The 230,686-nt window shown below is 59.5% G+C and carries 198 protein-coding genes, 1 rRNA gene and 1 pseudogene (1 of these 200 cut by a window edge); 101 read left to right on the plus strand and 99 right to left on the minus strand.

Annotated features, from left to right (window positions below; translation table 11 throughout):
- The 3 genes from BLW69_RS18750 to BLW69_RS18760 all read right to left on the minus strand — a co-directional run.
- Window positions 1-196, minus strand: a 16S ribosomal RNA gene (locus BLW69_RS18750); the annotation flags it as partial.
- Between the two features lie 476 nt (window positions 197-672).
- The gene (locus BLW69_RS18755) at window positions 673-2,028 is read right to left on the minus strand and encodes an LLM class flavin-dependent oxidoreductase (RefSeq protein WP_092664151.1); all 1,356 of its coding nucleotides are present in this window, start codon (window positions 2,026-2,028) and stop codon (window positions 673-675) included.
- A gap of 213 nt (window positions 2,029-2,241) precedes the next feature.
- A complete protein-coding gene (locus BLW69_RS18760; RefSeq protein WP_092664153.1) occupies window positions 2,242-3,345 on the minus strand; it encodes an aldo/keto reductase in 1,104 nt (367 codons plus the stop codon).
- Window positions 3,346-3,443: 98 nt separating this feature from the next.
- Between BLW69_RS18760 and BLW69_RS18765 the strand changes: the two genes are divergently transcribed.
- The 16 genes from BLW69_RS18765 (at window position 3,444) to BLW69_RS18840 (ending at window position 22,212) form a co-directional block, all read left to right on the plus strand.
- Window positions 3,444-4,334, plus strand: coding sequence for a LysR family transcriptional regulator (locus BLW69_RS18765; RefSeq protein ID WP_092664155.1), 891 nt, complete (start codon window positions 3,444-3,446; stop codon window positions 4,332-4,334).
- A 91-nt stretch (window positions 4,335-4,425) separates the two neighbouring features.
- Window positions 4,426-5,214, plus strand: coding sequence for a potassium channel family protein (locus BLW69_RS18770; protein ID WP_062463298.1), 789 nt, complete (start codon window positions 4,426-4,428; stop codon window positions 5,212-5,214).
- A gap of 161 nt (window positions 5,215-5,375) precedes the next feature.
- Entirely contained in the window at window positions 5,376-6,521 is a 1,146-nt protein-coding gene (locus BLW69_RS18775; RefSeq protein WP_092664594.1) for an ABC transporter ATP-binding protein, read from the plus strand.
- A 26-nt stretch (window positions 6,522-6,547) separates the two neighbouring features.
- Window positions 6,548-7,444 (plus strand): ABC transporter permease subunit, encoded by an 897-nt coding sequence (locus BLW69_RS18780; RefSeq protein ID WP_092664597.1) that lies wholly within the window; start codon window positions 6,548-6,550, stop codon window positions 7,442-7,444.
- Entirely contained in the window at window positions 7,444-8,265 is an 822-nt protein-coding gene (locus BLW69_RS18785; protein WP_092664157.1) for a carbohydrate ABC transporter permease, read from the plus strand. Before BLW69_RS18780 ends, BLW69_RS18785 begins: the two co-directional genes overlap by 1 nt.
- Before the next feature lie 50 nt (window positions 8,266-8,315).
- Window positions 8,316-9,608 carry an ABC transporter substrate-binding protein gene (locus BLW69_RS18790; protein ID WP_092664159.1) on the plus strand — a complete coding sequence of 431 codons (1,293 nt, stop codon included), beginning with the start codon at window positions 8,316-8,318 and terminating at the stop codon, window positions 9,606-9,608.
- Between the two features lie 66 nt (window positions 9,609-9,674).
- Window positions 9,675-10,475, plus strand: a complete 801-nt coding sequence (locus tag BLW69_RS18795) for a phosphodiesterase (RefSeq protein WP_092664161.1) — start codon at window positions 9,675-9,677, stop codon at window positions 10,473-10,475.
- Window positions 10,476-10,714: 239 nt separating this feature from the next.
- Window positions 10,715-11,719, plus strand: coding sequence for a TRAP transporter substrate-binding protein (locus BLW69_RS18800; RefSeq protein ID WP_244508887.1), 1,005 nt, complete (start codon window positions 10,715-10,717; stop codon window positions 11,717-11,719).
- A 90-nt stretch (window positions 11,720-11,809) separates the two neighbouring features.
- Entirely contained in the window at window positions 11,810-12,319 is a 510-nt protein-coding gene (locus tag BLW69_RS18805; RefSeq protein ID WP_062459070.1) for a TRAP transporter small permease, read from the plus strand.
- A gap of 2 nt (window positions 12,320-12,321) precedes the next feature.
- On the plus strand, window positions 12,322-13,701 hold the full coding sequence (locus BLW69_RS18810) for a TRAP transporter large permease (RefSeq protein WP_244508888.1): 1,380 nt from the start codon (window positions 12,322-12,324) through the stop codon (window positions 13,699-13,701).
- A 58-nt stretch (window positions 13,702-13,759) separates the two neighbouring features.
- The gene (locus BLW69_RS18815) at window positions 13,760-14,368 is read left to right on the plus strand and encodes a J domain-containing protein (RefSeq protein ID WP_062459068.1); all 609 of its coding nucleotides are present in this window, start codon (window positions 13,760-13,762) and stop codon (window positions 14,366-14,368) included.
- 237 nt (window positions 14,369-14,605) lie between these two features.
- Window positions 14,606-15,085, plus strand: coding sequence for a formate dehydrogenase subunit gamma (locus tag BLW69_RS18820; RefSeq protein ID WP_092664163.1), 480 nt, complete (start codon window positions 14,606-14,608; stop codon window positions 15,083-15,085).
- Window positions 15,082-16,638, plus strand: a complete 1,557-nt coding sequence (locus BLW69_RS18825; protein WP_092664164.1) for a formate dehydrogenase beta subunit — start codon at window positions 15,082-15,084, stop codon at window positions 16,636-16,638. Before BLW69_RS18820 ends, BLW69_RS18825 begins: the two co-directional genes overlap by 4 nt.
- 288 nt (window positions 16,639-16,926) lie before the next feature.
- Window positions 16,927-19,806 carry a formate dehydrogenase subunit alpha gene (gene fdhF / locus BLW69_RS18830; protein ID WP_092664166.1) on the plus strand — a complete coding sequence of 960 codons (2,880 nt, stop codon included), beginning with the start codon at window positions 16,927-16,929 and terminating at the stop codon, window positions 19,804-19,806.
- A gap of 371 nt (window positions 19,807-20,177) precedes the next feature.
- Window positions 20,178-20,429 carry a formate dehydrogenase subunit delta gene (locus BLW69_RS18835; RefSeq protein WP_244508906.1) on the plus strand — a complete coding sequence of 84 codons (252 nt, stop codon included), beginning with the start codon at window positions 20,178-20,180 and terminating at the stop codon, window positions 20,427-20,429.
- 127 nt (window positions 20,430-20,556) lie between these two features.
- Window positions 20,557-22,212, plus strand: a complete 1,656-nt coding sequence (locus BLW69_RS18840) for an OFA family MFS transporter (RefSeq protein ID WP_092664170.1) — start codon at window positions 20,557-20,559, stop codon at window positions 22,210-22,212.
- 65 nt (window positions 22,213-22,277) lie between these two features.
- Here the strand turns inward: BLW69_RS18840 and BLW69_RS18845 are convergent, their stop codons facing one another.
- The 9 genes from BLW69_RS18845 to BLW69_RS18885 all read right to left on the minus strand — a co-directional run bounded on the left by BLW69_RS18845 (window position 22,278) and on the right by BLW69_RS18885 (window position 30,463).
- Complete coding sequence (locus BLW69_RS18845; RefSeq protein WP_092664172.1) at window positions 22,278-24,167, minus strand: bifunctional sugar phosphate isomerase/epimerase/4-hydroxyphenylpyruvate dioxygenase family protein; 1,890 nt, start codon at window positions 24,165-24,167, stop codon at window positions 22,278-22,280.
- A gap of 81 nt (window positions 24,168-24,248) precedes the next feature.
- Window positions 24,249-25,025 carry an amino acid ABC transporter ATP-binding protein gene (locus BLW69_RS18850; protein ID WP_092664174.1) on the minus strand — a complete coding sequence of 259 codons (777 nt, stop codon included), beginning with the start codon at window positions 25,023-25,025 and terminating at the stop codon, window positions 24,249-24,251.
- Window positions 25,026-25,041: 16 nt separating this feature from the next.
- Entirely contained in the window at window positions 25,042-25,686 is a 645-nt protein-coding gene (locus BLW69_RS18855) for an amino acid ABC transporter permease (RefSeq protein ID WP_062459043.1), read from the minus strand.
- Window positions 25,687-25,699: 13 nt separating this feature from the next.
- Window positions 25,700-26,362, minus strand: coding sequence for an amino acid ABC transporter permease (locus BLW69_RS18860; protein ID WP_092664176.1), 663 nt, complete (start codon window positions 26,360-26,362; stop codon window positions 25,700-25,702).
- Window positions 26,363-26,399: 37 nt separating this feature from the next.
- The gene (locus tag BLW69_RS18865) at window positions 26,400-27,227 is read right to left on the minus strand and encodes an aldo/keto reductase (protein ID WP_092664178.1); all 828 of its coding nucleotides are present in this window, start codon (window positions 27,225-27,227) and stop codon (window positions 26,400-26,402) included.
- Window positions 27,224-28,048 carry a sugar phosphate isomerase/epimerase family protein gene (locus tag BLW69_RS18870; protein ID WP_092664180.1) on the minus strand — a complete coding sequence of 275 codons (825 nt, stop codon included), beginning with the start codon at window positions 28,046-28,048 and terminating at the stop codon, window positions 27,224-27,226. Before BLW69_RS18870 ends, BLW69_RS18865 begins: the two co-directional genes overlap by 4 nt.
- Window positions 28,045-29,106 (minus strand): Gfo/Idh/MocA family protein, encoded by a 1,062-nt coding sequence (locus tag BLW69_RS18875; RefSeq protein WP_092664182.1) that lies wholly within the window; start codon window positions 29,104-29,106, stop codon window positions 28,045-28,047. Before BLW69_RS18875 ends, BLW69_RS18870 begins: the two co-directional genes overlap by 4 nt.
- Window positions 29,103-29,543 (minus strand): type II 3-dehydroquinate dehydratase, encoded by a 441-nt coding sequence (aroQ, locus tag BLW69_RS18880; RefSeq protein WP_244508889.1) that lies wholly within the window; start codon window positions 29,541-29,543, stop codon window positions 29,103-29,105. Before aroQ ends, BLW69_RS18875 begins: the two co-directional genes overlap by 4 nt.
- A gap of 86 nt (window positions 29,544-29,629) precedes the next feature.
- Window positions 29,630-30,463 carry a transporter substrate-binding domain-containing protein gene (locus BLW69_RS18885; protein ID WP_082471667.1) on the minus strand — a complete coding sequence of 278 codons (834 nt, stop codon included), beginning with the start codon at window positions 30,461-30,463 and terminating at the stop codon, window positions 29,630-29,632.
- Between the two features lie 210 nt (window positions 30,464-30,673).
- Here BLW69_RS18885 and BLW69_RS18890 point away from each other — a divergent pair, with 210 nt between their 5' ends.
- Window positions 30,674-31,363, plus strand: coding sequence for a TetR family transcriptional regulator (locus BLW69_RS18890; protein WP_092664184.1), 690 nt, complete (start codon window positions 30,674-30,676; stop codon window positions 31,361-31,363).
- Here BLW69_RS18890 and BLW69_RS18895 read toward each other — a convergent pair.
- Both BLW69_RS18895 and BLW69_RS18900 read right to left on the minus strand, forming a co-directional pair.
- On the minus strand, window positions 31,336-32,241 hold the full coding sequence (locus BLW69_RS18895; RefSeq protein WP_092664186.1) for an NAD-dependent epimerase/dehydratase family protein: 906 nt from the start codon (window positions 32,239-32,241) through the stop codon (window positions 31,336-31,338). The two genes, BLW69_RS18890 and BLW69_RS18895, sit on opposite strands and share 28 nt — an antisense overlap.
- Window positions 32,238-32,936, minus strand: coding sequence for a hypothetical protein (locus tag BLW69_RS18900; RefSeq protein ID WP_092664188.1), 699 nt, complete (start codon window positions 32,934-32,936; stop codon window positions 32,238-32,240). The genes BLW69_RS18895 and BLW69_RS18900 overlap by 4 nt, the downstream gene beginning before the upstream one ends.
- Window positions 32,937-33,134: 198 nt before the next feature.
- Here BLW69_RS18900 and BLW69_RS18905 point away from each other — a divergent pair, with 198 nt between their 5' ends.
- The 3 genes from BLW69_RS18905 (at window position 33,135) to BLW69_RS18915 (ending at window position 35,523) form a co-directional block, all read left to right on the plus strand.
- The gene (locus BLW69_RS18905) at window positions 33,135-33,875 is read left to right on the plus strand and encodes an SDR family NAD(P)-dependent oxidoreductase (protein ID WP_092664190.1); all 741 of its coding nucleotides are present in this window, start codon (window positions 33,135-33,137) and stop codon (window positions 33,873-33,875) included.
- Window positions 33,876-33,884: 9 nt separating this feature from the next.
- Window positions 33,885-34,703, plus strand: a complete 819-nt coding sequence (locus BLW69_RS18910; protein WP_092664192.1) for a sugar phosphate isomerase/epimerase family protein — start codon at window positions 33,885-33,887, stop codon at window positions 34,701-34,703.
- A gap of 106 nt (window positions 34,704-34,809) precedes the next feature.
- Window positions 34,810-35,523 (plus strand): GntR family transcriptional regulator, encoded by a 714-nt coding sequence (locus tag BLW69_RS18915; protein ID WP_162759444.1) that lies wholly within the window; start codon window positions 34,810-34,812, stop codon window positions 35,521-35,523.
- A 36-nt stretch (window positions 35,524-35,559) separates the two neighbouring features.
- Here BLW69_RS18915 and mnhG read toward each other — a convergent pair whose 3' ends face one another.
- From mnhG to BLW69_RS18945, 6 genes are read right to left on the minus strand one after another with little or no spacing between them, the layout of a single operon-like run.
- Window positions 35,560-35,928, minus strand: coding sequence for a monovalent cation/H(+) antiporter subunit G (gene mnhG, locus BLW69_RS18920; RefSeq protein ID WP_062459008.1), 369 nt, complete (start codon window positions 35,926-35,928; stop codon window positions 35,560-35,562).
- Window positions 35,925-36,206 (minus strand): K+/H+ antiporter subunit F, encoded by a 282-nt coding sequence (locus BLW69_RS18925; RefSeq protein WP_092664196.1) that lies wholly within the window; start codon window positions 36,204-36,206, stop codon window positions 35,925-35,927. The genes mnhG and BLW69_RS18925 overlap by 4 nt, the downstream gene beginning before the upstream one ends.
- Window positions 36,203-36,679 carry a Na+/H+ antiporter subunit E gene (locus tag BLW69_RS18930; RefSeq protein WP_062459002.1) on the minus strand — a complete coding sequence of 159 codons (477 nt, stop codon included), beginning with the start codon at window positions 36,677-36,679 and terminating at the stop codon, window positions 36,203-36,205. Before BLW69_RS18930 ends, BLW69_RS18925 begins: the two co-directional genes overlap by 4 nt.
- Entirely contained in the window at window positions 36,679-38,304 is a 1,626-nt protein-coding gene (locus tag BLW69_RS18935) for a monovalent cation/H+ antiporter subunit D (protein WP_062576429.1), read from the minus strand. Before BLW69_RS18935 ends, BLW69_RS18930 begins: the two co-directional genes overlap by 1 nt.
- Complete coding sequence (locus tag BLW69_RS18940) at window positions 38,301-38,639, minus strand: Na+/H+ antiporter subunit C (RefSeq protein ID WP_062458996.1); 339 nt, start codon at window positions 38,637-38,639, stop codon at window positions 38,301-38,303. The genes BLW69_RS18935 and BLW69_RS18940 overlap by 4 nt, the downstream gene beginning before the upstream one ends.
- A complete protein-coding gene (locus BLW69_RS18945; protein WP_092664609.1) occupies window positions 38,639-41,560 on the minus strand; it encodes a monovalent cation/H+ antiporter subunit A in 2,922 nt (973 codons plus the stop codon). The genes BLW69_RS18940 and BLW69_RS18945 overlap by 1 nt, the downstream gene beginning before the upstream one ends.
- Before the next feature lie 75 nt (window positions 41,561-41,635).
- On the opposite strand from BLW69_RS18945, the gene BLW69_RS18950 reads away from it, so the two are divergent.
- Window positions 41,636-41,944, plus strand: a complete 309-nt coding sequence (locus BLW69_RS18950) for a helix-turn-helix domain-containing protein (protein ID WP_062458994.1) — start codon at window positions 41,636-41,638, stop codon at window positions 41,942-41,944.
- A 92-nt stretch (window positions 41,945-42,036) separates the two neighbouring features.
- Entirely contained in the window at window positions 42,037-42,162 is a 126-nt protein-coding gene (locus BLW69_RS23165; protein WP_256413830.1) for a hypothetical protein, read from the plus strand.
- 105 nt (window positions 42,163-42,267) lie between these two features.
- On the opposite strand, the gene BLW69_RS18955 is transcribed toward BLW69_RS23165, so the two are convergent.
- The 5 genes from BLW69_RS18955 to BLW69_RS18975 all read right to left on the minus strand — a co-directional run bounded on the left by BLW69_RS18955 (window position 42,268) and on the right by BLW69_RS18975 (window position 48,607).
- Window positions 42,268-43,305 (minus strand): dipeptidase, encoded by a 1,038-nt coding sequence (locus BLW69_RS18955; RefSeq protein WP_092664198.1) that lies wholly within the window; start codon window positions 43,303-43,305, stop codon window positions 42,268-42,270.
- 109 nt (window positions 43,306-43,414) lie between these two features.
- Complete coding sequence (locus BLW69_RS18960) at window positions 43,415-44,773, minus strand: lipopolysaccharide biosynthesis protein (protein ID WP_092664200.1); 1,359 nt, start codon at window positions 44,771-44,773, stop codon at window positions 43,415-43,417.
- Complete coding sequence (locus tag BLW69_RS18965) at window positions 44,763-45,842, minus strand: GNAT family N-acetyltransferase (protein WP_092664202.1); 1,080 nt, start codon at window positions 45,840-45,842, stop codon at window positions 44,763-44,765. The genes BLW69_RS18960 and BLW69_RS18965 overlap by 11 nt, the downstream gene beginning before the upstream one ends.
- Window positions 45,843-45,906: 64 nt before the next feature.
- A complete protein-coding gene (locus BLW69_RS18970) occupies window positions 45,907-46,842 on the minus strand; it encodes a cupin domain-containing protein (protein WP_092664204.1) in 936 nt (311 codons plus the stop codon).
- Between the two features lie 229 nt (window positions 46,843-47,071).
- Entirely contained in the window at window positions 47,072-48,607 is a 1,536-nt protein-coding gene (locus BLW69_RS18975; protein ID WP_062458979.1) for a GumC family protein, read from the minus strand.
- 208 nt (window positions 48,608-48,815) lie between these two features.
- On the opposite strand from BLW69_RS18975, the gene BLW69_RS18980 reads away from it, so the two are divergent.
- From BLW69_RS18980 to BLW69_RS18995, 4 genes are all read left to right on the plus strand, one after another.
- Window positions 48,816-50,111: an O-antigen ligase family protein gene (locus BLW69_RS18980; RefSeq protein WP_092664206.1), complete on the plus strand. Its 1,296-nt coding sequence runs from the start codon at window positions 48,816-48,818 to the stop codon at window positions 50,109-50,111.
- Between the two features lie 148 nt (window positions 50,112-50,259).
- Window positions 50,260-51,414, plus strand: coding sequence for a glycosyltransferase family 4 protein (locus tag BLW69_RS18985; RefSeq protein ID WP_244508890.1), 1,155 nt, complete (start codon window positions 50,260-50,262; stop codon window positions 51,412-51,414).
- A gap of 149 nt (window positions 51,415-51,563) precedes the next feature.
- Window positions 51,564-52,748: a glycosyltransferase family 4 protein gene (locus BLW69_RS18990; RefSeq protein WP_092664210.1), complete on the plus strand. Its 1,185-nt coding sequence runs from the start codon at window positions 51,564-51,566 to the stop codon at window positions 52,746-52,748.
- Window positions 52,749-52,754: 6 nt separating this feature from the next.
- The gene (locus BLW69_RS18995; protein WP_139283903.1) at window positions 52,755-54,338 is read left to right on the plus strand and encodes a glucosamine inositolphosphorylceramide transferase family protein; all 1,584 of its coding nucleotides are present in this window, start codon (window positions 52,755-52,757) and stop codon (window positions 54,336-54,338) included.
- 55 nt (window positions 54,339-54,393) lie between these two features.
- On the opposite strand, the gene BLW69_RS19000 is transcribed toward BLW69_RS18995, so the two are convergent.
- From BLW69_RS19000 to BLW69_RS19040, 9 genes are all read right to left on the minus strand, one after another.
- On the minus strand, window positions 54,394-55,098 hold the full coding sequence (locus BLW69_RS19000) for a WecB/TagA/CpsF family glycosyltransferase (RefSeq protein ID WP_244508891.1): 705 nt from the start codon (window positions 55,096-55,098) through the stop codon (window positions 54,394-54,396).
- Window positions 55,099-55,838: 740 nt separating this feature from the next.
- On the minus strand, window positions 55,839-56,360 hold the full coding sequence (locus BLW69_RS19005; protein ID WP_092664216.1) for a flavin reductase: 522 nt from the start codon (window positions 56,358-56,360) through the stop codon (window positions 55,839-55,841).
- 39 nt (window positions 56,361-56,399) lie between these two features.
- Entirely contained in the window at window positions 56,400-57,179 is a 780-nt protein-coding gene (gene rutD, locus BLW69_RS19010) for a pyrimidine utilization protein D (protein WP_092664218.1), read from the minus strand.
- Between the two features lie 4 nt (window positions 57,180-57,183).
- Window positions 57,184-57,570 (minus strand): pyrimidine utilization protein C, encoded by a 387-nt coding sequence (gene rutC / locus BLW69_RS19015; RefSeq protein ID WP_062458958.1) that lies wholly within the window; start codon window positions 57,568-57,570, stop codon window positions 57,184-57,186.
- A gap of 26 nt (window positions 57,571-57,596) precedes the next feature.
- Complete coding sequence (gene rutB / locus BLW69_RS19020) at window positions 57,597-58,331, minus strand: pyrimidine utilization protein B (protein ID WP_092664219.1); 735 nt, start codon at window positions 58,329-58,331, stop codon at window positions 57,597-57,599.
- Entirely contained in the window at window positions 58,328-59,419 is a 1,092-nt protein-coding gene (gene rutA, locus BLW69_RS19025; protein WP_092664221.1) for a pyrimidine utilization protein A, read from the minus strand. The genes rutB and rutA overlap by 4 nt, the downstream gene beginning before the upstream one ends.
- Window positions 59,420-59,630: 211 nt before the next feature.
- A complete protein-coding gene (locus tag BLW69_RS19030; RefSeq protein ID WP_092664223.1) occupies window positions 59,631-60,449 on the minus strand; it encodes a bifunctional allantoicase/(S)-ureidoglycine aminohydrolase in 819 nt (272 codons plus the stop codon).
- 76 nt (window positions 60,450-60,525) lie between these two features.
- Window positions 60,526-62,058: a UxaA family hydrolase gene (locus BLW69_RS19035; RefSeq protein ID WP_092664225.1), complete on the minus strand. Its 1,533-nt coding sequence runs from the start codon at window positions 62,056-62,058 to the stop codon at window positions 60,526-60,528.
- A 55-nt stretch (window positions 62,059-62,113) separates the two neighbouring features.
- Complete coding sequence (locus BLW69_RS19040; protein WP_062458943.1) at window positions 62,114-62,800, minus strand: FadR/GntR family transcriptional regulator; 687 nt, start codon at window positions 62,798-62,800, stop codon at window positions 62,114-62,116.
- Window positions 62,801-63,020: 220 nt separating this feature from the next.
- Here BLW69_RS19040 and BLW69_RS19045 point away from each other — a divergent pair, with 220 nt between their 5' ends.
- From BLW69_RS19045 to BLW69_RS19095, 11 genes are all read left to right on the plus strand, one after another.
- Complete coding sequence (locus tag BLW69_RS19045; protein WP_092664227.1) at window positions 63,021-64,613, plus strand: sugar ABC transporter ATP-binding protein; 1,593 nt, start codon at window positions 63,021-63,023, stop codon at window positions 64,611-64,613.
- Window positions 64,606-65,634, plus strand: a complete 1,029-nt coding sequence (locus BLW69_RS19050) for an ABC transporter permease (protein WP_062458936.1) — start codon at window positions 64,606-64,608, stop codon at window positions 65,632-65,634. The genes BLW69_RS19045 and BLW69_RS19050 overlap by 8 nt, the downstream gene beginning before the upstream one ends.
- Before the next feature lie 86 nt (window positions 65,635-65,720).
- Window positions 65,721-66,662, plus strand: a complete 942-nt coding sequence (locus tag BLW69_RS19055) for an ABC transporter substrate-binding protein (protein ID WP_092664229.1) — start codon at window positions 65,721-65,723, stop codon at window positions 66,660-66,662.
- Between the two features lie 74 nt (window positions 66,663-66,736).
- The gene (locus BLW69_RS19060; protein WP_092664231.1) at window positions 66,737-67,750 is read left to right on the plus strand and encodes an aldo/keto reductase; all 1,014 of its coding nucleotides are present in this window, start codon (window positions 66,737-66,739) and stop codon (window positions 67,748-67,750) included.
- A 3-nt stretch (window positions 67,751-67,753) separates the two neighbouring features.
- Window positions 67,754-68,575, plus strand: coding sequence for an amidohydrolase family protein (locus BLW69_RS19065; RefSeq protein WP_092664233.1), 822 nt, complete (start codon window positions 67,754-67,756; stop codon window positions 68,573-68,575).
- Between the two features lies 1 nt (window position 68,576).
- Complete coding sequence (locus BLW69_RS19070) at window positions 68,577-69,587, plus strand: zinc-binding alcohol dehydrogenase family protein (protein ID WP_092664235.1); 1,011 nt, start codon at window positions 68,577-68,579, stop codon at window positions 69,585-69,587.
- An 11-nt stretch (window positions 69,588-69,598) separates the two neighbouring features.
- Window positions 69,599-69,928 carry an L-rhamnose mutarotase gene (locus tag BLW69_RS19075; protein ID WP_092664237.1) on the plus strand — a complete coding sequence of 110 codons (330 nt, stop codon included), beginning with the start codon at window positions 69,599-69,601 and terminating at the stop codon, window positions 69,926-69,928.
- A 25-nt stretch (window positions 69,929-69,953) separates the two neighbouring features.
- Entirely contained in the window at window positions 69,954-70,685 is a 732-nt protein-coding gene (locus tag BLW69_RS19080) for an SDR family oxidoreductase (RefSeq protein WP_092664239.1), read from the plus strand.
- A gap of 74 nt (window positions 70,686-70,759) precedes the next feature.
- Window positions 70,760-72,037: an L-fuconate dehydratase gene (locus BLW69_RS19085; protein ID WP_092664241.1), complete on the plus strand. Its 1,278-nt coding sequence runs from the start codon at window positions 70,760-70,762 to the stop codon at window positions 72,035-72,037.
- A gap of 63 nt (window positions 72,038-72,100) precedes the next feature.
- Window positions 72,101-73,216, plus strand: coding sequence for an anhydro-N-acetylmuramic acid kinase (locus BLW69_RS19090; protein ID WP_092664243.1), 1,116 nt, complete (start codon window positions 72,101-72,103; stop codon window positions 73,214-73,216).
- A 50-nt stretch (window positions 73,217-73,266) separates the two neighbouring features.
- The gene (locus BLW69_RS19095; protein WP_092664245.1) at window positions 73,267-74,778 is read left to right on the plus strand and encodes a S10 family peptidase; all 1,512 of its coding nucleotides are present in this window, start codon (window positions 73,267-73,269) and stop codon (window positions 74,776-74,778) included.
- An 80-nt stretch (window positions 74,779-74,858) separates the two neighbouring features.
- Here the strand turns inward: BLW69_RS19095 and gnd are convergent, their stop codons facing one another.
- The gene (gnd, locus tag BLW69_RS19100) at window positions 74,859-75,845 is read right to left on the minus strand and encodes a phosphogluconate dehydrogenase (NAD(+)-dependent, decarboxylating) (RefSeq protein WP_062576479.1); all 987 of its coding nucleotides are present in this window, start codon (window positions 75,843-75,845) and stop codon (window positions 74,859-74,861) included.
- Window positions 75,846-76,048: 203 nt separating this feature from the next.
- Here gnd and BLW69_RS22860 point away from each other — a divergent pair, with 203 nt between their 5' ends.
- Together BLW69_RS22860 and BLW69_RS19105 are read left to right on the plus strand one after the other, a co-directional pair.
- Entirely contained in the window at window positions 76,049-76,222 is a 174-nt protein-coding gene (locus tag BLW69_RS22860; protein ID WP_165699857.1) for a hypothetical protein, read from the plus strand.
- Window positions 76,223-76,580: 358 nt separating this feature from the next.
- Window positions 76,581-76,970, plus strand: a complete 390-nt coding sequence (locus BLW69_RS19105; RefSeq protein WP_092664247.1) for a DoxX family protein — start codon at window positions 76,581-76,583, stop codon at window positions 76,968-76,970.
- Window positions 76,971-77,104: 134 nt separating this feature from the next.
- Here BLW69_RS19105 and BLW69_RS19110 read toward each other — a convergent pair whose 3' ends face one another.
- The 8 genes from BLW69_RS19110 to BLW69_RS19145 all read right to left on the minus strand — a co-directional run bounded on the left by BLW69_RS19110 (window position 77,105) and on the right by BLW69_RS19145 (window position 85,538).
- The gene (locus tag BLW69_RS19110; RefSeq protein WP_092664249.1) at window positions 77,105-78,835 is read right to left on the minus strand and encodes an ABC transporter substrate-binding protein; all 1,731 of its coding nucleotides are present in this window, start codon (window positions 78,833-78,835) and stop codon (window positions 77,105-77,107) included.
- 73 nt (window positions 78,836-78,908) lie between these two features.
- The gene (locus BLW69_RS19115; RefSeq protein ID WP_062458904.1) at window positions 78,909-79,190 is read right to left on the minus strand and encodes a DUF2160 domain-containing protein; all 282 of its coding nucleotides are present in this window, start codon (window positions 79,188-79,190) and stop codon (window positions 78,909-78,911) included.
- Between the two features lie 13 nt (window positions 79,191-79,203).
- Window positions 79,204-80,031 (minus strand): carbohydrate ABC transporter permease, encoded by an 828-nt coding sequence (locus BLW69_RS19120; protein ID WP_092664251.1) that lies wholly within the window; start codon window positions 80,029-80,031, stop codon window positions 79,204-79,206.
- A gap of 14 nt (window positions 80,032-80,045) precedes the next feature.
- Window positions 80,046-80,912 carry a carbohydrate ABC transporter permease gene (locus BLW69_RS19125; protein ID WP_062576486.1) on the minus strand — a complete coding sequence of 289 codons (867 nt, stop codon included), beginning with the start codon at window positions 80,910-80,912 and terminating at the stop codon, window positions 80,046-80,048.
- Window positions 80,913-80,917: 5 nt separating this feature from the next.
- Window positions 80,918-81,988 (minus strand): ABC transporter ATP-binding protein, encoded by a 1,071-nt coding sequence (locus tag BLW69_RS19130; RefSeq protein ID WP_092664253.1) that lies wholly within the window; start codon window positions 81,986-81,988, stop codon window positions 80,918-80,920.
- An 11-nt stretch (window positions 81,989-81,999) separates the two neighbouring features.
- Window positions 82,000-83,073, minus strand: a complete 1,074-nt coding sequence (locus tag BLW69_RS19135) for an ABC transporter ATP-binding protein (RefSeq protein WP_062458891.1) — start codon at window positions 83,071-83,073, stop codon at window positions 82,000-82,002.
- 40 nt (window positions 83,074-83,113) lie between these two features.
- On the minus strand, window positions 83,114-84,640 hold the full coding sequence (glpD, locus tag BLW69_RS19140) for a glycerol-3-phosphate dehydrogenase (RefSeq protein ID WP_062458888.1): 1,527 nt from the start codon (window positions 84,638-84,640) through the stop codon (window positions 83,114-83,116).
- A 100-nt stretch (window positions 84,641-84,740) separates the two neighbouring features.
- Window positions 84,741-85,538, minus strand: a complete 798-nt coding sequence (locus BLW69_RS19145; protein WP_062458885.1) for a DeoR/GlpR family DNA-binding transcription regulator — start codon at window positions 85,536-85,538, stop codon at window positions 84,741-84,743.
- A gap of 449 nt (window positions 85,539-85,987) precedes the next feature.
- On the opposite strand from BLW69_RS19145, the gene BLW69_RS19150 reads away from it, so the two are divergent.
- From BLW69_RS19150 to copD, 8 genes are all read left to right on the plus strand, one after another.
- On the plus strand, window positions 85,988-86,530 hold the full coding sequence (locus BLW69_RS19150) for a sigma-70 family RNA polymerase sigma factor (protein WP_062458883.1): 543 nt from the start codon (window positions 85,988-85,990) through the stop codon (window positions 86,528-86,530).
- A complete protein-coding gene (locus tag BLW69_RS19155; RefSeq protein WP_062458880.1) occupies window positions 86,523-87,293 on the plus strand; it encodes an anti-sigma factor family protein in 771 nt (256 codons plus the stop codon). The genes BLW69_RS19150 and BLW69_RS19155 overlap by 8 nt, the downstream gene beginning before the upstream one ends.
- 17 nt (window positions 87,294-87,310) lie before the next feature.
- The gene (locus BLW69_RS19160; RefSeq protein ID WP_062458877.1) at window positions 87,311-88,027 is read left to right on the plus strand and encodes a Bax inhibitor-1/YccA family protein; all 717 of its coding nucleotides are present in this window, start codon (window positions 87,311-87,313) and stop codon (window positions 88,025-88,027) included.
- A gap of 235 nt (window positions 88,028-88,262) precedes the next feature.
- The gene (locus tag BLW69_RS19165) at window positions 88,263-90,164 is read left to right on the plus strand and encodes a potassium transporter Kup (RefSeq protein WP_062458874.1); all 1,902 of its coding nucleotides are present in this window, start codon (window positions 88,263-88,265) and stop codon (window positions 90,162-90,164) included.
- 94 nt (window positions 90,165-90,258) lie between these two features.
- On the plus strand, window positions 90,259-90,666 hold the full coding sequence (locus BLW69_RS19170) for a DUF2946 family protein (protein ID WP_092664255.1): 408 nt from the start codon (window positions 90,259-90,261) through the stop codon (window positions 90,664-90,666).
- 91 nt (window positions 90,667-90,757) lie between these two features.
- On the plus strand, window positions 90,758-92,122 hold the full coding sequence (locus BLW69_RS19175; protein ID WP_092664257.1) for a PepSY-associated TM helix domain-containing protein: 1,365 nt from the start codon (window positions 90,758-90,760) through the stop codon (window positions 92,120-92,122).
- A gap of 10 nt (window positions 92,123-92,132) precedes the next feature.
- Window positions 92,133-92,495 carry a copper homeostasis periplasmic binding protein CopC gene (gene copC, locus BLW69_RS19180; RefSeq protein WP_062458865.1) on the plus strand — a complete coding sequence of 121 codons (363 nt, stop codon included), beginning with the start codon at window positions 92,133-92,135 and terminating at the stop codon, window positions 92,493-92,495.
- The gene (copD, locus tag BLW69_RS19185) at window positions 92,492-93,376 is read left to right on the plus strand and encodes a copper homeostasis membrane protein CopD (RefSeq protein WP_244508892.1); all 885 of its coding nucleotides are present in this window, start codon (window positions 92,492-92,494) and stop codon (window positions 93,374-93,376) included. Before copC ends, copD begins: the two co-directional genes overlap by 4 nt.
- 3 nt (window positions 93,377-93,379) lie before the next feature.
- Here copD and BLW69_RS19190 read toward each other — a convergent pair whose 3' ends face one another.
- The gene (locus BLW69_RS19190; protein WP_092664261.1) at window positions 93,380-94,453 is read right to left on the minus strand and encodes a lactonase family protein; all 1,074 of its coding nucleotides are present in this window, start codon (window positions 94,451-94,453) and stop codon (window positions 93,380-93,382) included.
- A 7-nt stretch (window positions 94,454-94,460) separates the two neighbouring features.
- Window positions 94,461-98,156: a trifunctional transcriptional regulator/proline dehydrogenase/L-glutamate gamma-semialdehyde dehydrogenase gene (gene putA, locus BLW69_RS19195; RefSeq protein WP_092664612.1), complete on the minus strand. Its 3,696-nt coding sequence runs from the start codon at window positions 98,154-98,156 to the stop codon at window positions 94,461-94,463.
- 161 nt (window positions 98,157-98,317) lie between these two features.
- Here putA and BLW69_RS19200 point away from each other — a divergent pair, with 161 nt between their 5' ends.
- The gene (locus tag BLW69_RS19200) at window positions 98,318-98,785 is read left to right on the plus strand and encodes an Lrp/AsnC family transcriptional regulator (protein WP_062458856.1); all 468 of its coding nucleotides are present in this window, start codon (window positions 98,318-98,320) and stop codon (window positions 98,783-98,785) included.
- Window positions 98,786-98,800: 15 nt separating this feature from the next.
- On the opposite strand, the gene BLW69_RS19205 is transcribed toward BLW69_RS19200, so the two are convergent.
- From BLW69_RS19205 to BLW69_RS19240, 8 genes are all read right to left on the minus strand, one after another.
- Complete coding sequence (locus tag BLW69_RS19205) at window positions 98,801-101,674, minus strand: hypothetical protein (protein WP_092664263.1); 2,874 nt, start codon at window positions 101,672-101,674, stop codon at window positions 98,801-98,803.
- Window positions 101,674-103,506, minus strand: coding sequence for a GMC family oxidoreductase (locus BLW69_RS19210; RefSeq protein WP_092664265.1), 1,833 nt, complete (start codon window positions 103,504-103,506; stop codon window positions 101,674-101,676). Before BLW69_RS19210 ends, BLW69_RS19205 begins: the two co-directional genes overlap by 1 nt.
- Before the next feature lies 1 nt (window position 103,507).
- The gene (locus BLW69_RS19215) at window positions 103,508-106,315 is read right to left on the minus strand and encodes a c-type cytochrome (RefSeq protein ID WP_113469129.1); all 2,808 of its coding nucleotides are present in this window, start codon (window positions 106,313-106,315) and stop codon (window positions 103,508-103,510) included.
- A gap of 18 nt (window positions 106,316-106,333) precedes the next feature.
- Entirely contained in the window at window positions 106,334-107,815 is a 1,482-nt protein-coding gene (locus BLW69_RS19220; RefSeq protein ID WP_092664267.1) for a c-type cytochrome, read from the minus strand.
- A complete protein-coding gene (locus BLW69_RS19225) occupies window positions 107,812-108,243 on the minus strand; it encodes a hypothetical protein (protein ID WP_062458841.1) in 432 nt (143 codons plus the stop codon). The genes BLW69_RS19220 and BLW69_RS19225 overlap by 4 nt, the downstream gene beginning before the upstream one ends.
- Window positions 108,240-109,763 (minus strand): c-type cytochrome, encoded by a 1,524-nt coding sequence (locus BLW69_RS19230; protein WP_092664269.1) that lies wholly within the window; start codon window positions 109,761-109,763, stop codon window positions 108,240-108,242. Before BLW69_RS19230 ends, BLW69_RS19225 begins: the two co-directional genes overlap by 4 nt.
- Window positions 109,760-111,196, minus strand: a complete 1,437-nt coding sequence (locus tag BLW69_RS19235) for an NADH:flavin oxidoreductase (protein ID WP_092664271.1) — start codon at window positions 111,194-111,196, stop codon at window positions 109,760-109,762. The genes BLW69_RS19230 and BLW69_RS19235 overlap by 4 nt, the downstream gene beginning before the upstream one ends.
- 179 nt (window positions 111,197-111,375) lie before the next feature.
- Window positions 111,376-111,840: an Lrp/AsnC family transcriptional regulator gene (locus tag BLW69_RS19240; protein ID WP_062458837.1), complete on the minus strand. Its 465-nt coding sequence runs from the start codon at window positions 111,838-111,840 to the stop codon at window positions 111,376-111,378.
- 124 nt (window positions 111,841-111,964) lie between these two features.
- Between BLW69_RS19240 and alr the strand changes: the two genes are divergently transcribed.
- Both alr and BLW69_RS19250 read left to right on the plus strand, forming a co-directional pair.
- Window positions 111,965-113,119: an alanine racemase gene (alr, locus tag BLW69_RS19245; protein WP_092664273.1), complete on the plus strand. Its 1,155-nt coding sequence runs from the start codon at window positions 111,965-111,967 to the stop codon at window positions 113,117-113,119.
- A gap of 9 nt (window positions 113,120-113,128) precedes the next feature.
- Entirely contained in the window at window positions 113,129-114,385 is a 1,257-nt protein-coding gene (locus BLW69_RS19250; protein WP_092664275.1) for a D-amino acid dehydrogenase, read from the plus strand.
- A gap of 36 nt (window positions 114,386-114,421) precedes the next feature.
- Here BLW69_RS19250 and BLW69_RS19255 read toward each other — a convergent pair whose 3' ends face one another.
- Complete coding sequence (locus BLW69_RS19255) at window positions 114,422-115,789, minus strand: sigma-54-dependent transcriptional regulator (RefSeq protein WP_092664277.1); 1,368 nt, start codon at window positions 115,787-115,789, stop codon at window positions 114,422-114,424.
- On the minus strand, window positions 115,776-117,665 hold the full coding sequence (locus BLW69_RS19260; protein ID WP_092664279.1) for a sensor histidine kinase: 1,890 nt from the start codon (window positions 117,663-117,665) through the stop codon (window positions 115,776-115,778). Before BLW69_RS19260 ends, BLW69_RS19255 begins: the two co-directional genes overlap by 14 nt.
- Window positions 117,666-117,880: 215 nt before the next feature.
- On the opposite strand from BLW69_RS19260, the gene BLW69_RS19265 reads away from it, so the two are divergent.
- Window positions 117,881-119,209, plus strand: coding sequence for a dicarboxylate/amino acid:cation symporter (locus BLW69_RS19265; protein WP_092664281.1), 1,329 nt, complete (start codon window positions 117,881-117,883; stop codon window positions 119,207-119,209).
- A gap of 63 nt (window positions 119,210-119,272) precedes the next feature.
- Here the strand turns inward: BLW69_RS19265 and eutC are convergent, their stop codons facing one another.
- The 5 genes from eutC to BLW69_RS19290 form a co-directional block, all read right to left on the minus strand.
- On the minus strand, window positions 119,273-120,052 hold the full coding sequence (gene eutC, locus BLW69_RS19270) for an ethanolamine ammonia-lyase subunit EutC (RefSeq protein ID WP_092664282.1): 780 nt from the start codon (window positions 120,050-120,052) through the stop codon (window positions 119,273-119,275).
- Complete coding sequence (locus tag BLW69_RS19275) at window positions 120,049-121,446, minus strand: ethanolamine ammonia-lyase subunit EutB (protein ID WP_092664284.1); 1,398 nt, start codon at window positions 121,444-121,446, stop codon at window positions 120,049-120,051. Before BLW69_RS19275 ends, eutC begins: the two co-directional genes overlap by 4 nt.
- 74 nt (window positions 121,447-121,520) lie before the next feature.
- Window positions 121,521-121,742 (minus strand): hypothetical protein, encoded by a 222-nt coding sequence (locus BLW69_RS19280; protein ID WP_062460391.1) that lies wholly within the window; start codon window positions 121,740-121,742, stop codon window positions 121,521-121,523.
- A 638-nt stretch (window positions 121,743-122,380) separates the two neighbouring features.
- The gene (locus BLW69_RS19285) at window positions 122,381-122,638 is read right to left on the minus strand and encodes a hypothetical protein (protein WP_062458814.1); all 258 of its coding nucleotides are present in this window, start codon (window positions 122,636-122,638) and stop codon (window positions 122,381-122,383) included.
- Window positions 122,639-122,667: 29 nt separating this feature from the next.
- Window positions 122,668-124,962, minus strand: coding sequence for an FdhF/YdeP family oxidoreductase (locus BLW69_RS19290; protein WP_092664286.1), 2,295 nt, complete (start codon window positions 124,960-124,962; stop codon window positions 122,668-122,670).
- Window positions 124,963-125,177: 215 nt separating this feature from the next.
- Here BLW69_RS19290 and BLW69_RS19295 point away from each other — a divergent pair, with 215 nt between their 5' ends.
- The 3 genes from BLW69_RS19295 to BLW69_RS19305 all read left to right on the plus strand — a co-directional run bounded on the left by BLW69_RS19295 (window position 125,178) and on the right by BLW69_RS19305 (window position 128,627).
- Complete coding sequence (locus BLW69_RS19295) at window positions 125,178-126,197, plus strand: Ldh family oxidoreductase (protein WP_092664288.1); 1,020 nt, start codon at window positions 125,178-125,180, stop codon at window positions 126,195-126,197.
- 232 nt (window positions 126,198-126,429) lie between these two features.
- On the plus strand, window positions 126,430-127,734 hold the full coding sequence (locus BLW69_RS19300) for a UDP-glucose dehydrogenase family protein (protein ID WP_062458806.1): 1,305 nt from the start codon (window positions 126,430-126,432) through the stop codon (window positions 127,732-127,734).
- Window positions 127,735-127,835: 101 nt separating this feature from the next.
- Entirely contained in the window at window positions 127,836-128,627 is a 792-nt protein-coding gene (locus tag BLW69_RS19305) for a metallophosphoesterase family protein (protein WP_092664290.1), read from the plus strand.
- 144 nt (window positions 128,628-128,771) lie between these two features.
- Here BLW69_RS19305 and BLW69_RS19310 read toward each other — a convergent pair whose 3' ends face one another.
- Window positions 128,772-129,683 carry a hypothetical protein gene (locus BLW69_RS19310; protein WP_062576535.1) on the minus strand — a complete coding sequence of 304 codons (912 nt, stop codon included), beginning with the start codon at window positions 129,681-129,683 and terminating at the stop codon, window positions 128,772-128,774.
- Between the two features lie 216 nt (window positions 129,684-129,899).
- On the opposite strand from BLW69_RS19310, the gene BLW69_RS19315 reads away from it, so the two are divergent.
- Window positions 129,900-130,826 carry a manganese catalase family protein gene (locus BLW69_RS19315; protein WP_062458791.1) on the plus strand — a complete coding sequence of 309 codons (927 nt, stop codon included), beginning with the start codon at window positions 129,900-129,902 and terminating at the stop codon, window positions 130,824-130,826.
- Window positions 130,827-130,875: 49 nt separating this feature from the next.
- On the opposite strand, the gene BLW69_RS19320 is transcribed toward BLW69_RS19315, so the two are convergent.
- The 8 genes from BLW69_RS19320 to BLW69_RS19355 form a co-directional block, all read right to left on the minus strand.
- The gene (locus BLW69_RS19320; protein WP_092664292.1) at window positions 130,876-132,180 is read right to left on the minus strand and encodes a glycoside hydrolase family 130 protein; all 1,305 of its coding nucleotides are present in this window, start codon (window positions 132,178-132,180) and stop codon (window positions 130,876-130,878) included.
- A 33-nt stretch (window positions 132,181-132,213) separates the two neighbouring features.
- On the minus strand, window positions 132,214-134,502 hold the full coding sequence (locus BLW69_RS19325) for a glycosyltransferase family 4 protein (protein ID WP_092664294.1): 2,289 nt from the start codon (window positions 134,500-134,502) through the stop codon (window positions 132,214-132,216).
- Window positions 134,499-135,446: a class I mannose-6-phosphate isomerase gene (locus BLW69_RS19330; protein ID WP_175487294.1), complete on the minus strand. Its 948-nt coding sequence runs from the start codon at window positions 135,444-135,446 to the stop codon at window positions 134,499-134,501. The genes BLW69_RS19325 and BLW69_RS19330 overlap by 4 nt, the downstream gene beginning before the upstream one ends.
- 438 nt (window positions 135,447-135,884) lie before the next feature.
- Window positions 135,885-136,466 carry a recombination regulator RecX gene (recX, locus tag BLW69_RS19335; RefSeq protein ID WP_256413818.1) on the minus strand — a complete coding sequence of 194 codons (582 nt, stop codon included), beginning with the start codon at window positions 136,464-136,466 and terminating at the stop codon, window positions 135,885-135,887.
- A 70-nt stretch (window positions 136,467-136,536) separates the two neighbouring features.
- Complete coding sequence (locus tag BLW69_RS19340) at window positions 136,537-137,565, minus strand: HWE histidine kinase domain-containing protein (protein WP_244473908.1); 1,029 nt, start codon at window positions 137,563-137,565, stop codon at window positions 136,537-136,539.
- A gap of 222 nt (window positions 137,566-137,787) precedes the next feature.
- Window positions 137,788-138,702 (minus strand): EthD domain-containing protein, encoded by a 915-nt coding sequence (locus tag BLW69_RS19345; protein WP_244508893.1) that lies wholly within the window; start codon window positions 138,700-138,702, stop codon window positions 137,788-137,790.
- 162 nt (window positions 138,703-138,864) lie between these two features.
- Window positions 138,865-140,688, minus strand: a complete 1,824-nt coding sequence (gene malQ / locus BLW69_RS19350; protein ID WP_244508894.1) for a 4-alpha-glucanotransferase — start codon at window positions 140,686-140,688, stop codon at window positions 138,865-138,867.
- Between the two features lie 174 nt (window positions 140,689-140,862).
- Complete coding sequence (locus BLW69_RS19355; RefSeq protein ID WP_092664298.1) at window positions 140,863-141,264, minus strand: NUDIX hydrolase; 402 nt, start codon at window positions 141,262-141,264, stop codon at window positions 140,863-140,865.
- A gap of 99 nt (window positions 141,265-141,363) precedes the next feature.
- On the opposite strand from BLW69_RS19355, the gene BLW69_RS19360 reads away from it, so the two are divergent.
- Entirely contained in the window at window positions 141,364-142,095 is a 732-nt protein-coding gene (locus BLW69_RS19360; protein ID WP_092664300.1) for an MOSC domain-containing protein, read from the plus strand.
- 4 nt (window positions 142,096-142,099) lie between these two features.
- On the opposite strand, the gene BLW69_RS19365 is transcribed toward BLW69_RS19360, so the two are convergent.
- The gene (locus BLW69_RS19365; RefSeq protein ID WP_092664302.1) at window positions 142,100-143,773 is read right to left on the minus strand and encodes an FAD/NAD(P)-binding protein; all 1,674 of its coding nucleotides are present in this window, start codon (window positions 143,771-143,773) and stop codon (window positions 142,100-142,102) included.
- Between the two features lie 216 nt (window positions 143,774-143,989).
- Here BLW69_RS19365 and BLW69_RS19370 point away from each other — a divergent pair, with 216 nt between their 5' ends.
- The 4 genes and pseudogenes from BLW69_RS19370 (at window position 143,990) to BLW69_RS19385 (ending at window position 151,890) form a co-directional block, all read left to right on the plus strand.
- Window positions 143,990-145,132, plus strand: coding sequence for a glycosyltransferase family 4 protein (locus tag BLW69_RS19370; protein WP_092664304.1), 1,143 nt, complete (start codon window positions 143,990-143,992; stop codon window positions 145,130-145,132).
- Between the two features lie 71 nt (window positions 145,133-145,203).
- Window positions 145,204-146,346, plus strand: a pseudogene (locus BLW69_RS19375) (glycosyltransferase family 1 protein); the annotation flags it as partial.
- A 121-nt stretch (window positions 146,347-146,467) separates the two neighbouring features.
- On the plus strand, window positions 146,468-149,656 hold the full coding sequence (locus BLW69_RS19380) for a glycosyltransferase (protein ID WP_244508895.1): 3,189 nt from the start codon (window positions 146,468-146,470) through the stop codon (window positions 149,654-149,656).
- Window positions 149,653-151,890, plus strand: coding sequence for a glycosyltransferase family 4 protein (locus tag BLW69_RS19385; RefSeq protein ID WP_092664308.1), 2,238 nt, complete (start codon window positions 149,653-149,655; stop codon window positions 151,888-151,890). Before BLW69_RS19380 ends, BLW69_RS19385 begins: the two co-directional genes overlap by 4 nt.
- An 85-nt stretch (window positions 151,891-151,975) precedes the next feature.
- Here BLW69_RS19385 and BLW69_RS19390 read toward each other — a convergent pair whose 3' ends face one another.
- Complete coding sequence (locus tag BLW69_RS19390; RefSeq protein WP_280141296.1) at window positions 151,976-152,683, minus strand: sugar transferase; 708 nt, start codon at window positions 152,681-152,683, stop codon at window positions 151,976-151,978.
- Window positions 152,684-153,752: 1,069 nt separating this feature from the next.
- Here BLW69_RS19390 and BLW69_RS22865 point away from each other — a divergent pair.
- Window positions 153,753-153,893 carry a hypothetical protein gene (locus BLW69_RS22865; protein ID WP_156461709.1) on the plus strand — a complete coding sequence of 47 codons (141 nt, stop codon included), beginning with the start codon at window positions 153,753-153,755 and terminating at the stop codon, window positions 153,891-153,893.
- 14 nt (window positions 153,894-153,907) lie between these two features.
- Here the strand turns inward: BLW69_RS22865 and BLW69_RS19400 are convergent, their stop codons facing one another.
- Window positions 153,908-154,573 carry a DUF6030 family protein gene (locus tag BLW69_RS19400; RefSeq protein ID WP_092664314.1) on the minus strand — a complete coding sequence of 222 codons (666 nt, stop codon included), beginning with the start codon at window positions 154,571-154,573 and terminating at the stop codon, window positions 153,908-153,910.
- Between the two features lie 900 nt (window positions 154,574-155,473).
- On the opposite strand from BLW69_RS19400, the gene BLW69_RS19405 reads away from it, so the two are divergent.
- The 6 genes from BLW69_RS19405 to BLW69_RS19430 all read left to right on the plus strand — a co-directional run bounded on the left by BLW69_RS19405 (window position 155,474) and on the right by BLW69_RS19430 (window position 160,100).
- On the plus strand, window positions 155,474-156,247 hold the full coding sequence (locus BLW69_RS19405; RefSeq protein WP_092664622.1) for an amino acid ABC transporter substrate-binding protein: 774 nt from the start codon (window positions 155,474-155,476) through the stop codon (window positions 156,245-156,247).
- Between the two features lie 94 nt (window positions 156,248-156,341).
- Window positions 156,342-157,022, plus strand: coding sequence for an amino acid ABC transporter permease (locus BLW69_RS19410; protein ID WP_062458746.1), 681 nt, complete (start codon window positions 156,342-156,344; stop codon window positions 157,020-157,022).
- Complete coding sequence (locus tag BLW69_RS19415) at window positions 157,019-157,780, plus strand: amino acid ABC transporter ATP-binding protein (RefSeq protein ID WP_092664316.1); 762 nt, start codon at window positions 157,019-157,021, stop codon at window positions 157,778-157,780. The genes BLW69_RS19410 and BLW69_RS19415 overlap by 4 nt, the downstream gene beginning before the upstream one ends.
- 78 nt (window positions 157,781-157,858) lie before the next feature.
- Window positions 157,859-158,395, plus strand: a complete 537-nt coding sequence (locus BLW69_RS19420; protein ID WP_092664318.1) for a hypothetical protein — start codon at window positions 157,859-157,861, stop codon at window positions 158,393-158,395.
- A gap of 182 nt (window positions 158,396-158,577) precedes the next feature.
- Window positions 158,578-159,681 carry a PAS domain-containing protein gene (locus tag BLW69_RS19425; protein ID WP_092664320.1) on the plus strand — a complete coding sequence of 368 codons (1,104 nt, stop codon included), beginning with the start codon at window positions 158,578-158,580 and terminating at the stop codon, window positions 159,679-159,681.
- A gap of 11 nt (window positions 159,682-159,692) precedes the next feature.
- The gene (locus BLW69_RS19430) at window positions 159,693-160,100 is read left to right on the plus strand and encodes a response regulator (protein WP_062458730.1); all 408 of its coding nucleotides are present in this window, start codon (window positions 159,693-159,695) and stop codon (window positions 160,098-160,100) included.
- A gap of 134 nt (window positions 160,101-160,234) precedes the next feature.
- Here the strand turns inward: BLW69_RS19430 and BLW69_RS19435 are convergent, their stop codons facing one another.
- Window positions 160,235-160,639, minus strand: coding sequence for a host attachment family protein (locus BLW69_RS19435; RefSeq protein ID WP_062458727.1), 405 nt, complete (start codon window positions 160,637-160,639; stop codon window positions 160,235-160,237).
- A 199-nt stretch (window positions 160,640-160,838) separates the two neighbouring features.
- Window positions 160,839-161,174, minus strand: coding sequence for a hypothetical protein (locus BLW69_RS19440; protein ID WP_062458725.1), 336 nt, complete (start codon window positions 161,172-161,174; stop codon window positions 160,839-160,841).
- Between the two features lie 273 nt (window positions 161,175-161,447).
- On the opposite strand from BLW69_RS19440, the gene BLW69_RS23025 reads away from it, so the two are divergent.
- The 3 genes from BLW69_RS23025 (at window position 161,448) to BLW69_RS19455 (ending at window position 162,930) form a co-directional block, all read left to right on the plus strand.
- Window positions 161,448-161,648 carry a hypothetical protein gene (locus BLW69_RS23025; protein WP_062576573.1) on the plus strand — a complete coding sequence of 67 codons (201 nt, stop codon included), beginning with the start codon at window positions 161,448-161,450 and terminating at the stop codon, window positions 161,646-161,648.
- Window positions 161,649-161,694: 46 nt separating this feature from the next.
- Complete coding sequence (locus BLW69_RS19450; protein WP_092664322.1) at window positions 161,695-162,576, plus strand: MBL fold metallo-hydrolase; 882 nt, start codon at window positions 161,695-161,697, stop codon at window positions 162,574-162,576.
- A 144-nt stretch (window positions 162,577-162,720) separates the two neighbouring features.
- Entirely contained in the window at window positions 162,721-162,930 is a 210-nt protein-coding gene (locus BLW69_RS19455) for a hypothetical protein (protein WP_062458716.1), read from the plus strand.
- 32 nt (window positions 162,931-162,962) lie between these two features.
- On the opposite strand, the gene otnC is transcribed toward BLW69_RS19455, so the two are convergent.
- Genes otnC through BLW69_RS19470 form a run of 3 tightly spaced genes read right to left on the minus strand, consistent with a single transcriptional unit; the run spans window position 162,963 to window position 165,946 of the window.
- Window positions 162,963-163,610: a 3-oxo-tetronate 4-phosphate decarboxylase gene (otnC, locus tag BLW69_RS19460; protein ID WP_092664324.1), complete on the minus strand. Its 648-nt coding sequence runs from the start codon at window positions 163,608-163,610 to the stop codon at window positions 162,963-162,965.
- The gene (otnK, locus tag BLW69_RS19465; protein ID WP_092664326.1) at window positions 163,607-164,869 is read right to left on the minus strand and encodes a 3-oxo-tetronate kinase; all 1,263 of its coding nucleotides are present in this window, start codon (window positions 164,867-164,869) and stop codon (window positions 163,607-163,609) included. Before otnK ends, otnC begins: the two co-directional genes overlap by 4 nt.
- A gap of 33 nt (window positions 164,870-164,902) precedes the next feature.
- A complete protein-coding gene (locus tag BLW69_RS19470) occupies window positions 164,903-165,946 on the minus strand; it encodes a LacI family DNA-binding transcriptional regulator (protein WP_244508896.1) in 1,044 nt (347 codons plus the stop codon).
- A 123-nt stretch (window positions 165,947-166,069) separates the two neighbouring features.
- On the opposite strand from BLW69_RS19470, the gene ltnD reads away from it, so the two are divergent.
- A complete protein-coding gene (gene ltnD / locus BLW69_RS19475; RefSeq protein ID WP_092664625.1) occupies window positions 166,070-166,984 on the plus strand; it encodes an L-threonate dehydrogenase in 915 nt (304 codons plus the stop codon).
- A gap of 4 nt (window positions 166,985-166,988) precedes the next feature.
- A complete protein-coding gene (gene otnI, locus BLW69_RS19480) occupies window positions 166,989-167,756 on the plus strand; it encodes a 2-oxo-tetronate isomerase (protein WP_092664330.1) in 768 nt (255 codons plus the stop codon).
- Window positions 167,757-167,797: 41 nt separating this feature from the next.
- On the opposite strand, the gene BLW69_RS19485 is transcribed toward otnI, so the two are convergent.
- Entirely contained in the window at window positions 167,798-168,844 is a 1,047-nt protein-coding gene (locus BLW69_RS19485) for a LysR family transcriptional regulator (RefSeq protein ID WP_244508897.1), read from the minus strand.
- A gap of 135 nt (window positions 168,845-168,979) precedes the next feature.
- Between BLW69_RS19485 and BLW69_RS19490 the strand changes: the two genes are divergently transcribed.
- The 7 genes from BLW69_RS19490 (at window position 168,980) to BLW69_RS19525 (ending at window position 177,229) form a co-directional block, all read left to right on the plus strand.
- Window positions 168,980-170,299 carry an MFS transporter gene (locus tag BLW69_RS19490; protein ID WP_092664332.1) on the plus strand — a complete coding sequence of 440 codons (1,320 nt, stop codon included), beginning with the start codon at window positions 168,980-168,982 and terminating at the stop codon, window positions 170,297-170,299.
- Window positions 170,300-171,277: an amidohydrolase family protein gene (locus BLW69_RS19495; RefSeq protein ID WP_092664334.1), complete on the plus strand. Its 978-nt coding sequence runs from the start codon at window positions 170,300-170,302 to the stop codon at window positions 171,275-171,277.
- A gap of 623 nt (window positions 171,278-171,900) precedes the next feature.
- Window positions 171,901-172,890 carry a Bug family tripartite tricarboxylate transporter substrate binding protein gene (locus BLW69_RS19505; RefSeq protein WP_092664338.1) on the plus strand — a complete coding sequence of 330 codons (990 nt, stop codon included), beginning with the start codon at window positions 171,901-171,903 and terminating at the stop codon, window positions 172,888-172,890.
- Window positions 172,891-172,960: 70 nt separating this feature from the next.
- The gene (locus tag BLW69_RS19510) at window positions 172,961-173,455 is read left to right on the plus strand and encodes a tripartite tricarboxylate transporter TctB family protein (RefSeq protein WP_062458685.1); all 495 of its coding nucleotides are present in this window, start codon (window positions 172,961-172,963) and stop codon (window positions 173,453-173,455) included.
- Window positions 173,456-173,472: 17 nt separating this feature from the next.
- Window positions 173,473-174,987 (plus strand): tripartite tricarboxylate transporter permease, encoded by a 1,515-nt coding sequence (locus BLW69_RS19515; RefSeq protein ID WP_092664340.1) that lies wholly within the window; start codon window positions 173,473-173,475, stop codon window positions 174,985-174,987.
- A 44-nt stretch (window positions 174,988-175,031) separates the two neighbouring features.
- Window positions 175,032-176,414 (plus strand): NAD(P)H-dependent oxidoreductase, encoded by a 1,383-nt coding sequence (locus BLW69_RS19520; protein ID WP_092664342.1) that lies wholly within the window; start codon window positions 175,032-175,034, stop codon window positions 176,412-176,414.
- Between the two features lie 86 nt (window positions 176,415-176,500).
- Complete coding sequence (locus BLW69_RS19525) at window positions 176,501-177,229, plus strand: sulfite exporter TauE/SafE family protein (RefSeq protein ID WP_092664344.1); 729 nt, start codon at window positions 176,501-176,503, stop codon at window positions 177,227-177,229.
- Between the two features lie 22 nt (window positions 177,230-177,251).
- On the opposite strand, the gene BLW69_RS19530 is transcribed toward BLW69_RS19525, so the two are convergent.
- The 3 genes from BLW69_RS19530 to BLW69_RS19540 all read right to left on the minus strand — a co-directional run bounded on the left by BLW69_RS19530 (window position 177,252) and on the right by BLW69_RS19540 (window position 181,116).
- Window positions 177,252-178,964 carry a dihydroxyacetone kinase family protein gene (locus tag BLW69_RS19530; RefSeq protein WP_092664346.1) on the minus strand — a complete coding sequence of 571 codons (1,713 nt, stop codon included), beginning with the start codon at window positions 178,962-178,964 and terminating at the stop codon, window positions 177,252-177,254.
- 11 nt (window positions 178,965-178,975) lie between these two features.
- The gene (locus BLW69_RS19535; RefSeq protein WP_092664348.1) at window positions 178,976-179,914 is read right to left on the minus strand and encodes a sugar phosphate isomerase/epimerase family protein; all 939 of its coding nucleotides are present in this window, start codon (window positions 179,912-179,914) and stop codon (window positions 178,976-178,978) included.
- Between the two features lie 164 nt (window positions 179,915-180,078).
- A complete protein-coding gene (locus tag BLW69_RS19540; RefSeq protein WP_092664350.1) occupies window positions 180,079-181,116 on the minus strand; it encodes a 4-hydroxythreonine-4-phosphate dehydrogenase PdxA in 1,038 nt (345 codons plus the stop codon).
- Window positions 181,117-181,285: 169 nt separating this feature from the next.
- On the opposite strand from BLW69_RS19540, the gene BLW69_RS19545 reads away from it, so the two are divergent.
- The 8 genes from BLW69_RS19545 to BLW69_RS19580 all read left to right on the plus strand — a co-directional run bounded on the left by BLW69_RS19545 (window position 181,286) and on the right by BLW69_RS19580 (window position 191,817).
- Window positions 181,286-181,966, plus strand: a complete 681-nt coding sequence (locus BLW69_RS19545; protein WP_092664351.1) for a GntR family transcriptional regulator — start codon at window positions 181,286-181,288, stop codon at window positions 181,964-181,966.
- A 110-nt stretch (window positions 181,967-182,076) separates the two neighbouring features.
- Window positions 182,077-182,856 carry a DeoR/GlpR family DNA-binding transcription regulator gene (locus tag BLW69_RS19550; protein ID WP_092664353.1) on the plus strand — a complete coding sequence of 260 codons (780 nt, stop codon included), beginning with the start codon at window positions 182,077-182,079 and terminating at the stop codon, window positions 182,854-182,856.
- Complete coding sequence (locus BLW69_RS19555) at window positions 182,853-183,623, plus strand: triose-phosphate isomerase (RefSeq protein WP_062458658.1); 771 nt, start codon at window positions 182,853-182,855, stop codon at window positions 183,621-183,623. Before BLW69_RS19550 ends, BLW69_RS19555 begins: the two co-directional genes overlap by 4 nt.
- 12 nt (window positions 183,624-183,635) lie before the next feature.
- On the plus strand, window positions 183,636-184,091 hold the full coding sequence (locus tag BLW69_RS19560; protein WP_062460374.1) for a D-erythrulose-4-phosphate isomerase: 456 nt from the start codon (window positions 183,636-183,638) through the stop codon (window positions 184,089-184,091).
- A gap of 474 nt (window positions 184,092-184,565) precedes the next feature.
- The gene (locus BLW69_RS19565) at window positions 184,566-186,437 is read left to right on the plus strand and encodes an ABC transporter ATP-binding protein/permease (protein ID WP_062458656.1); all 1,872 of its coding nucleotides are present in this window, start codon (window positions 184,566-184,568) and stop codon (window positions 186,435-186,437) included.
- Window positions 186,438-186,558: 121 nt separating this feature from the next.
- Window positions 186,559-186,921, plus strand: coding sequence for a response regulator (locus BLW69_RS19570; RefSeq protein ID WP_162237932.1), 363 nt, complete (start codon window positions 186,559-186,561; stop codon window positions 186,919-186,921).
- 591 nt (window positions 186,922-187,512) lie between these two features.
- Entirely contained in the window at window positions 187,513-189,948 is a 2,436-nt protein-coding gene (locus BLW69_RS19575; protein ID WP_092664631.1) for a PAS domain-containing protein, read from the plus strand.
- Window positions 189,949-190,269: 321 nt separating this feature from the next.
- Window positions 190,270-191,817, plus strand: coding sequence for a cryptochrome/photolyase family protein (locus BLW69_RS19580; RefSeq protein WP_092664355.1), 1,548 nt, complete (start codon window positions 190,270-190,272; stop codon window positions 191,815-191,817).
- Window positions 191,818-192,055: 238 nt separating this feature from the next.
- Here BLW69_RS19580 and BLW69_RS19585 read toward each other — a convergent pair whose 3' ends face one another.
- From BLW69_RS19585 to BLW69_RS19605, 5 genes are all read right to left on the minus strand, one after another.
- Window positions 192,056-192,751: a hypothetical protein gene (locus BLW69_RS19585; RefSeq protein ID WP_092664357.1), complete on the minus strand. Its 696-nt coding sequence runs from the start codon at window positions 192,749-192,751 to the stop codon at window positions 192,056-192,058.
- Window positions 192,752-192,753: 2 nt separating this feature from the next.
- The gene (locus tag BLW69_RS19590) at window positions 192,754-195,012 is read right to left on the minus strand and encodes a polysaccharide biosynthesis tyrosine autokinase (protein WP_244508908.1); all 2,259 of its coding nucleotides are present in this window, start codon (window positions 195,010-195,012) and stop codon (window positions 192,754-192,756) included.
- 72 nt (window positions 195,013-195,084) lie between these two features.
- On the minus strand, window positions 195,085-195,636 hold the full coding sequence (locus BLW69_RS19595; RefSeq protein WP_062458645.1) for a hypothetical protein: 552 nt from the start codon (window positions 195,634-195,636) through the stop codon (window positions 195,085-195,087).
- A 241-nt stretch (window positions 195,637-195,877) separates the two neighbouring features.
- Window positions 195,878-197,086 (minus strand): polysaccharide biosynthesis/export family protein, encoded by a 1,209-nt coding sequence (locus tag BLW69_RS19600; RefSeq protein WP_092664360.1) that lies wholly within the window; start codon window positions 197,084-197,086, stop codon window positions 195,878-195,880.
- Window positions 197,087-197,305: 219 nt separating this feature from the next.
- Window positions 197,306-198,841, minus strand: coding sequence for an O-antigen ligase family protein (locus tag BLW69_RS19605; RefSeq protein ID WP_139283904.1), 1,536 nt, complete (start codon window positions 198,839-198,841; stop codon window positions 197,306-197,308).
- Between the two features lie 247 nt (window positions 198,842-199,088).
- Between BLW69_RS19605 and BLW69_RS19610 the strand changes: the two genes are divergently transcribed.
- From BLW69_RS19610 to BLW69_RS19620, 3 genes are all read left to right on the plus strand, one after another.
- On the plus strand, window positions 199,089-200,513 hold the full coding sequence (locus BLW69_RS19610; RefSeq protein ID WP_092664364.1) for a phosphomannomutase: 1,425 nt from the start codon (window positions 199,089-199,091) through the stop codon (window positions 200,511-200,513).
- Between the two features lie 39 nt (window positions 200,514-200,552).
- Window positions 200,553-201,980 (plus strand): mannose-1-phosphate guanylyltransferase/mannose-6-phosphate isomerase, encoded by a 1,428-nt coding sequence (locus BLW69_RS19615; protein WP_092664366.1) that lies wholly within the window; start codon window positions 200,553-200,555, stop codon window positions 201,978-201,980.
- A gap of 157 nt (window positions 201,981-202,137) precedes the next feature.
- Window positions 202,138-203,856, plus strand: a complete 1,719-nt coding sequence (locus tag BLW69_RS19620) for an ABC transporter ATP-binding protein (RefSeq protein WP_092664368.1) — start codon at window positions 202,138-202,140, stop codon at window positions 203,854-203,856.
- 38 nt (window positions 203,857-203,894) lie between these two features.
- Here BLW69_RS19620 and BLW69_RS19625 read toward each other — a convergent pair whose 3' ends face one another.
- From BLW69_RS19625 to BLW69_RS19645, 5 genes are all read right to left on the minus strand, one after another.
- Window positions 203,895-204,593 carry an ABC transporter ATP-binding protein gene (locus tag BLW69_RS19625; protein WP_092664370.1) on the minus strand — a complete coding sequence of 233 codons (699 nt, stop codon included), beginning with the start codon at window positions 204,591-204,593 and terminating at the stop codon, window positions 203,895-203,897.
- A gap of 1 nt (window position 204,594) precedes the next feature.
- The gene (locus BLW69_RS19630; protein ID WP_092664371.1) at window positions 204,595-205,329 is read right to left on the minus strand and encodes an ABC transporter ATP-binding protein; all 735 of its coding nucleotides are present in this window, start codon (window positions 205,327-205,329) and stop codon (window positions 204,595-204,597) included.
- Window positions 205,317-206,279, minus strand: coding sequence for a branched-chain amino acid ABC transporter permease (locus BLW69_RS19635; RefSeq protein ID WP_092664373.1), 963 nt, complete (start codon window positions 206,277-206,279; stop codon window positions 205,317-205,319). Before BLW69_RS19635 ends, BLW69_RS19630 begins: the two co-directional genes overlap by 13 nt.
- Window positions 206,276-207,157: a branched-chain amino acid ABC transporter permease gene (locus BLW69_RS19640; protein WP_092664375.1), complete on the minus strand. Its 882-nt coding sequence runs from the start codon at window positions 207,155-207,157 to the stop codon at window positions 206,276-206,278. The genes BLW69_RS19635 and BLW69_RS19640 overlap by 4 nt, the downstream gene beginning before the upstream one ends.
- 122 nt (window positions 207,158-207,279) lie before the next feature.
- Window positions 207,280-208,587, minus strand: a complete 1,308-nt coding sequence (locus tag BLW69_RS19645; protein WP_092664377.1) for an ABC transporter substrate-binding protein — start codon at window positions 208,585-208,587, stop codon at window positions 207,280-207,282.
- Window positions 208,588-208,901: 314 nt separating this feature from the next.
- Here BLW69_RS19645 and BLW69_RS19650 point away from each other — a divergent pair, with 314 nt between their 5' ends.
- Window positions 208,902-210,287: a hypothetical protein gene (locus BLW69_RS19650; RefSeq protein ID WP_139283905.1), complete on the plus strand. Its 1,386-nt coding sequence runs from the start codon at window positions 208,902-208,904 to the stop codon at window positions 210,285-210,287.
- A gap of 16 nt (window positions 210,288-210,303) precedes the next feature.
- On the opposite strand, the gene BLW69_RS19655 is transcribed toward BLW69_RS19650, so the two are convergent.
- From BLW69_RS19655 to mdoH, 5 genes are read right to left on the minus strand one after another with little or no spacing between them, the layout of a single operon-like run.
- The gene (locus tag BLW69_RS19655) at window positions 210,304-211,089 is read right to left on the minus strand and encodes a class I SAM-dependent methyltransferase (RefSeq protein ID WP_092664380.1); all 786 of its coding nucleotides are present in this window, start codon (window positions 211,087-211,089) and stop codon (window positions 210,304-210,306) included.
- Complete coding sequence (locus BLW69_RS19660; protein WP_244508898.1) at window positions 211,086-212,150, minus strand: glycosyltransferase family 4 protein; 1,065 nt, start codon at window positions 212,148-212,150, stop codon at window positions 211,086-211,088. Before BLW69_RS19660 ends, BLW69_RS19655 begins: the two co-directional genes overlap by 4 nt.
- On the minus strand, window positions 212,147-212,545 hold the full coding sequence (locus BLW69_RS19665; RefSeq protein WP_062458601.1) for a 6-pyruvoyl trahydropterin synthase family protein: 399 nt from the start codon (window positions 212,543-212,545) through the stop codon (window positions 212,147-212,149). The genes BLW69_RS19660 and BLW69_RS19665 overlap by 4 nt, the downstream gene beginning before the upstream one ends.
- Window positions 212,546-212,565: 20 nt before the next feature.
- The gene (locus tag BLW69_RS19670) at window positions 212,566-213,543 is read right to left on the minus strand and encodes a zinc-dependent alcohol dehydrogenase (RefSeq protein ID WP_092664382.1); all 978 of its coding nucleotides are present in this window, start codon (window positions 213,541-213,543) and stop codon (window positions 212,566-212,568) included.
- The gene (gene mdoH / locus BLW69_RS19675) at window positions 213,540-215,444 is read right to left on the minus strand and encodes a glucans biosynthesis glucosyltransferase MdoH (protein ID WP_092664383.1); all 1,905 of its coding nucleotides are present in this window, start codon (window positions 215,442-215,444) and stop codon (window positions 213,540-213,542) included. The genes BLW69_RS19670 and mdoH overlap by 4 nt, the downstream gene beginning before the upstream one ends.
- Window positions 215,445-215,841: 397 nt before the next feature.
- On the opposite strand from mdoH, the gene BLW69_RS19680 reads away from it, so the two are divergent.
- From BLW69_RS19680 to BLW69_RS19695, 4 genes are read left to right on the plus strand one after another with little or no spacing between them, the layout of a single operon-like run.
- The gene (locus tag BLW69_RS19680; RefSeq protein WP_092664385.1) at window positions 215,842-217,002 is read left to right on the plus strand and encodes a fumarylacetoacetate hydrolase family protein; all 1,161 of its coding nucleotides are present in this window, start codon (window positions 215,842-215,844) and stop codon (window positions 217,000-217,002) included.
- 29 nt (window positions 217,003-217,031) lie between these two features.
- Window positions 217,032-217,565, plus strand: coding sequence for a TRAP transporter small permease (locus BLW69_RS19685; RefSeq protein ID WP_062458592.1), 534 nt, complete (start codon window positions 217,032-217,034; stop codon window positions 217,563-217,565).
- Complete coding sequence (locus tag BLW69_RS19690) at window positions 217,566-218,843, plus strand: TRAP transporter large permease subunit (protein WP_062458589.1); 1,278 nt, start codon at window positions 217,566-217,568, stop codon at window positions 218,841-218,843.
- A gap of 50 nt (window positions 218,844-218,893) precedes the next feature.
- Window positions 218,894-219,898, plus strand: coding sequence for a TRAP transporter substrate-binding protein (locus BLW69_RS19695; RefSeq protein WP_062458586.1), 1,005 nt, complete (start codon window positions 218,894-218,896; stop codon window positions 219,896-219,898).
- A 56-nt stretch (window positions 219,899-219,954) separates the two neighbouring features.
- Here the strand turns inward: BLW69_RS19695 and BLW69_RS19700 are convergent, their stop codons facing one another.
- The 3 genes from BLW69_RS19700 to BLW69_RS19710 all read right to left on the minus strand — a co-directional run bounded on the left by BLW69_RS19700 (window position 219,955) and on the right by BLW69_RS19710 (window position 223,299).
- On the minus strand, window positions 219,955-220,869 hold the full coding sequence (locus BLW69_RS19700; protein ID WP_244508899.1) for a DMT family transporter: 915 nt from the start codon (window positions 220,867-220,869) through the stop codon (window positions 219,955-219,957).
- An 11-nt stretch (window positions 220,870-220,880) separates the two neighbouring features.
- Window positions 220,881-222,083 (minus strand): mandelate racemase/muconate lactonizing enzyme family protein, encoded by a 1,203-nt coding sequence (locus BLW69_RS19705; protein WP_092664387.1) that lies wholly within the window; start codon window positions 222,081-222,083, stop codon window positions 220,881-220,883.
- Between the two features lie 127 nt (window positions 222,084-222,210).
- Entirely contained in the window at window positions 222,211-223,299 is a 1,089-nt protein-coding gene (locus BLW69_RS19710) for an RHE_PE00001 family protein (protein ID WP_092664388.1), read from the minus strand.
- Window positions 223,300-223,683: 384 nt separating this feature from the next.
- Between BLW69_RS19710 and repA the strand changes: the two genes are divergently transcribed.
- The 6 genes from repA to BLW69_RS19740 all read left to right on the plus strand — a co-directional run.
- Window positions 223,684-224,880 carry a plasmid partitioning protein RepA gene (repA, locus tag BLW69_RS19715; protein ID WP_062576652.1) on the plus strand — a complete coding sequence of 399 codons (1,197 nt, stop codon included), beginning with the start codon at window positions 223,684-223,686 and terminating at the stop codon, window positions 224,878-224,880.
- Window positions 224,881-224,883: 3 nt separating this feature from the next.
- Window positions 224,884-225,903 carry a plasmid partitioning protein RepB gene (gene repB, locus BLW69_RS19720; RefSeq protein WP_092664390.1) on the plus strand — a complete coding sequence of 340 codons (1,020 nt, stop codon included), beginning with the start codon at window positions 224,884-224,886 and terminating at the stop codon, window positions 225,901-225,903.
- A gap of 157 nt (window positions 225,904-226,060) precedes the next feature.
- Window positions 226,061-227,389 (plus strand): plasmid replication protein RepC, encoded by a 1,329-nt coding sequence (gene repC, locus BLW69_RS19725; RefSeq protein ID WP_092664392.1) that lies wholly within the window; start codon window positions 226,061-226,063, stop codon window positions 227,387-227,389.
- 332 nt (window positions 227,390-227,721) lie between these two features.
- Window positions 227,722-229,356: an ABC transporter substrate-binding protein gene (locus BLW69_RS19730; RefSeq protein ID WP_092664394.1), complete on the plus strand. Its 1,635-nt coding sequence runs from the start codon at window positions 227,722-227,724 to the stop codon at window positions 229,354-229,356.
- 72 nt (window positions 229,357-229,428) lie between these two features.
- The gene (locus BLW69_RS19735; RefSeq protein ID WP_092664640.1) at window positions 229,429-230,442 is read left to right on the plus strand and encodes an ABC transporter ATP-binding protein; all 1,014 of its coding nucleotides are present in this window, start codon (window positions 229,429-229,431) and stop codon (window positions 230,440-230,442) included.
- Window positions 230,439-230,686: the 5' portion of an ABC transporter ATP-binding protein gene (locus BLW69_RS19740; protein WP_092664396.1), read on the plus strand. It continues 751 nt past the right edge of the window; 248 of the gene's 999 nt are visible here — the first part of the coding sequence; the start codon lies at window positions 230,439-230,441; its stop codon lies beyond the right edge, outside the window. Before BLW69_RS19735 ends, BLW69_RS19740 begins: the two co-directional genes overlap by 4 nt.

Consider the following 230,686-nt stretch of genomic DNA (forward strand, 5'->3'; position numbering starts at 1 on the left):
GATCCTTTACCGATAAATCTTTCCCCCGAAGGGCACATACGGTATTAGCTCCAGTTTCCCGGAGTTGTTCCGTAGTAAAGGGTACGTTCCCACGTGTTACTCACCCGTCTGCCACTCTCCTTGCGGAGCGTTCGACTTGCATGTGTTAAGCCTGCCGCCAGCGTTCGTTCTGAGCCAGGATCAAACTCTCAAGTTGAGAATTCAATCATGACTAATCACTTTATGTTCTGAATTGACGAGAACTCTCTCAATCAATTCCCGCATCACTGCGAAAACCAATCTGGTGTTCTCATATCAAAACGTGACCGTCATTTGTCTTCTAACAGATGGACCTAAGCCCATCCTGCGAGACCGCCGACCACGTTTCTCTTTCTTCTCATATTCAATTGTCAAAGAACCGACGCTCCCGCCCCAAAAGGCTAAAACGTCAAAAACCCAAGAGCCAAACCGTAACCCGGCCCCAATCAGCATCCGCCAATCTTTTAAGGTTTTCACCGAAACGAAGAAGTCCGTCGCTAGCAGCGCCGCCGCCCTCGTTCAGTGAGCGGGTTATAGATCCGAGGCCCAGAACAAGTCAACAGGGGTCGTCGCAAAAACTTCAAGAAAACGGTAAGTTGTTGATTTTCATGATTAAAATCGAGAACACACTAAACTTGGCATATCTCAGTGTGCTCATGTTCCCGGTTCACGCACTGACGTGAAGCGATTGACCGGCATCGAGAGACCAAGGTTCTCGCGCAGCGTCCTTCCTTCGTACTCGTCACGGAAGAGACCGCGGCGGCGCAGTTCCGGGAGCACCAGTCTGACGAAATCATCGAGGCTGGACGGCAGGGTCGGGAACATCAGGATAAAGCCGTCGGCTGCCCGGGTCTCGAACCATTCCTCCATGAAGTCGGCAATCTGGGTGGGCGTCCCGGTGATACCATTGCCGGTGTGCTTTTCCGCATAGTGACGGATCAGCTCGCCGACCGTCCGGCCGCTTTTGACGAAATCCACAAGCTCGTCGAACAGCGCCCGAGAACCGCGTGGCGTCTCGGGCAGACGGTCCATGGGGAACGGCTGGTCGAGAGGAACGCCTGCGAGATCCGCCTCAAGAAATTCCGACAGCATCAGCCGACCGACATCGGGATGCAGCTTGTCGATCATGAAATCGACCTTGGCCTGCGCTTCGGCTTCGGTCTCTCCGACGTTGATGACAATGCCCGGCATGATCTTGAGATCGTCAGGATCCCGACCGTATGCGGGCATGCGATCCTTGACGTTCTTATAGAAGGCCCGGTTGCGATCGATGTTGGAGGCGAGACTAAAGACGATCTCCGAGGTGCGCGCGGCAAGATCCATGCCGGGCTCCGACCCACCGGCCTGAGCAATCACCGGGCGGCCCTGGGGCGACCGGGCGATATTGAGGGGACCCCGGACCTGAAAATGCTTGCCCACATGGTTGAGCGTATGCAGCTTATCCTTGTCATAATAGATCCCGGTCTCGCGATCGAGCTTGAGCGCGTCCGCCTCGAAACTGTCCCACAGACCGAAAACGACATCGACGAATTCCGCACCCCGCTCGTAGCGCAGGGCGTGGGGATCGAGTCCGTCGCGGTTGAAGTTATAGCCCGTCTCGTTGTGATCTGATGTCACGACATTCCAGCAGGCGCGGCCGCCGCTCAAATGATCGATCGAGGCAAAGATGCGCGCGACGTTGTAGGGTTCGTAATAACTGGTCGAAACGGTCGCGACCAGACCGAGCTTTTCGGTGGAAACCGCGAGCGCCGAGAGAAGCGAAAGCGGCTCGAAACGGTTCATCTTGGTCGGCTGTCGCGCCAGCGCTGCCGGATCGCCGACAGCGGCCGCGGGAGAGTCCGCCATGAACATGAAATCGAACTTGGCCGCCTCGGACTGTTTCGCGACGTTCAGGAGATGAGCGAAATCATTGGCGCCGTTCACATCGCTATCAGGATGCAGCCATGAAGCGGGATGAAAGCCGAAGGTATAGACGAATGTGCCAAGCTTGAGTTTGTCGCGACGCGCCATGCTGTTATTTCGAACTCCCGATTGATGCCGATCGGTGCGCGGTATCGATCCGCTCTGCGCACACTTGCCCGAAGCTTAGCAGCAGCCTCCCGGTCGGCAAGAACCGACCGGTTGTTTTCGCGCAAATACCGCACGCAATCTGAGGGCAAGGGGATCAGCCCGCTCGATATCCCGTCCGACAACGATAAAGCCCCTCGGCGAGAGCCCTGCCCGTCAGGACGGTGCGAAGGGTTGAACCGCCTGACCGCCGAACAATGTTTCCCGTGGGATTTGGAAGATGAAATAAGGATTGATAAGCGGCAACATCGTTGCCTGTTCCAGCCGTTGCAAATGATCATCACTCAGTGTGATCCCGAGCGACGCGACGTTCTCCAAGAGTTGGGCGACGCGGCTCGCACCGATCAGAACCGAGGACACGCCGGGTCGGTTGACAACCCAGGCAAGCGCAACTTCCGCCGGGGAACGGCCGATCTCGTCTGCGACCGTCTTCACCACGTCGACCACGTCGAAGTTGCGCTCGGTAAACAACATGCCCCCAAACGGATTGTCCCCGTTTAACCGGCCGTCGCTGTCTCCCTCGCTCGTCGGTGCACCGCTATCGGGCATCGCTGTGGCGCGCCCCGCATCGGCAATCTTGTCGCGACCATACTTGCCGGACAGCAAGCCGGCAGCGAGCGGGCTCCAGGGAACGAGCCCCAAGCCGAACTCGGCACCTGCCGGGATAACATCGAGCTCGACGCCTCTGTCGATGAGCGAATAACTGTACTGCAGGCCGATCGGCTTCGGAAGGCCGTGCGCTTCCGCAAGTGTTGCGATCTTGGCGACATACCAGGCCGGCGTGTTGGAAAAGCCGTAATGCAGGATCTTTCCGGCGTGCACCGCGTCCGCCAGGGTCTGCAGCACCTCCTCGGCGGGCGTCGTACGATCCCAGACATGGATCCAGTACATGTCGATATAATCGGTTTTCATCCGCCGCAGCGAACCCTCCATCCCGAGCCGGATGTTTTTCGCGCCATTCCCACCCCAGAGCGGCGTGCCCCGCGCGCGGGAAAAACCGGACTTGGTGGCGATCACCAGACGATCCCGGTTGCCTTTGTCCTTCATGAAAGTGCCGAGCATGGTTTCGCTTTCGCCGCCCGAATAGATGTCGGCGGTATCGACGAAGTTGCCGCCAGCGTCGGTATAGGTATCGAACAAATCACGCGACGTCTTTTCACCGGCGCCCCACCGACCGGCGCCGAACGTCATCGTTCCGAGCGCGAGCGGGCTGACGATCAGTCCGGATTTGCCGAGTGTGCGGTAATGCGTGAGATCCATGCGTCTTCTCCATGCTGGTGATGACGAAGAACCTAGCAACACCTGCTCCTGCCGATTAGAGGTTGCGGGCGGCATGAACTTGTGAGCAGCTTGCAGCAATGGAGCGCAACCACCTCAATGATCTCGTGGCGTTCGCGACGGTCGCACGAGAGTGCAGCTTTACCCGGGCGGCCGCGATCCTCGCCATGTCGCCATCGGCACTCAGCCATGCGATGCGCGGGCTGGAAGAAAGGCTGGGCGTTCGGCTTCTGGCGCGCACGACACGCAGCGTGTCTCCGACGGAAGCGGGCGAGCGGTTGCTTCGATCACTGAACCCAGCGCTGGCTGAAATCGAAGACGGCCTGCAGTCAATGGCTGAGTGGCGCGACAACCCGTCTGGTACAGTGCGGATCACCACCTTTGCCTATGCGGCCAGGATCGTTCTCCTCCCGAAACTGCCGGGTTTCCTGCTTGCCAACCCGGATGTGCGCGTGGAGGTCAACATCGATGATGGCTTGACCGACATCGTCGCGGCTGGTTTCGATGCCGGCATCCGGCTGGGAGAAACGGTCGACAAGGACATGATCGCGGTCAAGATCGGCCCGGACTTGAGGACGGTGGTCGTCGGCACGCCCTCCTATTTCGAGAGATACCCGCCTCCCCTGACACCCTATGATCTCGACCGTCACGCCTGCATCGGCTATCGGCTGAAGACATCGGGCGGACTTCTTCCGTGGGAATTCCAGATGGGTGACAAGGAAATCAAGATCCGCACCCGCGGGCCTCTGGTCGCCAACGACGGCGATCTTCCGGCTGCCGCCGTACGAGCGGGCGCCGGACTTGGTTACATCATGGAGCATGACGTGGCGGAGGATATTGCGTCGGGCAAGCTCATCCAGGTCCTCGCCGACTGGTGCCCCAAATTCCCAGGCTTTCATCTTTATCACCCGAGCCGCCGACAATCCCCGCCAGCGTTGCGGGCACTCATCGCTGTCCTGAAAACCGGTTGAGCAAGGGCTCCGCTATTTGCTGCTGGCGCGGTCAGCAACCTGTTTCTGTGCGTACGCTTGATGACATCTCCTTTCGATCTATCTGGACCTCATGAAAATTGTCGAAAAAAGAAGCGACCGGATCAAGTTCAGGGACTGCGTGCGGTTGCTCGAGCGCCCTACGGGTCGGAACGCCATCGCCATGCAGGCTGCATTTGCGGTCGTCGATCTGGCGATCCTGGCATTCTTCCTGCTCGGCCCGTATCTTCGGTCCAGCCCGTCCTATCTGATCGTCGATTACATCATCGCAGCCTGGATCGGCTTGGAGCTCATGGTCCGCGCCGTCGCAGCGCCGTCACTGCGACACTGGCTCGCAAGGCCGTTGACCTGGATCGATCTCGTCCTCCTGGTGACGCTGCTTTTCCCCGACGCGCTGTTCAACTTTGCCTTTCTTCGCGTCATGCGCCTTTGGGCCATCGGACAAAGCCCCTTGCTGAAGGAGGTTCTGCGGCGTGCAGGCTGCGTGTCCTATCTGGACGTCGTGCGCGCCGTGCTGAACTTCCTGGTGTTCCTGTTTCTGATGACCGGGTTCGTTTACACCACGTTCTTCTACAATCGTGACGGAAGCGAAGGTTTCATCGACGCGCTCTACTTCACGGTGGCAACGGTCACCACGACCGGTTTCGGAGATATCACGCTTCCGGGGACGGTCGGCAAGCTGACATCCGTCTTCACCATGATCATCGGCATCTCGCTGTTCGTCCGGCTGGCGCAGGCGATCGTCAGGCCGCACAAGGTCACGTTTCCCTGCCCGCGCTGCGCTCTGCAACGCCATGACGCAGACGCGGTGCATTGCAAGGCCTGTGGAGAGGTGTTGAACATTCCGGATGAGGGCAGCTGAACGAATGACCGGCGAGGTCTCTAACCGCCGTCGACCCTGAGGGGCAGGCGTAGCACCCAACAGTCCACGTCCCACCCTCCTCCTCCGTTACATAACCTTCTCAAAACTGTCGCAACACCGTCATGTCGCGGCTGCATAGCCCCTTCGAAAAGGAGCTCAGAATGCAGCCTCAATCGCTTAACATTGCCAGCATCGGGAAAGGCTTCGGGGCCGACGACGTCCTGAAGAGCATCGACCTATCCATCCGTCCTGGCGAGTTTCTATCGCTCGTGGGCATGTCCGGCTGCGGCAAATCCACGTTGCTCCGGATCATCGCAGGCCTTGAGACCGCGGATCGCGGAACGGTGTCGATCGGCAGCCGCGACGTCACCGATGTGGATCCGTCCGACCGCAATCTGGCGATGGTCTTCCAGTCCTACGCGCTCTATCCTCATATGACCGTGCGCGACAATATCGCGACGCCGCTGCGCATGCGCCGCCTTTCGGTCTGGTCGAGGTTGCCGCTGATCGGGCGCATGATCGCGAATGCCGAAACGCTCCGCGAGATCGACGCTTCGGTGAAAGAAGCAGCCGACGTGCTGCAGATCGGCCACCTGCTCGATCGCAGGCCGGCGCAGCTTTCCGGTGGTCAGCGTCAGCGCGTGGCGCTTGCCCGCGCCCTGGTCCGTTCGCCCTCTGCCTTCCTGATGGATGAGCCGCTGTCCAACCTCGACGCAAAATTGCGGGCTCATATGCGGGGCGAACTCACCAACCTGCACAGCCGCCTTGGCGCCACCTTCATCTATGTCACCCATGACCAGATCGAAGCGATGACCATGTCGGACCGCATCGCCCTGATGTCGGAAGGTCGCATCGAGCAGCTCGGCACGCCGGATGAACTTTACCGGCGCCCATCGACCTTGACCGTGGCGCGTTTCATCGGATCGCCATCGATCAATCTCCTGCCCGTCGAGCTGGACGCATCCGGAGAGATCGTTCTGTTTGGACAAAAGCTTGGCATCACCGCACGAAATGCATGGCCGGGACCTGCGACACTCGGCATCCGCGCCGAAGACGTTTTTCCCGCAGCTGATGGCATCGAGGCAAGCCTCGTGCGGACTGAAACGCAGGGCGCAGACCGTTTCGTCACCTTCAATCTCACCTGCGATCCTTCCATTTCCATCGTCATGCGGCAGCGGGTCGGTGACGATCTTGGCGCGGATGCGGATGGCAATGTTCGGCTGGCGTTTTCAAAGGAAGGCGTCCATCTTTTCGGGTCCGACGAGAAGCGTCGCGACATCACCGTTCTCGAACAGGTGCCGGCGTGAGTATCGTCGCATCGACGGCCGAGACGATGTCCGCGGCCCGACCACGCAAGTCATTGACTGCACGCCGCATGGCGCGCCGGGGGCTTTTCTTCGTGGCTCCGGCAGTGCTGCTGATGCTCGCCATCTACATCATTCCGATGGTCGTTCTCGCCGTCTTCTCGGTCACGGACTATCAGCTCGGCGCGCTCTCGACGAGCTTCATCGGCCTCGACAACTTTCGCAAGGCGTTCAGCGATCCGGTATTCCTGCGGGCATTGTGGAACACAGTGCTTTACGCGCTCATCGTCATTCCGGCGGGTGTCGTCCTGGCGCTCGGGGTGGCACTTCTCGTCTATAACCGCAAGCGCAGCCGCGGCTTCTGGGAGATCGCCTATTTTCTGCCGGTGACGGCAACGCTCGTGGCCATGGCAACGGTGTTCCAGTTCCTGCTGCATCCCTCGCTCGGGCCGGTCAATGCGGCGATCAAGTGGTTCGGCTTCGAGCCGGTCGGCTTTCTGTCCAACCCGTCGCTGCTGATCCCGACCATGGCGATCATCGGCATCTGGCAGGTGCTGGGCTTCAACATGGTGCTCTTTCTGGCCGGTCTGACCGCGATCCCGAAGGATCTGCACGAGGCCGTCCGGCTCGACGGCGCGAAGAACCCGATCGACCGCTTCCTGACAGTCACATTGCCGATGCTGGGGCCGACGATGATGTTCGTCATCGTCACCACGTCGATCTCCGCGTTCAAGGTGTTCGAAACCGTCGCGGTTCTGACCAAGGGTCGCTCGGGCTCGGAAGTGCTGCTGTTCGCGCTCTATCTCGAAGGCTTCGAATATTCCAACACCGGCTATGCGGCCGCCCTCACCCTGATTTTCCTTGCCATCGTGCTAGTGCTCTCGATTGGCCAGACGGTGCATATGGACCGGAAGGTACATTACTGATGGTCGCGCTTCGCAAATACATGCCGCATGTCGTCCTGGCCGCCGGGGCCTTCGTAATGCTGCTGCCGTTCTACTGGATGTTTCTGACCTCCATCCGTTCGCCCGCCGAGATCTTCAGCGTATCGCTCTGGCCGATCCCGGAGAAATTTGCAGCCCTCGACAACTATTCGCGGGCCGCCAGTCAGGTTCCGATGCTCCGCTTCATGATGAACGGCGTGATCGTCTGCTTCGGCATCCTGTTCGTGCAGGTGCTAACAGCGGTTCCCGCTGCCTACGCGCTCGCGAAACTCCGCTTTCCCGGACGCAAACTGCTGCTGACGCTCGTCATTGCCGCACTGACCGTGCCGATTCAGGCGCTGGCATTGCCCCTCTTCGTGGGGCTCGCGAAAGCGCAGCTGCTCAACACCTATTTCGCGATGATGATGCCGTTTCTTCTTTCGGTCTTTGCGATCTTCCTCTTCAACCAGTCGTTCCGCAGCTATCCCGACGAGATCATCGAAGCTGCGCGCATGGACGGATTTTCGGAACTCGAGATCTGCTTCCGGCTGGTGCTGCGCGGCTCTCTGCCTTCGCTTGCGGCCTTCTCGGTGTTCTCGCTGGTCGCCCACTGGAACGACCTCTACTGGCCGATGATCGTTGTCACCGACACCAATCTGGCGCCGCCGCCGCTCGGCATGCTGTTCTTCGCAGACGTCGAATCCGGTGCGAACTACGGCGCACTGATGGCGGGCGCGACGATCATCACCGCCCCCATGGTTGTCTGCTTTCTTCTTGCCAGAAAACATTTCATCGCCGGCATCACCATGACTGGCGTGAAGTAACTGCTCTAGCCTTAGCCTTCCTCCCTCAACCGAACTCTTCGGAGACGACAATGAAAATGAAACGACGGACCGCTCTCGGCGGCCTGGCACTCGGCCTCGCTCTGACCGGATTTTCCGCGCAGAGCTTTGCAGCGGATGTCACCCTCAACATTCTCTACAACCTGCCGGGCTTCACCAAATTTCATCAGCCGCTGGCCGATGAGTTCATGAAGAACAATCCGGACATCAAGATCAACTTCCTGGCGCCAGCGCCTGGCTATAATGATGGCCAGCAGCAGGTTCTGCGCGCAGCCGTCACCGGCAACCTGCCGGACGTCTATTTCTCCGGCTACAATCTGACGGCGGAACTGGTCCATACACTTGCACCGCGCAAGCAGATCACCGATCTCGCGCCGTTCATCGAAAAGGACGGCGGCCAGGCCTTCCTAGACAAGAACTATTCGCCGAAGATGTCTGCGCTGGGCATGGTCGACGGCAAGCAGTACGGCCTGCCCGTCAACGCCTCTTCGCCGATCATCTATGTCAACGCCGAACTGGTCCGTAAGGCCGGCGGCGATCCGGAAAACATGCCGAAGACGTTCGACGGCCTGATCCAGCTTGCGAACAAGATCCACGCACAGGACGCCAAGGTGTCCGGCATGGGTTACGATATCAACCTGTGGCCGGATGACTGGTTGTGGCAGGCTCTTATCACCAATCAGGGCGGCAAGCTGGTCGACGAGACCACCAAGACCGTCGGCTTCGACAACGAGATCGGCCTCAACGCTCTGAAGCTCGCCCGTCGCTTCGTCACCGAAGGCGGCCAGAACCTGCTTGACTGGGACCAGTCGCGTCAGCAGTTCGGTGCAGGCCTCACCGGCTTTATCTTCTCGACGCCTGCCCATGTGCAGACGATCGAAGCCTTGGTCGGTGACCGCTTCAAGCTGGTGACCTCGACCTTCCCGCTGGATAACCCTGAAAAGGGCGGCGTACCGACCGGCGGAAACTCGGCCGTGATGCTGACCCAGGACAAGGAAAAGCAGGACGCAGCCTGGAAGTATATGAAGTGGGTGACAGGTCCGGAAGCGCAGAACGTCATCGTTCGCATCACCGGCTACCTGCCGACCAACAAGCTGGCCACCGGTCCGGAATTCCTGGCGCCCTACTATGCCGAGCATCCGAACGTCAAAACCGCTTCGCTCCAGGCTGAGCGCTCGCTGCCGTGGGCCGGTTATCCGGGTGGCGATTCCGTGCGCATCTGGCGCACCCAGCGCGACATCATCGGCACCGTCATGCGCGGCGAAGTCACGCCTGAGGCCGGTCTGAAGCAGATCGTCGAGCAGACCAACGCGTTGATGAAGTAATTACTGACCAATGCCTACGGCCGCGGGGAGCCTCTCCGCGGCCTATTCATTCTTGAGAGAACGACGATGAAAATTCTGCAGATCACCGATACGCACCTGATGCTGTCAGGCCAGTCCGTGAACGGTGTCGACCCCGAGAAACAGCTGCGCGCTGCCGTGGCTGATATTCTCGAGAAGCATGCCGATGCGGACCTGTTGGTGATGACCGGCGACCTTTGCAATCACGGTGATCCCGAAGCCTACGACATCCTCAAGGATATCCTGGCGCCCGTGCCGTTCGAAGTGCGCCTGATGCTCGGCAACCATGACGACCGGCCGAATTTCAGGGCGGCCTTCCCTGCCCATCCCCTCGATGCAAACGGATATGTCCAGTCCTTCCTCGATACGGAGTTCGGAAGGCTTGTCTTTCTCGACAGCCATGAGGCGGGTGTCATCGGCGGTATCTTTGGCGAAGAACGGATGGCGTTTTTGGATGAGGCGCTCGAAACTGCCGGCAAGCACCCGGTGACGGTCTTTATCCACCACCCGCCGATCGACTGCGGCATTGCCCATTTCGACCACATCGGCATGCATGACGACGGGCGGATCATGCGCCGGCTTGCCGGCCACAAAGCGGGCATCCGTCATATCGTGTTCGGCCATATCCATGTTCCGATGTCGGGAACGAGCGCCGAGGGCATCGCCTACAGCTCCGGTCAGGCCTGCGCCCATCGATTCGTGACAGACCTTGCCAATCCGATGCCGTTCTGGACGGGCGGCAATCCCTGCTACCGGATCATCAACCTCGATGGACATGGCCTGCGCGCCTACGCCGTGGAAGTGGGCGAGACGATCACCGGCCAGGCGCCGATCTGCGAAGGCCCTTGATTTCGGACGGTCGAGGCGAAGTCGTGCGCCTCGACCAAAGCCTGCGTCTTGCAGAGCCTGAAAGCAGGCGATGCGTCTTTTCCACCACAGACATCAGCCGTCGATCAGACTGCAACCGAAATACCCCCGGCGAGGCTCTTTTATCGGCCTTGGATGAACTTGACGTCTATCAGGTTTTCGCGGATGGAGGTCGTCCACATGCGCGGATGAGGACGACGCGCTCTACGGGAGGAAAACACGTGTTTCATGCGTTGAACAGACGGACTTTTGCTGGCGCCGTTGCGGCTGCCACCCTTGCAGCGACCTGGGCAACCGGTGCCTTGGCACAGGCAACCGAGGTGAAGATCGCCTACGCGCTGGCGCGCGATTCCCATTACGGTGCCGCCGCCGATGGCTGGGACAAATACGTTACCGAAACCAGCCAGGGCAAATTCAAGTTCACGCATTTCCCGTCCTCCGCACAGGGTGGCGAGCGCGAAGTCATCGAAGGCCTGCAGCTTGGAACCGGCGTCCAGGCCGTCGTGGTCTCCTCCGGGGCACTTTCCAACTTCGTACCCGAGATTGGCGTCACTGATATTCCGTTCCTGTTTCGCGACCTGACGCATGCGCGCGCCGTGCTGGACGGACCGATCGGTGAAGGCATCCTTGAAAAGTTCCGCGATCGCGAGCTGATCGCCCTTGCCTGGGGCGAGCAGGGCTTTCGCCACATCACCAACAACCGCCAGCCGATCGAAAAGCCGGAGGATCTGGCCGGGCTGAAGATCCGCACCATGGAAAATCCGGTCCATATCGCGGCCTTCAAGACGGCTGGTGCCGCACCGACGCCAATGTCCTGGCCGGAAGTCATTCCAGCCCTGCAGCAGGGCGCGATCGACGGACAGGAAAACCCGCTTTCGGTCATCGTCTCCGCCAAGCTCTGGGAAGTTCAGAAGTATCTGACGGTGTCCGGACACGTCTATTCGCCGGCAATGCTGATCGTGGCGCCATCGTTCTGGGAAAGCCTTTCCGAGGACGAACAGAAGATCTTCGCGGACGGCGCGCTGAAGGGCAAAGAAGCCATGCGCGCCTTTGTCGACGCCTCCGAAAAGAACGGCGTGGAAAAGGCGAAGGCTTCAGGCATGCAGGTCAACGTGCTCAGTGACGAGCAGAAGGCCGCGTTCCAGAAGTCGATCCAGTCCGCCTATGACGGTTACTACAAGACCTATACCAAGGAACTTGTCGACCAGATCATCGCCACGAAATAAGCGCGTCAACACTTCGACGGGCGCCCTCTTCAGGTAGACGCCCGTCAGCGGATCGATCCGAGGGGCGGCGCTTCGAGCGCCGGGGGTGCAATGCAGAAATTCGAACGTATTTTCGTCGATCTCAATCGCTGGCTGCTGATCGCTATACTGTCTGCGATGGCGATCCTGGTGTTTCTCAACGTCTGCCTTCGGTTTCTCACCAATCAGTCGATCACCTGGTCGGACGAAGTTGCCCGCCACCTGATGATCTGGCTGACATTCATCGGAGCCGGCATTACGCTCAGGCACGGTTCGTTGACGGCGATCGACAACGTCCAGATCGCGGTCGGAGATCGCAAAGCCCGCATCCTTCGCATCATCTCGGCGATCATCATGTTCGCGTTCTTCGCGGTGATGATCTGGGCCGGCAAAACCTACGTTGGCCGCACGATGCTGCAGACGACGCCGTCCACGCAGATCCCCTTCGGCTATATCTATCTCGCGATCCCGATCGGCTTCACCCTTTTGACCATCCATCTTCTCCTGGTTCTGCGCACCTACGTCATCGGCGGCATGAGCGCGCTGCAGGGCGAAGACGACCTCCCGCCGGTTGCTGCCTGACCATGATGATTTCCATTCTCTTCGTTTCGTTTTTCATCCTGATGGCCGTCGGCGTGCCGATAGCCTTCACGCTGGCGATTTCGACCTGGCTCGCCGTCATTCTCGGCAGCCGCTATCCGCAGATCGTCGTGATCAAGGAAATGTTCTCAGGGGTGGACAGCTTCCCTCTGCTCGCCGTCCCGTTCTTTATCCTGGCGGCCGAACTGATGACGGGCGGTGCGCTTACCCATCACCTTCTGCGCCTTGCGGCGCAATTCGTCGGCCGTGCCCGCGGCGGGCTCGGTTATGCCAGCATCATCTCGACAACGCTGTTTGCCGGCATTTCCGGCTCGGCACTTGCAGCAGCGGCCGGACCGGGCGCGATGACGATCCGGATGATGGAGAAAAGCGGTTACGAGAAGCGCTACGCATCCGCTTTGGCTGCGGCTGTGGCGATCGTCGATCCGATCATCCCGCCGTCGATCACCATGATCATCTATGCCCTGCAGGACAATCGCGTTTCGGTCGGCGGCCTGTTCGTTGCGGGCGTCATTCCTGGTCTCCTGATCTCCGCCGCGATGTGCCTGGTGAACTTCTACATTTCCCGCAAGCGCAACTACCGCTCGATGGATCTGCGGCCGACGCTTGCCGAGATGGTAAGGACGACGGTCTACGCGATGCCGGCAGTTGCCCTGATTGTCATCGTCGTCGGCGGCATCCGCGCCGGGTATTTCACCCCGACCGAGGCATCCGTCATCGCGGTATTCTACTCGCTGTTCTGCGGCATGTTCATCTACCGCTCCCTGCACATGCGGGATCTGCCGGATATCATCTTCCGCTCGGCGATGATCACCGTCGGCATTCTGCTCATCCTTGCTGCCGCGCGCGCATTCGCCTGGGTGCTGATCATCGAAGGCGTGCCGCAATATATGGCGGACCTGATCATATCGTGGAACCTCAGCCCGATCATGTTCCTCCTCGCTGTCAACGTGCTGTTGCTTCTGTTCGGCACGTTCATGGATCCCCTGCCCGGCGTCATGATCCTGGTGCCGATTCTGGCTCCCATCGCCTTCAGCCTGGGTATCGATCCGATCCATTTCGCGATGATCGTCATTCTCAACCTGACGATCGGCCTGATCACCCCACCCGTCGGCCAGCTTCTTTATGTCGTCTCGGCGGCGGTCAGGATCAGGGTCAGCGAGATCTCCCGGGAAATGACACCGTTCCTCATCGCCTATGTCGTGATCCTGCTTGTGATCACCTTCATTCCGGCGCTGTCGACCTGGCTGCCCCGTCTCACCGGTTTTGATTTGAAGCGCCCGGACATGACTGCGGCGACACTCGGTAACCAAGGCCGGATATCGCCGCTAAAAGCACAGTTGTTTTCTGAAAAACACGGATAAATGTGGAACGCAGGTTCCCCGCTTGCTGTCATCGCATGTTGCCGCCATATAGACACCCATGACAGTCGATTCGAAGATATTTGTGGGCCTGAAGTCCATCCGCAAAAAGCCTGCGCCGCAGAGCGACACATCCGGGCCGAGATGCCAGTGGGATGGCTGCGAGAAGAAGGGTTCTCACCGCGCGCCGGTCGGCCAGGGCGGCGAAGGCCTGTATCTTCTATTCTGTCTCGAGCACATCAAGGACTACAACAAGGGCTACAACTTTTCCCCGGCCCAGTCGGATCCTGTGGTCGCCCGCTACCAGAAGGAAGCGGTCGCTGGCCAGCGCTCGACATTGGGCACCGGCGTCAAGCAGCCGACCGAGATCCCGATGCCGCTGACGACCCGCTCCGGGTCGGCAAAGGCGCTCAACGCGCGAAAGAGCGCGGAGCAGCGCAAGGCGCAAAAGGCGGAACAGCAGGCAAGAAAGCTCAAGGTTCTCGAAGCAAAGGCGTTCGAGACACTCGGACTTCCGCAAGACGCAACGCCCGCGCAGATCAGGCTCCGCTACAAGGAGCGCCTCAAGATGCACCATCCCGATGCAAACCAGGGCAGCCGAACATCAGAAGACGAGCTTCGCGCATCGATCGAGGCGCACAAGATCCTTAAGCTGAACGGCTTCTGCTGAGAATTCGTGCATCGCTATAGTTGCGGGTCTTGCAGTTAAGACTCGGACGCGTCCGAATGGCGGCAGGTTGTGCGATAGCTTTGTTCTATTGCGTAACCGTTCTGCACTATTGACCAAAAATCATGAGATGAGACACTTTCCTGCATCGTGAAACTGGGTTCGCCCACCTTGCACGTGTTTTGACCCCGTTGGCCGTCGTGGAGGGCGGCTTGCGGGATCAGCGGGGAGGCCGCTCATATGAACATGCATATTTCCGCCGGTGAGTTCACCGCGCGGTCGCTGAGCATTATCGCAAGCCTGAAGCATCTCGAAGGGCCGATGCTGCCCATCCTGCATGCCATTCAGGCGGAGTTCGGTTACGTGCCGGATGAGGTCAAGCAGGTGATCGCGACCGAACTCAACCTGTCTCGCGCCGAGGTGCACGGCGTCGTCACCTTCTACCACGAATTCCGCGATCACCCGTCCGGTCGGCACGTGCTGAAGCTCTGTCGGGCCGAAGCGTGCCAGTCGATGGGCAGCGACCATATCGCGGATCGCCTCCGGCAGGTTCTCGGGATCGACTTTCACCAGACGACGCTCGATGGCGCGGTGACGCTGGAGCCGGTCTACTGCCTCGGCCTCTGCGCCTGCGCACCGGCCGCAATGATGGACGGCGAACTCTATGGCCGCGTCGACGAGCAGTGTCTCGGCGACATGTTACGGGAGGCAAGGCGATGACGGTTACGATCTTCGTTCCGCGCGATGCCGCAGCTCTGGCGCTTGGCGCAGACAGGGTGGCAAAGGCCATCGCGCAGGAAATCGAAAGCCGCGGGTTGGATGCAAGACTGGTGCGCAACGGCTCGCGCGGCATGGTCTGGCTGGAGCCGCTGGTCGAGGTCGAGACGGACAGAGGGCGCGTTGCCTACGGTCCGGTCAAGACCGGCGACGTGGCGGGTCTGTTCGATGCCGGGTTGATGGATGGCGGAGGCCACGACCTCTGTCTCGGGCTGACGGAGGAAATTCCTTTCCTTCGTCAGCAGACCCGGCTGACCTTTGCCCGCTGCGGCATCACCGATCCCCTGTCGCTCGAGGATTACCAGCGGCACAACGGACTTGTGGGTCTTCGGAACGCCATCGCGATGTCGCAGGCGGAGATCGTCGCAAAGGTTACCGACAGCGGTCTTCGCGGCCGCGGCGGCGCCGGTTTCCCGACCGGCATCAAGTGGAAGACGGTGATGGACGCGCCGGGCCCTCAAAAATACATCGTCTGCAATGCCGACGAGGGCGACAGCGGCACGTTTGCCGACCGGATGATCATGGAGGGCGACCCCTTCGTGCTGATCGAGGGCATGGCGATCGCAGGCATCGCGACCGGCGCCACGAAGGGTTATGTCTATACCCGTTCCGAATATCCGCATGCCATTGCTGCGATGACCGAGGCCGTCGAGATCGCCCGCGCTGCTGGCATCCTCGGGCCTTCTGTAATGGGCTCGGCCTATGCCTTCGACATCGAGATCCGCTCCGGTGCCGGCGCCTATGTCTGCGGCGAGGAGACGTCGCTCTTGAACTCTCTGGAAGGAAAGCGCGGCGTCGTCCGGGCAAAACCGCCGCTGCCGGCTTTGCAGGGCTTTCTCGGTCGGCCGACGGTGGTCAACAACGTCATCTCGCTCGCCTCCGTGCCTGTGATCATGGAGCGCGGCGCCGAATTTTACAGGGACTTCGGCATGGGCCGCTCACGCGGCACGATCCCGATCCAGATCGCCGGCAACGTCAAGCATGGCGGCCTGTTCGAGACGGCTTTCGGGCTGACCCTCGGCCAGATCATCGATGATATCGGTGGCGGCACGGCGACCGGGCGGCCGGTCAAGGCGGTACAGGTGGGCGGTCCGCTCGGCGCTTACTTCCCTAGGCAACTTTTCAATACGCCCTTCGACTACGAGGCCTTTGCCGAAAGAGGCGGACTGATCGGCCACGCGGGCATCTCGGTGTTCGATGATAGCGCCGACATGCTGAAACAGGCCCGTTTCGCAATGGAGTTCTGCGCCATCGAAAGCTGCGGCAAGTGCACACCCTGCCGCATCGGCTCCACCCGCGGCGTCGAGACGGTCGACAAGATCCGCGCCGGCATCGAGCCTGACAAGAACAAGGTGCTGCTGGAGGATCTCTGCAACACGATGAAGTTCGGCTCGCTCTGCGCGCTCGGCGGCTTCACGCCCTATCCGGTCATGAGCGCGATGAACCATTTTCCGGAGGATTTTGCGCCGGCACCGATGGTGGAGGCGGCGGAATGATGAGGAATGCTCTGCTTAGCAGACGAAAAGCCAGCGATTTGGCGTTTCGAATGACGAATGCCCGCAGCTATAGCGAAGGGCGGGCAGCAAGGCCCCTGCCGCTCGCTGTGCTCGCCGCCCTCCCCACAGGTGGGAGGGCTCAACCTGCTGCGCGGCTTGCTTCCCTATTGGGCATTGTCGGCGCGGCATGTGTTCTCCCCCCTTGTGGGGGAGATGGCCGGCAGGCCAGAGGGGGTCTTTCTCCCAACCGCCCAGTCCACACCAACATGTTCAAACAGGAGACGCATCATGTCCCTCGTTCATGAAATCGACTACGGCACTCCGAAGTCCCGCTCCGAAGCCCAGGTGACGCTGACTATCGACGGTCGCCAGATCACCGTTCCCGCCGGCACATCGATCATGCGCGCCTCGATGGAGGCCGGCATCCAGGTGCCCAAGCTTTGTGCCACGGATATGGTCGACGCCTTCGGGTCGTGCCGGCTCTGTCTGATCGAGGTCGAAGGCCGCAACGGCACGCCGGCCTCCTGCACCACGCCTGTGGCGCCCGGGATCGTCGTCCACACGCAGACGGAACGGCTGAAACAGATCCGCAAGGGTGTGATGGAGCTCTATATCTCCGACCATCCGCTCGACTGTCTGACCTGCGCCGCCAATGGCGACTGCGAATTGCAGGACATGGCGGGCGCGGTCGGGCTTCGCGACGTGCGCTACGGTTACGAGGGCGACAACCACGTCAGGGCACGTAGCGACGGCGCCATCAATGCCAAGTGGATGCCGAAGGATGAGTCGAACCCTTACTTCACCTATGACCCTTCAAAATGCATCGTCTGTTCGCGCTGCGTGCGCGCCTGCGAGGAGGTGCAAGGCACGTTCGCGCTGACAATCGAGGGCCGCGGTTTCGAAAGCCGCGTCTCGCCCGGTGCGCACGAACATTTCCTCGATTCCGAATGCGTTTCCTGCGGTGCCTGCGTGCAGGCATGCCCGACCGCGACACTGACCGAGAAGTCGGTGATCGCCATCGGCCAGCCAGAGCATTCGACGGTGACGACCTGCGCCTATTGCGGCGTCGGCTGTTCGTTCAAGGCTGAAATGCGCGGCGAAGAACTGGTACGGATGGTACCCTGGAAGGACGGCCAGGCCAATCGCGGCCATTCCTGCGTCAAGGGACGGTTCGCCTATGGCTATGCGAGCCACAAGGACCGCATCCTCAACCCGATGATCCGCGAGAAGATTTCCGATCCCTGGCGGGAAGTCAGCTGGGAAGAAGCGTTCAGCCATGTCGCCTCCGAGTTCCAGCGCATCCAGTATCAGTATGGCCGCGAATCGATCGGTGGCATCACCTCGTCGCGCTGCACCAACGAAGAGACATTCCTCGTCCAGAAGCTGATCCGCGCCGGTTTCGGCAACAACAATGTCGATACCTGTGCCCGCGTCTGCCATTCGCCGACCGGTTATGGGCTCGGCCAGGCTTTCGGCACCTCGGCCGGAACGCAGAATTTCGACAGCGTCGAGCACACCGACGTGGTCATGATCATCGGCGCCAACCCGACCGACGGTCATCCGGTATTCGGGTCGCGGCTGAAGAAGCGGTTGCGGCAGGGTGCGAAACTCATCGTCATCGATCCGCGCCGCACCGATATCGTCCGCTCGGCCCATGTCGAGGCGGCGTTTCACCTCCCCTTGAAGCCAGGCACCAATGTGGCTGTCATGACGGCGCTGGCGCATGTCATCGTCACCGAGGGACTGTTTGCCGAAGCCTTTATCCGCGAGCGCTGCGACTGGTCGGAATTCGAGGATTGGGCGGCGTTTGTTTCGGAAGACGCGCATAGCCCGGAAGCGACGGAGGCCTATACCGGCGTTCCCGCCGATCTGCTGCGTGGTGCCGCACGGCTGTTTGCGACCGGCGGCAATGGCTCGATCTATTACGGCCTCGGCGTCACCGAGCACAGCCAGGGTTCGACGACGGTGATGGCGATCGCCAACCTCGCCATGGTCACCGGCAATCTCGGTCGGCCCGGCGTCGGCGTCAATCCGCTGCGGGGCCAGAACAATGTCCAGGGCGCCTGCGACATGGGCTCCTTCCCGCACGAACTGCCAGGCTATCGTCACATCTCCGACGATGCCACCCGCGAGACATTCGAGAAACTGTGGGGCGTGACGCTCAACAACGAACCGGGGCTGCGCATACCCAATATGCTGGATGCGGCGGTCGAAGGCACGTTCCGGGGCATCTACATCCAGGGCGAGGATATCCTGCAGTCCGACCCGGATACCAAGCATGTCTCCGCCGGTCTCGAAGCGATGGAATGCGTCGTCGTGCACGACCTGTTTCTCAACGAAACCGCAAATTACGCGCATGTCTTCCTGCCCGGCTCGACCTTCCTCGAAAAGGACGGCACGTTCACCAATGCGGAGCGGCGCATCAACCGGGTTCGCAAGGTGATGAGCCCGAAGAACGGCTTGGCCGACTGGGAAGTGACGCAGAAACTGGCGCAGGCCATGGGATTGCCGTGGAACTACACCCATCCGTCTCAGGTGATGGACGAGATCGCCGCAACGACCCCAAGCTTTGCCAAGGTGTCCTACGACTATCTGGAAGAGATGGGCTCGGTGCAGTGGCCCTGCAACGAAGCGCATCCGCTCGGTTCGCCGATCATGCATGTCGACGGCTTCGTGCGCGGCAAGGGCAAGTTCATCCGCACCGAGTATGTCGCGACCGACGAACGCACCGGGCCACGTTTCCCGCTTCTGCTCACCACCGGCCGTATCCTGTCGCAGTATAATGTCGGCGCGCAGACGCGACGGACGGAAAACGTCGTCTGGCATGCGGAGGACCGTCTCGAGATCCACCCGCACGATGCCGAGCAGCGCGGGATCAAGGACGGCGACTGGATCAAGCTTGCCAGCCGAGCCGGCGATACGACGCTGCGGACTCTGATCACCGACCGCGTGGCGCCGGGTGTCGTCTACACCACCTTCCACCATCCCGATACACAGGCGAACGTCATCACCACCGATTACTCGGACTGGGCCACCAACTGCCCGGAATACAAGGTCACGGCGGTGCAGGTTTCGCCGTCGAATGGCCCGACGGAGTGGCAGCAGGACTACGGCGACCTGTCGCGCAGATCGCGACGCATCGCAGGTCGAATGGAGGCTGCGGAGTAATCGGAATTATCAATTGCAAATAGGCAGTCGGTGAGGCCGCAGGGCTCTTGCAAACAGGTCAAGAACCAGATTAAGGGGGAGTGCCAATTTGTCGCAGAGTCCTATGACGCCACTGTTCGTCGCAAGTGCAGTTCTTGAAACTAGCCGTCGTAACGGAAACAGTGCAACTCGCTCAATCTCGGTACCAGCCAATCATACGATAGGTTTCAGCTATCATAGCCGGAGAAATTCGGTTGCGCGGATCGGCGGGACCTATCGCGCTCCGTCCATGAAGGGTCGCTTCATCGCCATCGGAGTTTCTAACGATGTCGCATGATCAGTTGGACACGAGCGTGCCCGATGAACATCACGGCCACGAAAAGCTGGTCCGAATGGCAAACCAGATCGCAACATTTTTCCTGTCGCAGCCGGAAGGCGTGCGGATGGATGGCGTTGCCACGCATATCAATAAATTTTGGGAGCCGCGCATGCGCCGGCACCTTTTCGAGCATCTCGATGCCGGCGGCGCAGGGCTGCTGCCGCTCGTCGTTGAGGCTTCGACACTGATCCGTCGTCCGGGAGAACCGGACCGGCCGGGTATCGGAACCAAAGAGGGAACTACCGGGGGTGCTTCCGGCAGTTAGGGAACGGGGCCAGATCAAACCGCTTTCCGGACGATCACACCGGACAGCATCACGTGAGCCCGCCTTCAGCTGGAGGGCGGTTGCGGGAGCACGTTGAACGCCATTACTCAGAGAGGGATTTTCTTTTATGGCAGTTGCAGGAACAGCAGGAGGCGGCGTCGTTGACGCGGGCCTCCTGGATAAGGAACGTATTATCGCAAAACCGGGCTTCAACCGTTGGCTTGTACCGCCGGCAGCCCTCGCTATCCACCTTTGCATCGGCATGGCCTATGGCTTCAGCGTATTCTGGCTGCCGCTTTCGCGCGCCATTCCCGGTGCGGCCGACCCGTCATGCACAGGAATGGGCCTGCTGACGGCCCTGTTTACAACAAGCTGCAACTGGCGCGTTGCCGATCTCGGCTGGATCTACACGCTCTTCTTCGTGTTGCTGGGTTGCTCCGCCGCCATCTGGGGCGGCTGGCTTGAAAAAGTAGGACCACGCAAGGCTGGTTTCGTCTCGGCATGCTGCTGGTGCGGTGGCATTCTCGTCGCAGCCATGGGCGTCATGACCCACCAGCTTTGGCTGATGTGGGTAGGCGCCGGCGTGATCGGCGGCATCGGTCTCGGTCTCGGCTACATCTCGCCGGTATCGACGCTGATCAAGTGGTTCCCGGACCGCCGCGGCATGGCGACAGGCATGGCGATCATGGGCTTCGGCGGCGGCGCAATGATTGGCGCTCCGCTTGCCAACCTTCTGATGAACTTCTTCAAGACCGACGTGTCTGTCGGCGTGTGGCAGACTTTCATCGCCATGGCGGCGATCTACTTCTGCTTCATGATGGGCGGCGCTTTTGGCTACCGCATCCCGCCGGCAGGATGGCGTCCTGAAGGCTGGACACCGCCGGCTTCCAAGTCGACGATGATCACGACGAAGCACGTTCACCTCCGTGACGCACACAAGACAAAGCAGTTCTGGCTCATCTGGGCCGTGCTTTGCTTGAACGTCTCGGCCGGTATCGGCGTTATCGGCATGGCATCGCCCATGCTGCAGGAAATCTTCGCCGGTTCTCTGATCGGTCTGCCGGACGTCGCGTTCGCGCAGCTCGACGCTGGACAGAAGGCACAGATCGCAGCAATCGCTGCAGGCTTCACTGGCCTTCTGTCGCTCTTCAACATCGGCGGACGCTTTGTCTGGGCCTCGCTCTCCGACAAGCTCGGCCGCAAGAACACCTACTACACGTTCTTCATCCTCGGCATCATCCTCTACGCCACCGCACCGACACTTGCCAACCTCGGCAACAAGGGTCTGTTCGTTCTGGCATTCGGCATCATCCTGTCGATGTACGGCGGCGGCTTCGCAACCATCCCGGCCTATCTTGCCGATATCTTCGGAACCCAGTTCGTCGGCGCGATCCATGGTCGCCTTCTGACTGCCTGGGCGACTGCCGGAATCGTTGGTCCGGTCGTCGTGAACTACATTCGCGAAGCGCAGATTGCTGCCGGCGTTGCGCCGGGACCGGCTCTCTACACCGGCACGATGTATATTCTTGCGGGCATGCTGGTGCTTGGCCTCATCGCCAACTCGCTGGTGCGGCCACTTGCCGACAAGTGGTTTATGTCCGACGCAGAGGTTGCCTCGCTGCAGGCAAAGACTGCCGCTGCAAATTCCGGTCCAACCGGTTCATTCGGCATCGGCAAGGGCGGCTTCTCCGCTCAGGCCGCTCTCGCCTGGGCCGTCGTCGGCATCCCCATGATCTGGGGCATCTGGGTCACGCTGAAAAGCAGCCTGGTTCTGTTCGGCTAAGCCAAAAACGCATGAGGGGCCGGCCTACCCGGCCGGCCCCTCATCACCAAAGGCTCCCGCGACGCCTAAAGCCGTGGCACACCTTCCGGCCTGATCTGCTTCTTCAGGGCCGCAATGCGGAAGATCGCATTCGCAGCGCCATAACCGCGATAATCGCGCCGCTGGACGATCTCGAAGAAGAAGCCCTCACCGAACGTGCCGCTATAGAGCTGAAAATATTCGCCGTTCTCGTCCCGGTCGTAGAGAATGTTCTCGGCTTTGAGCCTCTCCGTCAGGTCGGGATCGAGACCGAAGCGGGTTTCGAGGTCGCCATAATAGTTCGGCGAGATCGGCAAGGGACGGAAGCCGTTCGCCTTCAGGGCCGCGGCCGTCGCTAAGATATCCGCAGTTTCGAATGCCAGATGCTGGATGCCGGAGCCGAATGTCTCCGCAATAAAATGCCCAGCAAGCGTTCGCCGGTTTTCCGCACCATTGAGCGTAATGCGAAGCGAGCCTTGCGGCGCTTCAACGACCTGGCTGCGCACCACGCCGGACGGGTCGATGATATCGACCATCGGTGTCTTCTGCATCTCGAAGATCGAGGTGTAGAACAGGACCCAGGTGAGCATTTCCTCATACGCCACAGTTTGCGCGATATGATCGACGCTCAGGAGGTGGGCATCCTGCTTCTTATGCTCATCATCGACTGGGGCGAAATCGATATCCCATATCCTGGAAAGATCCGTCTTGTCATCGAGCAGGTAGATCAGCCCACCGCCGACACCACGAATAGAGGGGATCGTTACCTCGCCGGTTTCGACAGGCTGATTGAACACTTCGGCGCCCAATGCCACCGCACGATCCATCGCATCGCGCGCGTCGTCCACTTTCAATGCCATTGCATAGGCCGAGGTGCCGTGGACGGCATAGGATGCGCTGGCAAACCCCATCTCGTCCGTATTCAAAAGCAGTTTGATATTGCCTTGCGAGAACACGCTGACTTTCTTGCTGCGGTGCTGTGCGGTCTTCGAGAAACCGAGCGTGCGCAGGATGCCGGCCAGTTCTCCGGCATCGGTCTCGCTTGCCGAAAATTCGACGAAGCCGACCCCTTGCACGGCGCTGCGGTCCGGCATGACCGGGAGCGTCAGGCCCGAAGCATTCGGATTGCGCCGCACCCGATCTCCGAGCGTGATCAGCGACCGGTGACCGTCTGCGGCAATCGCTTTTGCCGAGCCACCCCGGAACTGGTCATTGAATATCTCCAGCGAGAAATAGCCGTCATAGCCGGTTTCAGCGACGACACTGGTAAACGCTTCGACCTGCAGATCCCCCTCGCCCGGCATGTTGCGGAAGTGACGGCTCCAGTAAAGCAGATCCATATCGATCAACGGCGCATCGGCCAGCTGGACGATGAAGATCTTTTCCTTCGGGATGGAGCGGATCGAATTGATGTCGATCTGCCGCGACAGCGTGTGGAAGCTGTCGAGGATGATGCCGATATTCGGGTGATTGGTGCGCCGGACAACCTCCCAGGCATCGCGGTGATCGGAAATGTGTTTGCCCCAGGCAAGCGCCTCGTAACCGACTTTCAAACCACGCTTGGCAGCGCGTTCCCCGAGTTCGTGAAAATCCGCCACCGCCCGGTCGATACCGCCGAGCGCGAGCGGCGATACGTTGGAGCACACGAGAACCAGATCGGTCCCAAGCTCCTGCATGATATCGAACTTGCGTTCCGCCCGGTCGAACAGGCGGGAACGGTGCGGTTCCGGCATGCCCTCGAAATCACGGAACGGCTGGAACAGGGTAATCTCCAGTCCGTGATCGCGCACCATGCGCCCGACATCGGCAGGCGTACCGTCGAAAGCCAGGAAGTCGTTTTCGAATATCTCGACACCGCTGAACCCCGCCTGCGCAATCGCTGCAAGCTTTTCCGGAAGTTCGCCGCTGATCGATACGGTCGCTATGGACGTCTTCATGACTTGCCCTCGTTTGCTCTAGCCTCGTTTGCGATGTGCCTTAAGCGCTTGCGCATGCAGATACGCGCCTTGTACGCGAGTTCAATGCGACAGGATCTCGCCCAGGAATGCGCGGGTCCGTGGATGTGCGGGTGCGCTGAAGAAACTTTCGGGATCGTTTTCCTCGACGATCTCGCCATCGGCCATGAAGATGACGCGGTCGGCGACCTGGCGGGCGAAACCCATTTCGTGCGTGACGCAGATCATCGTCATGCCGTCACGGGCGAGCGACACCATCGTATCGAGCACTTCCTTGACCATTTCAGGGTCGAGCGCCGAGGTTGGCTCGTCAAACAGCATCGCTTTGGGTTCCATGCAGAGAGCCCGGGCAATCGCGACGCGCTGCTGCTGGCCGCCGGAAAGCTGGGCCGGGTACTTGTCGGCCTGATCGCCGATGCGGACCCGTTCCAGATATTTGCGGGCCGTCTTTTCCGCCTCGGGACGCGACAGTTTGCGCACGCGCATGGGCGCGAGAATGCAGTTTTCGAGCACCGTCTTGTGCGGAAACAGGTTGAATTGCTGGAAGACCATCCCGACTTCGCGGCGCACCGCATCGATCGCCTTCTGGTCATCCTTCACGGTATGGCCCGATACGACGATCTTGCCACCCTGGCTTGCTTCCAGCCGGTTGATACAGCGGATCAGCGTCGACTTGCCCGATCCCGACGGACCGCAGAGAACGATCTTTTCGCCCTTCGCCACCGTCAGGTTGACTTTCTTGAGGGCGTAGAATGCGCCGTACCACTTCTCCACGTCGCGCATCATGATCATCGGCTCTTTGCCGGTCGGCTGGGCGTTGGTGTTGGTCACAATTGCCATGGTCATTTTCCCTATTCTATCTTGCCAAACCGGCGGACATACGCCGCTCGATGCGTCGTCCCCACAGGGACAGCGGCCAACACATTGCGAAATACATGGCGCCGACGACGCCGAACACGAGAAGCGGCTGGTAGATCTGGTTGGAGACGATCGAACCGGCACGCGTCAGCTCGATGAAGCCGACGATGGCAGCAAGCGACGTGCCTTTCAGAAGCTGGACCAGGAAGCCGACGGTTGCCGGCAGCGACAGCTTGAACGCCTGCGGCATGATGACGTCGAACATCAGGCTGCGGGTGTGGAGGCCGAGCGCATCGGCAGCTTCGGTCTGGCCCTTCGGCACGGCCTCAATCGCACCGCGCCAGATTTCGCCCAGAAATGCCGAAGCATGCGCAGTCAGCGCGATGCCGACGGCAGCCCATCCGGGCAGATCGAAGCCCAGAAGCGGTAGGCCGAAATAGGCGACGAAGAGCTGCATCAGAAGCGGCGTGCCCTGGAAGAGCCCGATCCAGCCGATTGCGATATAACGGACCAAGGCGATCCTCGACACCCGCATCAGCGCCACGATGACGCCCGAGATGATGCCGCCGACAAAGGCCATGGCGGTCAGGACAAGTGTCCAGCCGAGGCCTTGCAGCAGGTAGGTCAGTTCTTGGTATCCCATATCCTGGTCCTCCTCAGCGCTGCGGATAGTTGAAGGCACGCCGGCCGATGGCGGCAAGCGTCCACATGGTCACCATCGAAATGACGAGGTAGATCCCGGTCAGGGTGAAATAGGTCTCGAAACTGCGGAAGGTTTCAGCCTCGATACGCTGGCCGACCGATGTCAGCTCATAAGCCGAAATCGAGGTGCAGATCGCCGTCGTCAGCGTCAGCAGGATGAACTGGCTCGACAGCGAGGGATAGATGGCCCGCAGCGCCGGCTTCAGCACGATCATCCGGAAGACTTCGTGATTGTGGAGACCCAGCGCCAGCCCGGCTTCGGTCTGTCCCTTGGGAATGCTTTCCACACCACCGCGAATAATCTCGATCGCATAGGCGCCACCGTTCAACCCCAGCGCCAGAACAGCGGTCATGGTCGGATTGAGCCGGACGCCGGCCAGAGGCAGCGCAAAGAAGATGAAGTAGATCTGCACGAGGAAAGGCGTGTTGCGGATCACCTCGACGAAAGCTGTGACGAGAAAGGACGGGATGACCATGTTCGTTCTGAGGATCGCCACGCCCAGCACGCCGATAACAGTCGCAATCATCATGCCGGCTACGGCCAGGAACAGGGTTCCCAACGTGCCATAGACCAGCGATTGCCAAGCATCGGTGACGACGCTGAAATCAAGTGTCATGTTCTACCTCCCTCATTGCCTTCACCATCGCCGCTTGTCAGTCCCAATCGGGTTCCCACTCGAAACGGGAATAGCGCTCGCCACGCGCCAGAGCATGAATGGCGGCCACGTCTTCCGACGACAGTTCAAAATCGAATATGTCCATATTGGACTTGATGTTTTCGGCCTTTGCGGAGCGCGGAATGGCACCGACAATGTCTTGCTGCACATGCCAGCGCAACGTGATCTGGCCGGCCGATTTGCCGTATTTCGCGCCGAGCTCGGTCAGCAGCTTGGAGCTGAACACCTTGCCGCGGGCAATCGGCTGATAGGCATTGAGCAGCATGTCTGCCCGGCGCATGCGCTCGAGCAGTTTTTCCTGCGACAGAAATGGATGGTATTCGACCTGATTGCAAAACAGCTCGGCCTTGTGGACGTCGAGCGCCTCGTCGAGCAATGCCACGGTAAAATTGCTGACACCGATCAGCCTTGTCTTGCCCTCGGATTTTGCCCGCGCGAATGCGTCGAGCGTTTCGCCAAGGGGCACGTCTTTGGTTGGCCAGTGAACGAGGAGCAGATCGACATAGTCGAAACCCAGCCGCTCCAGGCTCTCATCAACGCGCACCGCGACCGTTTCCGGGTCCAGATCGTTGAACCAGATCTTGGTGGTGACGAAGAGCTCGTCCCGCGCAACGCCGCTTTGGCGAATGGCGTTGCCGACCTCGACTTCGTTTCCATAGCGTATCGCGGTATCGATCTGGCGGTAGCCGAGTTCGATGGCGGTACGGATTGCCGCCTCGCCTTCCGGTCCCTTCAGTTCGAAGGTGCCGAGGCCGAGGCTCGGGATATCCACGCCCTGGATGGTCTTTATTTGCAAGCCGGTCATTGGCCCTCGTCGGATTCGGGTTCGAGAATTCTGCGCGACGCGATCAGCGTTCGCTTGGCCCATTCTGCAGCGGAAAGGCCAGCCGATTGCTCGTCGTTGGGGATTTCCACAGCGACCGGCAGATCCGCCGGCATCGCCGCAAACATGCCGGCAAGGTCGAGCTCCCCCTCGCCCGGCAGAAGCCGCGCGTGGCGGGCCGTGTAGTTCAGTTCTTCCCGCGTCTCCGGGATCTTGGCCGGAGCGTCGCAGATCTGCGCGTAGTTCAACCACTTGCGCGGCACAGCAGTGATCTCTTCGATGGTCGTGCGGGCCCGCGAGACATGCAGCGTATCGATGATGACGCCCTGGTTCGGCTGGTTGGCCGCAGTCAGGACGCGCGTGGCGGCTGCGAGATCCCGCAGCTCCGATTGCGGCATGAATTCGAGATCCATCGAGAGGCCGAACGGACGTGCAGCCTCACAGAGTTTGACAAAGGAAGCCGTCAGGCGCCCTTCGTCGGCATCGTCACCGGCAACAAGAATGGCGCGGGCGCCGAGCTGGCCGGCACATTCGAGAAACGGCAGCAGCGGTTCCGGATCGAAATCCGGTGAAATGCGGATCATCTCGATATCGAACACTGCGACGCCGCTGTCGGCCATGAGGCTTATCAGCGATTTCACGCGCGCCGGGTCATCCATCAGCGGATAGGCAAGACCGCCGGGAAAGGCCGGCATCAGGCGCAGGCCGAGATAGTCGTAGCCGGCCTCAGCCGCCGCACGCACCGCTTTTTCCGGTGCAACGCCGAGTCCGGTCAGGAAAGAGAGGGACCACTTACGTTTCATGCCGCCACCTTTGCCGGTGCAAGCATTTCGGCGAGCGTCACCGTGCGATCCTCGCGGCCAGCGAGATCGACCGCAAGTGTTGCCGCAAGCGTCGACATGCCGTCGCGCGCGCTGATCAGCGGCTTTGCCTCGCCACGGATCACATCGACGAAGTGGTCAAGCTGGTTGACATAGGTCAGCGAGCCATCGCCGGGGCGGTATTCGCGAACCAGCGGATGCTGCCAGTGATCGTTTTCTTCCGCGTGCCGCCACAAATACATGTCGGACACAGACAGTGCTGCCTTTCGCCCGGCGAGGAAAAGGCACGGACCGGGCTGCGCCGGATGATAAAGCGCCTGGCCGGACGTGTATTCCCAGGCCCAGGGGCTGACCGCTGCGTCCGAGATCAGAAACGTGCCGAGCACGCCGTTGACGAAGCGGATCGAAATGCTTGCAGTGTCTTCCACCTCAAAGCCGCGGCGGGCCGAGGATGTGAAGGCGCGGATGCTTTCGATCTCGCCGACCAGATAGCGCAGCACGTCGATGTCGTGGATGAGGTTGATCAACAACACGCCGCCGCCGCGCTTGCGCCGCCATTCGGAGTTAAAATAGTCGTCCGGCTTGTCGAACAGGGTCATGCCGCTGACGGCGACCAGCGGTCCGAGTTCTCCAGCGTCGATAGCGCGTTTGGCGGAACGGATATCGGGGCTGTGGCGGCGCTGATGACCAACAAGGACGGCCACGCCGCTTCGCTCCGACGCCTCGACGATGCGGGCAGCCGAAGCGATGCTTTCGGCGATCGGCTTTTCGATCATGCAGGGTACGCCGCGCTCGATGCAGGCGATAGCGGCCGGCGTATGAAGATTGTTCGGCAGCGCGATGATGGCGCCGTCGGGCTTTGCCTCATCGAGCATGGTGTCGTAGTCGGTGAAGTACGGGACGGAGTGCCGCGCGGCGAGTTCTGCTGCGGCGGGTGACGGATCGCAGATCGCGGCTAACTCGGCGCGGCGGTTGGACACCAGGAGGTCGGCATGTTCGCGGCCGATCAGACCTGCACCCATCAGACCGACGCGGGTCATTGCGTCATCTCCGCCATGGCCCGCAGAGCGAGGCGATAGCCGTAGGCACCGAAGCCAGCCATGACTGCCGTCGCGGTCTTGGAGACGAGCGACTTGTGATAGATTTCCTCGCGCTGGTGCACGTTCGAAATGTGCAGCTCGATCTTCGGCTTGTCGAAGGTCTTCAGCGCATCCAGAATTGCGATCGATGTGAACGTGTAGGCGGCCGGATTGATGATGATGCCGGCGGCATCATGGCGGGCCGCATGAATGGATTCGATGATCTCGCCTTCGAAATTCGACTGGCGGAAGTCAATCGCGACGCCGAGTTCGGCAGCGTCGGTTTCCAGCCAGCCACGGATTTCGTCGAGCGTCGTGCGGCCGTAGATATCCGGCTCGCGCTGACCGAGAAGATTAAGATTGGGTCCGTTCAAGATAAAGATCGTGCGCATGTCCATGCCTTTTGCTGCAGATCGGGGCGCGCTTTTCCAATCGTGGCTGCGCGCCCCGTTTCGTCATGCGGTCGTGGAATCGACGCTAACTTTTACTGTACGGTGAAGGGGATGCCTTCGAGCTTTTCCGGGAAGTTCGGAAGCGCGTCTGCGGCCAGCCACTTCTTGTTGATCGCTTCGAGACGGCCGTCGGCCTTGATCTTGTCGATGAACTTGTTCAGCCAGTCGTTGATTTCCTTGTCGCCGAGCTTGGTGGTGACGCCCATCCACTGTTCGTTGAAGACCAGCTTCTGTTCGTAGTCGTTGCCTGGCGATGCACGGTCGAGGTTGATCTTGTAGGTCGTGTTGCCACCGATCGCATCGACCTGGCCGGAGACGAGCGCCTGGATGTTGGAGCTGTCGTCGTCGAAGCGGCGGATGTTGGGAACGTCACCCAGAAGGGTGGTGATCGCCTTGTCCTGGGCTGCGCCGCGTGGCACGCCGATGCGCAGGCTCTTGGCGTCCTCGATCGCGGTGATCTTGTTCTTGGCGCTCGACAGAAGAATGATCTTCAGGCCTGCATAAGGCTTGCTGAACTGCACAGCCTTGGCGCGATCCGGATACATGCCCATCACGGCCATCTGCAGATCGACCTTGCCGGTCAGAAGGTTCGGGATGCGGGCCGAGACGGCGTTCGGTACGAACTCGACCTTGACGCCCATTTCCTCGCCGATCAGCTTGGCCACGTCGACGTCATAGCCGATGTTCTGGCCGCTGGCGTCGATCGAGCCCCATGGTGCCTGTTCGCCCATGACGCCGACCCGGATGACGCCTGCGCTCTTGATCTTCTCAAGAGCCTGCGCATGGGCAGCGGATGCACCGAGCGCCATGCTGACGCCTGCAACGAGCGTCAATGCGAGTGTGCGGAATGAAAATTTGCCTGGCATGAATTGTCCTCCTCAGGGTTGATGCCTTTTGTTGTCAGGGCCGCGACTCCTCTTCGCAACCCAGACGGAAATACCCGTATTTCAATTAACCAACCAGTTGGTTGATGTCAATCGACGTGCTATTCCTGCTCGCGGATTGATTGCTTACACTTAAGCCGCTGCTCCCTGTTGCCTGCTGTGGTAACGGGGCCGCGAGGCCGAGGAATTGAGATGACGACCACCGAAAACATGTCCGCTGATACAAGCCTTGACCCGGGCCAAAGGTCGCCGGAAAGGCGCAGACGCTTTTTGCTGGAATCGGCAATCACAGAATTTTCGACCTACGGAATCGGTGGCGCACGGGTCGATCGCATCGCTCAGCGCGCGAATTCCAACAAGGCGATGGTCTACCACTACTTCGGCAGCAAGGAGGATCTCTACCTTGCCGCGATGGAGCATCTTTACACCGGCATCCGCAGTGCCGAAGACGCGCTCGTGCTCGATCCGGAAGATCCCGTCGGTGCGATGAAGGCGCTGATCGCCTTTACCTTCCGGTATTATCTCGACAACCCCGCCTTCGTCCGAATGATCAACACCGAAAACCTGCACGGCGCAGCGCATCTGCAGTCGGCCGGCGACATGAAGGGGCTTAACAGCTCGGTCGTGACGAAGGTCTCGACGATCCTCGATATCGGTGCCGCAAAGGGCCTTTTCCGACGCGTGGACCCTCTCGATCTCTACATCTCGATTTCCGCCCTCGGCTTTACCTATGTTTCCAATCGCCACACGCTGAAGGTCCTGTTCGGACGCGACCTCATGGCTGCAGACGCGGTCGAGGCACGCCTGGAAACCATGACCGACATGATCCTGCGATATGTCGCTGCGGACGGTCATCAGCCCCTCCCCGCGATCGATCGGTAATGGGCGACAGTCTGTGATATTCCCTGCCGGAGGGGAGTAACCGGGATCGGGCCCAGCAGAGCCTGATTGTCGGTAGCTTTGATATCCGGCGCCATCGGCACAGCTGGGCCGCCAAAATCAATGTTTGCGCCGGGGATCTCGGCTCTGATAGCTGCGATCACATCAGGCACGTCCTCGCAGGCACCGCCGACCGAAAACGCGTGCGCTCCCTCGAACGGTCGTGTTGCCGCAGCCGCGAAGGCTGCTGCAACATCGGCGACGAAAACGAGATCCTGCGGACCGGAATATCCGATCGTGTAGGCATTGCCGAGAACCGCTTCGCGGCAGGCAAGCGTTGGGCCCGCCGTAAGTCCGCTTTCGCGCCCTGGCCCGTAGACCACCGTCGGTCGGAGGCCAATGCTGGCAATGCCCGCATCGGCCCAGTACGCGCGGGCGCTTCCTTCGCAGGCAAGCTTGAAGGCACCGTAATGCGTGACCGGATGCGGCGTCGTTCCGTCATCGGGGCCAAAAACGGCAGCGCTGCTGGCATAGGCGATCCGCGCAATGCCGTTAGCCTTGGCTGCTTCGAACACGTTCAGCGTGCCGATCAGGTTCACCGTCGCGCCTAAAACAGGATCGCTCTTGCAGGGCGGCGTCAACAGAGCCGCGAGATGAATAATGGATGCGCAATCTTTTGCAGCGGCCTTCACCGCAGCGCCATCGGTTATATCGCCCTGAACCCACTCGACGTGATCCGCTTCGTCGCCAGCGATTTCCCGCAATATGCGGCGGTCGGTCGAACGGTCGAAGATCCGTACGTCATGCCCTTCGGCCTTCAACGCCTTGAGGATCCAGCCGCCCAAAAAGCCGGCGCCTCCCGTCACAAGTATCCGGGTCATGCGGCGCCCCGCATATCTTCCGAGGTGAGCGAGAAGGCGGTCTCATAGATATCAGTGACCGGCGCTTGAAGGATGCCGCTTTCAACTGCCAGCCGCTCCACCTCGGGCAAGGCCGCCCGCAGTCCTGCGCTCGACGACCCCTCGACCAGAACGACGACGTCGAAGACAGTCTCGTTCATTACAGCCCGCAGCTCGGTTTCCTTGGTGCGGACGCTCGAAACCTCGTTGCGGGAAACACCGACGTGGACGCAGGAGACACCACGCACCGCGAGCATCGTGTCCGCGAGTGCCTGAGCATTTGCCCGCAGCCGGGTCTCGCCATCGTCGCCCGAAAGATCGAAGCGGATCGTCGCCATGCTGCCACCGTCACCATGGCCTGCCTCAGCAATGCGTTCGCAGGCGACGCGCAGAAAATTACGGAAACTCGGCGCAACAGCCGTCGTCCAGGGTGTCGGGTTGTTCAAACGCTCGAGGTAGTCGGGGGAACGGAATGTCTCCAGTGTCTCGCCGGAATAGACGGTGCCGAAAACATAGCGTGAGGCAGAAGGAGCATGCAGCCGCTTGCCGGTCCTGAAACCCGGGATCGAAAGGCGCTCCGGCATATGTTCACGGGTATGCCATTCGATATATTCGGCATGCCCGCCCTCTTCGATGTCGTGCCAGATCGCCAGAAAGGCGTTGCCGTTCATTCCCATCGTCTTCTCCTCCCATTCACTCGCCCTGCATCCTCAGCGCTTGACAAGCCGGTCATTTGCGACCCATGTAGGCCACTAGAATGTTAGTATGCTACAATTGCCAAGCGCTAGGTTCCAACCAAACGGATGCGTGATGACAACGAACGAAAAGAAAGCGGCTCTTGGGAAACGGGTCGTAATGCCAGGGAGGAGATACACATGGCGAACCAGGAAACACCTCGCGTTGCGATCGTCACAGGGGGGGCCGGCGGGCTCGGATTTCCGATCGCAGCAAGACTTGCGGCCAAGGGCCACAAGGTCGCGCTATGGGACATCAACAAGGAAGGGGTCGAAGAGGCTGCTGCCAAACTTCCGGGCGCCAAGGGTTATGTGGTCAACGTCATGGACCCCGCAGCCGTCGAGGAAGCTACGGTGCAAGCGGTCGCGGACCTGGGGCCGCTCGGCATTCTCGTGACCTGCGCCGGTCACAACGGCCCGCTCGAAAAATTCGTCGATTACCCGCATGACGGCTGGCGTTTTGTGATGTCGCTCAATCTCGATGCGGTCTTCTACTGCTGCCAATCGGCGGTTCGGCAAATGCTGAAGACCGGCTATGGCCGCATCGTCAATATCGCCTCGATCGCCGGCAAGGAAGGCAATCCCAACGCGGTCGCCTACTCCGCTTCGAAGGCGGGCGTTATCGGCCTGACGAAATCGATCGGCAAGGAACTGGCAACGACGCAGATCCGCGTCAACTGCGTGACGCCGGCTGCGATCGAAACGGAAATGATGAACCAGCTGACACCGGAATTCAAAGCCTATGTAACAGCGAAGATCCCTGTCGGTCGCCTCGGCGAAGCGGAGGAAGTCGCATCGCTCGTCAACTGGCTGGCGTCTGAGGAATGCTCGTTCTCGACCGGCGCCGTGTTCGACGTCTCCGGCGGCCGCGCGACGTATTGAGGTCGCACAATGTATAAGCAACATCCCCTTTCGCTCGCCTATCTGACCGTGTTCGGTTGTCCTCCGGTCGAGAACGTCAGGATCGCAGCCGCCTGCGGTTACGATCTCGTCAGCCTGCGGCTGATTGCTCCACACGGGCTGGAGCTTGCCCATCCAATCGTTGGGAACCAGAAGCTGATCCGCGAAATCAACGCCGCGGCGTCGGACACGGGCATGTCGTTCTACGACGGCGAGGTGTTCACCCTCCTGCCGGAGACGGACATCAAAACCTGGCTTCCGGTGATCGAGACTGCCGGTGAATTCGCAATGCCGATCATGCAGATCACCTGCGAGGACCCGGATCTTTCCCGAGCAGCAGACAATCTCGGCCGCATTGCCGACGCGGCGGCGCAATACGGCATCAAAATGTCGATCGAGTTCATGCGTTGGCGTTCCACTGCCAACATCCATGATGCAAGCCGCCTGGCGAGTGCGACGGGCCGGAACAATGTCGGCCTTCTGATCGACGCGCTGCACCTGTCACGCTCCGGCGGCAGCCCCGCCGATGTCGCAAGCCTGCCGAAGGGCCAGGCGCTGTATCTCCAGCTTTGCGATGCGCCGGCCGAGCAACCGGCAGACAACGCCGGTTGCATTGCCGAGGCACGCACTGCCCGGATGTTTCCAGGCGACGGCGGCCTGTGGTTGAAGGATCTGATGGCCGCCCTGCCCGCAGATGTCGTAATCAGCGTCGAGACCCCGCATAAAGGAGACGCGGCGCTCAGCTTCATGCAGCGGGCCGAAGGGGGAATGGCTGCCACGCGGCGCTTCCTCGACGAGATCTCCACCTGACAAGCACCCTCAGGGAATGTTGCCTCACTCCCTGAGGGCGCGTACAGAATTCGGTTATGCCGCGTCGGAGCGTATGATCCGCTCCGGGAAGGAAGGGACCGTAGGAATGGATGCAAAACCACGATCCTCGTTGGGCGCAAGGGTGACCGAGAGGCTGAGACGAGCCATCATCGATGGCGAGCTCGAGTTGGGTGACGCACTTTCGGAAGACAAGCTGGCGACCACTCTCGGCGTCAGTCGGAGCCCGGTGAAAGAAGCCTTCGCAACGCTCGAACAGCAGGGCCTCATCGATGTGCGTCCGCAAAGGGGAAGTTTCGTCTTTCTGCCGACTCGCGAAGATACGGAAAACCTGTGCGAATTTCGCAGGACGATCGAGATCGAGGCAGTTCGCCTCGCCATGTCGCGTCGTCGCGGTGAAACATTGAAGGCGATGCGGGCAGCTGCCGAAGACATGATGGCGGCGTGCGAGGCGGGCGACAACCATCGATCCGCCCGCGCTGATGATCATTTCCACGATGCATCTCTGGAGAATTGCGGCAACCCGTATCTGTTCAACGCCTACCAGCTCGTGTCGAGCAAGGTCGCGGCACTTCGATCGCACCGTTCCACGCTGCCCACGCGCAAAAACGCGAGTGCTGAACATATCGCCATCGTGGAGCTTCTGGAAAGCAATCGGATCACCGAAGGACTGGACATGCTAGGGACCCATGTCCTGATGATGGCGGTTCGGTACGGTATTGAGGAAGAGCCGCTACGACTTCCCGGTGGACGAGCCGCACGCAGCGCGAAACTTGACCATATCGGCCTTCTGCCGGACTAATCCCGCAACCGGACCGGACCACAGGACAGATCCGTCTCAATCGTTGTTTACGATATCGGCGCGGTGTTTCTCCGGCACGCCTTTCGTCTTCTCAACTCTGTCTCGATGCAGCGCGGCGCGTGCGAGGAGAAGGAAGGTGGCCGGCGTCGTAACCGTGACGAAGATCCCGATGAGGATCTCGTGCATCATTGGTCGACCTGATGTCACGGAGAAAAAGATCATCGATGCGACCATGACGCCGCCCACACCCCAGCTGGTGCCGAGGGTTGGCGCATGGATGCGCTCGTAAAACGTCGGCAGCCGGAGAAAGCCGATCGCGCCGATCAGCGCCAGCGCCGCACCGACAAGCAGGAATACCGCGACCGCGATGGCGGCCCAGAGCGGCAGATCAGTGGCTTCACTCATTCGATCACCTCACCCCGCATCAGAAATTTGGCGAGCGCAACGGTTGCCACGAAACCCAGCATGCCGATCACCAGCGCCGCTTCGAAATAGATGACCCGACCCGTGCCGATCCCGAACGTGACAAGCATCAGCATCGCGTTGATGTAGAGCGCGTCCAGTGCAATGATCCTGTCCTGCGCCCGCGGGCCGCCGAACATGCGCACAGAGGCGATAGCCATGGCCGCAGCCAGCATCAATTGTGCGACAGCCACAGCTGTGAAGACGATGATGGCACTCATACGAAGATCTCCATCAAGAGCTTTTCATAGCGGTTCTTGACCATATCGCGCCACTTCGCCTCGTCGTCGAGATCGAGGACATGCAACAGCACGGTATTGTCATTGGAATCGTATTCCAGCCAGGCTGAGCCGGGCGTGCTCGTCAGAACGATCGCGAGCACCGCCAGCGAGAAATGGTTGTGCGTCTGCAGCTGGATCGTCAGGAAGGCCGGATTATGCCGCCGCGAACCGCTCCTCAGGATGACTGCGGCAACCTGCGCGTTCGACTTTGCAACGTCGTAGAGCACCATCCCCAATAGCTTCGGGAGAAGGTACCATTTGCCGAGTCTCGGCTTTTCCGGTCTCAGGGAAGCCATAGCCCAGCAGGCGAAGACTGCGACCATTGTGCCGATAATCAGGTGGCCGAGCGTGAACCCGTTCAGCAGCAGCCACATGAGGACCAGGAAGACGGCAAGGATCGGGAAGGGAAACATCAATCGCCTCCCTGTCCGTTGCTGTCGGCGACGCCCTTCAGGACTGTCGCGTTTCTGACGGCGTTGATGTAATTTTCCGGGCTGGCGAGGGTCCGTATCGTCGTGTCCATGTACTGCATCGCGGGTCCAGCCTGAACCGTCAGCACAAGGGTAAGGCTCAGAAGGAACATGACTGGTACGATCTCGATGACCAGCACCCGCGGCACGGTGCCCTCGATCGAGCTCCAGAACGTCCTGATGCCAACACGCGTCATCGCGATAAGCGCTGCGACGCCTGACAGGATGACGAGAACGATGAGCGTCCAGACCGCAGCAGTCGGCGGCACGCCAATGGCGCCGGTGCCCATCATCGCGGACAACATCGCGAATTTGGCGATAAAGCCAGACAGTGGCGGCAGACCGGACAGAAGGATCGCACAGGCTGCAAAGCATATGCCGAGGATCGCCATCGTCCCGGGCATCGTGACCCCGTCGCCCTCTTGCGGCTCATCGTCGTCGGCGTCGCCGTAAGCTTCCATCGTCACGGTGAGGACGCTAGCGCCCGCATCCTGACCACGCTCGACAAGTTCGATCAGCATGAAGAAGGCGCTGATCGTCAGGGTCGAGCTCACGAGATAGAGGAGTGCGCCGGACGAGACCGCACCATCGTTGATGCCGAGCACCATCAGAAGCGTGCCGGACGACACCAGAACCGAATATCCGGCCAACCGGCCCAAGGCCTGCGACGCGAGCACGCCGATCGTTCCAAACACCACTGTCGCGATACCGCCGATGAGCAGGAATGTCGATCCGAACCCGGCCGATGGCCCGGTTTCAAACAGCAGCATGATCAGCCGCAAGATGACATAGATGCCGAGCTTGCTGAGGATCGCGAAAACGCCCGCGACGGGTGCCGAAGCGGCGCTATAGGCGGTCGGAAGCCAGAAGCAGAGCGGCCACATGCCGGCCTTGATGAGAAATGCGATCCCAAGCACGCCGGCGCCGGCTTCCATCAGCATGCGTCGGTCCGGCTCGATCTGCGGAATGCGCGCTGCAAGGTCGGCCATATTCAGCGTGCCGGCTGTTCCGTAAATCAGGCTGACACCGATCAGGAAGAGAAGTGCGGCCGCAAGATTGACGGCGATGTAATGGAGGCCGGCCTTCACCCGCAGCGGACCCGAGCCGTGGAGAAGCAGACCATAGGATGCAGCCAGCATCACCTCGAAGAAAACAAAGAGGTTGAAGAGATCGCCGGTGAGGAATGCACCATCCACCCCCATCAGCAGCAGCTGGAACATGGTGTGGAAATGGGCGCCGACCGTATGCCAGCGGGCCATCGAATAGACGAGCGACGCAAGCGCCACCAGCGCCGTCAGAAGCAGCATCATCGCCGACAGCCCGTCGAGCACCAGCACGATCCCGAACGGGGCTGCCCAGTTGCCGAGCAGGTAGACGCCTTCGAAATCGCTCGGACCGCTCTCGATACGAAACAGCACGAACGAAACGCAGACGAGGATCACCACCGACGTCAGGCTGACCATCGCCTTGGCAACGCGCTGTCGTTCGTCGATGAACAACAGCACTGCCGCCGCAAGCAGCGGGACCAGGATCGGTGCTATGATGAGGTGATGCGCCCAGCCGTTCATGACGGGTCGCTCCTGCCGTCAACGTGGTCGGAGCCGGTCAGGCCGCGGGAGGCGAGCAGCACGACCAGAAACAGTGCCGTCGTGGCAAAGCCGATAACGATTGCCGTCAGCACAAGTGCCTGGGGCACCGGATCCGCAAGGCTTGCGGTGGCCGTGCCGTCCACGAGAACCGGCGGCACATTCGTCTTCACCCCGCCGACGCTGAAGATGAACAGGTTGACGGCATAGGCCAAAAGGGAAAGCCCGACGATGACCTGATAGGTCCGTGGGCGCAGGATGAGCCACACGCCGCAAAAGGTCATGACGCCGATGGCGATGGAGAGAATGATTTCCATCAGGTTTCCTTCGTCTTTGCTGCATCGATTGCCCGCAGGCGATTGATGCGGATCGACTGGTGCGCCAACGCCACCATGATCAGAACCGTCGAGCCAACGACGAGCGAGAAGACGCCGAGATCAAACAGCAATGCCGTTGCCGCCGGCATTTTTCCGACAAGCGGGAGCTCGATATATTGGAAGTGCGAGGTGAGGAACGGGTAGCCGAAAGCCCAGGCTCCAATACCCGTTAAGGCGGCAGTCAGAAGACCAGCACCCATCCAGCGCAGCGGCAGAATTCGGATCCGATCTTCTGCCCAGCGTGTTCCGCCGGCCAGATACTGCAGCAGGAAGGCGAGCGACAGCGTCAGGCCTGCCGAGAACCCGCCGCCCGGCATGTCGTGACCACGCAGGAACAGATAGACAGCGAACATGATGATGACAGGGAAGAGCCACTGCATGATGACCGACGGGATCAGCATGTAGTCCCGAGCCGTATCGCCCGCAGACCGATCCGGCCGTTCTTCGTCGAAGCGGTTCTGTGCCCGCTGCTGCTCCGGCATTGCCATCGTGTCGTCGGCCGGCCTGAAACGGCGCAGCAGCGCATAGACGGTGAGCGCCACGACGCCGAGAACTGCGATTTCGCCAAACGTATCGAAGCCGCGGAAGTCCACCAGGATCACGTTGACGACGTTGCGGCCTCCGCCCTGCGAATAGGCGTTTTCCAGGAAGTAAGTAGCGATAGCGTCCGGCACCGGCATCGTCATCACCGCATAGGATATGAAGGTCATGCCGACACCGCAGAAAACGGCGAGCGCAAGATCTCGGAAGCGTCTCAGCCGGGCGCGGACGGTAATTGGTGCATCGTTGATTTCGTTCCGCTTCGGCAACCAGCGCAGGCCGAGAAGGATCAGTACCGTCGTGATGATCTCGACCAGAAGCTGCGTGATCGCGAGATCAGGCGCCGACAACCAAACGAACGTGACGCAGACGATCAGCCCGACGCCGCCAAGCATGACGAGCGCCGCCAAACGGTGATATTTCGCAAGAAACGCGGTGCCGAGCGCCAGACAAATACCAATCAGCCAGATGGCCGCGAAGGCCTTGTCGACCCCGGAGAACACGAACGGCCGCGGCTCGAACCCGGAGAGCCAGAGCGGCAGGAGACCTGCGACAAAGCCGGTGAACACGACCCAGCGCAACTGCGGCTGCAGCTTGCGGGTACCGATCCGCCGCTCCGCGAGCCTTGCCCAGCGCCATGAGACTTCGACGAGGATACGCTCGAAGATGCGCTGTCCGCGGAAGCGTCTGAACACGGGCGCACCGTCTTTGCACTGCGCAAGATAATTTCGAAGGAGGATGTAGATCAGCGCGCCGGCGACAAGAGCAACGATGCTCATAACGAGCGGAAGGTTGAAGCCGTGCCAGATCGAAAGGCTGTATTCAGGCGTATCCGGCCCGAGTACGCCCATCGCGGCCGCCTGCAGGATCGGTCCAACGGCGATCGCCGGAATGACGCCGACGACCAGACACGCGACGACCAGAAGTTCGATCGGGAACAGCATCCAGTGCGGCGGCTCGTGCGGTTTTTCCTTGGGAAGACCAACCGGCTTAGGGCCGAAAAAGACGGTGTGAATGAAACGGAGCGAATAGGCGACGCTGAACGCTCCCGCGAGAGTGGCGACGTAAGGAAGGATGCGGTCCAGGAACGAGTCCGCGTGGGTCTCGACCGCTTCTGCGAAGAACATCTCCTTCGACAGGAAGCCGTTCAGCAGCGGGACCCCGGCCATCGCCGCACTTGCGACCATGGCAAGTGTGCCGGTAATCGGCATGAACCGGAACAGTCCGCTCAATTTTCGCATATCACGCGTACCGGTCTCGTGGTCGATGATACCGGCTGCCATGAACAGCGACGCCTTGAAGGTCGCGTGGTTCAGCATGTGAAAGATCGCAGCGACCGTTGCCAGCGGGCTCCCGAGGCTGAGCAGCGTGGTGATCAGGCCGAGATGGCTGATCGTGGAATAGGCGAGCAGACCCTTCAGATCCTGCTGGAACATCGCGAAGTATGCGCCCAGCAGAAGCGTGATCATGCCGGCCGCACCGACGAGAATGAACCATTCGTAACTGCCGGACAGCGCCGGAGACATGCGCGCCAGGAGAAAGACCCCGGCCTTTACCATGGTCGCAGAATGGAGATAGGCCGATACCGGCGTCGGCGCTGCCATCGCGTTCGGCAGCCAGAAATGGAACGGAAACTGCGCGCTTTTTGTCAGAGCGCCGAGCAGGACGAAGACGAGTGCCGGGACATAGAGGGAATGCGCACGAATGACGTCGCCTGCCTCCAGGATCTTGTCGAGGTCGTAGCTTCCGACGATATTGCCGAGAAGCAGGAGGCCGACGAGAAGGCAGAACCCACCGATGCCGGTCACCGTCAGGGCCATACGCGCACCATCGCGGGCAGCGGAACTGTTGTGCCAGTAACTGATCAACAGGAACGAGAAGATGCTCGTCAGTTCCCAGAAGATCGAGAGGAGAATGACGTTGCCTGACAGCACGATCCCGAGCATGGCACCCATGAACGCCAGTAGGAACGAGAAGAAGCGCGGAACCGAGTCCTCTTCGGACATGTAGTATCGCGCGTAGATGACGACCAGCAAACCGATGCCGGCGATCAGTAGCGCGAACATCCACGCGAACCCATCAAGTCGCAACTTGAACTCGAGCCCAAGCTGCGGGATCCACTCGAACGTCAGACGGACAACCTGGCCCTCCGTAATCGAAGGGTAGGAGGCAATGACGATCAGAAGGCACGCAAGCGAAACCCCACCGGCGGTCCAGGATGGCAGCACACGCGACGATGTCTTCAGAAAAAATGCCGAAGCAAGACTGCCGACAAACGGCAGAACTAGAAGAACAAGCAGGAAATATGGCCCCAGCGTTATCCCAATGTGTCTGTTCCTCGTGTGTTTCGATGGCCTGAGAGCGCACAATACGCGCCACTAGCAATCTCTCGAAAATTGACCTATATGATTTGTATTGACCAATATGGGCAGAATAGAGCGATGGGTCAAGCCGCGCAAACTTGTATATTGTCTCCAGCGCTTTGCCGGGCGGCCCGAGGGTTCCTCGACTGGACCCAGTCGGACCTTGCCGATCGCTCAGGCGTGTCGCGCAGCACCGTACGCGACTACGAGGGCCAGCGACACGATATTCACAGATCGACCGAGGCTCAGTTGCGCCAGGCGTTCGAAGGCGCGGGCCTTGCATTCGTCGTGACCGAGAATGGAATTGGGATCTGTCCCGGCGAACAGAAGCAAGAGTGCTGAGGCCGCCGATCGGCACCGCAAACCATTTCAGACCCCGGGAACCAAATTCGCGCCAAGAGCTTTCTCCCTACATGTGAGGGAGGGATTATCACATGAAAATTGCTCTGCTTTCCGCATCGTTCGCCGTCGTCAGCCTGGCGGTCGCGGCTTCCTACGTCCTGCCGTCGGGCAGCACCCTGGAACGCGGCCAACCCTACAAATACGCGATGGCACGCTAATGCATCTCTCAGGCGTTTGAGAAACTCGCAACTCGCGCTGGCGTCTGACGCCGGGTCAGATCGCTTTGAACGTTTCGCAATCTTGCGGCGGAGGCTTTGTGCCGCTCACGCAGCCCAGCTTCGGTCCAGCACGCCGATCCAGTTTTCGAATGCGATCTTCGCAATGTCTTCACTAGAGAAGCCATTGTTACGCAGGGCTTCGATCAGGCGCGGAAGGCCGCTTGCATCTTTTAAGTCCGAAGGCACGGTCGTACCGTCGAAATCCGAGCCTAGCGCGACGTGATTGATTCCGATCCGCTCGGCGATATAGGCAACGTGCCGCACAAGCACATCGAGGCTCGTGCTTTCGTCTCTGCGCCCGTCGTCGCGCAAGAACAGGACACCGAAATTGATGCCGACGAGCCCGCCTGTATCTCGGATCGCGTCGAGCTGGCGGTCCGTGAGGTTTCGGCTGTGCGCAGAGAGCGCGTGCGCATTGGAATGGGATGCGACAAGCGGCGCCTTCGAGATTTTTGCAACGTCCCAGAAACCGGCCTCGTTCAAATGCGACAGATCGACCATGATACTGAGGTCGTTGCACGCACGGATCAGGTCTCGTCCGGCGTCACTCAAGCCCGGGCCGATATCCGGCGTTGACGGGAACTTGAACGGAACGCCATAGGCAAATATGTTCGGACGGCTCCAGACGGGACCAAGAGTTCGCAAGCCCGCTTGGTGAAGCACGTAAAGCGCATCGAGATCCCCGGCAATTGCTTCGGCGCCCTCGATATGCATCACAGCGGCAAAGCTGCCCGTTGCAATCGAGCGGCGGAGATCGTCCGCAGTCCGGCAGACCGTGACCCCGCCGTTGGAACGGCGCTCGATATCCAACAGGATCCGGGCCATGGCGATCGTCTGGTTCAGCGCCTCGGGTTGAGCCGGGGTCGGAAAATCGCCGTTCTGGTCCTTTGCCATGGACGGCGACGGCACATAGATGGCGCAGAGACCGCCGGCCAATCCACCCTCGCGGGCTCGCGGCAGATCGATATGACCATCCTTCCGCCCGTCCAGAAAGTCACCGACAGGATCCTTCGCGTCGCTGAGGCGCAGACGCAAGAGCACGTCGTTATGACCGTCGAAAACCGGAACGGGAGAGTTCGTCATCTGTGGAAAAGTCCTGGGGAATCATGATGCGGAAGACTTCTAAATAGGATCTCCCGCTCCGAAATACACCCGCGAGACACAGCGGAAAGAATTCGTTGCAGCCCTTTTATCATGCCCGCCTCAAGAGAAGCCGGAACATCGACGAGTCGAACCCGGTCAGGGCTTTGTCCGCAGTGCGCAAGACGATCGACTGAAGCGCGAAAGCGGCAGCGGTCGTCGCAACGGCGCCCATCACCCCGAAATGCGGGACGAACAGGAAGAAGCCGGCAATCCGCACCACGACGCACACGGCCATGATCTGGAGATAGCGCCCTTCGTGGCCTGCCAGAAGCAGCATGATCACAGAGGGCCTGGTCGTTCCGAGCGCCGCAGTGCCGAGGCAGAGGACCAGCAGTTCCGGGAAATACGCAGCATAGGGTTCGTTGATCAGCAGAAGGGCGAAATAGCCGCCGACCAGAATGCCGATCAGGCCGATCGCGCTGAAGGCAAGGGTTATCCAGGCAAGGCTGTCGAGCATCTTGTTGAGCGCCCGCTGTTCTCCGCGATAGTAGAGCCCCGGGAGATGGCGCGTTCCGAACAGATTGACGGAGTCCGCAGCGGCCGCAAACAGATTGGCGAGGCGAACCGTCACGAAATAGGCCCCTGCGATTACCGGGTCCATCAGATAGCCGATGATGATCACGTCTATGTACTGATTAGTAGCTTCGAGAGACGTCGCGAGCCAGAAGCGGACCGATCGCGGAAGCCATAGCCGGTAGTCCGCAACCGCACGGATACGCTGGAAGTCTGGAAACCGGTGCAGGATGCGTCCGCGGATCAGGTAGAGCTGCAGAAGGAGAGCAAGACCTGCTCCGACCGCCAAGGCCAGGAAGAGATGGGCCGTATCCGGGCGTGTCCCGCTGAAGAGACAGGCGAGCAGATAGAGGACGGGCACGCTCCCGACAATGGCGTTGCCCGCGCCGTCTCCCGAGGCAACGCCGATCTCGGTTCGCACGAGATGCATGCAGATCTGCAGCACGGAGACGATCATCATATAGATGACGCAGGTTATCGCTGTCTGGCCATCGACCAATGCGGAAGCCCAGAAATACAGACCGATCGCGACGATAACGGTGCCGCTGAGCGACAGAAGCAGCGTGAAGTAGAGCGCGCCTTTCAGCTTGGCCGCATTGCCTGCCGCCGTCATCTCGTTCCACATCCGCAGCACGAACGGCTCCTGTCCGGCGGCTGCCACGATGCAGAGCAGCCCCGCTGCGGAGTAGAGGATCGAGTAATGTCCGAACGCTTCGGGATCGAGAAGCCGAGCAGCAAGCGTGATCAGCGTGAAGTTGAGCAACACCATGCCGATCTTGACGCCGACGACGACAGCCATCCCGCCGATATCCGGCCGGCGGATAAGCTCGCCGATCCGAACGGCAAAGGTGCGGTGGGCAGCGGGCGCCACGTGGTCGGATGCATCACCGGACATTGGCGACCCCTTTTCTCAGGAAGTTCTTGAGCGGCTTCGCATGGTGATAAATGGCGGCGACCGCAGCACCCTTGAGTGACAGGGCTACGGTTATATTGCGCATCGTCGTTTCCGTCGGGCGAAAATGCGTTTTGTACCCGGGATCGCCGAGGCAGAGATCCATTACTCTGTGGCCGTCCTGGTGGCGCAGCTGTGCGACGCGGTAAAGGATCTGCATTCCGGCCGAGATTTTCTGATGCTTCTTGATGTCGGATGCAAGCAGCGTTGCGTGAAACTCGCCGTCGCCTGCCAGCCCGAACAGGGCAGCGACAGGTTCTCCAGCGAGATAGCTGACGTAGAGCACAGCTTCTCCTGAAGCCGCCGCTGCGACGGCATAATCACGATAGAGATCGAAATATTCATGTCGATCCAGCAGGTTCTCCGAATAACGCTCCTGTCGCGCCTCCCGAAGGAAGTCGAAGACCGCGCGGATTTCCTGCTCGTGCGTAATGGCTTTGTGCAGGTAGGGGCCGTAGGCTGCTTCCGTCTGTCGGTGCAACCTGCCAAGGTTCTTGGTGAAGTTGCGGTTCATCACCTTTAGGCGCCAATGGTCGAAATCGTCGCCGATATCGAACGCGTAGGCAGAGTTCTCTCCCCGGCTTTCGCGAGCCCCCTTGAACAGACGCTGGATGTCGAAGCCATCGGCACGAACCTTGCGGAACATCAGCAGGTCGGCACCGCGAAGCGTTTCGCGCAACGCCTTTAGAACGGCCGGTGATGCGGCGATCTGCTCGAAACGCTCCGCGTCGCAGACGATCGTGTTGTAGTCGCTGATACCGAAATCCGCAGGCTGGATTATCATCACCCCGGATGAGCGCTGCATCACGAGGGGAAGCACGGCAAGGAGACTGTCGTCGGCTTCGTTGCGGAACGTCACCGTCCGCTGCTTCGCGCCCAGGGAAGGACCGAGGCGCCGGTGCAGCATGTCGAGCCACATCGGCGCCTGAAAGGCAGTGCCCTTCCCTTCCGAATAGAGGCGGCGATATTCCGGCCCTGAAAAATCGAACGTCTCTTCTACGGTGACTTTCATGGATTCAGGGCTTTTCTCGATCGTATTCTGTCGGGGAGTTGGTCTTCGGTAGTTTGTCCTGTTCTCAGGTCAATGCGACCCGACCGCCTTCGGCCGATGCATCAAGCTTGAAATCGCGCTTGACGACGACATCACCCTTTTTCTGCTTCCCAGCCTTCTTCCAGGCAAAAGCAGCCACCGCCTTCGGATAGACATGCAGGCCCGAATTTTCGGTCGACAGGCCCTTCACGCCGAGCGTGCGGCGAAACACGCCGTTGCCATAATGGACCGCGTAGGAATTCCAGATCTGCTTCGTCCAATGCTCCATCGTCACGGAGATGTTCATGCAATCATGGTTCTGTACGCGATGCGGTGCATAAAGCGGCCATGTCACCATTTCTCCCGGATGCAGATCGACAGCCGTCGCGTATTCGTCGAACCACGTCTCGTAGGGCATTTTTTCATCGGTCTCGCGCAGCAGGATCTTCTCCACCTGCATCGGGCGCAGAAACACTTCCGAGCGCGGGTAAAGATAGACACGCTTGCTGCCCTCGATCTGCCAAAGCGACTGGCCCTGGATATCGGCGTGGTAAAAGACGTTAGCGTTGGGAGACGAGACGAGCACTCCGAGATTGCGTTTGAAGGTCTCGAACCCGGGCATGCGGCCTGCGAATTCGGAAAAGATCGTGTCGAGCAAACGGCCATATTCCGGCGCCCAGTCCATCACGCGGCGAATGTTCATCCACATGCGGCCCTTTTCGACTGCAGCGAGTGCCTCAGCGCCCGAAATGCCGTTGCGGACGCCATAAAGTCGCGATGGGTTGGTGATGTCGTCGGACATGGATTCCAGCCCGAACTCGCTATCCGGGCAGCGTTCGATCAACTTGCCAACAGCCTCCCTCGAAAACAGACCCGTTTCAAGGAGGCGATGATTGAGCTTGACGATCTCATTGCCGAACAAACGCGCGTGGCGGTCTTCCCAGTTGGCAATGATGTCCTTGTTCATGAGCATAGAATTCATTGAAATCCACTCCCTAACATCCGTTCGCCACCAAGGGTCGAAAACCGGTCTTGATACTTTCAGGATATCTTCGCTGGAACAGATAAAGCGAAGGGCTGACCTTGCTCTCAGATACAGCACTCCGGCCAGCGATGAGTAAACGCGGGCTTTGTTCTTTCCAAATCGGTTAACATGGAGTGAGGCCGACCATTAAAATCCACCCTATTCTCTCGGGCAGAACTGCGACCCATCAGGCGTCCGGGTTCCACCGATACGAGCGCGGCGCAGGCGATGGCTCGTCCGGGAGCATTGACAACAACGAACCGGTGCGTGGTGCAGGCTTGCGCTCGATCTCTTTCGGATAGTCTTCGTCCAGCGTCTCGGTGCGGGCGTGTTCCGGCCCCCGTTGCGGATGATTGACATCCATCGCGATGCCGAAAGCGAGCACGCCGAGTGCACCCAATGTCAGTCCGACTGCGGCGCCGAAAACGGCCGCCTGCGCGATGCTCGGCGGCCAGCTCCGCTCTCTTGGAGCGATGGGAGCAGAGATTACACGGAGATTGGTCGTATCGAGCTGTTGCCGTTCGGCTGCCATTCGCGCCCGTCCGAGAAAGGCTTCGTAGACTGCGGCTCTCGCAGATGCCTCTCTCGACAATTCCCTCAGACGCACCTGCGCATCGTTATCCGAGAACACACTGGTAGAAACGGTCTTCGATTCACCTTCGAGCTTTTCGACAACGGCCTTTGCCTGATCGTATTCGTTGCGGGCGGCAAGCGTCAGCCGGGACATTTCCCGGGCGATTTCCTGGTCGAGCGACTGCAGCCGCGACTGAACCGCGGCCCTCCTCGGATGCCTTGTACCGAACGTCAGCAACTGCTCGTCGGCTTCCTGCTTGAGGGTCGAATACTGGGCCCGCAGCGCGGCAAGCGTTGCGGACTGCATCGCCAAGGAATCGTTGCCACCAGCAAGCATCTGCTTGTAGCGCGAGTCAGCGGCGATCAGACGTTCGCGAGCCTCGCGCAACTGGGTGTCGACCTGGACCATGGAACGGCTGCTGGAAAGCTCGCCTTGCGAAGAGCGAAGGCCGCTTTCGCGCCGAAATGTTTCGACGGCCTCTTCGGCCTCGATGACACCCTTCTTCAACTCGGTGAGCCGTGCAAGAAGCGAATCTGTCGTTCTCTTGGCGCCGTCAACATCGCCGGCATTGAGTTCGGCCTTGAATTCCTCGATCAGCGCTTGCGAGATCCGAATGGATTTTTCGGCATCCCATGTCCAGACCGACATGAACAGCACGAAGGATTTCTCATCCCGCTGGGCTGCAAGTCTCTTGTTGAGAGATTCCAGCGCGATGATTCTCGGATCGACCGGCGTCGCGGGTCCACCGAAGCTGAACAGGCTAAAACCGCCGGCTGGAACGAATTCGATATCGTTGGTGAGATCGAGCTTTTCGATCACCCGGAGAAGCACGTTGCGCGACAGCAGGGTTTGAAGCTTGCTGTCGGCGTTGAGGAGCAGCGTTTCGCGCATGTCGTTGCGCGAACCCGTCTCTTCGCCCACGATCTGCAGACCGGCGGGATCGATGACGAGTTCGCTCGTCACCGTATAACGCGGCTTGGAAATGACCGTGTAGGAAACTGCAAGTACCAATCCGATGAGGGCAGCTGCGACGATCCAGCGGAATTTTTGGCGCAGCCAATAGGCCAGCCGCCCCAGATCGATCTGAAGGTAGTTTGTCAGCCCTTCAGGTGCGGAGCTGTTCGACCGAGCTGGATATGGAGGCTGCATTCGGTTCACGTCTCACGGCTAATGGCAGAGCACCGGCTCTCTCATTCCACCGCATTTATCACAGCCTGTGCTTAAGATTGTTTTAAGCCAAGCCTGACCGATCGAACGGATAACCTTGCCGACGACCCGCCGCTTAATGCCGGTTTAAGGGTTTCAGGAGTAGGGACTTTGAGGCATTTGGATTAACGGATACGAGGCGGATTTTGAAATGGCGCATCGCTATATCGCACCGGCCATGTTCCTGCTTCTGCTTCTTTCCATGTGGGTGCCGGCCGAAGAGCTGAAGCTGCCCTCCTGGACGGAGCAGGCCCGTTATCTCGTCTTCCTGATGCTCTCCGGCTGGATCGTCGTGGTGGCGTTTATCAAGGTGGGGCTCAGGATCCCCTCCGGCATAGAATGCACCCTGCTTGCAGCGTTCCTGCTCTATGTCAGTTTTTCCGCGGTGTGGGGCGTGCAAAGTGCCGACAGCTACATCAAGGCAATCCTGATCTTCAACGCGCTGGTGACGTCGCTTGCGATCGCCAACACGCTGACGCTCGAACAGTCGCTGCGGGTCATGTTCGCGGCCCTCTCCACCTTCGTTGTCGTCTGCGTTCTGGTCGCGCTGCTGGTCCCTTCGATCGGTGTCGACAGCAGCTGGGAGCATGCGGGAAAGTGGCGCGGCATTGCCGGGCAAAAGAACGGGCTCGCAGCATATGCGGCCTACGCGCTGATCGCGGGCGTTGGTCTTCCCCTGCGCCAACGCGTCACGCCGCTCGCGCAATGGGGCGCGCTTGTCGGTCGTATCGCAATGGTCGGGATCGCCTTGCTCGCGGTCTATATGGCAGGGTCGCGCGGCGGCCAGCTTATTTCAGTTCTGGGCGTCGCATCGATTGTGATTTCCAGACTGCCAAAGCTCCTCCAGAGACTAGCACTGCTCACCGGTCTCCTGTTCGCGATACCGATCATCAATCTCGTCTCGACGACGTTCGTGGTCGATGCCGACAAGATCGGCGTTGCAGGCATCACTGTCGATACCAACAGCCGCATGAAGATCTGGAGCTACGGCTTCCGTGAATTGCAGGGACGCGAGATCTTCGGCTTCGGCCTTGACAGCTTCTGGACTCCGGAACGCCTGACGAGCTTCAAAAGCGTCTATGGCTGGGTGCTCGACAACTTCCACAACGGCTATATCACGCTCATCATCGAAGGCGGCATCGCCGGCTTCCTGCTGTTTCTCGCAGCACTGTCAGCGACCTATCTTCTGCTCGTCGTATCGGTCGGAAATGTCAGAGACAAGTTCATCGGCCTGTCGTTTGCCTACGTCAACATGTACACCGTCAACAACCTCGTCGAGAACGAAATCGGTCGGTCGACGTCTCTCCTGATCTTCATCTTTCTCATCCTTGTCTTCTCGATCAGGCGACAAGTGTACCAGCACTATCCAGGACTTCAAAAAGCAGACGCAGCCTATCTGCATGGCGGCGTCCGAGTTCATCGCGGTCGTTTGCCGGCATCAACGTGAGAAGTGAAATAGTACGTTTACGATACCCGCACAAATCATCGTTACTGTTGGAAACGATGCTGTTAGCCTATTGTTTAGACGAACAATCTACTATTGCCCCACCAATTAGGAGTTGAAATTGTCCAACCGAGCTAGGCAGCCGAGGCGTGTGCTTTTTCTGCAAACTCAGGCGGAATTGGCGGGCGCGCAGGAGATCTCGCGGCTTCTCGGCCAGGAGCTTTCGCGTAGGCAACTGACGGGCGTGCCGGAATACGAAACGCACCATCTTTTCCTGTACCGGAAGACCGATGGCTGCGATCACTTCCCCAATGTCCATTTTGCAGCACCCCGCAGGCCTCAAAGCCTTGGCGAATGTCTCGCCTTCGCGCGGAATTTTTTCTCCATCGTGCGCAAGATCAAGCCGGATACGATGTTGACCTTTCAGCACTACGGCAATGTGCTCGGTGCACTTGTCGGGCGGGCAATGGGCATTCCCTATATCGTCGCAAATCAGGTGTCCTCGCCCGCAACCGTGAACCGCTTTGTTGGCCTGGCCGATCGCATCCTCGGCACGCTTGGTTTCTATGACGTGATAACCGTCAACTCCCATGCGACCTGGAATTACTTCCAGTCCTATGCACGAAGCTACCGCAAACGGCTGGTCCATATTCCGCATGGCTTTGCGCAGAAAACCACGTCGTTATCGAAAGAGAAGGCAAGGGACTGTTTCGATCTGCCCAAGGATGTGACGATCATGGGAACGGTCGCCCGGTTGCATCCTCTGAAGCGCATTGATCTGGCAATCTCAACGCTGCCGCATGTGCCAAATCTGCACCTGGCCATTGCCGGCCAAGGCCCGCACAGAGAATGCCTCGAGGCTCTCGCCCATACGCTTGGCGTTGCAGACCGTGTCCATTTCGCAGGAGAGGTCAACCCGGAGCAGATCGGGACTTTCCTTGCGTGTCTCGACGTCTTCGCGTTTCCGACGGCCGCAGAGACATTCGGGCTTGCAGCCGTTGAGGCCGCGCAGGCAGGCGTGCCTGTCATCGCGAACGACCTGCCGGTGCTGCGCGAAGTCCTGCAGGTGGAAAGATCCGCCTGTGCCCTCTTCGTCGATGCCGAAAACACTGATAAATTCGTCAGCTGCATCGAGTTGCTGCTTGCAGACAAGGCGCTGTATGACCGGCTCTCCGCATCGGGACGCGAACTCGCCGAACGTTACTCTCTTAATCTGATGGTCAGCGAGTACACAAAGATCATCATCAAGAGCAACGCTGAAAAAGGGGCTCCCCGCCGCTCTTCTGCGTTCAAGACGTCGAGTTGAGGTCATGCGCCGCGCAAAACGTCCGCGCCTCACGACTTGCAAGAAAATCCCAGTAATACGCAGTATCGTTCGAATGCTAAGTATCGTGTTTAGCCTCTCTTGAGCTTTCGCTGTCTTTATCGTCACTATACGAGTGAACCGGAAAACCTATGGCCGAGAGCGCGCAGCGACGTCCGACACGTCTTCTCTTTATCCAGACGCAAGCTGAAGCAGCGGGCGCTCAGGAGATCACGCGCCTTCTCGCCGAACAGCTGTCGAAACCAGCGATTTCCGGACAGCCCGAATTCGAGGCGCATCACCTGTTCCTCTATCGCAAGACCAGCGGCTGCGACCACTTCGAAAATGCGCATTTTGCGGCCGATCCAAGACCGCAGGGGATTTCGCAGAACCTTGCCATGCTTCGTCGTCTGTCGCAGCTCGTGCGCACGATAAAGCCCGACGTGATGCTGACCTTTCAGCATTTCGGCAATGTTGTCGCAGCTCCGGTCGGTCGCTTGCTCGGCGTACCACTGATCATTGCCAACCACGTCTCACCGCAGGCGACGATTTCCCGGCCGGTCGCCCTTGTCGATAAGGTGCTTGGCATTGCCGGCTGCTACGACGAAATCACTGTAAATTCGAAGGCCACCTGGCTGGACTACCAAGGACACCCGGCATCCTACAAGCGTCGACTGACCTATGTTCCGCACGGCTTTGCCGACAGAACCGTTTCGATGACGCAGCAGGAAGCGCGGGCAAAATTCGGCCTTCCAGCCGACGTCCCGATCATCGGAAGCGTCGCCCGTCTCAACGCCATCAAACGAATTGATCTCGCCATCAGATTGTTGCCGGTCATGCCGGATGTCCATCTGGCACTGGCAGGTCAGGGACCGGAAGCGCCACGACTGCGAGCTCTCGGCGCAGAACTCGGCGTTTGGGATCGGCTTCATTTCGCAGGCGAGATGCCGTCCAGCGAAATCGGCGCCTTCCTGAAAAGCCTCGACGTCTTCGTTTTCCCGACGTCTGGAGAGACGTTCGGCCTCGCGCCGGTGGAAGCCGCTCAGGCCGGCATTCCGGTTGTGAGTTCCGACTTGTCCGTCATGCGAGAAGTCTTGCAGGTCAGGGGAGAGCCCTGTGCCCTTTTCGTCGATACGACCGATACGGCGTCATTTGCAAAAGCAGTTCGCGCTGTACTTTCCGATCCCCTTCTGCGGCAAAGGCTATCGGAGTGCGGGCAGCGGCTGCGCGAACAACACTCGCTCGATGCAATGGTCGACGGCTACCGGCGCCTGATCCGGCGACAGCCGAAAACATCGGAAGACAGGTTGCAGGCGTCCGGACAGCTTCAGAAATAAATGACGATGGACAGCGTTTCAAACTCCGTCCCTCCGCTGAACATCGAGATTGTGGCGGAGCGCTCCTCCACATCGGCGTGGATACAGTGGCTCTGCCGTCGGCTTGAGCAGCGCGCCGCCGGTACCACGGTGCGCCTTCAATTGGTCCAAGGGGCTGATCAGGCAGCGCAGCCTGCCCTCGAAAGCCTTTTGCAGCTTGAGAAGATGGTGCTTCGACGCCACCAGCCGTGCCTCTGCGACCGTATTGAGCCGGATGCGTTGGCGGACTGGCGAACTCGGTCGGACAACGCAGCTCCGGATATTGTCATCGACCTCACATCGAACCGGAGCGCATCCCCCCGATCGACACGGATCTATCGGCCGTTGTTCAACGGCCACGCCGGTGAATTCAGTCTCGCTTCGGCGCTGTTTTTCGAGGGAACACCGCATATCGAGATTGAGTGCACCCTGCCTTCCGGCGAGCGCTGGATTGTTGCCGATGGCTTTGCCTCCCTCGAAGCTGCGGCTGGTATCGGTGGCGCGATGGAAGCCGTTTGGTCACGGACAGCCATCCTTCTCATCAAGTCTTTGCCGGAAGAACCGCGTGCGCCGCGTATTGCAGACAACACGGCCCAGCCACACGCACGCGCTATCACCCGCAAAGCGGTGACTGTTCGTAGCGCCAAGATGCTGGCATCTGCCGCGGCCCGCGCTGCCTATCGGCTATGCTGCCACGCTCCCCACTGGCGCATCGGCTGGCGTCGGGTCGCCTCTGACAATGACGTTTGGCAACGACGCGACCTCGGCGGGACACCCTGGCAGGTTCTCGCGGACCCAATCGACCATTTTTACGCAGACCCCTTTTCGTTTCGTTGGCAGGGCAAGGACTATCTCTTCTTCGAGGATCTTGATCAGAAGACCCAGAAGGGCATCATCAGCGTCGTCGAGTTTGACGAACAAGGACGGCCGGGCCCAGCCATCCCTGTTCTGGAAGAGGCCTGGCATCTGTCTTATCCGTTCCTCATCGAAGCGGATGGTGAGATCTGGATGGTTCCGGAGGCGTCTCTCAGCGGCGAGATTTCCATCTACAGGGCAACGCGCTTTCCGTTCGGCTGGGAAAAACACGCGACACTTGTTTCCGGCATCGAGGCCGCCGATGCGACGATCATCCAGCACGCGGGAAAGTTCTGGATGTTCGCTGTGACAAGGGATGGTATCGGCGGCTATTCCGATACGCTGTGCTTATGGTCGGCGGAAACGCTTCTCGGCCCCTGGCGACCGCACGCCGCGAACCCGCTTGTCATCAACGACCGATCCGCGAGACCCGCGGGCAACATGATATGGCGCGACGGCAAACTGCTGCGTCCCGTGCAGGATTGCCGCAACAGCTATGGGGCAGCTTTGAGCCTTGCCGAAGTGACGCGCCTGGATGACGAACGGTTCGATCAGGTGATCGTAAAGCACTTAAGCCCCGGCAAGCACTGGCCCGGCCGAAAGCTGCATACGTTGAATGGCAATGGTTACATGGAAGCGATTGACGGAAGCATTATCCGCCCAAAATGGTCGTTCGCGGCCGGCATCGTCGACAATTTCTACAAACCTGGCGAGTGACTCGGCTCGTAATGAGCGCATCAATGACCTGCCTTTATCGGAAGGCAGCACCCGATCAATTCGAGTGGGTGAACAGCGCGCGAATGGCAGCCGGGTTTGACAGCAGATACCGCATCGTCAGCCGGCGCGGCTCATTATACATCCGGTAGGCCCATTCCAAACCGTACCGCTGCATCCACAACGGCGCGCGGGCGTTTTTCCCCGAGACGAAGTCGAACAGACCACCTGAGGTCTTAATCACACCGACAGATCGCAACCGGTCGATGTTCCGGCTGACAAAGGCTTGCTCAAGTGGGAAGCCCAACCCGATCCATAGAATATCGGGCTTGCTTGCCTGGATGTCGGCGATCACCGCATCCTCTTCGCCACGCTTGAAGTAGCCGTTTCTGCGCCCAGCGAAGGTTAGGTTTGGATACCTGGTCCGCATTGCGGCGACTGCCTTGGCGTTGACCTCTTCGGTTCCGCCGAGAAAATAGAAACTGACACCTGCCCGCTCTGCCTTGACTGCCACGGAATGCACGAGATCGGTCGTCGCGATCCGTTCGGATACAGGATGCGACGAAAACATTCTGGAATACATGATCATGGGCATGCCATCGGCGTGGATCTGGTCGGCTTCCAGCATCAAATCCTGAAAGTCGGCCTTCTTCGCGCACATCGCGATCACCTGTCCGTTTGCCGAGGTGGAATAGAACGGCTTGGCACTGCTGCCCCGGTGAAGGAGCGCTTCATCGATGAAACCCTGCGCCGCCTCATCCATGCTGCAGCGGACAACGGGAAGACCGCCAAGCAGCGTCGTGGGCCACTGGCCCATCGTGCTTTCCTGTGCGTAAACGTCGCCAGGATGTAGTGATGGCTTACCCATATCTGCCTCGTTTGGAAGGTCAGACCACGGCTTGCGGGGACCTTTCTACGATGAGATATAGCCCTCGCCGTCCATCACTCAATTGATATGTAGTGCGATAGTTAATTCTGAAACAATGTCAGAACTTGTTGAAAAACAACGCGAATGAGGTGGTTGATATTCACTCAGATGCTTACCAAAAAGGACCATGCACGTGGGTGTGCGTTCCAATTCGGGACAGCCTTGCCGTTCACCTGAAAAGCGTCGATCCATGAGAATCAGAGTGCTTGAACGCTGACCATACGGGGCCCCGAGACATATTCGCGCGGTATTCTCGGGAACCCGGTCGGTCGCAGGAGATCTCGATGACCGGATCGGTTTAAAGTCTGCCGGTGAACATCGATTTTCTACCGCAGAACAAACGTCTTAACGGTTGCCGTTTCTGTACACGTTTCGGCGGCTTTTCCGCTGCTGCTTCCGACGATCACGCGCGGTATAGACGACCGCCGCGACGACAATCGCGATTTCCGCGACAGCTGCTAGGCACCACATTGTGCTTCCCATGAACTCCTGCCCTTACGTTCAGACCATGCGCTTTGACCTTGGGCGATCATCCGAGCATTGCTCGTCTGAACAAACCCCAATGTCACTCCCCACTAAAGCGCGTGATACTTTCGATCGAGATAGATAAGCGACTGACCAGCCTTTGGCTGCACCGTGGTGAGCACTTCGCAGATCAGGATGTCATGCGTGTGACCGTCGGCAACGGACACAACGCGGCAATCGAAGCAGACGAGAGCGTCCTCGAGGGCCGGGCTGCCCGTTGTTAGCGGCGCCCAGGTTGCTCCGGCAAACCGTTCATCGACGGGCGTCTTGCCCCCGAAAAGCTGGCTGAGGTCCGCATGGTCGGCCGAGAGGACGTTGACGCAGAGGACGCCGTTTTCCTTAAGCGGCAAATAGGCGCTCGAGGTTCGGTTGAGGCAAACGAGAAGCGTCGGGGGACTGTCGGAAACGCTGCAGACTGCGGTGGCGGCAAATCCGGCACGGCCACCCGGTCCATCCGTGGTGACGATATGAACGGCGGCGCCGAGGCGCGACATCGCGTTTCGAAAGTTCATCCGTGCGTCAACGACTTCTGGATTAACGTCGAGCGCAGGGGCAGATGCATTCACGGACATGGCTATCTCAAAACTTTCAGCTCGAGCGTACAGATGAAATCAAACCCGGCTTAGAAAATCTACCACGAGTTTGTTGAATTTCGGTGCATCAACGATATTCACCGCATGTGCGCCGAAATCCAGCAAAGCGAGTTCGGCATGGGGCATCATGTTCGAAAGCCGTACCGAGCGGGTGTAGGGCACAAGGAGATCATCCTTCGTGGCGACCAGCAAGGTCTGATGAGTGATTTCGGCAAGCCGGTCGCCGATGTCGAAGCTTCTCAGAGCTGCAATGCGCCTCATGATGTTCTGCTCGCCCTGAAAATGGGCCGCTGCATGCGCCTCCTCGGCATTCATGCGTTCGGCGTTTTCAGACATCCAGACGGCCGGATAGAGAAACAGCGGTTGCGCCTTCACGAAGGCCGGGACGCCGGAGTTTTTGAGAAGCGCAATCCGCACGTCGAAACAGCGGCCGGAATGCGGATCGGCGTTGTCCCATGCATTGATCAGCACAAGCCTGTCGATCATCTCCGGCTGTCGTGCGGCGATTTCGAGCCCGATTAGACCACCAAGCGCATGGCCCATGAAGCTGAATGTCTTGAGGCCGAGCTCTTCCGCGAGCTCCAGGACGTCATCCGCCATGGCCGCGATGCCGCCTTGCTCGGGCACATCGCCAGGGGAACGGCCAGTTCCCAAGTGATCGTAGGTGATCACCCGGAAATGCTCGGAAAGCGCTTCGATCTGCGGCGTCCAGTAGGCGCCGCTGCCGCCGAGTCCGGAGGACAGGATGATGGTCGGCGCGTCCTCGCCCGACGCGCCGAAAATATCGTAGTGAACCATGCCGTTACTTGCCGATGTGGGCGACTGTGGCGATCTCAACCAGAGCGTCCGGCTTCACCAGGCCGCACTGAACGCAATACCTGGCTGGCTTGTCGCCCGGGAAATACTCCGCGTAGACCTTGTTCACGGCCTGATAATTCGCCCAGTCGGTGATGAAGATATGGTTCATCGTGACATCCTCCATCGTGCCGCCGGCGGTCTCAATGACGGATTTGATGACCTCAAGGACGTGACGGGTCTGTGCTCCGGCATCACCCACATGGACGACGTCGTTGTTCTTGTCGAAGGGCAAGGTCCCCGAGACGTAGACAATGCCGTCTGCCAGCGTTCCTGGCGAATAGGGCGCGATCGGCTTCTGGGTTCCTTCCGGCACGATGATCGACTTTGGCATTCCGTTCTCCTCTTTGTTTTTCAAGTTCACTTATCGGTGGGAGCGGCCTGACTGATGGCGCCGCAGAAATCATTGACGGTCGCGACCCAGCCGAAGAATTTCTCGACATTGTAGACGGTCGCCTGCTGGATGAAGTCCGGCCCCAGGTGATGGGTCGCATCTTCAAGCATCACACCGAAATATTCGAGGTGGAACGCGTCCCTCAGCGAGCTTTCGACGCAGACATTGGTGGCAATGCCGACGAAGACGAGATTGCGGATGCCGCGTGCGCGCAGCACGCTGTCCATGTTGGTGTTGAAGAAGCCCGAGTAGCGGGTCTTCGGCACAAGGATGTCGCCCGGCTTCGGCTGCAGCTCGTCTACGATCGCGTAATCCCAGGTGCCCTTGGCAAGCAGTTGGCCCTGCAGTTCCGGCCGCGCCCGCATAGTCTTCAGCGCATTCGACTTGTGCCAGTTGGGAGAACCAGGGCCGCCAGCTTCCACATAGTCCTTGTCCCAGCCGTTCTGGAAATAGATGACCTGCACGCCGTTCTCACGGGCGGCATCCAGCGTCTTCTTGATATTGGCGATCGTGCCCTTGGCGCCGGCGATATCGAAGCCGGCAAGATCGACATAGCCGCCTTCCGTCGAATAGGCGTTCTGCATGTCGACGACGACGACGGCGGTTTCCGATGGCTTCATCGAGATCGGTTCCGGGCGTGCAGGAAGCGTCACGCTTTCCAGACGGCTTGCCGGTGCCTGATATCCTGCGACAACAGTCATTCCGCGGCCTCCAGTTCCATCTTGATGTGCTTTCGGCTTTTCATCAGCGGCTGCACGAATTGTCCGAACTTTTCGATGCCTTCGAGAAAATCGTCGAAGGTCAGCATGACACCACCGGTGCCCGGCACTTCGGCCATCTCGTCCAGCATCGCCGCGACTTCGGCATAGGAGCCGATGATCGTGCCCATGTTGATGTTGACCGCGGAAACCGGGTTTGCCATGTGTCGGACATTTGTGTCGGAGCCGGATTTGGTATCGACAGCGCTCTGGAGGCCGAGCCACTTGATCGCGTCCTGGTCGGCACCGGCCTTGTAGTGCTCCCACTTGGCCCAGGCGTCTTCGGATTTCTCTTCGGCAAGAACCATGGTCAGCACGAACGAGCGCACATCGCGACCGGTCTTTTCGGTGGCTTCCAGCAGGCGTTCGTTGGTCGGCGCAAAGGCCTTCGGCGTGTTGACGCCGACGCCGAAGCAAAAGCTGTAATCGGCATATTCCGCCGAGAAGGCCATGCCGGCATTGGATGAGCCCGCGCAAATCACCTTTACATCCCCTTCCGGGATCGGCTTCATGCGGCAGTCGTCCATCTGGAAATACTTGCCCTTAAGATCCGACTGACCGGTGGCCAGCAGTTCCTTCAGAACAGTCGTGTATTCGCCCAGATAGGCATAGCGATCGGCGAAATAGTCGTCGCCGGGCCAGAGCCCCATCTGGCTGTATTCGGGGCGCTGCCAGCCGGTGATCAGATTGATGCCGAAGCGTCCGCCGGAGATGCTGTCGATCGTCGTTGCCATGCGCGCGACGATTGCCGGTGGCATGATCAATGTTGCGGCGGTGCCGAACAGCTTGATCTTGGAAGTGACGGCGGCAAGGCCTGCCATCAGCGTGAAGGATTCCAGATTGTAGTCCCAGAATTCCGTCTTGCCGCCGAAGCCGCGCAGCTTGATCATCGACAGCGCGAAATCGAAGCCATATTTCTCGGCCTTGAGCGTGATTTCCTTGTTCAGCTCGAATGACGGTTTGTACTGCGGTGCGTTTTCCGAAAGCAGCCAACCGTTGTTGCCGATTGGGATGAAGACTCCGACTTCCATATTCCGATCCTTCCATGCTGGATTTCCAGGCAATGCGATAAACAGAACGGACGCAAGCTACGTGCCAGTTGTAGCCTCTCATAAGTTTCAATGACTTGCCAGACGGAGCCTCAAAGATATTTTATCGGCTGATAAATTTTTGACCATTTGATAAATTTTTCGGTGGGAGATCTGCCGAAGCCGTGTGCAGCAACAGCTTCGGCAAGCCCCGTTACAGTGCGGGATGCCGGTTGACGTCCTTGTAGAGCAGGTAGCGGAAGCGACCGGGTCCGCCGGCATAGCAGGCCTGCGGGCAGAAGGAGCGCAGCCACATATAGTCGCCGGCTTCCACCTCGACCCAGTCCTGGTTCAGGCGGTAGACGGCCTTGCCTTCGAGAACATAGAGCCCGTGCTCCATGATATGCGTTTCCATGAACGGGATGACTGCACCCGGCTCGAAGGTGACGATGTTGAGGTGCATGTCATAGCGGATGTCGGAGGGATCGATGAAGCGTGTCGTCGCCCATTTGCCATCCGTATCGGGCATCGGGTCGAGCACGCAGTCGTCCTCATGGGTAAAGATTGCCGGCGGCAGGTCCAGGCCGTCGACCACCTGGAAGGCCTTGCGAACCCAGTGGAACCGCACCGGAGCACCACTGCGGTTCCAGATCTGCCATTTCGAGCCGGCCGGCAGATAGGCAAACGACCCGGTCCGCAATTGGTTTTGCTGGCCGTCCACCTCGATCGTCATCTCGCCATCCACGACGAAGATGGCGGCCGAGGCGCGAGGGTCCGGCTCGGGACGAGCGCTACCGCCCTGCGGAGCAACCTCCATGATGTATTGCGCGAAGGTTTCGGCGAAACCGGAGAGCGGCCGGGAAATGATCCAGGCCCGTGCATTCTTCCAATGCGGCAGCATGCTGGTGACGATGTCGCTCATGACCGTGCGCGGAATGACCGCATAGGCGGTTGTGAACACCGCCTTGCTGCTGAGAAGGTCCGTCTGAGGCGGCAGGCCACCCATATTCGAGTAGTAACGGCTGGTCGTCATGCGCTGCGATTCCCCATGCTTGGCTTATCGCTCAGGTGTAAGCACGGTTTTCACCACGGGCAATATCCGTTTTCCGTCAGGTGACGGCACCGACCTGCCATGGCACGAATTCGTTGTCGCCATAGTCGTAGATCTCGCTCACGGTCTTTTCGCCTGACGCGACGGCGATCACATGCTCGAAAATACGCTCGCCGGACTGCTCGATCGTCTCGTCGCCGGTGACGATCCCACCGCAGTTGATGTCCATGTCTTCCTTCATGTGCTCGTACATTTCGGAATTGGTGGCGATCTTGACGCAAGGGGCCGGCTTGAAGCCGGAAACCGAGCCGCGGCCGGTGGTGAAACAGATGACGTTGCAGCCGCCGGCGACCTGGCCGGTCACGGCGACCGGATCATAGCCGGGCGTGTCCATGAAGACGAAGCCCTGCTCTGTCACCGTCTCGGCAAACTCGTAGACCGCCTTCAGCGGCATGGAGCCACCCTTGGCGACAGCACCGAGTGACTTCTCGAGAATGGTCGTGAGACCGCCAAGCTTGTTGCCGTAGGATGGGTTATTGTTCAGCTCGTCGCCATTTCGCGCCGTATAGTCGCGCCACCAGTCGATGCGCGACAGAAGCTTCTGCGCGACTTCAGGTGTCGACGCGCGACGCGTCAGCAGATGTTCGGCGCCGTAAATTTCAGGTGTTTCGGCAAGAACGGTCGTGCCGCCATTGCGGACGATCAGATCCGAAGCATGGCCGAGCGCCGGGTTTGCGGAAATGCCCGAATAGCCATCAGACCCACCGCATTCGAGAGCAAGCTTCAGCTTCGACAAGGGCTGCTGCGTGCGCACCGCGGAATTCACCATGGGCAGCATTTCCTTGATGATGGAGATCGCAGCGTCGATCGTCTTCTTGGTCCCGCCATGCTGCTGGATCGTCATCGTCCGCAGCCGCTCGCCCTCCTCCATCCGGTAATGTTCAAGGATCGGTGCGATCTGGTTGGTTTCGCAGCCGAGGCCGATCATCAGAATGCCACCGAAATTGGGATGCCGGGCATAGCCCTGGATGGTGCGGATCAGCAGGCGGTAGCCTTCCGACTTGTTGTTGATCGCGCAGCCGCTGCTATGCGTCAGCGCCACGACGCCATCGATATTGCCGAACCCGTCCAGCCCACCCATGCGGTTGAAATAGTCCGCAATGTAACGGGAGACGGTGGCGGAACAGTTCACAGAGGAGATGATGCCGATGTAGTTGCGCGTGCCGGCGCCACCGAGGCCGCGATCGAAACCCATGAATGTCCGGCGCTGCTCGAGCGGCAAAAGGGCACGCTCGCCACCATCGACGCAGAACTGGTGCTCATGCGTGGAGGGAAGCATGGCAAGATTGTGCAGGTGCACGTGATTGCCGGGTGCGATGTCCTGCGTCGCAAGACCGATCACCTGACCGTATTTCTTGACTTCCTGCCCTGCCGCAATCGCCCTGAGCGCAACCTTGTGGCCTCGCCCGATCAGATCGCGCGCCAGCAGAGCGTCGATTCCAACCGGCGAACCCTGCTGGATCGACCGGCGGGCAACGGCAACGTCATCGGCGGTATTGAGCACGATGACCGGGGATGTCATGTCATTCATAATGGACCTCCTCCCTGGAGGTATCAAAATCGGGGTTGGTTTTAGTTTGCCGCTGCTAGTGGTCAAGCCAGCGGCGTTTCGATTCCTCCAGATGCATGCGCATCATTGCTTGGGCTAGCAGCCCGTCACGCGCCTCCAACGCGGTCAGGATTTCCTCATGCTCCGCGAGGGCGCAACTCCATGTTTCCGGTGTTTCGAAATGCTCCCGAAGCTGGGCGGAAAGAGGGCTGTGCCGATCGTCAAACAGATCGCCGATGATGCGGCCAATGACACTGTTTCCCGACTGGGTGGCGATCGTCAGGTGGAACTGGCGATCCTGGTCGACCGGTTTGCGGCCTTCCTCTATCTCGATCGCCATCGCGTCGAGCGTTTGACGAAGCGTAGCAAGCGCCTCCGGCGTGATGCGCGCGCAGGCAAGAACGATGGCGGCACCCTCGATTGTCGCACGCGCCTGCATCAGCTCGGCCGGGCTCTCTCCCATGGACCCCGACCATGCAGCGCGCCGCTCGGCGGCCGGAACGACATAGACGCCAGACCCCATGCGGATCTCGACAGTGCCGTCCAGTTCAAGCGCGATCAACGCCTCGCGTAGCGAGGGGCGCGACACACCAAGCTGCTGCGCAAGCTCGCGTTCCGCCGGCAGGCGCTGGCCGAAACGAAACTGCCCATTCTGCACCAAGCCGCGGATCTGGTCTGCGATCTGTTGATAAAGCCGGCGTTCCGGGATCCGAATTCCGTTCATAAGCGCTCCAAAACTGGCCTTACCATATTGCCTGACCGTTGAACTGGCAAGGCCAATGACGACAGCTATATATCCCGTAAAGCTTAGAAAATACAAATTTCGTCCTTCGCCAGGAAACTGGCTTGACCATTTTGGTAAGGCCGCTTAGCACTATTGGCCAGACCGGATGGGTGGAGCTGACCGGCAGTCGCAAGCTTGCGACAAGAGGAGGATGTGGAGGATGCAGACCGATCAGTCGGTACTTGAGGCGCGTTTGCGCCCGGCCGTCGGCGTGCCCGCAGATGAAGCACTTCTGCGGCTCGACAACATCTCCAAGGAATTTCCAGGCGTCAAAGCTCTGGCCGATGTCAGCTTCGACCTTCGTCGTGGCGAAGTGCATGCCGTTTGCGGCGAAAACGGTGCGGGAAAATCGACGCTGATGAAGATCATCAGCGGCGTTTACCAGCCAACATCGGGCACCATCACATACAAGGGCGAGGAGCGGAATTTCTCGTCGACGCGGCAGTCCGAGTCCGCCGGCATCGCCATCATCCACCAGGAACTCAATCTCGTTCCGCATCTGACCGTCGCCGAAAACATCTATCTGGCCCGCGAGCCTCGCCGGGGCTTTCTGGTCGATCGCAAGAAGCTTCGGGCAGATGCCAAGCGCTGCCTCGACCGGCTCGGCGTCGATATCAGCCCCGATGTCTCCGTCCGTGGGCTTTCCGTGGCGCAGTGCCAGATGGTGGAAATCGCCAAGGCATTGTCGCTGGACGCCGAAGTGCTGATCATGGACGAGCCGACCTCGTCTCTGACTGAGCAGGAAACGCGGCTTCTGTTCAAGGTCATCCGTGATCTCAAGGCATCCGGCGTCGGGGTCGTCTACATTTCGCACCGGCTCGACGAGATGGCCGAGATCGTCGATCGCGTCACCGTCCTGCGTGACGGTCGTTACATTGCGACAGACGATTTTGCCGCGACAACCGTCGATGACATCGTCGCCAAAATGGTCGGCCGCTCGCTCGAGGAAAAGTTTCCCGAGAGAACCTCGACGCCAAGTGACGACGTTATTCTCGGGGTGCAAGGTCTCAATCGCACCGGTGTCTTCAGAGACATTTCGTTTACGCTTCGCCGCGGCGAAATTTTGGGCTTTGCAGGCCTGATGGGTGCCGGGCGCACGGAAGTCGCGCGGGCAATTTTCGGCGCCGATGCCATCGACGCCGGCACGATCACCCTGCATGGCCAGACACTTTCGATTTCCTCTCCGCGGGACGCGATCGATGCGGGCATCGCCTACCTCTCGGAAGACCGCAAGGCGCAGGGACTGGCGATCAAGATGCCTGTCGATGCGAACATGACGCTCGCCAATATGGAAGCGCTGTCCGATCGCCTGGGACTGATCGATTTCAAGGCACAGGACAAGGTCGCCAACGAGTATGTCGAGCTCCTGAACATCCGCACGCCGTCGATCCGGCAGCAGGTGCGGCTTCTCTCGGGCGGTAACCAGCAGAAGATCATCATCGGCAAATGGCTGTTTCGCAAGTCGAAGGTGCTGTTCTTCGACGAGCCGACCCGCGGCATCGACGTGGGTGCCAAGCTCGCGATCTACAAGATCATGGACGAACTGGCCGCAAACGGCATCGGCGTGGTGCTGATCAGTTCGGAACTGCCCGAAATCATGGGCATGACGGATAGGGTTGCGGTCTTTCATCATGGCCGGATCACCGGCGTGCTGGAAACGGCAAAGACCAACCAGGAAGAAATTATGCGCTACGCCTCCGGATACAGCCGGACATCAGGTGCGGACGCTGGCGCAAGGAGCAAGCATGGCTGATATTACCGAACCCTCGAAGTCGCGCAGTGTTTCGCTGAGCGACCGGCAAAAGGACATCATCCAGAAGTTTGCCGCACTCGGCAGCCTGTTCGTTCTCGTGCTGGTGTTTTCCTTCAGCAGCAATGCCTTCTTCACGGTCAACAATGCGATGACGATCGCCTTGCAGGTCACCTCGATTGCCCTTCTCGGCATCGGCGCCACCTGCGTGATTATTACCGGCGGCATCGATTTGTCCGTCGGCTCCGTGCTCGCGCTTGCGGGCGTCGTCGCGGCTCTCTGCGTCAAGGAGCTCGGTCTCCCGGTTCCGCTCGGCATGTTCGTCGGCATTCTCGTTGGCAGCCTGTGTGGCCTGATCAACGGCATTCTGGTGACCCAGATGAAACTGCCGCCCTTTATCGCGACGCTCGGCATGATGCTGATCGCCCGCGGCGTGGCGCTTCAGATTACCGGTGCCCGCGCCGTTTCCGGCCTCGGCGAATCCTTCGGCGTGCTTGGCAACGGCTCGTTGTTTCGCGTCGTCACCATCGGCGACGACGGCTTCCCGACCGTGGTCTTCCCGGGCATTCCCTATCCGGTCATCCTGATGATCGTGATCGCGATCGCCGTGTCTTTCATGCTGAACCGCTCCGTGCTCGGCAGGCATATCTATGCCGTCGGTTCGAATGCGGACGCCGCCCGGCTGTCCGGCGTCAACGTCGCCCGCGTCACCAATTTCACCTATATATTGTCAGGCACGCTCGCTGGTTTGACCGGTTGCGTGCTGATGTCCCGCCTCGTGACGGCCCAGCCGAACGAAGGCGTCATGTACGAACTCGATGCAATCGCCAGCGCCGTCATCGGCGGCACCTCGCTGATCGGCGGTGTCGGCACGATTTCCGGAACGGCAATCGGCGCCTTCGTCATCGGCATCCTGCGCAACGGGCTTAACATGAACGGCGTTTCCGCCTTCACACAGCAGATCATCATCGGCCTCGTCATCCTGATCACCGTCTGGATCGATCAATTGCGCAACCGCCGGTGAAGAAGGGTGCGGACCCTTTTCCGCGACAATGGGGGTGGGAGTTCCCCGGGGCGGCCAAAACGCCGTCCGTTTGAGGAGGATTGAACATGAAGAAACTAGCAACCGCGTTGCTTGCCTCGGCGCTGATCTTGGGTGCGGCCTCTGCACAGGCAGCCGAGATCGCCGTCATCGTCAAGACCGTCAACTCGACCTTCTGGCAGAACGTCCAGAAGGGCGCAGATGCCGCCATGAAGGAAGTCGGCGCCGGCAATACGATGACCTTCCAGGGTCCGGCATCGGAATCCGCCATCGCTGACCAGGTCAACATGGTCGAAAACGCCGTCAACCGCGGCGTCGCCGGAATCGTGCTTGCGCCGTCCGATCCGGACGCGCTGATCCCCGCCGTCAAGAAGGCCTGGGAAGCCCGTATCCCGGTCGTGATTGTCGACTCGATGCTGAGCAAGGGATCGGAACAGTATTACCAGTCGTTCCTTGCGACCGACAACAAGACCGCCGGCGAACTGGCTGCCAAGGCGTTGATCGAGAAGGTCGGCAAGGAAGGCAAGATCGCCGTCATGTCCTATGTGGCAGGCGCCGGTTCCGAAATCGGCCGTGTCGGTGGTTTCACTGATTATATCAAGGCAAACTCGAAGCTTCAGATCGTCGGCCCGTTCTACTCGCAGTCGCAGATGGCGACGGCGCTGAACCAGACCACGGACGTTCTGGCCGCCAATTCCGACCTCAAGGCCATCTTCGGCGCCAATGAGCCGACGGCGATCGGCATGGGCCGCGCCATCAAGCAGTCCGGCAAATCGGGCAAGCTTGTCGCGATCGGCTTTGACGGTAACCAGGACCTGCAGGAATTCGTCAAGGACGGCACGCTTCAGGCGATCGCAGTCCAGGGCTCGTTCCAGATGGGCGATCTCGGCGTCAAGACGATCTCCAAGCTCCTGAAAAAGGAAAAGGTTGAGAAGTTTGTCGATACGGGTGTCGTCGTCGTCACCAAGGACAATATCGACAAGCCGGAAGCCAAGAACGTTCTCTACTAAGCCTCCCCGCCTCGATACGCGTCGCGAATGGCGCGTATCGTCTTTCTCTGCAGTGATGAAACGAAGGTTGCCCGATGAACGCCAGTGATACCCGCAAATTCCCGCGTGTCGATTTGGATGTGACGCTGATCGGCCTCGGCTGCGCGCAGATGGGCAACCTTTATCGCGTAACGCCCTATGCGGAATCCGCCGGCGCTTTCAAGGCCGCGTGGGATGCCGGCATCCGCTATTTCGATACGGCGCCTTTCTATGGTTTCACCCGCTCCGAACGCCGCCTTGGCACGATGCTGACCGATCTTCCCCGCGAAGACTATGTTCTGAGCACCAAGGTCGGGCGCGTCATGACGCCGGATGAGACGGTTGGTCCGGAAGAGGACGGCTACGCCGAACCCCTGCCCTTCCGTCCTGTCTACGACTACAGCTATGACGGCATTCTGCGGTCCTTTGACGCAAGCCAGCAGCGCCTTGGGATTCTGAAGCCGGACATCCTCTATATTCACGATATTGGTCGCATGACGCATGGCGACCGCCACGATCACTACTGGCAGCAACTGACCGATGGCGGCGGCTTCAAGGCGCTGGGCAAGTTGCGGGACGAAGGTTCGACCAAGGCTGTCGGCCTCGGCGTCAACGAATGGGAAGTCGTCGCCGACGCGATGAAAGTTTTCGACATCGACTGCACGATGCTGGCCGGTCGCTACACGCTGCTCGAACAGGACAGCCTCGCCTTTATGGATGAATGCGCGAAGCAAGGTGTGGCGATCGTTGCAGCGGGACCGTTCAATTCCGGGCTTCTCGCCGGCAACAAGAAGTTCAACTATACCGAAGCGCCGGCTGAGATCCTTGCGCGCGTCGAACGGTTGCGATCCGTCTGCGACGAAGAAGGCGTGACGCTTCAGGCTGCCGCACTCCAGTTTCCGCTGGCGCATCCGGCGGTCGCGACAATCGTCTCCGGCGCCCGCAATGCCGAACAGATCACCTCGAATGTCGACTGGTTTGCCGAGGAAATCCCTGCGTCCTTCTGGTCGCGCCTGAGGGAAAGCGGGCTTCTGGCCGAAGGCACTCCTCTTCCCGGCATCGGAGCCTGATCGATGCGGATCGATGCCCACCAGCATTTCTGGCGGATCGCCGACCGGGCAGGCCAATGGCCGGGGCCCGAGCTCGCTGCCATCCACCGTGATTTCCTGCCGGACGATCTGCTGCCGTTGGCGGAAGACGCCGGCGTCGATGGCACCGTGCTGGTGCAGACGATGGAGACGCAGGCCGATACGCAGTTCATGCTAGATCTCGCCGACAACCACCCTTTCATCCTCGGCGTGGTTGGCTGGACGGATTTGAAAGCATCGGATGTGCAGGAGAATATTGGACAGCTGGCAAGCCACCGCAAGCTGAAGGGTTTCCGCCCGATGCTGCAGGACTTGGCTGATGACCGGTGGATCGATGATCCCGCGCTCGATATCGGTATCGCTACGATGATCGAACATGATCTGGTCTTCGACGCCCTTGTGCTTCCGAGGCATCTGGCACCGCTTTGCAACTTCGCGCGGCGCCATCAGGAGCTCCCGATCGTCATCGACCACGGCGCCAAGCCGCCGATCGCGGAGGGACGGTTTATCGACTGGTATGCCCGCATGAAAGCGCTGGCGGCCCTGCCGAACGTCCATTGCAAGCTATCGGGCCTTCTCACCGAAGCGGGAGACCAGAAGCCGCAATCCGTGCGCCCCTATGCGGAAACGATCTTCGACCTGTTCGGACCGGATCGCGTCATCTGGGGCAGCGACTGGCCGGTCCTAAGGCTTGCCGGGGAATACGGTGCGTGGCTCCGGCAATGCCTGGACATCGTTCCGGCAGAGCACCATTCGTCCGTCTTCGGCGGCAATGCCAAACGTTTCTATCGACTGAAAGAGATCTAGGATGCTGACTATTATATGCGATGAACCGGGCAAACTTTCGGCGATCGAGCGAGACAAGCCCGTACGCGGCGAAGGCGAGGTGCTTCTGAAGGTCCGCCGTATCGGCGTCTGCGGCACCGACCTGCATATCTTCACCGGCAACCAGCCCTATCTTTCCTATCCGCGCGTCATGGGCCATGAACTGGCGGCAACCGTCGAGGAAGCGCCCGAGGGAAGCTCGCTTCAGGTCGGCGATATCGTCTCGATCATACCCTACATTTCCTGTGGCCACTGCAATGCCTGCCTGAAGGGCAAGACGAACTGCTGCCGCAATATCGGCGTGCTCGGCGTCCATCGCGATGGCGGCATGACGGAATATCTGAGCATTCCCGAGCAGTTTGCCGTGAAGGCAGACGGACTGACGCTTGATCAGGCTGCCATGGTCGAGTTTCTGGCGATCGGCGCACACGCCGTCGCCCGCGCATGGGTCGAAGAGGGACAGAAGGTTCTCGTCGTCGGGGCCGGCCCGATCGGCCTATCGGTCGCGATTTTTGCGCAGCTCGAAGGCGCGGATGTAACTGTCATCGACGGTCGTGAAGACAGGCTGGAGTTCGCCAAGAGCCAGTTGGGCATCGCGTCGACGGTCGCGCTTTCCGCTGATGACGCTGACCAGCTTTCCGCGATCACCAATGGCGATTTCTTCGACGCGGTGTTCGACGCGACCGGTAACCCGAAAGCGATGGAGCGCGGCTTCTCCTTTGTCGGACATGGCGGCACCTATGTCCTGGTGTCGATCGTCTCCAGCACGATCGGCTTTTCGGATCCCGAGTTTCACAAGCGCGAAACCACGCTTCTCGGCAGCCGTAACGCGACGATCACGGACTTCGAGCGGGTGATGGACGCGATGCGCGCTGGTGAGGTGCCGGACGCCTTGATTACGCACCGCATGCACCTTTCGGACGTGCCGGACCGGTTTTCCAAATTGACGGATCCCGCACAAGCGGTGGTCAAGGCGCTCATTGAAGTCGCCTGAGGAGTAGAGTCATGCAGCGCATGGGAATGATGATCGGCGTGCAGCCGGAGATGCTTGCAAAGTATCGGGAACTGCATGCGGCGGTATGGCCGGAAATCCTCGACTTGATTTCCCGCTGCAACATCAGGAACTATACGATCTTCCTGCGCGAACCGGAAAACCTCCTGTTCGGCACATGGGAATATCACGGCACCGATTTCGCAGCCGACATGGCGCGGATGGCGGCCAATGAGAAGAACCAGGAATGGTGGGCCTTTACCATTCCCTGCCAGAAGCCCCTGGAAACGCGGGCTGAAGGTGAATGGTGGGCGATGATGGAAGAAGTTTTCCATCATGACTGACATGCAGAGAGGAGAGTTGAAGTCGATGGCAAATCTGAATGGCAAGACAGTTCTGATCACCGCGGCGGGTCAGGGGATCGGCCGCGCCAGTGCGCTTGCCTTCATCGCGGCAGGCGCCAAGGTTCATGCCACCGATATCAACGAGACGGCTCTTTCCGAGTTGCCGAAGCTCGACAACTTGACAACGGCAAAGCTCGACGTGCTGAACGAGGACGCGGTCAAGGCCTGCGTCTCTGATATCGGTCAGGTCGACGTGCTCTTCAACTGCGCAGGCGTCGTGCACGCCGGTTCGGTGCTGGAGATGCCGGATAGCGATCTCGATTTCGCATTCGATCTCAACGTGCGCGCCATGATCCGCACGATCCGTGCCGTGCTGCCGGGCATGCTGGAGCGCAAGGATGGCGCGATCATCAACATGGCATCGGTTGCTTCCAGCGTGAAGGGCGTGCCGAACCGTTTCGCCTATGGCGTGACCAAGGCGGCTGTGATCGGGCTGACGAAATCAGTCGCGGCCGACTACGTGACGCAAGGGATCCGCTGCAATGCAATCTGCCCGGGCACGGTGGAAAGCCCGTCGCTGCAGGACCGCATGCGCGCCCAGGGCGATTATGATGCCGCCCGCGCCGCCTTCATCGCCCGCCAGCCCATGGGCCGCCTTGGTTCGCCGGAAGAGATCGCCGATCTCGCCGTCTATCTTGCCACGGCCACCTATACGAGCGGACAGGCCTTCGCCATCGACGGCGGCTGGACCATCTGAGCCTTAATCCTCTGCCGTCCTAGACGGCGCACCACCCGATCATCTTGAACCGCCGACCAGCGGAAGGAATAGCTATGGCCAAAGTTATCGATATGCGGGTTGTCGACCTGCGCTTTCCGACCTCGCAGAGCCTCGACGGTTCCGATGCCATGAACCCGGATCCGGATTATTCGGCAGCCTACGTGATCCTCGAAACCGACGATCCAGCGCTTAAGGGTCATGGCCTCACCTTCACGATCGGCCGCGGCAACGACATCTGCTGCATGGCGATCGAGGCGATGCGCCATCTCGTCATCGGCGCCGATACGGAGGTGATGAAGGCCAATCCGGGGAAATTCTGGCGGCACCTGACCGGCGACAGCCAGTTGCGCTGGATCGGCCCGGACAAGGGTGCCATGCATCTTGCGACCGGCGCCGTCGTCAACGCCTTCTGGGATCTTCTGGCCAAGGAAGAAGGCAAGCCGGTGTGGCGGCTGGTGGCGGACATGTCGCCGGAAGAGATCGCCGATATCGTCGACTATCGCTATCTCACGGATGTCCTGAACCGCGACGAGGCTCTTGCCATTCTCAGGAAAGCAGAGGCCGGGAAAAAGGAGCGGATCGCCATTCTCGAAAGCAGGGGTTATCCCTGCTACACGACCTCCGCCGGCTGGCTCGGCTATGATGACGAGAAGCTGCGCAGGCTTTGCCAGGAAGCGATCGACGCCGGTTTCGATCATATCAAGATGAAGGTCGGACGCGACCTGGAAGACGACATTCGCCGCCTGACCATCGCGCGCGAGGTGATCGGCCCCGACCGTTACCTGATGATCGATGCCAACCAGGTCTGGGAGGTCGATCAAGCGATCGACTGGGTCAACAAGCTCGCCTTCTCCAAGCCCTTCTTCATCGAGGAGCCGACCAGCCCGGATGATATTGCCGGTCACCGCAAGATCCGCCAGGCGATCGGGCCGGTGAAGGTCGCAACCGGCGAGATGTGCCAGAACCGCATCATGTTCAAGCAGTTCATCGCCGAGGGCGCGATCGATATCGTACAGATCGACAGCTGCCGCATGGGCGGGCTGAACGAGGTGCTTTCCGTCCTATTGATTGCCGCCAAATATGGCCTCCCGGTCTGGCCGCATGCCGGCGGCGTCGGCCTTTGCGAATATGTCCAGCATCTCTCGATGATCGACTACGTTGCGGTGTCCGGCACGATGGAAGGCCGCGTCATCGAGTATGTCAATCACCTGCACGAGCATTTCCTCGAACCCTGCGTCATCGAGAACGCCGCCTATATGCCGCCGAAAATGCCCGGCTTCTCGATCGAGATGAAGGCGGGGACGCTGGAGGAATTCCGCTTCGGACGTTGAGGGCGATGGCGGTCTCTGTTACTCCCGGGTGATTGCGTCGCTTGAACTTGAGGGGGATCTCCAATGGAGCCAATCTGGGCCGTCGGCCTGATGACCGGGACCGTCCTCGACGGCAATATCGACGTCGCACTTTTGAAGACCGACGGCGAAACGGTGGAGACAGCAGGCGCCTATACGTTGGCGCCCTATCCGCCCGAGATCCGCTCTCTTCTCGAGGAAACGCTCGCCCAAGCGCGCGTCTGGGAATTCGAAGGACCGGAGCCCGCGATCTTCGCCGTGGCCGAGGAGGCATTGACGCGGGCGCAATCGCACGCGGTGCAGGATCTTGTTGAGAGTGCCGGCCTGACGATGGACGATATCGGCATTGTCGGCTTTCACGGCCAGACCGTGCTCCACCGTGCACCGACCTCTGGACGTCTCGGCGACACGCGGCAGCTCGGCGATGGCGAGTTGATGGCCTCGATCCTGGGCTGCAGGGTCGCCTATGATTTCAGAACCGCGGATGTTCGCGCCGGTGGCCAGGGCGCACCGCTTGCCGCGGTCTATCACGCGGCGCTGCTGCGTGGCGTCGATCGATCGGGAGATAGCGCCGTTCTCAACCTCGGCGGTGTCGGCAATATCAGCTGGTGGGATGGCGAGGATCTGGTGATCGCCTTTGATACCGGCCCGGCCAACGCCCCGCTCAACGATTTCATCAAGTCGCTCGGTCTTGGCGAGATGGACCGGGACGGAGCGCTTGGTGCTTCGGGCAAGGTCGATGAGGAGCGGCTGGCACGCCTGCTTGAGCATCCGTACATGACGGCGCCCTATCCGAAATCGCTCGACCGCTATTCGTTTACCGCGGCCATGGCCGATGGGCTTTCGCCAGAAGACGGTGCGGCCACGCTTTCGGCCTTTACCACATCAGCGGTCGGCAAGGCGCTCGATCTTTTGCCGAGACGGCCGAAACGGCTGATCGTTGCCGGTGGCGGACGTCGCAACCCGACGATCATGGCGATGCTCGAACAGCGCGCCGGCGTCGAGGCCGTGTCCGCCGACGAGTTCGGCTGGCGGGGCGATGCCGTCGAGGCGGAACTGTTCGCATTCCTCGCCGTACGCGTGCTACGCGGTCTGCCGATCAGCTTTCCGACGACGACAGGTGCGCCAAGGCCTCTGCAGGGCGGACGATTGGCGGGCTGACTTGAGGCTCAAGCGGAATTGAGTTTCCCGGATGGGTCGTGCCGCCCTACATGACTGACATAGCCGTCACGGAGGAAACAGCTTTGCGTCTTTACCGGATCCTTGCATCCATCCTGGTGCTTCTTGCGCTTTCCGCCCCAGCCGGGGCGCAACAGCCCCCCGGCATTTTCTCGCTCATCCCCAGTGACAGCACGACCGAGCATGTTCTGAAAACCGAGGGCAGCGCAGATCTGCCCTATACAGCGACCGCCGGGACGCTTGACCTGTTCGGCCAGGACGGCAATCGAACGGCCAAGATCTTCTACACGGCCTATGTCACCAAGGATCGGACGCCGGGTCGTCCGCTCACCTTCGCCTTCAACGGCGGCCCGGGCGCAGCGTCGGCCTATCTGCATCTCGGGCTGCTGGGCCCCCGGATCATCGAATTCGGCAAGAACGGCAACGACGGCACGGCACCGCAGCTAAGCGACAATCCGCAAAGCTGGCTGGCATTTACCGATCTTGTCATGATCGATCCCGTCGGCACCGGATGGAGCCGCGCCGCCAGCGACGATGTTGCCAAGAATTTCTACGGCGTAAATCAGGATGCCGACAGCCTTGCCAAGGTGATCTCGCTCTACGTCCAGAAGAACGACCGGCTGAATGCACCAAAATATCTGGTCGGCGAAAGCTATGGCGGGTTCCGCGCGGCGAAAGTCGCGATCGCGATGAAGAATAGCCAGGGCATCATCCCCTCCGGCATCATCATGCTCTCGCCGTTTATCGAAGGCCGGTTCCTCGCAAATTCCGACGATCCGCTGAGCGCCGCACTGCAACTGCCCTCGCTTGCGGCAGCCGAGATGGAGCGGACCAAAAGCTTCACGCCTGAAAAGCTCGCCGAAGCCGAACGTTTCGCGTTGCGCGATTATCTTCCGACAGTGGCGGGTGCTGCTCCGACGGGCGAAGAAGCCGAGGCTTTCTATGGAAAGCTTGCTGGTCTCACGGGTATCCCGAAAGATGTGGTTTCCAGAACGCGAGGCCTCGTCGGCGATGTCTACGGGAAGCAGATGGGCGGACCGGGTTGGGTCGTCAGCCCCTATGATGCATCCTACGCCGTGCCGGACGCCTATCCCGAGGACGCGTATGGGCGCAATGACGATCCCATTCTCGAAGGATACACCCGCGCCTACAGTGCTGCCTTTGCCTCCTATGCGAAAGGCGAGCTGAAGTTTTCGAGCGACATGACCTACTCGCTTTTGAACGAGGATGTGAACCGCCGGTGGGAATGGAATGGCAGCCGGGGCGGCGATGCTCGCGCGCTAGCCAGCGCGTCGACGGATATCCGCGACCTGCTGTCGGTCATCCCATCCTTCCGCCTGCTGGTCGCGCATGGTCACAGCGATGCGCTGACACCCTATGGTGTGAGCCGCTACGTGATCGATCATCTGCCGACACAGTTGGCAGCCGGCCGGGCAGAACTGAAGACCTATAGCGGCGGCCACATGTTCTATACAAACCCGTCGTCGAGGGCGGCGTTCCTGAGCGATGCGAAAGCGTTCTACGAGACAAAGACGGTAGAATAGGAATAAGCCCGGTCTATCGAGCTTTTCAAAAGAGTCCGGCACCCCAGGGGTGCCGGATTTCGTATGGGATCTAACCCAGCCTATTTCTTTTCGGAGTGGCCGCCGAAGGCTGCCCGAAGCGCCGACAGAACCTGGTTCGAATACTGCTCGTGACCCTGCGACGAAAAGCGCTGGAAGAGAGCGGACGACAGGACCGGAAGCGGCACGCCGGTATCGATACCGGCCTTCATCATCCACCGTCCCTCGCCGGAATCCGAAACTCGACCACTGAAGGCGTCAAGCGTCGGATCGTTGTGCAGAGAGCCGGCGAGAAGATCGAGCAGCCACGACGAAACGACGCTGCCGTGACGCCAGACTTCGGTGATTTCAGCCACGTCCAGATCGTAGTGATAGTAGTGCGGATTGGCGAGCGGGCTGGTTTCCGCATCGGCGCTACGTGCCACCTTGCCGATATTGGCAGACTTCATCAGATTGAGGCCTTCAGCGTAGGCCGCCATCATGCCGTATTCGATGCCGTTGTGGACCATCTTCACGAAGTGACCTGATCCTGCCGGGCCGCAATGGATATAGCCAAGTTCCGAGGTCCGCTGTGCCTCCTTGCCGGCTCCCGGGGACAGCGACAGGAAGATCGGATCAAGGCGCTTCACCGCTTCATCCGGTCCGCCGATCATCAGGCAATAGCCGCGTTCCAGACCCCAGACGCCACCGCTCGTGCCGACATCGATATAGTCGAGGCCGATGCCCGAAAGACGCCCGGCGCGATCGATATCGTCCTGGTAGTTGGAGTTTCCGCCGTCGATCAAAACGTCGCCGGCCGCCATGACGACGGAGAGTTTCTCGATCGTCTGGTCGGTGATCGCTGCAGGCAGCATCAGCCAGACGGTGGCCGGCTTTGCAAGCTTGCCGACCAGATCTTCGAGCGAGGTAGCACCGATCGCGCCTTCCTGCTCGAGAGCCTCGACATTGGCCTGGCTGACATCGAATACCACACATTCATGTCCATCACGCAGGAGCCGTCGCACCATATTGGCGCCCATACGGCCGAGGCCTATCATTCCGATCTGCATTCCGTTTCCCTTCCGAAAAACCATGTTGTGGGTCCGAACCATCAGGCCCGACTGAGATGAGGCATATCAGTTCGTTCAGAAATTGACACCTGCAGACATGCACGGCAGATGCGCCGAAACCGCCAGCCTAGGCACGGGAAGAAAATACTGTTGACAACATTCAGCGAAAATGAGAACAAAGGAAGAACATTGAGGAGAACGCCATGCAGAGAACTGAAGAGGTCGTCGCCCGTGCTCTTGCCCTCGTGGCCCAGTCGAAGGCGCTCAGGGAACGTCACGACAAGGAACGCAAGGAGATCTATGGACGGATCGAAATTGCCAATCTTCGCAAGCCGCATGTTCCCAAGGGGATTCAACTGCCTCTCAACCTGCAGTGAATTGACTTTATCGTTGGAGGACGTGGTCCGCGTATACGTCTGATTCAGTCTGTTGCAAGGCTGCACTCGACTCGCTTCTGAAGAGGTGGTTCATTCCCTTCAACGGCGTAGGGGTGCTTAATGCTTCACGAATACAACGAGATCTTTATGCAGCAGCGGTATTTCATAAAGATACTGATGGCTTGGATTGGGGCAATTGCCTTGGGCTGTGTCCCCGTTTTGATGATCGTCAACGCGGTCACCATTTGAGAAGACGCTTCGGCGGTCTCGCGCATTCCATAACTGTTTCACGAAGACGTGCAGTTGACCTTCGTTTGGTCGATGTCAGAAGAGCATCGACATTTAACGGAGCTTCCCAATGGTCAACAAAATCCAGGCTTACCAGCCTGTTCTTCTCAGCATCCTGCGTATTGCCGTCGGCCTCGTCATCTTCTCCTTCGGCATGGCGAAAATCTTTCATTTCCACGCCGGTACCTTCATGCCGCCCACGGGCTCGTTGCCCTGGATCGCGGGTCTCTTTGAGCTTGTCTTCGGCTTCCTCTTCCTGGTCGGTTTCCAGACACGGATAGCGGCATTCCTCCTGTCCGGACTGATGGCCGCGGCTTACTTCATCAGCCACTTTCCCAAAAGCATTTTCCCGCCCGAAAACGGCGGAATGGCTGCTGCCGTGCTCTGCTTCGTGTTCCTGTATTTCGTCACGTCCGGAGCCGGACCGCTCAGTGTCGATGCCAAGCTGAAAAAGGCATAGGACCGGATCAAGGCAGGTTGGGAGGCTCTGCCGTGTGTCCGCAACAGTGACGAACGCGAAACGACCGCGCCGATGATGTTCGGCGCGGTCGTCTCTTGCCGCCGCTTCCCCTTCGGGAGCCTTGATCGGTCAGATCACTTCTTTGCGTCAGCCCAGCTCTTCACCAGGTCGTCGTAGTTGACGGTGATCGGCTTTTCCTTTTCGTTCTCGATCTTCAGCTGCGGAGCCAGATTGCCCTTGGCCACCGCATCCTTGTTCCAGTAGGCCAGGTCATGCTCTTCTGCGAGCTTGGGACCCATGTCCTTCTGGACGCCAGCGCGTTCCAGACGCTGGAGCACCTTTTCCTGCTCGGCGCAAAGCGAGTCCATTGCCAACTGTGGCGTCTTGGCACCCGATGCAGCATCCCCGATCGCCTGCCACCAAAGCTGTGCGAGCTTCGGATAATCAGGAACGTTGGTGCCGGTCGGCGACCACTGAACACGCGCCGGCGAGCGGTAGAACTCGATCAGGCCGCCGAGTTTCGGTGCGCGATCGGTAAAGCTCTGATGGCGGATCGAGCTTTCGCGGATCAGCGTCAGGCCCACATGGCTCTTCTTCAGGTCGACGGTCTTGGATGTGACGAACTGGGCGTAGAGCCAGGCCGCCTTTGCGCGGTCATCCGGGGTGGACTTCATCAGCGTCCAGGAACCGACGTCCTGATAGCCAAGCTTCATGCCGTCTTTCCAGTAGACGCCGTGCGGGCTTGGCGCGAAACGCCATTTCGGCGTGCCGTCCTCGTTCATGACAGGCAGGCCTGGCTTCACCATATCGGCAGTGAAGGCCGTGTACATGAACATCTGCTGAGCGATTTCGCCGCCCGCGGGGACAGGACCGGATTCCGAGAAGTTCATGCCCTGGGCAGCTGGCGGTGCATAGGCCTTCATCCAGTCGAGATATTTCTGGATCGAATAGACGGAGGCAGGACCATTGGTGTCACCGCCGCGCGCGACGCAGGAGCCGACTGGCTGAGACTTCTCGTTGACCTTGATACCCCATTCGTCGACCGGCAAACCGTTCGGAAGACCCTTGTCGCCGTTGCCGGCCATCGAAAGCCACGCATCGGTGAAGCGCCAGCCGAGCGACGGGTCCTTCTTGCCGTAGTCCATGTGGCCGAAGACCTTCTTTCCGCCGATATCACGGCCGGTGAAGAATTCCGCGATGTCTTCGTAAGCGGACCAGTTGACGGGAACGCCGAGGTCGTAGCCGTATTTGGCCTTGAAATCAGCCTTGTTCTTGGCGTCGTTGAACCAGTCGTACCTGAACCAATAAAGGTTGGCGAACTGCTGGTCCGGAAGCTGGTAGAGCTTCTTGTCGGGTGCGGTGGTGAATTTGAGGCCGATGAAATCCTCAAGATCGAGGCCGGGATTGGTAACGTCCTTACCTTCCTTCGCCATGAAGTCCGTCAGGGAACGGGCCTGCTGGTAACGCCAATGCGTGCCGATCAGGTCGCTATCGTTGACATAGGCGTCATAGATGTTCTCGCCCGACTGCATCTGCGTCTGCAGCTTTTCGACGACATCGCCTTCGCCGATCAGGTCGTGGGTGATCTTGATGCCGGTGATCGCCGTGAAGGCTGGCGCCAGTACTTTCGACTCGTATTCATGCGTGGTCAGCGTTTCCGAGACGACCTTGATGTCGAGACCGGAGAAGGGCTTCGCCGCATCGATGAACCATTGCAGCTCCTTTTCCTGCTCGGCACGCGATAGCGATGATAGGTCCTTGATTTCCTTGTCAAGGAACTGCTTCGCCTCGTTCATGCCGGCGTGAGCCGTGCCTGCCAGTGCCAGCAATATGCCTGCTGTCGTTGTCAAAAGATGCCGTCGCATAATGTCCTCCCAGAGTTGCGATTGCGATTTCGTTTCGGCGCCAGTCCTCCCGCGCGCCGTATCAAACTTGCCTTCAGACGAAGCGGAAAACGCCGACGGCGTAGACCACAGCGAGGGCAAGAGCCCACCACAGATTGGGGCCGATCAGCCCCAACCATGCGAGATTGATGAATGCTGCACCAAGCAGCGAAATGAAGAGCCGGTCCCCCCGCGTTGTCTCGAAGCGCAGGATCCCAACCCGTGGCGCTCCCCCCGGAGAAAAATACTCCCAGATGCCCATCGCTGCAATCAAGGCGAAGATGGTCACGAAGAAAAGCGTCGTCGGCAGCGTCCAGGCCATCCATGAAAAACTCATGTGCGTTCTCCCTCTAGACCCGACCCAGGGCAAAGCCCTTGGCGATGTAGTTGCGGACAAAGTAGATCACGAGCGCGCCCGGCACGATCGTCAGCACGCCGGCGGCTGCCAGAACGCCCCAGTCCATGCCGGACGCCGAAACGGTGCGGGTCATGATGGCCGAGATCGGCTTGGCGGCAGTGGTCGTCAGCGTGCGGGCAAGCAAAAGCTCGACCCACGAGAACATGAAGCAGAAGAAGGCTGCGACGCCGATGCCGGACGCGATCAGCGGCATGAAAATCTTCACGAAGAAGCGCGGGAAGGAATAGCCGTCGATATAGGCGGTTTCGTCGATTTCCTTCGGCACGCCGGACATGAAACCCTCGAGTATCCAGACGGCCAGAGGAACGTTGAACAGGCAGTGAGCCAGTGCCACGGCAATATGCGTGTCGATCAGTCCGAAGGCGGAATAGAGCTGGAAGAATGGCAGCGCAAAGACCGCCGGTGGTGCCATCCGGTTGGTCAGCAGCCAGAAGAACAGGTGCTTGTCGCCGAGAAACCGGTAGCGCGAGAAGGCGTAGGCCGCGGGAAGTGCCGCCGCCACCGAGATCAGCGTGTTCAGACCCACATAGATAATCGAGTTGATATAGCCGTTGTACCAGGACGGATCGGTGAAGATCACCATGTAGTTCCCGAGCGTCGGGTTTTGCGGGAAGAGCGAGAAGGCGCCGGTGATCTCGGCATTCTCCTTGAAGCTCATATTGACCAGCCAGTAGATCGGCAGCAGCAGGAAAACGATGTAGATCGTCGAGACGAGCCAGGAGTAGCTGCGCGCCGGCTTGAATGTGTTGACTTGAGCCATTGTAACCGTCCTCCTCACGCGTCTTTGTCGCTGCTGGTCATGACCGTGTAGAAGATCCACGACATCAGCAGGATGATGAGGAAGTAAATGATCGACATGGCCGCAGCCGGCCCGAGGTCGAACTGCCCGACCGCCATCTTCACGAGATCGATCGACAGGAAGGTTGTCGAGTTGCCGGGCCCGCCGCCGGTGACGACGAAGGGTTCGGTATAAATCATGAAACTATCCATGAAGCGCAGGAGCACGGCGATCAGCAGCACCCGCTTCATCTTCGGAAGCTGGATAAACCGGAACACCGACCAGCGCGACGCGCCATCGATTTTCGCAGCCTGATAGTAGGCATCCGGGATCGACACGAGACCGGCATAGCAGAGGAGCACGACAAGGCTCGTCCAGTGCCAGACATCCATCACGATGACGGTGACCCAGGCATCGATCGGATCGCGGACATAGTTGTAGTCGATGCCGAGGATTGCGAGCGTGCGGCCGAGAAGGCCGATATCGACGCGACCAAACACCTGCCAGATGGTGCCGACCACGTTCCACGGGATCAGCAGCGGCAGCGCCATCAAAACGAGGCAGACCGGGACGCCTAGACCCTTTTTCGGCATGTTCAGCGCGATGAAGATGCCGAGCGGAATTTCCAGCGCAAGAATGATGACAGAGAACAGCAGGTTGCGCTGCAACGCCGCCCAGAACCGATCCGAATTCAGGATTTCGGTAAACCAGCCAGTGCCTGCCCAAAAGAATTCGTTGTTGCCGAACGTGTCCTGCACCGAGTAGTTCACAACGGTCATCAACGGTATCGCCGCTGAAAACAGGACCAGCAGCAGCACCGGAAGAACGAAGAACCAGGCCTTGTTGTTATAGGTCTTTTCCATGCCGTTCACGCCTCCCCGCCGACGCGCCAGGAATTGGCGTAGATATTGATACCTGCAGGATCAAAGCTCACGCGGGCTTCCGCCGGAATTTCCGTATTCTCGTCGGCGACGATCGCAAGCGGCTTTCCCTCGAATTCGGCACGAACGATGCGGCGGCGGCCAATATCCTCGATCCGGCTGATCTTCACCGGCATGCCTTCTCGACCGAGATGGATGAACTCCGGACGGATGCCGAGTTCGATCCGGTCGCCCAGCTTCGTCTTCGGCGACACATTGAGGTCCATCCGCTGACTGCCGACCACGACAGACCGCTCATTCAGCTGCGCCGGCAGGACGTTCATGCCGGGCGAGCCGATGAAATAGCCGACGAATGTATGGCTGGGCTTCTCGAACAATTCCGCAGGGGTGCCGATCTGCACGATCTCGCCCTCGTACATCACGACGACCTTGTCTGCGAAGGTCAGGGCTTCGGTCTGGTCGTGGGTGACATAGACCATGGTAAAGCCAAACTGCTTGTGGATCCGCTTCAACTGCGAGCGCAGCACCCATTTCATATGGGGATCGATCACGGTCAGCGGTTCATCGAACAGGATGGCGTTGACGTCGTTGCGCACCAGGCCACGGCCAAGCGAGATCTTCTGCTTCTGGTCGGCGGTCAGGCCCCGCGCCTTGCGATCTGCCCAATCGGCAAGATCGATGATCCCCAGCATGTCGCGAACGCGCTTGTCGACCTCGGCCTCTGGTACTTTGCGGTTGCGCAGCGGGAAGGCCAGATTGTCGTAGACCGTCATCGTGTCGTAGATAACCGGGAACTGGAACACCTGCGCGATGTTGCGACCCTGTGTCGAGACTTCCGTCACGTCGTTTCCATCAAACAGGATGCGTCCGTGTGACGGCTGCAGCAGACCGGAGATGATGTTGAGCAACGTGGTCTTGCCGCAGCCGGAGGGGCCAAGCAGCGCGTAGGCGCCACCGTCGTTCCATTCGTGATGAACTTCGCGAAGCGCATAGTCGCTGTCGGCGACAGGGTTGGCGCCGTAGGCGTGGCGGATATGGTCGAGGGTGATGCGTGCCATGATATTTCCCCCTAAGCCGCAGCCGCAGCGATTGCCCGGCCATCGCTGCCGAACGCCATCAGATGTCGGGTATCGAGAAAGACTTCGATGCCGGTATCTGGATCAATGTTGTGAATGCCGGGCGCCAGCATCACCCATTTCACGCCGTCATATTCAAGATGCACGAAGCTTTCCGAACCGGTGATTTCCGAGATCTGCGTGCGGGCGGCAAGGCGGGCCGAATTCTCGGTCTGCTGCGTGAAGCCCAGATGATGTGGATGAAACGCAACCGTCAGGGGACCGTCCGGTATGGTTCCGAGATGCGCAGGCAAGGGAAGAACGTCGCCTTCGCGGTGGCGGAGCCCGCCACCCGACTTGACCACCTCGATGAAATTCAGCGGCGGATCGGCAAAGGTCTTCGCGGTCGTCAGATCCGCCGGCCTTCTATAAATGTCGATCGTCGGCCCGAACTGGGTGATGCGGCCCTCGGAAAGGGTTGCCGTATTGCCGCCCAGCATCAGCGCTTCCGAAGGCTCGGTCGTCGCATAGACAAAGATTGCGCCGGACTGGGCAAAGATCTTGGGAAGCTCTTCGCGCAGTTCTTCACGCAGCTTGTAATCGAGGTTGGCAAGGGGCTCGTCCATCAGCACGAGGCTGGCGTTCTTGACCAGGGCGCGGGCAAGCGCGGTGCGCTGCTGCTGGCCGCCGGAGAGATGCAGCGGCGTACGGTCGAGATAGGGCGTCAACCGCAAAAGTTCTGCGGCCTTGCGCACCTCGCGGTCGACGGTCGCCTTGTCCTTGCCGGAAATGCGCATCGGCGAGGCAATGTTTTCATAGACGGTCAGGAGCGGATAGTTGATGAACTGCTGGTACACCATCGCGATATTGCGCTTTTGCACCGGCATGCCGGTCACGTCTATTCCATCGAAATAGACAGCACCCTCCGTCGGCCGGTCCAATCCAGCCATCAGCCGCATCAGCGATGTCTTGCCCGAAAGCGTCGGGCCGAGCAGCACATTCAGACTGCCACGCTCGAGCGTAAGGTCGCTCGGGTGAATATGATATTCGCCCGCCACCATTTTCGCAGCTTTTCGCAATTCCAACATGCTTGTTCCCCTGCCTCCTCACAGCGGGAACACATGCCGCTTATCCGGCGATCCTTTCCGGTATTGCGGCCATGTACTCCTCCAAAACCCTCTTCTCGTCAGCGTCGAGCCGTAGCCCGTCCTTTGTTCTCCTCCAAAGGACGTCCTCGGCGCTTAACGCCCATTCCTGATCGGCAAGATAGCGAACCTCCACCTCATAGAGTTCGCCGCCGAAATTATGCCCAAGATCCTCTGCTCGAGCAGCGTTGCCGAGCAAAGTCGCGGCCCTCGTACCGTAACGCCGGACCAGCCTACGCGCATGGCGATCGGTCAGGAAGGGATATCGCGCCTTCAGCCCAGCGACTTCGCTTTCGTAGCCGCGGGCAGGGAAATCGCCACCCGGGAGGTGGCTGTCAGCGGTCCAGGGCTTGCCTTTGACGCCGATGGCTTCGCCGATCTTTTCGACCGCATGTTCCGAAAGCCGACGATAGGTGGTGAGCTTGCCACCGAACACATTGAGAAGTGGCGCTCCGCCCTCCCCGAGGCCGACCGTATCCAGCTTCAGCACATAGTCGCGGGTCGCCTCCTGCGCTTTCGAGGCGCCGTCGTCGAACAGCGGTCGGACAGCCGAGTAGGTCCAGACGATATCTTCCTTGCGCACCGGCTCCTTGAAATACTCGCTCGCCGCCTTGCAGAGATAGTTGGTTTCCTCGTCGGAGATTCGAACGTCCTTCGGATCCTCCTTGAAGTCGCGATCGGTCGTGCCGATCAGCGTGAAATCCTCTTCGTAGGGGATAGCAAAAATGATCCGGTTATCCGGGTTCTGGAAGAAATAGGCGCGCGGGTCGTCGAACTTCTTCTTGACGACGATATGGCTGCCCTGAACCAGCCGGACATGGTGCGCTTCGTTTTCGCCGAAGGCGGAGCGGATCACCTGGTCCACCCACGGGCCGGCGGCATTGACCAGCATACGAGACTTGTGGGTCTGACTGGAGCCGGTGACCGTGCTTCGGGTAACAATCGTCCAAATGCCCTCTTCGCGCCGCGCCGAAACGACTTTCGTGCGCGGAAGGATCAGGGCCCCCTTGTCGGCAGCGTCACGGGCGTTCAGCACCACCATCCGCGCGTCGTCCACCCAGCCATCGGAGTATTCGAAGGCCTTCGTAAACAGCGATTTCAAAGGCTTTCCGGCCGGATCCTTGCGCATATCAAGCGTTGCCGTCGGCGGCAGGAGCTTGCGGCCACCCAGGTGATCATAGAGAAACAACCCCAGCCGGATCAGCCAGGCGGGTCGGACGCCACCCTTGTGATAGGGGAGAACGAAGCGCATCGGCCAGATGATATGCGGTGCCATTGCCCAGAGCACTTCGCGCTCCATGAGAGACTCGCGCACCAGCCGAAATTCATAGTGTTCGAGATAGCGCAGCCCGCCATGGATAAGCTTGGTGGCGCCTGACGACGTGCCTGAGGCAAAATCGTTCATTTCTGCCAAGGCGACCGAATAGCCGCGACCCACAGCATCGCGCGCGATACCGCAACCGTTGATCCCTCCACCGATCACAAAGACGTCGTGAATTGCCTGACTCATTATCCCCTCGCTAAGCCCTGTCCCCTCACAGAGCCCGGCTCGACATGCCGGCAGCGGCAAATCGAAAGCTAACCCCATTAGAGTGAAAATATCTCGAATGTCAAACGAAAGAAGATGCGTGCGTTGCAGCATCCGCGGTGGCTGTTTCGATCAGCGCAACATTCGTCTGATGGCAAAGATCACGGATCAGTTCGGACTGGCAGGCGTCGGTGATGAACGTATGAACCTGGGAGATCTGGGCGATACGAACCGGCGCCGTTCGTTCGAATTTTGTCGAGTCGGCCACGAGGATCACATGCCGGGCGTTGGCAATGATCGCCTGCGCCACTTTCACTTCGCGAAAATCGTAGTCGAGCAGAGCGCCGTCGTGGTCGATGGCCGACGCACCGATGACCGCATAGTCAACCTTGAACTGCCGGATAAAGTCGACGGCCGCCTCGCCGACGATGCCGCCATCAGACTGGCGAACGACACCGCCGGCAATGACGACCTCGATATCGTCGACTACTCTCAACCTGTTGGCAACGTTGATATTATTTGTAATGACCATAAGGTCCTTGTGGGCGGCCAGCGCTTCACCGACGGCCTCCGTCGTGGTCCCGATATTGATGAACAGGGACGCTCCGTCCGGAATGAGGGCTGCCGCAGCCTCGCCGATCGCCTGCTTCTCGACGGCAGCGATCTGGCGGCGCGCTTCATAGCGCATGTTCTCGATGCTGCGCGGAAACGTGGCTCCACCATGGATGCGGTTGAGGACGTCCGCCTCACAGAGATCATTCAAGTCCTTGCGGATCGTCTGCGGCGTGACGGAGAACTGAGTGGCCAGATCCTCCACCAGGACCCGCCCGGTCATCCTCGCCACCTCGACGATCCTTGCCTGCCTGTCCGTCAGATGCATCTCGTCCCCGTGCTTTCGTTTTCTTTCACTTTGAGACAAAAGCCGCGCGCAGGCAACAGCCTTTACGAAGGAGGTCGCCTGAGGACGTTGCCATGGGGTGAAAACGAAAAGAGCCCGCCGCGGGAGGAGGTGCGGCAGGCTCTTCAAAAGACGAGAGCAACGGCTGGGAGGAGGAGTGCCGGTGCTCTGCTGCAGAAACCTCTGGGAGGAGGAGGGAGGGTTCTGCGTGTCTGACGATTTGGGAGGAGGTAAATCGTTTCGACAAGATGGAAGATACGCTAAACCCGCACATTTTCTAGGCAGAAATTGTCAGGGCAGCCATGCACCGGGCGCATACCTCCCTTGGCCGTCAAAACGAGGGTTTGCCCTACGTCTTTGAAGGGCAAAAAATCACGAAAATAATTTCTGACTAATGGAATAAAATCCGGCCGGCGTTCGTATAAGCAGGTATGGACCCGAACAAACGCTCATTCGACGTGATCGCACAGCTTGCCGCGTTGAGACGCTACGCACGCTCGCTTGCGCGCAACTCTGTCGACGCCGAAGACCTGGTGCATGACGCGCTGGTCAAAGCGTATGAGAAGCGTTCAACCTTCCACTCGGGTGGAAATTTGCGGAACTGGCTGCTCTCGATTGTCCACAACACGCATCTGGACGGTCGCCGCAGCGCCCTTGCCCGTCGTCGCCGCGACGACCTGTTTGCCGATGATGGCTCGACCGCAACCGAGCCGTCCTATCCGGCAGCGCAGGAACATTCGGTTCGCCTGCAGCAGGTTCGCGAGGCTTTCATGACCTTGCCGGAGGATCAGCGCGAAGCGCTGCACCTCGTTGCGGTGGAAGACCTGTCCTATCAGGAAGCCGCCGACACGTTGGGTATTCCAGTCGGCACGCTGATGTCGCGGATATCGAGGGCGCGGGCTCGGCTGCGCAGCATGGAAGATGACAAAGGGCGTGGCGGCCACCTGAAAATCGTTGGAGGCAAAGATGAATGAGACCGGAACGGTCGTGTTGAATGACCTCGACGCCTACGTGGACAACCAGCTCGACGCGGCGGGACGCCTGCGTGTCGAGAACTACCTGTCCAGCCACCCGGAAGACGCCGCACGCGTCATGGCCGATCTCGGAATGCGGACGACGCTGAAGCTCGCTCTCACCGATGACGCCGTGCATGGCAGGACGGAGACCCGCGAGGCGGCGAGACGACTTTCCGCGAGCCTTGAAAGCCGGCGCACCTTCACCGCTCTCAGGCGCGTCGCGGCGATTGCCATGCTTGTTTCGGCAGGATGGTTTGCCAATTCCTCGATCGGTCCGTTCGGTCCGAGCGAAGTCAATGCTTCGGTCCAGCCGCCAGCACTGATCGAAAACGCGGTGCGGGCGCACGAGACGTCGCTCGTTCGCGAAAAAATGCCATCCCAGCCGGAAGCAAGGACCTACGACCGGGAGGACATCCGCGCCGCAACGGCAATCGTCATGCCCGAATTGCCAAAGGGCTGGCAGGTGACCGACGTGCAGATCTTTCCCTCGGATTACGGCCCGAGCGTCGAGGCGAGCATGCGCACCGCCGATGGCATCAGGGTATCTCTCTATGCCGTGCGACCTGGCCATTTCGCGGTCGAGCCGATCAAGGACATGAATATGCCGAAGGCCGAAGCGGCCTGGTGGCAGATCGGCGACGTGGCTTACGCCGTGGTGTCGAGCACGACCGATATCGGCCTCGCAGACGAGGCCGAGCTTCTCAAGAATTCCCTTTACTGATCAACAGGAGATTCCGAATGTATGAAAACGACCGGCGCTGGGGCGCCACGACAGCACAATCCGGCGCAGTCTTCGATGAAGGCCTTCGCCAACACATGCTGCGCATCTACAATTACATGGGGCTTGGCCTCGTCATCACCGGTATCGTCGCCTTCATCGTCGGCACCACGCCGGCGCTTTACGTGCCGATCTTCTCCAGCCCGCTGAAGTGGGTGGTGATGCTGGCGCCGCTCGCCTTCGTGTTCTTCTTCTCGTTCAAGATCCAGTCCATGTCGGCTGCCTCTGCGCAGATGACCTTCTGGGCGTTCTGCGCCGTCATGGGTCTGTCCCTTGCTTCGGTATTCCTTGTATTTACCGGCGCAAGCATCGCCCGCACCTTCTTTATCGCCGCCACCATGTTCGGCGCGACCAGCCTTTACGGCTACGTCACCAAGCGTGACCTGGCCAAGTTCGGCTCGTTCATGATCATGGGTCTGATCGGTGTGATGATCGCTTCGATCGTCAACATCTTCCTCGGCTCCAGCGCCCTGCAGTTTGCCGTGTCGGTGATCGGTATCGTCGTATTCGTCGGCCTGACCGCTTGGGATACCCAGAACATCAAGCAGCAGTATGCAGAAAACTACGATCAGGAAAGCCAGCAGAAAATGGCCGTGATGGGCGCGCTGTCGCTCTACCTGAACTTCGTCAACATCTTCCAGCTGCTGCTCAATTTCACCGGCCAGCGCGAAGAATAGACGACAAGAACAACCGGTTCCGAGACACCTTTCGGACCTTAACCAGCAGGGCGGATCACTCCGCCCTGCTTTTCTGTGACCACGCGAATGACGGCCTGCTGAAGGATATCGACCTGCGACTTCAGATGAAATAGGAATGCGTGGATCGAATTCGTTCAACACGTGTTTACGCGTCTATTCCGGCAGTAAACCGTTCAAGCTCGTTCGGTTGGAAAACCCTCAGACTGGAGTCCGCATGACATCCTCGACCGCCGGTTCGGCCGACAAAGCCGCAGGCCACCGGAAATTTCTTGTCCTGCTCTTGGGCTCGATCGGCGTCGTCTACGGTGATATTGGCACCAGTCCGCTCTACGCGTTCCGGGAGGCTCTGCGACCATTTTCAGAGAATGGCGTCCAGCCCGAACATGTCATCGGACTGATCTCCTTGATGGTTTGGACACTGACGATCATCGTCACGTTCAAATACGTCCTGTTCCTGCTTCGCGCCGATAATGACGGCGAAGGCGGCACGCTGTCGTTGCTTGCCCTTTTGATGAAGAAAACAGGTGGCTACATGCCTGTCCTGTTCTTTGCAGGCCTGATCGGTTCGGCGTTGTTCATCGGCGATGCGATGATCACACCCGCACTGTCGGTCATGTCGGCGCTTGAAGGTATGAAGCTCGTGACGCCCGCCTTTTCCGACTATGTCTTGCCGCTCTCAGCCGCAATCATGGTCGGCCTGTTTGCAATCCAGTCCAAGGGGACGGAAGCAGTTGCCAAATTCTTCGGCCCGATCACGGTCGTCTGGTTTCTGGCGATGGCATGGGGTGGCATGATCCATATCGGTGACGATTGGACCATCCTCGAGGCCCTCAACCCCATCAATGCGCTCTGGTTTATCACCCACGCCGGCTGGGCGGGTCTCATCGTGCTCGGCGCGGTATTTCTGACCGTGACGGGCGCGGAAGCCCTTTACGCCGATCTCGGCCATTTCGGTCGCAAGCCAATCAGTGTCGCCTGGTTCATCCTCGTATTTCCCGCGCTGGCATTGAATTACCTCGGGCAAGGCGCGCTGGTCCTGAGCAACCCCGCCGCCATCGAGAACCCGTTCTATCTGCTTTATCCGGACTGGGCGTTGCTGCCGATGGTCATTCTGGCGACGATGGCAACCGTCATCGCCAGCCAGGCTGTCATTACGGGCGCGTTTTCGCTTGCCCGGCAGGCCGTGCATCTCGGCTTCCTGCCGCGGCTGATGATCAAATTCACCTCGGAAACCAATACCGGGCAGATCTATGTTCCGGCGGTGAACATGATTCTGTTCATCGGCGTCCTGGTGCTGATCTTCTCATTCGGCGATTCAGAATCGCTGGCAACCGCCTACGGTATCTCGGTCACGGGCGCGATGGTCGTGACAACGCTGATGTCGTTCCAGTTCTTGCGGGCGGTGCGCGGATACTCGGCCCTCATCGCCGGCGCACTTCTGCTGCCGCTGCTCTTGATCGAAGCGGTCTTCCTTGCCGCAAACCTTCTCAAAATCCACGACGGTGGCTGGGTGCCCGTGGCGCTCGCCTTCTTCATCATGATCCTGATGTGGACCTGGACGAAGGGTTCGAAATACATCAAGGACAAGACCGCCAGGAACGACATCCCGCTGGAAGTCTTTATTCCGATGATCGAGAAGGAATCCGATCATTCGCCGGTCGTGGTTCCCGGCACTGCGATCTTCCTCACCAGCGTCCCCAACCGGACGCCGGCAGTCCTGCTGCACAACATCAAGCACAATCATGTCCTGCACGAGCAAAACGTCATCCTGACAATCTGGACGCAGGACAAACCCTACGTTCCCGATCGCGAACGGGTGGAAATGAAACGCATCTCCAAGCGTTTTATCCGCCTCGACATCACCTTCGGCTACATGGACGAGCCAAATGTCACCAGAGCGCTGACGCTCTGTCGGAAGGCGGGCTTCAAGTTCGAGATCATGCAGACCTCGTTCTATCTGGGACGGCGCAACCTGGTCAGCACACCCAATACCGGGTTGCCGGCCTGGCAGGAGCAGATCTACATGGCGCTGGCCGATTTCGCGATCGACCCATCCGCCTATTTCAAGCTACCACCCAACCGTGTCGTCGAGCTGGGAGAGCAGGTAGCGATCTGACCTGATCCCGTTCGTCATCACGCGTACAGTATGCCGCATTGTACTTGCGCCGGGGTGTGCTATCGAAAGATCGAACCCCGTGCACGAGGACGCGATGGGAAGGCTGGTCGGTAAATCGGAACAATGGGCGGTGCGCATTCTATGCGCCATCGCGCTTGTTGTTCTCGGCCTCTCGCATCAGCCGCATGCCCTTGCAGCCACCGGTTTCGATCCGGCTGACTATGCCGAGTATGTGCTGCCGGACGGCACGCTGCCGACGCTCTGCGTCACGTCAAACAGCGATCGGCCTGACCGCGACGGACAACACCACCATAGCCAAGGCGCCAAGACCGACTGCGAAGCCTGCCGTATCAGCGCCGTGGCGATGGTCCCGCCCGCGCCGATCCACGCAGAACGGGTATTCCTCGCCCAAGAACTGGCCAAGTATCCGTTCCCGGTGGGCGAGATCACCCGCCAGTTATATCCGCCGAATACCGGTCCCCGAGCACCCCCCTTCGCCTGATGATCATTTGAGCCTCCGCTGCGGCTTTTGCCCGCGGCTTGTTCAATGTTGCAGATCGGCACAGTCCCGCCTGCCATCAGGATAAAACCGAATGACCATGACAACCTCCGCCTCACCCGCGGAAAGCGACGCCTCGGGCGTTTCGCTTTACCGCGCCCTATGGCGCTGGCATTTCTTTGCGGGTCTTCTCGCCATTCCCTTCATGCTCAACCTCGCCATCACTGGTGGGCTCTACCTGTTCAAGGACGAAATCAATAATACGTTTTTTGCATATCGCTACCAGGTCGAAGCAGCCGGGTCGCCTCTTTCGCCGGACCGGATCGTCGAAGTTGCCGCATCCGCCGTCCCGGGTTCGGTGGCGCGCTCTTACAAGGACCCTGCTTCGGCAACACGGAGCGCCATCGTCACGGTGTCGTCCAAAGCCGGCTCCACGCTCGTCTTCGTCAATCCCTACGATGGCGACGTGCTGGATACGGTCGCGTCCGCCGAAGAGTTCAATCAGGTGGTCAGAAGCATCCACAGCCTCGCCTATTTCGGTACATTTCCCAACATCCTGACAGAGATCGCCGGCGGCTTTGCCATGGTTCTGGTCGCGACCGGGATCTATCTCTGGTGGCCGCGGCGGCAGACCGGCGGTGTGGTGACGGTGCGCGGAAATCCTTCGCGGCGGGTGTTCTGGCGCGACATGCACGCGGTCACCGGCGCTTTCGCAGGGTTGCTGATCTTCTTTCTCGCCGCCACAGGCATGTTCTGGTCGAACACCTGGGGCAGCAATGTCCAGGCCTGGCTCACCAACAAGGGCCTCGGCTATCCCGCAGAGCTTTGGGACAACGTGCCGGTGTCGAAGAAGGTGACGGGCGATGTCGCGCCCAATAGCGGCTGGAGCGTCGAGAAAGCGCCGGTGCCGATGTCGGGTACGATCAGCGGCGAACCGATCGGGCTCGAAAAGGCCGTCTCGATCGCAAAGGATCTCGGTATGGCCTCCGGTTTTGATACGGCGATCCCCCGCACGGAAACGGGCGTCTATACCGCCTCCATCTTTCCTGACGACCTTTCGAAGGAAAGGACGGTCCATATTGATCAGTATTCCGGAACACCGCTGGTCGACATGGGTTATCCGCTCTATCCGGCGCCTGGAAAGGCTGTCGCGTGGGGTGTCAATGTTCATATGGGCCAGGAATGGGGTCGGTTTAACCAGATGCTGATGCTCGCCACCTGCCTTGCAATCGTCTTTACCTGCGTCACCGCTGTCGTCATGTGGTGGAAACGCCGTCCATCCGGCCGCCTTGGCGTCCCGCCGATGCCGCCGAGCCGTTCCGTCTATTTCGGTCTGTGGCTGATCACGCTGGTTTTTGCCATCGCGTTTCCGATGAGCGGGATTGCGATCGTCGCGATGATCGCCTTCGACCAGATCGTCGTCCGCTTCGTTCCGCCGCTCAAACGCGCCTTCGCTTAAAGGAAAACACATGCGTAACACACTCATCGCTTCGCTTGCACTCGCGGCTTTTGTTGCCGCCGCTGGCCAGGCTGCTGCCCATGCCAGCGTCAAATCGACGACCCCAACCGACAAGGCATCCGTTGCATCGCCGGAAGAACTGGACCTGACATTTTCCGAAGCCCTGAACCTGCCGTTCAGCAAGCTTCACCTTCTCGGCCCCGACGGCAAGGAGATCGAGATCGGCAAAGGCGTGCTGAAAGACGCTGACAAGACGCTGACTGCGCCGGTCACCGGGCCGCTGAAGCCCGGCACATATACGGTCAGATGGAATGTGCTTTCGGTCGATGGCCACAAGACCAACGGCACTTACACGTTCACCGTGAAGCCGTGACAACGGCTGAGACCCTCATTGTAGTCTGCCGTTTCGGCTTCTACGCAGGCGCCCTGTTCCTCTGGGGCGCCGCAACCTATATCGCCGGTTTTGTGCCGGACGGTCTACGGCAATCGGTGTGGGCGAAGCTCACACCGATCCGCGGCCTGTCGGTGCTTGTGATAGCGGGTGCGACGGTTGCATCTCTGCCGCTCAACGCCACCCTTCTCGGCGACGGCTGGCAGGATGCGGCGGATCTCGGCATGCTGTGGACGGTCATAACCCAGACCAGTATAGGCACCGTCTGGATAGTGCAGGCGATTGCTGCAGGCCTGTTGTTCGCGGCCCTTACGCCCTCCTCGCGCTCGAAAATCCTGCCGACGGCGCTGGCGGCTTTGGTCGCTCTCGCCAGCCTTCCGATCTCCGGACACGCCGCTATCCACGATGGACCGTTGCGCCTGCTGCACCGGGCAAACGATCTGCTGCACCTTCTCTCGGGCGGGTTCTGGTTCGGGGCGCTGTTACCGGTCGCTCTGCTTCTCCCCGCGCTCAGGGACCAGTCGACGCGACACGATGCCACGACCGCTTTGATCGGCTTTTCCCGGGCAGGTCATGTTGCCGTGGCACTTGTGATCGTGACAGGGCTGTTCAGCACATGGCTCATCGTCGGCGGCCTGCCGCTTAACTGGTCCTTGCCCTATCAGCAGCTGCTTTCGGCCAAGATCCTGATCGTTGCAACCATGGTCGCGCTGGCGATCGTCAACCGTTACGTCTTCGTACGGCTGCTCGACCGCAGCCCGCTGATGTATCGAAGCCTCGTCTGCGCGACGGTCACGGAAATCGGGCTTAGCCTCGGAGTGCTCGCCCTCGTCGCCTATTTCGGTCGTTTGCAGCCGGTCTAGACGTCAGGCGAACAGGACGCAGACGGGACTGCCGATCTCGAACGGCTCGCCGATGGTCGTCAGCGTTCCGTGTTCCCCATTGAGCTCAAAGAACACCAGCGAGTGGCTGTCCTGGTTGGCGACGATGAGATAGCGACCGGTGGGATCGATGGCGAAATCCCGCGGGGTTCTGCCCATGGTGGGATACCAGCCGAGGGTTCTCAACCCGCCATCGGCCAAAATTTCACAGGCGACGATCGTGTCGTGGCCGCGGTTGGAGACATAAAGAAACCTGCCATTCGGATGAATTTTGATCGCCGCGCAGGACGACGTGCCGGCAAAATCGGCCGGCACTGTGCTGGTTTCTGACAGGAGCGTGAAATTGTCTCCCTCGATGGCATAGGAGCGGACGGTGCAGGCGGCCTCATGCGCGACGTAGAGCCGGCGGCCATCCTGCGAGCAGACGATATGGCGTGGAAGCGAACCGCCGGACACGTGCAGCACGACATCCGGCTCTGAGCCTATTCCCTGATCGCCGAATGCATATCTGGCGATCTCGTCGGTCCCGAGATCGCAAACGAGAACATGCCGATCGCCAGGCATGACCAAAACCTGGTGCACATGCGGGCCTTCCTGCCTGTCGGTGACGGGGCCGGATCCTGTCCGCTGGATCACCATGACCTCGTCGTCATTAGGAAGACCCTGATGATCAAGACCGTAAGCGACCGCACTTCCGCTGCCGTAATTGGCAACGAACAGCCGCTCCCCTGACCTGTCGAGCGTGACATGACAGGGCGCAGAACCTCTTGCCGAAACTCGCTTCGCCAATTTTAGACCGCCGTCCCCGTCGATCTGCAGCACAACCACGCCCGCCTGCGCCTCGTCGTCGACTTCCTCGACGGCGTAGAGGACGCGTCCATCCTGCCCTTGCGCCAGATAGGTGGGGTTGCGAACCGCTTCAAACGCCGCGACCTCTTCGAATCGCGCTGTTTTTAGATCAAGGGAAAGCAGGCTGACGCCTTTTCCCTTGCCCTCCACATGCGGCATCGATTCCGTGTAGCTGCCTATGATGACGCGCGCCGTCTGAAGATCGTCCATGCTGTCCTCACCCTATCGCCATCAGGCTCGCGTTGCCGCCAGCGGCCGCCGTATTCACGGAGAGCGACACTTCTTCAAGCAGCCAGTTCAGGCAATAGGGATCATCCATGCCGGCGATGTCAGCTGAGGAAGCCGCCTGCGTCAGAACCAGCGGGCCGGAAAGGTTGGCAATACGACGCGAAACGGAGATCAGGCTATTGCGGTCGCCTTCCAGCAAGGCACCGGCATAGGGTCCATTGTTTGCCCAATCGGAAGACCAGATGATCCGGGCAGCGATTTCGGCCGGCAGATCGGAGAACTTGCTCTGAAGGCCGGAGTCCGTGTCGATGGTGACGCTGTTGCCGGTTGCGAGCGCGGCACCCAGTTGGGAAACGAGACCCGCCTCTGTCTGCGGCACGAGCAGGATGCGACCGCGCGGATGCAGACTATAGGTGTTGCGCTCACCGACGGGCCCCGGAAGTTCCTGCGACATGCCGAGAGCGGATTCGCCTCCAAGCTCGCGGATCGCTTCGGCGTCCTCCGTTTTTCCCTTGGCGCGCAGCCATTCGGCCAGCAACGAGATCGCCGGATCGACATGAACGGAACTGTGGCGCGGCGGAACCGGCGGCTGCTGCAGGAGGCGACCGAGATAGAGCGGACCGCCGGCCTTAGGCCCCGTGCCTGAGAGACCTCGCCCGCCGAACGGCTGCACGCCGACGACGGCACCGATGACGTTGCGGTTGACGTAGATATTGCCGGCCCGGACACGGCTCGTCACATGCGCAATCGTTTCGTCGAGACGCGTGTGGAGGCCGAATGTCAGTCCGTAGCCGGTGGCGTTGATATCGTCGATCAGCCGGTCAAGATCCTCACGGCGATAGCGGATGACGTGGAGGACAGGTCCGAACACTTCCCTCTCGAGGTCCGAGAGGCTGTTCAGCTCGATGATCGTCGGCCCGACGAAGGTTCCGGCGGCCGTTGCAGCGGGAATGGCGACCTGCTCAATGCGCCGGCCCTTGGCGCGCATCGCCTCGATGTGGCCCTCGATAACATCCTTCGCTTCGGCTGTGATGACCGGCCCGATATCGATCTTCAGCTGGTCGGTGCGCCCGACGGTCAGTTCGGCAAGGGCGCCGCGGAGCATGGTCAGCACGCGGTCCGCTATGTCTTCCTGCAGGCACAGGACACGCAGGGCCGAGCAACGCTGACCGGCGCTGTCGAAGGCGGACGCGATGACATCGCCGACAACCTGTTCGGCCAGCGCCGAGGAATCGACGATCATCGCGTTCTGGCCGCCGGTTTCGGCAATCAGCGGGATCGGCTTTCCGGAACTCGACAGCCGGCCGGCAAGCTCGGCCTGGATCAGGCGAGCAACGTCTGTCGAACCGGTAAACATCACGCCTTGTGTTTCGGGGGCGGCCACGAGTGCTGCGCCGATCTTTCCATCACCCGGCAAAAGCTGAAGCGCGCCGCGTGGTACGCCGGCCTGATAGAGAAGTTTCACGCCTGCCGCTGCGATCAACGGCGTTTCCTCAGCGGGCTTTGCCAGCACGCTGTTGCCGGCGACGAGAGCGGCCGCGATCTGGCCGGTAAAGATTGCCAGCGGGAAGTTCCACGGGCTGATGCAGACCACCGGTCCGAGCGCCTTATGGCCCGGCCCCAGCGTCCGCTTGGCCTGTTCCGCATAATAGCGCAGGAAATCGATCGCCTCGCGCACTTCGGCAATCGCGTTCGGCAGGGATTTTCCGGCCTCGCGCATGATCAGGCCGAGAAGGGACGGCATGCTTTCCTGCATGGCATCGGCAGCCCTTTCGAGGCAGGCAGCCCGTTCCTGCGGCGCAACGGACTGCCAATCGGCAAAAGCCTCTTGCGCGAGAGCGGCCGCCGTTTGCGCATCCTCCACGCTTGCTTCCGTGACTGAGCCGACCACATCCTGATGGTCAGCCGGATTGAGCACCGGCCGCGTTTCACCTGATGAAGTTCCATCGCCGAGTTCTGGAGCGGCTGTGAAGGGAGCCTGGGCGCCTTCCTGAAACACGCACGCGAGGGAGGCAAGCGTCGTTTCGTTGGCGAGATCGAACCCCAGGGAGTTCTGTCGGTCCTTGCCGAACAGGTCGGCAGGCAGAGCGATCTGATCGTGTTTTCCGCCGGGAACGGACATGCCGCGAACGACGGCGGCCGGATCGGCAATCAGCTCGTCGACGGACACCTGGTCATCGCCGATCCGGTTCACGAAGGACGAATTCGCGCCGTTTTCCAGGAGACGGCGGACGAGATAGGCGAGAAGCGTTTCGTGCGTCCCGACCGGGGCATAGATGCGGGCTGGCCGGTCGAGCTTTGACTGACCGACGACCTCTTCATAGAGCGGCTCGCCCATGCCGTGCAGGCACTGAAACTCGTAATCGCCGACCTTGAAATCAGGTCCGGCCAGTTGATAGATCGTGGCGAGAGTCTGGGCGTTGTGCGAGGCAAATTGCGGAAAGACGGCGTCGCGTGCGTCGAGCAGTTTCCGGGCGCAGGCGATGTAGGAGACATCCGTGTGCACCTTGCGGGTAAAGACCGGGAAGTCTTCGAGGCCTTCGATCTGCGCCTTCTTGATTTCCGCATCCCAATAGGCGCCCTTGACCAGACGCAGCATGATGCGGCGGTTGGAACGGCGTGCGAGGTCGATGATGAAATCGAGCACGAACGGGCATCGCTTGCCATAGGCCTGCACCACGAAGCCGATGCCGTCCCAGCCGGAAAGAGCAGGGTCGAAGCAGAGGTCCTCCAGAAGATCGAGCGACAGTTCGAGGCGATCGGCCTCCTCCGCATCGATGTTCAGACCAATATTGTAGGACTTGGCGATGGCGGCCAGCGCCTTCACGCGCGGCAGAAGTTCTTCCATGACGCGGCCGGCCTGGGCGCGGGTATAGCGCGGATGAAGTGCCGAGAGCTTGATGGAAATGCCAGGGCCGTTGTAGATCCCGCGTCCGGCAGAGGCCTTGCCGATCGCATGGATCGCCTTCTCGTAATCCTTGTAATAGCGCTCCGCGTCTTCTCCTGTCGTCGCTGCCTCGCCAAGCATGTCGTAGGAATAGCGAAAGCCCTTCTGCTCCATGGTCCGCGAGCGGCGCAGCGCTTCCTCGATCGTCTCACCAGTGACGAACTGCTCGCCCATCATCCGCATCGCCATATCGACGCCGCGGCGGATGACCGGTTCGCCACAGCGGGCGATCAGGCGCGTCAGTGCCGCCGAAAGGCTGCGGTCGCTGACGGTCGACGTCAGCTTGCCGGTCACGACAAGGCCCCAGGTTGCAGCGTTGACGAACAGCGAACGGCCCTCGCCCACATGCGACTTCCAATTTCCGCCGGAAATCTTGTCGCGGATCAGCGCATCGCGCGTCGCCATATCCGGAATGCGCAGCAGCGCCTCAGCCAGGCACATCAGGGCGATGCCTTCCTGGCTGGAAAGCGAGTATTCCTGCACAAGCGCTTCGACGCCCGACCCCTTGGCCTTGCGGCGCAGCGCGACAATCAGAGCGCGCGCTGTCGAACGGACTTTGTCAGCGAGGTCGGCGGGCAGTGTTGCCTGCTCGAGAAGCGGCAGCACACTGTCGATTTCAGGTCTGCGATAGGCCGCTGTGATGGCCTTGCGCAAATCGGACTGCGGCCGGATCGGCGGGGCGAAATCTTCAAAGGGCATGGTCTCCAAAGAGCCAGGCAAGAATGTGTTGTGTTCCATCGCAGATGCCATTGTTCCGCCTCCCGAATATCAAGCCAATCTAGCGGATCAGCGACGATCCCGCGATGCGAGAAAAATAATCGAATCTGCTCTATATAGCTTCTCTGAAAATGGGTAGAATTTGGAGAAATTCACCACGTTTCGGGAGGAGGACAGAGAAAATGGAGAGGAAGAGCGATACACCTGGGGATATCGACCACTTCGACCGGAAGATCATGGATGTCCTTGTCGGCGATGGCCGGGTCTCGGTGACGGATCTTGCCGACAAAGTCGGCTTGTCCAAGACTCCGGTGAATGCGCGCCTGAAAAGGCTGATGCAGGATGGCTTCATTCTCGGCTTCCGCGCCGTTCTCAACCCGAAGAAACTCGGCCTCGACCATGTGGCTTTCGCAGAGGTGAAACTGTCCGATACGCGCGAAACGGCACTCAACGCGTTTAACGCAGCAGTATGGCGAATTCCCGAGGTCGAGGAGTGCCACATGATAGCCGGACGTTTCGATTACCTCCTGAAGATTCGCACACCCAACATCCGCCGCTATCGCGAAGTGCTGGGCGAGAAAATCTCCAGTCTGCCATTTGTGGCAAGCACCTCAACCTCGGTTGCCATGGAGGCGGTGAAGGAACGATAGGTCCAAGACCACTGGTCAGAGTTGCGGCGGCAGCTTTCCGTTCAACATGTCGAGCAGCCTGACCCAATTCGCACGATGCCGGTTACCGGGACCATCCTGCGCCCAACCCAAGACCCTCTTGACGCCCGCGTTGTCCTGATAGGTGAAGGCCCGGCTGCTGTGCAGAGACAACACGAGTTTTTCGACGTCCTCGGCATGGAGCGTAACCTGTTCGCCCGAATGGTTGGGATCGCGAAACGTCATCGAGCCCGGCAGCAACCAGTGCGTTCCGATGCCTCCATTGCTCGAAAAAACGGGCGGTATCACGATGTCATGAAAGTAGATCTTGCTGCAGTGGGTCGTTTCGTAGAGCGTTTTGAGGTCGGCGCGCAGTTCCGCTTCCATGCCGAGCCCGAGCTGTCCACCCGCTCCAAGGACAGAGTCGAAACCGAAACTTTCGCTATAGGGCCCCGCGAGAGCGGAAACATCCGCGACGATGACGTGGAGCGGGGCGAACTTTGGCGAACTGCCGCACCCGCAAGATTTGGGTTCTCGTCTCGCCGCATCGCGCAAGGCACGATACATGGTCACTGTACCGCGATTCTCGACCGTCCCGCCGTCCGTCACCCAATAACGTTTGGCCGTGCCGCTGCTCGGCATGATATCCACGGCGGCATCCGGAAACACAGGGGGGAAATTGGCGCTCAATGCTGCAGCGCGTGACACAGAGACGTCAGGTTCGTCGATGGTGACGATTTCCATCCCGGGCGACGTACTTGCCTGCATCGTCTGGGTCGATCCGATGTTGGTCAGCACAAGCCGCCCGCCCGCGCCCGCGCCATCCAGCAGCCCCTGGCACCGGCTGGCCTGTTCCGGCAGCGAATACCCGTCGCCTCGGCGGCACGGATTTCCAGGATCGGGATAGGATCCGACGATCGACGAATTCAGCATCAATCCAAACGAGACGTCGCCCATCTTTCCCGCCCCCATTCGGCAGGCGAAGGATTCCGCCAGGATATGGCCGAGTTTGGAGCGGGCTGGTGCAAGGCCGCTCACAGAACCATCCGGCACCGCCGGCTCGCCGCATGTAAAACGTCTCCAGTGAAAGCGACCGAATGTGATCCGCAGGTCGCTGGCGCGATTGATGACATCTTCAATATAAGGATGCGCCATTTCCCGCGAATAGCGCTCCCAAGCCATGAAGCCGACGCCACCGCGGGAGCGTAGTTCCGCCTCGTGCAAGCCAAAATACGCAAGCGCAGCGCTCCCGCCGGAAACGCCGCTCGCCATCACCACGTCGCAGACATGTCCCGCCTCCGCCAAGCCCCTCAGCAACGAGGCGGTATAGATTGCAGCGCGTGTACCACCTCCGGAAGCCGCGATGGCGATGCGAGGCATGCCCGCTTTCAGAGGTGAGCAGTCGCCATTTTCATAATCCTGGTTCTTCATGAACGCGAGAGCATCGCGACCGCCCCCACCCTCGGCATGGACTGTGAGCTCCGGCGGTTGCACCGCGTAATAGAACGTCAGGACAATCGGCCCGACAATCAGGCCAAAGGCCAACGTTCCGACGATGACCGGATAGATCACCGCCGCCCGCTCGAAATTGCGCAGGCTCGCCAGCAGATCGTCTGCCTTTATTATGTCGCGGGAGCGAAGCTCGATCTGGCGCCGGAACTGACCGATCAGCTCCGCGGGCGTCATGAACTGGAGCGCCGTGCCGCCGCCGGCATACCCGTCTTCGTAGTGACCCCGCAGCTTCAAGCGGCCGGCGCCATGCAGGCTGATCGTGCGACCTTCGCTTTCGACGCGGCTGAGTGTCGGATCACCGTGGTAGGGATAGGCGACCGATATGGCGGTGCGCCAGTCGGGCTTGAGTGTGAGCATGCGCATGAGCCTGCGGGCAACGAACTGGTCGGTCCAAAATCCGTAATACCAGGCGCACGCATAAGAAAGCAGGATGTAAAGCATCAGGACCGGGTTGCCATAACCCGTGCTGCCGCCATTGAAGAGGTACGTGATGAAATGTATTTCCGCGAGCCGTGCCCCGGCGACGGCAATGACGAGAATGGAAATCACGCGCTGCGGACCGATGAAAAACATCCGGCCCAGCGTCTTCAGGATTTCCATCAGCCGCTCGAAGAGAATGCCGAGGAAGAGCAAGATCCACATGATCCCGCCGACGAAAAGGAAAGTCAGGGCAAGAAGATGGTCGGGTACGAACAGGGTCAGCAGCGACCCGGGCAGAAGGAGTTCTACCGGATAGCGAACCGGAGCGATTGCCAAGGCGGAAAAGAAGGCAGCTTTCGCCCCGCCCCCCACGAAACTGTAGCGATCCTTGGGAAGAAACAGCTCCACCTCTGGCAGGGCATCGGCCAATCCTCCATCGGCTGTCGACCTGAATAGCGCTGCGGCAAAACCGAATGCAGCAGCAAGCGCGACGGTCATCGCAAGAACGACGGCCACGCCCACGTGCAGTCGGGGTGCGGCGACCATCTCTCCGTAGACCTCGGGCAGAGAACTCCACAACAGCAATGCCAGCATCGCAACCAGACATGTCAGTTGCCCGGTCAGCAGATAGTTGTTGGCGACTTGGCGACGCTCGGCAAGAGCGTTGAGACCCAGAAAAAGCACAAGTCCGATCACCAGCAGAATGAGGTTCGGCCAATCGGTTTCCATGGTGGGGCCAAGTGCCAGCATGACGGTCAGCACCAGAAACAGCGCCGGCGCGTACCAGGGATAACGGTCCGGGGCGAGCAGTTTCCAGTAGGCGCGTCGCCTCGTCGGAAGCGGCCGGTTGGCCCACGCATCCAGACGTCGCCAGCCGCGAACGAAATCCGCAACCCTGTCGTTCAGCCAGGGATAGGCTTGCCGAACGAGAGACCGGCCGCGTGGTTGAACCTGCGTCATCACGCCATCTCCCCCTGTGGTGGCGAAAGCAAAACGTCGGCCGCCTTCTCGGCGATCATGTAGACCGCGCAGGCGAGGAAATAACCGGGAATGCGGGGAAAGACCGACGCATCCACGATCCGCAACCCATCGACGCCATGCACCTTGAACCGGCTGTCCGTCACGCCGCCGCTGTCCCGCGGCCCGATGGCGCAGGTCCCGCAGGCGTGGTGACCCCATGCGTTTTCGGCCACGTAGTTGCGCAGTGCTTCGTCGCTGTCGCGCCAGCGGCCGGGCTCTTCCTCTTCGGCAACGAGGTCGTCCATCCCTTCGGCCACTTTGCGCACGAAACGGACGCCCTTTACCATCGCATCGAGATCGCGACGGTAATCACCGCTGCCTTCGGCAAACGAATGGAACTGAATGTCCGGGTCTGTCCGCCAGTCCGAAGATCGCAGCCTCACCGTACCGGCTCGGTTTTCCGTATAGGCCTTCAGCACGACCCAGCTCAGATAGTCTTTCTTTCTGATCCGCTGCGAATAGCCTTTGTAGTAGCCGCGGAAATCACCCAGCAGCGAAAAGCAGTGGAGATCAGGCTCGTTCAGGCTGTCGCGCGATTTGAGCGCCATGGAAAACAACAGGCCGTTGCTTGTGTAGTTGCCAAGACGAAAGCGCCGCCACTTGCGGTATTCCGCGTCACGGATCGAATAGGCTGCGTTTTTAAGCGTCGCCCAGGGCTTGTTCATGCGGCTGACGACGCCGATCTCATATCGGTCCTGCAGATTGCGGCCAACGCCCGGCAGATCTTCGACGACGGCGATCTCGTAACGAGCGAGATGAGCGGCATCGCCAATTCCCGACAGCATCAGGATCTTCGGCGATGCGAAAGCGCCGGCTGCGAGGATGACCTCTCGCCGCGCCTCAACGAAGAGTTCGTTGCCGTTCGCATCGATCGCGTGGACGCCCACGGCGCGCCTATCCTCAATCGCAATACGCGCCACCGCTGTTCTCAGCCGGATATCGAGCCTGTCGGGATACCTCGCCTTGACGTCGAGCAACCGTTCGCGCGGCCCATGCCGCACATGCCTGCGGGTGGAAAGGGGCGCGATGCGGATGCCGCTTGCGAAGGGGTTCCAGACCCGGTGCGCATTCGGATCGGTTTCCGCCGTCTCCCATTGCGTCCCGGAATGACCGAAGGCATCAGCTGCCGCGCGCACACAGCGCAGAAGCGAGCTCAACAGCAGGCGGTCGCGGATTGGTCTCAGCGGAAAAACCAGTTCCGTTTGCATCCAGCCCCACCAGCCGTGTCCGGTCGGATTGAGACCAGTGAGGAAGGAAAGCCAGCGCCAGAAAAAGATGCGGTAGCGGCAGCGTTCGATCCGTTCGAAATAGGTCTGCATATGCGCAGCCCGCCAGCTCTCGTCGCCTGTGAGGTCGCGGATATGGTTCCAGTCGCAGGCATTCGGTTTGACGATGATCATCGCATGATGGGCACTGCAGCCACCCAGCCCCTGTGCACGGGGATAGAGAATTCCGCCCTTTTCATCGCAGTACCGCCAGTCGCGTTTCTGCACGGCCGTATCCTCATAATGCCTGACATAGTAATCACGCGCCAAACCCTCGTGTTCGGACGCGAAAGCATGGAACGCCGGCACTTTATAAGCATCGGCCAGAGGCATATCGGGGTCGTCATCTGCAACCGCATCGCTGTAAGGCCGTTCGGCGAGCGGATCACCACCAGCTTCGATCACCAGAACGGTGCACCCCGCCTCCACAAGCCGCGCAGCCACGACCGCCCCACCCGCACCGGCGCCAATCACGATGTAGTCGTGGGTCGCTTCGCTCCCTGCCATGTCACAGCTGCTTCAGGAATGAAATCAATGCGTCCTTGTCCGCCTGCGACAGATCCGAGCCGAAGGCATGTCCCGCATTGACGACGTAATCGGGGCACTTGCTGAGGGTCACGAGCCGATCGATCAGGCCGGTCTCGCGCACGACCGTCTCGGAATGGCTCCGCACCGCCGGGTCGGCCAGTTCCTGCGCGGAGCATTGCCCGCCCAGCTCTGCGAAGGCCGAAACCAGGCCGGGACCATTGGTGATCAGCCGCTTGTAAACGGGCCAGGCGTCTTCGTCATGATCCGGCAAAAGCTTGGTATTGACCAGCGCATTGACCGGAAATCCCGACGGGAAGGGCCCGAGTGCAATCGATCCGTCATCCTTGAACGCCCAGGGCGCAATGCGGCTGAGCAAGCCGCTAAAGGGGCGGATCTGATCCGGCACGAAGCCTTTTGGGATGATCAGGCAGGAAGGGGCGCTGGTACGATAGATATAGCCTGGCACGGCCTCTTCGGTCGCTTTGTCCATCCGCCGCGTTTCCGGTGAAAGCATCTGCCGGATCGACGTGTCGAAGGCCGAAAGCCGGTTTTCGATACAGGGCATGTAGGGGTCTTTGGGATCCGCAGCAGGGCAGGCGCTGGGAGATCGTGGGTAGTTTCCGTTGCCGGAGTTTGCCTGCGTACCAGACGTCCCAACAGGCCCGCTTTCCGTATCCTTGCCATAACGCGGATAGGAATAGGGGATCTCGTGCCCGACGGAATTGTTGAGGAGATAGGGCGCCGTCGACCAGAGGCTGATCAGCGAAGGCGGTCGCAAATAGCCGCGTCCGTTACCAGGTGATTGCATCGGCGTTGCTGCACCCGAAACCGGATGGTGCACCGTCACTTCCTTCGGTGCAGGCAGGGTTTTGTACGTCGACGAGGTGAAGTTATCCCAGATATCGCCGGCCAGGCCATTGGTGGCGATGGCACTGCACGCATTGGTGCGCACCAGATCGATCGGCACCCTTCGTTCATTTGACAGATAGTTGTCGACGAGAAAGTCCGGTTTCTCGGCCTGCGCACGCATCAATTGTTTGAACTGCGCCGATTGTGCCCATGCCCAGTAGCGGTCCCAGCATTCACGGTACTGCGGCCCCGCGCCGCCGCCCTCGCAGATCCCCTCGCCAACGCCGAATTCGGCCGGAGCCTTGGGTTGTTTGCTCGAATGGCACGCCGCGCAGTTTTCAGCGAAGACATCACGACCACGGGCTACCTGCTGCTGATCCAGCGCGGCCAGCAGCTCCTTTCCGCCCGGCGCGTCCTTGAGGAGATCGGAGCGACCGGTGACGAGAAAAAAGATCGCCATGTCGGCCGTCATCGTCTCGGTCGCCTGCCAATAGACGGAGTTCTTTTGTGCATCCGGAACGCGGATTGGCGATATCTTCTGGCCACCCAGGAAGGGGCGGAAGTGCAGAAGCCACTCTTCGCTGAACAGCCCGATGTTCAAGTAAACACGGTTGAGCGCCCCAAGCGTGCCGACGGAGTCAGCCCCATCCTTCAGCACCCGCATCGAAGCAGACTTGCCATCCCGCTTGTTGAAGAAGGCATGCAGTGCCGCCGTCTGCGAGTAATCCTGAAACTGCTTGTTCGCCAGCTCGTCGCCGGTCAAATTTTCCCAGCCCGTACCGGATGCAATTCCAAGGCGCGCTACTGTCTCATAGACCGCATTCATCGTGCGAGGGTTGTTGATGTAATCGCTCGAAACGAGCGAGGTATCCAGCGAGCCCGGCGGATTGGTGTGGAACAGCTGGAAAAGGAAATTGCCTTCGTTGGAGGTCGGCTTATCGTCCTCGCCGCGCGGTTGCGTGTTCCAGAAGAAGATCCGGTCCACCCAGAAGTACTGCGCTCCCGGGTTCGAGGTGATCTGCGAAAACTGCGGCCTTTCCACATCCGCCGGCGGCGTGATCGGGTTCGGTCCGACATGGCAGAACGCGCAGGACATGCCGACGCGGTACGGACGCACCAGATCCTTGTCGTTGTAGTAGGAAGGGTCGTTATAGTAGCGGTCGGGGTCCCACTTTTTCGAGGCCTTCAAGTCGAAATCCGGGTTGGGAAACAGGCGCAGCCCCATGACGCCGGTCGGTTCCCCGTAATAGGAGCCGACCGGCAGGGTCACCTCCCGGGCTTCAAACTCAACCGGTTTACCCCGCGCACCCACTTCCACGCCTGGGTATCGCCTGTCCGCGTCCGGATTGCCGCCGAACGGATCGGGAGGCGTGTCAGTCCGGCGCTGGTCGAGCCACAATCCGAAGTGTTTCGGGTCCGGTCCCGTCGCCTCATCGAAGCCCGGCTCATTGACGAGCCCGAGATACCGAAAGCGATTGTCGCGGCCATAGGCCTGGCTCGGATGCGAGGAAACCGTCTTCAGAAGATCAAATGCTCCGATCGTGTTGCGCGCGGCAAAATCCCAGAAGCGATCATTGCCGCCGGTCCAGACAATCCAGGCATTCTGACCGCGGATTGCCGCCTGTCGGATCGCCTCGGGGTCAAGCCCCGTCGCGGCTGCAATCTGGCGGATTTCCTGCGGATACTCCCCTCCCTCAATCCCCTTGAGGAGACCCTTGTCCATCTCGGCGAAATAGGGCTCGGTTGCGGCTGGCAGACTGGAAACGTCGCGCCGCGCAAGCTTGGCCTCGTCCTCGACCTTGCCGAACTGATCGGATGGTGGCTGGATGAGTGACCAGACGACGAAGCCGGCCACGAACAAAAAGAGCACCACCAAAGCGGCAGCGGTCGTGACCAGCCAGAAGAGGAAACGCTTCGCTTTCTTGGTCCAACCGTGCATGCGTCCCCCTCCCCGGTTTCAAAGTGTCTTCAGATAGGCGAGCAAATTGTCCTTTTCGGCCTGCGGCAGGTCCGTGCCCCAGAGATGGCCGCCATTGCCGTTGCCCGGCAGGCTCGTGTCATAGAGAAACCCGCCCGTTTCCGGTTGCTCGGCGCTGACGAAACCCCCGTTCACCGTGTCGACGAGATCGGAGCCGCGATAAAACTGCTTCGGCCTCTGTTCCGGAGATTTGAGGAGATCGGCAAGCGTCGGAACGCTGCCATTATGCAGATAAGGCCCACGCAACCACAGGCCCGCCATATCGACGGCCACGTAGCCTTCCGCCTTCTGAAACTGCGTGAACCCCCACCGGTAGCCAGTCTCGTAATCGGCATATCGGGACTTCGCCACGGGGCTCCACATGTCGATGCGATGCCGATCCGTTCCGAGTTCGACAATCGGGATCGGAGATCGGTAGCGCGCACCGTTCGTGTCATGGCAAACGGCACACTGCGCCTGGTAGACCCCCTGCCCCGCATCGACGGCGGAGGCGTCAACCCGAAGGGGATCGTCCGTCTCACGACTACTCTTGAACGGCGAAGGCGGCGGCCGCTGCACCGAGGTGAAGGCGATCATCCGGTCGAGGTTTTCTTGGGTCCGCAGAACGGTTTTGGAACTCATGCCATCGCCGATGGCGCCCGATACCGCGGTTTCGCGCACATCCGTTTGCAACCCGTCCCAATGAAGCGAGAAGGTGCGAATGTTCGTCGGGGCAAGCTCGCTCATGTTCCACAGCGGCATCATGTCGGAATTGCCGATCGTGCCGTCGTCCGGGAGCTCGAGGTTCTGGAATTTGACGGGGTTGAAAGGATCGATGCGGCCCGGGCCCCAGTCGGGTCGAGTGTCCTGCCAAGCGAACCGCCGTGCCTGATCCTGAAATGCCTTGCGGGTTGCCGGGATCAGAACGAAACGGTAGAGCAACCTCTCATAAAGCGGCATGTCGTAGATCGTGGTGATTTCCCGCATCACCCGGTCCGCGGTGAAGCGGGCATCGGCACCGACCTTGATCAGGAAGCGGATATAGGCCTGCGGATCAACGCGCGTTCCGGCACCGGCCGAGACCATCACGCGAGGCTCATCGGGTTTCAGCCGGTAGCTGCCCTGATGGCAGAAGGCACAGTTGGGCGAGACGCGATCGATGACACCCAGTGTCGTCACCGAAAAGCCGATTGGCACCTTGTCTCCGGCACGCCAGTACATGCCGAAGGCACCGTAGCCATCCTTGCCGTTCGGCACATGCTCCGGAAAGAGCTGCGGCAGCACGCGCCAGATCCAGTAGGGCAGGCCCTGAACCTCTTCATTGCCGATCGAGCCGTGATTGAAAAGCCGGGCGAGATCCTCCGTACGAGGGGCGGCAACCGGGCGGAAAAGAAGAAGATAAACGGAAAGCGCACCCGCCACGACGACGACCAGCAGCGCCAGAAGCCCTTTCCAGAACAGCCGGGTTTTGCGCACACTCATGAGCGGCCCCCGTCGGCGAGTTCCTGTTCAAGGCGGCTGATGTTGAGGAGGCAGATCAGCGTCGGGATCGCCACCGAACCATCGAGAAGGACACCGGTGATATAGCCGATCGGCTGGTCGAACACCGTCACGGCAAGGAGGAAGAACACGACGCCGGCTGTGCGCGATGGAAAGACCTGCAGCCAGGCAAAGATCCGGTAGCGGTCGATATCGATCGACGCGGGAATATAGAAGACGGAGAGAATACCAAGCAGGAGGCCCGCGAACTGCGCCCAGATCACCTGGTTGACGACGATGCCGAACAGGGAAAGCAGCCATTCCGGGCAGAAGATCAGAGGCAGCACGAAACATAGGTTCAGGATCACGCCGATCCATACGACGATGGCGTGACGGGCCTTCCAGGTGCTGAGCGAGCGGGTCCTGATCATAGCGTCTTCATGTATTCGACGAGGGCATCCTTATCGGCTCCGGAAAGCTCCGTGCCATAAGCTTTGCCCTCGTGTCCGCGGTTGGAATTGCCGGTTTTCGAGGTGTCATAGAGAAACAACTGATCGCCCGGTGCCGCATCGTCGGATCGATATCCGACCCGTGCCAGGTCGAGCACCTCGCTGCCGCGATACCACCGGGCCGGCCGCTGCGACGAGGGTTCGAGCAGATCCCGCAGCGTCGGTACGGACCCATTGTGCAGATAGGGCGAGCGGGCCCAGATCCCGTCGAGGGGATGGTTCGCATAGCCGTTGGTCTTGTGGAACCGCTTGAAACGCCACGGATAGCCCGCATAGAGCTGGTTCTGTGCGGCCGCAAAATCCGGTGTGTAGGAGGCCCAGCGGCCGCGATCCGTCCCGATATCGGCCAGTGCGACCGTCTGGCCGAGCCGCTTGAAATGATCGGTATTGTAGGAATAGGTTCCGCCTGTCTTCATGCCATGGCAACCGGCGCAGGTATCCGAGAACACTTCCCTGCCGCGCTCGGCAGCGTCGACATCAACCTTTGCCGGAAACTGTGGCGCAGGAAGATCCCACATCCATTGTTCGATGCGGCGGATCGACGGTCGATCCACCGTTACCGGTGTCACACCTGCGCCGAGTGCTGCGCTCAGGTTGCGCTCGGCAACCGAATTGTTATTGCCGTCCCAGTGAAGGTTCATTCCCTCCCGCGGCCGTTGCTGCCAGATCGACGGATAATCGGAGCTTCCGTTCAGCGCTCCATCACTGATCGATGCAGCGTCCATCGGAAAGTTGAACTGCAGGCTTTTATAGGGGTTGAATGTATCCACCCGCCCGGGTCCCCATTTCTCCTGCCGCGCAACGAATGTCAGCCGTTTGCCGAGATCTGCGAATGCCGCCTGGAGGCGCGGAAAGATCACATAGCGATACACCACCTGCTCGAACGCATTGAGATGACCGCCGACTTCTGGACTGTTGATCGCGGCGATCAGCCGGTCGGCGGTAAACCCGGGATCCGACCCGAGGTCGATGAAGAAGAGAATGAATTCCTGAAGCCGCAAATTGTTTGAAGGTGCACCGTAGACCAGATGCCGCTCCGTCTGGTTCGGAAGCGTGTAGGTTCCGACATGACAAACCGAGCAGTTCAGCCAGACGCGATCGACTCCGGACACGATGCGCCTGGAGACGCCGATCGGCAGGTCGTCGCCCGGCTTCTCGTAAAGCATGCCGAAATGACCCCATCCGGCCGGCCCAAGCTTGTCGGCATACATCACCGGCAGCGCCTTGAAGACCCAGTAGGGTGGCCCGGTCGATGCCTCGCTGCCAATCGAGCCGTAGAGGAAATGATCTTCCTGGTTTCGGAACGCGACGACATACTGGTTGACGAAAACGAGCCAGTAGACGATCGCTGCGAGCACAAGCACTGCGATCACCACGACGATTTTCCGCTTGCGCCCGAGGACGATCTCGACCGGGGTCAGCGGATCGTTGAGATCACTCATGGCTCCGCCTCCACCGCCTGAGGTGGTGTCGCCACAACGCTTCCCGGAAAGGCTGGCGGCGTAAACACCGACATCACCTCGTCGATCATGTTCTGATGCCGGGCCTCAAACGTTGACCCGGGATACCGTTTTACCTCGTAGCAGCCGAGAGGGTTCTCCAGATCATTGAGAAGACACTTGTTGCAATAGGTGCACTCGCGGCCTTTGTCCGGGCCATTCTGGGTCTTGAGGATCTTTGGCAAATCATTGTTGGCAATCAACGGTCTTGCCATGCTGACGCCATCGCAGGCGCCGCTGCGGATCGCCTCGCCGATCACATCGGCATGCTGAAAACCGCCCGTACAGAGAACCTTGACGCTTTGATCGATGCCCCGGACCGCTTCCGTGACAGCGCGGGCATAATCGAGGTTGATGCCTTCGATGACTTTCCCCCGCCGGAAACGCCACCAGGCCACAAATGCAGGTCCCAGGACCGGATTCGAAAAGATCGAATAGTTGAAACGCGCCCTTGTGCCTTGCGAAAGCATGCCGTCATACCAGCGCCGCAGGTCGTTCAGGGGCAGATCACCCGGCGGGTTGCGGGGGTGCGGAAAGGTCGACCCGCTGGAAATATGGAAGGCATCGACACCCTTGCCGCCATCCAGCAGGAGGGTACAGATCTTGACCGTCTCGTCGAGCGTATTGCCCTTCCTGATCCAGGGATAGAGCCAGTCGTTGTGATCGACCCCGTTGATCTTCATCTGCAGGTGAAAGTCCTGACCGACCTCGCGGCGAATGGCGCGAACGATCTCCAGCACGAACCGCGCCCGCCCTTCCCAGTCGCCGCCATATTCGTCGGTGCGGTCATTGATGCCGCTGCTGAGAAACTGCGTGATGAGATAGCCGTTGGCGCCATGCAGCTCGACACCGTCGAGACCGGCCTCTTTGGCCCGGCGCGCGCCCTGGGCAAACTGCTCGACGACAGTGCGAATATCCTCCCTGCTCATCGCTTCGGCGAGCAGGCCGTGAAAGTAATCGCTTTTGTTCGTTGAGCTCAGTCCCCTTTTGTAGAGGTTTTCAGCACCGCCCATGTCCTGCTGGCGGCCCGAATGACTGAGCTGCATCAAGAACCGACAGTCGTGGGCGTGAACCCGTTCGCCGACCGCCCTCCAGAACGGAATTTTGTCGTCATTGTCGATCATCGCGTAGCGCACGAGGATTCGCCCACGCACGGAAACCGGCGTGAAAGACGAGATGATACAGCCGACCCCGCCGCGGGCGAATTTCTCCTCCCAATTCAGACGCGCAGAGCCGCCGTGACCGTTGTAATCGTCGAACTGCCCCGAGACATTCGATCGGAAAAGACGGTTTTTCACCGTCAAAGAGCGGAATTTCAGCTCCTGGAAGATCTGTCTGGAATTGTCTTCGTGAGTGTACTGCTGATCGTCATGCATCATCGTTCGCCCGCTGAGTTAAGAGGACGCCAAATTCAAAGGTCAGAATTTTTGGATGCTATGCGTAAAATGCTTGTGACTGACGATCACGTTATTGCAATTTTATCGAGCTTGCAACGGGAATATGCAACCTCGAAACCGGCCTCAATTCGCGAAGGTGAACTGTCGGGAGCGATCTTCTAACGACGGTTTTTCGAACGTGAGGCAAGCACGTTTCGGATGGAAAAGCTGGAATGGATCCGCAAAACCCCGGGAAGTGCCGACAGGATTTCCTTGTGGATGCGCTCGAACGCGCCGGCGCTCGCAACTTCCACCCTCAGGATATAATCCGAGCCACCGGTCATCAGGAAGCATTCCTGAATTTCCGGATGTTTCCTCACAGCAGCTTCGAACCGGTTGAGGTAATCCTCGGTCTGCCGCTCCAGCGTGATGTTGATAATCACGGCGATGGCGCTCTCGATCTGGCCATTGTCGATCAGCGCCGTATACCCGCGGATGACGCCGGCTTCTTCCAGGAGCTTGACGCGCCTGAGACACGCGGAGGCAGACAACCCGACTTCCGCGGCCAGTGCCGCATTGCTGATCCGCCCGTTCAGACGAAGGAGCCGGAGAAGGTTACGGTCGATCGCATCTATCGCTTCCATGCATATTCTTTCAAAACACGACAGAATTCACCAGAATATCGATATTCGTCGCACATCCTGTCATCAAATAGCACCAAACTCACCGAATATTCAAATAATCTGCTCTCACAGGGAGGGCAGCAGCATGGATATTTCGTCCTCGTTTGGTGACGCCGAAGTACAGTTCGTTGCCGAGGGTGCATCGGGATACCTGACAATCGATCTGGGTGCCCTCCGGCGCAACTACGAGACGCTCGCCGACATGCTTCGACCGGCACACTGCGCAGCGGTCGTGAAGGCTGATGCCTATGGACTTGGTGCAACGGTCGTATCGAGAACGCTCGGCGATGCCGGATGCCGGGACTTTTTCGTGGCCCAGTTCGTCGAGGCCATCCGGCTCAAGGATACTCTCCCTGCCGATGCACGTCTCTATGTCTTGAACGGGTTGCAGCCGGGCAATGAGGAGCGTTGTGCGGCTGATGGCATCATCCCGGTCCTGAACTCTTTGCCTCAGTTGCGCCGCTGGTCTGAGCTCGCGCGGCAGTCTGGCCGGTCGCTGCCCGCAGCTCTGCAGGTCGACAGCGGCATGTCCCGTCTCGGTTTGTCGCCGGAAGAATGCAGCATCCTGTCCCGGGAAATGAACGAGCATGCCGGCTTGGAATTCCAGTTCGTCATGAGCCATCTCGCATGCGCCGACGAAGGCGCAAACCTTATGAACGGCGAGCAGCTGGCGGAATTTGAAAGACTTTCTCGTCTGTTTCCGGGAATTCGGATTTGCCTCGCCAATTCCGGCGGCATCTTTCTGGGTGGCGATTTCCACCACACGCTGGCGCGGCCCGGCATTGCGCTTTACGGCGGCAACCCGACCCCCGGCTCTCCAAACCCGATGGAGCCGGTCGTCAGACTCGATGTCGCCGTGGTTCAGACACGTACCGTGCCGACCGGAACCCGGATCGGCTATGGCGGATCGCATATTGCTGACCGAGAGATGCATCTGGCAACGATCGCAGCCGGATATGCGGACGGCCTGCCCCGTGCCCTCAGCGGCACGGGTGCGGTGTATCACGCTGGCGTACGACTGCCGATCGTCGGGCGGGTTTCCATGGACAGCATCATCATCGATGTCAGCGCGCTGCCAAAGGATACTTTGACACTCGGCAGTCTCGTCGAGGTGGTCGGGGAACACCAGACGCTGGAAGAGATTGCCGAGGCCGCCGGAACGATATCCTATGAGATACTCACGGGCCTAGGGCACCGTTACCAAAGACTATACCGCCAAGTTCAGCTGCAAGACGTCTAGGGGAATGCCATGAAAGTCATCGTACTCGGCGCCGGCGTCATCGGCACGACCACCGCCTATCAACTGGCCAAGGCCGGCCACGAGGTCGTCGTTGTCGATCGCCAGACAGGCCCTGCGCTCGAAACAAGTTTCGCCAATGCCGGCGAAGTCTCGTTCGGTTACTGCTCTCCCTGGGCGGCACCGGGCATTCCGCGAAAGGCACTCAAGTGGATCTTCATGGAGCACGCGCCGCTGATCCTGCGCCCGAAGCTTGATCGCGCCATGCTGTCGTGGATGTTCAAGATGCTGTCGAACTGCACCTCGGAGCGCTACGCGATCAACAAAAGCCGGATGCTGCGACTTTCCGATTACAGCCGGATCTGCCTTGCAGATGTCCGGGATGAAACCGGGATTGATTACGACGCGCGCATGCAGGGAACGCTGCAGCTGTTTCGCACACAGCAGCAGCTCGACGCCTCCGCAAAGGACGTCAAGGCGCTCGCGGCCGATGGCATTCCCTATGAAGTGCTCGATCCCGAAGGCTGTATCCGGGTAGAACCGGCGCTCGCCCATGTGCGCGAAAAGATCGTCGGCGGACTTTTGACACCCAAGGACGAGACCGGCGACTGCTTCAAGTTCACTAATCTTCTCGCCGCCAAGGCCGAAGCGCTCGGCGTCCGGTTTGCCTATGGTACGACCATCAAACGGCTCGATGTCGAAGGCGGTAAGGTCAGGGGTGTCGTGACGGACCGCGAAACGCTACGTGGTGATGCGGTCGTGGTTGCTCTCGGCAGCTACTCGCCACTGGTCGTGAAAGACCACGGCATCGATCTGCCGGTCTATCCGGTCAAGGGATATTCGCTGACCATCCCGATCAAGGATGCCAGCCGCGCGCCGGAATCAACGATCATGGACGAGACCTACAAGATCGCCATCACGCGGCTGGGCGACCGCATCCGGGTGGGCGGCATGGCCGAAATTTCCGGCTATACGAACGATCTCGGTGCGCCGCGCAGGCGCACGCTCGAACATTCCGTGACCGACCTTTTCCCCGGCGGCGATATCACCAAGGCGTCGTTCTGGTCGGGCCTTCGTCCGATGACACCCGATGGAACGCCGGTGATCGGAGCAACCAAGATCAGTGGTCTCTACCTCAATACCGGGCACGGAACGCTGGGCTGGACGATGAGCTGCGGCTCGGCGCGGGTGATCAGCGATCTCGTCAGCGGCAAAACGCCCGACATCGATGCAACCGACCTTGCCTATGCGCGATACGCGCGCCGCTGATCGGCGTCGCCCGCAAACGCGGAGCCGCGAGCAAGTTCAGGAAAGGCGCTTGTCCGCGAATTCGCTTCTGACGATGCCGTGGCGCTGCAGCTTGTCGTAGAAGGTCTTGCGGGGAATGCCGAGCGCTGCAATCGTCTGCTGCACATCGCCATCACACGTCTTCAGCGTTTCACGAATGATCTCGGCTTCGTATCGCTCCAGCCGCTGGGGCAGCGAACCCGTTTCCGGATCGGCTGATTGCCGAGCGGGAGAGCTTGTCGGATCAAGCCCCAGAACCACACGCTCGGCAAAATGCGACAACTCACGGACGTTGCCGGGCCAGTGATGGTCGCGCAGGTACTGGCCGATTGTTGGCGTGATCGAGGGTGCTTCCCGATCGAAGCGGGTTGCGGCACGATCTGCGAAATAGCTGAACAACAGGGGAATATCGTCCGGCCGCTCCCGCAGAGGCGGAATGGCGATCGTGACGACGTTCAACCGGAAATAGAGGTCTTCCCGAAACGTCTCGCGCTGAGCCTGATCGCCCAGATCCACCTTGGACGCGGCGATGATCCGCAGATCCACGGGACGCACTTCGTTTGTCCCGAGCGGCATCACCTCGCGCATCTCCAGCACGCGCAGCATCTGCACCTGCGCAGACATCGGCATGCTCTCGATCTCATCGAGAAAAAGCGTGCCGCCGCTCGAGTGCTCGATGCGACCGATGCGCTTTTTCTGCGCGCCGGTGAAGGCGCCCGGTTCGTGACCGAACAGCTCGCTTTCGATCACCTGCTGCGGCAAGGCGCCGCAATTGAGCGCCACGAAGTTCCCGGCGGCACGGCGGCTCCATCCATGCAGAAGACCGGCAACGATTTCCTTGCCGCTTCCGGTCTCGCCGGTGACGAGGACATCGATATCGGTATCGGCGATCTGGCGAAGCATGTTGCGTAGTCGCTGCATGACCGGTGTCTGGCCGATCAACGGGGATTCCTGGCTGGAACTCTGAGCTGCTGCGCGCAGCCGGCGGTTTTCCAGTGTCAGACGTCGCTTTTCAGCAGCGCGCCGGACGCATTGCACAAGCCTTTCCGTCGCAAACGGCTTGGCAAGGAAGTCGTAGACGCCGCTTTGGATGGCCTTCACAGCCATTGGGATATCGCCGTGGCCGGTCATCAGAATGACCGGCAGCTCTTCGTCCAGACTGCGGAGGCGGTCGTAAAGTTCGAGACCATCGAGCCCCGGCATTCGAATGTCGGAGACGACGATGCCCGGGAAGTCCGCGGAAATTTTAGACAGGGCATCCGTAGCCGAGGTGAAAGCGATTGGCTCGAAACCGGCAAGCTCCAGCGTCTGGCCGGTAGCGCGCAGGAGATCCGCATCGTCGTCTATCAGGATAACCGGTACCGCGCCCATGTCAGGCTCTGTCATGATCGTTTTCCTCATCAGCTCTCACGAGCGATATTGTAAAGCAGGTCCGTCCATCGCGGCTCTCGACCTCGATGCGCCCGCCGTAATCGGTGACGATGTCTTTGGAGATGACGAGGCCGAGCCCCAGCCCTTTTTCCTTCGACGAGTTGAAGGGCTCGAACAGAGCCTTGAGAATCTGCGGCGCGATGCCGGGACCGTTGTCGCAGACATGCACCAGCACCCGATCGGCAGACACATCCGTCGTCACCTGGATCAGCGCATCCGGTCGGCCCTCAACAGCCTCCAGCGCATTCTGGAACAGATTGATAAACACCTGTTCCAGCCGCAACCGGCTCCCCATCACGACCAGCCCGCTTGGCGGCGGCGTGATCTTCAGCGTATCCATTCGTCCGGTGAAGCGGCTGCGAACCAGCATGGTCGCACCGTCGAAGACTTCCTGCAGCAGGACCGGTTCCGGAGCCGGTCGGCCTTTGCGCGCAAGTGCCTTCAGATCATCCGTAATCGCACCGATCCGTTCCGTGAGAGACGCGATGTGATCTAGATTTTCGACCGCAGTCTCGGCCCTGCCCCGTTCGAGCAGTACCTTGGAATTGTCCGCATAGGCGCGGATCGTCGCGACAGGCTGGTTGATCTCGTGGGCGACACCGGCTGCAACCTGGCCGAGGATGGCAAGCCTGTTGGCATGTACCAGATCCTGCTGGACGGACTGCAGCCGGCTTTCGGTCTGCTTGTGATCCATGATCTCCGCCTCCAGCCTGTCACGCGCCAGACTGAGGTCGATCGTGCGCGCCGCAACCCGATTTTCGAGATCTTCCCGCGCAAGCCTCTGCTGGGCAATCGCCATTTCGGTCACCTGCCGACGTCGCAGCAGGAACGCTGCCAGCGCCAATAGTGTCGTTACGACCAGGATCGCCATCAGCCGTGTTTCGCGAAGCGCATCCGACATCGCCTTGGAAATTGGCAGAAGATATTCGAAGCGCCAGGGGGTCGACGGGATCGGGGTCGTGATCTCCAGGAAGTCTTCTGCTCCCGCGCCTCCCGGAAGAATAGCCTGCAGCGTCCGCGCGTTGTCTCCGACCGGCTGCTGACGGATGAATGGCAGGGGAAGAAGCGGCGCATCGCCGAATTGGAGACTTTGGCGAATGGCGCCGAGATCGTCCGGATCCAGCGGCTGGGTCGTCATGAACCGCCAGGATGGGAGGCTGGTGATCAGTACGACGTTGCTGGAATCAACAACAAACGAAGGGCGCTGCGAGTTGCGCCAGTCCGCTTCCAGCTGATCGAACTCCATCTTTGCAACGACCACGCCGAGCGGCGCTTCGGCCGGACCGACGCGTTGCGAGATGTAGAGACCGGGCCGTTTGCTGACGCTGCCCAGTGCGAAATGTTCAGCCGCCCCCTTCTGCATCGCCCGCGTGAAATAGGCACGGAAGGTATAGTCGTTGCCGACAAAGCTTGTTGGCTCCCGCCAATTGCTCGACGAGATCGCAATCCCGTCCGGGCCAACGACATAGATCACGCTGGCATTGGTCTTAACGACCAGGTCTTCGAGTTTGGCATCCAGTGCCTCTCTCTTCGCAATAGCCGCATCGGCGCTCAAGTTGACCAAAGCGTCGCGGACCTCGCGGTCACCGGCCAGAAGCAACGGTAGCGCCCGCGGTCGCTCGAGCACGGCCTGCAGAAGAGCAACCTTCAGGTCCGCATCCGTTCGAGCCTGCGCTTCCAGTCGCGTTAACGCTGATGCACGGCCGTAGCGCTCGACCGCAAACCCTGCGGCGACCACAATACAGAGCGCGACCACTCCAAACGTGATCCAAGCCAATCGGAATTTCCGGAGAAGCCGTTCATCGACCTTGGGACCGTTCGTATTGGACATGGCTCTACTGAGCACAATTCCGCACAGCCATCAAGAACAAGTGCGGAGTTTCGCACATTTCGAGAAGTATCTAGGAAATAGCCGCAAAGCCCTCTTCATGAAATTCAATGACTTAATCGCGCCGGCGCAAAGTGGCACGCTGCTTGCTCCCCTCTAGCTCAATTCTGAGAACATGCCCCGGGTAGGAACCTTGAGCGGGGCGACTGGAGGACTTTATGGATATCCCAACACCCGCAGCCGGGACCCCGGCGGCATTGCCATTCTATCGCCACCTGTATTTCCAGGTCGTCGTCGCAATCATCGCGGGCATGCTGATCGGCCACTTCTGGCCTGAATTCGGCGCCAGCCTGAAGCCGCTTGGCGACGCCTTCATCCGGCTGGTCAAGATGATCATCGCTCCCGTGATCTTCCTCACCGTGGCAACCGGCATCGCCGGCATGTCCGACCTGAAGAAGGTTGGCCGGGTCGCCGGCAAGGCGATGCTCTACTTCCTGACCTTCTCGACGCTCGCACTGATCGTCGGCCTGATTGTCGGCAACCTGCTGCATCCGGGTGCCGGAATGAACATCGATCCGTCCACGCTGGACGGCAAGGCTGTGGCGACCTACGCAACCAAGGCGCATGAGACGACGATCACCGGCTTCCTGATGAACATCATCCCGGAAACCATCGTTGGCGCGTTTGCCCAGGGTGACATTCTTCAGGTCCTGTTCTTCTCGGTCCTGTTCGGTATCTCGCTCGGCATGGTCGGCGAAAAGGGCAAGCCGGTCACGGACTTCCTGATCTCGCTCACCGCTCCGATCTTCCGTCTTGTTGCGATCCTGATGAAGGCCGCTCCGATCGGCGCCTTCGGCGCGATGGCATTTACCATCGGCAAATACGGCATCGGCTCGGTCGCCAACCTCGCCTACCTGATCCTGACATTCTACATCACCGCACTTCTGTTCGTGATCGTGGTGTTGGGCGCCGTGGCGAAGTATAACGGTTTCTCGATCTTCTCGCTGATCCGCTACATCAAAGAGGAACTGCTGCTCGTTCTCGGCACCTCGTCGTCGGAAGCAGCGCTTCCCGGCCTGATGCAGAAGATGGAACGTGCGGGCTGCAAGCGCTCGGTTGTCGGCCTGGTCATCCCGACCGGTTACTCGTTCAACCTCGACGGCACCAACATTTACATGACGCTGGCAGCACTCTTCATCGCCCAGGCGACGGGAATCGACCTGTCACTTGGTGATCAGATCCTGCTTCTGCTCGTTGCCATGCTGAGTTCCAAGGGTGCCGCCGGCATCACCGGTGCAGGCTTCATCACGCTGGCTGCAACGCTATCGGTTGTTCCCTCCGTCCCAGTCGCCGGCATGGCGCTCATCCTCGGCATCGACCGCTTCATGTCGGAGTGCCGCGCCCTGACCAACCTCGTCGGCAACGCGGTTGCGACCATTGTCGTCGCACGCTGGGAAAACGAGCTGGACAAGGACATGCTGGACAAGGCGATGGCCGGTGAGCTGACCGGCGATCCGGTAGCCCCTGTCCTGCAGCCGGCGGAATAAGATACGCTCCCAAGCGTCAAAAGGGCGGTACCTTTCTAAGGTGCCGCCCTTTTGATATGTGGCCTAACCCAGGAGCGCTGCTGCGTCGCGCAGGGCAACGCCGCTGATACCGGTCTGCACCATCGCCTTGACCAGAGCCGTGATCGCATCGGCCGCGCTGGCAATCGACATCCCGCCGTCGCGGATGTTCGATATGCAGTTGCGTCGGGAATCGGGCGTGCCTGACCTCGGTTCGTAGGTGACATAGGCGCCGAGACTGTCGGCTGCCGAAAGCCCCGGTCGCTCCCCGATCAGAATGATCGATAGCTTGGCACCCAGTGCCTCGCCGACCGGGTCTGCCAGCGCAACCCGCGCATTTTCAGCCAGAACGATCGGCGCCAGGGAAAGATTCAATTCCTTCAAGCGTGTTTGAAGCGCCTCGATCAGCGGCGTTGCGTTGATTTCCACCGCATTGGACGACAACCCATCGGCGACAACGATGACCACATCGAAATTGTCGCCGCTTTCGGGTCTCACCGAACGAAGCAAATCGACAGACGGTCCGGAAAGTTGCCGGCCAAGATCCGGGCGACGGACGTATGTTCCGCGATCTTCCGCAAGGCTTGCGACCTCGATTGCGCCAAGGCCCATCGACTTCAGACGCTGCGAAAGGCCATGGCGATCCATCCCGCTCCACACCGCCTCGCGAGCCCGTGCGTGATCCATCAGGAACGCGAGTTGCACCTTTGTCGGCTGACCGGCGCCGAAGCGTCCGAGCGATACCCGGGCCGCGGTCATCGACCTGAGATCGAGGCTGCGCTTTTCGGTGTCTTCCACCGGGACAGGCTGATCGCGATCCGTCATGCCGAGGCTCCAAGAAGAGCAAGCTCGGACAGGTGCCGGGTCAGCCGCACCGGATCGTCCTTCAAATAGCCTGCCGGATCGGTGAGCCCCATCTCGTTCAACCATGCTTCGAATTCCGGTGCAGGCGGGCGTTTTAGAGTCTCGCGGCAGTAAACGGCGTCGTGGTGCGACAGAGACTGGTAATTGAGCATGATATCGTCAGCGCCTGGCACGGTGATGACGAAGTTCACATTGGCGGCACAGAGCAGGGTCAGGAGCGTATCCATGTCTTCCTGGTCAGCATCCGCATGGTTTGTGTAGCAGACGTCGACCCCCATCGGCAGACCCATGAGCTTGCCGCAGAAGTGGTCCTCCAACCCGGCGCGGATGATTTGCTTGCCGTTGAAGAGATATTCGGGTCCGATAAAGCCGACGACCGTGTTGACCAGAAGTGGATCGAACGCCCGAGCAACCGCATAGGCGCGCACTTCCATCGTCTGCTGATCCACACCGAAATGCGCATCGGCGGAAAGCGCCGCACCCTGTCCGGTTTCGAAATACATCAGGTTCGCATCGACAGGGCCGCGTTTGAGAGCCCGCGCCGCGTCATGGGCTTCCTTTAGCATCGCCAGATTGACACCGAAACCTTCGTTTGCCTTTTGCGAGCCGGCGATCGACTGGAATACCAGATCGACAGGAGCCTGTTGCTCGATTGCCCGGATGGCCGTCGTGACATGGCCGAGGCAGCAGGTCTGGGTAGGGATCGACAGACGGGAGCGCAACTCATCGAGCAGGGAGACGATCCGGACGTAATCCTCAATGCTATCGGTTGCAGGATTGACGCCTATCACTGCATCGCCCGACCCCATCAGTAGACCGTCGACGGCGGACGCTGCGATACCGCGCGAGTCATCCGTTGGATGATTGGGCTGGTTGCGGGTCGAAAGCCGGCCCGAAAGACCGATCGTCGAGCGAAAGCGTGTCACGACCTCGCGTTTGGCCGCAACCGAGATCAGGTCCTGAACACGCATGATCTTGGAGACCGCTGCCACCATTTCAGGCGTCAGGCCGAACGTGATTGCCTCCAGCTGACGCTGCCCCGTCTCGGGCTTCAACAGCCATTCGCGGAACTCGCCGACCGTCAGCGACGAGATCGGTGCGAATGCCGAAAGGTCGTGCTGGTCGGCAATCAGTTGCGAGACCTCGTCGGTCTCGGCCGCGATCAGCTCCTCGGCGAGGAATGCCTTAAGCGGCAGGTCTGCGAGTGTGATCTGCGCCGCAAGCCGCTCTACCGGACCCTCTGCCGCCACCCCCGCAAGCTGGTCACCAGACCGCTCGGGCGTCGCCTTGGCCAAGAGATCCTTCAGATCACGGAAACGAAAGACCGTCTGCTCGATCGTGGTCTGGTAGGGCATCAGGCGATTTACCGGCTCAGAGGAACATTACGTCCATCATCACGCCAGGCTCCGACCGATGCAAGCGGCAAGCGTCATGAAATGAGATCAGCGAGCGCTTTGTGGCCGGCAAGCGCTGTTTCCAGTTCCGGAATCGTGTGATTGCCTTCCCGGAACAGGTTGATCATGACCGCAGCCGCGATACTGACGTCCGGATCGCTCCTCTCGAGATGATACTTCGCTCGCCAATTCTCGAGTACGATATCGAGGACTTCAAGTTCCGTGGGGCCGAAGGTCTTTTCCATAAATGCGGGCATGACAAACTCAAACTTCTCAGTGACGGCCATCATTTGGTCGATGCGATGCAAGCTTCAAGAGGCGGGTCATCACTTTCTTACAAATGAGATAAGTTCCAGGTCCCTGCGGAAAAACCTCTGCAACCGCAAGAAGTTAGTTGCAACGCACAATCCTCGCGGTCACGAGCAACGCACCATCGACAGCGCCGACAGCCCTTTCACTCGTTGCTGCAATGCACAGATCTGACTGTCACGACTTTCAGGAACACAACCCCAGTCAAGATCGCAACTGAAACGAAGCAAGACGCAGAAAGTGCCACGGCGGCGACAACAATCGTCGCAAGGTCGAGACAACTAGTCAGCTAGCACAGCACTTAGGGAAAGCATCATCAACGAGGTTGGCGAACGTCGGCGGATACAAGACGAACGAACCCAGGCGCACGGCAGGAATGTCCCGCCATTGAGCGATGCGAGAGATGGAGGCGACGGACTTTGCCGTGTGGATACCAGTCACCGACGCACAGAAGCCCGGGCTCGATCACCCGGACTTCGATTGCAGCACCTTATAGGCAATGGGACCATGGTGAGACATGACGTCCTCATGCCCGCACCGAAGGTCAGCGTGGGAAGGAGGTTGCAACCGCCTCCACCAAAGCTTTTTATTCGACGGGAACAGCCGCCCCGTCGTCAGGCCTGCGGTAAAATGTCCTGAGCGTGCGTTCATCCTTGCTGGTGACCTGAAGCCAGGCACCCGGAATCTCCGTCAGTTCACGCAGAACGATCGAATGCTCGATGCCGAACAGCCGCGAAAAGCTGCGGCTGTCCTTGGCAACATCGAGATCGAGGGCAATGATCATCCCCGCCTGTATGCCGCTGAGGCGGGGATCCTGCTGTTGCAGCCTGGCAGTGAGCGCCATAAACCGGTCTGGATCCGGAGGGTTTCCCGTCACGCCGCCTCGCGACGGCGAACGGAGACCATCACCGATTTGGATGTGGGCGTATCGCTCTCTTCGCCCGCGCTTCCGATCGGTACGAGAACATTCAGTTCGGGATAATAGCCGGCGATGCTGCCCCGCGGAATGTCGTAGGGAACAAGGCGGAAATCAGATGCAACGCGGGCGATGCCGTCAGTGTACTCGCAGACGACGTCGACGCGTTCCCCAGCCTTTGCGGACAGCGCCTTCACGTCCTCGGGGTGCATGAAGATGACCTGTCTTTCGCCGTAAACGCCACGATAGCGATCGTCGAGACCGTAGACCGTCGTGTTGTACTGGTCATGCGAGCGGAACGTCTGCAGCGCAAAGTGATCGTGCCGCTTGAGGGCGGCCTGATTGACGGTCTCGGACGGCAGGGCGATATCGGAGAAGGATGCCTTACCCGTCGGGGTGACCCACTCGCGATGGGCAGCCGTGTTGCGCAGGTGGAAGCCGCGCGGCTTGCGCAGACGCGCGTTGAAATCCTCAAAGCCCGGAATGGTCGCCTCGATATGCTTGCGGATCAGGTCGTAATCGTCGGCCAGAGCCGCCCAGTTGATCATGTCCGAGCCGACGGTGGACGCGGCCATGCCGGCAACGATCGCCACTTCCGAGAGAAGATGCGGCGAGGCAGGCCTGTTGATGCCGGCCGAGCCATGCACCATGCTCATCGAATCCTCGACGCTGACGAGCTGCGAATTGCCGGCAGAGTTAAGATCGATCTCGGTGCGGCCAAGGCAGGGCAGGATGAACGAGACATCACCCGGCATCAGATGAGAATGGTTAGGCTTGGTCGCGACATGCACGGTAAGTTTAAGCTTGCGAAGCGCCAGCTCGACCAATGCGCTATCGGGCGTGGCGCGGGCAAAATTGCCGCCGAGCCCGATGAACGCCTGTGCGGAACCATCCAGCATCGCGCCGATTGCGGCGATCACGTTATGACCATTGGCGCGCGGCACCGCGAACCCGAATTCTTTCTCGAGCGCATCAAGGAAGGCGGCCGGAGGCTTTTCGTTGATACCGACCGTCCGGTCGCCCTGAACATTGGAATGACCGCGCACAGGGCACAGTCCGGCTCCCGGCTTGCCGACATTGCCGCGCAGGAACATGAAGTTCGAGATTTCGCGAATGGTCGCGACCGAGTGCAGATGCTGGGTGATACCCATGGCCCAGGTGCAGATGACGCGCTCTGCCTGCATGTAGACGTCTGCAGCGCGTTCGATCGCTTCGCGGGTCAGGCCAGACTGCGAGATGATCTCATCCCAGCTGGTAGCCTCGACCGCGGCCAGATAGGCGTCGAAGCCTTCGCAGTGTTCGGCGATAAACGCGTGATCGAGCACGGACGGACGGCCGGCTGCAACAGCTGCTGCTTCCGCGGCCAGAACCGCTTTCGACATCCCGCGCACGGCGGCCATGTCGCCGCCCAGTTGCGGCTGAAGATAGTCGCTGGCGATGTCGGTCGCGCCGCCACGCAGCATCTGCAGCTTGTCCTGCGGGTCCGAGAACCGCTCCAGACCGCGCTCCTTGACCGGGTTGAAGACGACGATCTGGGCACCGCGGACCGCGGCGCGCCGCAGGTCGCCCAGCATGCGCGGATGGTTGGTACCCGGGTTCTGGCCAATCACGAAGATCGCGTCGGCCTTCTCGAAATCCTCGAGCAGGACCGTTCCCTTGCCGACGCCGATCGACTGGCGAAGAGCCACGCCGCTCGCCTCATGGCACATGTTGGAACAGTCGGGGAAATTATTGGTGCCGTAGGCGCGCACGAACAGCTGGTAGAGGAATGCCGCTTCGTTGCTAGCGCGGCCGGACGTGTAGAATTCAGCGCGGTCTGGGCTGTCGAATCCTTTGAGGATGTCGCCGATCTCGGCGAACGCGTCCTGCCATGTGACCGGGAGGTAGCGATCGCTTGCCGCGTCGTAACGCATCGGATGGGTGAGACGACCGTTGAGCTCAAGCTCATAGTCGGACTGACGGCGCAGCTCGGAAACGGTGTGTGCCGCGAAAAATGCCGGTGTGGCGCGCTTTTCGGTCGCCTCCCACGAGACGGCCTTCACGCCGTTCTCGCAAAATTCGAACGAGGAGCCATGCTCCGGATCGCCCCAGGCGCAGCCGGGACAGTCGAAACCGTCAGGCTGATTGGCCTTCAGCATTGCCCTTGCACCGGACAGCGGAGAGCCGCTGTTCAGCAGCTGCTTGCCGCAGCTTTTCAATGCGCCCCAGCCGCCTGCGGCCGACGATTTTTTACCGATAAATCCTGTATCCATGCTGCATCTATTTGTCGCGGGGACGATTTGATCAAGCGGCAGAACAGCATGGCTTGATAGGAAATATCTATCGTCCTTCTAAGGGGCTCCGATTTATGGTGGTCCGTCGCGGAACTTCTCATCACCGGGATTGAAAGCGCGGCGTCTGCGGCTATTCTCGCGCCGAACTGAAGCGACATCTATATACCGAGCGGAACGGCTACGCAGGAGAGAACATGACAGAAAGTGCTGCCATCCATATCGGCTTTGACGATCTGGTCGCTTTGCTGAAGACGATTTTCGTTCGCAACGGCGTATCTGAGCCAAATGCCCAGATCCTTGCCGAAAACTGTGCCGGCTGTGAGCGCGATGGCTCTTTGAGCCACGGGATTTTCCGCATGCCGGGATATGTATCCTCTCTGAAGAGCGGCTGGGTCGATGGCAAAGCCGTGCCGGAGGTGGAGGACGTCGCCCCGGCCTTTCTCCGCGTCGATGCCAACGGCGGATTTACCCAGCCGGCGTTCTTCGCCGCGCGGTCCCACCTGATCGAAAAAGTCAAAGCCAACGGCGTTGCGGTCCTTGCTATCCGTCGCTCGCATCACTTCAGCGCGCTTTGGCCGGATGTCGAACCGTTTGCGGATGAGGGGCTTGTCGCCCTGAGCGTCGTCAACAGCATGGCGTGTGTGGTACCGCACGGTGGCCACAAGGCGGTGTTTGGCACCAACCCGATTGCCTTCGCCTCGCCGCGCGCGGGCTCTGCTCCATTTGTCTTCGATCAGGCATCTTCAGCGATCGCTCACGGCGACGTGCAGATCGCGGCACGCGCCGGGCATGACCTGAAGCCCGGCATGGGTGTCGACCGCAACGGAGAACCGACAACCGACCCGAAGGCAATTCTTGACGGCGGCGCGCTGCTGCCATTCGGCGGGCATAAAGGCAATTCGATCGCATTGATGATCGAAATCCTCAGTGCGGCCCTGACCGGCGGCTATTTTTCAGGTGAGTTCGACTGGAGTGGCCACAAGGGTGCGCAGACGCCATTCACTGGCCAGTTTTTTGTGGTTATCGATCCCGAGCGGGGCGGCAATCACGCCTTTGCCGACCGTGTTGCGCAGATCTGCGACCTTGTCCTCGATGCCGGTCAAGATCGTCTTCCCGGGGAGCGGAGACATAACACTCGAAAGGCTGCCCTCGCACATGGCATACCGCTCTCGCCCCAAAACCATGACATGCTGATGGCTCTCGCTACACCCTGATGTCTCGTATTTGCAGATGCAATTTCGCGAATATGAACTTCACCGCGCGGAAGAGAAAAAACTTGTCATCGGGGGTAACTATAACGCAGCAAACCCTTTGCCTTTTGCTTGCAAGAAAACATAAGGAGGCATGTAAGGAATGCTTGGAATCAATTTACATCGACAATCTTTAGCCTGACCTACTACATTTTAACTTGCGCAAATATAAGCGACCCAATTCTCAGGAGATTTCATGCGTATCGTAATGGTTGGATCGGGCTATGTCGGGCTTGTGTCCGGAGCGTGTTTTGCAGATTTCGGCCATGACGTGATCTGCGTCGACAAGGCCGCGGAAAAGATCGATGCCCTGAAGAATGGCGTCATCCCGATCTTCGAGCCCGGCCTTGATGCCTTGGTCGAAAGCAATGCCAGGTCCGGCCGTCTTTCCTTCACGACCGAGCTTGCGCCGGCTGTCAGCGAAGCCGACGTCATCTTCATCGCTGTTGGCACCCCCTCGCGCCGTGGCGATGGTCATGCCGACCTCGGTTACGTCTATGCTGCCGCAAAAGAGATCGCAGCTTCGATCAAGGGCTTCACCGTCGTCGTGACGAAGTCCACCGTGCCTGTCGGCACCGGCGACGAAGTTGAGCGGATCATCCGGGAAGCCAATCCGGATGCGGATGTCGCCGTTGTCTCCAACCCGGAATTCCTGCGCGAAGGGGCAGCGATCGATGACTTCAAACGTCCGGACCGCATCGTTGTCGGCCTCTCGGATGACCGTGCCAAGGCTGTGATGACCGAGGTCTACCGGCCGCTGTTCATCAACCAGTCGCCGCTGCTGTTTACATCACGCCGCACATCCGAACTGATCAAATATGCCGCCAATGGTTTTCTCGCCATGAAGATTACCTTCATCAACGAGATGGCGGACCTTTGCGAGAAGGTCGGAGCCGACGTTCAGGACGTCTCGCGCGGGATCGGCCTCGACGGTCGCATCGGATCGAAATTCCTGCACGCAGGTCCGGGCTATGGCGGATCCTGCTTTCCAAAGGACACGCTGGCGCTGGCAAAGACCGCACAGGACTTTGACGCACCCGTGCGTCTGATCGAGACCACGATTGCTGTCAACGACAGCCGCAAGCGTGCCATGGGCCGCAAGGTGATCGCCGCTGCCGGTGGCGATGTGCGCGGCAAGAAAGTCGCTCTGTTCGGCCTTACCTTCAAACCGAATACCGACGACATGCGGGACAGCCCGGCAATCGCCGTCGTTCAGGCTTTGCAGGATGCCGGCGCGATCGTGTCCGGCTATGACCCCGAAGGCATGGCAAATGCCAAGCAGATGATGGACATCGAGTTCGCAGCGGGACCCTATGAAGCAGCTGAAGGTGCCGATGTCGCCGTGCTCGTGACCGAGTGGAATGCGTTCCGAGCCCTCGACCTCGACCGCCTGAAGTCCATCATGAAAACGCCGGTTCTCGTCGACTTGCGCAATGTCTATCGCGCTCAGGAAGTTGAAGCACACGGCTTTGCCTATACGGGTGTGGGCAAGAGCATCTGAACCCGGGATCCGGCACATGGCGGTGTTGCCTTGAGCGGGACAAGCAAGAACCTTCAAAGCGACCGTAATCCCTGGCGGATTTCGAACGGGGATTACGGCGCATGCGAAAGATGATCCGCTGGTTGACCTTGCGCGCCTCACCGCAACTTGGCGAGCAGCGCAGGCGAAGGCTCGACCTTGGAAGCGAACCGTTACCCTACCCGCTCTACGCGATCGGCGATGTTCACGGCTGTCTTGACCTGCTGAAAAGGGCTGAAGCCGTCATCGCGGATGACATGAGGCGATTGGGACGCCCCGGGCTCGTTGTTCTCCTCGGCGATTACGTCGATCGTGGACCCGCATCGGCGCAGGTGCTCGAACATCTCTCGAGCCCCAGCGCTCTCGGTTTGAAACGCGTGACGCTTTGCGGCAACCACGACGATCTGTTCCTGCGCTTTCTGGAGCGTCCCGAAGCGTATATGCACTGGCTGGAAATGGGCGGCGACAAGACGCTCGCATCCTACGGCGTGGATCTGCAGCATCTGAGCCTCCGCCGCAAAGGTAGCGGCGCGTCTCTCACGCACGTCTTGCAGGAGGCGGTACCTGAAACGCACCGATCATTTCTTATGGATCTGCCTGTCAGCCTCAAGGCCGGCCAAGTCCTGTTCGTTCATGCGGGCGTGGCACCAGCCATACCGATCGAAGAGCAGCGCGATGAGGATATGATGTGGATCCGCGGGGCGTTCCTCAAGCAAGGGCCTGAACTTCCACATCTCATCGTCGTCCACGGGCATACGCCGCAGGAAGATCCTGATTATGGGATCGGTCGCATCGGGATCGATACCGGAGCAGTCTATTCCGGAAAACTGACAGTTCTGCGTATCGATGGTGAGGAGATCTCGATTCTGCAGTGAGGACCAAGCCTTCTGCACTCGTTACCAGCGGATGCGCTGGCGAGACCCATCTGCGCCACGACTTCGAGCAGACATTGTTCGCATGAAAAAACCCGCGCCATCGGCATCTACCGTTGGCGCGGGCTCGTTGTTTTGCTTGTCAGATCAGACCGTGCGGCGACCGACGGTCTCCGTCACGACCACGTTCTTCTTCGTCCCGAAGCTGCCACCGACCCAGCCGGCGATTGCACCGAGTGCCAGGGCGATGAAGCCAAGGATTGCACCAGCAGATACGGCAGTTGCCGTGGCTTCTGCGGCTTCAAGTGCCTGCTGCTTTGCAGCTTCGACGTTCTCGCGGTATGTTGCCTCATACTGCTGAACCTGCTGGCGAGCCTGTTCGACCGGGATGTTCTGCGAGCGAGCGATTGCTTCAGCGGCACGGTTGCGGGCATCTTCTGCCTTTGCCTGGTCGCCGGTTACGGCTGCCTGAACGGCTGCAACTGCAGCGTTCTGGAGAGCCTGCGGATCGTTACCGGTTGTGCTGCGGATCTGCTGCTCGATACCGGCCATCGGGTTGGCGGAATTGGCAATTGCAGGCGCTGCGGTCGACGCAGCCGTTGCTGCCGTCTGGCCAACGCCACCGATGACGCTCGACAGGCCGCTGAATGCGCCGCCGACGAGTGCGCCGATCGAGGTTGTCAGCATGTAGAGGACCACGAGCGTTGTAACAGCCCAGGTCGTCAGACCATGGTAACCGCCCGTCGAGTTGCTCGGGCGGCCGGACAGGCGGCTCGAGACGTAGCCGCCGACGAAGGCCGCAATGATCCCGGCGATGACAAACCAGATGCCGCCGGCGATTGAGAAGGTGCTGGCAGTCGGGTTGTCGGACGTGACCGGATCAAGCACCGCGGCACCAAGACCGACGCCGAGAAGATTGAGCAGGAACTGCACTGCAAGCGCGATGACGACGCCTGCAAAGATTGCTCCCCAGGATACTTTGTTCAGTGCCGACGTCGCATTGACTGAGACGCCATGAGTGGTTTCGTGCGGTAGATGGGTTGTGACTGGTGTTACCATGATGGTGATCCTTAAAGCGCCTCACAGACGCGTGAGTGCGCCGTTAACAGTTTCGCCTCATTCAAGTTCCGTCAAAATCGTCGGACAACACGAAATACTGGAACAAAAGCAACATAATCACCTTCGACGGTTAATTCTGAGCATGAGTAATATTTCCGGGGAACAAGCATCTTGCCCGGTGGTTGGGACGAGACCTACAACCAAAGGAATACCTCAATGTTCATGCGAGTTGATCAGCTGCAGGCAAATCTGCCGGCACCGAAACGTGCTGACCCCAATGCTGCCGCAGCACTCCAGGAATTGCTTGGCGGGAAATATGGAGAAATGTCGACGCTCGGAAACTACATGTTTCAGAGCTTCAACTTTCGGTCCAAGGAAAAACTGAAGCCGTTCTACAGCCTTGTTGCCAGTATCACTGCAGAAGAACTTGGCCATGTCGAGCTTGTCAGCAATGGCGTTGGAATGCTCAACAACGGCCCGGACATTCCAGGGGGCGACGAAGGCGACGGCGGCGATATTTCGGGAGCACCCTTCGAGGATATGAAAGATATGCGGTTGGCCGCGGCTTTTCTGTCCGGTGGCGGTGGAGCCGCTCCGATCAACAGCAACGGCGTATCGTGGAATAACGATTTCATCACCAGCACGGGCAATGTCGTCGTCGATCTCTTGCACAATTTCCATCTGGAATGCGGTGCCCGACTGCACAAGCTGCGCGTCTACGAAACGCTGACGGACCCGACAGGTCGCGAAGTCTGCGGCTATCTTCTCGTGCGCGGTTCGGTTCACGCCCATGCCTACGCATTGGCGCTGAAGAAAATCACCGGCGTCGAAATCGAAAAGTTCCTGCCGACACCGAACATTCCGCTGTCCAAGATCCCGGAATGCCAGAAATACCTGGATGAGGGTTCGCATCGCCGGCTCTACACGTTCAGCCCGAACGACTACAAGGAAATGGCTGGCATCTGGGGGAATGGCGAAGTCGCTCTTCCGAACGATCCTCCGGGCGAGCTCGAAGTCGTCGATGGCATGCCCGACGGTGGCAAGATCCACCAGTTGACCGGCGTTCCCTCGGCATTCACGCCCGATTACGCGCCGGAAGAAATGTTCGAGATCGCAGAAAAGCTTTACAAGAAGTCGCGTTAATTCAGTCGGCGGCGGGGACTTTGGTCCCCGCCGTTTTTCATTGGACGTGTCACCCGTCCAGGGTCTGCAGCAGCTCCGAAATCCTGATCGTCGAGAAGTTGGAAACCGTATCGCAGACTGCGTATGGCAATATGATCAGGTCGCCGTGCCGCATTCCACCGCATGTGTAGACGACGTTCGGGACGTACCCCTCACGTTCCGACTTTTCCGGACGAACGAGCGGATCGCGTGACCGGGCGAGAACCTTCGAGGGATCCTTCTTGTCGAGAAGTGCGGCCCCGATCGCATACCGACGGACCGGGCCCACACCGTGTGTGAGAAGCAACCATCCTTCGTCGAGCTCGATTGGGGATCCGCAATTTCCCATCTGTACGAACTCCCAGGGAAATTTCGGACGCAGGATCGCTTGGCCGCCGTTCCATTCGTGCAGGTCGTCGGAGTAGATCAGGTAAAGATTTTCATTGTCCTGCCGACCGATCATCGCGTAGCGACCATCAATCTTCCGCGGAAACAGCGCCATCCCTTTGTTCATCGCCGCGGTGCCGGTCAACGGCGTCATCTTGAACGAGATGAAGTCGCTGGTCTGCAGCAATTCCGACCGGATGGCCTTGCCGCTGTAAGCGGTATAGGTCGCATAGAACGTCTTTTCCTCATTCTCCTCCGTCTCGAATTCGACGAAGCGTGCATCTTCGATGCCGTTCGACTGAGCTGGTGTCACCGGAAAAATGACGCGTTCGCTGATATGCTGGTCGGCGCTGAAACTGAGTTCGACGCTCTGATCCGATGAGCCGGACGGTGGCGTTTGGATCGTTGGGGTGGATGCAAGCCGTGCAGTCGGTTCTATCTCCACGCCGCCATCGGGCGCGATCAGTCCCGTGCGGAACGTCAACGAGGAGACATGCCCCTCGCCGACGGCGCGCAGGCTCAAGACAAACCGGCGGCTACCCTCCGGCACGCCCGATTGATCCGGATGAGCGACGATACTGGGGTTGAACAGTGCCGAGGCTTCAAACGAATATTCGTTGAGGAAGTAGGCCCCGATCAGCTGTCGCTGCGTCGGGCTGAAGACCGTGTGCGGCGCAAAGGCTTGTTCCATCTCCTTCGCGCGTGCTTCGAACGTCGCCATGAGGTTACGGTGGCGGCCCTCAAAATTCTCGAGCACGTCCGCAAGAAGAAGATCGGCGGCCTGCGGTTCCAGCGCCAGCACCCGATCGACAATAAGGTTCGCCCGGGTTTTATCCGTCGGATTCAGATCCCGGGGTTCGGTGGCGGGCTTGAACGGACGCACGACCACGCGCGAGGAATCGGGTCGCAGGAAGAGCGATTGGCGGTTGACAACAACGGCTTTTGACAAAGCGATCTCATTTCATTTGAACGGAATTCGGGTTCAGGCACTCAGAGCGTGAAATTGGGAGGAGGTTGCCGATTGACTGCCGCTCCGCACGATCCTGCGGTATTCGACGAGGCCTAAGAGATAAGCGAGCACGGACTCGGCCCCCCTGTTCTCGTTGGGGCGTGCGCGATGCAGCCCATCGCGACAACTTCCGGTGTCAATGTCCACGAGCGGGACGGAAAGATCATTGGCACCCGTAAACCAGTCCAACGCCATCCGTGCATTGCTTTGCCATTCAGGGCGTTTCTCGGCATGCCAGGCCGTCAGGCAGGCAGAGATGGTTGCGGCTGCCTCGACCGGCTGCTGGTCGAAATGTTGTGGCGGCAAGCCGACATCGCCGAAACCATCCGAACCGACCGGGCGGAAACGCCCTGTCCGTGCAGTCTGCATCGTCATCAGCCAGCGCAGGCTTTGCAGGCCAGCGGAAAGATGGGTTGGCTTCTCAGCGGCCAGACCCGCAAGGATCAGAGCTTGAGGCAGACGGGCGTTGTCATAGGACAACCCCTCTTCAAACCACGGCCGATCCGGTGTGGCCACACGCGAGAAAAGCGCCATCAGCCGATCTGCGAGAGTGGACCGAACCCGTCGGGCATTGATGTCGTGGCGCCGGGCCGCGCAATATCCGTCCAATCCCAGCAACGTGAATGCCCAGGCGCGAGGTGAGGTGAAATCGACTGCTGTCGGAAGGGCTTCGGCAAACAGATCGGCAGCCCAGTTGCGTCTCGCCGAACTGGTGTCGTTGAGTGCGCATTGTCCAAGCGCCCAGAGGGTGCGGCCATGGCTGTCTTCCGAGCCCTTGTCTTCCAGCCATCGCCGGTCAAAACCCATGAAATTGCGAAAGTGCTTTTGATCCGGGTTCCACGCATGCTGGACAAAGGACGCAAACCGCGTGGTCAGGATATCGGGCAACTGGGTTTCGCCGGAGGCCATGAGAGTAACTGAAAGCAGCAGCGCCCTGGCATTGTCGTCGACGCAGTAACCATGCGACCGGTCCGGGACAGAATGGACGGCATGCTGGAATAGTCCGGTGTCGTCACACATCGACAGGAGGTACGCGAACTGGAGCTCGGGCACACCGGGCGAGCCGAGGGCCGACGGCTTGCGGCCAACGGGCGGGACAGCACCGGGCCGGATTTTTGGCTGTATGACCGCCTCGAACAGCGAGAGGTATCGCTGGCCCGTGCGCTGCCAGGTCATCGAGCGACTGGCGGCATAGGCCCGACGGCGTATCGCGTTGCGACTGTCATCGTCGGTCAGCAATGCTGCGATTTCCTGACCGATCGCCTCGGAATCGCCGAACGGTACGAGAACGCCGGAGCCATCCGCAAGGAGCTCGCTCGCGTGCCAGTACGGGGTCGATACAACGGCTTTGCCGAGCCCGAAACTGTAAGCAAGCGTGCCTGAGGTCATCTGGGCTTCGTTGAGATAAGGCGTCGCGTAGACGTCGCACATCGAAATGAAGTCGAGGAGGGTCGGCAGGTCGACGAAACGGTCGAGGAAGACCACATGGTCTTCGATGCCGAGATCCTTTGCACGCGCTACGAGCGACTGTCGATACGTCTCGCCCTCGGTCCGCACAAGATTCGGGTGGGTCGCGCCAAGCACGACGTAGACTGCGTCCGGCCTGCTCTGCAGGATCACCGGCATCGCGTCGATCATGACCTCGATGCCCTTGTTGGGTGACAACAGGCCGAACGTCAGGATAACGGATCGACCCTCAAAGCCGAGTTTGGTCTTCGCCTCGTCCGGCTCGCTGAAGGCGATTTCCGGGATTCCGTGCGGGACGAACTCGATTTTCTCCGCCGGCACATCATAGACTTCCTGCAGCAGCTCGCGCCCCCGCGCGGCCATCACCACCACCTTCGACGAGATATCGACGATATTGTTGAAGACCCGGCGCTGAGATGGTGTCGGTTCGGCAAGGACCGTATGCAACGTCGTTACGACAGGCATCGTCAGCCGTGACAACAGCGCCAGGATATGACTTCCGTCATTGCCTCCGAAGATGCCGAACTCGTGCTGGAGGCAGACGATATCGAATTTCTCAGCGTTCAGGTATTTCGCGGCTGCGACATATTCCGCAAGGTCGTCGTCCGCGATCTGCAGATGGACGCTGTGCGGATAGTCATACACCTGGCCATGATCCGTCATGGCGACAATCGCCGTTTCGACGTTTGCCGAGGTTTTCGATACCGCTTGCTCAAGATCCGTCGTGAAGGTCGCGATGCCGCAGCGGCGCGGCAGTGAGTTGCCGACGAAAGCAATTTTCCTGGTCTGGGTCATGACAGCGTCTCCGTTGAAGGGAACGCTGGAACGTCCGCTAAGGGTTGAACAAAGGTCGTCTTCCTGGGATCCGGCATGTCCCGGAGCGGACCGACGTCCCGCAGCAGGTTTTCCCGGGCGTCTTTGCCGGCATAGGCGAGCAAAGCTGTGATCGGAGCAGCACCGGCTTGTATCGATGCGTCATCCGCTTCCAGGAAAGCGGCATCACCAAGCTTCAGCGCCATCGATCCTATCGACGCTTCGCCCGCAAGGAGAAGCAGCCAGCATTCGCTTTCGGCCTTGAGTTGCCACAGCGTGTTTGCAGGAAGTGTCACCCGCTCAAGCACGAAGAAGTCGCAGGAGACGAGTAGCGTTCTCTCTTTCGTCAGATGACGCATCGGTTCCTGGCGCGGTGCCGGTCCCAGCTGCGCCACGGAAACTGCCTGTTCGATATGGAGTTCACGCGCGCTTCCATGGTCGAAGAGACGGTATGTCGTGTCACTCGCCTGCTGGATTTCGGCAATGACGAGCCCCGCACCGATCGCGTGGATGGTTCCGGCAGGGACGAAGAACGCATCACCCGCATAGGCTTTTTGCCAGTTGAGCAGGTCACCGATCGAACCGTCGGATATGGCGCCGCGCAACTCCTCCGTGGACACGGGCGTTTTCAACCCGATCCCCACTTCGGCGCCGTCCTCAGCAGACAGGACGTACCAAGCCTCTGTCTTGCCGTTCCTCATGCCGACGGCCTGCGCGGCCGCGTCATCCGGATGAACCTGGATCGACAGCGCCTGAGACGTGAACAGCAACTTGAGAAGCAGTGCCGAAGCGTCACGGTCTGGACCGTTGCGCGCGTAGCGCAGCTCGCCAATGACAGTCGTGCCGTCCGACTGGCTCCACGGCTTAAGTTCACGACGGCCCCACGGCTTTGCTGCGGGCTGCACGCCTAGATGTTCTACCGTCATGATACCTCGTGGGTATGCCGCTAAGATCAGTTCGATCTGAGGTCGGTAGCTGCGCCAGCAAATCAGGGTGGAACGGTCGCTATCGCAACGATGTCAGGTTTTGAAACGCGCCCTGGGATATCGGAACCCGCCGGGCCATTCGCGCCGGCAGCCTGTCAGGCTTTGCGCAGGCATACCTGATATAGGGTTACGTCCTACGGATTTCAATTTCTAAATAAAATCAGCCACCAACCGCAACAAAATCAAATTCTTCACGCATCAGAGATTTTATAAATTATAAGGATATTGGTAATTTACTTAGCTGGTACTGATGAGATACGCTTTAAAAGCGCAAAAAATGCAAAAGTGTACTATCGACACGCATTTCTACGACTTAGGAATACGCTGCAACATCTAGCCAGCATCGCCCCAATGACCGGAGAGCTGTTCGGCGCTCCTTCACACCACGTCTTCGCTCAGGACCACCTCAGCATCGTCGCGATGCATCTCGAAAACCTGCCTCCCGATTTCCGAGCTGAAGCCTGCGCGTGCAAACGATGCGAGCTCCTTGGCCTTGCGTTTCTGATCGAGCTCCACTCTCCTGAACGGGCCAAATGCCCGCTTTCGCGCGAGCACGACCGCGGCACGCAGATCGTTCACGTCAGCGACTGCCTCGGAGGCGGTTTCCCGGTCTATTCCCTTGATCACGAGCCGCTGCGAAATCGCGCGTTTCGACCGGCCGCTTCGTTGCGCAGAACGGGTCGCGACTTCTGCGTAAGCCTGATCATCGAGAGCGCTGTTGTCATAGCCGAACTTCACGGCAAACGCCGCAAGCGCCTCGACTTGCGCATCGCCGATGTCTTCGAACTTTTCCCGCGCCTTGCGCGTGATCGCTTGCCGGAGCTGCTTTTCCGTGTGCATCCTTTTGGACAGACGATAGATAGCGGAGTTCCGCGCCCATGACAGCATACGCGTCGTCGGGATATCCGATACGGGTTTTTCAGCAAGCTCGTTGCTGCTATCGTCTGGTAAAGGCTCCAAAATCAAGTCCTTGTTCCAGTTGTATCACGCGATAACTGACAATCAGAGAACCTTGTTGTATCAACCGCGGTCAGGTTTTTTCGAACTGGATCCTGGACAAGGGCATCGCAGTTGTCACGACGACACCGTCCGGCTCGTAATCGGTCGTGGCGGTTCCGTAAGAGTTCAGACTGGACGCGATGAGCCGAGAGCCAAATCCCTTTCTGGTCGGGATAGCGACGGGTGGCCCGCCGACTTCCCGCCAAGACGAGATTAGAAAATCCTCTCCCTCCCGGGCTTCGATTGTCCATGCAATCTCGATGTGGCCATTGCTCTCGGAGAGTGCGCCGTACTTGGAGGCATTCGTGAAAAGCTCGTGCAGCACCAGCGAGAACGACAGGGCAGCCTGGGGATCAAGCTCGATCTCCGGTCCCTCGATCCGGACGCGGTCGGAACCCTCAAGACCAATGTTGATCGTTGCGGCGTTCACGATCTGGCCAAGCGTTGCGCTCACCCAGTTCTTCTGAAGCAAAATATCGTGTGCCGAGGCATAGGCCGACATGCGCGACTGGAGCTTCTCACCGGCGTCTTCGAGCGAGGCCGCATTGCGGATCGACTGCGTTGCAATCGACTGCACCACCGAGATGGTGTTTTTCATCCGGTGACCGAGCTCAAGCATGAGCAGGCGTTGCTGGTCGGCCTGTTCTCTTTCCTGCGTTCTGTCGCGAAGGATTTTGATGAAGCCTATGACGGTATCGTCATCGGATCGCAACGCCATCATCTCGCCGGACGCCCAGAAGGTTGAACCGTCCTCGCGCAGATGCCATCGCTCGTCGCTACCACGTCCCTGGCTCAGGGCGGCAGTCATCTCCCGTTGCGGAATGCCCTGCTCGCGATCCTCGAGCGTGAAGAAAGCTGTGGCCGGCCTGCCCACCATCTCGTCTGCATCCCAGCCGAGAACACGCCGAGCACCCTCGTTCCAACTGGTCACGAGACCATCGAGATCCATCGAAATGATCGCGTAGTCGATCGCGCTCTGGACGATGGCTTCGAGATACCGCTCTCTTGAGGAAATTTTGTCTGTGGGTATCTCGATCTTCATCAACTGGTCTTTCGCCATATCGGTCCCAACGTGGTGGCACGAACCAGCTCAACTGGGGAATTTTAGCACTATCTGCAATCCCTATTCAAAGAGGATCGTGGAAATCGTGTGGCACAAGATCGGCCTCCCGTCGAGCCGCCATAGGCGACCCGATCTCGAAGCTGGCGGCGAGACAACAGTTCGCATCGTCGGCGTCTCCCGCCCGAGCCATACAGCGGAGGAAAGCACCGACAGCCAGTCTTACAATTCGCCCTTATGAAGAAGGGTGCGAACATCGTCGGAGACCTGGTTGGCGGCTCCCAGCGTCTCGATCAGCTGCGCCTGTCGGCTTCCTCTCAATCCCGCGGTCGTCAGCTGCTTGTCGCGGACATAGGTATAGATGCCGCTTACTGCGAAGGCAGTCGCATGGCTGATCTGGGCTTTCTGGTCGGAGAGCGTGCTCTGGAACAGATCGCCGCCGTAGAACTGCCGACGAGCAAGCGGGCTGGCGAATGCGAGCTCCAACACCGCAATGTGCCGGCGCTCGTCTGGAACAGTATGATCGACGCCGGGAGCAGGCGGTGCGGGTTTTGCATTGTCGTAGACATCGGGCAGGTGCAGACGCACTTTCATAGCGGCAGGGTCTGAGGAAATCTTCTCGGCAAGGTTCGTCATGAACGTTGCAAAGGCGAACGCATCGCCTGTCCTGGAGCCGAGATGGACGTGGATGCGATCAAGTCCGTCGTCTCCGTTGGGAACCGGGTCGGCGCTGCGATCGATGAGTGTGGTTGAGCCCTTGGGAAGGGCATAGGCAACGGTTGCTGCAAACATGTTCTGCTCGTCCGCAAACAGGATCGAGCAGGCGTCATTGAATTCCTCCTGGTCGGCCGCCGTCTCGAAGCCGATCTCGACGCCGCCGTCCAGGACATAGTTTTCAAATGGCGAAACCCCGTCGATTTCAGGCCAGAGATGCGCGTCCTGTTCGCGGTTGAAGTGGTTTTGTACATACCATCCAAGCCCGGGGATTCGGGAACAGAGCGGGCCATGCACATCGCGCCAATAATTGGCGAACGTTTCGTGCGGCACTTTTGGACGACGAAGGACGGTCGTGTAGGTGTTGATCGCTATGGCGGCATCGCGCGCCGCAAAATTCGTATCGTTCGGTGAAATGGACAAATGAAACTCCGATTCGTTGCACGGGGAGAACATGCAGCGGTTTCGGTTGTTCCTTTTGCCCCAACATTAGAGCCGGCAGACGAGCGGACGCAGGATTATCGCATCGGAAGCGCACCGGTCACCGAGTGACGGCGCGCCTCTATTGCTCCCAAGACCTAGCTTTTATTTTCGCCGCGCGGCCGCAACCTCACCCAGGATGTCATGCAGTTCCGGAAGTGCGTCGAGCTCTTCCAGCATGACGGACAGTTTCGGTTTCCAGTTCGGATAACTGTCGCTCGTGCCAGGGACGTTGGTGGGCTGCTTTTCGTCCGTGAGATCGGCGAGCCGTACAGCCATCAGGAGGGATGGGGTTCTGGCAACGAAGGCATGGGCAGTCGCCGCCAGATTTCTACGACTGGAGTGATCGACCGCCTCCGAACCCATAAGATCGGCCGCCCGGAATGCGGAAAGCACGTCGCGCCTTTCGCTCTTTCTCTCGCTCTTCTGCTGACGGGCAGCGTCTTCGGGCACGAGATCGTTCTTTTCCCGCATCATGACGTCAGCTGCCCGCCACCAGCCGGAAAACGTCTGGTGGTCATGGGTTGATACACATGCCAAGGCCAGCGCCGGATACTGGTCGGGCGGATGGAAGCCCTGCTTTCCCTGCTCGTAGGAGAGAATTCTGTAGGAGAGAATGTTGGCAGCCTCCAATTCTCCCTGCAGCCCTTGCGGCAGATTGCCGAGATCTTCTCCGATGACGAGGCAGCCATATGTGTTGGAGAGGTCCGCAAGCGTCTTGATCAACGCTTGTTGGGGGTAGCCGACATAGGCACCCTCTTCGGGGCTTTCTCCCGATGGCACAAGGAAAAGGCGCCGCAGAGCTGCTGCATGGTCGATGCGAACCGCGCCCGCGTAGCGCATGACACCTTCCATCGTGGTCTCAAATGGGGACGGATTTCCCGAAGCGATCGCCGAAGGGTGAAACGCTGCAAGCTGCCAGTCCTGACCATAAACCGCCATGGGATCTGGCGGACTGCCGATGCTGGCACCTTCGACATAGGCATGACGGCTGCTCCAGGTGGCCGATCCGTCCAGTGCCTCGCCGACGGCGACGTCGAGATAGAGGCCGACGCGCATGCCTGCAGCCTTTGCACGAGCTGAAGCCTCGGTGAGCTGCCCATGTGCCAGATACTGGAGCCACAGGTGGAAATCGACGCGATCGCCGTGCGTTTCCGCAAACAGCTTTACCGTCTCCGACTGCGGATCCTGATATTCTTGCGGCCACGCCTTCCAACCGACGCTGCCCCCAGATGCGACAAGGGTCTCCGAGATCGCCTCGAACAGGGCGTGCAGCCTCAGTTCAGCGTCGCCTTCCCTGCAGAAATCCTGAAACGCGGGGTCCTCTCGGCGTTTTTCTGTCGTCCAGATTCTGTAGAGCACCTCGCGCTTGATCCGCGCGACATTCCCGTAGTCGACCAGTTCCGTTCGTTGCAACCGGGCAATATCTTCCTCCAGCTCAGGCGAGCTTGCGAAGCCGTCGATCCGATCGACAGCAATGTAGAGGGGATTGAGAAAACGCCGGTTGGAGGGTTCGTAAGGACTGCACCGTTCGGCAGCGGCCATGAACGGCGCATGGAGCGGATTGAGACCGACGAAGTCGGCACCCCAGCCTGCGGCGAGATCAATGAAAGTGGACAGGTCGTCAAAATCGCCGATCCCCCAGTTTCGGCGCGATCTCAGTTCGTAAAGCTGCAGCGCCACGCCCCAGACCCGCTCGCCTTGGAGATCAGGAAGAAAGCACTGGGGTTGACCGGAGGCTTCGACCGAGGCGGTCTGGTCCTGGTCGTTGTTTTGCGGGTACCGCTCCAGCGACGCGAGGATTTTCGCCCGGCCGGCTGTCGAAACGGGCACGTCATTGCCCTGGGGTGAGGGTCTTTTGTTTTCGATATCGTAGGCCTCGGAGCTCTGGCCCCGATCGAGCATGGCGTCGTCAATATTCTGCTTCATTAGCCCACCTCGTCAATATTATACGGTCGGCAGGCAAAGCATGCAGCTTTCCTCCAACGTCGATTTCTGAGCCCAAACCGTCTGCGGGTTGAGGAAGTTCCCCGGCGCAATGCCCGGACTAGGAAAGAGTTTCTGCTCTGCGAGGTACATCACGCTGCAGCGGACGAAATTGCGCTACGAGTCCTGCAGCATTTGCAGGATGACAGAGTGATACTCCGGCATGGCCAGTTCCATTGCCTCGAGGTCTTCCCGGCCAAACCAGCCCAATTCGGAATGCTCGGTGCCGAGCAGGGAAGCCTGTCCACCTTTCCAGAGCGGTACCGCATAGGTGTGGAAGGGCGATTTCTGCTTTTCGTCACGGCTCTCGTACAATGTAGCGACCTTGTTGAAGGCAAGTGGCGTGAGCCCCACCTCTTCCTCGCATTCCCGCACCAGAGCCTCGTCCAGGCCCTCGCCTTTTTCGACATGACCGCCGACCAGATCCCACAAATTTGCCGACCACTTTCGGTGCGATGCGCGCCGGACAAGCAGGATCTTTCCATTTTCGACAAAACCTGCGCATACGATCTTCGCCATTGTTTCTCCTCTGTCCTGTCGAAGCGTTCGCAGGCATTGAGGGAACCACCTGTGGCAAATTCAGTTCCCTGCCCTTGAGACGCATTGACGAGGGAATGAATGGCACCGCCGCAATTTGGAACTATCGAAGAGATCTGGCGCTACCCGGTAAGCTCGCTTGGTGGCGAGCGTTTGACCTCCGTCGAGCTGGGAACGGACGGAATCGAGGGCGATCGTTCATGGTGCGTTGCTGATGCGCAGTCCGGCCATCCGGCGGCGCCCGAGAAAGAATCTCGCTGGAAACCGGCACTTTTCCTCCACTCGAGATCAGGTCGAGACCGGCCTGAAATCGGATTTCCGGATGGGGAGTGGCTGCGTGTCGGAGAGAGAGATACCGATGCGAAGCTGACCCTCTATTTCGGCTTCGAGGTCGAAACGCGTCCCTATGCCGCGACCGGCGATGCACAGACGGCCGTCAACCGTTATGAACTGAGCCCGGTCCATCTCGTGACGACCAACTCCCTTCGACACTTGTCCACGATCGTCGGAACCGACGATATCGACAGCCGCCGGTTTCGCCCCAACGTCGTGCTGCGAACGCCTGCGGCCGAGGGCTTTGAGGAGAAGTCATGGCTTGGATACAGGTTGCAGATGGGAGGAGCGACCATCCACATCTGCGAAGAAGCCAAGCGGTGCGGAATGACGCTGATCGCGCAACCCGGGCTTCCCGAAAACCCCGACGTGCTTCGCTCGCTTTTGCGACAAAACAAGCGAAACTTCGGCATTTACGGCGATGTCGAGATATCCGGGAAGCTGACATTGGGTGACCCGGTCGAGATCGTGACGGGCTGACGCCTTAAGCTTGCGCGATGATCAGAGGCGGCGCGTTCGATTTCAGGATCGCTTTCGAAATCACCTCGCCGATATCGCATGCGCTGGTGATTCCCTGCACGAACGGAAGCTTGTGCAGCAGAAAAGCGATCGAACCGCAGTAGAGGTTGTTCGAGAGATTGTCTTCGAACACCAGCCGGAAATCGTCGTCGAGATCGATCCCTCCTGTCCGGACGATCTCCTGCTCGGCGCCATCAAGAGAAAACGCAGCCTTTGTTGCCGCTTTTCGAACGACACCCTGGCCAACGAGCGTCGGGAACGGAATGTCGCGGGCCGACAGCTCGTGCTGTCCTGTGGCGTCGATGAAAGCCTCAAACCGAAGCTCCCGTCCTTCCGTGCGAACTACAGCGCCCCGCTCCACGCTCTTGTTGTCGATCTCGCTGTTATTTCCGAGTGCCACGATCTCAAGCTTGCCGGTGCGATGGAGAGCGAGCAATCGGCGGATCGATTCATGCGGAACCGTCGCGTAGTCATCGATGAAGACGGTCTTGAAGTGCTTGTGGAACCGCGTGAGGTCATCAGCGTCCAGATGCGGTATCGCCTTCGCAATCACCTCATGCATCCGCAGGATGGCATAGCGCCATTCCACCGTCTGCTTCAGCTTCTTGTTCAGATCCGCTTCGGCGAGGTTGCGAGCAGCCCAGGCAAACGGGTCGTTGGTTTCCCGAGCGCGGAAATAGGCAGGCGCGATCGTCTCAACGGTCAGAAGCGACAGGCCGATGCTTGCTGCATAATCCGGATCGCAGGCCACCAGCTCCTGCTTGAACAGGTCGAAGATCGCATCCAGAAGATCGAGCTTCCGCGTGGCGATCGCGTTTTCGATCGCCGCTTCGGTACAGAATGTCAGCGGGCGGTACGGGATCTCGCAGTAGAAGTCGGCTTCTGGCAGCACCCCCTTGCGCGACATCATCGTTGCGCGGAAGGCTTCGGTTCCCGGCAGGGGCTCGTATTGAAGATCACCCTGCCCATCGAGCATGAAGGCACCATGCGCAGTCGAGACGGTGATCAGCGCATCGATGCCGCTCAGCGACGTGCCCAGAATGCCGAGATTGCATGGAGGGATGGTTTTGAGAAGCGGTGCCGGCCAGGGCGAGATGAAGTATCCGGGCCGCACCTCGGTGGTCTCCGGCCAGTCGTGGCCCGTTGCCATCACCACGTGATCGAAACCGAATTCCGCCGGTTCGTCATCCAAGGCTTTTACGCTCAACCGGATATCGTCTGCGCGCAGCTCGATATCGACGACACGATGCCGCGCCTTCAGGTGGATGGCGTGGCCGTTGGCGGTGGCGGCATTCAGAAGCTGCTGAAACTGCGCGTGCAGGAACTCTCCTAGAACCACGCGCGGATAAAACTCCCGCTCGCTGATGGCATCGCGTTCGACGCCGAGATGCTGCAACTCCATGTCCGTCTGACGGCGAAGCCACTCGGTCAACGTTTCGCAGATTGGCGGCAGCTCGATGCTGGCAATGTTGGAGAGCATCGCCGCATCGTTAAGATCGGGGCGATAGGGGGTTCCCTTGCCGGGTTCCGCGTCGCTTTCGAAGATGGTGATCTCAAGCGGTTCAGACTTCCCGATGAGGCCCTTCAGCGTGTAGATGCCGGTCGGACCGGATCCGATGATTGCAACTCTCAAAGCCATATGCCCGATCTATCCTTGCAGGAACCAGAAAGTCTGGAGACTGCGCCAACAAGGCTGATGCCTCGAGGTTCCGTCACGACGCAATGATCGCCGCTCCTCGTCAGAATTAAGGTGCGGCTGTATGTCTGCCTGACAGTGGAACCGTTCCCATTTCCGGAAGTTGGTGACGTCGAACATCGCCATCCCGTTCTTCAGTGTCAATGATTAGAGACGTGTATGAGACCACGGCGTATTGTCGTCATCAGTGATTTTCAGGATGGAAGCTGGAGCGACGAGGATCTCCCGTCCCATCGAAGCTTTGAAACGCTATGGTCATCAGGTTCACGCGGATCTCCTCCCCTGTCCATTCCGGATACGAACGACGTGGTTGTCGACGGCGGCTATATCGAGCGGCTTCCACTCGCAGCCCTCAAGGACGGGCTGGTCGATTGCTCGGAAATCTGGACGCATTGGCGCGGCGGTGATCCTCCGCCAGAGTGGCGTTCCGGCAATCCGTCGCTGGTGCGCCGTTCATTCCGGATGAACGGTCCGGAGGCTCCCTTTGCCTCGAACGACATGCTCGGGCATATCGAGGCGTTCGGCGCTCCCGAAATACTGTGTGTCTGGGGACTTGGGGTGAGCGAGGAGATCATGCTTGCCTGTCGCGACAGCTTTAAGATCTACAACTCCATCGACGCTCCGGCACTTCGCGTGCCGTTCGAGGTCAGCCGTCATTTCGATCTCGTGATCACGGGAGCGGAGTGGCAGTCGGAGGTTGTTCGCGCCCGGCATCCTGACATGCGCACAGTCGTGATGCCGATCGGACCGGAATTCGCATCCGAGATGACATTCCGGCCGCTGAACCTTCCGAAGATCTATGACGTGATCTATGTGGCCGCCGCCCAGCCCTACAAGCGCCACGACATGCTCTTCGAAGCGCTGGGTAAGCTACCGCGGTCGCTCCGAACCCTTTGCGTCTTCGGTTACGGAGAACTCGTACCGGAGTTGAGGCGCCATGCGGACGCGCTGGGCATCAATGTCGATTTCATTGAGCCGCCGGGAATAGCCTTCGACGACGTCAACCGGTTGATGAACCAGTCACGGATCGGCGTCGTCTGCGGCGTCGACGACGGAGCACCTGCCATTCTCACCGAATATATGCTGGCCGGCATTCCCGTCCTCGCCAACAGCGCGCTTCGGTGCGGTTTACAATACATTATGCCGGAGACGGGCCGAATGGCTTCGGAGCAGGACTTTCACGACGGTATCCGGGATCTGCTCGGGCTCGCCGACGGGATGAAACCACGCGAGACAGTGCTGGAAAACTGGACGTGGCAGCATAGCATCAGCCGCCTGCGAGATTTGATGAACGACAGGTAACAGAATTATGATGAGCGTCCGGAACTTTGCTGTCCAGGCTTTGTTTGGCGGCATCTGTTTCGAGGTGCTTGATGAACGTTCTGAATTCCTTCCCGCAAACGCCTGATGCCTCCCTGCCTATCGATACGCCGCTCATCTGCTTCTCGCATCTGCGCTGGGACTTTGTCCTGCAGCGTCCGCAGCACCTGATGCAGCGCTTCTCTCAGGATCGTCAGGTCTTTTTTTTCGAGGAATTCATTCCAACCGATCATCATCTTGCCTACCTGGAAATTCACCCATTCGCCGATACGTCTGTCAAGGCGATCCGGCCAAGAGTTCCGCATTGGTGGAGCGAAGCCGAGCGGGATCGGGCGCTTAGCCGCCTGCTCGACGATCTCATCCTGCTTCACGGTGGGCGGCGGCCGATACTCTGGTTCTACACGCCGATGATGTATTCTTTCGCGCAGCATGTGGACGCGGCCGCGGTTGTCTACGACTGCATGGACGAGCTGGCCAACTTCAAGTTTGCGCCGCCTCAGCTGAAGGATATGGAAAACGCGCTGATGGCGCGCGCGGACGCGGTCTTTACCGGAGGGGTGAGCCTCTACGAGGCAAAGCGCGATCTACATGACAACATCCATGCCTTCCCATCCAGTGTCGATTCGCACCATTTCCGCGCAGCACGAAACTCGGTTGCCGATCCAAGCGATCAGGCAAAGATCCCTCACCCACGGTTAGGCTTCTACGGCGTCATCGACGAACGCCTCGATCTCGACCTGATCCGCGCAGCGGCTGCAGCGCGACCGGACTACTCCTTCGTTTTTCTCGGTCCGATCGCCAAGATATCGCCGTCCGATCTGCCGCGCGCGGCCAATATTCATTACCTCGGGCACAAGTCCTATGCCGACCTGCCGTCCTATCTGGCGGGTTGGGATGCGGCGCTCATGCCGTTTGCACTCAATGAGGCAACCCGTTTCATCAGCCCCACCAAGACGCCCGAATATCTGGCGGCAGGGCGACCGGTCGTCAGCACAAAGATTGCAGACGTCGTTCGTACCTACGGTGATACGCCGGGCGTGTTTTTTGCCGACGATGCCGACAGCTTTGTCAGCGGATGCGATGCCGCGCTTGCCCTTGCCCGCGCCGATACGTCCTGGCTCGAAGCGGTTGACAAGATGCTCGCGCGCTCGTCCTGGGATGCCACGTTCAAGAGCATGGCGATGATTGTCGACCAGACGGCTGTCGATCCTCCATTGGCATCTGCGCTGCTCGGCAAAAACGACATTCTGGTGCATTCCGAGCGTGACTAGGATGCCGCGGATAGTCCTTGCGACGGATAGCCTGGACCCATCCGGGATGGGCGAGCATATGGTTGCCTTGGCGCGCGGGCTGTGCGGGCAGGCCGATGTGTTCATTGCGCTGTTGTCGGAAGACCGGGCAGGATTGCTCCCGCGCGCTGCCCGTCTCGGCCTCGGCATCAAACTTGCGGATGACGTCGATGACTTTGCTCAATGGCTGTCCAGCAGCAATGTCGACCTCCTGCATGTCCATGCGGGGATCGGATGGGAGGGGCACGCGCTGGTCGAGGCCGCGAACCGAGCCGGTATCCCGGTCATTCGCACGGAGCATCTTCCTTATCTCCTCACCGACCGCGACCAGCAGGACGAGTATCAGCGACGCACGCGGGATGTCGCCCATCACGTCGTGGTTTCGGAAGCCTCCCGGGACAGTTTTCGCGGGCACATTGCGCCCGACCGACTGACGGTTATCCGCAACGGTATCTTCGTGCCGCAGCAGACGGCAACAGGCGACGCACTTCGTCGGGACCTCGATGTGCGTGACGAGATCGTGCTTGTGACCATTGCCCGGTTGACCGCGCAGAAGGATCACAAGACCCTCCTCGAAGCCATGCCGCAGATTCTGGAGGCGCACCCCTCCTTGTGCCTTCTTCTGGTCGGATCCGGCGAGGAACGCGTGAGGCTCGGGGCTTTGGCGGATGAGCTCGGCATCTCCGACCGCATTCGATTTACCGGACATCGCCCGGATGTCGCCAACATCATCGCTCTCGGCCACCTCTTCGTTCTGCCATCGCTGTTCGAAGGCCTGCCGCTTGCGGTGCTCGAGGCGATGTCGCTCGGCTGCCCGGTCGTTGCAACCCGGATCGGCGGCACCGTCGAGGCGCTCGGGGAGGACCACCCGCTTTTCGCCACACCCGGCAGTTCCGCTTCAATGGCCACTGTCGTCATCGCGGCGCTTTCGGATCGGCAGAGACTTGCGCATGTCGCCGAGGCTGCCCGCGTCCGCTTCGACAATCACTTTTCCGCACATCGCATGGCGAGGGAAACGAGAGCGGTCTACGACCGCTTCCTTTCCCAGCCTGCCAATCTCATGCAAAAGGACCTATCCATGCAGAAGACACGCCTCGCCTTTATCGGCGTTGGAGGTATCGCGCACCGCCATCTCGATGTCATCTCCGGCTTCGACGATGTGGAACTCGTAGGGTTCGCGGATCCGGATATCGGCCGCGCCGATCAGGCCGCAGCGCGCTTCGGAGCGAAATCCTTCGCCCACCACCGCGACATGCTGGACGCTGTCCGCCCTGATGCCGTCTATGTCTGCGTGCCGCCGTTTGCGCACGGGGAACCGGAGCGGGACCTGATCGAGCGCGGCATTCCTTTCTTCGTCGAAAAGCCGGTTTCGCTTGACATCGAGACGGCCGAAGAGATCTCGGCTGCCGTGACGGCGAAGGGTCTCGTGACCGGCGTCGGCTACCACTGGCGCTACCTCGACATCGTCGATGAGGCCCGCAATCTCCTCAAGGACAATCCCGCCCAGCTTCTGTCCGGCTACTGGCTGGATAGCACGCCTCCGCCGCAGTGGTGGTGGAAGCAGGACAAGTCCGGCGGACAGATGGTGGAGCAGGCGACCCATCTTCTCGACCTTGCGCGTTTTCTTGTTGGTGAAGTGACCGAGGTTTACGGACGTGCCGGTCACACGGACAGGCCCGAATTTCCCGGCCTCGACGTGCCCACCGTGACGACGGCCACTCTGACATTCGAAACCGGCGTCGTCGCAAACGTTGCCTCCACCTGCCTTCTCGGCTGGAGCCATCGCGTCGGGCTTCACATCTTCGCAGACCGTCTCGCAATCGAGCTTACCGACCGCGACATCATGGTGGATGTCGGCCGAGGCCGGCCGGTCCGTGGCGCAGACGGCGACCCCGTGTGGCGCGAAGACCGCGACTTCATCGATGCCGTTCGCGGCGGGGAAAACCGGATCCGCTGCCCCTATTCCGAAGCCCTTGCAACGCACCGGCTGGCGCTGGCTGTCGTTGCCTCTGTGCAGGAAGGCAAGCCGGTTTCGATCGCGCCGCCAGAGATGCGGCAGCCCGAGCCTTTGCCTTTGCAATCCCAGCCTCGGCCGGAAGCACCCGCGCCGGGCTTGGCACCGGGCCACCGGATCATCCGCTCGCTCGGCGTCGAGGCCCCCGGGCGGTCCTATTTCTTCGAATACGAGGAAGGCCCTCCCGGAGATGGCCAGGTTCGGCTCGACACGCTCTACACCGGTCTTTCCGCGGGGACCGAACTGACGTTCCTCAAAAACACCAATCCCTATTTCCGCTCGCGCTTTGACGGCGAGCGCGGGGTGTTTATTGAGAACGAACCGGACCTGCACTATCCGGTCCCGTTCCTCGGCTACATGGAAGTCGCCAGGGTCTCAGAGTCGCGCACAGGCGGTTTTGCGCAAGGCGAGGTGGTCGCATCCGCCTACGGCCATAAATCGGGCCACACGGCCAACCCGTTCCACGATCTTCTGGTGCCGCTACCAGCCGACATCGATCCCGTGCTCGGCGTCCTCGTCGCCCAGATGGGACCGATTGCCGCAAACGGCATTCTGCACGCCGATGCCGAAGCCTATGGAGCTCACGTGCCCTTCCTCGGTGCAGGCGTGAAGGATCGCCCGGTTATTGTGATCGGCGCCGGAACAGTGGGGCTGATGACTGCCCTGTTTGCGAAATCCCTGGGTGCGTCCGAAGTTATCGTGACCGACCCATCGGAGTTCCGCCGTCAAAAAGCGGAAGCGATGGGCCTTCAGGCCATGACCGAGGAGCACGCGTGGCAGCATGCCAAGGCCTGCTGGCATGATGGCGCGATGGGACGCGGTGCAGATCTTGTGTTCCAGACACGTGCGTATTCAGGCAGCCTCAACACGGCGCTGAAAGCCCTGCGGCCGCAGGGCACGGTGATCGACCTTGCCTTCTACCAGGGCGGCGCTGATCAGTTGCGGTTGGGCGAAGAGTTCCACCACAACGGCCTCAACATCCGTTGCGCGCAGATCAACCGAGTTCCGCGTGGTCTTGGTGCGCTCTGGAACCGCGGCCGGCTCGCCCGCGCAACGGTCGATCTTCTCCGGACGCATGGCGACATCATCCGCGAGCAGATGATCACCCACGTCATTCCGATGGACGACGCGCCGGCCTTCCTGACGGACCTGATCGAAAACCGTCCGGAATTCCTGCAGGTTGTGTTCAAGGTGGGCGAATGACACCTGAACCTCAGCCTGTACGGATTCTGTTCGTCTTCGCGTGGTTGGTGGTCGGCGGCGAGGAGACCGAAGTGCGGCTCCTCGCGGGAAACCTCGATCCTGATCTCTACCGGATCGACGTCGTTGCCTGCTTCCGCAAGCCCGGAATGCCGGAGCAGACCCACGAGCAGCTGCGGGCGCTCGGGGTCGATGTCGATACGACGCCTTACGATCTGTCCTTCGAAGATACGGTTGGCTATCTCGCCGGCAAGGTTCCTGGATACGACATCGTCGTTTCCAGCCAGAACGTTGCCGACATCTATCCGGCACTCGAACGGCTTCATCTCCGCCCCCCGCTGATCGAGCATGGCGGTCTTGTTTCGGAGGCGGAAGCTGGCCCGAAACACCTCACGAGCCGGTATGTCGGCGTCTGCCGCTCCATCCGCGACGCGGCTGCGTCAAGAATGCCCGGCCGCGAGCAGCACGCGCTCGAGATACCCTCGATGGTCGATCTCTCCGAGTTCAATTCGGCGAACCGCTCGGTCATGCGGTCAAAGCTTGGGTTCCGGGATGAGCAGGTTGTCATCGGCTGGGTCGGTCGGCTGGATCCGAAAAAGAATGTAGAAGACTTCATCCATGCCGCCGCACTGGTCGTCAGAGACAATGCGCATGCGCAGTTCGTTATTGTCGGCGGACCCGATGCTTTCATGCCGGACTATGCCGATCACTTGAAGGATCTCACCCGCCGGCTGGGCTTGGCAGACAGGGTCACGTTTTTAGGCGATCGCAAGGATGTGGCCGAGCTTCTGTCGGCGTTCGACATATTTGTCTGGCTGTCGCGCGGCGAAGGCATGCCGCATGTCATTGCCGAGGCAGGTGCCGCCGCCCTGCCCGTCATCGCAACACCTGACAACGGCGCCCAGCAGCAGATCGACGACCAGGTCTCCGGCCTCTTCGTGCCCTATAACGATCCGGCCGCCGTCGCTGACAAGATCTGCTTACTTGCGGGCGACGAAGGTTTCCGCCGTTCTCTCGGACAAGCGTTGCGGCGCAAGGTCGAGGCGAGCTACTCGATCGAGGCCGTGTTGCCGCAGTGGACACAGCTTTTCAGCGACGTCCTTGCGGAGAAATCGCCGCAGGGGCCGACCGGCATCTTCAAATCGTTTCTGATGGGCGGTTTCGAATGCTCGACGCATCGGCTACGTCCCGCTGACGGCGAAACAACCGGTCGACGCCTGGATATGATTGCGGCAATCGAGCACGATCGCTTTGCGGAGCAGGATTATCGTCAGCTTGCAGGACTTGGAATCCGTACGGTCCGCGATGGTTTTCGCTGGCATCTGATCGAAAAGTCCAGGACCTATGACTGGTCGAGCGTATTGCCGATGATCGAAGCCGCGCAGAAAACCGGCACGCAGGTCATCTGGGACCTCTTACACTACGGATGGCCTGACGATCTCGATATCTGGTCGCCGCAATTTGTCGATCGGTTTGCAGCCTTCGCCGGCGCCTGTGCACGGTTGGTTCGCGACAACACAAGCGAAGTGCCGTTCTATTGCCCCGTCAACGAAATCTCATTCTTCTCTTGGGGCGGCGGAGATGCTGCCTATCTCAACCCGTTCGCGCGTGGTCGAGGATTCGAGCTCAAGGTTCAGCTCGCCCGGGCCGCAATCGCTGCCATGGAGGAAATCCTCTCGGTCGACCCCCGCGCGCGCTTCGTTCACTGCGATCCGGTTATCAATGTCGTGGCGGACCAATCGAGACCTTTCGAGTCCGGCGTTGCCGAAGGTCACAGGCAGTCGCAGTTCCAGGGATGGGACCTCATCGCGGGCCGCATGTGGCCGCAGATCGGTGGTCAGGAGCGGTATCTCGATATCATTGGCGTCAACTACTATTTCAACAACCAATGGATCCATGGCGGGCCGCCGATCGACATCGGTCATCCCAGCTACAAGCCGCTGAGCAGGATCCTTGCCGAAACCTACGCGCGTTATGGCAAGCCGATTTTGATCGCAGAAACCGGCATCGAGGATGAGCGGCGTGGGCCTTGGTACCGTTATGTCTCGGATCAGGCAAAACGTGCCATGCAGTCCGGTGTCCCGTTCGAGGGAATTTGCCTTTACCCGATCGCCAATCATCCTGGATGGGACGACGGACGGGCTTGTCAGAACGGATTGCTAGCAAGCAGCGTTTCTCTCGGTGGGCGAGCGGTCGATGCAGGACTGTCGTCGGCTATTCAAGGCAGCGTTGGTTGAGACCCAACCGCCGAAATATCAAACAAGCGACGGCGGCAGCAGTGTGCCGCCGTTTGCTATTGGATCGGTTCGAAGAACGGTTGGCTTAGAAGCCCTTGCCATTCGTCAGTTCCATCCTGATGGTCTGGAGGATGATGTAGACGTCAAGCCAGATCGAGAAATTGGCAACATAATAGAGATCGCAGGCGATGCGAGCCCGGGCTTTCGAAGCACGATCCGTTGGCCCTCGCAGGCCGCGCATTTGCGCCAGCCCGGTAAGACCAGGCCGCATGCTGTGTCGCTGGTGATAATCCGGAACGAGTTCCTCATAGGTGACGCCGGCCGCAAGCATGCCGACGGCGTGGCATCTCGGACCGACAAGAGACATGTCCCCTTTGAGCACGTTGATGAGTTGCGGCAGTTCGTCGATATTGGATTTGCGAATGAATTGGCCGACCCGTGTAATCCGGGGATCGTTCCGAGTTGTCTGTGCGACGCCAGACACATCTCCCCGGTCGGTAAACATCGATCTGAACTTATAGATTTTAATCTTGCGACCATCCTTCCCCCATCGAATCTGGGAAAACAGCGGTGACCCTCTGCTCTCCGCACGGATGATCACGCATATCAGGACGAACAGGGGAAGAAGCGTAACGAGGGCAATCAGGGATATCAGCATGTCGACTGCGCGCTTGGCCGCAAATTCCCAAGCCGCAGGCTGATAACTATATGTAAGCTTATAATTATCATTCGCCGAACTACCGGCGAGGTACTCACTAGCATCCAGTTGTACCACCAGCTCCACAGCACTCAAGGGAACCATCCAATATACGAGAGTTAATATATGATCGTCTTATCAATACTCCATATCTCGATTCTAAACACGAGTCAGCCCAGAACTTAATAAATGGTTAAATATAAAACAAGCAATATTGCTTTATTATTACATATGAAATTAGATTTGATACGTAGATTCGCAGCAACACGCGTCGAAACCCGCCGGTCCGTTCGAGTGAGCCGTGATATTTTGCGGCGACGACTTGAGAGATCGATCAAGTTATCCGCTGCACAGTTTTAGCTGTCATTGCCGCAATAATTTCGTCGCTTCCCGCACAGTATGCACATACCGAGATGTGCGTTGCTTCCAAGCAAAAATCCCCGGGCGCATGAGCGAAGGTTCGGGGAACGCTGCAAAAAAAGTGAACGGGTATACTTACCAAACGGGTAAGACGATCGGGTACAAGATCGACAACGGCAAGATCTGCCTGCGATTTCCGAACGGACAGAAAGGTTGCGTAAGCGTCGAAAACCGACGGCAAGCGCTCTGAAATGATCACCACAAAAGGTGATCGCTCCGACCTACAATCAGGCTCTTGCCGCAGCACTCCAGGACTAGGTTCACATCACTCGCCAACAGCTACGATCCATTCGGCGTGATGTTATTTGCGTCTTGCGTTTTAATCTGAAAAATATACTAGATATAGACGCAAAGTACGGGTGATTAGAGAGGTTGAAATGGCCGCTTTACACGTAATTTCGGAGTTAACTATTGCGACATTACTCCTCGCAGCTTCGCTCGGGGCGTCGGCATACGCGGCGGACATCATTCAGCGGTCGAGGTATAACGAGACGCAAACGAACACACATCTTGTCCGCTCGAGCTACGTCACAGAGGAATGCGAACTGCTTGAGATCACCTACCGAGAACCGCGCCAGATCGAAATCGTCAGGGTCTGTTACCCGCCGATTTTCTGAGCGCGAAGTTTCTCGGCGAGCGTTTTCATGGTCGATCGGCGGCGCTACAGTTCGCTTCAATTTGACCGATCACACTAACTGTATTCGAACTATTGTGCGGTACATATTCCTCATCTTGTGAGGGAAAAATGTCGCGTCGTTTCAGAAATCTGTCATTTGCTTTCGGTGTCTCCATTGCTCTCTGGGCTGTCATCATCCAGGGCATCAGCCAGATTGCCGAGCACATCGGCACGCCTCACGACACGACTGTCACGGCAAGTATCAAGTAGATACGAAACGCAACTCAGTTTGTGACTTGCTGAGCAGGGGCTTTCGGAAGCGGATACGTTCCAACGAGATTGTATCGACTTTCATCCAGCATTTCCCGCTTATATGAAATGGTTGCCGCCGCAATCTCTCTGCGAAAATCCTGCCCTCGCGCCAAGGCGTCTCCGAGCGAAATGGACAGATACGCATCGAGATCGAGCAAGCGTGCTGCAATTGCGGACGCCTGATAGGCGAGCGCTTTCCGTTCGGACAAAGTTCCGAAGCTTATTTTCAGCCGGAATGTCGCGTTCCCTGCAGCCTCCCTACCCCGGATCTGGACGAATATCGATGACTGACGTCCCAAATCCGCTCCCGTCACGAGATAGCTGCATTCCCATTTGGCGCCACCGTCTTCGCGGGTAAACACAGGCTCCACCTCGGCAAGGGCTGAAAGAGTAGCGCACTGCTCGTCAGCACGTATCGGGGCGCGGCCCTTCAAGAGGCGGGCTTTCTTTGCAAAGACCACCGACACCCCCATGCTTGCCTGCGCGGCGGACTGTGCATTGACAAAGGGCACGCTCAGGTTCGCAACGCTGCTTTGCTGGAAACCCAGCCGCATCAACAAAAGCTTGAGACGCGTGTGATCATTGGACAGGAGAAGGCTTGCGCCGATTGCGCTTGAGAAGGCGGCGAACAGGAGCATGAAGACGACGAGACCTCCCGGCCCCCGATGCCTTCCCCCTTCCGCAAACCGCCTATCGTTGTAATATCTGCTCAAGCCAAGAAAACCTCGTGAGCACTGCGAAAAACAGGAAAGGTACTTAGGAAATAAAAACTGAGAACAATCTGGCGTGCATTAGAATTGCGCGAACCCGACTTTCTTATTTACAGAAATGGCAATATCGATCGTTTTATTATTCTAATATTACGTTGGCACTGACCCGAGCGCATGCGCTAACGGAAAGCATAATATCTCGCTACCGCAGCGCACGCTAGAGGCGTTTTATTATTCAGCTGCTACTAAACGAAGAATGATTCGAGCCTAGACGTGGGCCATCACAGCCTCCGGCCAAAATCCGTTGGCAAGGGCTTTGATACGGTTCGAAGGCTCCAGATGTTCAGACGCCTAGTCCGCCTTATCGTCTGAACTCACCGGCTTGCTGGTTGGCGGCGAAACTCCTCCGCCGTGATCGGCCGACCACGTCTGCGGCGAGCTGTTATGAGGCTTTGAATCGCCCGCGGTTTGCTCCCGCTCCTGGCTATGCTCACCCTGCGTGCTCTTCCGCCTGTGGCTCCTCATTGCCGGTTTCGTCGCGTTTTTCGTCGGTCATGATGTTGCTCCTGTTCGGCGAAACAACAGCTAGAGAACGCAAGGGTTCCGCCCGGGTCTTCCGGGACAACAGATTGCGGCACGATGGCGTCTTGCCGGAAATCCTGCGCAAAGGCTGTGTCGTGGTTGCGTCGGGTCATGCGCGAACAAAAATGAGCAAAATAATCTCATTTGCCTGTTTTATTTGCTCGATCCTCTCCTCCAACAGCACAGGTTTTCCTAGATAACACCGCATCGAAAGGCCATCAGGCCTGATGCCCGAAAGGAATGACCATGAACTGGCTGAAATCCATCGCTGCTGCCGCCCTTCTGCAGGCCGTTGCCATCACCCCATCTGTCGCTGGCGAAAACCTCGACCAGATCAAGGCCGCCGGCGTGATCAAGATCGGGACGGAAGGCACCTATGCGCCCTTCACTTTCCACGACAGCGCCAACAAGCTGACCGGCTTCGATGTCGAGATCGGCGAGGCTGTCGCGAACAAGCTTGGCGTGAAGGCAGAATTCGTCGAAGGCAAGTGGGATGGCCTCATCGCTGGCATCGATGCCAAACGCTATGATGCCGTCATCAATCAGGTCGGCATCACCGAAGCCCGCAAGCAGAAATATGCCTTCTCCGACCCCTATATCGCGTCCAAGGCCGTGCTGATCGTTCGCAGCAATGATGAGGAGATCAAAGGGTTCGAAAGCCTCAAGGGCAAGAAGTCGGCACAGTCGCTGACCAGCAACTTCGGCAAGCTGGCCGAGGCGTCTGGAGCAGAGCTCGTCGGCACCGACGGCTTTGACCAGTCGATCCAGCTGGTTCTGACCCGCCGCGCCGATGCCACGATCAACGACAGTCTCTCCTTCCTCGATTTCAAGAAGAAGCAGCCTCAGGCTCCCGTGAAGATCGTTGCCGAAAAGGCGGATGCGGATTTCTCTGGCATCATCGTTCGCAAGGGCGACGACGAGCTGGTTTCAGCCATCAACAAGGCGCTCGCCGACATCAAGGCGGACGGAACCTACAAGACGATTTCTGACAAGTATTTCGGTCAGGACGTCTCGAAGTAAGAACGGACTGTTCCGTTCTTGAAACTGCGCCATATGTACTGAGATCAGAGCGCTCGGCGACGATCGCCGGGCGTCATATGTTTTGAGGTTCGCCGTGCCGCACTGGCTTCAATTGATGATCGATTCGTTGCCGACACTTCTGTGGGCCGGCGTGAAATTTACGATCCCGCTGACACTCCTTTCCTTTGTGCTGGGCCTATCGCTGGGGCTTGTCACCGCGGTCGCACGGTTGTTCGGGCCGTGGCCGGTTTCAGCAATCGCTCGCTTCTATGTATGGATCATTCGCGGTACGCCACTCCTTGTGCAGCTCTTCGTGATCTTCTACGGCCTGCCGAGTGTGGGAATTCTGCTTGATGCCTTTACGGCGGCCCTGATCGGCTTCACGCTCAATGTCGGTGCCTACACGTCGGAAATCATCCGTGCAGCCATCTCCTCCGTCCCCAAGGGTCAGTGGGAAGCCGCCTATTCCACCGGCATGAACTGGCGCCAGGCGATGCGGCGCACGATCCTGCCGCAGGCAAGCCGGGTATCCGTGCCGCCTCTGTCAAACACGTTCATATCGCTGGTCAAGGATACCTCGCTTGCCGCGGCAATCACCGTGCCCGAACTTTTCCAGTCCGCGCAGCGTATCGTTGCCACGACGTATGAGCCGCTCATCCTCTATATCGAGGCCGCCATCATCTATCTCGCTTTGAGCTCCATCCTGTCTCACCTGCAGTCCCGGCTCGAATTTCGCTTTGCCCGATACGGCGGCATGCTGGAGGCCAACCGATGATCGAACTGTCGCATATCGAAAAGCGTTTCGGCGACGCCGTAATTCTGAAGGATATCTCTCTCAGCTTTCCGGAGGGCAGCGTTTCGGCTCTGGTCGGACCGTCGGGCGGCGGCAAGAGTACCTTGCTCCGCTGCATCAACCTCCTGGAGCAACCGACCGCCGGAAGCGTCCGCATCGGCGCTGAGAGCGTCGACTTTGAACCCGGCCGCAAGGCGCCGTGGCAATCCATTCAGAAAGTGCGCAGCCAGACGGGAATGGTGTTTCAGAACTTCCAGCTTTTCCCACATCGCACGGCCATCGAAAACGTCATGGAAGGGCTGCTTGTCGTCCAGAAATGGTCCCGCGAAAAAGCCAGGGCGCGCGCCCTGGAATTGCTGACGAAAGTCGGCATGGAACACAAGGCCGATGCCTGGCCCGCCAATCTCTCAGGCGGCCAGCAGCAGCGTGTGGCAATTGCGCGGGCGCTCGCGCCCTCGCCGAAGGTTCTTTTGTGCGACGAACCGACTTCGGCGCTTGACCCGGAGCTTTCCGCCGAGGTCGTCGACGTGCTCGGCACCCTTGCCAAAGAGGGCACGACCATGGTGATGGCGACGCACGATCTGCGACTTGCCTCGCAGGTTGCCAATCTCGTTGTCTTTCTCGAGGCGGGGCAGGTCGTCGAGATCGGCAGCGCCGAACAGGTCTTTCGCAACCCTGTCCACGAACGCACACGTCAGTTCGTGTCGTCGATCAACGCCGCGCAGACCTTCTCGGCGTAGCCATTCCGGTGCTGCACGCCACTGCTGAAACCGCGTGCGGCCGTTGTTTGCATATTCAAAGACAGGGGTTGCCGAGCGATGACACAGACACGACCGCCACTCGATCCCCTCACCCAGGCGACGGTCACGATCGCCTGGGTGATCGTATTCAACAAGCCATTCTATCCCGTCTATGTCTGGTATCTCGTCGGCAACGGCGTGGCTGCGTCATGCGCTACCTTGCTTGCTGCCCCCCTGTTTCTCGCGATCCCTTTCATTGCTCGCCAATCACCTTTGATGGCGCGGTTGGCGTTGCCAATCGTCGGCACGCTCGACACGTTGTTCGAGACAAAACTGTTCGGCCATGGTTCGGGGACGGCGCTTTTCTTTGGTGCCTGCTTCATGCTTTCCGCACTGTCCTTTTTTGCCCAGGAGAAGTGGTGGCAGCGCAGCATGGCGGCCTTTGTCTTCGCTGTGTTTCTATTCTCGCAGTATCTTCTCGGTCCTCCATTGCGGGTCTGGAGCGATCCTGACCTTGCCATCCTGCTCAGGCTCAACATGTTCTCGGTCGCATGCCTGATGGCCTTTATCGCCATACGTTATGCCGGTCTTGAGACGAGACGTGAGCGCCAATAACCTTTGGTGATCCCGCGACTGCACAGTGCCTAATCTCCGCAACATCTCGAAACACGGAATTTTCAGGTTTTCCCTAGAGAATGGAGCGGATCGCTGACGACCGTCAATTTTAACAGGATGTCGGAACCTGTCCGCGGTTAAAGCATTATTTTTCGCAACGCTTATGAGGGGCGACGGACTTTATGGCTGTGGAAAAAGATGTTCGCGGCGCACGAGACGCAGGCGACCGGCTAATCGCCGCCCACGCATCCGGAGATCCGTTCGCAGCAGCTTTCAAAGCAACACGCATGCCGATGATCATCACCGATCCACGCCAGGTCGATAACCCGATCATCTTTTCAAATCGAGCGTTCTCGAAGTTAACCGGGTACTCGGCGCAGGAACTTGTTGGGCGCAACTGCCGCCTCTTACAGGGTCCGCAAACTGACCCTGCGGCTGTTGCCAAAATTCGGGAAGCGGTGTCGCAAGAGCGGGATCTTGCGATCGACATTCTCAACTATCGGCGCGACGGCACGACCTTCTGGAATGCTCTGTTCGTCAGCCCGGTTCGAAACGAAAATGGGCAAGTCATCTACTTCTTCGCGTCTCAGTTGGACTTTACCAACATCAAGAGCAAAGAGGCAGAGTTAGCGGCGGCTCGGCATATCGCGGAAGAGGAAGTCGCAAGGCGGACAGCGGACCTGACGGACGCGCTGACAACAAAGACCGCGCTCGTTCACGAAGTCGACCACCGCGTCAAAAACAATCTCCTGACCATCGCCTCTATCGTCAAGCTCCAGGCGCGGATGGCGGAGGACGAGGTGGCAAAGAGGACCCTGTTTTCCGTCCTCAGCCGCGTCGAAGCGCTGAGCACTGTTCACCGTAAGCTTCTGAATGACGATGATGTCGGCCATTTCGATGTTGCAGAGTTCGCAGGCGACCTGATCGTCGATGTGGTCGGTGCGCTTAGACGATCTGACATTGTGATGACAACCGACCTGCACGAAGTCATCGTCCCGGCTGACAAGGCATCACCTCTCGCTCTTATCTTGAACGAGCTGATCGGTGATGTCGTTCGACGCGGCTTGAGCGATGGCGGCGAAATTCACCTGGAAGTGAGACGCCTGAACGGACACTTCTTGGTAAGGGTCGTCGACACGGTCACCCCCGTTGTCTTTGACCAGCGCGAACACGACTTCGGCAGACTGATGCTGGAGACCTGTGCCAGGCAGCTGGGCGCTGAAATCGAACGGAAAACGGATGGCAAGCGCACAGAAGTGAGCGTTACCCTGATGGTCAATGAGTAAGGAACAGAATTTTGCGCGTGATGATCGTGGAAGACGAGGCGCTGCTTGCGCTCGAACTTGAAACTGAGGTCGAGGCTGCGGGTCACGATGTTGTCGGCCAGGCGGCTTCAAGCTCGACCGCATACGAACTTGCTGAAAAGACTGCGCCTGACTTCGCTTTCGTCGACATCCAACTTCTTGATGGCCCGACAGGGATCGACGTCGGAAAATTCCTTGCTTCGAAAAACGTCCCTTACATATTTGTTTCAGGAAATTTGAAGCGGATCCCGGACGATTTTGCAGGCGCGCTCGGCGCAATCGAGAAGCCGTACACGATGAACGGACTGCAGAACGCCTTGGATTATCTGGCGCTACGGGTCGAAGGTGGGGAAGTACCGAGCCCCCCTCCTGGCCTAATCCTGGCCTCCGAGGTCGCCTGACTGTTTAGAAGCGTGGGCGCCGCCCTTTCTAACAGTGTCCATCTATCCGCAGACATCGGATACTGATGGCCTTCACTTCTCGAAAGTAGGGCCCCGCTGCTGCAGGGCCTCCACTTCTGGTGCTGTTGTAGCGATCAGGCTGCAGCCAGCGCCTTTTCGATATCCTGGATCGAATGGCCCGTAAGGTCCTTGTCGAGTTCGCCAATCAGAACGTCAGACAGCGACTTGTGGTAGCTCTTGCGCATTTCACCGAGTGTGCGGGGCGCCGCCACGACAACAAGATTTTTAATCTTTCCATCCAGCACATGCTTGTTCAGCATGTCGGCAATGCCGTTGCTGAAACCGTCTTCGTCCTGCTGGCTGTCATCCGGGTTTGCGGAGCTGCTGGAATGGCGCGCACCGGAAGAGATTTTCGAGCTGTCGATGTCCGTGGCCGGCATCGCTCTCAGCTTGACGTTTGCTGCGTCACCTTCATTCTTGAAAAGGCTGAGCTTTTCGCCATCGGCAACGGCAACGATCGTGTTCTGTGGTAGCTGCATAAGGGTCTCCATAGTCAGCACCGCCTGCTTCCTTCGAGGAACCAGCCGGTGCATGTTTCGAGGCCTACAGTAATCCCGCAGCGGCGGATCGGTTCCGAGCAAACGACGTGGATAGCGCTGAGTTATCTGATCCTTGACACCCGCCGTACCTGACGGAACTGTCGCAAATCCGGCACCAACTGCGACGCGGCTCCGTCGGCTACTGCGCGGTAAAAAACGTCAGAAGCACTTTTCCTTTTTCGCCCAGAAGGCAGACGAAACGATCAGGCTTACCGGTTTCGCCGCCGCGTGCGATATAGGCATCGCCCATGACGACGGTCTTCACCGCGACATTCTCGACCTTGGTATCCGCGGAGCTCACGGCCAGGGTTTCCATGTCGAGCACCAGGTCGGTGATGGCGGACGATTTTTCCTGCAGCGCCAGCAAGCCGGTCGATTGGCATGCCTGGGCTGCCTCGTCGTTGTTCGTCTGCGCGTAGGTTGCTCCGGCGGTGAGGCAAAGAGCGGCAAAGGCGGTCACGGAAAGTCGTTTCATAAGGGCCCCCAAGAGAAGTCGGCATTGACTGCGACCTCGAATGCATTTGACCTCGATTTGTTCCCTTCCACCCTGAGGCTAAGCCGCGCCGATTGTGGCACAACAGGATACGCACGTGGTGGCCTTATCGATTTCCTGCGCCGATCAAGCACTCGGCTGCCGCTCGGTCATGATTAGGCGTTTGAGCGTGTACCTGTTAGACCTTTGCCAACGGATCGACCGTCATGACATCGCGCTGACCGTCGCGTCAGCTTTCAAGAAAGAGAGATCGATATGGGTTGGAAAACGCCAAAGGTCGAATACGTGAACGGTTACAAGATCGTCGAGGTCGATGGGCCATCCTTCAAGGTGTACGAAGGCGATCGCCAGCTGGGCGATGACTTCCCTTATTCCGGCGAGGCTGCGGCTCTCGCGAATTCTCTGCCAAAGCTGGATATGCCGAAACCTAGTCATGGGTTGCCCTCGTTCCGCTGACGGCGGGCCATCGCCTTTTCAAGTGACGCATCGCAAGGGATTGGCGATGAATATTTCGGTTCGGCTCACGACTTACCCTGGCCTCGATGATCGGATTGTCATCGTGAGGGCTGGCGACGAGGTCGATGCCGTCTTCGTGCGGACTGATCGGTTCAATGTCCTCGTCGATACGCTTGGCACCCCATCCCTGTGTCGGGAGGCGCTAGCACTGCTCGACGACCAGATGGGCGACCGGCCTCTGCTGGTCATCAACTCCCACATGGACTGGGACCATTTTTGGGGCAATTCCGGGCTTGACGATCGCATACCGATCATCGCGCACGCCAAGGCGCTGGAGCGGCTAAACGATCCCGCTGCACGAGATAAGCTTGTCGAAAAACAGCGCGACGCACGATTTCGGGATGTCGAGATTGTTGCCCCCAATCTATGCTTCGCTGGCGAGAGCATGATCCTGGATGGCGGCGATCTGGTCCTCGAATTGCTTCACACGCCCGGACATACGCCGGATCATATCGCGGTCTGGATCCCTTCCATCCAAACCTGTCTTGCGGTCGATGCCGTCGAGTGGCCGATCCCCGAGGTCTGGAGCAAGGATCCTCACGATCTCAAGGCGCTTTGCTGCTCGTTGAAAACAATCCGTGATCTTGATGCCCGCCACGTCGTTCTAGCTCACGGCCAGACCTCCGCACCGTCGATCGTCGAAGCGAACCTTGCTTACTTCTCACGACTGCACGACCGCATCGCCGCTCTTGACGGCCCCGCGTTGGCCAATGCTGATCTCGACCAGAAAGACGGCTTGCGCCTGCGGGACTTCCTGAGCCTGCCAGAGGATATGCCGGGCGAAACGGTAGCGTTTTACGAACGCTGCCATCGGTTCAACCTTTATGCGACAGCGGAAGCCCGGAAGGCCGGTGTCGCTTATATCTGAACCGTCCATCCTCCGGCACACGTGTTTGCTCGAACCGGACGGAGCGAGAGCACAATCTTCGTTCCCCTTTGCGAGTATCAGGCTGATCGTCACGGAACTCCTGCTCTTGCTACCTGTTGGATAGGACAGAAAAGGAGCACTGCAATGAGTAAACCGGAAGACGATGCAAAGGGTCAGTACGCCCCGTCCCAGGCCGATCGCAAGGCGACAGGGGTTCACAGCGCAAAGCCGACAGTCGTAACGGGCTCTGAGGACGCGACCGTTCACCGCGATGCCCCGGGAAAGAAATCCGAAAAGGATTTTGATCTCAACTATGATCCCAAGGACATGAACGAAGGCAGTTTCCGCGGCTGAAGCACAGCACGCGGTCACCTACCCAAACAGGATCAGCCGTGGCGCTCCATAAGATCGTCACGCTGCTCCTGCGTCAGTGGCCTGATTTTTTCGCCACGCAGCATCATGAATAGTTTCGCCGTTTCTTCGAGCTCTTCGGTCGCGTATTGCGCCTCGCGCAGCGATTTCCCGGCTATGACCGGCCCGTGATTGGCGAGCAGGACGGCGTGGCTGTCGCGAGCACGCTCCCGCACCGCTTCCGCCAAAGCGGCATCGCCTGGCGGGAAATACGGAGCCATCGGCAGTTTTCCCACCCGCATGACGTAATAGGCCGTCAGTGGAGGAAGAAGATCCTCCGGATTTAGTCCTTCGATGAGGCTGATCGCGACGGCATTCGTCGAGTGAAGGTGAACGACCGCTGACGCCGTGCTGCGTTCGCAATACATGCACTGGTGCAGGAACGCTTCCTTGGTCGGTTTGTCGCCGGAGACATGCACGCCCTCAGCCGAGAATTTCGAAAGGCGCGCCGGATCGAGCGCGCCAAGCGATGCGTTTGTCGGCGTCATCAGCATATCGCCATTCGATAGCCGCGCACTGATGTTGCCGGTCGATCCGAACGTGAAGCACCGGTCGAAAAGCGACTTGCCAACCGTGACGATCTCGTCGCGCAGCTTTGTCTCTTCGGAAAGAAGTGCTGTCATTTCAAAAGCTCCCACGCCTTGAGGAAGAAGTCGGCGGTGCCGAAATTGCCGGATTTGAGTGCAAGCGCCATAGGTGCGCCATCACCCATCGTCAGTGTCCAGGGCACACCCGGGTCGATCTCGCGGCCGATAAACAAGGCGGACGGCGCCAGTGCTCCAACGACGGCGCCTGACGTTTCTCCGCCGGCAACGATCAGCCTCCGAACCCCGTTTTCGCGCAGTCCGATGGCGGTTTTTGCGAGGAACTGCTCGACGATCTCGCCAGCCTTTTCCTGTCCAAGGCTCTCTTGAGCTGCCAGAACATCCTTCGGATCAGCGCTCGAGTAGATCAGTGGAACGCCTTCCTGCGCCAGAGCCCATCTGATCACTTCGTCAACGTCCATACGCCCTTGTGCGATATCGACCGGATCGAGCTTGAGCGTTGACATGCCGGCCTCGATAGCGGCCTTGATCTGGCCCCGTGTCGCCTCTGAACAGGAACCGGCAAGAATGGCGGCCCTCCCGTCCGGCGCCTGAAACTGTCCTGCCGTGATGTCTCGTTGCAAAAGCTTCGCGCGCCGAAAGTTCTCGGGCAGACCGATTGCGATGCCGGAACCGCCGGTGATCAGCGGGAACTCTGCGACTGCCTCACCGATCACGCGCAGATCCTGGTCGGTAATCGCGTCGACGACCACGACGCCGTCACCACGCCGACGCGCCTCGTCGAATGCCGCACGAACGCTCTCGGCACCCTTTGCGACGTTCTCATGTGAGACAAGGCCGACCTGAAGTTTGGATTGTGCCGCCATCAGACGCACCAGCGAAGAATCCGTCATCGGCGTCAGGGGGTGATGGCGCATGGGGCTATCCGACAGCAGTTGATCTGCCACGAAGAGATGACCCTTGTAGATCGTCCGGCGGTTGGCAGGGAAAGCAGGGCAAACGATCGTCAGATCCGTCCCAAGCTCGCGTGCGAGCGCATCGGTAACCGGCCCGATATTGCCCTTCGGCGTCGAATCGAAGGTCGAGCAGTATTTGAAGATGATCTGGCGGGCACCGGCCGTCTTCAGCCAACGCAGTGCCTCGAGCGACATCGCGACCGCCACGTCAGCGGGATTGGTACGGGATTTCAGGGCGACGACGACCGCGTCGACATCGCTCAGATCGAAATCGGCGGGCGGAACGCCCACCGTCTGGATCGTGCGCATGCCCTCCCTCGACAGCATCAGGGCAAGGTCCGTTGCGCCGGTCAGATCATCGGCGATTGCGCCAAGCAGCATATCATTCTCCCGTCTTGAGGATGGGCTCCGCCTTCAGGCGGTTGCCCCCTCTATAATTGAAAATCCCGTGTCAATGATCCGTGCCTCCTGTGGACGCTGAGGCGTCTCCAGCAAGGCTTCGATTGCCGTCTTGCCGATGGCAAAGCGATTGGAAAGCACCGTCGTCAGCGGCTTTGGCAGAACCTGTCCGATCTCGAGCCCGTTGAAGCCCATCAGCGCGAGACCGTCCGGCACCGGCATTCCGGCCGCCATGCAGTGCATGAAACCGCCCACCGCCATGTCGTCGTTGGAAAACGCCGCCGCATCGATGGCGGCACCGTCGGCAAGAAGACTGGCCAGAGCTCGACGTCCTTCGAGCGTCGAACTTGGCGCCTCTGTCCGATACTCTGCGACCAGCGACAGGCCCGTCTCAGACAAACCTTCGCAAAGCCCCTCATACCGTAAACGCGCGCGCCGATCCGCAGTCCAGTCATGGCCGACATAGCCGATCCTCGAATAGCCGCGCTGAACGAGATGGCGTGCCATCGCGCGGCCGGCGTCGCGATGCGACAGGCCGACCGCAAGGTCGATGGGCCGGTCATCGATATCCATCAGTTCGGCGATCCGCACCCGGCTGCCTTCAAGCATGCGTCTTGCGGCCGTGGTATGCTCGAAACCTGTGGTGATGATCGCCGCCGGATGCCAGGCCAGAAGCGACGAAATAATATCCTGCTCGGTCTCGAGACTGTAGTCGGTCACACCGATCATCGGGCGATAGGACGTGCCAATCAGCCCGGCATTTATACCCCTGAGCACTTCGGGAAATACGATGTTCGACAACGACGGCAAAATGACGCCGATGATCGGCGAAGACGAGGACGCAAGCGAACCGGCAGCCCTGTTAGGGACATAGCCGAGTGCGTCGATTGCCGCATTGACGCGGAGCCTTGTCTCCGGTGCGATCGGTCCCTTGTTGCGGATCACGCGCGAGACGGTGTTCTCGCTGACTTTTGCCAGCCGAGCGACATGCGCAAGCGTCGGCGTCTCAGCGGCCGAGGGCACGCTATCGTCTGCAATGGACCTCCCATCCCCGTCCAAGTCGTTCTCTCCTCCATTTATCTCAGCGCTAACATATGTCGCTTGAACAGGGCAAGAGGATGTGGTTGAAAACATGTTAGCGCTGAGATTCTGACTACACAGCGCTTCATGGAGGTGCCGCTCATGTCCAGCCCAACCACTATCGCCATCATTGGCCTCGGCTCAATGGGACTAGGCATGGCACGCTCTGTGCTGAGCGCCGGTCACAAGGTTCGCGGCTTCGACGTCAACCGGGACGCGCTCTCGACCCTCGAAAATGAAGGTGGCGTTGCTGCCTCCTCGCCGGGCGATGCTGTTGAAGGCGCTGACATCGCGGTCGTCGTGGTCGTCAATGCGGCACAGACGGAAACAGTCCTTTTCGGCGAGGCCGGGATCGTCAGCGCGATGCATTCCGGCGGCGTCATCGTCTGCTGTGCCACCGTCTCGCCCAGCGACGCCAAATCCTTCGCTGCGCGAACCGAGGCAGCCGGGCTGCTTTATCTCGACGGCCCCATCAGCGGCGGCTCGAAGAAGGCGCATTCGGGAGAACTGACCTTCATGGCATCGGGCTCGCCTGAAGCATTCAAGGCGGCGCGGCCGGCGCTCGATGCGATGGCGGCCACCGTCTACGAGCTTGGCGACCAGCCGGGTGTCGGCTCCTCCTTCAAGATCGTCAATCAGTTGCTGGCAGGTGTCCATATAGCGGCCGCCTGCGAAGCGATCACATTCGCGAAAAGCCTCGATCTCGACATTGCCAGGGTCTTTGACGTCATCACCAAATCGGCTGGCAATAGCTGGATGTTCGAAAACCGCATACCGCATGTGCTCGATGGCGATTACAGCCCTCACAGTGCGGTCTCGATCTTCACCAAGGATCTCGGCATTGTCTCCGACATAGGCCGCCAGCAGAAGTTTCCGCTTCCGATCACCGCGGCCGCATTGCAACTCTTCATCATGACCGAGGCCGCCGGGATGGGTCGCGATGACGACAGTTCGGTTGCGCGGCTGCTCGCCCAGATCACCGGGCTTCACCTGCCCGGCATGCCAGAGAAAGAATAGGCCCATGCCGAAGTTTGCCGCAAACCTGTCGATGATGTTCAACGAGCGACCGTTCCTGGAGCGGTTCGCGGCTGCGGCCACGGCTGGCTTTAGCGCCGTCGAGTATCTCTTCCCTTACGACTATCCAGCCGAGGTCGTCGCCGAGAAGCTTCGTGATGCCGGGCTAAACCAGGCCCTGTTCAACATGCCACCCGGGAATTGGACAGGCGGCGATCGGGGTCTTGCGAGCCTTTCCGACCGGCGCGAGGAGTTCGAGTCGTCGCTGGTCAAGGCAATTGCCTATGGCAAGGCGCTCGGAACGCCGCTTCTTCACATGATGGCCGGGATCGCGCCAGCGGATGATCCCACCGCTGCTTCCTGCTATGTGGACAATCTGAAAAAGGCGGCCGATGCAACGGCCGAAGCCGGTATCGGTCTCGTCATCGAGCCGATCAACAAACGCGATATGCCGGGTTATTTTCTCAACGACTTCAATCGCGCATTCGATCTCGTCGCCGATCTCGATCGCTCCAATGTCAGTCTTCAGTTCGACATCTATCACCGCCAGATCATGCATGGAGATGTCATCACAGCCTTGAGGCAGATGGCGCCGCGCATCGGGCATATCCAGATTGCGGCGGTTCCTACCCGGCATGAACCCATGACAGGCGAACTCAACGACCGCATCATCTTCGAAGAGATCGACGCCCTCGGCTATCAGGGTTATGTCGGCTGCGAATACCGGCCTGCGGGAGTAACCGAGGACGGACTGGGCTGGATGAGTTCGATCTGAACTAGGCTCACCCCTTCACCGAGGTATGCGTCCGGCTTGCGTCATCCGTCGCTCGCCAGTTCCGCCCTGATCCGTCGCTGTTCTTGCAGCGCCGTCTGGAGTTGCGTCAAGAACGCCTCGACGCCGGGCGTCATCGGCCGATCTCGACGCGTGACGATCCCGTATGATCCCATCACCGCAGGCAGCGTGACCGGGATCTCGACCAGCAGGTTATGGCGGATGTAGAAGTCCGATACGTCGCCCGGCATCACGGCCAGCATGTCGCTCTCGTGCATCAGCGCTACCATCGTCATCATTGACGATGTTTCGACGATGTTTTGGGGACCGGACAGGCGCATTTCGGCAAAGACGGGCGCCAGAACCTTTCGCATCGGGCTTCCGGCCGGCAGAAGCGTCCAGGGCCATTCGCCGAGCTCGCGCACCGTGACGGACGACCTGCTCGCGAGCGGATGGTCCCGCCGGCCGACGACTTTCAGCGGTTCGTCGATGAGATCGACGTAATCGAAGTCGTTGCGATCGCCGAGCACGATCGGTCGTGCCAGCAGCACATCGAGGTGACCGTTCAACAGGGAGCCAACGAGCGCATCGCTTGTCCCAGCATCGATCGAGACCTGCAGGCCGGGATGCTCGCGCTTGAGCGCAGCGACAGCCTTTGCCAGCAGAAACGGAACGGCGCTGATGACAGCCCCGATCCGCAACGTGCCGGATGCGCCCGACGACAGCGAATCGAGATCCTCCCTCGTCCGGACGATTTCCATCTGCATGAGCCGCGCATGTCTGATCATCACCTCGCCATAGGGCGTTGCGCGCATGCCCCTGGAACTGCGCTCGAACAGCGGATGGCCGACGGCCGCTTCCAGATCCTGAATCAGTTTCGTCGCCGTCGGCTGCGTCATGTTGAGAGCCGACGCGGCTTTTCGCAGGCTCGCGACCTTTCCAAGCTCGATGAGAAGCAGGAGTTGCGTGCTTTTCAGATGGCGCAGGAGCGACAGCCCGCGGTCGAAACGCTCTGATGTCATTGGCGCAATCCATTTCAGACGGCAGATGCCGTGATCGGAAAAGTCGATCACATGATCTGTATATTTCATTATTTCGGCATAGCCAGTCAACTATATTCCCGGGATGCACGGTGGAGAGGAACGCCGATCAAGGAGGTCGGTGACAACCGGGTGGATGCAAGCCTGATGAGGCCTGCGCCGACAAGTCAGGGAGGATTTGTATCTATGTCCGAAATTGAACAGCAACCCGTTGCCGCTGGCCGCGTGGAGCTAAAGGGTAAAGCGGCAACGAATGTACGATGGTACATCTTCGTCGTCGTTTTCCTGCTCGTTGTCATCAACATGGTCGACCGTACGGCTCTTTCGATCGCCATGCCCAGCATTGCCGCCGAATTCTCGCTCGGCCCCGCCATGCAGGGTCTTATCCTGAGCTCCTTCTTCTGGAGCTATGCATTGATGCAGATCCCCGGAGGCATGCTGATCGACCGCTTTGGCGCACGCTCGGTCATCACGGTGTCCACACTCGGTTGGGGTATCTTCCAGACCATTGCGGGCTTCACGACCGGCGGCATCTCGCTTCTGTTGACCCGCATCGGTCTCGGCGCGGCGGAAGCGCCTCTCTTCCCGGCCGGAGCAAAACTCAATTCGATCTGGCTTTCGAAACGGGAACGGGCCCGCGGTGCCGTTTTCATGGACAGCGGTGCCCCGCTCGGGGCTGCCATCGGCGGCGTCCTGATCAGCTGGCTCATCCTTACGCTCGGAAGCTGGCGGCTTGCCTTCATCGTCGCCGGGCTCGTGACCATCCTTTTGGGCTGGCTCGCATGGCGTTACCTCCGTGACAATCCGTCCACGCATCCGGGCATCAACGCTGCGGAAATGGATATCATCAACGAAGTGGGGCAACCGAAGTCCGAGGCTACGGAAAGCGAACCGACCGAAATCCTTCGCCGGTCGATCGTCAGCCTCGTGGCAGGTCGCGCCGGATGGGCGATGATCAATTTCGGTCTGCTGACCTGGGGCCCGAGCTATCTTGCGCAGGCGCGCAACTTCAACCTGAAGGAAATGGGCGGAGCGACTTTCGTCATCTTCCTCGCCGGCATGCTGGGTTCGCTCGCAAGCGGCTTTGTCGCCGACAAGATGGTGGCCGCAGGGTTTAAACGATCCGTCGTCTACAAGCTTCTTCTGGGCATCACTGGCCTCGGCGTCGCCGCCACATTCATCGCTCTGCCGCATGTGAGCAGCCCGGTTGCCGCGGTCGCGCTTCTCTCCGCCACACTATTCCTGCTCTACTTCGGCAGCCTTTACTGGAGCCTCCCCTCGATCCTCGCGCCGAAGAGCCGGGTCGGCGTCATCGGCGGCACAATGAACTTTGCCGGCAGTGTCAGCGGCATCATCGTCCCGATCCTGACAGGCTTCATCCTTCAATGGACCGGTGGCTCCTATGGCACCGTGCTCGGCTTCTTTGCGGGCTGCGCCGTCGTCTATGTCATCGCCACTCTCACCATCGACTTCAACGAAGGTACTCGTGAACGGAAGGGCAGCTAATTGGACGACTTTCCTCTTTGGGACGGCCCTATCGTCGATGCGCATCAGCATTTCTGGGACCCCGTCGCCAACGACCATCCCTGGCTAAAGCCGGAGGCTAAAATCCCCTTTCGGTATGGCGACTACAGCTCGATCAAGCGGCGCTATCTTCCGCCCGACTACCTGAAGGACGCGGAAGGTCACAACGTCGTGCAGACAGTGTATGTCGAGACCGAGTGGGATCCGACAGATCCCATTGGCGAAAGCCGATACGCAACCAAGGTCGCGGATGAATTCGGGCTTCCCAACGCCATCGTGGCTCAGGCATGGCTCAACAGAGCCGATGTCGGCGACGTGCTCGCCCAGCAGGCAAAGTTCGAGCTGGTGCGCAGCGTGCGTCACAAGCCGGGCGGCGCCGAAAGCGCCGCTTTCGCTGCCGATCACCGAACTCTCATGACCGACGAGACCTGGCGCAAAGGCTACGCCCTTCTCGAGACGCATGGACTGAGCTTCGATCTCCAGACGAACTGGTGGCATCTCGACGAGGCCATGCTGCTGGCACGGGATTTTCCTTCCACGACCATCATCCTCAACCACACGGGTCTGCCATCGGATCGATCCAGCGAAGGGATGAAGGGATGGCACGCGGCGATGGGCAAGTTTGCGGATATGCCCAATGTCTGCGTCAAGATTTCTGGGATCGGCCAGAAAGGGCGGCCTTGGTCAATCGAGGACAACAGCGCCATCATTACCGAAACCATTGCTATGTTCTCAGCCGAGCGGACGATGTTTGCCAGCAATTTCCCGGTCGATAGTCTATGCGGTTCATTTGACACGATCTATTCGGGCTTCAAGGACGTGGCGGCACGCTATTCCCTGAGAGATCAGGCAAAACTCTTTGCGGGGACTGCACGCAAATACTACCGGCTGCCGATGGCGAACGAAGCCGGCATGACCGGCACCGCGCCTGAGGTCGCCCGGACGGCTCTCTTTGGGTAGCACGCAGTCGAAGGCTGAATAGACCTGGCTGCGATCGCGAATCGCCGATCGGGACCTGAATCTAAGGTTGCTGTTGTGCTATCCGCATGACGGTTCCCGGTGCCGATCAGCCTAAGTTCTCTAAAAAAAATCTCGCGATCCGTTCAAACTCGCGTTCGCAAACGCGAGTTTGAACAGTCGGGCTATCGCGTAAAGCAAGAGCAAATCGATTAGATCGCGCTGATCGATCGTATCGCCGCCTGCGCTCCCCTGTCCGCAAAATTTTGTATACAAAATTCTGAAGACTTGATATGTGCTAATAGATGGCCTATGATTTTCCTCGGATGGAGGAGATTATGGCGTCAGGACGAAGCCCAAAATCAGTCGGACTTGCGCCCGCAAGAGGCGTCTCGGCGAGGCCCAACCGCCACGATCAGAGTGGCTTCAGCGCGCTCGCTTCTTTCTCATTCGAATTCAAAGAACTGCCCGACATCACGAGATCGCAGCCGGCGTCTGCCTGGCCGCTCATTGCCGGGTCGATCTCACGAGGTGCGCCGAGGACGCAGTTCGCTGCCGCTTCGTGAACACGAGGACCGATCGGCTGTAGGCAAACCTGCAGCCATTTCATCTAAAGGAGGAATAAGATGAAGAAGCTATCCGTAGGATTGACATTTGCGGCCGCGGTCGTGCTGGCGGGACAGGCGCTTGCCTTCGAACCGACACGCCCCGTCGAGTTCGTCGTCGCATCCGGCCCGGGCGGCGGCACCGACAACTTTGCCCGCACCATCCAGTCGATCATCGCCAAGCACAAGCTGATGGAAAAATCGATGGTGGTCCTCAACAAGGGCGGCGGCAGCGGTGCGGAAGCGTTCCTCTACGCCCGCAAGAATGAAGGCGATCCGAACAAGCTCTACTTCGGAACCAACAACGCTTATCTCCTGCCGCATGTCGCAAAGCTTGCCTATTCGATGGAGGACCTGCGTCCCGTCGCAGCGCTCGCATTCGACGAATTTTTGATCTGGGTGAAGGGCGATTCCGAATACGCGACGCCGACGGATCTCATCGAAGCCGCGAAAGCTGCGCCGAACAAGCTTTCCTTCGCCGGCAGCCAGTCGAAGGACACGGATGAAACCCTGGTCGCTCTGATCGAGCAGACGACGGGCACCAATTTCAAGTATCTGCCCTTTAATGGCGGTGGCGAAGTCGGCGTTCAGCTGGCCGGCGGCCATGTCGCTGCCAACGTCAACAATCCGAACGAGAATGTCGGCCAGTGGCAGGCGGGCGCGATCAAGCCGCTTTGCGTCTTCTCCGACAAGCCGATGGCCAAGAGCGATCCGGTCCATGACGGCAAGGGCTGGGGCGATATCCCGACCTGCGCCTCGAGCGGCGTCAACGTTCCGTCCTACAAGATGCCCCGCACGGTCTGGACCGCTGCCGGAACGCCTGATGACGCGGTCGCCTACTACAGCGACGTTCTGAAGAAGGTCAGCGAGACCCCGGAATGGGCTGACTATGTCCGCAAGACCTCGCAGACCGGCGAATTCATGGCGGGTCAGAAGCTGCAGGACTTCATTGTGACCAGCGAGAAGAACGCCGTCGGTGTCTTCGAGGCCGAAGGTTGGCTGGTTAAGTAAAGTCCTGACGCCAACGCGATTTTAGGTCCGGCATGTTCGTGCCGGATCTTTCGATCGAGGGAAATCAATCATGCGTATCAAGCGACTCCATGTCGAGATCGTCACCGCCATCACTCTTGCCGCCGTCGGCGCACTGGGGGCAACCGGTGCCCTGGAACTCGGCGTCAGCTGGAGTGAATCCGGCCCCATGCCGGGCTACTTTCCGTTTTACGTCGGCATCATCCTGATCGTTGCGGCTTTTGCCAGCGCGGCCCAGGCCATTTTCAGGTTGAAAATGGGCAGCGAGGAGATGCGCGAGACGTTCCTTGAGCCGGAACAGACGCGAAGGGTTCTTTCCTTCCTTCTGCCGATGATCGTCTTCGTCATCGTGACGGTCTTTCTCGGCACCTATATCGGGACGGCGCTGTATCTCTTCTACGTTGCCTGGCGCAACGGCGGCTACAAGCCGTGGATCGCGATCCTGATCGGTGTTGTCTTCTCCATCGCGCTTTATTTCGTCTTCGAAAAAGCGTTCCAGGTGCCGCTGCATAAGGGCCCGATCGAAGAAATGCTCGGCATTTACTAAGCACCCGGAGCTTGATCATGGAAAATTTTGAACTGCTTATGGGTGGCTTTGCGACGGCACTTACGCCGATGCACATCACCCTGATGATCGTCGGCGTCCTTCTCGGGCTGATCGTCGGCGTCCTCCCCGGCCTCGGGGCTCCGAACGGCGTATCGCTGCTCATTCCGCTGACCTTCACAATGGACCCGGTCTCGGCGATCATCCTTCTGGCGTCGATGTATTGGGGCGCGCTGTTCGGCGGCTCGACGACCTCGATCCTCTTCAACATTCCCGGCGAGCCGAGTTCGGTGGCGACCACTTTCGATGGTTATCCGATGGCGCGATCCGGGCAATCGACCCGCGCGCTTACGCTTGCCTTCATGTCGGCCGGCATCGGCGCCTTCGTCGGTATCGTCGTCATCACGCTTCTGTCCACTTGGGCAGCGCGTTTCGCGCTTCGTTTCGGCGCGGCTGAATATTTTGCCGTCTATTTCCTCGCTTTCTGCGCCTTTGTGGGGATGGGCAGCGCTTCGCCGATCAAGACGGCCGTCTCGCTCAGCCTCGGCCTTCTTCTGTCCACTGTCGGTATGGATACCGTTACCGGATCGCTTCGCCTGACATTCGGCATCGAAGCACTCTTGAGCGGCGTGAGCTTCCTGGTCGTCGTCATCGGTCTGTTCGGGATCGGCGAACTTCTGGCAACCGTTCAGGACGGGCTGAAATTCCGCGGAGTCGCCTCCCGTATCGACCCGCGCGACGTCTTCAAGACCATGCTGGAGCTGCCGAAATACTTCACCACGATCGTGCGCTCGTCTGCCGTCGGGATCTGGATGGGCATCACGCCCGGTGGCCCGACCGCAGCATCGTTCATGAGCTATGGTCTTGCACGTCAGTGGTCGAAGCCAGGCGAAAAGTTTGGCACCGGCCGTCCCGAAGGTATCGTTGCACCGGAAACCGCCGACCACTCGGCCGGCACCTGCGCCATGCTGCCGATGCTTGCCCTTGGCGTTCCAAGCTCTGCAACCGCAGCCGTTATGATGGGCGGCCTGATGATCTGGGGCCTGACGCCGGGACCGATGCTTTTCACCACGCAGCCAGACTTCGTCTGGGGCCTGATCGCCAGCATGTATATCTCCAACTTCGTCGGTGTCATTCTGGTCCTGTTGACCGTTCCGTTCTTTGCAGCGCTGCTTCGCATCCCGTTTGCAATCATTGGTCCGATGATCGTGGCGATCTGCTTCGTTGGCGCCTATACGGTGGCGAATTCGACCTCCGACCTCTGGCTCGTACTGATCTTCGGCGTCGTCGGTTTCGTCTTCAACAAGCTGGAATTTCCGCTGGCACCATTGGTTCTCGCCATGGTTCTCGGCAGCAAGGCGGAAAGCTCGTTCCACCAGTCGATGATCGCCTCCGACGGATCGCTCGGGATCTTCTTCTCGAACTATCTGGTCGGCTCGATCATGACAGTGGCACTCGCGCTTCTCATCATTCCGCAGAGCCTGAAGTTCATCAAGTACCTCAGAAGCCACAAGAACGTGGACGCGGCGGCATAAGCCGCGCCCACGCCTTTTTCGTTTCGGTTTAGGAGGGGAACACCATGAACTATCACACCTATTTCGGCAGAGAGTCCGCCCCGGTGGAATGCTGCATCGTCGGCACCGGCGGCTTCGGCCGCAGCTTCATCGCGCAAAGCCTGAAGACGCCGCTGATCAGCACCCGCGTTGCGGTCGATCTGAAGGCGCAAACCGCGACAGACGTTCTGCGGGGCCTTGGGATCGATCCGTCCAGGATTGCCCAATGCGCAACCGCGAGCGAGGCGAAGACGGCATGGGAGAACGGCCATTATATTGCGGCGGGTGACCTTTCCGTCGTCCTCGACCTTCCGATCTCCGTGGTTGTCGAAGCCACCGGTCACCCCGAGGCCGGTGCCAAGCACTGCCGACTTGCGATCGATGCCGGCAAGCATGTCGCTCTGGTCTCCAAGGAAGTTGATAGCGTCGTCGGTCCCGGCCTTGCACTGCGCGCCCGCAACAACAATGTCATCGTCACCCCGGTCGATGGCGATCAGCCGAGCCTGTTGATGGGTCTGGTGACCTGGGCGGAAGTGCTCGGACTGGATATCATCGCCGCCGGCAAGGCCAGCGAATACGATTTCGTCTACGACCCAAAACAGAAGACGCTGAGCTCCAACGGCAAGACCGCGTCTGCACATGATTTTGGCGACTGGATCGAACCGGCAACACTGGACCTGTCGACCATCGCGGCAAGACGATCGGAAATCGCAGCGGAGTTTCCGCAGCGGGCAGTTCCGGACTTGTGTGAAATGACGCTGGTTGCCAATGCCACGGGCTTCCTGGTCGACCGGGCCGACCTGCATGTTCCCATCGCGCGGATCACCGAAGTTGCCGATTTCTTTTCCGAGCGTTCGAGCGGCGGGTTGCTCGGCGCGCCAAAGGTGCTCGACGTCTTCCACTGCCTACGGCTTCCCGGCGAACTGAGCTTTGCCGGCGGCGTCTTCGTGACGGTGCGTTGCGACGACGCGGAGACCTGGCAGATGCTGGCGGAAAAAGGCCATGTCGTGAGCCGCAAGGGCGATGTCGCCATGCTCTACATTCCACGCCATCTTCTGGGCGTCGAGGCTGCAACGAGCATTCTCGAAGTCGGCGTGCGCGGCGTCTCCAGTGGTGCGGCCGAGCCGCGGCCGGTGATCGACCTCGTCGCGCATGCAGATGCCGATATCGAAGCCGGAACAGTTTTGACGGCAAGCGGCCACCATCACTCGATCGTCAACGTTTCGGCGCGCATGATCCCGGCCGCCCCGCTCTCGGATGACAGGGCCGTTCCCTTCTACCTGGCAGCCAATCGCACCCTGAAGAGAGCGGTCGGGGCGGGCCAGCCGATCCTTTGCGGCGACGTCGAACTTGATGAGACCTCGGCATTGCTCGAACTGCGGCGCGAGCAGGACAAGGCATTCTTCTAAGCCTCCCAAGGCAATGCGCGGCCGGCGCGAACGCGGGCCGCGCGCTCTCATAGGCCCTGTGGCCGAACTCGCGTCGAGGATAAGCCTTGCTCTCCTATATCCTCGTCTGCACCATAGGTTTCGTCGCCGGTTGCCTGAGCGGGGTGATCGGCACCGGCGCCAGCCTCATTCTCCTGCCCGTTCTTGTTCCGATGTTTGACCCCGCGCGCGCCATTCCCGTCATGGCGATCGCCGGGCTGATGGCGAATGCCGCGCGTGTGATGGCTTGGCACAGGCATGTCAATTGGCGGGCTGTTCTCGCTTATGCGCTCCCCGGCATGCCGGCAGCGTCCTTGGGCGCTGTCAGCCTGGTCCATCTGCCGGCAGCCATCAGCGGCACTTTGCTCGGTCTCTTCATTATGTTGCTTGTCCCGTTTCGGCGATACATTCGCCACCGCAACACCACCATCGGTCTCGGTGGAATGGCAATCGCCGGTGCCGTCGTCGGATTTCTGACCGGGATGTTCCTATCCACCGGTCCACTCAGCATTCCAGCCTTCCTGGCCTTCGGGCTGACCAAGGGCGCCTTCCTGTCGACGGAAGCGGCGGCCTCGATTTTCGTGCAGGCGGCAAAGGTTTTCACGTTCTATCAGGCAGGTGCGCTGACCCATGATCTCGTGATCAGCGGTCTCGTGATTGGTTCGTCACTGATGGCCGGAACGTTCTTTGCAAAACGCTATGTTGTCAGCATGTCCGAGCGCAAGTTTGGCCTGATAATGGATGCCATTACGCTCGCATCCGGCCTGTGGCTCACATGTGTCGGTCTGTTCGGCTGAAACCGAACAGACCTTCTCAGGGTCAGCTGCGTTCGGCGATAAAGCCGGCCGCAAGCTGGGCCACCATCGAGAGCGAAACAGCGCCGGCATCCGGATGGCCGATGCTCTTTTCCGCAAGCGGCCGCGCACGGCCCAGCCGGGGCGTGAGTGCGGCTGTTGCTTCGGCAGCCGCGCTCGATGCGTCGGCTGCAGCCTTGAAGGCTTCCGGCAGTGACTTGCCTGCCGCAGTGTTCTCCGTCAGGGCCTCGACGAACGGAATAAGCGAGTCCACAAGCGTCTTGTCGCCGATACGGGCACGGCCGAGAGTGGTCACGGCCTCCAGCGCCCTGCGGGCGCCTTCGGCAATCGCCGCTTCATCAGGCACGTCGTTGTCGCTCAGTGCGCTGCTCCACGACCGCAGCAACAATCCCCAGATCGCGCCTGATGTGCCGCCGGCACGGTCAGCCCAGGCATCGCCGCCCAGAGCAAGCGTCGTCTGCGCGCCGGCTCCCGCCGATACGGCAGCGGCCATCGCCTTGGCAGCGGCATCGGAACCACGCTGCATTCCCTGCCCATGGTCGCCGTCGCCGGCAATCGCATCGATGCGTCCAAGCTCGGATTCCTTGTCCGTGAGCATGGCGGCAATCCTGGCAAACAGATCCGAGATGCAGGCGGCCGACTTTCGCGACGCTTCGGATGCCGCCGGGATGACCGGAGCAGCTTCCTCATCGGTGATGACATCGGTGCGCAATTCAGCGACTTCAGGCCGTCCGCGACGAAATGCCGGCGCATCGCAGGGTGCCGCCCAATAGCGCTCAAGCTCTTCATCGAGCCAAGTCAGCGTCAGCGAGCAACCCTGCATATCGAGGCTGGTGACGAACTCACCGGCTTCCGGCAGGACGATCTGAAGATCGGACCCGGTGAGTTTCTTCTGGACGGCTGTCCACAGCACGAAGAGTTCTTCATATTTTGTCGAACCGAGACCGTTGAGAACGGCTGCGACGCGCGTGCAGCCCTGCGGCCTTTCGGCCAGCAGTTTGTCCGTGAGCACATCTGCAAGATCCGTCGCGCTCGCGATATCCTGCTCGCTGATGCCAGGTTCGCCGTGAATGCCGAGGCCGAGTGCCATCCGGCCTTTCGGGACCGTGAACAACGGCTGCGTTGCACCTGGAAGGGTACAGCCTGCAAAGGCGACGCCGAACGAAACCGTGCGTTCATTGGCATGCCGGGCAATACGCTCCACCTCATCAAGCGAAAGCCCCGCTTCCGCCGCAGCGCCAGCGATCTTGAAGACCATGAGGTCGCCGGCGATGCCGCGGCGCTTGGCGTGTTCGTCCGCCGACGCACTCGCAACGTCGTCGGTCACGGCAATGATGCGCACATCGATGCCTTCGGCGCGAAGACGCTCTGCAGCGACCCCGAAGTTCAGCACGTCGCCTGCATAATTGCCGAAGCCGAGAATGATGCCGCCGCCATTGTCGGCATGGCGGCAGACGCGTGCAACCGCCGCCGTCGATGGAGACGCAAACACGTCACCGGCGACCGCTGCATCGGCCATGCCCTGGCCGACATAGCCCGCGAAAGCCGGATAGTGACCCGAGCCGCCGCCGACAACCACCGACACTTTGCCATCAGGCACTTTCGTGGCGCGCACGACACCGTTGGCAATGAGACGCACGTGGTTGGGATAGATCTGGCAAAAGCCGGCAAGCGCAGTCGAGGCGAATTCGTCTGGGGCATCAAAGATCGTCGTCATTTAAGCGGTCCTCAAGTACGCGGCAGAATGCGCCGGAGATAGTCGCGGTTGGTCGCGCTGACGGAAAGGCCGTCGCCACCATAATGCTCGCACAGGAACGGGCTGTTGAAGCCGTGTTCCAACGCAAGCTTGATTGCTGTGCGATAGTTGATCAAGCCGGATTCGAGCGGAACCGGGTGGCTGGCGATGAGGCCCGCCTGCTCGTCCTCGATCCGCATGTAGTTCTTGACGTGCCAGTATTTGGCGAAAGGCGCGACTTTCGTCATCATCTGCAGCCAGTGCTCGACCGGCCGATGGAGACGGATGAGATTGCCGAGATCGGCGTTGATGCCGACATTGGCCAGACCGACTTCCTCGACGAAGCGGACAGAACTGTCCGCCGTTCCAAGATAGGTGTCCTCGTACATTTCGAGGGAAACCTCGATCCCGACTTCTGCGGCATGCCTGCCGAGTTCGGCAATGCGGGCCACCGCCTTGTTCCACGTTGCGGGGTCATCCGGGTTTTTGGCACCCTGTTCGGTCCAGAACCACAACGCTCTTTTCTGCTTGTCCGTCAGCGGCTCGAAGAAGCCGAAGGAAACGCTCTGTGCGCCGATCTCAGCGGCAGCCTCGATGACGCGGTGGCTGTAGGCGAGGTAATCGTCGCCGTGTTTCTCGTCGATAACGCTGCGCCGCGATGTCGATATCGCCGGGATGGTCATCCCTGCATCTTTCACGACCTCGCAGAACGCACGACGGCGATCAGCCGAAAGATCGGCGACGCGGAGCCAGCTGTCCGTAGGATCGAGTTCGGTGAAGCCTGCATCTGCGACTTCGCCGACAGTCTTGGCCCATTCCTCGACGGTCTGATCCTGAACCGAACGACCGTCCGGCAACATATTGGGGTATTGAATCATTGCGGCCGCGATCGGCCAGGTCTCACGCGTCCACTTGGGAGCTGAACTTGTCATTGTCGTCCTCCAACCGCGACGCCACCGCGCTCTTGATGGCGCAGGGAAGCCGCACACTCTGACATTTGGCAGCCGGCGTTCAAGCCGACCGACATGCGCCGAGCCCGCGTCCTCTCGGGCTGAGATGACCGGCCATTCACGGCCGGTCATTTATGATCAAGTGATCACGCGGCCTGTGCTGCCAGGCGCTGGCGCTTTGCCATACGGGTCGCAAGCAGGATCGCTTCACGGGTCGCGCCGATATCGGCAATGCCCTTGCCTGCAATGTCATAGGCCGTGCCATGAGCCGGCGTGCAAAGCGGGAATGGCAGGCCACCCATCATCGTCACGCCCTTGTCGAAGCCAATCAGCTTCATGGCGATCTGACCTTGGTCATGATACATGGTGAGGACGGCGTGATAGCCTTCCTTCATGGCGCGAAGAAACACGGTATCGGCCGGGAACGGACCCTCGACGCCGTAACCGCGCGCCTTTGCTTCGGCAACGGCGGGTTCAATGATCTCGATTTCTTCCATTCCGAAGCTGCCGCCATCGCCCGCATGCGGGTTGAGACCGGCGACCGCGACGCGCGGCTCATCGATACCGGCGGCCTTCAGGCAAGAAACAGTCAGTTCGAGTTCCGACAGAAGCCGGTCCACGGACAGGTTGGCAGCCACTTCCTTGAGCGGGATGTGCGAGCTGACACGTGCGTTCCAGATCTTTTCGAGAACGTTGAACTCGCGGATCTTGCCGGTGAACGACAGAACGTCCGAGACGAAACGGATTTCGTCATCGTAGCCCGGATAGGCAAAGCGCATCGCCTTCTTGTTGAACGGCGTGAAGCAGACCGCATCGGCCTTTCCGGCATGGGCGAGCTCAAGGGCGGTGCGGAAGTTGCGCGTGGCGAACGTGCCGCCGGCCAGCGTCGCTTCGCCGCGCTCCACCTCTTCCGGAGCGAGATGGCCCAAATCGATAAATGCGTGCTTCGAGCGATCGAGACCCGAAAGATCATCGAGCGAAGCCGAGATCAGATCTGGCTGAACGCCTGCTTCCTGCGCGCCCTTATCGAGAATGCGCCGATCGCCGATCACAACGATATACGCCTGCTCTCTGATGTCATCCAAAGCCAGAAGCTGTGCGGTCAGTTCGGGGCTGATACCGGCCGGGTCTCCCATCGCAAGCGCAATGGTGGGACGGCTATCGTGATGCTGGGTGATATCCATGGGTCAATTCTCCTACCTCGGTGAGGACGTTTCTAAGCCATCCGGAATCGCAGGACAAGTCTTTTGCATTTTGTATGCAGCATTTTTACGTTTGGTGCCGTTCGGGTTCTGGTATAATCCTGGCGAGACGCTTTGATCATCACGGCGGTCCAGAAATCGAGCTTTCAAAATGAGTGATACACTGCCCGAATCGCCTGTCTCGCCATCCGGCCCCATCCGGCGGACGGCCTTGCACGACACGCTCGTCACTCGGTTGCGCGACATGATCATCGAGGGCGAGCTTGCCCCCGGTTCGCGGATGCACGAAAGCCAGCTCGGCGAACAGCTGGGCGTTTCGCGCACGCCGCTGCGGGAAGCGATCAAGTACCTTGCCAGCGAAGGGCTCGTCGAACTCATTCCAAGCCGCGGCGCGATCGTCAAAAGGTTCAGCGGCAAGGATGTGCACGACATGCTCATCGTTCTGAAGAACCTGGAGGAGCTTGCCGGAAGCCTTGCCTGCGAGACCGCGACGGATGACGATATCGCCCGGGTCAGGCAACTGCATGACGAGATGCGGGCCTGCTACGACGTGAAGGATCGCCTGCGCTACTACAAGCTCAACCAGGCCATCCATACCGAAATCTGTCGGATCGCGGACAACCAGGCACTTAGCAGCGTTCAAGCGCAACTGCAGTCGCGCTTGAAGAGAATCCGGTTCATCGGCCACGAGGGTCCGGACAAGTGGTCGGCGGCCATGGCTGAGCATGAGGAGATGATTGTCGCGCTCGAAGCGCGGGACGGAGAAACCTTGTCCAAGGTATTGGGGCTTCATTTGCTCAATGCGTGGCAGCGCGTCAAAGACGCGATATAGCGCAAGTCGAAATCTCCAGAGCCAACATGGCTGCCGCAAAATCACATCCATAATGTTGATTATAACAATATAGGTGTTATATCCGTTTCATCCCACGCGGACGGTCTCGGATGAAGCGCGAAGAACGACACCAACGGATCATCAATCTGCTGATCGAAAAGCGAACCGTCGATCTCGACGATCTGGCGGAGCTTTTTGCCATCTCCAAGATGACCGTTCACCGTGATCTGGATGAGCTTGAGCAGGCAGGGGTGCTGCGTAAAGTGCGCGGCGGCGCAACGATCGACGCAGGTACCCAGTTCGAAAGCGATTTTCGGATCCGCGAACGTCAGGATCATGCCGCCAAGCACGCCATCAGCAAGGCGGCTGTCGATCTGGTCGAACCCGGTATGACCGTCATGGTCAATGACGGATCGATGGCGGCCGTGCTCGGCGAGGCACTGGCCGACAAACGTCCGCTGACGGTTATCACCAACAACGCGGCCGTCATGGAGCGGCTGAAAACCGAGACCGGCATCTCGCTGATCGCCCTCGGCGGCGTCTATTCGCCCAAGTTCAACGCATTCTTCGGCGTGGTCACGGAAGAGGCTTTATCGCGGCTGCGAGCTGACGTTGCGTTCATCTCAACCCCGGCCGTCGCATCGGGGCAGGCCTATCACATGGACGACGCCGTGGTCCGGGTAAAACGGGCGATGATGGCATCGTCGGCGCGCGCTTACCTGCTCGTCAACCACGAGCGGATTGGCCACACGGCGCTGCATGTCCTCGCCGGTCTCGATCAATTCGCCGCCGTCATCACCAATTATCAGCCTGAGGCCCAACTGCTTCGAGACATCGAAGACACGGGCGTCACACTGACCATCGCATCGTCGGGAGGATCACATCCATGACCACATCGCCAAGCTTCTGGATCGGCACCAGCTGGAAGATGAACAAGACGCTTGCCGAAGCTCTGGAGTTCGCGGCCGCCGTGAAGGCAGCCGATGAAGACAGGGATTCACGCATCCAGCGCTTCGTCATTCCGCCATTTACCGCCACGCGCGAGGTCAAGGCTGCCCTTGCCGGAACCTCCGTCAAGGTCGGCGCGCAGAACATGCACTGGGCCGATCAGGGTGCCTGGACCGGCGAAATCTCGCCGCTGATGCTGAAGGACTGCAAGCTCGACATCGTCGAGCTCGGCCATTCCGAGCGGCGCGAGCATTTCGGCGAGACGAATGAAACCGTCGGGCTAAAAACCGAAGCAGCGGTTCGCCACGGGCTCATCCCGCTGATCTGCATCGGAGAGACGCTCGCTGATCGCGATAGCGGCAACGCACAGCAGGTCCTTGCGGATGAGGTTCGCGGTGCCCTTTCCAAACTGTCGGGCGACCAGAAGAATGCCGAGATCCTGCTCGCCTACGAACCGGTCTGGGCGATCGGCGAGAATGGCATTCCCGCCACCGCAGATTACGCATCCGCCCGCCATGCCGAGATCATTGATGTGGCGCAGTCCATCCTTGGACGCCGCATCCCCTGCCTCTATGGCGGGTCGGTCAATCCCGGCAATTGCGAAGAACTGATTTCGAGCCCTCATATCGACGGGCTCTTCATTGGCCGTTCCGCCTGGAATGCCGAGGGCTATCTCGACATCCTGGCAAAATGTGCCGCCAAACTCTGAGGAGACATGACCATGAAGCTTGCAATTGCAGGAGACAGCGCCGGCGAAGGCCTGGCAAAGGTTCTCGCTGATCATCTGAAGGACCGTTTCGACGTGCACGAAGTATCGCGTACCGATGCCGGTCCCGATGCGTTCTACGCGACGCTTTCCGACCGGGTCGCCTCCGGTGTCATCGACGGCACCTATGACAAGGCCATCCTGGTTTGCGGAACCGGCATCGGTGTCTGCATCTCGGCCAACAAGGTCCCCGGCATCCGCGCCGCACTGACACATGATACCTATTCGGCTGAACGCGCCGCCCTCTCCAACAACGCCCAGATCATTACCATGGGCGCCCGCGTGATCGGCACCGAACTGGCCAAGGCGATTGCGGACGCCTTTCTGGCGCAGACTTTTGACGAGAACGGTCGCTCGGCCGGAAATGTCCAGGCGATCAACGAGGTAGACGGGAAGTACAACGCCCGCTGAACCTTTTCCGTGACCGGACAATGTCCGGTCACGCCCTCCTCCCCGACTGACAGATGTCGACACAAGATTCACGTGTCCTTTTCCGCGGCCATACCCCGTCGAAGCTCGCTCAACGGGCAGGCCTACGGGCGCCCGGAAACCTAGTCCCCACACTCCTCAAAAATCCTAGTGTCTATCGTCTTTCCGGCGGCAGGAACCTTAATGTTCCAAACTACGTTTCTGCGCCACCTGCGGGTATCAGGGGAGGAGAAACGATGACTGAACATAGCGTTTTCGCACAACGCCACTTTGGCACTCCAACAAAGCAAATCATGTTTGACACGAGAGCGATGGCCGCAGCGCAGCTTGTCGCTTTAGCCGCGCCATTCGATCCGCAGGCATAGGCCACACCTACCCCACCTGCTTTCCGTTTCCGTCAATCTTTCTACAGTTTCTAAGTGCGCTGCCCAGCGGACGATCTCGACCGGAGTGTCAATGTCAGAAACCACCTCGACCAAGCCAGGCGCAACAGCCGCCACCCTTACCCCGGAACAGGCAGAACAGGCACGGCGCGCCTATCTTCTCAAACGTTTCTGGGTCAGCGCTCGCGGCTACTGGGGTCGCGATGGCGACAAGATCGCCTGGGTATGCTCGATAACGCTTCTCGCGCTCATCGGTGTCAACGTCGCTTTCCAGTATGGTATCAACGTCTGGAACCGCGGACTGTTCGATGCGATCGAGCAGCGGAATGCCGATCAGGTCTATTCGCTAGGCCTTCTGTTTCCGCCGCTCGTGCTTGGAAGCGTCGCGCTCGTCAGTTCGCAGGTCTATCTGCGCATGCTGATGCAGCGCCGCTGGCGCTCGTGGCTCACGAAATCATTGATCTCTCGGTGGCTTACGAATGGACGCTACTACCAGCTGAACCTGATCGGCGGCGATCACCAGAACCCGGAAGCCCGCATTTCCGAGGATATGCGGATCGCGACGGAATCGCCCGTGGATTTCACGTCAGGGGTGATTTCGGCTTTCGTGTCGGCGTCGACCTTCATCGTCGTCCTGTGGACGATCGGTGGCGCGCTGACGATTCCGATCGCCGGAAATTACGTCACCATACCTGGCTTCCTCGTGATTGCGGCGGTCGTCTACGCCATCATCACATCGAGTTCGATCGCGGTCATCGGCCGGAACTTTGTGAAAGTGTCCGAGAATAAGAACCAGGTCGAAGCGGAGTTCCGCTATACGCTGACCCGCGTGCGCGAAAACGGCGAGAGCATTGCGCTGCTGGGCGGCGAAGAGGAAGAGCGCAACGATCTCGATCGGACCTTCGCAAATGTCCGTCAGCAGTGGCGGCTGCTTGCGTGGCAATATATGCGCACGTCCTTGGTCTCGCACGGATCGATGCTCATTGCACCGGTCGTTCCGGTCCTGCTCTGTGCCCCAAAGTTTCTCGATGGCAGCATGTCACTGGGTCAGGTCATGCAGGCGGCATCGGCATTCACAATCGTTCAAGGTGCGTTTGGATGGCTGGTCGACAACTATCCCCGTCTCGCCGACTGGAATGCCTGCGCCCGTCGCGTAGCCTCGCTGATGGTTTCGCTTGATGGTTTGGAACAGGCCGAACAGAATGAAACTGTCGGACGGATCAAGCATGGCGAAACTGAGGGCGACACCATGCTCAGCCTGAACGAGGTCTCCGTCTCGCTTGGCGACGGCACTGCCGTTGTCAAGGAAACGCAGGTGGAGATCGGGCCCGGCGAACGCGTCCTCGTGGCGGGTGAATCCGGTTCGGGCAAGAGTACGCTGGTGCGAGCCATTGCGGGGCTGTGGCCATGGGGAGAAGGAAGTGTCAACTTCCGCAAGGGCCAGGAACTTTTCATGCTACCCCAGAAACCATACATCCCCTCGGGCACCCTGCGTCGCGCCGTCGCCTACCCGAAACCGGCAGACACGTGGTCGGCAGAAGAAATCCATGTTGCCCTCGACAAAGTCGGGCTCGGGCACCTGCGCGACAGGATCGAGGACGAAGCGCCATGGGACCACACGCTGTCAGGAGGAGAGAAGCAGAGGTTGGCGTTTGCCCGGCTTCTCCTCAACGACCCTGACATCATTGTCCTTGATGAAGCCACCTCCGCTCTCGACGAAAAGACGCAGGACAAAATCATGGAGATGATGATCGACGAGCTGCCCAATGCCACAATCCTGAGCGTGGCACACCGCGTAGAGCTCGAACAGTTTCACAGCCGGAAGATCACGCTCGAGCGCCGGGAGGGCGGGGCAAGGCTGGTTAGCGACGTCGATCTCGCGCCTTACACACGCGGCCGAAACGTCTTGTCGCGACTTCTCGTTCGCCCGATCATCAAGCCGTAGAGGATGTGAATGAGAGTTCGGCTCAGATTCAGGCAACGCCTGTGTAAAAGTCGGAACTGATGCCTCGCCAAAATGTTCAATTGTACGGTAACGTACAGAGAATGTGATGCCGAGGTCCGAAATGAGCCAAGCCGGAGTTATTCTCGTCGTTGAAGATGAGCCCGTCCTCCGATTTATATTGGTGGAGGAGTTGCAGGATGCCGGGTACGAGGTGTTCGCCGCGGTCGATGCAGCCCAAGCCATAGACATCCTGGAGAGCAACTTCGATATCCAACTTCTCCTGACGGATATCGACCTGTTTGCCGAGGGTGAAGGCGTGGAACTCGCTCGGATGGTGCGCGATAGATGGCCCCCGATCCGGATCATCCTCACGTCGGGAAACTGGACGCTTCAACAATCCGAGCTTACGTTTGCAGAACGCTTTATCCCCAAACCCCATGGGCCGGGCGTACTTCTCCAGACCATCAGAGAGTGTATGCTTTGACATGCTCTTATGGAACCATTTTGCGCAAACGGCGTTATGCAGAGCGACCAAGGGATGACTCCGCGTTTACCGTTACGACGCGAGGGATTGCTTGAGGCGACGAATTCGACTGAGACCTTTGCATAAATGACAATGACCGGGGCCCCGTCCGACGCACGGGATGGAGATACGAAACCCATGCACCGCAAATTGCTTGAATCGTTTTACGGCTACGGTGCCGCAACAACAGTCGTCGCTGTTGGTCTTTTGGCGGTGTGGTTAATTCGGTGACCTCTTGCGCCGTACCGAGGGCTCGCTGACTCATACCGGTCCGCCAAGACGCCGCCTCTGGTTTTGCCGGAGACAGCAGTTGCGCGAGAAGACCGGCTTTTCGGGAATATTCTGCGGAAACAACTCTTCGCCTTAGAGGTTGAACACAGACTGTGGCCACCATCCTCCACGCGTCAAACACCGTCTCCCCACCCCTCCCGTTTTCTGTTAGACCCGATCTCCAGACTGAAGCCATTAAACTGAAATGAGCGTAGCCTTCATGTGCCGAACAGCCAGTGAGCCTCTGACGTGATGCAGATCCTTTCAGAGATAGAAGGCGAAATGGCTTCGCGGATTCGCGCGGTCGATTGGAACACAACCAGCTTAGGACCTATCGAGGACTGGCCGATAGAGCTGCAGACCACGCTGGCCTTGTGCCTCAATACCGACCTGCCAACTGCCATCTACTGGGGAGACGAAATGCGTCTCCTTTATAACGATGCGTGGTCGCCGATCGCTGGAGAGAAACACCCGTGGGCATTGGGTCGCCCCGCGTCGACCGTCTGGGCGGACATCTGGGATATCATAAAACCGCAACTCATGGCCGTCGTCGAGACGGGCAAGGGTTTTCGTGTGGCCGATCAAATGCTGCCGATGCTTCGCGGCGGACGCGTTCAGCATACGCATTGGGACTACAGCTTCGCACCGATCTTTTCGGCGGAAGGTCGTGTCGTCGGGGTTTTCAACCAAGGTACCGAGACGACCGCCCGCCTCTCTGCGCAACGGGCGTTGCGGGCGAGCGAAGAGCGACTGGAATACGCACTCGGCGCCTCAGAAACTGTCGGGACGTGGGACTGGGACATCCCGAACGACAGCGTGGTGGCCGACGCGCGATTTGCCAAGATCTACGGCGTTGAGCGGAGCGTTGCCGCCAGCGGCGCTCCGATCGGTGCTTTTTTCCGTCTGGTTCATCCCGATGATCTGCCGGCCCTTCAATCCGCGATCGACGAAGCGCTGAAGACGGGCACTATATTTTCGCAGGAATACCGGCTCGTCGACGCGGATGGTTCCGTCCGGTGGGTGACTGCCCAAGGCCGCGTCACGCTTGCGCCGGACGGTACACCACTGCGGTTTCCGGGTGTGTCATTTGACATCACCGATCGCCGCGTTGTCGAAATCGCGCTGCGGGAGAGCGAGGAACGCTTCCGTGCGATCACCAATTCGATCGACCAGATGATCTGGGCCACGCAACCCGACGGCCACCACGATTATTACAACCAGCGTTGGTACGACTTCACGGGCGTCCCGCAAGGCTCGACAGACGGCGAGGAATGGAACGGCGTTTTCCACCCTGACGATCAGGATCGCGCCTGGTCCACCTGGCGTCGCAGCCTCGTCACAGGAGAGCCCTACCACATCGAGTACCGCCTCCGGCATCGTAGCGGTAACTATCGATGGGTTCTCGGCCGCGCGCAGCCTGTGCGGAAGGAGGATGGCGAAATCAGCCGCTGGTTCGGGACATGCACCGATATCCAGGACATCGTCGATGCACGCGATATTCTGTCGAAGTCCCGCGAGCAACTGGCGCGTGAAGTGGAAGAAAGAACCGCGAAGCTGGTCGACGCGCAGGACCAGTTGCGCCAGGCGCAAAAAATGGAAGCCGTTGGTCAGCTCACGGGCGGCATCGCGCATGACTTCAACAATATGCTGGCCGTCATACTGGGTTCGATCAGCCTGCTCGAAAAGCGGTTGGCGCGCGGTGAGGTCGATGTCGGCCGCTACATCGAGGCCGCAAAGGATGGCGCAACGAGAGCTGCGTCACTGACGCACCGCCTGCTCGCTTTCTCGCGACGGCAACCGCTTCAGCCGGAGGTGATCGACCCAAACCGCATGATTGCCGGAATGTCGGAATTGCTGACCCGCACGCTCGGGGAGCATGTTTCCGTGGAAACCGTCTTGGCGGCTGGACTGTGGAAAGTCTATGCCGACAGCAGTCAGCTGGAAAACGCCATTCTCAACCTCGCCGTCAATGGCCGCGATGCCATGCCCCGCGGCGGCAACCTGACGGTCGAAACCGCAAACTCGTATCTTTCCGACGAATACGCGCAGGACAATGCAGTGGCAGCCGGGCAATATGTCATGATTGCCGTATCGGATACCGGAACGGGGATGACGCCCGAGGTTATGGCGAAGGCTTTCGATCCGTTTTTCACCACCAAGGAGGTCGGCAAGGGATCGGGTCTGGGACTAAGCCAGATCTTCGGCTTCGTCAGGCAGTCGAGCGGGCACGTCAAAATCTATTCGGAAGAAGGCGTCGGGTCATCTATCAAGATCTACCTGCCGCGGCATCACGGTGAGGTTGAAGCCCCCGTAAACATCCAGGGCGTCGTCAAGCAGCCGGGCCGGGGCAGCGTTTCCGAGACGATCCTTGTCGTAGAGGACGACCAGCGCGTGCGCGTTTTCTCCACCGAGGCGCTTCGGGAACTGGGATATACCGTCGTCGAAGCCGCATCGGGCGAGCAGGCGCTCACCTTGATCAGGGCCGGTCTCAAGCCGACCTTGTTGTTTACTGATGTCGTGATGCCGGGGATGACAGGCCGCGAATTGGCCGACGCCGCCAAGGTTCTGATGCCAGAATTGAATATTCTCTATACGACTGGCTACACCCGCAACGCCGTTGTCCATAACGGCGTGCTGGAGGGTGGAACGCACCTCTTGCAAAAGCCCTTCAGCCTCGATCAGCTTGCTGATAAAATACGGAAGGTGCTGGACCAGTAGCCTTCGCGAATGAAGCGGGGCGGCGTGAGGAGCGTTCGAACTCGGGGGCTGGACCGACGGGCAAGCCTGCCTGCGCACAGCTCGCGGTCCGATCAGAGATTGGACAATCGACGAGCGAAATGGGAGGCCGCGGCGCGTACACTCGCGCCGTCATCATTGGCCTGTGCTTTTCGCGTGTTGAAATGCAACGCTTCGACCCCGTCGGCATTCACCCGATAGACAAGATCGACATGCTCCCTGTTCGATCCCGACCTCCGCTCTTGCAGGGGTTTGGCGGAAAGGCACGGTATCCGTCACTATAGAAGAGGGTCAAAGCAAGCTGTGAAGCCAACCCGCAACCTCATTTTCATTCTTGGCGATCAGCTATCCTTGTCGGTATCGAGCCTTGAGGGTGCCGATCCCACGCAGGATATGGTCCTGATGTGCGAGGTGGTGGAGGAGGCGACCTATGTCGAGCATCACAAACTGAAACTCGCCTTCATCTTTTCCGCAATGCGCCATTTTGCCGATGAGCTGCGTGCGAAAGGCTTCTGCGTCCGGTACGTGCGGCTTGATGATCGCGACAATTCAGGCTCCTTCACGACCGAGCTTTTGCGCGCGATTGCAGAGACGTCACCCCGATCGATCATCGTCACCGAAGCTGCCGAGTGGCGCGTTCTTTCGGCCATGGAAGACTGGCAAGGTTTGGTAAATCTGCCGGTAGAGGTGCGGCAGGACACGCGGTTTATCTGTTCGACGACGGAGTTCAAAGCCTGGGCCAAGGACCGCAAGGCTCTGACGATGGAGTATTTCTATCGGGACATGCGGCGCAAGACCGGCCTGTTGATGAACGGTGACCACCCCGAAGGTGGCCGGTGGAATTTCGACAGTGAAAATCGCAAACCTGCCAAACCCGACCTGTTTCGCCCGAAGCATCATGTCTTTCCGCCCGACGCAGCAACGCAGGAGGTTCTTGCGCTCGTCGAGCGCACGTTCCCGAACAATATGGGTTCGACGGAGAATTTCTCGTTTGCAGTGACTCGCGCTGACGCGGAGAAAGCTGCCGACGGATTTATCCGCGACTTTCTACCCAATTTCGGCGAGACGCAGGACGCGATGCTGGCCGAAGAGCCGTTCCTGAACCACGCGCTTCTCTCCTTCTACATCAATGTTGGACTGCTCGATCCGCTCGCACTATGCCGGGCTGCGGAGCGCGCGTATTTCGAAGGACACGCGCCGCTGAATGCGGTCGAGGCTTTCATCCGCCAAATCATCGGCTGGCGCGAATATATCCGCGGCATCTATTGGCTGAAAATGCCGGGATACGAGACAAGCAATTTCTTCGCCGCATCCCGTCCCCTGCCGGACTTTTTCTGGAGCGGTGAAACGGACATGGCCTGTATGTCCACAGTGATCAAACAGACGATTACCCATGCCTACGCGCATCATATCCAGCGTCTGATGGTGGTCGGAAATTTCTCGATGCTGGCAGGCCTTGATCCCTACGCAGTTCATCGCTGGTATCTGGAAGTCTATGCCGACGCCTACGAATGGGTTGAACTACCCAATGTGATCGGAATGAGTCAGTTTGCCGACGGTGGGTTTATGGCCTCCAAGCCATACGCCGCAGGCGGCGCGTATATTTCTCGTATGTCCAATTACTGCGAAAGCTGCCGGTATGACGTGTCGCAGAAAACTGGCGAGAAAGCCTGTCCCTTCAATGCCTTGTACTGGGATTTCCTCGCCCGTAATGCCGAGTCACTGTCGGGCAACCACCGTTTGGCGCAGATGTATGCGTCATGGCGACGGATGTCGGCAGGAACGCAGCAAGCCTATCGCAACAGTGCTTCTGCATTTCTCGGGAAACTGGATGACGGAAGCCGTGTTTGACCGTGTGGAAATAGGCCGGCGACGGAGCATCTGAGGAGCGCGCCCCGCAGAATGAATGGATCCGATCGCTGACGAGGTCCGTGTCTCTACCCCCAAGAGTGAGCCGGGATCATGCGGAATGGTCCTCCGCTCTCGGAAGGAAAAACACGGTGGAGGCGAACCGGTTCACCCGTCCCTGCGAGAATTGGTCGCGACCGACCGTCCTCGAACGATCTCACGCCCGGCTGGGTGGCCGAACCTATCTCCCCGTTTTGTCGCGCAACGATCGACCGAGATGACAAGCTTGCGCGTAAGATAGGACCTCACGGGCAAGGACTGGGTTCGCCAAAGGCAAACGCCGCCGAAGGGCAGCGCCTTTCAAGGAGCATACCACCGCAAGATCCGCTTTCAGCGGTGCTGCCGCGAGGGTAAGGCTCGGCTGCGTCAGGCGATTGTACAAGCGGAACCGCGCCGCAATCGTGTTTTCTTCTGCGGGGGCGTAAAGCTGCGACAGCGTGACGAGCTTTGCGATTTCCTCTGGCTGTTCCCCGACCGCTTGCCTGACCATCGCATACCGGACCCAAAAATTTCCATCACTCGGGCGACAGTGAAGCGCAAAGCGAACCACGGTCTCTGCCTCCCCAAGCGCGCTCGACCAGTTGTCGTAATCGACATCCGGGCTTTGTGTATCCAGCCGGACGAGCGCAACCGTTACAGCTGCTTTGACGAATTCGCTTTGGCAAACATCGTCTCTGAGAAGCAGTCTCATCTGCGGTAGAGTTCCTTCGAGCAACTCCCGCGAGACCGGTCTGTCGCGTTCAATCTGGGCCGCGATGTGTCGCATGGTCCCGAACCGGGCGTAGCGTGAGACCTGTGTTACCGAGATCGCCAGGCTGCCCATGCAGAGCAGGACGACCGCTCCGATGAGAAGCGGTCTGCGACCACGCCGCGTCATTCTCAGCCTTCCTGGTAGTACTGGGAGTATCGCGAGTAATAATATTCGCTGGAGCCATAGGCTCGGTAGAGCTTCATCCGCTCCTGGTCGACCTTGTTCAGCACAACACCAAGACACTTGTCGCGGACATAGGGATCGGAAGCGAGAACCTGACGAACGACCCGGCGCGCTGTCTTGCCCCATTCGGTGACGAAGATGAACCCGTCAATTCGGCCTGCAATGGCGCGGGCATCGACGACCGGGCCAAGAGGCGGCAGATCGATAATGATATAGTCTGCGGTATTGCTGATGTCTGCGAGCACCTGACGCATGCGCGCGGACGATAGCAGTTCGGACGAATGCGGAATGCGGTGACGGACAACTGCAGGCAAAAACGCAAGTCTAGTCCGATCGTTTCGAAGGAAAAGCGACTGCGGATCCTTGTTGTCGATGAGCACTTCGAGAAGGCCCAATTCCGCATGTCTCCCGATCGCCCGCGTCGCGCCCGGGTTGCGCAAATCGCCGTCGATCAGGACGGTTCTGTTTCCCTGCCCCGCCAGCAACTCGGCAAAATTCACCGCAATTGTTGACTTGCCTTCTCCAGGCAATGACGAAACGACGCCGATGATCTTGCAACTCTTGCCGGTAAGCGCGAGGTCTGCAGCAATCTTGGCGCTTCGAAGCGTTTCCGCGAAGGCGGAGAGTGGGTGATCGATGACATAGTTCGAAACGGCATGGGTCTTTCGAACCTGGCCGAAGCCACGACCGTCAGAGCTATCCGGAGCATCGACGGCCTTTCCGGGAGCCACGATTGGCGCGATGCCCAGAAATTCCAGATTGAGAACGTCGCGAACCTGTTCGCCGGTTCTGAAGAAACGGTCCCGGAACTCGCGAAACGCGCCAAGGCCACTCCCGACCGCGGCACCGATAATCACGAACAGCGCCAGCACCAATGGCTTGCGGGGATGGCTCGGACTGTCGGGTGCAGCCGCTCGCGTGATGATACGTGCTTCGGTGACCGGGAAGGACTGTTGCTGTATGGCTTCCTGATACCGCTGCAGGAAGGTCTGGTACATGTTCTTGTAGGTGTCAGCTTCCCGCTCGAGTTCTCTCAGCTGTACCTGGGTCTCGCTCGCGGTGGCGCTGATGCCTGTGGCCTGCGCGACCGAATCCGTCAGGCTCTTTTCCCGGGCCTTGGCAACGTTGAGATCGCTCTTGTAGCTTTCGGCAATACGATTGACCTCTTCGAACATCAGACGGTTGTATTCCGTCATTTCGCTGCGCAGCCTGATCGCTTGAATATGATTGACTCCGAGACGATCGGAGATCTGCGCTTCCCGCTTGGAGGCATCGAGATATTTCTGGCGCAGTTCGTTGGAAATCGAACTGTCGAGAACATCCGTAACGATCGCGTCTCCTTGGCCCGAAGCGATGATCTGCGCGATCCGCTGCAGGCGCGCCTCAGCTTTTGCGGTATCGGACTGCGCGACGATCAATGCGCTGTTGAGTTCGGACAACTGCTGGTCAGCAACCAGAACCGAGCCGGCAGCAACGAGGCCGTTGGAACTGCGGAACTTCTGGACGGCAAGATCCGAGTCCAAAGCCTTCTGGCGCAGTTCGGCTATGCGATCCTGCAGCCAGCCGCTTGCGCGCCTGGTTGCCTCATATTTCGAATTAAGCTTGTCAACCAGAAAGGCCTCTCCGATCGCGTTGGCGATCTTTGCAGAGAGAGAAGACGATGGAGAGGTGTAGCTGATGCTCAAAACATAAGTGCGACCAACGCGGCTGATCTCCATGTTCCAAAGGAGCGTGTTCGCAGCGGTGCGGCGTTTCGCCTCCACCTGATCGCTGGTTTCGGGTTCAACAACGAACCACGAAGAGACATTTGCCAGCGACCGGAGCGTTCCGACCATCGTTCCAATGACAGACCCTCCGGCACTCGCAAACGCCGCATCATTCGTAAGGTCGAGCTTATCCACGACGGACAAGGCAATCGTGTCCGATTTCAGGAGTTCAACTTGACTGAGAACGGAACCCTCGTCGTCGATCACGCCACCAATTGTCGAAAGCTGCTGAACGACTTCTCTATTGCCTTGGTCGATCAAGACGCTGACGTTCGACGTATAAAGAGGAACTGCCGTGAAGATATACGCCAATCCTAGGACAATAGCGGCCGCCACTGCGGCCGCTACGATCATCCATTGTCGTCTGGCGATCGCTAAAACAGCGTCGAAATCAATTCCTTGAACGGAGCGCTCTAGATCGACATCGTCGCCTTGCAGGCCACCAGAGAAACTCTTGTTATGAATCTGCAAGAAAAACCTCGCTCAATGAAATGCCAGACAGTAGCCGCCTCAGAACGACGCCGTGGTCGAACTGCCTTCGACGATCGTCGTCGAGCCGCCGTCTTCGCTCGCGTAATATCCGCTACCGCCGCCGGAAGAGAAGCTGGACGAGCCCGAGCCGGTCGACGCAGTCGTTCCCGCGCCACCATTGCTGCCGCCACCCGGCGTGCCGCCGCCGCCAATCGCGCCAGCGCCACCGGTTGCAGAGCCGCCACCGCTGAGGCCGCCGCCAAGAGACGCAGTCTGCGTTTCGCTGTTGGCCGCGAGAAACGCTGTCTCGAGAGCGCGATTGCCGCTGTCCGCGATAGCGTCCTGGATACGGGAGGCATATTCGGGATTGACGGTAGCGCAGGCCCTTGCGGCACGAGCAAGCCCCGCGCCGATCGCGGCAGCCTGACCGGCATTAGCCTTTGCAGCGATGGCAATCAGCGGGGACAGTGCGTCGGCGCTGGATCCGGCGAGCGAACGAGCCTGATTGGACAGTGGAAGTCCTCCAGACGAGAACTGCGACAACAGACTTTCTGGAGCTGCGAGAAACGCGCTGATCTCGGCATCAGACATCCGCGCCGGAGCGACGAAGCATCCCGCCGTTGGCAAAGCCGACTGTGCATGAGCCGAAGAAAGGTCAGCAATACCTGAAACTAGAGCAGTGGCAAGCGCGATACCTGCAATATTACTTATAAAAACCTTAGGCATGACTGTCTCCCGAAGATTACTAAACTAATCAATCCATCGCACAGAAGTAAAAAATCATCAATAGTGAGATTAAATTACTGTTAACTTGTGAATTTGAAGCGACGGCTCACGGGGCGAGTTCTCGAACAGCATCGCGGGTGGCGATGGCATCCGACGGAACACCAGCGACAGTCGACGTCACAGAATTCAGGATGTTGAGGAACTTCAGCGTTTCGACGGAGTCGGAGTTGGACACATAGATCGTGTCCTTATCCTGCATCGGGAACTTCTGGACAGCGAAGAGAGCCGAAGGATCTCTCATGTTGGCTCTGAAGATAACGGGAACCATTTCGCCGCTGAACCGACTGGTATCCACGCCCAGCTTAGCCAGGAAGTCTTTCTTGACTGTGCGGTAGAGCATGACCTGCGCCGGATTTGCACGCGAGTCCAGCAATCCGCCCGCCTTCCCCAGTGCTTCACCGAGGGTCAGCTTCGATTCCTCGAAGTCAAACCTGCCATTGAGACCCGAGGCGCCAAATGCAAGGTAGGTTCGACGTTCACGATCGACCAGAATGGTGTCGCCAGGTGCGACATAGATGTTTTCAGACGGCGTGGCGACCAGATAATCGTAAAGGACAGTCGCCGATTTTCCGCGTCTTTGCAGCGTAATATAGGTTTCGATGCCGGGCGAGCTCAAGCCGCCGGCTTCGGAAACGACGTCAAGCACGCGCTCACCAGCTTCCGTCAACTCTATCTTCGCTGGCGAGCGTACGTCGCCCAGAACCGCGACCTGAGCAGATCGGCTGCTGACCTTCGTGATCAACACCTGCGGCTCAATCGCGCGGTTGGCGAGTGCATCCTCAACTTGTCGCTGGACGTCCTCCACCGGACGCCCGGCGGCCGGGATACGACCGGCGTAAGGGACGCTGATCGTACCCTCCCGATCGATTGTCTGGTTCGGTAGCGACACGTAGTTACCAGGACGACTCCCGGCGTCGTTGGGAATAAACAGGCCGCCGGACTGAGATTCAAAGACAGAGACCTGAACGACGTCACCAACGCCGAGCGGCAAGCTCGGGGCTCCGCCACGGCCGCCGCCGAACCCCCCTTTAAGGGATGTCGCCTTTGTATCCTCTACATAAGCAAGCACAGATTTACTAATGTCGACGAGAGCATAGTCGATCCCGACGGCCTGTGCCTTTTTGGCTGATGTAACCTTTGCAGTTGCCTGCGCCTCCACCTGCCGAGAATCTGGTCCAGAGTTTGGCAGCGCCGTGCATCCCGACAGGAATGACGTCGCCACAAGAACAAAAGTCGATGCGGTTTTGATTTTCACGTGTGTCCCCTTAGAAGCCCCAAGCGAAACTTGCACACGAGATTATTTATTTCTAGTTTAGATTGGAAAGTGACAAATGAATCGAGAACGAAACGAAGCTTTGTTGCTGATAAATCACATATTTAACTGATAATTATATATATTATTTGTGCCTAAGCTATAAAATAGTACAATAGAACTTATCTTACTAATGTAGATGCTTTGGATAAGCTGCATATTTCAAGCAGGCAACTGTTTATCTCGCAGGCTGGGCGCCGACGACAATTGCCCCGCCACACTTGTTTGGATCGTTCGATTTCGCCTGTTTTTCGACCCGACTTTTGGATCGGCAACGCAGACAGCGACGATCGGCGCCAAGGTCGCAGCCACGAAAATGGCGAGGCCGGAGATCTGGATCGAGAAGTCGAAAGCGGAGTGAACGACAAGCAGCAACACCACCGCGAAGCCGGATTCTGGGACATAACGAAGGCGACGCCTCGCTGCCATTCCTCTAACGAGGCACGATAAGATAAAGGCCAGTCCAAACGCGATAATGAGTATGCCAGCGACGCCCAACGTGAAGACTGCTTCGAGATAGACATCGTGGGCACGATTCCAAACCGTGTAGACGCCGCAGTCCGGATCGCGATACGCTGTAAAAGCGGTTTCGAAACTTGCCAGTCCGGTCCCGAACGGAAAATGATCGGATACCCCCGAGCCCAATCCCGGCATGATGCAAAAGCGGCCGTCGCTTGTGCCCTGCACTTCTGCTCGGAGCAAAGCTCTGCCAGAAAACGACAGAAAGCCTGCTGCGAATAGGCCGGTTAAAGCAATCGCTATCAGAAATGCGCCAACGCGGATGGATCTAAGGCCGGTACCTCGAAGCGCAGGGACAGGATGCTTGTTCAGCGAAGATCTTAACACGAACAACAGGGTCATCAACAGAAGCGCGGCAAAACTTGCCGCAACCCCGGCCCGGGACTTCGTCAGCACAAGAGCCGTGACCGATACCATAAACAGTATCGCAAAGCTCAGTGCTCCTCGAACTGCCTTTCGTTGATCGAATGGAAGACCCCTGCCTTGATCCAGCGACGTGAGAATTCGCCGGACCTCAACGCACCGCACGTGAGACGAAAGGATTCCATAGTTCAGGATGGCGACAATTCCGAAATAGGTTGCGGCGGTGTTCCGATTGACAAAGAAGCCGGTTAGGCTGTCGAGGTAAGCCGTCTTTGCGATGAAGAGGAGTGTATTGGGCGCGATCAGGAATTGGGCGATGGACAGAAGAGCGACAACTGCTCCTGCTATCGCCAGGCCTCTGAGAGTGGCGATCGCTCGTTCGTCGTTGTCGCACAGAATAATCCCGAGCAGAAAGACCTCAACCGGCACGAGGAAACGAAACAAAGATGCCCAGTCATCCGCAGGCGTCAAGGATATTACCGGGGAAGCATCGAGCTGAAACTCGACGAGGTCTCTCCACGACGGTTGACTGAAGATTGCTTCAGGCAGTGGAGTAGTCTGGAACATTACCCATGCGAAGGCGACCAGTGCCAATACGATACCCGCTTTCACTGCCGGCTCCCCTGCTTTAGGGATCCCTCGGACGAAGACGGCGATACAAAGCAGGAGAGCACTTGCCAATCCGTAGATCGCGAGAGTGGAAATTTGCACGGCGCCAAAATTCAAAAGCGCCAACGCGAATGCTGACCAGTGGATAAAAACAATTGATCTATAGACAGCGTTCTTTGGCAGCCACCCCCCGCGGAAATCTTTCATATTAGCCCCAATCCAAATTACGCCCAACACTGGGAATGCTTCAGCAATACGACATACAGATCAAAGTATATTTTAGTAATTTATCACGGTCTTTCGAAGCAAAGCGGAAATATGAATTGTGATGATTTAAATATACGCCTCCATATACTCTCGCTTTTACCGTTCAAGCGTCTATAGCTACATTCCATATTTTTATGGTATTGGCTCCCACAATCATTGCTATCCGACCAATCGAAACAGACGCATCATGAAATTTGGAACAAGCGGCCTTCGCGGTCTTGTCACTGATCTCGAAGGCAGAGCGTCGGCGCTCTACACCACAGCGTTCGCACGCCATCTTTTAGAGGCCGGTCTTGCCAAGCCGGGGGATCCGGTTCTGGTGGGACGTGATTTCCGGGCCTCAAGCCCGAGGATTGCGGCAACCTGTATCGGCGCCTTGCAGCGGGCAGGACTGAACGCCATCGATTGTGGGGCCATACCCACTCCCGCGCTGGCACTTTACGGTATGAAGCTCTCGGCTGCCGGCCTGATGATCACTGGATCGCATATCCCGGATGATCGCAACGGTATCAAATTCTACCGTGCCGATGGCGAGATCGACAAACAGGACGAGATCCGGATCACGGCGATCGCCGGCGTTATGGCAGATGAAAAGATCGACGACACACCGGGCGAAGCTCCGGATCGGCATGCGGAGGCCGAAGCACTTTTCGTCGAACGCAACGCCATGCTGCTTGCTCCCGACGCATTGGTGGGATTGAGTGTCGGCGTCTATCAGCATTCCACAGTCGCACGTGATCTCTTCGTTCAGGTTCTTGAAAAGCTGGGCGCGCAGGTCGTGCCGCTCGGACGCTCTGAGCGTTTCATTCCCGTCGATACGGAAGCCGTCTCTGCCGAGACGATTGCGCTGCTGCAGGGTTGGGCCCCACAATATCATCTCGACGCGATCGTCTCCGCGGATGGTGATGGCGACCGCCCGCTCGTCGCAGACGAAAAGGGGCAGCCGCTCAGAGGCGATCTGCTGGGCCTGATCACGGCAAACTTCCTCTATGCCCAAGTGGTCGCCACCCCGGTCACGTCCAATTCACGGATAGAGGCTGCGGGCGACTATACGGTTGTGAGAACAAAGGTCGGCTCACCCTTCGTTATTGCCGCCATGCAAGCGGCGGCCAAGGATGGCAAAACGGCGATCGTCGGGTTCGAGGCCAATGGCGGCACGCTGACTGGTTCCGACTTCACAGTTTCTGGAGGCACATTGCAGGCGCTGCCGACCCGTGACAGCTTCCTGCCGGCCCTGGCAACGCTTTCGCTTCTCGCGAATGCCAAGCAACCCCTATCACGCATCGTTGCCGATTATCCGCTCGCTTTTGCGGCGGCAGACCGGCTGGAAAACTTCCCCGTTGAAACGAGTGCAGCGCTGATGGCGCATCTGCGGGCATCCGACGACAATCTTTCCGCTTTTCTAGCCCCCATCGGCTCAGTCACTGCGAAAAGCGACATAGACGGGCTTCGCGTGACACTTGAGGACGGGCGCATCATCCATCTTCGGCCGTCTGGAAATGCGCCTGAAATGCGCTGCTACGTCGAAGCGCCGGATGAACGAGCCGCCTCGGAATTGTTGGATCAAGGGCTTGATCTCATTCGGCGTTGGGCGGCAGAACGTAACCGATGACAAATCTCAAAAGCAAAAGCGTCAGTGGAGACTGAGACTATGGTTGGCAAGATCATTCCCGTAATCATGGCAGGCGGCAAGGGCACGCGGCTGTGGCCGTTGTCACGGTCTTCTGCACCAAAGCAGTTTATACAGTTCGTCGGCGACCAGACGCTGTTTCAGTCCACGCTTACGCGTGTTGCCGACGAGACGCTCTACGAGCCTGCAATCGTCATCACCAACGAAGATTTCCGCTTCCTTGCCGCCGAACAGGCACGCGAGCTTGGCCTGCCACTCACGGCGATCATGTTGGAGCCTTCCGCGCGCAACACGGCACCGGCCGTTGCCGCAGCCGCTGCCTTCGTCGCCGAGAAGTTCGGCGATGATGCGATCTTGCAGGTGCTGGCCTCCGATCACGAAATCGAAGCGGGCAAGGCCTATTTCGATGCCATTCAGACCGCACGCAAGACGGCAGCAAGCGGCAAGCTCGTCACCTTCGGCATTACACCGACCGAGCCTTCGACCGGCTATGGCTATATCGAGATCGGTGACCAGCTTTCGACCGGCGCGAACACAGTAAAGCGCTTCGTCGAAAAGCCTGCTCTGCCCGAAGCCGAAAAGATGTTGACGTCTGGCGGCTTTGTCTGGAACTCCGGCATCTTCATGTTCAAGGCCGGCACGGTTCTGTCAGAACTCAACCGCTTTGCGCCAGCCGTTGCGGAAGCGGCAAGCGCTGCCGTTGCAAAGGCATCCGGTGACCTGGATTTCTTGCGCCTCGACGAGGCCTCGTTTTCGGCCAGCCCGAATATCTCGGTCGACTATGCGATCATGGAAAAGACAGCAAACGCTGCCGTCGTGCCGGCGTCCTTTACCTGGTCCGACATGGGCAGCTGGGATGCGGTCTGGAAACTGGGCGAGCAGGATGCCGATGGCAATGTTGCGCTCGGCAACGCGACGCTGATCAACACGAAGAACTCGCTCGTCCTGTCGCGCCATGGTCATATGGCCGTCCAGGGTCTGGATGGCATTGCCGTCATTGCCAGCGAAGATGCCGTCTATGTCGGCCGCCTCGACGACAGCCAGAACGTCGGCAATATCGTCAAGCAACTTGCCGCCGCCAAGGCGACTGCGGCTCTCACCGAAACGCATCCGACCTCCTACCGCCCCTGGGGCGGCTATACCTCGATCCTCAACGGCGATCGGTTCCAGGTGAAGCGGCTGTTCGTCACGCCGGGCAAGAAGCTGTCGCTGCAAAAGCATCACCACCGCTCCGAGCACTGGATCTGCGTCAAGGGCACGGCCGAGGTGACGATCGGTGACACGGTGCAGACCGTGCGCGAGAACGAGAGCGTCTACATTCCACAGGGTGAAGTCCATCGCCTTGCCAACCCCGGCAAGATCATGCTTGAGATGATCGAGGTCCAGACGGGTTCTTATCTCGGCGAAGACGATATTATCCGCATCGTCGACGAGTTCGGACGCGGCTGATCACAACTGTGGAGACCGCCTGGGCGAAGTGAATGGCGTGCCGTGGCATAACGGCACTATCCATTCAGGCGGCTTTTCGAATATGAGAAGGCTACTCATGTTCTCGCATCCGGCCTGCATCGCTGCAGGCCAGATGTGACATCGTCTGCAGGTCAGCATGCTTCGCCGGTTCTTCTCCTATTATCAGCCCTATAAAGGTCTTTTCCTCCTCGACTTCGGCTGCGCCATCGTGTCCGGCCTCCTCGAGCTTGGCTTTCCCATGGCGGTGAAGCTGTTTGTGGACAGGCTTCTTCTCAGCCAGGAATGGCTGCTGATCATCCTCGCGTCCGCTGGCCTGCTCGTCATCTATGTCCTCAATACCGGGTTGATGGCCGTCGTCACCTATTGGGGCCATATGCTCGGCATCAATATCGAGACAGACATGCGGCGGGCGGCGTTCAACCACCTGCAGAAGCTGTCGTTCGGCTATTTTGACAATCAAAAAACCGGTCATATCGTCGGGCGCCTGACCAAGGACCTGGAGGAAATCGGCGAAGTCGCGCATCACGGGCCTGAAGACCTGTTCATTGCGCTGATGACCTTTGTCGGCGCTCTGCTGCTGATGTTTTCAGTCAATTGGCAGATGGCGGTCATCACTGCGACCATCGTTCCTGTGACCGCCTGGGCAACAAGCCATTTTGGCGGCCGCATGACTGAAAATTTCCATCGGCTTTTCAGCCGGATCGGCGAGTTCAACGCACGCATTGAGGAAAACGTCGGTGGTATGCGTGTCGTGCAGGCTTTCGCCAACGAGGGTCACGAGCGCGCGCTGTTCGAAAAGGACAACCAAAGCTATCGCCGCGTGAAGCTGGAAGCCTACAAGCTGATGGCCGCCACCAGCTCCATGAGTTACCTCAGCATGCGGCTGACCCAGATGGTGGTGATGGTGACCGGCGCCTATTTCGTGCTCGCCGGCGAGCTGACGGCGGGCGGCTTCATCGGTTTTCTGCTTCTCGTCGGCATCTTCTTTCGTCCGGTGGAAAAGATCAATTCGGTGATCGAGACCTATCCGAAGGGGATCGCGGGCTTCAGGCGGTTTACCGAACTGATCGATACGGAGCCGGATATTGCCGATGCACCGGATGCGGTCGCCGTTGATCACCTGAAAGGCGAGATCGCGTACCGGTCCGTGACCTTCGGATACACCGCGACGAAGACTGTCTTCGAAGAGATCAACCTCGACATCCGTGCTGGCGAGACGATTGCGTTCGTCGGCCCCTCTGGCGCCGGCAAGACGACCATATGCTCGCTTCTTCCGCGCTTTTATGAAGTCGTGTCGGGCAGCATCACGATCGACGGGATCGACATCCGCAAGATGACGAAGGAATCCCTTCGCCAGCAGATCGGCATCGTGCAGCAGGATGTCTTCCTGTTCGGTGGTACGCTGCGGGAAAATATCGCCTATGGAAGACTGGGTGCTTCCGAGGCCGACATTGTCGAAGCGGCGCACCGCGCACGTCTGGAGGACATGCTAGCAAACCTGCCGGAGGGGCTCGACACTGTCATCGGTGAGCGTGGCGTGAAATTGTCCGGCGGCCAGAAGCAGCGGGTCGCGATTGCCCGCATGTTCCTCAAAAACCCACCGATCCTGATCCTCGATGAAGCGACCTCCGCGCTTGATACTGAAACCGAGCGTGCGATACAGCGTTCGCTTGCCGAACTATCGCAGGGGCGGACCACGCTAATCATCGCCCACCGGCTCGCCACGATCCAGGGCGCCGATCGAATCGTCGTCATTGATGATTCTGGTATTGCCGAACAGGGCACCCATCAGGACCTGATCGAACGCAGGGGCGCGTATAACCGGCTGCATTCCGGCCAGGTCGGCATGGTCTGATCGGTGATCAGGATCGAGCCGCGCAAGATCGCCCGACTTTAGCCGACACCGACGTAGCGGGACAGAAGAGACGGATCGGCCCTCAGCGCCTCAACCGGCATGACTGCCTGCGCCTTGCCGTTCTCGACGAAACAGACGCGGTCGGCGATCGATAACGCGGCCTCGACCCGCTGCTCGACCAGCAGGATCGCTTTCCCCTGATTGCGCAGCGTCACCACGACATCACGGATTGTGGTGATCATCGAGGGCATCAGGCCTTCGGTCGGTTCGTCCAAAAGGATGACCTTCGGATCGAGACATAAGGCGCGCGCGGTCGCCAGCATCTGCTGTTCGCCGCCGGACAGCGTTCCCGAGACTTGGCCGAGCCGCTCCTGCAGCCGGGGAAACAGCGAAAGCGTTTCGTCGAGCACGCGCGGCGGACTGCGCCGCGTCATCATGCCGATTTCGAGATTTTCCCGCACGGTCAGCTCGGAGAACAACCGGCGGCCCTGCGGCACATAGCCGATGCCGAGGCGTGGGCGCTCATGCGCCGGCAGCGCCGAAATCTCGGTGCCATCGAGCCGGATGCTTCCGGCACCGGTTTTTGCGAGCCCCATGATGGCACGCAGGGTCGTCGTCTTGCCCGCACCATTGCGGCCGAGCAGGCAGAGAACCTCGCCCTTTTGCAGCGTCAGCGACATACCCTGCAGCGTCTTGCTGCTGCCGTGGTAGACATCGAGATTGGAGACTTCGAGCATATCAACCGGTTCCCAGGTAGGCGGCCTGCACGGCTGCGTTTGCACGGATCTCGTCGGGCGCCCCCTCGGCGAGGATTTGACCGTGGTTGAGAACCGTGATCGTGTCGGCGAGCTGCATGACGACGGGCATGTTGTGCTCGATCAGAAGCACCGTTGCAGACGTGGCGATTTCCTTCACCAGCCGACAGAAACCTTCGATCTCGCTATCCGACAGTCCTTGCGTCGGCTCATCCAGGATCAGGAGTTTCGGCTCCAGCGCCAGGCCCATCGCGACCTCGAGAAGCCGCTGATGCCCATAGGCCATGGTCCCGGCCTTTTCTCCCATTCGATCCGCAAGTCCGACGCGGTCCAGGGCTTCACGCGCCTTCACCGCAACGTCCGACTGTTTCGAGCCGGCGTGACGCCTCAACGCGCTCTGTGCAGACAGCGCCACGTTGTCGAACACGGTCAGCGTCGGATAGATGCTGGTGATCTGGAACGTATAGGCGATGCCGTCGCGCACGCGCTTATGCGCCGGCCGGTCGGTGATATCCTTGCCCAGGAACTCGATCGATCCGGCACTCGGCGCGATACGGCCGGCGAGCAGCGAGACAAAAGTCGTCTTTCCGGCACCGTTCGGGCCGATCAGCGCACGGATCTCGCCTTCTCTGATAGTGAAATCGACATTGTCGACGGCCTTCAGCCCTCCAAAATGGCGGCTGAGACCTTTGGTCGAAAGCAGGCTCACGGAAGCCATAGCAGCCACCTTTCGCGGATCGTCCCCAGAATGCCTTTCGGAAAGAAGAGGACCAGAACCACCAGCGCGACGCCGGTGACCAGCAGATAGGCCTGCGTGTATTCGCTGGTGATGTCGATCATGTAGAACATCAGGATTGAGCCGAGCAGCGGACCAAGGATCGTTCCGGCACCGCCGAGCAATGTGAAGAGCAGCGCCTCGATCGAATACTGGATGGTGGCAAAGGTCGCGCCGACATAGGCGAACATCAGCCCGTAGGCGGCACCGGCCATGGCGGATATCGTGCCTGACAGGACGAGCGCACCGAGTTTCAGCCGGAATGTATCAAAGCCCAGCATCAGCGTACGCGTCTCGTTTTCGCGGATCGCGATCAGCACCCTGCCGATTGGTCCCCGCACGACGACGAAGATGACGAGCAGTGTCAAAGCCAGAAGGCCGAGCGCCAGGTTGTAGCGCTGCACGGCATTCGTCAGGTCGATGTGGAGTCCGAGGAGATCGAAACTGCGGGCGGCTGCCGGCATCGTGAGGCCTTCTTCGCCGCGGGTATAGTCGGTGAAGTAGGTGATCGTGAGATAGGCAACCTGGCCGAACATCATGGTGACAATCATGAAGGCCACGCCTGTCGTGCGCAGCGCGATCACGCCGATGACGAGCGACAGGGCTGCACCACAGCAAATTCCGATGAGAAACGCGAGCGGCACGCCGAGATCGGTGTAATAGGCCGTCATGCCGGCGCCGTAGAGACCGGCGGCAAAGAACATCGCATGTCCGAGGCTCAGCAGGCCCGTATAGCCGAACAGCATGTTGTAGCCCATGGCATAGATCGCCAACAGCATGACGCGGGTCAGGGCGAGGTGGTGATAATCGGGCAGCACGAACTGGACAAGAAAGAGAGCTGCCAGCACGCCCACGTGAAGCGCGATGACGCGGATGGTGTTTTCGCTTCTCATCGCGCCTTTGCCCCGAACAGACCTTCCGGCTTGAACACCAGCACAAGGGCGACAAGCAGGGTCGAGATGATCTTTGCAAGCGTTGGTGAGAAGAACATCGAAATGATGCCGTCGCTCAGTCCGATCAGGAGGGCTGCGATGACGGTGCCGCGCAGACTGCCAAGGCCGCCAAGGATGACGACGATGAAGGAGAGAAGCAACGGATCGAGCCCCATCAGATAATGGGCTTGACGGATCGGCACGATCAGCACCGCAGCGACCGCCGCCAGCATGGCGCCGGCGGCAAAGACGAAGGCATAGACGCGTTCGATCGGTATGCCGAAAGCCTGCGCCATTTCGCGATCGAACTGCGTTGCGCGCATGATGAGGCCGAGCCGGGTGCGGCTCAGCACGAACCAGACCGCCAGCAGCAAGACGATCGCCGCTGAAATGACGAACAGGTTGTAACCGGAATAGCCGAACCACGGCAGCTGGATGCGGTAATAGAATGGAGCCGACACCGGACGCGCATCCGGACCATAGGTCAAAAGGACCGTCTGCTGGATGATATAGAGCATGCCGATCGTGGCGACGATGGTCGATACCGGATCGTAGTTCAGGCGCTTCAGGATCAGCCGCTCGCTGGCGAACGCGATCGCGCCGACGATCAGCGGGCTGATGACGAGCGCTGCGAAGAAACCGACTGCCGGATGCAGCGAGAACATCGACGCCACCCACCAGGCAACGACCGCGCCGAGCATATAGAATTCGCCATGGGCGACATTGACGACGCGCATGACGCCGAACACCAGAGACAGGCCGAGTGCGGTCAATGTGAGGACCGCGGCCTGCAGCAGTCCTTCCAATGTCGCCAGCAGCAGAAACGGACCGAACGCCAAACCCTAGCTCCTATGCACGGACACGACTGTCCCCTTGCCTGATTTGCTGCGGTTAGACAGGAAAAACGACGCGGGGTGAAGAGCGAAGGGACCTGACAGCCGATCCCTCCGGACAAGACCGGTCAGAGCGACATTTTCGTGTAGTCCGCCGTCACCTCGTACATCCCGTCTTCGATCGAGGTCCGGTGCACGACATCCATCCGGCCGCCTTCGACCTTCGAGATGTTCTGATGGCCGTAGACCTGATGGTTCTTGCCGTTGAAGATCTTGTTGCCCTGCGGATGGTCGCGGCCTTCCTGGAATGTCTCGATCGCTTCCAGGGCTTCGATGAATTTGGCCTTGTCCTGCGGGCCGCTATATCCGGATGCCTGCATCGCCTGCTTGATGGTGAACAGCGTTTCCCAGACCCCGTACATATGGGCGTAGGTGGCGATGTCCTTCGGATCGGCGATGCTTGCACCATTCTCGTTGACGCCGACTGCCGTGCGATAGAACTTGTCCCATTCGCTCTGGTCCTTCTGGGCGTAGCGGGGCATGCCCTCCCAGAAATAGGTCCCATCGAGGAAGCTCAGTTGCGGCGTCGAAAGATCGACGGCCTCGACGCTATCGATGAAGCCGAAGATCTGGGGTCGCTGCGAGCCGTAGAACTGACCGAGCTCGGTGACGAAGGTGAGAACCGCCGGACCGACCATGATGTGGTAGAGCACGTCGGTGTCTGCGGGAATTCGCGGCAGGTAGCGCGTAAACGATGTTTCCGTCGGTGGCACCGCAATCATCTCGACGACCTCACCACCCTGCGCCTTGATTGCGGGCGGAAGATTATCGCGGTGGTCATAGCCGAAGGCGTAGTCCGGGAAGATCATCGTGACTTTCTTGCCGAGGTTTTGCGTGATCCAAGGTGCCACTGACGTGACCTGGCTGCGAACGTCAGTGATGCCGGGCTGGAAGCAGTAGCGGTTGAGGCTGCCCGAAGACACGTGGGTGCCTTCCGACACCACGAGATAGGGCATCTTCAATTCGCCCGCCCGCGGCGCGGCGGCGACGACGACGTGTGAAAACAGCGTTCCGAACACAGCATCGACCTTATGCTGGGTCGCGAACTTCTCGACGACTTCGGCGCCTCGTTTCGGATCCGTGCCATCGTCTTCAACGATCAGTTCCACGGGACGACCGTTGATGCCGCCCTCCTCGTTGATGATCTTGACGGCAGCGCGTGCGACGCGCTCGTACCAGCGACCATAGGATGCGCCGATACCGGTGCGGTGGCATTCAAAGCCGAGCTTGATCGGGGCGGAGGTCTGGGCGTGCGAGTATCGGACGAAGCCCGGCGAGACGGAAGAAAGAATGCCCGCACCCGTTGCCGCGCCCATTCCAAGAAGGGTCGTCCGGCGGGTCACCGAGGATTTCGGTGCTGAAGTCTTGTCGGTCATTCGAAATTTTCCTCTCAACGGTACTGACGCCCATCATGCTGATGCGATAGTCGATGGTCTACCAGGTGCCACCGACAATAAGAGCCCTACCATGTCCTATAGCAAAGAATTCCGCTGTTCAGGAGACCTGACAGGAGCGGCACGAGGCCCAGTCTGAGCGATGATGTCGTGGTATGGAATACGCTTCTCCATCCCGGCATGATGTTTCAGCCGATTACGCCACCAGACGCAGGATGAACCCGTTGCCGTCATTTCCCCGAAAACACCGGTTGCCGGCCTGTCCATCGGCGACGGCAGCTCTCTTGTGGACGCTCATGCCCTGCACGGCCATCGCGCACGGGACGGAACGCGGGCTGGTGATGCTGCTGCCGACCGAATATTACCTGACAGGCGGCGCGATCGTCGTCGCAGTTACCTTCGTCGCATTGCTGCTGGTTCCGTCGCGCTGGTTCACACAGGCCGGCAGTGCCTCCATCACGCTCGATCGCCGGCCGGTGCCGCCGATCGCGATCGTCAGCACGCTGAGCTCCCTGCTTCTGCTGGTACTGATCGCCGCCGGGCGCTATTCGACAGCCGATCCGCTTGAAAATCCTTTGCCGCTTGTCGTCTGGACGCTGTTCTGGGTCGGCCTGACCTTGCTGCAGGCGCTGGTCGGGAACCTGTGGCCCTGGCTCAATCCCTGGACGGGTCCTCTTCGTATCCTGCGGCGAGCGACAGGCGGCAGGCTTGGCGAAGCTCCCCTGTTGAAGCTGCCGGAGGTCGTCGGTTACATCCCCGCGATCCTCCTGTTTCTGATGTTTGCCTGGTACGAGCTGGTTTCGCTCGCCCCGGAGGACCCTCCCCGTCTCGCCATCGCTGTCTCGGTCTACTGGGTTCTCAATTTCATCGCCATGCTGGTTTTCGGAGAGCGAGATTGGACAGAGCGGGGCGAACCCTTCTCGGTGTATTTCCGCATGATCGGCATGATCGCGCCCTTTGAAATCACGCCGCCGAAATCAGGAATATGGGCGAGTGTCCGGTTCCGCTGGCCGGGACAAGACTGCGTCGCGGCGGAGCCGCCGCCGATCACCGCTGCCCTGTTTCTGCTGCTGACGCTCGGAACGGCGTCCTTCGATGGCTTTGCAGAGACCTTCACCTGGCTCTCGATGATCGGGGTGAACCCGCTGGAATTTCCCGGCCGCAGCGCTGTGACCCTGCCGAATACGCTCGGCTTGATCGCCGCTCCGGCGGTGCTCGCAGTGATCTATTTTACGGCTGTCATATCAGGAGCCCGGCTTGCCGGAGAGGCACGATTAGTCGCTGATCGAGGGCTGATCACGCATCTGGTCTATTCGATCATTCCGATAGCGGTTGCCTTCCATGCATCCCACTATCTCAGCGTGCTTCTGATCAACGGGCAATATCTCTACTCTGCGATCTCGGATCCGTTTGCGCTTGGCTGGGATCTGTTCGGCACCGCCGATCGCCACGTCACGGCATCGATGCTGATCGACATCAGCAGTGTCGAAAAGCTCTGGATGGCACAGACCGCGATTATCGTCACCGGGCACTGTATCGGCATTCTGATCGCCCACATGATCGCGCTCAAGCATTTCGTGAGGCCGGCAAGCGCGACGATCAGCCAGATCTTTCTGGCGCTTGCGATGGTCGGCTATACCGTCTTCGGCCTCTGGCTGCTTTCTACCCCGACAGTGGGATAATCTGGGCGGCGACCCGTTAGCGGAGGAGAAGCATATCCCAATGCCCGACTTTGCAGCCGGAACGGGATGCCATCTCGAGACGCATCCGTCGCCAGTCTTCCAGAACGCTTTCGTCCAACCGGTCTGTTTCAGCCGCAGCGTTCGCCAAGCCGGCAATGAAATGCCGCTGCAATTCCGCTTGATCTCCGCCGAGTTGCCAGGTGCTCTGACCGGTGAGAACCTTGAAGCCCGCCCGCTCCGCCAACCGGGACAAGACCGGTTCCGCCGTTGGACCAAGCGCCGGTCCAAAGCCCTTGTCGCGGCGTTGGTGGGCGTTGAACGCTTCGACAACCAAGGCATCCGCTTCGTGCGCGATTTCCCAGCTGCAGACGCCATCGTAGTTGAGCGCCGTATAGAGGCCGATGTCACGCTTCGCGAGGAGATGAAGGAGACGCTCCAGAAACTCGGCTGAGACGAGGTCGAAAAGCGCAGATGCTGTGACCAGCTTTGCGTCCGTGAAGAGCTCCGGCCCCAACTGGCTAAGGTCGGCCTGCAGGCATTTCACCTGGTCGGGCATGTCGAGCCTGTTTGCGGCTTCTTCGAGCAGTTGCAGATCGTTGTCGACAAGCCGCCAGTGCCAGGACAAACTCTGGGGCGCAAGTGCGCGGACAGTGGAGCCGGTTCCGCAGCCGAGATCGACGACCGTCGCGCCGTTCCCGTCTGCGGTCACACTTTCGATGGCAGACCGCCGGAGGTCGGGTTCACGCGCAGCATTGTCTGCGGGCTCGCGCAGATCGAGCCAGACTGTGTCGAAGCCACTCATCGCATTTCCTCCAGGAAGTCGGAAAGCACCTTTGACGTTGCGGGCCAATCGGGCAACTGCTGGGCAACGGCAAGCGCGCCCGCAGAATAAGCTTGTCGCGTCTCCGGCTGGTCGATCAGCAGCGCCAGAGCTTCGGCGAGCCCGGCGATGTCGCCCGGTTCCACGAGGATCCCGGCCTCGTCAGTCACCAGATCCGGTATCGCCCCGCCGCGACAGCCGACGATCGGCAGGCCGCGCACCATGGCTTCCGCAAAGGCCATGCCGTAGCCTTCATATTGGCTAGCGAGTGCAAAAATATCCGCTTGGGCATATTCGACTGCCACATCATCAAGCGCGCCCGTCAAAGTCACCCGGTCGGAGAGCCCGCACGCCTCGATCTGTCGTCGCAGATCGGCAGCGCATTGACGATCCATGTCATCGCTGCCTGCTATCCGGCACTGCCATGGGCGTTCGGAAATGCGCTCGAGCGCTGAAATCAGCGCCGCATGATCCTTGCGCTGCGTCAGCGATCCCACCGACAGGATCATCACCCCGTCCCCGGCCGTGCTGCCCGATGCAGGCTTTGCCTGCTCCGTTCCAGGCACGGCGACACGCACGAGATCCGGCGCCACGCGGAATTGCGATACCAGAGTTCGCGCCGTGCTAGGGCTTGTGACGACGACACCTTTGGCTGCACCTAGCGCTGTCATCTCGCTTTTTCGCAACCGCTCGGCAACGCCGGCCGGAATGCCGCTTTCGAGTGCCAACGGATGATGGACGAGCGCAATCATGCGGAGGCGGGTCGCCTCCTCAATGGCAATTGCCGGCATTGCCCCAAATGCAAGGCCATCGATCAGAACGAGACTATCGGCGGCGAGGGCTGCGAGTTTTTCGGCTGTTTCGGCAAGCTCGCTTTCGCTCGGTTCCGGAAAGCCGCCGGGAAGCTGCAGGTGCTCGACTGTCCAGCCGATTGCCCTAAGCTCCTCGATCATCCGCCGGTCATAGCCATACCCGCCGCTGCGGGTGTCGATATCGCCGGGGATGGCGAATACCAGCCGTCGCTCCCTTGATGCGGCGTTCAAATCGCAGCCTCATACCAGGCTCGGGCCACATGGCTTTCATGCAGGGTTACCTTGAGGCGGCGGATGCGCACGCCACCCGGACCAAGATCGCCGGCAGCGATACCGGCTTTCAGCTGATCGAAGACGTGCTTGGCGAGCACCTCCGTCGTGGTGACCTTGCCGCGAAAGATTTCGAGTTCGTCGAGGTTCTGGTAGTTGAGCGGCGCAACGATTGCTTTCAGCACCGTCGTTGCAAGGCCGATATCGACGCCGAGCCCGTTTTCGTCGAGATCTTCGGTCATGAAGGCGGCATCGACAATAAAGGTCGCGCCATGCATCGCCTGGGCCGGGCCGAATACCTCCCGTGGCAAGCTATGGGCAATCATCATGTGGTCGCGAACTTCAACTGCAAACATGCGGGGAATGTCCTTTCAGACTAACGGTATCGGATACGGTGGCAAAGGGTGCCGGGATCGGCGAGAATTTGGCAATAGTCTTGGGCAAGGTCGGGAAAGTCCGTCTCGCCGGAGAAGAGTTTGTCGAGGCGGTCATCCGCAAGCAATGCAAGTGCCGCGGCCACACGTCGCGAAAACCGCCACCTTGCGCGCCTTTGAACCGGTACGTTGCCGACCTGCGAAGCGACGATCGACAGGCGTTGACTGTGGAAACGACCGCCCAGCGGAATCTTCACGCTGCCTTCGCCATACCACGACATCTCGACGATCCGCGCCTCGAAGCCGGCGAGCGCAATGGATGTGGCAAGACCTGCGGCCGTGGCCGACGTGTGGATCACCACATCGCATCCGCCGTCACCGTCGTTCGCCTGTTCGGGTGATGCAAACCGGCATCCGAAATCTTCGGCAAGACCACGGCGATCGCCATTGACGTCCACGACGGTGACTTCGGTGCCCGGGATCCTTGCGGCGAGATAGGCAATCAGAAGCCCGACGAGCCCTGCACCGACGACCGCGACCTTGTCTCCAGGAAGAATGCCGGCATCCCAAACGCCGTTGAGGGCCGTCTCCATATTGGCTGCAAGGACGGCGCGCGAGTCGGGCACGCCTGCTGGAACCGGCACGACCATCTCAGCGGGGGCGTGGAAGGCATCCTGATGCGGATAGAGGCAGAATACTGTCCGGCCGACAAGCGCTTCCGGGCCGTCCTTTGCGGTTCCGACCACCGCGTAGCCGTACTTGATCGGAAACGGGAATTCTCCATCCTGCAACGGCGCCCGCATGCTGTCGTATTCGCTTTTGGGGACCGAACCGGCTGCCACCAGCGATTCCGTGCCGCGGCTGATGGCGCCGAAGAGGCTCTCCACCAGAACATCGCCGTGCCCGAGCGGACCAAGCGGCGTCTCCCGCAATTCAGGCTGGTTCTCTCGCACCAGCCACAATGCTTGCGCTATCGTCATACCTGGCCATCGCGTGCCGGCTTGGGAAACTTGCCTTCAACTCTGGCGGACGGACGACGCCAGAGACGGGCTTCATGCGGAACGAGGCGGGTGAGGACCCGCGGAAGACAGCCCTCCTCGGGAATTGCGAACAATCCGAGACGGGTCGTCCAGTAACCGAACCGCTGCGAGGCCGTGAAGACAGTGAACGGGATCGCCAGACAGAGACCGGCGACCACAGGCAGAGCCCAGAAGATCGCGTACCCACCGATCAGGCCCGTGATGATCGTAGCGAGGACAACGCCGATCAATGTCTGAAGGCCCATCGCCTTGATGGCTGTGCCAAGCGTAACGCCGAGCCGGTCGCGGTTCTGACCGCTCCAGGTGACCGAACGTCCGAACAGAAGACCGATCAGGAACACCGAGACATAGACGGCAACGATGGGCGCCATGATCATCGAGGCCAGGAGTTCGATCACCGACGACAGACCGAAACGCAATGGTCCGCCATAGGAGCGGATCGCGCCGGGGGTAAGCAGCACATCGACGACGCCGGCGATCTTGGGAGTGACCGACAGAAGAAAGATGGTGATGAACGACCAGAAGCCGAGTTCGATATAGGTCGCATCAAAGCCGCCGGTCACACCCTTCCATGCGGCGGCAAACGTCGCGACGATCCAGGCCGGCGGTGCCACATACATCAGGACGGCCTGAAAAAGCTGAAACCTGCTGAGCGGCTTGAGGCCCGGCTCAAAAAGGAAACGCCAATACTGCATGTTGCCTTGGCACCATCGCAGATCTCGCTTGGCAAACTCCAGCAATGTCGGTGGGTTGGCTTCGAAGCTCTGTGTCTCGATCGGCAGCACACGAACTTCGTAGCCGCCCCGACGCATATAGGTCGCTTCCAGCTGGTCGTGGCTCAGCACATGGCCGCCCAATGGCGGCGATCCCGGGAGAACGGGCAGATTGCAGTGGGCCTCAAATGCCGCGGCGCGGATCAGTGCGTTGTGCCCCCAGTAAGGCCCGCAATCAGCGCTCCACCATGCGGAGCCGAGCGTGAAAGACCGCATTCCGTGACGCATACCGAACTGGAACATCCGGGCAAAGCCGCTTTCGGCGGGCACTCCGACGACCAGGGTCTGCAGAATCCCGAGCTCAGGTCGTGCCTCCATGGCAGCCACCAGCCGTATCATCACGTCGCCGGACATGACGCTGTCGGAATCCAGCGGCAGGAAAAAGTCGTAGCGGCTTCCGTGTTCCTTCAGGAAGTCCTGAATATTGCCCGCCTTGTAACCGGCATTGTCAGCACGACGACGATAGACCGGCCGGTTACCGCCATCCGCCACGACATGAGCGGCAACGAGATCGAAGCCCGCTTCTTCCAACTGGATGATGTCGGGCTCGGACGTGTCGCTGAGGACGAAGAACCGAAAGTGGCGTTGAAGGCCGGTCGCCTGAAGGCTCTTCTGCATCGCCTCTATCCGGGCAAAGACGGGTCGCGGATCTTCGTTGCGCAGGAATATCGTCAGCGCTGTCCGCGACGACAAAGCGATCGGCTGGCTTCCCTGACCCTGCGGATAGAAGGGGTAGATGCTTTTGGAGGGGTCGCCGGGGCCATGCTGGAGGACGATCCCGATCACGGCGTTCCAGAACCCAAGCACCGTCCACGGCGTTGCCAGCATGAACCCGATCAGCATGACGGCTTCCGCACCATCAATGCCATCTGGGGAAAGAAGTCGGTAGACGACATACCCAAGCCCAGCGATCGTTGCGAGATTGAGCGCCAGAACAATACGACGGCGCCACCGGACTGGAAGTCCGGAATACTGGAAGTCGGGACTTCGTTCGGGATCCGACTGCCAGCCCGTTGCACTTTGGTCGGCAGCCATCGCGTTGAGAACGCCTTCTTTTAAATTGCCCATGCGCAACACTTAGGCTGAACCTCCGTCCTAGCAAGCGCCGAGCGATTTCAAATGAAGTTTACCGACGCCGTTGCCCCGCTCCAGATCCGCGCCAGTGCGCAAACAGCCGCAGGTTTTACTGGGATCCTTTTGGATCGTCCGTCACCGCTCGACGTAGGATGACCCTTCATCCGTCGCCTGGTCAGCTTGCATCGACTTCATTGGGGCGCACCGGAACGACACCGTGCGTCGGCGTTCTTTGCCCGCGTATATTGTATAGATGATCCCCAGAATTGACAGGGTTGCAGTACTGGACACAAAGAAAAACACTCAGTAGAAAGCTCAAGCGACGTTGTCAGACATCGGACAACAGATCGACGGGTGGAGGCCTGATCGATCGGCCGCTTGGAGGATCATAATGACTATACATGGCGGGCTGACGCCCGAACTGATTTTACCGCAGGATAGCGAGACCGCCACTCTGGTTGGTCGTGTCTGGTCGAAGGCTGCGGACGGCCCCTGCCCTGTCCTTTACCGGAATGGTAGGCTTCTGGATCTTTCGTCGCTCGCTGCGACGCTGTCAGCACTGCTTGAGATCGACGGCCTGGTGGAGCGCCTGACGGCAGCCACCGATTGGACGGATCTCGGCTCTCTCGATGACTTCCTAGACGGCACTGCCGGAACGCTGCTGGCGCCAGTTGACCTGCAGGCGATCAAGGCCGCGGGCGTAACTTTCGCAGACAGCATGCTGGAACGGGTCATCGAGGAACAGGCCAAGGGCGATCCGCTTCGGGCCCAGGAGATCCGTGGTCGCTTGGCGCCGGTACTGGGCGACAGCCTCAAGGGGCTTGTGGCCGGCTCGGAAAAGGCAGCAAGCGTGAAGGCGCTGTTGCAGGATATGGGGCTCTGGTCGCAGTATCTCGAAGTCGGGATCGGTCCGGATGCGGAAATCTTCACCAAGGCTCAACCCATGTCGGCCGTCGGCTGCGGGTCGCTGGTCGGCATTCACCCGAAGTCGGATTGGAACAATCCCGAACCGGAAGTGGTGCTTGCTGTCACATCCACGGGTGCGATTGTCGGTGCGACGCTTGGCAATGACGTCAATCTTCGCGATTTCGAAGGACGGTCCGCCCTCCTTCTCAGCAAGGCAAAAGACAACAACGCATCCTGTTCTCTCGGTCCCTTCATCCGACTGTTCGACGGCGAATTTTCGCTCGAAGACGTCAAGAAATCGGAGATCTCGCTTGTGGTCGAGGGCCCTGAAGGTTTCGAGATGACGGGCGTTAGCCCGATGCAGGCCATCAGCCGTACGCCGGAAGATCTCGTGTCGCAGCTTCTCAACCGCAACCATCAATACCCTGATGGCGCCGTATTGTTTCTCGGCACCATGTTTGCGCCGGTCAAGGATCGGCGCGGCAAGGGTCTGGGCTTTACCCACGAGATCGGCGACCGCGTCGAGATTTCGTCGCCAAGGCTTGGGCGCCTGGTGAATTGGGTGGAAAATAGTGAAGCTTGCCCGCCCTGGGACTTCGGGCTGACGGCTTTGATGAAGAACCTCGCGAAGCGAAAGCTCTTGTAGCCGCCGCGGTTGATGGGAGGAGGAACCCGATGCAACGAATAAACGATCTCTTTTACCGCTTTCTGGAACTGCTGCTGATCCTGCTTTTGGCAGGCATGGCAATCATGGTGTTCCTCAACGTGGTGCTGCGCTACGGTTTCAACTCCGGCCTCAACATATCGGAAGAGCTGTCGCGCTACTTCTTCGTCTGGCTGACCTTCATCGGTGCAGTCGTGGCGTTTCGCGAACATTCCCACCTTGGTGTGGAGTCGCTGGTCGCCATGCTCGGTCGCTCGGGCCGTATCGCCTGCATGATCATCTCGAACCTGCTGATCATCCTGTGTTCGGCGATTTTCTTCTGGGGCACATGGGTCCAGTTGCCGATCAACGCCAGCATGGTCGCGCCTGTCACCGGCCTTTCCATGGCATGGGTTTACGGCATCGGCTTCTTCACCGGTGGAGGATGCGTGCTGATCGCGCTTGAACGGCTCTTCCGCCTGATTACCGGTCGCGTCACCGACGCGGAAATCGCAGCCTTCACGGGTGAAAACATGACGATCGAACAACTGGCGGAGCGGACCTAAATGACTCTTTTCGTCTTTGTTGGATCGCTGCTTGGGGCGATGGCCGTCGGCGTACCCGTTGCCTTCTCGCTGATTTTCTGCGGCGTCGTGCTCATGTGGTACATGGACATGTTCAACAGCCAGATCATCGCGCAGAACATGATTGCCGGCGCAGATACATTTACCCTGCTCGCCATTCCCTTCTTCATTCTCGCCGGCGAATTGATGAATTCCGGCGGTTTGTCGAAGCGTATCATCGATTTCGCGATCGCCTGCGTCGGTCACATCAGAGGTGGTCTCGGGATCGTTGCGATTTTTGCAGCGCTCATCATGGCCAGCATTTCGGGTTCGGCCGCTGCCGATACGGCCGCCCTTGCCGCCATCCTCATCCCGATGATGGCCAAGGCAGGCTATAATATTCCCCGCTCTGGCGGTCTGATCGCTGCCGGCGGTATCATCGCCCCGGTCATTCCGCCGTCGATGGCGTTTATCGTGTTCGGCGTTGCCGCGAACGTGTCGATCACCCAGCTCTTCATGGCGGGCATCTTCCCCGGCATCCTGATGGCCGTCTCACTGATCATCACCTGGCTGATCGTGGTGCGCAAAGATAACGTCCAGGCGCTTCCAAAAACCACCTACAAGGAACGCCTGCACGCAACCGGACGCGCTGCCTGGGCGCTCGGCATGCCTGTGATCATCCTCGGCGGCATCAAGATTGGCATCGTGACGCCGACCGAAGCTGCCGTCGTTGCCGCCGTCTATGCGATGTTCGTCGGCATGGTAATCTACAAGGAACTGAAGCCAAGAGACCTTCCGCACGTCATTCTGCAAGCCGCCAAGACGACTTCGGTCATCATGTTCCTCGTCTGCGCGGCACTCGTATCGGCATGGCTCATCACGGCTGCGAATATTCCGGCAGAAATCGCCGGCTATATCGAACCGTTGATCGATCGCCCGACGCTGTTGATGTTCGTCATCATGATCCTGGTTCTGGTTGTCGGTACGGCACTCGATCTGACGCCGACCATCCTGATCCTGACGCCGGTTCTCATGCCGATCATCAAGCAGGCGGGGATCGATCCGGTCTATTTCGGCGTGCTCTTTATCATCAACAACTCGATCGGCCTCATCACGCCGCCGGTCGGTGTTGTGCTCAACGTCGTCAGCGGTGTCGGGAGAATACCGCTTGGCAAGGTGACGGCCGGCGTGTGGCCGTTCCTTCTTGCGCAGTCGCTCGTGCTTTTCCTGCTCGTGCTGTTTCCCGATCTTGTGATCGTGCCCGCACGTTGGTTGCATTGACGGCCTGCCATTCAACCTGTCCACATCAACGTCCAACTGGGAGGACTACTATGAAGAGACTGCTTCTTGCCACTACAGCGATCGCGCTTGCCTGCTCCACAGCAGCACCGGCCTTCGCCGAATTCAAGAGCCGCAACATTCGCGTTTCGAACGGCATCAATGCCGACCATCCCGTCGGTAACGGCATCAAGGCCATGCAGGAATGCCTGGACCAGAAGTCCGGCGGCAAGCTGAAGCTGACCGCTTTCTGGGGCGGCGCTCTCGGCGGCGACCTTCAGGCAACCCAGGCCCTGCGCTCGGGCGTTCAGGAAGCCGTCGTCACATCCTCGTCTCCGCTCGTCGGCATCATTCCGGCACTCGGCGTCTTCGACCTGCCGTTCCTGTTCCGCGATGCGCCTGAGGCCTACAAGGTGCTCGATGGCAAATTTGGCGACGAGATGAACAAGAAGCTCGACGGCGCCGGTCTGGTCAATCTTGCCTATTGGGAAAACGGCTTCCGCAACCTGTCGAACTCCAAGCGCGCCGTCACCAAGTGGGAAGATTTCTCGGGGATGAAGGTTCGCGTCATGCAGAACAACATCTTCCTCGACACCTTCCAGAACCTTGGTGCAAACGCGACCCCGATGGCCTTCGGCGAAGTCTATTCGGCTCTGGAAACCAACGCGATCGACGCGCAGGAAAACCCCTATGTGACGATCGACACGTCGAAGTTCTTCGAAGTGCAGAAATACGTCACCGAGACCAACCACGCATATACGCCGTTCCTCTTCCTCTTCTCCAAGGCGATCTTCAACACCTATTCGCCGGAAGAACAGACTGCACTGCGTGAATGCGCCGTGGTCGGTCGCGATGTGGAGCGCCAGGTGATCGGCGATCTCAACAAGAAGTCGCTGGAAAAGATCAAGGCCGCCGGCCTGGAGGTGAACACGCTGTCGCCTGAGGAGCAGGCTCGCATTCGTGAAAAGTCGCTTGCTGTCTATGAAAAGCACAAGGACCAGATTGGTGCCGATGTGGTTGATGGCATCCTGGCGGAACTTAAGGAAGTCCGTAAGTAAGCATCAGCCTTCGGCAGACGAGCCCGCGACGTTACCGTCGCGGGCTTTTTTCATGGCTATTCGAGCGCGATCGGCTGCACCCTTTGGCGCTTCTTCAGCGTCTGCTCGCGCAGGAAGATGAAGACGCCGGAACCGACGATCAGTGCTGCACCGATCAGCATTCCGAATCTCGGCATATCGCCAAAGAACAGCCAGCCGAACAGAACCGCCCAGAGCAAAAGCGTGTACTGTAGGGGAGCGACCGTTGCCGCATCAGAGATCTTCAATGCTCTGTTAACGAGAACATGAGCTGTCATTGCCACTATACCGAGCAATGCAAGCAGACCAAAATCGCGGGTAGAAGCGATCGGCGACCAGTCGAAAGGCGCGAAAGCAAGGCCTGCAAGTGCCGCACCGACAATCTGGAAAAAGACAAGCGTCCGGTCTGGGGTGGCCCTCAGGAAACGACCTGAAATCATCATGAACGCGAAGGCGGCACTGCCGAAGATGGATACGATCGCTGGCGGACTGATCATCGCGCTCGACGGTTCGAGCGTGATGACGACACCGATAAAGCCGATGCCGATTGCAGTCCACCGACGCCAGCCGACTTTTTCACCCAGTAGCAGTGGCGAGGCCGCGGCGACATAGATCGGTGCTGCGAGCCAGTAGGTCATGACGTCTGCGAGCGGAAGATACATCACGGCATAGTAGAAGCAGAAAACCTCGGCGGTGGAGCAGAACACCCGAAGCGCCTGCATGCCGGGTCGTTCGACCTTATGCAGCGAGCCGAATCCCTGAAAGAACAGGAAGGGCAGCAGGATGACGAGCGCGGCGAGGCTGCGCAGAAGCACGACCTGTCCAAGGCCGTAGCTCGAAACTAGCCACTTCCCCATGGCGTCGTTAAGCGCAAACATGACCATGCCGAGCAGCATGATGAGGGGCCCGGCCATGCGCGCCGAGACGATTTGCTTGGAGATGGATGCGATCATGCCGCGATGCCCTACATGTCTGCGAGGTTTGAGAAACGCCGTGTTACGGTGAAGAGCTTGTCCAAGTCTGGATTGAGGTCCATTCCGAGGCCAGGACCAGGCGGAACCGTGATCATGCCGTTCTTCACCTCAGGCAGTGCGGTGACGAGATCGCGGTACCACGTCTTGTAGAAGGCGCGCACACTTTCCTGCACCAGCGCATTGGGTGCGTTAAGCGACAGGTGCGTCGATGCGCCGAGGACAACCGGGCCGGTGCAATCGTGCGGAGCGATCGGCAAATGCCAAGCCTCCGCCATCGATGCAATCTTGCGTGCTTCCGACAGTCCGCCGCACCAGGAGATGTCCAGCATGACGATGCCGGCGACGCCCGTTTCGAGATAATCCCGGAAACCCCAGCGCGTTGCCAAGGTCTCAGATGCTGAGATTGGTGCGGGCGATACGTCGGCATAACGACGCAGGCTCGACAGGCTATCCATCTTGATCGGGTCTTCATGCCAGAACGTGCTGTAGGGCGTCAGCGCCCTGGCAATCTGCATCGCGGGCAGGAGCTGCCACATGGAGTGAAACTCCACCATGATGTCGATCTTGTCGCCGACAGCGTTGCGGATCTTTTCGAATGGCTGAAGCGCTGCGTTTAGATCGGAAGGTGAAATATACTGTCCCCTCGTCTTTTCGGCGGCGGCATCGAAGGGCCAGATCTTCATCGCCGTGATCCCCTCCTCCAGCAGCGAATGTGCCAATTCGTCCGCCCGGTTGAGAAACCCGTTGAGATCGTCGTAGTCCGAGCCAGTCGACAGGCCATAGTTGCCCGTGGTCTGGCCGGTGGATTTCTTGATATATTCGGTGCCGGCGCAGGTATTGTAGGTGCGGATTTCCTTGCGGCTGAAGCCGCCCAACAACTGCGCGATCGGCTGGCCGGTAACCTTCCCGAACAGATCCCACAACGCGATGTCGAAAGCCGAGTTGCCACGCACCTCGGCACCCGAGGATCGGAACCCGACATAGCCCACGAGGTCCTGTGCGAGAAGATCGATGGCAAGCGGATCGCGGCCGAGCACCCGCGGTGCAACATATTCGTGAATGTAGCTTTCGACCGTCTCTGCCCCGAAGAACGTCTCGCCGAGACCGGTCAGACCTTCATCCGTATGAACCAGAACCCAGATCAGGTTTGCGCGCTCTGCAACTCGCACGGTTTCGAGTTTCGTGATCTTCATTGATGCCTCCCTTAATGTCCTCCACGACATACCCTCATCATTAAGGGATCGTTTGGACGATAGAAAGGCCGGGAACACTCGTTTCAGTTCGCTTTTGTCTTTATTTGCAACGCGTTAACCCGTCAGATCAAAGTATTCCCCAGGCGCGAAAGCGCCCTCGCCCGGTAAATTCACGAAGATTGAGTTCGGCAGCAATTTTCAGCGCGCCCTGCGGGGTTATCTCCAGTGCGTCGGCAATCATCCCGCTCGAAACAAGCGGGCGCGACAAGACAAGTTCGATTAGCTGGGGAAGCCGCGACGACTGTCGCCGACCCACCAGACGGCGCTCGAGTTGCTGCTTGGCGAGCAACAACCGCTGGTGCTCTTTCATGCCATGCTCCGACGCGAGCGCAATTGCATCCGTAAACGCGAGAAGCCTCACCATGCGGTTCCCGCTCACTCTGCGCTCCCGCGACACCTGCCGGAGACCGAAGTTGACCGCGGACAACTGCGTTTCGGTTAACCCGGCTTCGCGCAACACCGCGCTCGCCAGCAAACGTCCAAGCCACGGCGCATGCTTCGACACCTGCAGGTGAAACCAAGCGTCCCACGCAACGGCGGCCCTGAGGAGGGGCGGCATGGACTGCGTTTCATCCAGCACCACGCGCCATTCCGACAGACGAGCGTCCTCGTCCCAGTCCTCGTCATAGATGAGAGCGTCCCGGACCGGTATCTTCATCGCACGAACGCTTACGGCGTCCGCAAGCAACGCCTGGCTTCGCGCGAGAACAGCATCGATTGCTGCCAAGGGATCCTCGAAATCATCGTCACGCGAGATCGTTGCGAGCCCTCTCGGTGCCGCCTTGAACTCAATGCCTTGAGCCTCGTCATGACGACCGGACCTCAGCGCGGCAAGACCAGCGGCGCTCAATGCCCATTCCGGTTCGCTCGCCGCAATTCGCCGGCGCGTTCGCAGTACGTCATGGGCAACTGTCAATTCGTGAGTGGAGGCTCGGACTGCCATCCCTGCGTCATGAAGAACAAGGTCTTCGATATGGACAAGTTCCCCATCGATCCACAGGGACGAGCAGGCTTCCAAGAATTGGGCGCGATCGATCCAGCCCTGCCGTACGGGGGAACTAGCGATCCGCTCATCAAGTCGTACAACGCCGGCTGTCGCTGCGGAGATCGGTCCGAACAACTCACCAGCGTCTATTTTTGAGAGATCGTAACGCATTGAAAGCGTTATAGTTCAATGCCGTTGTGAAAGCTAGCGTGACGTACGGTTTCGCTACCGGACACAAGGTGGATGCGTCCGTTTGACGGAACCGTTTAGCTTCGTGCGTGATGGATCAAGCTAGCATCTGTATGGTGATAAGCAAGCACCATAAACACTTATTGACAGGTTAAAGATGGCAAACGTTTAGCGATCCACTGAGCAGAATCTGATACCTTACCCTGCCCCACTTCCCGTTGTCCGCGGACAACGAGCGCGACTTTTGCTCTCCACAGGCGCAAAATTCATTTGCATTGAATCATTTGTACAACTCGTGCGAATCGGGGCATATTCAACTGCGCAGTTTTCCGAAGAACTTCGCCAATTGCGCAGTTGGAGAGAAAGATGCCGCAGCCAAGCTTTAAAGTCGACGAACCTCAGGAGCACTTGCCAACGACTCTGGCAACAGATGCCCAGGAGCTTGCGCATCAACTTCAGATGCATCAAGCGAAAATTTTCGCACCGACATCTCAAAAGACGATCCGGCCCTTCCAGCCAGCCGAAGCCGCGAGCTTCATCGGGATCGGAGAAGGCTATCTCCGTCAGGTTGCCGCAGAAGGATACGGGCCCGAGCCGCTGGCGAACGGCCGGCGTGTTTACCTACCGACCGACATGGATCGTATTCGTCAGGTTCTCGACGAAAAGAACGGCGTGGCGAAATACGTACCGGCCCGCCGTCCTGGCGAAAAGCTGCAGGTCATTTCCGTCATGAACTTCAAGGGCGGAAGCGGCAAGACGACGACGTCCGCGCACCTGTCTCAATATCTTGCCCTTCGTGGCTACAAGACGCTCGCGATCGATCTCGATCCGCAGGCGTCTCTGTCGGCGTTGTTCGGGCATCAACCCGAGCTCGATGTGGGCGAAGGCGAGACGCTCTATGGTGCGATCCGCTATGAGGATCCGCGCCCTATTTCGGAAATTGTCCGCTCCACCTACACACCGAACCTGCATATCCTGCCGGGCAACCTCGAACTAATGGAGTTCGAGCACGAAACGCCCAAGGCCATGGCGTCGGGACAGGTTGCGACGATGTTCTTTGCCCGCATCGGCGAAGTTCTTGCCGATATCGAAGACCTTTACGATGTCGTCGTCATCGATTGCCCGCCGCAGCTCGGCTTCCTGACCATGTCGGCGCTTTGCGCCTCGACATCGACCTTAATTACCGTTCACCCGCAAATGCTCGACGTCATGTCGATGTCGCAGTTTCTCTCGATGACCAGCGAACTGATGTCGGTTGTCGAGCGGGCAGGGGGGCGGACAAGCTATGACTGGATGCGTTATCTTGTGACGCGGTTTGAACCCAATGACGGCCCACAGAGCCAGATGACGGGTTTTATGCGCGCCATCTTCGGCAATCGTATGCTTCACAACGCTATGTTGAAGTCGACGGCGATCTCCGATGCCGGCGTCACGAAACAGACACTGTATGAGGTCGAGCGCAACCAGTTCACCCGCGGCACCTATGACCGGGCGATGGACTCGCTCAATGCCGTGAACCTCGAGATTGAAGAATTGATCCGGTCCGTGTGGGGGAGGCGCTAACAGATGGCACGTAAAAACCTGATCGGCATCTTCGAGCCTCCGGCGCCGGACAACAGTTCAGCGCCAACACCTGCCGCACCCCCGGCTGCTCAATCGTCACGTCCATTGGCCGGAATGGCACCGGCCGTGCGCAGCGGTGTCCCCGTTGGTGGCATCACGAGAACGCTTGGCAGCATCACGCAGAAGATGGAAAGGGCGCAGGATCTCGAGCGGCAGCTTTCGGAAGGGCTTTCCGTCGTTGAACTGGATCCATCGCTGATCGACAGTTCCTTTGTTTCCGACCGTATGCTGATCGATGGCGAAGCGCTTTCCCAACTGGTCGAGCAGGTTCGCGAGCATGGACAGCAGGTGCCGATCCTCGTGCGGCCTCATCCCGACCAGTCGGGCAGGTTCCAGGTCGCCTACGGTCACCGCCGACTTGCAGCCGTCCGACAGCTGGGCCTCAAGGTCAAGGCGGTTGTCCGCGTTCTGACCGATGACCAGCTGGTCGTCAGCCAAGGTCAGGAAAACAACGCCCGCACGAACCTCTCGCATATCGAACGCGCCTTGTTCGCCACCCGTCTCGAGGATCGTTCGTTCACGCGCGATATCATCATGGCAGCACTTGGCGTCGACAAGGCAGCCTTGTCAAAAATGATCAGCCTGGTCCGGGCGATTCCGATGGAAATCATCGATGCGATCGGTCCGGCACCTGAGGTTGGCCGCAGGCGGTGGACGGAGCTGTCGGAAAAGCTCAATGCCGGAAACATTCCAAGGCTGCTCTCGTGCCTTCAGAAGGGCAGGGCAGAGGGAAAGACAAGCGACGAGCGTTTCCAGCTCGCGTTTACACAGTTGTCCGCGAAACCTGAGGATAGTGGCAAGCCGGCTCAAGCACAGCTGAGCGGTCTGCCGGTCGTCATGCGCAAATCGGGAAACCGGTCGACATTCGTGTTCGATGCGAAAAGCGCGCCGGGTTTTGACGACTTCGTCAGCGAACGGCTCACAGAGCTTTTCGCAGAATTTAAACGCAACAAGGGAGTTTGATCAGCAAAAGAAAAAGGCCCCCGAACGACCAAGGTCGTGGAAGCCTCTCTCCGATTTCTAGCAAGATCGAGAATCGCACTTCCATGAATCACAGTCAAGAGTCTTTGGCACCGTTTCGGTGAGCGGCTTTCTTTTGCCTGAAAAAAGGTGAGAGAAAATGGGGAGTGGAACTGTAACGACGCCCTTTGGGCGGCGGGCGATGTCGTATGGACTGTTGGCAAACCAACAAAAAGCCAGCGAAATCACATCCGGAATCAAGAGATCGAAGTGGAAACTGTTTCGATCGATCTGCGAATCAAGGTCGTCCCTCGGGATCAGTGACCGGGCACTGACTGTGCTCGACGCGCTCCTGACCTTCTATCCGGGCGATGAACTTAGCGCAGATGGCAATCTCGTCGTCTTCCCGTCCAATGCCCAGTTGTCGCTTCGAGCGCGTGGAATGGCACCGGCAACACTTCGGCGCCATCTCTCGGTGCTAGTGGAAACCGGACTAATCCTGCGCAAGGACAGCCCGAACGGCAAACGCTATGCGCGCCGCAGTTCAGGTGGCAAACTCGATGATGCTTTCGGCTTCAGTCTCGCACCACTTCTGGCACGCGCACGAGAGATCGAAACGATGGCAGCGGAGATCGCTCTTAGCCGTGAACAACTCAAGGCTGCAAAAGAGAGAATTACTCTTTGCCGAAGAGATCTCGCAAAGCTGATTACTTTTGCCGTGGATGAAAAGATTTCCGGTGACTGGGAGCAGGCACAGACAAATCTTCAATGCGTCCTACAGGCAATTCCGCGCGTCCTCACTCTCGATATCGCAGAGCCGCTCCTCACAAAACTCTCGGTACTTCGTGAAGACGTCGTCAACCAATTGAAATTAAATATGAAATCACCAGAGATGAGCGCCAATGAATCTCAAAGTGAGCGCCACATACAGGATTCAAAAACAAATATCATTCCTGAATCTGAACCAGTGTCGAAAGGGCTTTCAACCGAACAAGCACCGGAACACACTTTGGCGAACGGCACAGCAATCGAAGAGATTGACGATCAACGCGATACTCGACAAAAGCGCCCTTGTTTGAGCTCGATCACCACACACAAAGCTCTACCACTCCCATTCGTCCTGCAAGCCTGCACCCAGATCAACGATTATGGGCCAAGAGGTGGGATCGCGTCCTGGAGGGATCTGATTACGGCAGCCTATGTTGTTCGTTCCACTCTCGACATCACGCCAGCTGTCTATGAACGCGCAGCAATCGTGATGGGGCCTGAGAACGCCGCAACAGTGCTTGCCTGCATGCTCGAACGCGCTGAGCATATCACGTCTGCTGGAGGCTATCTGAGAGACCTGACACGCCGGGCAGAGAAGGGTGAATTCGCGACCGCGCCGATGCTGATGGCTCTGATGAGAGGCAGTCGATCGAAGCCTGAAACATACCCAAGCACGACCTCACCCCGACAAGGCCCGACCAAAACCGCTTGGGTTTGCTGATGATGACACCGGGGAATTTCCGGTCGATCACCGTCGACAAAGAGGTCCGCGGAACCATCGTTCGGAGTTTGTGAAACAAAGAGAAACCTCTCCTTCCTGACGGCCAGCGCGTCTGGAGATCGCGTCAACGAGTGGAAATCGAACACACAGACAAACGTCACATCCGCGTAACATTGGTCCCCTAGAGCTACGCCAAGTCAGCGGCGCGGTTGAGGTTCTCCCGAAACACGCGGCCAGCCGGCTCAAATTTGTTTGTCGATTTCGAGTGGCATCTGACGCGGAAACCATTGTGTTTTCCGTGAACGCATTCACTCGCCCACAGGAGAGATCCAATGCTTTCTATCAACCGTCGTCACGCTTTGGGGCTGATGTCAGCCGCAGCAGGCACCATTGTCCTTCCACGCATGTCTTTCAGCCAGTCGACACGCCCATCGGTGACGATTGCCGTTCAGAAGATTACCAACAACAACACGCTTGATGTCTGGAACGAACAGTCGAACGTTGGCGAACGCGTGTTCTTCCCCAACCTCTGGGAAGGCCTGATCGGCCGCGACTGGATGGGCAATCAGGGGCCTGTTGCTAGCCTCGCGACCGAATGGAAGCGCATCGACGACAAGACGCTCGAACTGAAGCTGCGTCAGGGCGTGAAATTCCACAACGGCGACGAACTGACCGCTGAAGATGTTGCGTTCTCCTTCGCCAAGGAACGTGTTTTTGGCAGCACCGAGCCCAAGGGTGGCAAGACTGTCTTTGAAGCTGACAACAAACCCAGCACCGCGAAAGAACTTCCGGCGATCGTACCGGGTGTAGGCCGCCGCATGTGGCCAGCGCTGGCAGGCGTTGAGATTGTCGACAAGCACACAGTTCGTTTCCACAATGCAACACCTGACATCACGCTCGAAGGCCGCCTTTATTCTTTCGGCAGCCAGATCACCAATCGCCGCGCCTGGGACGAAGCAAAGAGCTATACGGATTGGGCCCGCAAGCCGGTCACGACCGGTCCTTACATGGTTTCCGAATTCAAGCCTGACGTGTCGCTGACACTCGTCGCTTTCGATGAATACTGGGGTGGCCGTCCGCCACTGCAGCAGATCCGTTTCGTCGAGGTTCCGGAAGTTGCCTCCCGCGTCAACGGCCTGCTCTCAGGTGAATACGACTTCGCCTGCGACCTGCCGCCGGATCAGATCGCCGCAATCAAGGCCGCTCCAGGCCTCGAAGTCCAGAGCTCGACCATCTGGAACCACCGCATCTCCACCTTCAACACGCAGAACCCGGTTCTCGCCAACCCGCTCGTCCGTCGCGCGATGACGCACTCGATCGACCGTCAGGCGATCGTCGAAGCGCTGTGGGCAGGTCAGACTGTTGTTCCGGCCGGGCTTCAGTTCGAATCCTTCAAGACATCCAACATGTATGTCGAAGGCTGGACTGCTCCGGAATTCAACCCGGATCTCGCTAAGAAGCTTCTCAAGGAAGCCAACTACAAGGGCGACGCGATCCCGTATCGCCTTCTCAACAACTACTACACCAACCAGACCGCGAACGCGCAGATCATGGTCGAGATGTGGAAACAGGTCGGCCTCAACGTCGAGATCCAGATGAAGGAAAACTGGGCGCAGATCCACGATCCGGCTGGTGTCAAAGGCGTGCGCGACTGGTCTGCAGGCAACACGATCAACGATCCGATCACGCCACTCGTCGTCCAGTTCGGACCAAACGGCGAAGCGCAGCAGAAGAAGGACTGGACGAACGAAGAGGTCAACAAGCTTTCCGTCATCATGGAAACCTCGACCGACCGCGTTCAGCGCCACAAGGCTTTTGCCCGCATGCTGGAAATCTGCGAGCGCGAAGACCCGGCCTATCAGGTCCTGCACCAGAACGCCGTCTTTACCGGCATGAAGAAGTCGCTGAAGTGGAAGGCAGCACCTGCCTTCGCCATGGACTTCCGTACAGCCAACTGGAACGCCTGATCGTTCTGATGTCTCACGCCGGCCGCGAAAATCGCGGCCGGCGCATCTGCTTATAAAATGGAGGTGCGTTCCATGGTGAAAAACCTTGTGGAACTGCGCGGCCTGAAGGTCGCTTTCGACGGCGTTCAGGTACTGCATGGTATCGATCTCGATATCGCCCGCGGAGAGGCGATCGGCCTTGTGGGTGAATCCGGATGCGGCAAGTCCGTCACCTGGCTCGCGGCACTCGGGCTTTTGCCCGGAAAAGCAACGGTCAGCGGATCAGTCCGCGTCGACGGACAGGAAATCCTCGCACAGCCACGACACGTGCTCGAAGGCGTACGCGGCAAGCGGATCGCAATGATCTTTCAGGATCCGTCCAGCTCGCTCAATCCGGTTCTGCGCGTCGGTCGCCAGATCACAGAAGCACTGGCGATCCATCGCGGCCTTCACGGGGAGGCGGCAAAAGCCGAAGCGCTGCGGCTGCTCGACATGGTCGGCATTCCGGATGCACGCCGGCGCATCGATCTCTTTCCCCACGAATTCTCCGGCGGCCAGTGTCAGCGCGTGATGATCGCCATGGCACTTGCCGGCGAGCCGGATCTTCTCGTCGCGGACGAGCCGACAACGGCTCTCGATGCCACGATCCAGGCGCAGATCCTCGATCTTCTGATCGCATTGCGCGCCGAAACCGGCATGGCGACGATTTTTATCAGCCATGATCTGGGCGCCGTCTCGCAGGTCTGCGAGCGCGCCTGCGTCATGTATGCCGGCCGTATCGTGGAGCAGGGGACGATCCAGGCCCTGTTCGACAACCCGCGCCATCCTTATACGCGCGGTCTCTTCGATGCCATTCCGCGTCTGGATGGCCCGCGCGAACGATTGATCCCCATTCCGGGGACCGTTCCCAATCCACGCGACCTCCCGGAAGGCTGCGCCTTCTCGCCACGCTGTTCGCATGCCGCAATCGACTGTCGCACCCGCATGCCGGTTCTTTCGGCAACGGACGACGGGCGGCTTTTGTCCTGTCACCATCCCGTCGGTTCCCATCCTCCGATCGGCGTCACGCATCCGGTTGGGGCTCGCGTTCTGGAGGCGCTGTCATGAGCGAGCACTTCAAAACGCCGCTCATCGAAGCGAAAGGTCTCGTCAGAACCTACGAGGTTCGCCAGGGCATGTTCGGACGGGCGACACCGGTTCGCGCCGTCGATGGGATCGATCTCAGGGTCATGCCCGGAGAGACGCTCGGCATCGTCGGCGAGTCCGGTTCCGGCAAGTCCACGCTCGGCCGCATGCTGCTGGGTATCGATCCGCCGCAGGAAGGGCAGGCTCTCTTCGAAGGCAAGCCGAT

The organism is Rhizobium sp. NFR12, from assembly GCF_900108545.1.
Classification (GTDB): domain Bacteria; phylum Pseudomonadota; class Alphaproteobacteria; order Rhizobiales; family Rhizobiaceae; genus Neorhizobium; species Neorhizobium soli.

Bases quoted from the DNA above. Each gene is read 5' to 3' on its own strand.
- BLW69_RS19690 (WP_062458589.1), top strand. From the start codon at position 217,566: ATGACTCTTTTCGTCTTTGTTGGATCGCTGCTTGGGGCGATGGCCGTC.
- BLW69_RS18855 (WP_062459043.1), bottom strand. From the start codon at position 25,686: ATGGGATACCAAGAACTGACCTACCTGCTGCAAGGCCTCGGCTGGACA.
- alr (WP_092664273.1), top strand. From the start codon at position 111,965: ATGGATATTTCGTCCTCGTTTGGTGACGCCGAAGTACAGTTCGTTGCC.
- BLW69_RS18910 (WP_092664192.1), top strand. From the start codon at position 33,885: ATGTATAAGCAACATCCCCTTTCGCTCGCCTATCTGACCGTGTTCGGT.
- BLW69_RS19065 (WP_092664233.1), top strand. From the start codon at position 67,754: ATGCGGATCGATGCCCACCAGCATTTCTGGCGGATCGCCGACCGGGCA.
- BLW69_RS19730 (WP_092664394.1), top strand. From the start codon at position 227,722: ATGCTTTCTATCAACCGTCGTCACGCTTTGGGGCTGATGTCAGCCGCA.
- BLW69_RS19655 (WP_092664380.1), bottom strand. From the start codon at position 211,089: ATGAGTGGCTTCGACACAGTCTGGCTCGATCTGCGCGAGCCCGCAGAC.
- BLW69_RS18825 (WP_092664164.1), top strand. From the start codon at position 15,082: ATGACGGTTACGATCTTCGTTCCGCGCGATGCCGCAGCTCTGGCGCTT.
- gnd (WP_062576479.1), bottom strand. From the start codon at position 75,845: ATGCAGATCGGAATGATAGGCCTCGGCCGTATGGGCGCCAATATGGTG.
- BLW69_RS18890 (WP_092664184.1), top strand. From the start codon at position 30,674: ATGACGACCACCGAAAACATGTCCGCTGATACAAGCCTTGACCCGGGC.
- rutD (WP_092664218.1), bottom strand. From the start codon at position 57,179: ATGGTTCACTACGATATTTTCGGCGCGTCGGGCGAGGACGCGCCGACC.
- BLW69_RS19090 (WP_092664243.1), top strand. From the start codon at position 72,101: ATGGAGCCAATCTGGGCCGTCGGCCTGATGACCGGGACCGTCCTCGAC.
- malQ (WP_244508894.1), bottom strand. From the start codon at position 140,688: ATGAAGCAGAATATTGACGACGCCATGCTCGATCGGGGCCAGAGCTCC.
- BLW69_RS19200 (WP_062458856.1), top strand. From the start codon at position 98,318: ATGGAGAGGAAGAGCGATACACCTGGGGATATCGACCACTTCGACCGG.
- BLW69_RS19280 (WP_062460391.1), bottom strand. From the start codon at position 121,742: ATGCCCGCATTTATGGAAAAGACCTTCGGCCCCACGGAACTTGAAGTC.
- BLW69_RS19050 (WP_062458936.1), top strand. From the start codon at position 64,606: ATGGCTGATATTACCGAACCCTCGAAGTCGCGCAGTGTTTCGCTGAGC.
- rutA (WP_092664221.1), bottom strand. From the start codon at position 59,419: ATGGAAGTCGGAGTCTTCATCCCAATCGGCAACAACGGTTGGCTGCTT.
- BLW69_RS18970 (WP_092664204.1), bottom strand. From the start codon at position 46,842: ATGAATTCTATGCTCATGAACAAGGACATCATTGCCAACTGGGAAGAC.
- BLW69_RS18785 (WP_092664157.1), top strand. From the start codon at position 7,444: ATGGTCGCGCTTCGCAAATACATGCCGCATGTCGTCCTGGCCGCCGGG.
- BLW69_RS19220 (WP_092664267.1), bottom strand. From the start codon at position 107,815: ATGAGTGTGCGCAAAACCCGGCTGTTCTGGAAAGGGCTTCTGGCGCTG.
- BLW69_RS19110 (WP_092664249.1), bottom strand. From the start codon at position 78,835: ATGCGACGGCATCTTTTGACAACGACAGCAGGCATATTGCTGGCACTG.
- BLW69_RS19585 (WP_092664357.1), bottom strand. From the start codon at position 192,751: ATGACGCGGCGTGGTCGCAGACCGCTTCTCATCGGAGCGGTCGTCCTG.
- BLW69_RS18795 (WP_092664161.1), top strand. From the start codon at position 9,675: ATGAAAATTCTGCAGATCACCGATACGCACCTGATGCTGTCAGGCCAG.
- BLW69_RS19490 (WP_092664332.1), top strand. From the start codon at position 168,980: ATGTCCGAAATTGAACAGCAACCCGTTGCCGCTGGCCGCGTGGAGCTA.
- BLW69_RS18935 (WP_062576429.1), bottom strand. From the start codon at position 38,304: ATGAACGGCTGGGCGCATCACCTCATCATAGCACCGATCCTGGTCCCG.
- BLW69_RS18755 (WP_092664151.1), bottom strand. From the start codon at position 2,028: ATGGCGCGTCGCGACAAACTCAAGCTTGGCACATTCGTCTATACCTTC.
- BLW69_RS19105 (WP_092664247.1), top strand. From the start codon at position 76,581: ATGGTCAACAAAATCCAGGCTTACCAGCCTGTTCTTCTCAGCATCCTG.
- BLW69_RS19380 (WP_244508895.1), top strand. From the start codon at position 146,468: ATGGGCGAGCATATGGTTGCCTTGGCGCGCGGGCTGTGCGGGCAGGCC.
- BLW69_RS18915 (WP_162759444.1), top strand. From the start codon at position 34,810: ATGGATGCAAAACCACGATCCTCGTTGGGCGCAAGGGTGACCGAGAGG.
- BLW69_RS18995 (WP_139283903.1), top strand. From the start codon at position 52,755: ATGGACAGCGTTTCAAACTCCGTCCCTCCGCTGAACATCGAGATTGTG.
- BLW69_RS19035 (WP_092664225.1), bottom strand. From the start codon at position 62,058: ATGAATGACATGACATCCCCGGTCATCGTGCTCAATACCGCCGATGAC.
- BLW69_RS22865 (WP_156461709.1), top strand. From the start codon at position 153,753: ATGTCGCGTCGTTTCAGAAATCTGTCATTTGCTTTCGGTGTCTCCATT.
- BLW69_RS18790 (WP_092664159.1), top strand. From the start codon at position 8,316: ATGAAAATGAAACGACGGACCGCTCTCGGCGGCCTGGCACTCGGCCTC.
- BLW69_RS19215 (WP_113469129.1), bottom strand. From the start codon at position 106,315: ATGCACGGTTGGACCAAGAAAGCGAAGCGTTTCCTCTTCTGGCTGGTC.
- BLW69_RS23025 (WP_062576573.1), top strand. From the start codon at position 161,448: ATGGGTTGGAAAACGCCAAAGGTCGAATACGTGAACGGTTACAAGATC.
- BLW69_RS19405 (WP_092664622.1), top strand. From the start codon at position 155,474: ATGAACTGGCTGAAATCCATCGCTGCTGCCGCCCTTCTGCAGGCCGTT.
- BLW69_RS18940 (WP_062458996.1), bottom strand. From the start codon at position 38,639: ATGGAAATCATTCTCTCCATCGCCATCGGCGTCATGACCTTTTGCGGC.
- BLW69_RS19700 (WP_244508899.1), bottom strand. From the start codon at position 220,869: ATGATCGCATCCATCTCCAAGCAAATCGTCTCGGCGCGCATGGCCGGG.
- BLW69_RS19645 (WP_092664377.1), bottom strand. From the start codon at position 208,587: ATGACCGACAAGACTTCAGCACCGAAATCCTCGGTGACCCGCCGGACG.
- BLW69_RS19440 (WP_062458725.1), bottom strand. From the start codon at position 161,174: ATGAAACGACTTTCCGTGACCGCCTTTGCCGCTCTTTGCCTCACCGCC.
- BLW69_RS19735 (WP_092664640.1), top strand. From the start codon at position 229,429: ATGGTGAAAAACCTTGTGGAACTGCGCGGCCTGAAGGTCGCTTTCGAC.
- BLW69_RS19400 (WP_092664314.1), bottom strand. From the start codon at position 154,573: ATGCTCCTGTTCGCCGCCTTCTCAAGCGCAATCGGCGCAAGCCTTCTC.
- BLW69_RS19250 (WP_092664275.1), top strand. From the start codon at position 113,129: ATGAAAGTCATCGTACTCGGCGCCGGCGTCATCGGCACGACCACCGCC.
- BLW69_RS19255 (WP_092664277.1), bottom strand. From the start codon at position 115,789: ATGACAGAGCCTGACATGGGCGCGGTACCGGTTATCCTGATAGACGAC.
- BLW69_RS19510 (WP_062458685.1), top strand. From the start codon at position 172,961: ATGCGTATCAAGCGACTCCATGTCGAGATCGTCACCGCCATCACTCTT.
- BLW69_RS19565 (WP_062458656.1), top strand. From the start codon at position 184,566: ATGTCAGAAACCACCTCGACCAAGCCAGGCGCAACAGCCGCCACCCTT.
- rutC (WP_062458958.1), bottom strand. From the start codon at position 57,570: ATGCCAAAGTCGATCATCGTGCCGGAAGGAACCCAGAAGCCGATCGCG.
- BLW69_RS19695 (WP_062458586.1), top strand. From the start codon at position 218,894: ATGAAGAGACTGCTTCTTGCCACTACAGCGATCGCGCTTGCCTGCTCC.
- BLW69_RS23165 (WP_256413830.1), top strand. From the start codon at position 42,037: ATGAAAATTGCTCTGCTTTCCGCATCGTTCGCCGTCGTCAGCCTGGCG.
- BLW69_RS19030 (WP_092664223.1), bottom strand. From the start codon at position 60,449: ATGACGACCAGCCGTTACTACTCGAATATGGGTGGCCTGCCGCCTCAG.
- BLW69_RS19705 (WP_092664387.1), bottom strand. From the start codon at position 222,083: ATGAAGATCACGAAACTCGAAACCGTGCGAGTTGCAGAGCGCGCAAAC.
- repA (WP_062576652.1), top strand. From the start codon at position 223,684: ATGCCGCAGCCAAGCTTTAAAGTCGACGAACCTCAGGAGCACTTGCCA.
- glpD (WP_062458888.1), bottom strand. From the start codon at position 84,640: ATGAGTCAGGCAATTCACGACGTCTTTGTGATCGGTGGAGGGATCAAC.
- BLW69_RS19295 (WP_092664288.1), top strand. From the start codon at position 125,178: ATGACAGAAAGTGCTGCCATCCATATCGGCTTTGACGATCTGGTCGCT.
- BLW69_RS19710 (WP_092664388.1), bottom strand. From the start codon at position 223,299: ATGCGTTACGATCTCTCAAAAATAGACGCTGGTGAGTTGTTCGGACCG.
- BLW69_RS19155 (WP_062458880.1), top strand. From the start codon at position 86,523: ATGAATGAGACCGGAACGGTCGTGTTGAATGACCTCGACGCCTACGTG.
- BLW69_RS18860 (WP_092664176.1), bottom strand. From the start codon at position 26,362: ATGACACTTGATTTCAGCGTCGTCACCGATGCTTGGCAATCGCTGGTC.
- BLW69_RS18850 (WP_092664174.1), bottom strand. From the start codon at position 25,025: ATGGCAATTGTGACCAACACCAACGCCCAGCCGACCGGCAAAGAGCCG.
- repC (WP_092664392.1), top strand. From the start codon at position 226,061: ATGGGGAGTGGAACTGTAACGACGCCCTTTGGGCGGCGGGCGATGTCG.
- BLW69_RS18820 (WP_092664163.1), top strand. From the start codon at position 14,606: ATGAACATGCATATTTCCGCCGGTGAGTTCACCGCGCGGTCGCTGAGC.
- BLW69_RS19545 (WP_092664351.1), top strand. From the start codon at position 181,286: ATGAGTGATACACTGCCCGAATCGCCTGTCTCGCCATCCGGCCCCATC.
- BLW69_RS19120 (WP_092664251.1), bottom strand. From the start codon at position 80,031: ATGGCTCAAGTCAACACATTCAAGCCGGCGCGCAGCTACTCCTGGCTC.
- BLW69_RS19650 (WP_139283905.1), top strand. From the start codon at position 208,902: ATGCCCTGCACGGCCATCGCGCACGGGACGGAACGCGGGCTGGTGATG.
- BLW69_RS19305 (WP_092664290.1), top strand. From the start codon at position 127,836: ATGCGAAAGATGATCCGCTGGTTGACCTTGCGCGCCTCACCGCAACTT.
- BLW69_RS19075 (WP_092664237.1), top strand. From the start codon at position 69,599: ATGCAGCGCATGGGAATGATGATCGGCGTGCAGCCGGAGATGCTTGCA.
- BLW69_RS22860 (WP_165699857.1), top strand. From the start codon at position 76,049: ATGCAGAGAACTGAAGAGGTCGTCGCCCGTGCTCTTGCCCTCGTGGCC.
- BLW69_RS18905 (WP_092664190.1), top strand. From the start codon at position 33,135: ATGGCGAACCAGGAAACACCTCGCGTTGCGATCGTCACAGGGGGGGCC.
- BLW69_RS19205 (WP_092664263.1), bottom strand. From the start codon at position 101,674: ATGACGCAGGTTCAACCACGCGGCCGGTCTCTCGTTCGGCAAGCCTAT.
- BLW69_RS18845 (WP_092664172.1), bottom strand. From the start codon at position 24,167: ATGAAGACGTCCATAGCGACCGTATCGATCAGCGGCGAACTTCCGGAA.
- BLW69_RS19060 (WP_092664231.1), top strand. From the start codon at position 66,737: ATGAACGCCAGTGATACCCGCAAATTCCCGCGTGTCGATTTGGATGTG.
- aroQ (WP_244508889.1), bottom strand. From the start codon at position 29,543: ATGGACATGCGCACGATCTTTATCTTGAACGGACCCAATCTTAATCTT.
- BLW69_RS19170 (WP_092664255.1), top strand. From the start codon at position 90,259: ATGGGAAGGCTGGTCGGTAAATCGGAACAATGGGCGGTGCGCATTCTA.
- BLW69_RS19150 (WP_062458883.1), top strand. From the start codon at position 85,988: ATGGACCCGAACAAACGCTCATTCGACGTGATCGCACAGCTTGCCGCG.
- BLW69_RS18885 (WP_082471667.1), bottom strand. From the start codon at position 30,463: ATGCCAGGCAAATTTTCATTCCGCACACTCGCATTGACGCTCGTTGCA.
- BLW69_RS19240 (WP_062458837.1), bottom strand. From the start codon at position 111,840: ATGGAAGCGATAGATGCGATCGACCGTAACCTTCTCCGGCTCCTTCGT.
- BLW69_RS18770 (WP_062463298.1), top strand. From the start codon at position 4,426: ATGAAAATTGTCGAAAAAAGAAGCGACCGGATCAAGTTCAGGGACTGC.
- BLW69_RS19285 (WP_062458814.1), bottom strand. From the start codon at position 122,638: ATGGCGCTCACTGCCAGGCTGCAACAGCAGGATCCCCGCCTCAGCGGC.
- BLW69_RS19515 (WP_092664340.1), top strand. From the start codon at position 173,473: ATGGAAAATTTTGAACTGCTTATGGGTGGCTTTGCGACGGCACTTACG.
- BLW69_RS19145 (WP_062458885.1), bottom strand. From the start codon at position 85,538: ATGCATCTGACGGACAGGCAGGCAAGGATCGTCGAGGTGGCGAGGATG.
- BLW69_RS19530 (WP_092664346.1), bottom strand. From the start codon at position 178,964: ATGACGACGATCTTTGATGCCCCAGACGAATTCGCCTCGACTGCGCTT.
- BLW69_RS19230 (WP_092664269.1), bottom strand. From the start codon at position 109,763: ATGAGTGATCTCAACGATCCGCTGACCCCGGTCGAGATCGTCCTCGGG.
- BLW69_RS18875 (WP_092664182.1), bottom strand. From the start codon at position 29,106: ATGACCCGCGTCGGTCTGATGGGTGCAGGTCTGATCGGCCGCGAACAT.
- otnI (WP_092664330.1), top strand. From the start codon at position 166,989: ATGCCGAAGTTTGCCGCAAACCTGTCGATGATGTTCAACGAGCGACCG.
- BLW69_RS19520 (WP_092664342.1), top strand. From the start codon at position 175,032: ATGAACTATCACACCTATTTCGGCAGAGAGTCCGCCCCGGTGGAATGC.
- BLW69_RS19595 (WP_062458645.1), bottom strand. From the start codon at position 195,636: ATGTCTGATGCCGAGATCAGCGCGTTTCTCGCAGCTCCAGAAAGTCTG.
- BLW69_RS18865 (WP_092664178.1), bottom strand. From the start codon at position 27,227: ATGACCGGCTTGCAAATAAAGACCATCCAGGGCGTGGATATCCCGAGC.
- BLW69_RS19000 (WP_244508891.1), bottom strand. From the start codon at position 55,098: ATGGATGAGGCGGCGCAGGGTTTCATCGATGAAGCGCTCCTTCACCGG.
- BLW69_RS19550 (WP_092664353.1), top strand. From the start codon at position 182,077: ATGAAGCGCGAAGAACGACACCAACGGATCATCAATCTGCTGATCGAA.
- BLW69_RS19425 (WP_092664320.1), top strand. From the start codon at position 158,578: ATGGCTGTGGAAAAAGATGTTCGCGGCGCACGAGACGCAGGCGACCGG.
- BLW69_RS19070 (WP_092664235.1), top strand. From the start codon at position 68,577: ATGCTGACTATTATATGCGATGAACCGGGCAAACTTTCGGCGATCGAG.
- BLW69_RS18980 (WP_092664206.1), top strand. From the start codon at position 48,816: ATGGCGCATCGCTATATCGCACCGGCCATGTTCCTGCTTCTGCTTCTT.
- BLW69_RS19610 (WP_092664364.1), top strand. From the start codon at position 199,089: ATGAAATTTGGAACAAGCGGCCTTCGCGGTCTTGTCACTGATCTCGAA.
- BLW69_RS19165 (WP_062458874.1), top strand. From the start codon at position 88,263: ATGACATCCTCGACCGCCGGTTCGGCCGACAAAGCCGCAGGCCACCGG.
- ltnD (WP_092664625.1), top strand. From the start codon at position 166,070: ATGTCCAGCCCAACCACTATCGCCATCATTGGCCTCGGCTCAATGGGA.
- BLW69_RS19665 (WP_062458601.1), bottom strand. From the start codon at position 212,545: ATGTTTGCAGTTGAAGTTCGCGACCACATGATGATTGCCCATAGCTTG.
- BLW69_RS19315 (WP_062458791.1), top strand. From the start codon at position 129,900: ATGTTCATGCGAGTTGATCAGCTGCAGGCAAATCTGCCGGCACCGAAA.
- BLW69_RS19535 (WP_092664348.1), bottom strand. From the start codon at position 179,914: ATGACAAGTTCAGCTCCCAAGTGGACGCGTGAGACCTGGCCGATCGCG.
- putA (WP_092664612.1), bottom strand. From the start codon at position 98,156: ATGGAACACAACACATTCTTGCCTGGCTCTTTGGAGACCATGCCCTTT.
- BLW69_RS19365 (WP_092664302.1), bottom strand. From the start codon at position 143,773: ATGGCTTTGAGAGTTGCAATCATCGGATCCGGTCCGACCGGCATCTAC.
- BLW69_RS19005 (WP_092664216.1), bottom strand. From the start codon at position 56,360: ATGTCCGTGAATGCATCTGCCCCTGCGCTCGACGTTAATCCAGAAGTC.
- BLW69_RS19055 (WP_092664229.1), top strand. From the start codon at position 65,721: ATGAAGAAACTAGCAACCGCGTTGCTTGCCTCGGCGCTGATCTTGGGT.
- BLW69_RS18975 (WP_062458979.1), bottom strand. From the start codon at position 48,607: ATGCAGCCTCCATATCCAGCTCGGTCGAACAGCTCCGCACCTGAAGGG.
- BLW69_RS18775 (WP_092664594.1), top strand. From the start codon at position 5,376: ATGCAGCCTCAATCGCTTAACATTGCCAGCATCGGGAAAGGCTTCGGG.
- BLW69_RS19135 (WP_062458891.1), bottom strand. From the start codon at position 83,073: ATGTTGGAATTGCGAAAAGCTGCGAAAATGGTGGCGGGCGAATATCAT.
- BLW69_RS19485 (WP_244508897.1), bottom strand. From the start codon at position 168,844: ATGAAATATACAGATCATGTGATCGACTTTTCCGATCACGGCATCTGC.
- BLW69_RS19505 (WP_092664338.1), top strand. From the start codon at position 171,901: ATGAAGAAGCTATCCGTAGGATTGACATTTGCGGCCGCGGTCGTGCTG.
- BLW69_RS19415 (WP_092664316.1), top strand. From the start codon at position 157,019: ATGATCGAACTGTCGCATATCGAAAAGCGTTTCGGCGACGCCGTAATT.
- mnhG (WP_062459008.1), bottom strand. From the start codon at position 35,928: ATGAGTGAAGCCACTGATCTGCCGCTCTGGGCCGCCATCGCGGTCGCG.
- BLW69_RS19435 (WP_062458727.1), bottom strand. From the start codon at position 160,639: ATGCAGCTACCACAGAACACGATCGTTGCCGTTGCCGATGGCGAAAAG.
- BLW69_RS18895 (WP_092664186.1), bottom strand. From the start codon at position 32,241: ATGACCCGGATACTTGTGACGGGAGGCGCCGGCTTTTTGGGCGGCTGG.
- BLW69_RS19680 (WP_092664385.1), top strand. From the start codon at position 215,842: ATGACTATACATGGCGGGCTGACGCCCGAACTGATTTTACCGCAGGAT.
- BLW69_RS19290 (WP_092664286.1), bottom strand. From the start codon at position 124,962: ATGGATACAGGATTTATCGGTAAAAAATCGTCGGCCGCAGGCGGCTGG.
- BLW69_RS19260 (WP_092664279.1), bottom strand. From the start codon at position 117,665: ATGTCCAATACGAACGGTCCCAAGGTCGATGAACGGCTTCTCCGGAAA.
- BLW69_RS19225 (WP_062458841.1), bottom strand. From the start codon at position 108,243: ATGATCAGGACCCGCTCGCTCAGCACCTGGAAGGCCCGTCACGCCATC.
- BLW69_RS19085 (WP_092664241.1), top strand. From the start codon at position 70,760: ATGGCCAAAGTTATCGATATGCGGGTTGTCGACCTGCGCTTTCCGACC.
- BLW69_RS19625 (WP_092664370.1), bottom strand. From the start codon at position 204,593: ATGCTCGAAGTCTCCAATCTCGATGTCTACCACGGCAGCAGCAAGACG.
- BLW69_RS19555 (WP_062458658.1), top strand. From the start codon at position 182,853: ATGACCACATCGCCAAGCTTCTGGATCGGCACCAGCTGGAAGATGAAC.
- BLW69_RS19685 (WP_062458592.1), top strand. From the start codon at position 217,032: ATGCAACGAATAAACGATCTCTTTTACCGCTTTCTGGAACTGCTGCTG.
- BLW69_RS19420 (WP_092664318.1), top strand. From the start codon at position 157,859: ATGACACAGACACGACCGCCACTCGATCCCCTCACCCAGGCGACGGTC.
- BLW69_RS19095 (WP_092664245.1), top strand. From the start codon at position 73,267: ATGACTGACATAGCCGTCACGGAGGAAACAGCTTTGCGTCTTTACCGG.
- repB (WP_092664390.1), top strand. From the start codon at position 224,884: ATGGCACGTAAAAACCTGATCGGCATCTTCGAGCCTCCGGCGCCGGAC.
- BLW69_RS19080 (WP_092664239.1), top strand. From the start codon at position 69,954: ATGGCAAATCTGAATGGCAAGACAGTTCTGATCACCGCGGCGGGTCAG.
- BLW69_RS19130 (WP_092664253.1), bottom strand. From the start codon at position 81,988: ATGGCACGCATCACCCTCGACCATATCCGCCACGCCTACGGCGCCAAC.
- BLW69_RS19340 (WP_244473908.1), bottom strand. From the start codon at position 137,565: ATGGCGAAAGACCAGTTGATGAAGATCGAGATACCCACAGACAAAATT.
- fdhF (WP_092664166.1), top strand. From the start codon at position 16,927: ATGTCCCTCGTTCATGAAATCGACTACGGCACTCCGAAGTCCCGCTCC.
- BLW69_RS19040 (WP_062458943.1), bottom strand. From the start codon at position 62,800: ATGAACGGAATTCGGATCCCGGAACGCCGGCTTTATCAACAGATCGCA.
- BLW69_RS19310 (WP_062576535.1), bottom strand. From the start codon at position 129,683: ATGGTAACACCAGTCACAACCCATCTACCGCACGAAACCACTCATGGC.
- BLW69_RS19160 (WP_062458877.1), top strand. From the start codon at position 87,311: ATGTATGAAAACGACCGGCGCTGGGGCGCCACGACAGCACAATCCGGC.
- BLW69_RS18960 (WP_092664200.1), bottom strand. From the start codon at position 44,773: ATGTCCGGTGATGCATCCGACCACGTGGCGCCCGCTGCCCACCGCACC.
- BLW69_RS19570 (WP_162237932.1), top strand. From the start codon at position 186,559: ATGAGCCAAGCCGGAGTTATTCTCGTCGTTGAAGATGAGCCCGTCCTC.
- BLW69_RS19275 (WP_092664284.1), bottom strand. From the start codon at position 121,446: ATGCCCTACCAGACCACGATCGAGCAGACGGTCTTTCGTTTCCGTGAT.
- BLW69_RS19615 (WP_092664366.1), top strand. From the start codon at position 200,553: ATGGTTGGCAAGATCATTCCCGTAATCATGGCAGGCGGCAAGGGCACG.
- BLW69_RS18780 (WP_092664597.1), top strand. From the start codon at position 6,548: ATGTCCGCGGCCCGACCACGCAAGTCATTGACTGCACGCCGCATGGCG.
- BLW69_RS18760 (WP_092664153.1), bottom strand. From the start codon at position 3,345: ATGGATCTCACGCATTACCGCACACTCGGCAAATCCGGACTGATCGTC.
- BLW69_RS19175 (WP_092664257.1), top strand. From the start codon at position 90,758: ATGACCATGACAACCTCCGCCTCACCCGCGGAAAGCGACGCCTCGGGC.
- BLW69_RS19325 (WP_092664294.1), bottom strand. From the start codon at position 134,502: ATGACCCAGACCAGGAAAATTGCTTTCGTCGGCAACTCACTGCCGCGC.
- BLW69_RS19560 (WP_062460374.1), top strand. From the start codon at position 183,636: ATGAAGCTTGCAATTGCAGGAGACAGCGCCGGCGAAGGCCTGGCAAAG.
- BLW69_RS19300 (WP_062458806.1), top strand. From the start codon at position 126,430: ATGCGTATCGTAATGGTTGGATCGGGCTATGTCGGGCTTGTGTCCGGA.
- BLW69_RS19125 (WP_062576486.1), bottom strand. From the start codon at position 80,912: ATGGAAAAGACCTATAACAACAAGGCCTGGTTCTTCGTTCTTCCGGTG.
- BLW69_RS19265 (WP_092664281.1), top strand. From the start codon at position 117,881: ATGGATATCCCAACACCCGCAGCCGGGACCCCGGCGGCATTGCCATTC.
- BLW69_RS19330 (WP_175487294.1), bottom strand. From the start codon at position 135,446: ATGACGGTAGAACATCTAGGCGTGCAGCCCGCAGCAAAGCCGTGGGGC.
- otnK (WP_092664326.1), bottom strand. From the start codon at position 164,869: ATGCTGCTTGGCGCAATCGCCGATGATCTGACCGGCGCAACGGACCTT.
- BLW69_RS19540 (WP_092664350.1), bottom strand. From the start codon at position 181,116: ATGGATATCACCCAGCATCACGATAGCCGTCCCACCATTGCGCTTGCG.
- BLW69_RS19190 (WP_092664261.1), bottom strand. From the start codon at position 94,453: ATGGACGATCTTCAGACGGCGCGCGTCATCATAGGCAGCTACACGGAA.
- BLW69_RS19630 (WP_092664371.1), bottom strand. From the start codon at position 205,329: ATGGCTTCCGTGAGCCTGCTTTCGACCAAAGGTCTCAGCCGCCATTTT.
- BLW69_RS19235 (WP_092664271.1), bottom strand. From the start codon at position 111,196: ATGCATGACGATCAGCAGTACACTCACGAAGACAATTCCAGACAGATC.
- BLW69_RS18815 (WP_062459068.1), top strand. From the start codon at position 13,760: ATGACAGTCGATTCGAAGATATTTGTGGGCCTGAAGTCCATCCGCAAA.
- rutB (WP_092664219.1), bottom strand. From the start codon at position 58,331: ATGACTGTTGTCGCAGGATATCAGGCACCGGCAAGCCGTCTGGAAAGC.
- BLW69_RS18835 (WP_244508906.1), top strand. From the start codon at position 20,178: ATGGCAAACCAGATCGCAACATTTTTCCTGTCGCAGCCGGAAGGCGTG.
- BLW69_RS19575 (WP_092664631.1), top strand. From the start codon at position 187,513: ATGGCTTCGCGGATTCGCGCGGTCGATTGGAACACAACCAGCTTAGGA.
- BLW69_RS19670 (WP_092664382.1), bottom strand. From the start codon at position 213,543: ATGACGATAGCGCAAGCATTGTGGCTGGTGCGAGAGAACCAGCCTGAA.
- BLW69_RS18870 (WP_092664180.1), bottom strand. From the start codon at position 28,048: ATGAAACGTAAGTGGTCCCTCTCTTTCCTGACCGGACTCGGCGTTGCA.
- BLW69_RS18810 (WP_244508888.1), top strand. From the start codon at position 12,322: ATGATGATTTCCATTCTCTTCGTTTCGTTTTTCATCCTGATGGCCGTC.
- BLW69_RS19450 (WP_092664322.1), top strand. From the start codon at position 161,695: ATGAATATTTCGGTTCGGCTCACGACTTACCCTGGCCTCGATGATCGG.
- eutC (WP_092664282.1), bottom strand. From the start codon at position 120,052: ATGACGGATCGCGATCAGCCTGTCCCGGTGGAAGACACCGAAAAGCGC.
- BLW69_RS18805 (WP_062459070.1), top strand. From the start codon at position 11,810: ATGCAGAAATTCGAACGTATTTTCGTCGATCTCAATCGCTGGCTGCTG.
- BLW69_RS18765 (WP_092664155.1), top strand. From the start codon at position 3,444: ATGGAGCGCAACCACCTCAATGATCTCGTGGCGTTCGCGACGGTCGCA.
- BLW69_RS19370 (WP_092664304.1), top strand. From the start codon at position 143,990: ATGAGACCACGGCGTATTGTCGTCATCAGTGATTTTCAGGATGGAAGC.
- BLW69_RS18955 (WP_092664198.1), bottom strand. From the start codon at position 43,305: ATGACGAACTCTCCCGTTCCGGTTTTCGACGGTCATAACGACGTGCTC.
- BLW69_RS18840 (WP_092664170.1), top strand. From the start codon at position 20,557: ATGGCAGTTGCAGGAACAGCAGGAGGCGGCGTCGTTGACGCGGGCCTC.
- BLW69_RS18925 (WP_092664196.1), bottom strand. From the start codon at position 36,206: ATGAGTGCCATCATCGTCTTCACAGCTGTGGCTGTCGCACAATTGATG.
- BLW69_RS19385 (WP_092664308.1), top strand. From the start codon at position 149,653: ATGACACCTGAACCTCAGCCTGTACGGATTCTGTTCGTCTTCGCGTGG.
- BLW69_RS19605 (WP_139283904.1), bottom strand. From the start codon at position 198,841: ATGAAAGATTTCCGCGGGGGGTGGCTGCCAAAGAACGCTGTCTATAGA.
- BLW69_RS19115 (WP_062458904.1), bottom strand. From the start codon at position 79,190: ATGAGTTTTTCATGGATGGCCTGGACGCTGCCGACGACGCTTTTCTTC.
- mdoH (WP_092664383.1), bottom strand. From the start codon at position 215,444: ATGGGCAATTTAAAAGAAGGCGTTCTCAACGCGATGGCTGCCGACCAA.
- BLW69_RS18965 (WP_092664202.1), bottom strand. From the start codon at position 45,842: ATGAAAGTCACCGTAGAAGAGACGTTCGATTTTTCAGGGCCGGAATAT.
- BLW69_RS19355 (WP_092664298.1), bottom strand. From the start codon at position 141,264: ATGGCGAAGATCGTATGCGCAGGTTTTGTCGAAAATGGAAAGATCCTG.
- BLW69_RS18990 (WP_092664210.1), top strand. From the start codon at position 51,564: ATGGCCGAGAGCGCGCAGCGACGTCCGACACGTCTTCTCTTTATCCAG.
- BLW69_RS18900 (WP_092664188.1), bottom strand. From the start codon at position 32,936: ATGGGAATGAACGGCAACGCCTTTCTGGCGATCTGGCACGACATCGAA.
- copC (WP_062458865.1), top strand. From the start codon at position 92,133: ATGCGTAACACACTCATCGCTTCGCTTGCACTCGCGGCTTTTGTTGCC.
- BLW69_RS19210 (WP_092664265.1), bottom strand. From the start codon at position 103,506: ATGGCAGGGAGCGAAGCGACCCACGACTACATCGTGATTGGCGCCGGT.
- BLW69_RS19045 (WP_092664227.1), top strand. From the start codon at position 63,021: ATGCAGACCGATCAGTCGGTACTTGAGGCGCGTTTGCGCCCGGCCGTC.
- BLW69_RS19635 (WP_092664373.1), bottom strand. From the start codon at position 206,279: ATGAGAAGCGAAAACACCATCCGCGTCATCGCGCTTCACGTGGGCGTG.
- BLW69_RS19620 (WP_092664368.1), top strand. From the start codon at position 202,138: ATGCTTCGCCGGTTCTTCTCCTATTATCAGCCCTATAAAGGTCTTTTC.
- otnC (WP_092664324.1), bottom strand. From the start codon at position 163,610: ATGACAGCACTTCTTTCCGAAGAGACAAAGCTGCGCGACGAGATCGTC.
- BLW69_RS19360 (WP_092664300.1), top strand. From the start codon at position 141,364: ATGGCACCGCCGCAATTTGGAACTATCGAAGAGATCTGGCGCTACCCG.
- BLW69_RS19455 (WP_062458716.1), top strand. From the start codon at position 162,721: ATGAGTAAACCGGAAGACGATGCAAAGGGTCAGTACGCCCCGTCCCAG.
- BLW69_RS18930 (WP_062459002.1), bottom strand. From the start codon at position 36,679: ATGTTTCCCTTCCCGATCCTTGCCGTCTTCCTGGTCCTCATGTGGCTG.